At 58.4% G+C, this 230686-nt stretch carries 223 protein-coding genes, 3 tRNA genes and 10 pseudogenes (1 of these 236 cut by a window edge); 102 read left to right on the top strand and 134 right to left on the bottom strand.

Annotation, left to right across the window (positions count from 1 at the left end; all coding sequences use genetic code 11):
* The 4 genes in view from BST95_RS10325 to BST95_RS10310 are tightly spaced (at most 48 nt apart) and all read right to left on the bottom strand, a layout consistent with a single transcriptional unit that may run on beyond the window.
* A protein-coding gene (locus BST95_RS10325) for a PepSY domain-containing protein (RefSeq protein ID WP_084199259.1) crosses the window boundary here: on the bottom strand, nucleotides 1-363 show its 5' portion. It extends 240 nt beyond the left edge of the window; the window shows 363 of its 603 coding nt (coding positions 1-363); it begins with the start codon at nucleotides 361-363; its stop codon lies off the left edge, out of view.
* Between the two features lie 27 nt (nucleotides 364-390).
* Complete coding sequence (locus tag BST95_RS10320; protein WP_084199257.1) at nucleotides 391-990, bottom strand: 1-acyl-sn-glycerol-3-phosphate acyltransferase; 600 nt, start codon at nucleotides 988-990, stop codon at nucleotides 391-393.
* Between the two features lie 48 nt (nucleotides 991-1038).
* Nucleotides 1039-1491 carry a YaiI/YqxD family protein gene (locus tag BST95_RS10315; protein ID WP_084201139.1) on the bottom strand — a complete coding sequence of 151 codons (453 nt, stop codon included), beginning with the start codon at nucleotides 1489-1491 and terminating at the stop codon, nucleotides 1039-1041.
* Between the two features lie 2 nt (nucleotides 1492-1493).
* Nucleotides 1494-2369, bottom strand: a complete 876-nt coding sequence (locus BST95_RS10310; protein WP_066052192.1) for an SDR family NAD(P)-dependent oxidoreductase — start codon at nucleotides 2367-2369, stop codon at nucleotides 1494-1496.
* 254 nt (nucleotides 2370-2623) lie between these two features.
* On the opposite strand from BST95_RS10310, the gene BST95_RS10305 reads away from it, so the two are divergent.
* The 13 genes from BST95_RS10305 (at nucleotide 2624) to BST95_RS10245 (ending at nucleotide 19293) form a co-directional block, all read left to right on the top strand.
* A complete protein-coding gene (locus BST95_RS10305; RefSeq protein WP_084199255.1) occupies nucleotides 2624-3025 on the top strand; it encodes a secondary thiamine-phosphate synthase enzyme YjbQ in 402 nt (133 codons plus the stop codon).
* Between the two features lie 12 nt (nucleotides 3026-3037).
* On the top strand, nucleotides 3038-6136 hold the full coding sequence (locus BST95_RS10300) for a YncE family protein (protein ID WP_084199253.1): 3099 nt from the start codon (nucleotides 3038-3040) through the stop codon (nucleotides 6134-6136).
* A 157-nt stretch (nucleotides 6137-6293) separates the two neighbouring features.
* The gene (locus tag BST95_RS10295) at nucleotides 6294-7706 is read left to right on the top strand and encodes a DUF4856 domain-containing protein (protein ID WP_084199251.1); all 1413 of its coding nucleotides are present in this window, start codon (nucleotides 6294-6296) and stop codon (nucleotides 7704-7706) included.
* Nucleotides 7672-8958, top strand: coding sequence for an imelysin family protein (locus BST95_RS10290; RefSeq protein WP_084199249.1), 1287 nt, complete (start codon nucleotides 7672-7674; stop codon nucleotides 8956-8958). Before BST95_RS10295 ends, BST95_RS10290 begins: the two co-directional genes overlap by 35 nt.
* A complete protein-coding gene (locus BST95_RS10285) occupies nucleotides 8951-11134 on the top strand; it encodes a TonB-dependent receptor family protein (RefSeq protein WP_169843910.1) in 2184 nt (727 codons plus the stop codon). The genes BST95_RS10290 and BST95_RS10285 overlap by 8 nt, the downstream gene beginning before the upstream one ends.
* A 124-nt stretch (nucleotides 11135-11258) precedes the next feature.
* The gene (locus BST95_RS10280) at nucleotides 11259-12050 is read left to right on the top strand and encodes a sterol desaturase family protein (RefSeq protein ID WP_169843909.1); all 792 of its coding nucleotides are present in this window, start codon (nucleotides 11259-11261) and stop codon (nucleotides 12048-12050) included.
* 129 nt (nucleotides 12051-12179) lie between these two features.
* Nucleotides 12180-12521, top strand: coding sequence for an FHA domain-containing protein (locus BST95_RS20515; protein WP_084199241.1), 342 nt, complete (start codon nucleotides 12180-12182; stop codon nucleotides 12519-12521).
* 318 nt (nucleotides 12522-12839) lie between these two features.
* Nucleotides 12840-13304 (top strand): EAL domain-containing protein, encoded by a 465-nt coding sequence (locus BST95_RS10270; RefSeq protein WP_169843908.1) that lies wholly within the window; start codon nucleotides 12840-12842, stop codon nucleotides 13302-13304.
* Complete coding sequence (locus BST95_RS10265; RefSeq protein WP_084199237.1) at nucleotides 13301-14764, top strand: FAD-linked oxidase C-terminal domain-containing protein; 1464 nt, start codon at nucleotides 13301-13303, stop codon at nucleotides 14762-14764. Before BST95_RS10270 ends, BST95_RS10265 begins: the two co-directional genes overlap by 4 nt.
* Nucleotides 14754-15794: a glycolate oxidase subunit GlcE gene (gene glcE / locus BST95_RS10260; RefSeq protein ID WP_084199235.1), complete on the top strand. Its 1041-nt coding sequence runs from the start codon at nucleotides 14754-14756 to the stop codon at nucleotides 15792-15794. The genes BST95_RS10265 and glcE overlap by 11 nt, the downstream gene beginning before the upstream one ends.
* Before the next feature lie 2 nt (nucleotides 15795-15796).
* Nucleotides 15797-17023 carry a glycolate oxidase subunit GlcF gene (gene glcF / locus BST95_RS10255; protein WP_084199233.1) on the top strand — a complete coding sequence of 409 codons (1227 nt, stop codon included), beginning with the start codon at nucleotides 15797-15799 and terminating at the stop codon, nucleotides 17021-17023.
* A gap of 92 nt (nucleotides 17024-17115) precedes the next feature.
* Complete coding sequence (locus BST95_RS10250) at nucleotides 17116-18783, top strand: AMP-binding protein (protein WP_084199231.1); 1668 nt, start codon at nucleotides 17116-17118, stop codon at nucleotides 18781-18783.
* A gap of 15 nt (nucleotides 18784-18798) precedes the next feature.
* A complete protein-coding gene (locus BST95_RS10245) occupies nucleotides 18799-19293 on the top strand; it encodes a GNAT family N-acetyltransferase (protein ID WP_084199229.1) in 495 nt (164 codons plus the stop codon).
* Here BST95_RS10245 and BST95_RS10240 read toward each other — a convergent pair.
* Both BST95_RS10240 and BST95_RS10235 read right to left on the bottom strand, forming a co-directional pair.
* Nucleotides 19290-19862 (bottom strand): hypothetical protein, encoded by a 573-nt coding sequence (locus BST95_RS10240; RefSeq protein ID WP_084199227.1) that lies wholly within the window; start codon nucleotides 19860-19862, stop codon nucleotides 19290-19292. The two genes, BST95_RS10245 and BST95_RS10240, sit on opposite strands and share 4 nt — an antisense overlap.
* 19 nt (nucleotides 19863-19881) lie before the next feature.
* Nucleotides 19882-20274 carry a bactofilin family protein gene (locus BST95_RS10235; RefSeq protein WP_066052234.1) on the bottom strand — a complete coding sequence of 131 codons (393 nt, stop codon included), beginning with the start codon at nucleotides 20272-20274 and terminating at the stop codon, nucleotides 19882-19884.
* Between the two features lie 710 nt (nucleotides 20275-20984).
* On the opposite strand from BST95_RS10235, the gene rmf reads away from it, so the two are divergent.
* Entirely contained in the window at nucleotides 20985-21188 is a 204-nt protein-coding gene (rmf, locus tag BST95_RS10230) for a ribosome modulation factor (RefSeq protein WP_066052237.1), read from the top strand.
* Nucleotides 21189-21217: 29 nt separating this feature from the next.
* On the opposite strand, the gene BST95_RS10225 is transcribed toward rmf, so the two are convergent.
* On the bottom strand, nucleotides 21218-26101 hold the full coding sequence (locus tag BST95_RS10225; RefSeq protein WP_084199225.1) for an NAD-glutamate dehydrogenase: 4884 nt from the start codon (nucleotides 26099-26101) through the stop codon (nucleotides 21218-21220).
* Between the two features lie 236 nt (nucleotides 26102-26337).
* Here BST95_RS10225 and BST95_RS10220 point away from each other — a divergent pair.
* The 7 genes and pseudogenes from BST95_RS10220 (at nucleotide 26338) to BST95_RS10195 (ending at nucleotide 33193) form a co-directional block, all read left to right on the top strand.
* Nucleotides 26338-27296 (top strand): annotated as a pseudogene (locus tag BST95_RS10220) (AAA family ATPase).
* Nucleotides 27293-27847 carry a DUF58 domain-containing protein gene (locus BST95_RS20510; protein WP_240500172.1) on the top strand — a complete coding sequence of 185 codons (555 nt, stop codon included), beginning with the start codon at nucleotides 27293-27295 and terminating at the stop codon, nucleotides 27845-27847. Before BST95_RS10220 ends, BST95_RS20510 begins: the two are co-directional and overlap by 4 nt.
* Entirely contained in the window at nucleotides 27811-28236 is a 426-nt protein-coding gene (locus tag BST95_RS20505) for a DUF58 domain-containing protein (RefSeq protein ID WP_477190177.1), read from the top strand. Before BST95_RS20510 ends, BST95_RS20505 begins: the two co-directional genes overlap by 37 nt.
* Nucleotides 28233-28703 carry a DUF4381 domain-containing protein gene (locus BST95_RS10210; RefSeq protein ID WP_084199223.1) on the top strand — a complete coding sequence of 157 codons (471 nt, stop codon included), beginning with the start codon at nucleotides 28233-28235 and terminating at the stop codon, nucleotides 28701-28703. Before BST95_RS20505 ends, BST95_RS10210 begins: the two co-directional genes overlap by 4 nt.
* On the top strand, nucleotides 28700-29728 hold the full coding sequence (locus BST95_RS10205; protein ID WP_084199221.1) for a vWA domain-containing protein: 1029 nt from the start codon (nucleotides 28700-28702) through the stop codon (nucleotides 29726-29728). The genes BST95_RS10210 and BST95_RS10205 overlap by 4 nt, the downstream gene beginning before the upstream one ends.
* Nucleotides 29725-31530 carry a VWA domain-containing protein gene (locus tag BST95_RS10200; RefSeq protein WP_229801644.1) on the top strand — a complete coding sequence of 602 codons (1806 nt, stop codon included), beginning with the start codon at nucleotides 29725-29727 and terminating at the stop codon, nucleotides 31528-31530. Before BST95_RS10205 ends, BST95_RS10200 begins: the two co-directional genes overlap by 4 nt.
* Nucleotides 31514-33193, top strand: coding sequence for a BatD family protein (locus BST95_RS10195; protein WP_084199219.1), 1680 nt, complete (start codon nucleotides 31514-31516; stop codon nucleotides 33191-33193). The genes BST95_RS10200 and BST95_RS10195 overlap by 17 nt, the downstream gene beginning before the upstream one ends.
* On the opposite strand, the gene pepN is transcribed toward BST95_RS10195, so the two are convergent.
* From pepN to BST95_RS10165, 6 genes are all read right to left on the bottom strand, one after another.
* On the bottom strand, nucleotides 33186-35840 hold the full coding sequence (gene pepN, locus BST95_RS10190) for an aminopeptidase N (protein ID WP_084199217.1): 2655 nt from the start codon (nucleotides 35838-35840) through the stop codon (nucleotides 33186-33188). The two genes, BST95_RS10195 and pepN, sit on opposite strands and share 8 nt — an antisense overlap.
* A gap of 12 nt (nucleotides 35841-35852) precedes the next feature.
* The gene (locus BST95_RS10185) at nucleotides 35853-36686 is read right to left on the bottom strand and encodes a DUF2797 domain-containing protein (RefSeq protein ID WP_229801645.1); all 834 of its coding nucleotides are present in this window, start codon (nucleotides 36684-36686) and stop codon (nucleotides 35853-35855) included.
* A gap of 9 nt (nucleotides 36687-36695) precedes the next feature.
* Nucleotides 36696-36947 (bottom strand): YeaC family protein, encoded by a 252-nt coding sequence (locus tag BST95_RS10180; RefSeq protein ID WP_066052262.1) that lies wholly within the window; start codon nucleotides 36945-36947, stop codon nucleotides 36696-36698.
* A 96-nt stretch (nucleotides 36948-37043) separates the two neighbouring features.
* Nucleotides 37044-37454 carry a zf-TFIIB domain-containing protein gene (locus BST95_RS10175; RefSeq protein WP_084199215.1) on the bottom strand — a complete coding sequence of 137 codons (411 nt, stop codon included), beginning with the start codon at nucleotides 37452-37454 and terminating at the stop codon, nucleotides 37044-37046.
* A 63-nt stretch (nucleotides 37455-37517) separates the two neighbouring features.
* Nucleotides 37518-38363 (bottom strand): rhomboid family intramembrane serine protease, encoded by an 846-nt coding sequence (locus tag BST95_RS10170; RefSeq protein ID WP_084199213.1) that lies wholly within the window; start codon nucleotides 38361-38363, stop codon nucleotides 37518-37520.
* Nucleotides 38363-39238, bottom strand: a complete 876-nt coding sequence (locus BST95_RS10165) for an NAD(+) kinase (protein ID WP_066052269.1) — start codon at nucleotides 39236-39238, stop codon at nucleotides 38363-38365. The genes BST95_RS10170 and BST95_RS10165 overlap by 1 nt, the downstream gene beginning before the upstream one ends.
* A 41-nt stretch (nucleotides 39239-39279) precedes the next feature.
* Between BST95_RS10165 and BST95_RS10160 the strand changes: the two genes are divergently transcribed.
* On the top strand, nucleotides 39280-40173 hold the full coding sequence (locus BST95_RS10160) for a DUF1853 family protein (protein WP_084199211.1): 894 nt from the start codon (nucleotides 39280-39282) through the stop codon (nucleotides 40171-40173).
* On the opposite strand, the gene BST95_RS10155 is transcribed toward BST95_RS10160, so the two are convergent.
* The gene (locus BST95_RS10155) at nucleotides 40140-41075 is read right to left on the bottom strand and encodes a 1-aminocyclopropane-1-carboxylate deaminase/D-cysteine desulfhydrase (protein WP_084199209.1); all 936 of its coding nucleotides are present in this window, start codon (nucleotides 41073-41075) and stop codon (nucleotides 40140-40142) included. The genes BST95_RS10160 and BST95_RS10155 overlap by 34 nt on opposite strands.
* A gap of 60 nt (nucleotides 41076-41135) precedes the next feature.
* On the opposite strand from BST95_RS10155, the gene BST95_RS10150 reads away from it, so the two are divergent.
* A complete protein-coding gene (locus BST95_RS10150; RefSeq protein ID WP_084199207.1) occupies nucleotides 41136-41822 on the top strand; it encodes a DUF3313 family protein in 687 nt (228 codons plus the stop codon).
* Between the two features lie 41 nt (nucleotides 41823-41863).
* Here the strand turns inward: BST95_RS10150 and lipA are convergent, their stop codons facing one another.
* Nucleotides 41864-42853 carry a lipoyl synthase gene (gene lipA / locus BST95_RS10145; protein ID WP_084199205.1) on the bottom strand — a complete coding sequence of 330 codons (990 nt, stop codon included), beginning with the start codon at nucleotides 42851-42853 and terminating at the stop codon, nucleotides 41864-41866.
* Nucleotides 42854-42976: 123 nt separating this feature from the next.
* Here lipA and BST95_RS10140 point away from each other — a divergent pair.
* From BST95_RS10140 to BST95_RS10130, 3 genes and pseudogenes are all read left to right on the top strand, one after another.
* Nucleotides 42977-44775: pseudogene (locus BST95_RS10140) on the top strand (ABCB family ABC transporter ATP-binding protein/permease).
* 76 nt (nucleotides 44776-44851) lie between these two features.
* Entirely contained in the window at nucleotides 44852-45943 is a 1092-nt protein-coding gene (locus tag BST95_RS10135) for a sensor histidine kinase (protein ID WP_084199203.1), read from the top strand.
* Complete coding sequence (locus BST95_RS10130) at nucleotides 45943-46752, top strand: LytR/AlgR family response regulator transcription factor (protein WP_084199201.1); 810 nt, start codon at nucleotides 45943-45945, stop codon at nucleotides 46750-46752. The genes BST95_RS10135 and BST95_RS10130 overlap by 1 nt, the downstream gene beginning before the upstream one ends.
* Before the next feature lie 19 nt (nucleotides 46753-46771).
* Here the strand turns inward: BST95_RS10130 and BST95_RS10125 are convergent, their stop codons facing one another.
* Together BST95_RS10125 and BST95_RS10120 are read right to left on the bottom strand one after the other, a co-directional pair.
* Nucleotides 46772-47821 carry an energy transducer TonB gene (locus tag BST95_RS10125; RefSeq protein ID WP_084199199.1) on the bottom strand — a complete coding sequence of 350 codons (1050 nt, stop codon included), beginning with the start codon at nucleotides 47819-47821 and terminating at the stop codon, nucleotides 46772-46774.
* A gap of 96 nt (nucleotides 47822-47917) precedes the next feature.
* Nucleotides 47918-50161 (bottom strand): annotated as a pseudogene (locus BST95_RS10120) (serine/threonine-protein kinase); the annotation flags it as partial.
* A 145-nt stretch (nucleotides 50162-50306) separates the two neighbouring features.
* Between BST95_RS10120 and BST95_RS10115 the strand changes: the two are divergent.
* Complete coding sequence (locus BST95_RS10115; RefSeq protein ID WP_084199195.1) at nucleotides 50307-51218, top strand: PP2C family protein-serine/threonine phosphatase; 912 nt, start codon at nucleotides 50307-50309, stop codon at nucleotides 51216-51218.
* A gap of 1 nt (nucleotide 51219) precedes the next feature.
* Here the strand turns inward: BST95_RS10115 and BST95_RS20500 are convergent, their stop codons facing one another.
* The 5 genes from BST95_RS20500 to BST95_RS10095 form a co-directional block, all read right to left on the bottom strand.
* Nucleotides 51220-51516: an FHA domain-containing protein gene (locus tag BST95_RS20500; protein ID WP_240500170.1), complete on the bottom strand. Its 297-nt coding sequence runs from the start codon at nucleotides 51514-51516 to the stop codon at nucleotides 51220-51222.
* Nucleotides 51517-51545: 29 nt separating this feature from the next.
* Nucleotides 51546-51938 (bottom strand): hypothetical protein, encoded by a 393-nt coding sequence (locus BST95_RS20495; protein ID WP_240500169.1) that lies wholly within the window; start codon nucleotides 51936-51938, stop codon nucleotides 51546-51548.
* Between the two features lie 84 nt (nucleotides 51939-52022).
* The gene (locus tag BST95_RS10105) at nucleotides 52023-52493 is read right to left on the bottom strand and encodes a tellurite resistance TerB family protein (protein WP_084199193.1); all 471 of its coding nucleotides are present in this window, start codon (nucleotides 52491-52493) and stop codon (nucleotides 52023-52025) included.
* Between the two features lie 430 nt (nucleotides 52494-52923).
* Nucleotides 52924-53000, bottom strand: a tRNA-Asp gene (locus BST95_RS10100).
* Nucleotides 53001-53062: 62 nt separating this feature from the next.
* Nucleotides 53063-53138 (bottom strand) — tRNA-Val (locus BST95_RS10095).
* A gap of 181 nt (nucleotides 53139-53319) precedes the next feature.
* Here BST95_RS10095 and queD point away from each other — a divergent pair.
* A complete protein-coding gene (gene queD / locus BST95_RS10090; protein WP_084199191.1) occupies nucleotides 53320-53676 on the top strand; it encodes a 6-carboxytetrahydropterin synthase QueD in 357 nt (118 codons plus the stop codon).
* A gap of 409 nt (nucleotides 53677-54085) precedes the next feature.
* Here the strand turns inward: queD and BST95_RS10085 are convergent, their stop codons facing one another.
* Nucleotides 54086-54685 carry a TetR/AcrR family transcriptional regulator gene (locus BST95_RS10085; RefSeq protein ID WP_084199189.1) on the bottom strand — a complete coding sequence of 200 codons (600 nt, stop codon included), beginning with the start codon at nucleotides 54683-54685 and terminating at the stop codon, nucleotides 54086-54088.
* Between the two features lie 84 nt (nucleotides 54686-54769).
* Between BST95_RS10085 and BST95_RS21140 the strand changes: the two are divergent.
* The 4 genes and pseudogenes from BST95_RS21140 to BST95_RS10070 all read left to right on the top strand — a co-directional run.
* Nucleotides 54770-54850: pseudogene (locus BST95_RS21140) on the top strand (hypothetical protein); the annotation flags it as partial.
* A 203-nt stretch (nucleotides 54851-55053) separates the two neighbouring features.
* On the top strand, nucleotides 55054-56472 hold the full coding sequence (locus BST95_RS10080; RefSeq protein WP_240500168.1) for a GMC family oxidoreductase: 1419 nt from the start codon (nucleotides 55054-55056) through the stop codon (nucleotides 56470-56472).
* 18 nt (nucleotides 56473-56490) lie between these two features.
* Complete coding sequence (locus BST95_RS10075) at nucleotides 56491-57939, top strand: coniferyl aldehyde dehydrogenase (protein WP_084199187.1); 1449 nt, start codon at nucleotides 56491-56493, stop codon at nucleotides 57937-57939.
* 5 nt (nucleotides 57940-57944) lie between these two features.
* Nucleotides 57945-58559, top strand: coding sequence for a LysE family translocator (locus tag BST95_RS10070; protein ID WP_084199185.1), 615 nt, complete (start codon nucleotides 57945-57947; stop codon nucleotides 58557-58559).
* Nucleotides 58560-58563: 4 nt separating this feature from the next.
* Here BST95_RS10070 and BST95_RS10065 read toward each other — a convergent pair whose 3' ends face one another.
* The gene (locus tag BST95_RS10065) at nucleotides 58564-58890 is read right to left on the bottom strand and encodes a DUF3301 domain-containing protein (protein ID WP_084199183.1); all 327 of its coding nucleotides are present in this window, start codon (nucleotides 58888-58890) and stop codon (nucleotides 58564-58566) included.
* 128 nt (nucleotides 58891-59018) lie between these two features.
* Between BST95_RS10065 and BST95_RS10060 the strand changes: the two genes are divergently transcribed.
* Entirely contained in the window at nucleotides 59019-59648 is a 630-nt protein-coding gene (locus BST95_RS10060; RefSeq protein ID WP_084199181.1) for a TetR/AcrR family transcriptional regulator, read from the top strand.
* On the opposite strand, the gene BST95_RS10055 is transcribed toward BST95_RS10060, so the two are convergent.
* Nucleotides 59634-60437, bottom strand: a complete 804-nt coding sequence (locus BST95_RS10055; protein ID WP_084201136.1) for an alpha/beta fold hydrolase — start codon at nucleotides 60435-60437, stop codon at nucleotides 59634-59636. The genes BST95_RS10060 and BST95_RS10055 overlap by 15 nt on opposite strands.
* A 30-nt stretch (nucleotides 60438-60467) precedes the next feature.
* Between BST95_RS10055 and BST95_RS10050 the strand changes: the two genes are divergently transcribed.
* On the top strand, nucleotides 60468-61247 hold the full coding sequence (locus BST95_RS10050; protein ID WP_084201135.1) for a hypothetical protein: 780 nt from the start codon (nucleotides 60468-60470) through the stop codon (nucleotides 61245-61247).
* A gap of 6 nt (nucleotides 61248-61253) precedes the next feature.
* Here BST95_RS10050 and BST95_RS10045 read toward each other — a convergent pair whose 3' ends face one another.
* From BST95_RS10045 to BST95_RS10015, 7 genes are all read right to left on the bottom strand, one after another.
* A complete protein-coding gene (locus BST95_RS10045) occupies nucleotides 61254-62258 on the bottom strand; it encodes a HupE/UreJ family protein (protein WP_066052332.1) in 1005 nt (334 codons plus the stop codon).
* On the bottom strand, nucleotides 62255-63187 hold the full coding sequence (locus tag BST95_RS10040; RefSeq protein ID WP_084199179.1) for a peptidyl-prolyl cis-trans isomerase: 933 nt from the start codon (nucleotides 63185-63187) through the stop codon (nucleotides 62255-62257). Before BST95_RS10040 ends, BST95_RS10045 begins: the two co-directional genes overlap by 4 nt.
* A 19-nt stretch (nucleotides 63188-63206) precedes the next feature.
* Nucleotides 63207-63764, bottom strand: a complete 558-nt coding sequence (locus BST95_RS10035) for a nitroreductase family protein (protein ID WP_084201134.1) — start codon at nucleotides 63762-63764, stop codon at nucleotides 63207-63209.
* Between the two features lie 57 nt (nucleotides 63765-63821).
* Entirely contained in the window at nucleotides 63822-64532 is a 711-nt protein-coding gene (locus tag BST95_RS10030) for an FkbM family methyltransferase (RefSeq protein ID WP_240500167.1), read from the bottom strand.
* A 107-nt stretch (nucleotides 64533-64639) separates the two neighbouring features.
* Nucleotides 64640-64825 (bottom strand): hypothetical protein, encoded by a 186-nt coding sequence (locus BST95_RS20485; RefSeq protein WP_082849970.1) that lies wholly within the window; start codon nucleotides 64823-64825, stop codon nucleotides 64640-64642.
* A gap of 2 nt (nucleotides 64826-64827) precedes the next feature.
* On the bottom strand, nucleotides 64828-66318 hold the full coding sequence (gene glpK, locus BST95_RS10020; RefSeq protein WP_084199175.1) for a glycerol kinase GlpK: 1491 nt from the start codon (nucleotides 66316-66318) through the stop codon (nucleotides 64828-64830).
* A 20-nt stretch (nucleotides 66319-66338) separates the two neighbouring features.
* Nucleotides 66339-67766, bottom strand: a complete 1428-nt coding sequence (locus BST95_RS10015) for an aldehyde dehydrogenase family protein (protein WP_084199173.1) — start codon at nucleotides 67764-67766, stop codon at nucleotides 66339-66341.
* Between the two features lie 135 nt (nucleotides 67767-67901).
* Between BST95_RS10015 and BST95_RS10010 the strand changes: the two genes are divergently transcribed.
* Nucleotides 67902-69038: an acyl-CoA dehydrogenase family protein gene (locus BST95_RS10010; protein ID WP_084199172.1), complete on the top strand. Its 1137-nt coding sequence runs from the start codon at nucleotides 67902-67904 to the stop codon at nucleotides 69036-69038.
* Between the two features lie 36 nt (nucleotides 69039-69074).
* On the opposite strand, the gene BST95_RS10005 is transcribed toward BST95_RS10010, so the two are convergent.
* The 3 genes from BST95_RS10005 to aptA form a co-directional block, all read right to left on the bottom strand.
* Nucleotides 69075-69449, bottom strand: a complete 375-nt coding sequence (locus BST95_RS10005; RefSeq protein WP_146004199.1) for a PilZ domain-containing protein — start codon at nucleotides 69447-69449, stop codon at nucleotides 69075-69077.
* Between the two features lie 85 nt (nucleotides 69450-69534).
* Nucleotides 69535-70506, bottom strand: coding sequence for an AEC family transporter (locus BST95_RS10000; protein ID WP_084201133.1), 972 nt, complete (start codon nucleotides 70504-70506; stop codon nucleotides 69535-69537).
* A gap of 27 nt (nucleotides 70507-70533) precedes the next feature.
* On the bottom strand, nucleotides 70534-71874 hold the full coding sequence (aptA, locus tag BST95_RS09995) for an omega-aminotransferase AptA (RefSeq protein WP_084199169.1): 1341 nt from the start codon (nucleotides 71872-71874) through the stop codon (nucleotides 70534-70536).
* Nucleotides 71875-71988: 114 nt separating this feature from the next.
* On the opposite strand from aptA, the gene BST95_RS09990 reads away from it, so the two are divergent.
* The 4 genes from BST95_RS09990 to BST95_RS09975 all read left to right on the top strand — a co-directional run bounded on the left by BST95_RS09990 (nucleotide 71989) and on the right by BST95_RS09975 (nucleotide 75552).
* On the top strand, nucleotides 71989-72912 hold the full coding sequence (locus tag BST95_RS09990; RefSeq protein WP_084199167.1) for a LysR family transcriptional regulator: 924 nt from the start codon (nucleotides 71989-71991) through the stop codon (nucleotides 72910-72912).
* A 34-nt stretch (nucleotides 72913-72946) separates the two neighbouring features.
* Nucleotides 72947-74110: a tetratricopeptide repeat protein gene (locus BST95_RS09985; protein WP_169843907.1), complete on the top strand. Its 1164-nt coding sequence runs from the start codon at nucleotides 72947-72949 to the stop codon at nucleotides 74108-74110.
* A gap of 69 nt (nucleotides 74111-74179) precedes the next feature.
* Nucleotides 74180-75013 (top strand): glutathione-dependent disulfide-bond oxidoreductase, encoded by an 834-nt coding sequence (yghU, locus tag BST95_RS09980; RefSeq protein WP_084199163.1) that lies wholly within the window; start codon nucleotides 74180-74182, stop codon nucleotides 75011-75013.
* A gap of 14 nt (nucleotides 75014-75027) precedes the next feature.
* A complete protein-coding gene (locus tag BST95_RS09975) occupies nucleotides 75028-75552 on the top strand; it encodes a retropepsin-like aspartic protease family protein (protein WP_229801647.1) in 525 nt (174 codons plus the stop codon).
* A 41-nt stretch (nucleotides 75553-75593) separates the two neighbouring features.
* On the opposite strand, the gene BST95_RS09970 is transcribed toward BST95_RS09975, so the two are convergent.
* The 5 genes from BST95_RS09970 to BST95_RS09950 all read right to left on the bottom strand — a co-directional run bounded on the left by BST95_RS09970 (nucleotide 75594) and on the right by BST95_RS09950 (nucleotide 79085).
* Entirely contained in the window at nucleotides 75594-76121 is a 528-nt protein-coding gene (locus BST95_RS09970; protein ID WP_169843906.1) for a DsrE family protein, read from the bottom strand.
* A gap of 62 nt (nucleotides 76122-76183) precedes the next feature.
* Nucleotides 76184-76663, bottom strand: a complete 480-nt coding sequence (locus BST95_RS09965) for a potassium channel family protein (RefSeq protein WP_084199159.1) — start codon at nucleotides 76661-76663, stop codon at nucleotides 76184-76186.
* An 18-nt stretch (nucleotides 76664-76681) separates the two neighbouring features.
* Entirely contained in the window at nucleotides 76682-77659 is a 978-nt protein-coding gene (locus BST95_RS09960) for an NADPH:quinone oxidoreductase family protein (RefSeq protein WP_084199157.1), read from the bottom strand.
* A 5-nt stretch (nucleotides 77660-77664) separates the two neighbouring features.
* Nucleotides 77665-78585, bottom strand: a complete 921-nt coding sequence (locus BST95_RS09955; RefSeq protein WP_084199155.1) for an SDR family NAD(P)-dependent oxidoreductase — start codon at nucleotides 78583-78585, stop codon at nucleotides 77665-77667.
* A 35-nt stretch (nucleotides 78586-78620) separates the two neighbouring features.
* A complete protein-coding gene (locus tag BST95_RS09950; protein WP_084199154.1) occupies nucleotides 78621-79085 on the bottom strand; it encodes a MaoC family dehydratase in 465 nt (154 codons plus the stop codon).
* A 222-nt stretch (nucleotides 79086-79307) separates the two neighbouring features.
* Here BST95_RS09950 and BST95_RS09945 point away from each other — a divergent pair, with 222 nt between their 5' ends.
* The gene (locus tag BST95_RS09945; RefSeq protein WP_084199152.1) at nucleotides 79308-81647 is read left to right on the top strand and encodes a TonB-dependent receptor; all 2340 of its coding nucleotides are present in this window, start codon (nucleotides 79308-79310) and stop codon (nucleotides 81645-81647) included.
* A 35-nt stretch (nucleotides 81648-81682) separates the two neighbouring features.
* Here BST95_RS09945 and BST95_RS09940 read toward each other — a convergent pair.
* From BST95_RS09940 to BST95_RS09915, 5 genes and pseudogenes are all read right to left on the bottom strand, one after another.
* Nucleotides 81683-83073: pseudogene (locus BST95_RS09940) on the bottom strand (MFS transporter).
* A gap of 20 nt (nucleotides 83074-83093) precedes the next feature.
* Entirely contained in the window at nucleotides 83094-83915 is an 822-nt protein-coding gene (locus BST95_RS09930) for an SDR family oxidoreductase (RefSeq protein WP_084199146.1), read from the bottom strand.
* Nucleotides 83912-85102, bottom strand: coding sequence for a 3-hydroxyacyl-CoA dehydrogenase NAD-binding domain-containing protein (locus BST95_RS09925; protein WP_084199144.1), 1191 nt, complete (start codon nucleotides 85100-85102; stop codon nucleotides 83912-83914). Before BST95_RS09925 ends, BST95_RS09930 begins: the two co-directional genes overlap by 4 nt.
* The gene (locus tag BST95_RS09920; RefSeq protein WP_229801648.1) at nucleotides 85103-85912 is read right to left on the bottom strand and encodes an acetoacetate decarboxylase family protein; all 810 of its coding nucleotides are present in this window, start codon (nucleotides 85910-85912) and stop codon (nucleotides 85103-85105) included.
* 80 nt (nucleotides 85913-85992) lie between these two features.
* Nucleotides 85993-86715 carry a Crp/Fnr family transcriptional regulator gene (locus BST95_RS09915; protein WP_146004198.1) on the bottom strand — a complete coding sequence of 241 codons (723 nt, stop codon included), beginning with the start codon at nucleotides 86713-86715 and terminating at the stop codon, nucleotides 85993-85995.
* A gap of 149 nt (nucleotides 86716-86864) precedes the next feature.
* On the opposite strand from BST95_RS09915, the gene BST95_RS09910 reads away from it, so the two are divergent.
* Nucleotides 86865-87437, top strand: coding sequence for a peroxiredoxin (locus BST95_RS09910; protein WP_084199140.1), 573 nt, complete (start codon nucleotides 86865-86867; stop codon nucleotides 87435-87437).
* Between the two features lie 6 nt (nucleotides 87438-87443).
* Here BST95_RS09910 and BST95_RS09905 read toward each other — a convergent pair whose 3' ends face one another.
* Nucleotides 87444-88370, bottom strand: coding sequence for a sterol desaturase family protein (locus BST95_RS09905; RefSeq protein ID WP_084199138.1), 927 nt, complete (start codon nucleotides 88368-88370; stop codon nucleotides 87444-87446).
* A gap of 104 nt (nucleotides 88371-88474) precedes the next feature.
* On the opposite strand from BST95_RS09905, the gene BST95_RS09900 reads away from it, so the two are divergent.
* From BST95_RS09900 to BST95_RS09875, 6 genes are all read left to right on the top strand, one after another.
* On the top strand, nucleotides 88475-89176 hold the full coding sequence (locus BST95_RS09900; RefSeq protein WP_084199136.1) for a hypothetical protein: 702 nt from the start codon (nucleotides 88475-88477) through the stop codon (nucleotides 89174-89176).
* Nucleotides 89177-89270: 94 nt separating this feature from the next.
* Nucleotides 89271-91811, top strand: coding sequence for a DNA mismatch repair protein MutS (mutS, locus tag BST95_RS09895; RefSeq protein ID WP_084201130.1), 2541 nt, complete (start codon nucleotides 89271-89273; stop codon nucleotides 91809-91811).
* Between the two features lie 139 nt (nucleotides 91812-91950).
* Entirely contained in the window at nucleotides 91951-92274 is a 324-nt protein-coding gene (fdxA, locus tag BST95_RS09890) for a ferredoxin FdxA (RefSeq protein ID WP_066052401.1), read from the top strand.
* Between the two features lie 70 nt (nucleotides 92275-92344).
* Nucleotides 92345-92896 (top strand): nucleotidyltransferase family protein, encoded by a 552-nt coding sequence (locus BST95_RS09885; RefSeq protein WP_169843904.1) that lies wholly within the window; start codon nucleotides 92345-92347, stop codon nucleotides 92894-92896.
* A 117-nt stretch (nucleotides 92897-93013) separates the two neighbouring features.
* A complete protein-coding gene (locus BST95_RS09880) occupies nucleotides 93014-93175 on the top strand; it encodes a YqaE/Pmp3 family membrane protein (RefSeq protein ID WP_082849972.1) in 162 nt (53 codons plus the stop codon).
* Nucleotides 93176-93181: 6 nt separating this feature from the next.
* Entirely contained in the window at nucleotides 93182-93910 is a 729-nt protein-coding gene (locus BST95_RS09875) for a hypothetical protein (RefSeq protein ID WP_084199132.1), read from the top strand.
* 6 nt (nucleotides 93911-93916) lie between these two features.
* Here BST95_RS09875 and BST95_RS09870 read toward each other — a convergent pair whose 3' ends face one another.
* Nucleotides 93917-94831: a fatty acid desaturase family protein gene (locus tag BST95_RS09870; protein ID WP_084199130.1), complete on the bottom strand. Its 915-nt coding sequence runs from the start codon at nucleotides 94829-94831 to the stop codon at nucleotides 93917-93919.
* A gap of 116 nt (nucleotides 94832-94947) precedes the next feature.
* On the opposite strand from BST95_RS09870, the gene BST95_RS09865 reads away from it, so the two are divergent.
* Nucleotides 94948-95958 carry an AraC family transcriptional regulator gene (locus BST95_RS09865; RefSeq protein ID WP_169843903.1) on the top strand — a complete coding sequence of 337 codons (1011 nt, stop codon included), beginning with the start codon at nucleotides 94948-94950 and terminating at the stop codon, nucleotides 95956-95958.
* Nucleotides 95959-96009: 51 nt separating this feature from the next.
* Here the strand turns inward: BST95_RS09865 and BST95_RS09860 are convergent, their stop codons facing one another.
* From BST95_RS09860 to BST95_RS09840, 4 genes are all read right to left on the bottom strand, one after another.
* The gene (locus tag BST95_RS09860) at nucleotides 96010-96318 is read right to left on the bottom strand and encodes a DUF1272 domain-containing protein (RefSeq protein WP_084199126.1); all 309 of its coding nucleotides are present in this window, start codon (nucleotides 96316-96318) and stop codon (nucleotides 96010-96012) included.
* Nucleotides 96319-96322: 4 nt separating this feature from the next.
* Nucleotides 96323-96847 carry a hypothetical protein gene (locus tag BST95_RS09855; protein ID WP_084199124.1) on the bottom strand — a complete coding sequence of 175 codons (525 nt, stop codon included), beginning with the start codon at nucleotides 96845-96847 and terminating at the stop codon, nucleotides 96323-96325.
* A 180-nt stretch (nucleotides 96848-97027) separates the two neighbouring features.
* Entirely contained in the window at nucleotides 97028-97486 is a 459-nt protein-coding gene (locus tag BST95_RS09850) for a DUF3291 domain-containing protein (protein WP_084199122.1), read from the bottom strand.
* A 329-nt stretch (nucleotides 97487-97815) separates the two neighbouring features.
* Complete coding sequence (locus BST95_RS09840; protein WP_084199118.1) at nucleotides 97816-98253, bottom strand: DUF2141 domain-containing protein; 438 nt, start codon at nucleotides 98251-98253, stop codon at nucleotides 97816-97818.
* Between the two features lie 187 nt (nucleotides 98254-98440).
* On the opposite strand from BST95_RS09840, the gene BST95_RS09835 reads away from it, so the two are divergent.
* On the top strand, nucleotides 98441-99328 hold the full coding sequence (locus tag BST95_RS09835) for a DMT family transporter (RefSeq protein WP_084201129.1): 888 nt from the start codon (nucleotides 98441-98443) through the stop codon (nucleotides 99326-99328).
* 14 nt (nucleotides 99329-99342) lie between these two features.
* On the opposite strand, the gene BST95_RS09830 is transcribed toward BST95_RS09835, so the two are convergent.
* Both BST95_RS09830 and BST95_RS09825 read right to left on the bottom strand, forming a co-directional pair.
* On the bottom strand, nucleotides 99343-100224 hold the full coding sequence (locus BST95_RS09830) for a TIGR03620 family F420-dependent LLM class oxidoreductase (protein WP_084199116.1): 882 nt from the start codon (nucleotides 100222-100224) through the stop codon (nucleotides 99343-99345).
* A 378-nt stretch (nucleotides 100225-100602) separates the two neighbouring features.
* Nucleotides 100603-101202, bottom strand: coding sequence for an isochorismatase family protein (locus BST95_RS09825; RefSeq protein WP_084199114.1), 600 nt, complete (start codon nucleotides 101200-101202; stop codon nucleotides 100603-100605).
* Between the two features lie 512 nt (nucleotides 101203-101714).
* On the opposite strand from BST95_RS09825, the gene BST95_RS19700 reads away from it, so the two are divergent.
* Nucleotides 101715-101876 (top strand): hypothetical protein, encoded by a 162-nt coding sequence (locus BST95_RS19700; protein ID WP_157114476.1) that lies wholly within the window; start codon nucleotides 101715-101717, stop codon nucleotides 101874-101876.
* Nucleotides 101877-102051: 175 nt separating this feature from the next.
* Here BST95_RS19700 and BST95_RS09820 read toward each other — a convergent pair whose 3' ends face one another.
* Nucleotides 102052-103221, bottom strand: a complete 1170-nt coding sequence (locus BST95_RS09820) for an aromatic ring-hydroxylating dioxygenase subunit alpha (protein ID WP_084199112.1) — start codon at nucleotides 103219-103221, stop codon at nucleotides 102052-102054.
* A 156-nt stretch (nucleotides 103222-103377) separates the two neighbouring features.
* Between BST95_RS09820 and BST95_RS09815 the strand changes: the two genes are divergently transcribed.
* From BST95_RS09815 to tal, 3 genes are all read left to right on the top strand, one after another.
* Complete coding sequence (locus BST95_RS09815; protein ID WP_084199110.1) at nucleotides 103378-103782, top strand: hypothetical protein; 405 nt, start codon at nucleotides 103378-103380, stop codon at nucleotides 103780-103782.
* An 86-nt stretch (nucleotides 103783-103868) separates the two neighbouring features.
* The gene (gene dusA / locus BST95_RS09810; RefSeq protein WP_102106242.1) at nucleotides 103869-104912 is read left to right on the top strand and encodes a tRNA dihydrouridine(20/20a) synthase DusA; all 1044 of its coding nucleotides are present in this window, start codon (nucleotides 103869-103871) and stop codon (nucleotides 104910-104912) included.
* A gap of 13 nt (nucleotides 104913-104925) precedes the next feature.
* Entirely contained in the window at nucleotides 104926-105885 is a 960-nt protein-coding gene (tal, locus tag BST95_RS09805) for a transaldolase (RefSeq protein ID WP_084199106.1), read from the top strand.
* A 454-nt stretch (nucleotides 105886-106339) separates the two neighbouring features.
* Here tal and BST95_RS09800 read toward each other — a convergent pair whose 3' ends face one another.
* The 6 genes and pseudogenes from BST95_RS09800 to tsaB all read right to left on the bottom strand — a co-directional run bounded on the left by BST95_RS09800 (nucleotide 106340) and on the right by tsaB (nucleotide 112217).
* A complete protein-coding gene (locus tag BST95_RS09800) occupies nucleotides 106340-107347 on the bottom strand; it encodes a tryptophan--tRNA ligase (RefSeq protein WP_084199105.1) in 1008 nt (335 codons plus the stop codon).
* 54 nt (nucleotides 107348-107401) lie between these two features.
* Nucleotides 107402-108505 carry a tRNA-queuosine alpha-mannosyltransferase domain-containing protein gene (locus BST95_RS09795; protein ID WP_084199103.1) on the bottom strand — a complete coding sequence of 368 codons (1104 nt, stop codon included), beginning with the start codon at nucleotides 108503-108505 and terminating at the stop codon, nucleotides 107402-107404.
* The gene (locus BST95_RS09790; RefSeq protein WP_084199101.1) at nucleotides 108506-109816 is read right to left on the bottom strand and encodes a M18 family aminopeptidase; all 1311 of its coding nucleotides are present in this window, start codon (nucleotides 109814-109816) and stop codon (nucleotides 108506-108508) included.
* Between the two features lie 14 nt (nucleotides 109817-109830).
* Complete coding sequence (locus BST95_RS09785; protein ID WP_084199099.1) at nucleotides 109831-110703, bottom strand: NAD(P)-dependent oxidoreductase; 873 nt, start codon at nucleotides 110701-110703, stop codon at nucleotides 109831-109833.
* 10 nt (nucleotides 110704-110713) lie between these two features.
* Nucleotides 110714-111516: pseudogene (locus BST95_RS09780) on the bottom strand (undecaprenyl-diphosphate phosphatase).
* The gene (gene tsaB, locus BST95_RS09775) at nucleotides 111516-112217 is read right to left on the bottom strand and encodes a tRNA (adenosine(37)-N6)-threonylcarbamoyltransferase complex dimerization subunit type 1 TsaB (RefSeq protein ID WP_084199097.1); all 702 of its coding nucleotides are present in this window, start codon (nucleotides 112215-112217) and stop codon (nucleotides 111516-111518) included. The pseudogene BST95_RS09780 and the gene tsaB overlap by 1 nt, the downstream one beginning before the upstream one ends.
* A gap of 68 nt (nucleotides 112218-112285) precedes the next feature.
* On the opposite strand from tsaB, the gene mobA reads away from it, so the two are divergent.
* A complete protein-coding gene (mobA, locus tag BST95_RS09770; protein WP_084199096.1) occupies nucleotides 112286-112888 on the top strand; it encodes a molybdenum cofactor guanylyltransferase MobA in 603 nt (200 codons plus the stop codon).
* 60 nt (nucleotides 112889-112948) lie between these two features.
* Here the strand turns inward: mobA and BST95_RS09765 are convergent, their stop codons facing one another.
* The 17 genes and pseudogenes from BST95_RS09765 to rpoE all read right to left on the bottom strand — a co-directional run bounded on the left by BST95_RS09765 (nucleotide 112949) and on the right by rpoE (nucleotide 128517).
* Complete coding sequence (locus tag BST95_RS09765; RefSeq protein WP_146004197.1) at nucleotides 112949-113701, bottom strand: hypothetical protein; 753 nt, start codon at nucleotides 113699-113701, stop codon at nucleotides 112949-112951.
* 146 nt (nucleotides 113702-113847) lie between these two features.
* A complete protein-coding gene (gene adk, locus BST95_RS09760) occupies nucleotides 113848-114492 on the bottom strand; it encodes an adenylate kinase (protein ID WP_084199094.1) in 645 nt (214 codons plus the stop codon).
* 117 nt (nucleotides 114493-114609) lie between these two features.
* On the bottom strand, nucleotides 114610-115422 hold the full coding sequence (mazG, locus tag BST95_RS09755; protein ID WP_084199093.1) for a nucleoside triphosphate pyrophosphohydrolase: 813 nt from the start codon (nucleotides 115420-115422) through the stop codon (nucleotides 114610-114612).
* The gene (relA, locus tag BST95_RS09750; RefSeq protein WP_084199092.1) at nucleotides 115419-117653 is read right to left on the bottom strand and encodes a GTP diphosphokinase; all 2235 of its coding nucleotides are present in this window, start codon (nucleotides 117651-117653) and stop codon (nucleotides 115419-115421) included. Before relA ends, mazG begins: the two co-directional genes overlap by 4 nt.
* Before the next feature lie 5 nt (nucleotides 117654-117658).
* A complete protein-coding gene (cysM, locus tag BST95_RS09745) occupies nucleotides 117659-118555 on the bottom strand; it encodes a cysteine synthase CysM (protein ID WP_084199091.1) in 897 nt (298 codons plus the stop codon).
* A 40-nt stretch (nucleotides 118556-118595) separates the two neighbouring features.
* A complete protein-coding gene (acpS, locus tag BST95_RS09740; protein ID WP_084199090.1) occupies nucleotides 118596-118967 on the bottom strand; it encodes a holo-ACP synthase in 372 nt (123 codons plus the stop codon).
* Nucleotides 118968-118971: 4 nt separating this feature from the next.
* The gene (gene recO / locus BST95_RS09735; protein WP_066052472.1) at nucleotides 118972-119688 is read right to left on the bottom strand and encodes a DNA repair protein RecO; all 717 of its coding nucleotides are present in this window, start codon (nucleotides 119686-119688) and stop codon (nucleotides 118972-118974) included.
* 19 nt (nucleotides 119689-119707) lie between these two features.
* On the bottom strand, nucleotides 119708-120607 hold the full coding sequence (era, locus tag BST95_RS09730) for a GTPase Era (RefSeq protein ID WP_066052475.1): 900 nt from the start codon (nucleotides 120605-120607) through the stop codon (nucleotides 119708-119710).
* Entirely contained in the window at nucleotides 120597-121289 is a 693-nt protein-coding gene (gene rnc / locus BST95_RS09725; RefSeq protein WP_066052477.1) for a ribonuclease III, read from the bottom strand. The genes era and rnc overlap by 11 nt, the downstream gene beginning before the upstream one ends.
* Complete coding sequence (locus tag BST95_RS09720) at nucleotides 121286-121672, bottom strand: DUF4845 domain-containing protein (RefSeq protein WP_084199089.1); 387 nt, start codon at nucleotides 121670-121672, stop codon at nucleotides 121286-121288. Before BST95_RS09720 ends, rnc begins: the two co-directional genes overlap by 4 nt.
* Nucleotides 121673-121717: 45 nt before the next feature.
* Nucleotides 121718-122557 carry a signal peptidase I gene (gene lepB, locus BST95_RS09715; RefSeq protein ID WP_084199088.1) on the bottom strand — a complete coding sequence of 280 codons (840 nt, stop codon included), beginning with the start codon at nucleotides 122555-122557 and terminating at the stop codon, nucleotides 121718-121720.
* Between the two features lie 21 nt (nucleotides 122558-122578).
* On the bottom strand, nucleotides 122579-124378 hold the full coding sequence (gene lepA, locus BST95_RS09710; protein ID WP_084199087.1) for a translation elongation factor 4: 1800 nt from the start codon (nucleotides 124376-124378) through the stop codon (nucleotides 122579-122581).
* 84 nt (nucleotides 124379-124462) lie between these two features.
* Nucleotides 124463-125856 (bottom strand): annotated as a pseudogene (locus BST95_RS09705) (DegQ family serine endoprotease).
* A 23-nt stretch (nucleotides 125857-125879) separates the two neighbouring features.
* A complete protein-coding gene (locus BST95_RS09700) occupies nucleotides 125880-126347 on the bottom strand; it encodes a SoxR reducing system RseC family protein (RefSeq protein ID WP_084199086.1) in 468 nt (155 codons plus the stop codon).
* A 1-nt stretch (nucleotide 126348) separates the two neighbouring features.
* Nucleotides 126349-127287: a MucB/RseB C-terminal domain-containing protein gene (locus tag BST95_RS09695; RefSeq protein WP_084199085.1), complete on the bottom strand. Its 939-nt coding sequence runs from the start codon at nucleotides 127285-127287 to the stop codon at nucleotides 126349-126351.
* A 1-nt stretch (nucleotide 127288) separates the two neighbouring features.
* The gene (locus tag BST95_RS09690) at nucleotides 127289-127885 is read right to left on the bottom strand and encodes a sigma-E factor negative regulatory protein (RefSeq protein WP_084199084.1); all 597 of its coding nucleotides are present in this window, start codon (nucleotides 127883-127885) and stop codon (nucleotides 127289-127291) included.
* A 47-nt stretch (nucleotides 127886-127932) separates the two neighbouring features.
* A complete protein-coding gene (rpoE, locus tag BST95_RS09685; RefSeq protein WP_066052496.1) occupies nucleotides 127933-128517 on the bottom strand; it encodes an RNA polymerase sigma factor RpoE in 585 nt (194 codons plus the stop codon).
* Between the two features lie 266 nt (nucleotides 128518-128783).
* On the opposite strand from rpoE, the pseudogene nadB reads away from it, so the two are divergent.
* Nucleotides 128784-130384: pseudogene (gene nadB, locus BST95_RS09680) on the top strand (L-aspartate oxidase).
* On the opposite strand, the gene BST95_RS09675 reads toward nadB, so the two are convergent.
* Nucleotides 130361-130681, bottom strand: coding sequence for a protein YgfX (locus tag BST95_RS09675; RefSeq protein WP_084199083.1), 321 nt, complete (start codon nucleotides 130679-130681; stop codon nucleotides 130361-130363). The pseudogene nadB and the gene BST95_RS09675 overlap by 24 nt on opposite strands.
* 58 nt (nucleotides 130682-130739) lie before the next feature.
* Nucleotides 130740-131021 carry an FAD assembly factor SdhE gene (locus BST95_RS09670; RefSeq protein WP_425319720.1) on the bottom strand — a complete coding sequence of 94 codons (282 nt, stop codon included), beginning with the start codon at nucleotides 131019-131021 and terminating at the stop codon, nucleotides 130740-130742.
* Nucleotides 131022-131133: 112 nt separating this feature from the next.
* Between BST95_RS09670 and ygfZ the strand changes: the two genes are divergently transcribed.
* Entirely contained in the window at nucleotides 131134-132063 is a 930-nt protein-coding gene (gene ygfZ, locus BST95_RS09665; RefSeq protein ID WP_169843901.1) for a CAF17-like 4Fe-4S cluster assembly/insertion protein YgfZ, read from the top strand.
* Between the two features lie 7 nt (nucleotides 132064-132070).
* Here ygfZ and BST95_RS09660 read toward each other — a convergent pair whose 3' ends face one another.
* Both BST95_RS09660 and BST95_RS09655 read right to left on the bottom strand, forming a co-directional pair.
* Entirely contained in the window at nucleotides 132071-133810 is a 1740-nt protein-coding gene (locus tag BST95_RS09660) for an isocitrate/isopropylmalate family dehydrogenase (protein ID WP_084199080.1), read from the bottom strand.
* A gap of 66 nt (nucleotides 133811-133876) precedes the next feature.
* Nucleotides 133877-134608 carry a hypothetical protein gene (locus BST95_RS09655; RefSeq protein ID WP_084199079.1) on the bottom strand — a complete coding sequence of 244 codons (732 nt, stop codon included), beginning with the start codon at nucleotides 134606-134608 and terminating at the stop codon, nucleotides 133877-133879.
* A 151-nt stretch (nucleotides 134609-134759) separates the two neighbouring features.
* Here BST95_RS09655 and BST95_RS09650 point away from each other — a divergent pair, with 151 nt between their 5' ends.
* A complete protein-coding gene (locus BST95_RS09650; RefSeq protein WP_084201128.1) occupies nucleotides 134760-135329 on the top strand; it encodes a phosphoribosyltransferase in 570 nt (189 codons plus the stop codon).
* A gap of 1 nt (nucleotide 135330) precedes the next feature.
* Here BST95_RS09650 and ung read toward each other — a convergent pair whose 3' ends face one another.
* Genes ung through npdG form a run of 5 tightly spaced genes read right to left on the bottom strand, consistent with a single transcriptional unit; the run spans nucleotide 135331 to nucleotide 141618 of the window.
* Entirely contained in the window at nucleotides 135331-136032 is a 702-nt protein-coding gene (gene ung / locus BST95_RS09645) for a uracil-DNA glycosylase (RefSeq protein WP_373295073.1), read from the bottom strand.
* Nucleotides 136025-139192, bottom strand: a complete 3168-nt coding sequence (cofH, locus tag BST95_RS09640; RefSeq protein ID WP_229801649.1) for a 5-amino-6-(D-ribitylamino)uracil--L-tyrosine 4-hydroxyphenyl transferase CofH — start codon at nucleotides 139190-139192, stop codon at nucleotides 136025-136027. Before cofH ends, ung begins: the two co-directional genes overlap by 8 nt.
* Nucleotides 139189-140151, bottom strand: a complete 963-nt coding sequence (cofD, locus tag BST95_RS09635) for a 2-phospho-L-lactate transferase (RefSeq protein ID WP_084199078.1) — start codon at nucleotides 140149-140151, stop codon at nucleotides 139189-139191. Before cofD ends, cofH begins: the two co-directional genes overlap by 4 nt.
* Nucleotides 140151-140918, bottom strand: coding sequence for a coenzyme F420-0:L-glutamate ligase (gene cofE / locus BST95_RS09630; protein WP_084199077.1), 768 nt, complete (start codon nucleotides 140916-140918; stop codon nucleotides 140151-140153). Before cofE ends, cofD begins: the two co-directional genes overlap by 1 nt.
* Nucleotides 140919-140934: 16 nt before the next feature.
* The gene (gene npdG, locus BST95_RS09625) at nucleotides 140935-141618 is read right to left on the bottom strand and encodes an NADPH-dependent F420 reductase (RefSeq protein WP_084199076.1); all 684 of its coding nucleotides are present in this window, start codon (nucleotides 141616-141618) and stop codon (nucleotides 140935-140937) included.
* A gap of 208 nt (nucleotides 141619-141826) precedes the next feature.
* Between npdG and BST95_RS09620 the strand changes: the two genes are divergently transcribed.
* The 20 genes from BST95_RS09620 to BST95_RS09535 all read left to right on the top strand — a co-directional run bounded on the left by BST95_RS09620 (nucleotide 141827) and on the right by BST95_RS09535 (nucleotide 162419).
* Nucleotides 141827-142606: an SDR family oxidoreductase gene (locus BST95_RS09620; RefSeq protein WP_084199075.1), complete on the top strand. Its 780-nt coding sequence runs from the start codon at nucleotides 141827-141829 to the stop codon at nucleotides 142604-142606.
* 67 nt (nucleotides 142607-142673) lie between these two features.
* Nucleotides 142674-144902 carry a lipopolysaccharide kinase InaA family protein gene (locus tag BST95_RS09615; RefSeq protein WP_084199074.1) on the top strand — a complete coding sequence of 743 codons (2229 nt, stop codon included), beginning with the start codon at nucleotides 142674-142676 and terminating at the stop codon, nucleotides 144900-144902.
* A 98-nt stretch (nucleotides 144903-145000) separates the two neighbouring features.
* Entirely contained in the window at nucleotides 145001-148888 is a 3888-nt protein-coding gene (locus BST95_RS09610; RefSeq protein ID WP_084199073.1) for a DUF1631 family protein, read from the top strand.
* 6 nt (nucleotides 148889-148894) lie between these two features.
* The gene (locus BST95_RS09605; protein ID WP_084199072.1) at nucleotides 148895-149419 is read left to right on the top strand and encodes a hypothetical protein; all 525 of its coding nucleotides are present in this window, start codon (nucleotides 148895-148897) and stop codon (nucleotides 149417-149419) included.
* Between the two features lie 71 nt (nucleotides 149420-149490).
* Nucleotides 149491-150054, top strand: coding sequence for a helix-turn-helix transcriptional regulator (locus BST95_RS09600; RefSeq protein ID WP_084199071.1), 564 nt, complete (start codon nucleotides 149491-149493; stop codon nucleotides 150052-150054).
* A gap of 57 nt (nucleotides 150055-150111) precedes the next feature.
* Nucleotides 150112-150468, top strand: coding sequence for a hypothetical protein (locus tag BST95_RS20480; protein WP_229801650.1), 357 nt, complete (start codon nucleotides 150112-150114; stop codon nucleotides 150466-150468).
* A gap of 168 nt (nucleotides 150469-150636) precedes the next feature.
* Nucleotides 150637-151347, top strand: coding sequence for an oxygen-independent coproporphyrinogen III oxidase (locus BST95_RS20475; RefSeq protein WP_229801651.1), 711 nt, complete (start codon nucleotides 150637-150639; stop codon nucleotides 151345-151347).
* Between the two features lie 78 nt (nucleotides 151348-151425).
* Nucleotides 151426-152178, top strand: coding sequence for a fumarate/nitrate reduction transcriptional regulator Fnr (gene fnr / locus BST95_RS09590; protein ID WP_084199070.1), 753 nt, complete (start codon nucleotides 151426-151428; stop codon nucleotides 152176-152178).
* Nucleotides 152179-152323: 145 nt separating this feature from the next.
* On the top strand, nucleotides 152324-152923 hold the full coding sequence (locus BST95_RS09585; protein WP_066052543.1) for a Yip1 family protein: 600 nt from the start codon (nucleotides 152324-152326) through the stop codon (nucleotides 152921-152923).
* A gap of 53 nt (nucleotides 152924-152976) precedes the next feature.
* Nucleotides 152977-154416, top strand: a complete 1440-nt coding sequence (gene ccoN, locus BST95_RS09580) for a cytochrome-c oxidase, cbb3-type subunit I (protein WP_084199069.1) — start codon at nucleotides 152977-152979, stop codon at nucleotides 154414-154416.
* A gap of 14 nt (nucleotides 154417-154430) precedes the next feature.
* A complete protein-coding gene (gene ccoO / locus BST95_RS09575; protein WP_084199068.1) occupies nucleotides 154431-155039 on the top strand; it encodes a cytochrome-c oxidase, cbb3-type subunit II in 609 nt (202 codons plus the stop codon).
* 4 nt (nucleotides 155040-155043) lie between these two features.
* Nucleotides 155044-155223 carry a CcoQ/FixQ family Cbb3-type cytochrome c oxidase assembly chaperone gene (locus tag BST95_RS09570; protein WP_066052551.1) on the top strand — a complete coding sequence of 60 codons (180 nt, stop codon included), beginning with the start codon at nucleotides 155044-155046 and terminating at the stop codon, nucleotides 155221-155223.
* Nucleotides 155216-156091 (top strand): cytochrome-c oxidase, cbb3-type subunit III, encoded by an 876-nt coding sequence (gene ccoP, locus BST95_RS09565; RefSeq protein WP_066052557.1) that lies wholly within the window; start codon nucleotides 155216-155218, stop codon nucleotides 156089-156091. Before BST95_RS09570 ends, ccoP begins: the two co-directional genes overlap by 8 nt.
* Before the next feature lie 74 nt (nucleotides 156092-156165).
* Nucleotides 156166-157578, top strand: a complete 1413-nt coding sequence (gene ccoG / locus BST95_RS09560; protein WP_084199067.1) for a cytochrome c oxidase accessory protein CcoG — start codon at nucleotides 156166-156168, stop codon at nucleotides 157576-157578.
* 27 nt (nucleotides 157579-157605) lie between these two features.
* Nucleotides 157606-158103: a FixH family protein gene (locus BST95_RS09555; RefSeq protein WP_084199066.1), complete on the top strand. Its 498-nt coding sequence runs from the start codon at nucleotides 157606-157608 to the stop codon at nucleotides 158101-158103.
* A complete protein-coding gene (locus tag BST95_RS20115; RefSeq protein ID WP_205737363.1) occupies nucleotides 158096-159175 on the top strand; it encodes a heavy metal translocating P-type ATPase metal-binding domain-containing protein in 1080 nt (359 codons plus the stop codon). The genes BST95_RS09555 and BST95_RS20115 overlap by 8 nt, the downstream gene beginning before the upstream one ends.
* Nucleotides 159154-160536: a heavy metal translocating P-type ATPase gene (locus BST95_RS20110; RefSeq protein WP_205737384.1), complete on the top strand. Its 1383-nt coding sequence runs from the start codon at nucleotides 159154-159156 to the stop codon at nucleotides 160534-160536. Before BST95_RS20115 ends, BST95_RS20110 begins: the two co-directional genes overlap by 22 nt.
* A gap of 3 nt (nucleotides 160537-160539) precedes the next feature.
* Nucleotides 160540-160710 (top strand): cbb3-type cytochrome oxidase assembly protein CcoS, encoded by a 171-nt coding sequence (gene ccoS, locus BST95_RS09545; RefSeq protein ID WP_066052568.1) that lies wholly within the window; start codon nucleotides 160540-160542, stop codon nucleotides 160708-160710.
* On the top strand, nucleotides 160697-161419 hold the full coding sequence (locus tag BST95_RS09540; RefSeq protein ID WP_084199065.1) for a sulfite exporter TauE/SafE family protein: 723 nt from the start codon (nucleotides 160697-160699) through the stop codon (nucleotides 161417-161419). Before ccoS ends, BST95_RS09540 begins: the two co-directional genes overlap by 14 nt.
* Before the next feature lie 19 nt (nucleotides 161420-161438).
* On the top strand, nucleotides 161439-162419 hold the full coding sequence (locus BST95_RS09535) for a phosphotransferase (RefSeq protein ID WP_084199064.1): 981 nt from the start codon (nucleotides 161439-161441) through the stop codon (nucleotides 162417-162419).
* Between the two features lie 189 nt (nucleotides 162420-162608).
* On the opposite strand, the gene BST95_RS09530 is transcribed toward BST95_RS09535, so the two are convergent.
* The 13 genes from BST95_RS09530 to BST95_RS09470 form a co-directional block, all read right to left on the bottom strand.
* Nucleotides 162609-163232, bottom strand: a complete 624-nt coding sequence (locus BST95_RS09530) for a hypothetical protein (RefSeq protein WP_084199063.1) — start codon at nucleotides 163230-163232, stop codon at nucleotides 162609-162611.
* Between the two features lie 93 nt (nucleotides 163233-163325).
* Nucleotides 163326-163934: a DUF502 domain-containing protein gene (locus BST95_RS09525; RefSeq protein WP_084199062.1), complete on the bottom strand. Its 609-nt coding sequence runs from the start codon at nucleotides 163932-163934 to the stop codon at nucleotides 163326-163328.
* Nucleotides 163935-164138: 204 nt separating this feature from the next.
* Nucleotides 164139-164222 carry a hypothetical protein gene (locus BST95_RS20470; protein ID WP_229801716.1) on the bottom strand — a complete coding sequence of 28 codons (84 nt, stop codon included), beginning with the start codon at nucleotides 164220-164222 and terminating at the stop codon, nucleotides 164139-164141.
* Between the two features lie 283 nt (nucleotides 164223-164505).
* On the bottom strand, nucleotides 164506-165192 hold the full coding sequence (locus BST95_RS09515) for a COG3650 family protein (RefSeq protein ID WP_146004195.1): 687 nt from the start codon (nucleotides 165190-165192) through the stop codon (nucleotides 164506-164508).
* On the bottom strand, nucleotides 165189-166103 hold the full coding sequence (gene rarD / locus BST95_RS09510; protein WP_084199060.1) for an EamA family transporter RarD: 915 nt from the start codon (nucleotides 166101-166103) through the stop codon (nucleotides 165189-165191). Before rarD ends, BST95_RS09515 begins: the two co-directional genes overlap by 4 nt.
* A 10-nt stretch (nucleotides 166104-166113) precedes the next feature.
* Nucleotides 166114-166833, bottom strand: coding sequence for a sulfite exporter TauE/SafE family protein (locus tag BST95_RS09505; RefSeq protein WP_205737362.1), 720 nt, complete (start codon nucleotides 166831-166833; stop codon nucleotides 166114-166116).
* 5 nt (nucleotides 166834-166838) lie between these two features.
* On the bottom strand, nucleotides 166839-168713 hold the full coding sequence (locus BST95_RS09500) for a S8 family serine peptidase (RefSeq protein WP_084199059.1): 1875 nt from the start codon (nucleotides 168711-168713) through the stop codon (nucleotides 166839-166841).
* Between the two features lie 103 nt (nucleotides 168714-168816).
* Entirely contained in the window at nucleotides 168817-169848 is a 1032-nt protein-coding gene (gene dmpG / locus BST95_RS09495; RefSeq protein WP_066049279.1) for a 4-hydroxy-2-oxovalerate aldolase, read from the bottom strand.
* A gap of 67 nt (nucleotides 169849-169915) precedes the next feature.
* Entirely contained in the window at nucleotides 169916-170824 is a 909-nt protein-coding gene (locus BST95_RS09490; protein WP_066049276.1) for an acetaldehyde dehydrogenase (acetylating), read from the bottom strand.
* Between the two features lie 79 nt (nucleotides 170825-170903).
* Nucleotides 170904-171692, bottom strand: coding sequence for a fumarylacetoacetate hydrolase family protein (locus BST95_RS09485; protein WP_084199058.1), 789 nt, complete (start codon nucleotides 171690-171692; stop codon nucleotides 170904-170906).
* Between the two features lie 88 nt (nucleotides 171693-171780).
* The gene (locus BST95_RS09480) at nucleotides 171781-172614 is read right to left on the bottom strand and encodes an alpha/beta fold hydrolase (protein ID WP_084199057.1); all 834 of its coding nucleotides are present in this window, start codon (nucleotides 172612-172614) and stop codon (nucleotides 171781-171783) included.
* Nucleotides 172615-172637: 23 nt separating this feature from the next.
* On the bottom strand, nucleotides 172638-173828 hold the full coding sequence (locus BST95_RS09475; RefSeq protein ID WP_084199056.1) for an acyl-CoA dehydrogenase family protein: 1191 nt from the start codon (nucleotides 173826-173828) through the stop codon (nucleotides 172638-172640).
* A gap of 110 nt (nucleotides 173829-173938) precedes the next feature.
* A complete protein-coding gene (locus tag BST95_RS09470; RefSeq protein WP_084199055.1) occupies nucleotides 173939-174802 on the bottom strand; it encodes an SDR family NAD(P)-dependent oxidoreductase in 864 nt (287 codons plus the stop codon).
* 126 nt (nucleotides 174803-174928) lie between these two features.
* Between BST95_RS09470 and BST95_RS09465 the strand changes: the two genes are divergently transcribed.
* Entirely contained in the window at nucleotides 174929-175660 is a 732-nt protein-coding gene (locus tag BST95_RS09465) for a trypsin-like serine peptidase (RefSeq protein ID WP_066049258.1), read from the top strand.
* Here BST95_RS09465 and trhO read toward each other — a convergent pair.
* The 3 genes from trhO to BST95_RS09450 are packed head-to-tail and all read right to left on the bottom strand — an operon-like array spanning nucleotide 175602 to nucleotide 177989.
* Nucleotides 175602-176585 (bottom strand): oxygen-dependent tRNA uridine(34) hydroxylase TrhO, encoded by a 984-nt coding sequence (gene trhO / locus BST95_RS09460; RefSeq protein ID WP_084199054.1) that lies wholly within the window; start codon nucleotides 176583-176585, stop codon nucleotides 175602-175604. The genes BST95_RS09465 and trhO overlap by 59 nt on opposite strands.
* A gap of 3 nt (nucleotides 176586-176588) precedes the next feature.
* On the bottom strand, nucleotides 176589-176909 hold the full coding sequence (locus BST95_RS09455; RefSeq protein ID WP_084199053.1) for a BolA family protein: 321 nt from the start codon (nucleotides 176907-176909) through the stop codon (nucleotides 176589-176591).
* 45 nt (nucleotides 176910-176954) lie between these two features.
* Nucleotides 176955-177989 (bottom strand): AraC family transcriptional regulator, encoded by a 1035-nt coding sequence (locus tag BST95_RS09450; protein WP_229801653.1) that lies wholly within the window; start codon nucleotides 177987-177989, stop codon nucleotides 176955-176957.
* Nucleotides 177990-178103: 114 nt separating this feature from the next.
* Here BST95_RS09450 and BST95_RS09445 point away from each other — a divergent pair, with 114 nt between their 5' ends.
* The gene (locus BST95_RS09445; RefSeq protein WP_084199051.1) at nucleotides 178104-178583 is read left to right on the top strand and encodes a hypothetical protein; all 480 of its coding nucleotides are present in this window, start codon (nucleotides 178104-178106) and stop codon (nucleotides 178581-178583) included.
* Nucleotides 178580-178948, top strand: a complete 369-nt coding sequence (locus BST95_RS09440; protein WP_084199050.1) for a hypothetical protein — start codon at nucleotides 178580-178582, stop codon at nucleotides 178946-178948. The genes BST95_RS09445 and BST95_RS09440 overlap by 4 nt, the downstream gene beginning before the upstream one ends.
* Here BST95_RS09440 and BST95_RS09435 read toward each other — a convergent pair.
* Together BST95_RS09435 and BST95_RS09430 are read right to left on the bottom strand one after the other, a co-directional pair.
* Nucleotides 178945-180327 (bottom strand): sensor histidine kinase, encoded by a 1383-nt coding sequence (locus BST95_RS09435; protein WP_084199049.1) that lies wholly within the window; start codon nucleotides 180325-180327, stop codon nucleotides 178945-178947. The two genes, BST95_RS09440 and BST95_RS09435, sit on opposite strands and share 4 nt — an antisense overlap.
* 5 nt (nucleotides 180328-180332) lie before the next feature.
* Nucleotides 180333-181019 carry a response regulator transcription factor gene (locus BST95_RS09430; protein WP_084199048.1) on the bottom strand — a complete coding sequence of 229 codons (687 nt, stop codon included), beginning with the start codon at nucleotides 181017-181019 and terminating at the stop codon, nucleotides 180333-180335.
* An 81-nt stretch (nucleotides 181020-181100) separates the two neighbouring features.
* Between BST95_RS09430 and BST95_RS09425 the strand changes: the two genes are divergently transcribed.
* Entirely contained in the window at nucleotides 181101-181607 is a 507-nt protein-coding gene (locus BST95_RS09425; RefSeq protein ID WP_084199047.1) for an RDD family protein, read from the top strand.
* 44 nt (nucleotides 181608-181651) lie between these two features.
* Here BST95_RS09425 and lptG read toward each other — a convergent pair whose 3' ends face one another.
* On the bottom strand, nucleotides 181652-182713 hold the full coding sequence (gene lptG, locus BST95_RS09420; RefSeq protein ID WP_084199046.1) for an LPS export ABC transporter permease LptG: 1062 nt from the start codon (nucleotides 182711-182713) through the stop codon (nucleotides 181652-181654).
* On the bottom strand, nucleotides 182700-183809 hold the full coding sequence (gene lptF, locus BST95_RS09415) for an LPS export ABC transporter permease LptF (RefSeq protein ID WP_084199045.1): 1110 nt from the start codon (nucleotides 183807-183809) through the stop codon (nucleotides 182700-182702). Before lptF ends, lptG begins: the two co-directional genes overlap by 14 nt.
* Nucleotides 183810-183902: 93 nt before the next feature.
* On the opposite strand from lptF, the gene BST95_RS09410 reads away from it, so the two are divergent.
* From BST95_RS09410 to BST95_RS20465, 5 genes are all read left to right on the top strand, one after another.
* On the top strand, nucleotides 183903-185387 hold the full coding sequence (locus BST95_RS09410) for a leucyl aminopeptidase (RefSeq protein ID WP_229801654.1): 1485 nt from the start codon (nucleotides 183903-183905) through the stop codon (nucleotides 185385-185387).
* An 8-nt stretch (nucleotides 185388-185395) separates the two neighbouring features.
* Nucleotides 185396-185815 carry a DNA polymerase III subunit chi gene (locus tag BST95_RS09405; protein ID WP_084199044.1) on the top strand — a complete coding sequence of 140 codons (420 nt, stop codon included), beginning with the start codon at nucleotides 185396-185398 and terminating at the stop codon, nucleotides 185813-185815.
* A gap of 136 nt (nucleotides 185816-185951) precedes the next feature.
* Nucleotides 185952-188720 (top strand): valine--tRNA ligase, encoded by a 2769-nt coding sequence (locus tag BST95_RS09400; RefSeq protein ID WP_084199043.1) that lies wholly within the window; start codon nucleotides 185952-185954, stop codon nucleotides 188718-188720.
* Between the two features lie 89 nt (nucleotides 188721-188809).
* Nucleotides 188810-189022: a cold-shock protein gene (locus BST95_RS09395; protein ID WP_066049229.1), complete on the top strand. Its 213-nt coding sequence runs from the start codon at nucleotides 188810-188812 to the stop codon at nucleotides 189020-189022.
* 335 nt (nucleotides 189023-189357) lie between these two features.
* Nucleotides 189358-189543 (top strand): cold-shock protein, encoded by a 186-nt coding sequence (locus BST95_RS20465; protein WP_229801718.1) that lies wholly within the window; start codon nucleotides 189358-189360, stop codon nucleotides 189541-189543.
* A gap of 5 nt (nucleotides 189544-189548) precedes the next feature.
* Here BST95_RS20465 and BST95_RS09385 read toward each other — a convergent pair whose 3' ends face one another.
* A complete protein-coding gene (locus BST95_RS09385) occupies nucleotides 189549-190193 on the bottom strand; it encodes a TetR/AcrR family transcriptional regulator (RefSeq protein WP_084199041.1) in 645 nt (214 codons plus the stop codon).
* Between the two features lie 220 nt (nucleotides 190194-190413).
* On the opposite strand from BST95_RS09385, the gene BST95_RS09380 reads away from it, so the two are divergent.
* Both BST95_RS09380 and BST95_RS09375 read left to right on the top strand, forming a co-directional pair.
* Nucleotides 190414-192420 carry a DUF3604 domain-containing protein gene (locus tag BST95_RS09380; RefSeq protein ID WP_229801655.1) on the top strand — a complete coding sequence of 669 codons (2007 nt, stop codon included), beginning with the start codon at nucleotides 190414-190416 and terminating at the stop codon, nucleotides 192418-192420.
* Nucleotides 192421-192422: 2 nt separating this feature from the next.
* Nucleotides 192423-193043, top strand: coding sequence for a class I SAM-dependent methyltransferase (locus tag BST95_RS09375; RefSeq protein WP_229801656.1), 621 nt, complete (start codon nucleotides 192423-192425; stop codon nucleotides 193041-193043).
* 6 nt (nucleotides 193044-193049) lie between these two features.
* Here the strand turns inward: BST95_RS09375 and BST95_RS09370 are convergent, their stop codons facing one another.
* The gene (locus tag BST95_RS09370) at nucleotides 193050-194201 is read right to left on the bottom strand and encodes a hypothetical protein (RefSeq protein WP_084199040.1); all 1152 of its coding nucleotides are present in this window, start codon (nucleotides 194199-194201) and stop codon (nucleotides 193050-193052) included.
* 226 nt (nucleotides 194202-194427) lie between these two features.
* On the opposite strand from BST95_RS09370, the gene BST95_RS09365 reads away from it, so the two are divergent.
* Complete coding sequence (locus tag BST95_RS09365) at nucleotides 194428-196206, top strand: WS/DGAT/MGAT family O-acyltransferase (protein ID WP_084199039.1); 1779 nt, start codon at nucleotides 194428-194430, stop codon at nucleotides 196204-196206.
* A 66-nt stretch (nucleotides 196207-196272) separates the two neighbouring features.
* Here the strand turns inward: BST95_RS09365 and BST95_RS09360 are convergent, their stop codons facing one another.
* From BST95_RS09360 to eda, 5 genes and pseudogenes are all read right to left on the bottom strand, one after another.
* A complete protein-coding gene (locus BST95_RS09360) occupies nucleotides 196273-196848 on the bottom strand; it encodes a lipid-binding SYLF domain-containing protein (protein ID WP_066049209.1) in 576 nt (191 codons plus the stop codon).
* A gap of 67 nt (nucleotides 196849-196915) precedes the next feature.
* Nucleotides 196916-199539 (bottom strand): annotated as a pseudogene (gene ppc, locus BST95_RS09355) (phosphoenolpyruvate carboxylase).
* Nucleotides 199540-199551: 12 nt separating this feature from the next.
* The gene (gap, locus tag BST95_RS09350) at nucleotides 199552-200550 is read right to left on the bottom strand and encodes a type I glyceraldehyde-3-phosphate dehydrogenase (protein ID WP_084199038.1); all 999 of its coding nucleotides are present in this window, start codon (nucleotides 200548-200550) and stop codon (nucleotides 199552-199554) included.
* Nucleotides 200551-201573, bottom strand: coding sequence for a type I glyceraldehyde-3-phosphate dehydrogenase (locus BST95_RS09345; RefSeq protein ID WP_084199037.1), 1023 nt, complete (start codon nucleotides 201571-201573; stop codon nucleotides 200551-200553).
* A complete protein-coding gene (eda, locus tag BST95_RS09340; RefSeq protein ID WP_066049195.1) occupies nucleotides 201570-202211 on the bottom strand; it encodes a bifunctional 4-hydroxy-2-oxoglutarate aldolase/2-dehydro-3-deoxy-phosphogluconate aldolase in 642 nt (213 codons plus the stop codon). The genes BST95_RS09345 and eda overlap by 4 nt, the downstream gene beginning before the upstream one ends.
* A gap of 126 nt (nucleotides 202212-202337) precedes the next feature.
* Between eda and hexR the strand changes: the two genes are divergently transcribed.
* From hexR to BST95_RS09320, 4 genes are all read left to right on the top strand, one after another.
* The gene (hexR, locus tag BST95_RS09335; RefSeq protein WP_066049192.1) at nucleotides 202338-203183 is read left to right on the top strand and encodes a transcriptional regulator HexR; all 846 of its coding nucleotides are present in this window, start codon (nucleotides 202338-202340) and stop codon (nucleotides 203181-203183) included.
* A 71-nt stretch (nucleotides 203184-203254) separates the two neighbouring features.
* Entirely contained in the window at nucleotides 203255-204736 is a 1482-nt protein-coding gene (locus BST95_RS09330; protein ID WP_205737361.1) for a PQQ-dependent sugar dehydrogenase, read from the top strand.
* 123 nt (nucleotides 204737-204859) lie between these two features.
* A complete protein-coding gene (locus BST95_RS09325; protein ID WP_084199036.1) occupies nucleotides 204860-205639 on the top strand; it encodes an endonuclease/exonuclease/phosphatase family protein in 780 nt (259 codons plus the stop codon).
* 36 nt (nucleotides 205640-205675) lie between these two features.
* A complete protein-coding gene (locus BST95_RS09320) occupies nucleotides 205676-207478 on the top strand; it encodes a long-chain-acyl-CoA synthetase (RefSeq protein WP_084199035.1) in 1803 nt (600 codons plus the stop codon).
* On the opposite strand, the gene BST95_RS09315 is transcribed toward BST95_RS09320, so the two are convergent.
* Nucleotides 207475-208791: a DEAD/DEAH box helicase gene (locus tag BST95_RS09315; RefSeq protein WP_084199034.1), complete on the bottom strand. Its 1317-nt coding sequence runs from the start codon at nucleotides 208789-208791 to the stop codon at nucleotides 207475-207477. The genes BST95_RS09320 and BST95_RS09315 overlap by 4 nt on opposite strands.
* A gap of 89 nt (nucleotides 208792-208880) precedes the next feature.
* Entirely contained in the window at nucleotides 208881-209699 is an 819-nt protein-coding gene (locus BST95_RS09310; RefSeq protein WP_276205936.1) for a glycerophosphodiester phosphodiesterase, read from the bottom strand.
* Between the two features lie 10 nt (nucleotides 209700-209709).
* On the opposite strand from BST95_RS09310, the gene BST95_RS09305 reads away from it, so the two are divergent.
* Nucleotides 209710-211047 (top strand): MFS transporter, encoded by a 1338-nt coding sequence (locus BST95_RS09305; RefSeq protein ID WP_084199032.1) that lies wholly within the window; start codon nucleotides 209710-209712, stop codon nucleotides 211045-211047.
* Here the strand turns inward: BST95_RS09305 and BST95_RS09300 are convergent.
* Entirely contained in the window at nucleotides 211021-211530 is a 510-nt protein-coding gene (locus BST95_RS09300) for a DUF4124 domain-containing protein (protein WP_084199031.1), read from the bottom strand. The genes BST95_RS09305 and BST95_RS09300 overlap by 27 nt on opposite strands.
* Nucleotides 211531-211685: 155 nt before the next feature.
* Between BST95_RS09300 and BST95_RS19695 the strand changes: the two genes are divergently transcribed.
* Nucleotides 211686-211823 (top strand): hypothetical protein, encoded by a 138-nt coding sequence (locus tag BST95_RS19695; protein WP_157114475.1) that lies wholly within the window; start codon nucleotides 211686-211688, stop codon nucleotides 211821-211823.
* Here the strand turns inward: BST95_RS19695 and BST95_RS09295 are convergent.
* From BST95_RS09295 to BST95_RS09275, 6 genes are all read right to left on the bottom strand, one after another.
* Nucleotides 211820-212635 carry a putative RNA methyltransferase gene (locus tag BST95_RS09295; protein ID WP_066049168.1) on the bottom strand — a complete coding sequence of 272 codons (816 nt, stop codon included), beginning with the start codon at nucleotides 212633-212635 and terminating at the stop codon, nucleotides 211820-211822. The genes BST95_RS19695 and BST95_RS09295 overlap by 4 nt on opposite strands.
* Entirely contained in the window at nucleotides 212635-213009 is a 375-nt protein-coding gene (locus BST95_RS20955) for an enoyl-CoA hydratase-related protein (protein ID WP_268244992.1), read from the bottom strand. Before BST95_RS20955 ends, BST95_RS09295 begins: the two co-directional genes overlap by 1 nt.
* Nucleotides 212993-213526 (bottom strand): enoyl-CoA hydratase-related protein, encoded by a 534-nt coding sequence (locus BST95_RS20950; protein ID WP_205737359.1) that lies wholly within the window; start codon nucleotides 213524-213526, stop codon nucleotides 212993-212995. The genes BST95_RS20955 and BST95_RS20950 overlap by 17 nt, the downstream gene beginning before the upstream one ends.
* The gene (locus tag BST95_RS09285; protein WP_084199029.1) at nucleotides 213519-214406 is read right to left on the bottom strand and encodes a phytanoyl-CoA dioxygenase family protein; all 888 of its coding nucleotides are present in this window, start codon (nucleotides 214404-214406) and stop codon (nucleotides 213519-213521) included. The genes BST95_RS20950 and BST95_RS09285 overlap by 8 nt, the downstream gene beginning before the upstream one ends.
* Before the next feature lie 231 nt (nucleotides 214407-214637).
* Nucleotides 214638-215402, bottom strand: a complete 765-nt coding sequence (locus BST95_RS09280; protein ID WP_084199028.1) for a hypothetical protein — start codon at nucleotides 215400-215402, stop codon at nucleotides 214638-214640.
* 43 nt (nucleotides 215403-215445) lie between these two features.
* Nucleotides 215446-215844: an efflux RND transporter permease subunit gene (locus tag BST95_RS09275; RefSeq protein WP_084199027.1), complete on the bottom strand. Its 399-nt coding sequence runs from the start codon at nucleotides 215842-215844 to the stop codon at nucleotides 215446-215448.
* Nucleotides 215845-215981: 137 nt separating this feature from the next.
* Between BST95_RS09275 and BST95_RS21350 the strand changes: the two are divergent.
* The 5 genes and pseudogenes from BST95_RS21350 to BST95_RS19690 form a co-directional block, all read left to right on the top strand.
* A pseudogene (locus BST95_RS21350) lies at nucleotides 215982-216083 on the top strand (hypothetical protein); the annotation flags it as partial.
* Between the two features lie 8 nt (nucleotides 216084-216091).
* Nucleotides 216092-216499 (top strand): nuclear transport factor 2 family protein, encoded by a 408-nt coding sequence (locus tag BST95_RS09265; RefSeq protein ID WP_084199026.1) that lies wholly within the window; start codon nucleotides 216092-216094, stop codon nucleotides 216497-216499.
* Between the two features lie 33 nt (nucleotides 216500-216532).
* On the top strand, nucleotides 216533-217330 hold the full coding sequence (locus BST95_RS09260; RefSeq protein WP_084199025.1) for an MOSC domain-containing protein: 798 nt from the start codon (nucleotides 216533-216535) through the stop codon (nucleotides 217328-217330).
* A 1084-nt stretch (nucleotides 217331-218414) separates the two neighbouring features.
* Complete coding sequence (locus BST95_RS09250; protein WP_169843898.1) at nucleotides 218415-219653, top strand: energy transducer TonB; 1239 nt, start codon at nucleotides 218415-218417, stop codon at nucleotides 219651-219653.
* A 21-nt stretch (nucleotides 219654-219674) separates the two neighbouring features.
* Complete coding sequence (locus tag BST95_RS19690; RefSeq protein ID WP_180962018.1) at nucleotides 219675-219839, top strand: hypothetical protein; 165 nt, start codon at nucleotides 219675-219677, stop codon at nucleotides 219837-219839.
* 58 nt (nucleotides 219840-219897) lie between these two features.
* Here the strand turns inward: BST95_RS19690 and BST95_RS09245 are convergent, their stop codons facing one another.
* Entirely contained in the window at nucleotides 219898-221142 is a 1245-nt protein-coding gene (locus BST95_RS09245; RefSeq protein ID WP_084199022.1) for a serine hydrolase domain-containing protein, read from the bottom strand.
* 29 nt (nucleotides 221143-221171) lie between these two features.
* Nucleotides 221172-221801 (bottom strand): NAD(P)-dependent oxidoreductase, encoded by a 630-nt coding sequence (locus tag BST95_RS09240; RefSeq protein WP_084199021.1) that lies wholly within the window; start codon nucleotides 221799-221801, stop codon nucleotides 221172-221174.
* A 79-nt stretch (nucleotides 221802-221880) separates the two neighbouring features.
* On the opposite strand from BST95_RS09240, the gene BST95_RS09235 reads away from it, so the two are divergent.
* Nucleotides 221881-222465 (top strand): TetR/AcrR family transcriptional regulator, encoded by a 585-nt coding sequence (locus BST95_RS09235; RefSeq protein WP_084199020.1) that lies wholly within the window; start codon nucleotides 221881-221883, stop codon nucleotides 222463-222465.
* A gap of 107 nt (nucleotides 222466-222572) precedes the next feature.
* Here BST95_RS09235 and BST95_RS09230 read toward each other — a convergent pair.
* The 10 genes from BST95_RS09230 to BST95_RS09190 form a co-directional block, all read right to left on the bottom strand.
* Nucleotides 222573-222649, bottom strand: a tRNA-Arg gene (locus BST95_RS09230).
* Between the two features lie 80 nt (nucleotides 222650-222729).
* Nucleotides 222730-223734 (bottom strand): acetyl-CoA hydrolase/transferase family protein, encoded by a 1005-nt coding sequence (locus BST95_RS09225; RefSeq protein WP_229801723.1) that lies wholly within the window; start codon nucleotides 223732-223734, stop codon nucleotides 222730-222732.
* A 6-nt stretch (nucleotides 223735-223740) separates the two neighbouring features.
* Complete coding sequence (locus tag BST95_RS20945; protein ID WP_268244993.1) at nucleotides 223741-223866, bottom strand: hypothetical protein; 126 nt, start codon at nucleotides 223864-223866, stop codon at nucleotides 223741-223743.
* A gap of 158 nt (nucleotides 223867-224024) precedes the next feature.
* The gene (locus BST95_RS09220; RefSeq protein WP_084199019.1) at nucleotides 224025-225797 is read right to left on the bottom strand and encodes an alkyl sulfatase dimerization domain-containing protein; all 1773 of its coding nucleotides are present in this window, start codon (nucleotides 225795-225797) and stop codon (nucleotides 224025-224027) included.
* Between the two features lie 27 nt (nucleotides 225798-225824).
* On the bottom strand, nucleotides 225825-226232 hold the full coding sequence (locus BST95_RS09215; RefSeq protein WP_084199018.1) for a hypothetical protein: 408 nt from the start codon (nucleotides 226230-226232) through the stop codon (nucleotides 225825-225827).
* Entirely contained in the window at nucleotides 226229-226609 is a 381-nt protein-coding gene (locus BST95_RS09210) for a hypothetical protein (RefSeq protein WP_084199017.1), read from the bottom strand. Before BST95_RS09210 ends, BST95_RS09215 begins: the two co-directional genes overlap by 4 nt.
* Before the next feature lie 40 nt (nucleotides 226610-226649).
* Nucleotides 226650-227081 (bottom strand): hypothetical protein, encoded by a 432-nt coding sequence (locus BST95_RS09205; protein ID WP_084199016.1) that lies wholly within the window; start codon nucleotides 227079-227081, stop codon nucleotides 226650-226652.
* Nucleotides 227081-228034 carry an alpha-L-glutamate ligase-like protein gene (locus BST95_RS09200; RefSeq protein WP_084199015.1) on the bottom strand — a complete coding sequence of 318 codons (954 nt, stop codon included), beginning with the start codon at nucleotides 228032-228034 and terminating at the stop codon, nucleotides 227081-227083. Before BST95_RS09200 ends, BST95_RS09205 begins: the two co-directional genes overlap by 1 nt.
* Nucleotides 228031-229551, bottom strand: a complete 1521-nt coding sequence (locus BST95_RS09195; RefSeq protein WP_229801657.1) for an inactive transglutaminase family protein — start codon at nucleotides 229549-229551, stop codon at nucleotides 228031-228033. The genes BST95_RS09200 and BST95_RS09195 overlap by 4 nt, the downstream gene beginning before the upstream one ends.
* Nucleotides 229551-230171, bottom strand: a complete 621-nt coding sequence (locus BST95_RS09190) for an ATP-dependent zinc protease family protein (protein WP_229801658.1) — start codon at nucleotides 230169-230171, stop codon at nucleotides 229551-229553. Before BST95_RS09190 ends, BST95_RS09195 begins: the two co-directional genes overlap by 1 nt.
* A gap of 178 nt (nucleotides 230172-230349) precedes the next feature.
* On the opposite strand from BST95_RS09190, the gene BST95_RS09185 reads away from it, so the two are divergent.
* Nucleotides 230350-230670, top strand: a complete 321-nt coding sequence (locus tag BST95_RS09185; RefSeq protein ID WP_084199013.1) for a DUF4124 domain-containing protein — start codon at nucleotides 230350-230352, stop codon at nucleotides 230668-230670.
* Nucleotides 230671-230686: the final 16 nt, after the last annotated feature.

Here is a 230686-nt window from a genome sequence, read left to right as displayed (position 1 = left end):
CGAGATAATCTCTCCGTAACGGGAGCGGTTTTGTTCGGTGGCATCCTTGACCAACAGCGCTATCGCTTCGTCTGTGGGCGGCTCTATCAGCTGCAGGGTGTACGGATCGAGGTGACTGACTTGATCGCCGCGATGGGCGATCAGGTGATATCCCAGTATGGTGCGCAGTAGCTGAAAGTGCTCCCACTGCGAGCCGGGGGGAAGCGTCAGTGCCTGTTCGATGGGATAGAGTTTGGGAGCGAGTTGTTCGTAGGCGCCTTCGTAGCCGGGCTTGGTCAGGAACACGGCCCCGGTAAAGGCCCAGAGCAGCAGAGGTATGGACATCAGCAGCCCGATCAGGCTGTGCCAACGCGCGGGTTTCATCGACAGGATTCCTTCAGGTGATAGCGCTCAGGCAGCGGCGCGCGGCGGTGTGTGCTCCTCGACGGGGTCTTCCTCGCGCAGGCGAATCGGACCCATTTTTTCAGGGAACTTGCCTTTGGCCTCGGCATAAAAATCGCGGAAGTAATCCATATCCAGTTTCACATCACCGGTGGGCATAATGCCGGCGCCAAACCCACCGCGCTTGCGACCAAAATCAAGCATGGAAGGCACGATGGGCACGTTGGCCTGGCGGGCAATGTGGTAGAAGCCGGATTTCCAGTATCCCACCCGGTCCCGGGTACCCTCTGCGGGCACAACCAACACCAGTTCACGCGCCTTGGTCAGAGCCTCGGCCATCGCACAAACCACACCATTACTGCTCTTGCGATTGATCGGCAGACCGCCCAGGCCACGCATCACCCAGCCCATAGGTGGGCGGAACAGGCTGTGCTTGGCCATCCATTGAATTTTGATGTCAAATGCCGCCGCGAACAGCAGCATCAGGGGAAAATCCCAGTTGGATGTATGCGGTGCAGCGATAAGTACATAGCGCTCGTGGACAGGCTTGGCCCCTTCCAGGCTCCAGCCCATCCAGGCCAGCAATTTCCTTGCGATTGTCTGTTTCATGTTCCGGGTCTCTTGCGGGGCGCGGATACTAGCAGAAACTAACCTGAATTACCTGCGGTGCTTTGCCAGGTAGCGATCCAAAGCATTGGCGAATTCCATCTTATCACGCTCGCCCAGCGCGGGCGGGCCACCCCGAACTTCGACCGCAGAAGCGCGCATGGTGTCCATGAAATCGCGCATATTGAGACGTTGGCGAATGTTATTGGCGGTAAATTGCTCGCCCCGGGACGACAGCACCCCCGCGCCCTTCTCGATGACTTCCGCCGCCAGCGGAATATCAGAAGTAATCACCAGGTCACCAGCCTGGACTTGCTGGGCAATATAGTCATCGGCGACATCGAAACCCGATGCCACCTGGCGAGCAGTGATCCAGGGAGACGCGGGAACGGGGATCAGGTGGTTGGCCACGAACACCAACGGGCATTCAACCCGCTGGGCGGCGCGACACAGAATATCCCTGATCACCTTTGGACAAGCATCCGCGTCTACCCAGATCGTCAGACTCACAACTGCGGGATCTCCGCAAGATCGATGGGCAGTTCAGCGCGGCCAATGCGAGCGGCGCGTTCCTGTAATGTCGCCTCTGCTTCCTCCACGCCTATCATGATGACGAAACGCTTCTCGCGAATACCCTGCAGCAGATAGCGTGCCAGCTCGTCCAGATCCTGTACCTCAAGCGTCACCCCGGCAGCCTCCATGGCCACCTTGAAATCGGCCACGGTGGGCACCGGATCATAAGGCTTCTCACGCGCCAGTTCCTGCGGTCGGTTGCGGTCGGTTGTCCAGATACCTGTGTCCAGCAAACCGCCCGAGGGATAGAAGATCGATGCGCCGAGCTTGGTCTCCTCGCTCTGCAGCTGCGCCGCCAGGCATTCGCTGATACACGATACGGCAGCCTTGCTCGAGGCATAGACGGACTGGTAGGGCAGCGGTGAGATACCGCCGTCGCCGGACGAGGTGTTAATAATATGGCCCTCTTCACCACCTTCGATCATACGCGGTACGAAAGCGCGAATCCCGTTCATTACCCCGCCCACGTTCACACCATGCACCCAGGTCCAGTCATTCTCGGTGGTTTCCCAGACATTGGCGGAAGGTGCTGCTACGCCGGCATTGTTAAATAAGAGGTGGCACACGCCGTAGCGCTCATACACACTGTCAGCCAGGGCATTGACGGAGGCCTGACTGGAAACATCGGTGACAACACCACTAATCTCGCCAGCGCCTTCAAACTCGGCCAGCACTTTATCCAGCGCGCCCTGCTCCACATCGCCGACGACCACGCGAGCACCCGCGGCCAGCAATTCCTTGACGATTGACCGCCCAATTCCTGACGCTCCACCGGTGACCACGGCGACCTTGTTACTGAAGTCCTGCATACGCTCATTATCCTATGTTATTGGCTTGAAGAAACACCCTATCGCTGAATTGGCGTCCGGGGCCAGCCGATGCCGCTCCGCTGGCGACGGTTTCTGCGATTGGTTTACAAAGATATGCAGCTAACGCTACACAATTCGGACAAGGCACAGTGGCGCGCCAAATACCGCACCACATTCCCCCGCGCGCATTGTTTTGCGTAATTGAGGCAGGTTAGTATGCAGACTATTCGATCGCTAAGGGGCACCAGCACGTTGTGATTCAGGAACTCACCGTTCATGTGACCGGCCGGGGCCTGCATGCCTTCACGTCGCAGGTTCACCCCGTCATCGCTAAATCCGGCGTCGACGAAGGATTGTGCACGCTATTTATCCAGCACACATCCGCCTCCCTACTCATCCAGGAAAACTACGACGACTCAGCGCGGATCGACCTTGAAAACTGGATGAACCGGCTGGTCCCGGAACACGATTCACTCTACACCCATACCCTCGAGGGCGCTGACGATATGCCAGCGCACATTAAAAGTGCCCTCACCGCCACCCAAATCAGCATCCCCTTTCAGCGCGGCGAGCTCATGCTCGGCACGTGGCAAGGGATTTTTCTCTGGGAGCACCGCCATCATCATGGCAGCCGCAGAGTCATTCTTCACATTTAGCCCGTGTCACCTATGCCTATTCTGAGATTTCTGCCCCTCATCGCCATCGTTTCCCTCAGTGCCTGTCGACTGGATGTCGCCGTTGATGGCGGTGGAACCGTGACGTCAGATTCCGGCAAGATCAATTGCCAAAACAGTGGCGGCCGCTGCCAGGGCTGGTACGGCTCGCCCCAACCGGAAACCGAAGTCCTGTATGCCGAGCCGAGCAACGGCCAGCAATTCCTCGGCTGGAGCGGCGCCTGTACAGGTGCCGCACCAAGCTGCAACGTCAGCATCGGAGCGACCTCCAGTGACTTCGAGGTGCGGGCCCACTTTCAAGCAGGTCCCGGTGCGGTTCTCCAGGTATTCCCTGCCATAGGTGGCATCGTCAGTTCAGCGGATAACCGCCTTGACTGCGCCGTCGATTGCGCTGCGGCCTACGCCACTGGCACCCAGGTAACGCTCACCGCCACACCGATCACAGGGTATACCTTTAACGGCTGGAGTGGCGCCTGTGCTGGTGCCGCAGGCACCACCTGTGTTATCGCTGCGGGGAGCGAGGAGATACAAGTGGCGGCCACCTTCAGCGGCAGCCCCGCCCAGAGTGACGAATTCGTCAACTTTGAAAGTGGCCAGGTACGTCCGCTGGCCCTCTCACCGGATGGCAACCGGCTGTTCGCCACCAACACCCCGGCCAATACGCTGGAAATTTACGCCGTCAGCGGCAACCAGCTGACCTTTGAGGCGACCGTCCCCGTGGGCCTGGAACCGATCGCCGTGGCCGCCCCAGACAACGGCGAGGTATGGGTGGTCAACCACCTGTCCGACTCTGTCAGTGTGATCGATTTGTCTGACGAGATGCCCCAGGTGGTACGCACACTGCAGGTAGGCGATGAGCCCCGTGACATCGTGTTTGCCGGACCCGGTGGCAATCGCGCCTTCATCACCAGCGCAAGACGCGGCCAGAATACCGGCTACCCGTTGGAAGAATATCGTACCCCGGGGCTACCCAGGGCCGACGTATGGGTATTTGATCGCAGCAGCGAGGACTACCTCAACCAGGGCCTGCCGCTCACCCTGATCAACCTGTTCGGCGACGTACCGCGCGCCCTGGCCACCAACGCCAGCGGTAGCCGTGTCTATGCAGCGGTATTTGCTTCAGGCAACCAGACCACCACACTGATGAACGCACCGGCTGTCGATACTGCCAAAGCAGCACCGCAGGCAGATGTTCACGGCGACCCGCAGCCCGCCACCGGTCTCATCGTCAAATACGACGGCCAGGCCTGGGTAGACGAGGCCGGCACCGACTTCAGCGACCGGATGCGCTTTTCACTCCCCGATTACGATGTCTTCGAGATTAACGCCAATGCTGCTACGCCGGTGGAAATTAATCGTGCCAGTGGCGTGGGTACCACCCTGTTCAACATGGCCTTTAACCCGGTACGCCAAGAGCTGTATGTCACCAATACCGAAGCCCGTAATGAAGTGCGCTTTGAAGGGCCCGGCACCATCAGCGCCACGGTGCGCGGCCATATCGCCGACAGTCGCATCAGTGTCATCAACGCAGCCCGCGAGGTGCAGGCCGTCGACCTGAACCCACACGTCGATTACAGCCTGCCGCAAGGATCCGCTATTGCGCCCGCTGACAAAGCCCTGAGCCTCGCCCAGCCGGTAGGCATTGCAGTATCCCCCGATGGCGAGCAAGTCTTCATTGCAGCCATGGGCTCCAACAAGGTTGCGGCTATCGAGACGGATGCATTGGCGCAAGGGTATCAGCCAGCGGCTTCCGACCAGGTGACCATACCAGGGGGCGGCCCCACCGGGTTGGCGCTGGACGCAGCCGGGCGCTATTTGTATGTACTTGCCAGATACGACAACAGCATTGCCGTCGTCGACACGCAGTCGCTTAACATCGCCTCCAGCGTCGCCATGGCGAATCCCGAGCCCGACCATATTCGCCGCGGTCGCCCGTTCCTGTATGACGCCACGCTCACCTCCAGCAATGGCACCACTTCCTGCGCCGCCTGCCACATCTTCGGCGATACTGATCACCTGGCCTGGGACCTGGGCAACCCTGACGAGGAGGTGGTTCCCAACCCCCTCAACTTCGCCCGCACCGGCGTGCCGGACCCGGGGGCCACCTTCCACCCCATGAAAGGGCCAATGACCACCCAGACATTCCGGGGCATTAACGACTCCGGCCCGATGCACTGGCGCGGCGATCGCACGGGTACCAACCGGGTAATGGTGAACGGGCAGCTGGAATCAGTTGAGGCCGCCGCCTTCAAGGAATTCCGCGGCGCATTCGTCGGGCTGCTGGGGCGCGAGGAAGAACTCGATGAATCCGACCTGCAGGCGTTCACGGATTTCGCCCTCACCCTGATGTCACCCCCCAATCCGTTGCGGGCACTGGACAACAGCCTCACAGCATCCCAGGAGCTGGGCGAGCACATTTACTTCAATGAAATTACGACCGGTGGTGAACTGGTGTGTAACGACTGTCACACACTCAACCCGCTGCAAAACCAGTTTGGCACCGGCGGCGAAGTCAGTGATGAGGGCCCCGGTATTACTGAGGACTTCAAGGTCCCCCACTTCCGCAATCTCTATACCAAGGTCGGTATGTTTGGGCTGTCGCCCGGCGGATTCGTGGCCCCCTCACCCTTCATGGGCGATCAGGTGCGTGGCTTTGGCTACCTGCACGACGGGGCCCTGGACACGCTCGACAACTTTTTCTCTGCGATCCAATTCAATCTCTTCAATAACGATGAACGCCGCTTCGCGATTATCGATTTCGTGATGGCTTCGGACAGCAATCTTGCGCCCGTGGTCGGCCAGCAGGTCACCGTCGACGGCAGCGGGCGCTATATCACCGCCTCCGCGCGGCTCGACCTGCTCATTGAGCGCGCGCTTGCATCCACGGCACGACCCGAGTGCGATCTTCTCGCCCAGGGTGTTATTGAAGGGCAGGCGCAAGCGGCCTTGCTCCGCCGCGATGGCTTCTTCCATCTGGGAGATCCTGAGGCCGCCCCACTGACCATTGGCGCGGTAAAACAATTAGCCAAGCAGCCAGGGCAGGCGCTGACATTTACCTGCGTTCCACCCGGCACGGGGTTTAATGCACTTTAAGCGCCTGTCCGTCTGGGTTTAGTCCAAACTCAATCTTGCTTTTTTCAGGTATTTACACCATTAATGTTGATAATCATTCTCGTTTTTATTATCTTTAGCGGCCTGATCTCGTCATACCGTTAAGGTAGGCGCATACAACACCAACCAGGGATATAACATGACTTCAATCGTCAAACGCACGGCAGCACTGTCTGCCGCCGTTCTACTGGCCACCGGCTGTAAATACGACTTCGAGAGCGCTTTCGACAGTGGCAGCGCCGTTTCCTACTCGGGGCAGACCAAGCGCCACGTACTGATCGAAGACCTGGTGGACGAAATTCTCGCCCTGCCCGCGCGCCCTGTTGCCGGCAATATCAATGTCGCCAGCCAGCTCAACTTCTATTTTGACTACGATGGCGGCACCTCCGACGGCCTGATGCACAGCTTTGCCATCGACGGCGAAAGCCTGCTGCAGGACGGCACTTACGGTGGCATCTCTTCCGGTAAAAACCTGTCTGGAAAAATCGCAGGCAACGACCCTGCGTTGATTAATGGCGAGTTTTTCGGCTGGGAACTGGGCATGGACGCAGACCCTACTCCGGAAGAACTGGTTGACTACTTCTTCGCAGAAGTTGATGCAGAAGCCAAGTCTGCCGCCATCAACCTTGTCACCGCAGGTGGCCCCGCCTCTATCACTACGCCATACATCAGTCCTGAAGGTCACGACTATCGTCAGCTGATCCAGAAATTCCTGCTGGGTGCTGTGGCGTTTTCACAGGGTACAGGCGACTACCTGATGACCGATTTCCGCGCAACCAATGTGCAGGAAGAAGGCCAGGGCTACACTGAAGGTGGCCACAATTGGGATGAGGCATTTGGCTACTTCGGCGCCGCCCGCAACTACCCTGATTACACTGACACTGAACTCGCCCAGAAAGGCGGCCGTCCCGAATTCGCGGGATACAACGATCGCAATGGCGACGGCGTTATTGACCTGATGGGTGAATACAACTTCGGCAACTCCACCAACTGCGCCAAGCGCGATCTGGGTACGGCCGGCAACACGAACCCCACCGATTTTACCACCGACGTATTCAACGCATTCTTCTACGGCCGCTTTGCGCTGAACGCCGCCGCCAACCTGGGCACAATGGGCAACACCGAGGTGGTGCTCATTGATGCCATGGCCAAGCAGGCCTCTGTAGTGTGGGAAAAGTGCATCTCAGCAACCGTTGTGCACTACATCAACGACGTCATCGGTGATATGAACAACTTCTCCAACGGCCAATTTGCTGATGAAGCCAACTTCACTGATCTGGCCAAACACTGGGCGGAAATGAAAGGCTTCGCATTAGGACTGCAGTTCAACCCGCGCTCTCCCTTTCGTACCGGCGATGTACAGGGCATTAACCTGAACAGCCTGAAAACTGCGCTGGCCCTGATGGGCGATGCTCCGGTACTGCCTGACGGCACCCAAAACGGCGTCGCTTACGCTGGCGGCACCGAGCAATACATTACTGACCTGCTAGAAGCACGAGACATTCTTGAACAAGCCTATGAGTTCGATCCTGAAAATGTTGCAAACTGGTAATTCCTTCCCCTTCCCCCACAGCGGCCGCATTGCGGCCGCTGCTGTTTTAAGCCTTACCCTGACTGCATGTGCCGGCGGCGGCAGTGACGGCGACGATCCAGTCCCCGTACCTGGTCCTGAAGGCTTTGACTACTTCGGTGTCTTCGTAAATCTCGTCGATGGCTACATTCTGCCCAACTACAACAGCCTGGCTGACAGTAGCGCAGAACTGGCTTCGGCCGCGGGGCGCCTGCAAAACTATTGTGACGCTATTGGCAGCGCTGACGAGAACGGCGCAAGGGACGATGCCCGTCAGAGCTGGCGTCAGGCTATGGATGATTTCCAGCGCACGGAACTGCATCAGATAGGCCCTGCGACCTTTGATGCAGGCGCACTGCGCCTGCGACTGACGACCGCCAGCGATACTAATTTCAGTACCTGTGGCGTCGATCAGTCTGTGGTACTGGGACAATCTGCGGATTTTGATCTGACCACCCGCCTCAATAACCAGAAAGGCCTGGTCGCAGTCGAGTACCTGCTTTTCAATGAGGATTTGCGCCACACCTGCCCAACCCAAATCCCCGAAACTGCGGATTGGGACCAGCGCGACGCCGACCAGCGCAAGCAATGGCGCTGTGAACATGCCATCCGTCTCGCCACTGATATAGCAAATGCGAGTGCTGAACTCGCTGCGGCCTGGCAGATTGAGGGCGGTAACTACCGCGCTGAATTCGCCCACCCTGACAACAATGAAGAGGTGCTGGGCCAGCTTTCCGATGCGCTCTTCTACATTGAGGCCGATGTCAAAGACCGCAAGCTCGGCCCGACCCTGGGATTGCACAGCAGCTGCAGCCAGCCCGCCTGCCCCAACTTTGCTGAATCTCCCTATAGCCAGACCTCACTCGACAATATTGAACAGAACCTGGTGAGTTTCCGTGAACTGTTCAGCGGTGGCGAGGGGCTTTCATTTGATGACATCATCGCTTCCGAGGGTTTCCCCGACATTGCCGAGCGCATGCTGAGTGAAGTGGACGATGCCCTGAACCTGCTGGACACCATCGACAGCTCACTCCTCGAACAGGCAGAGACGCTAGTCGCCACAGACAACGCCGCAGGCTGCGCCAACAGCGCCGCCAACCCTGATGCCGATCAGTCACAATCCGCCTGCGCCCTGCACGGTTATCTCAAGCGGGTCACCGATAGCCTGCGCACCGACTTCGTCACTATCGTTAACCTGGACTTACCTGACAGGGTGCAATCCGACAATGACTAAACGAACGATCCCACTGGCCTTACTCAGCCTGGCCTACGCCTCGCAAAGTGTCGCGCAGGAACCGCCTGAGGTTACGCCACTGTATGAGGAGGTCCTGGTGACCGGCGGTGCCGATGCCATCCGTACACTGTCCGGCTCCGCCAGCTTCATCGACGAGGAAAGTATCCGCGCCTTCGACAGCACTGATCTCAACGAACTGCTGGGCCAGGTGCCCGGCGTCTATATCCGTTTCGAAGACGGCTACGGCCTCCGCCCGAATATCGGCATACGCGGCGCCACCTCGGAACGCAGCCAGAAGATTACGCTCATGGAGGACGGGATGCTCATCGCACCAGCGCCCTACTCTGCGCCGGCGGCCTACTATATTCCCAACGTCAATCGCATGGCGGCGGTGGAAGTGTTCAAGGGACCTGCCGCCATTCCCTACGGCCCACACACGGTGGGAGGCGCACTGAATCTGGTCTCGCCAAAGGTACCGGAAGACGCCAGAGGTGAGCTTGATCTCGCAGCCGGGAGCGACGACTACCGCAAAGTTCGCGCCCGCTATGGCGACACGGTTGGCCAGTTCGGCTACGACATCGACGTGCTCCACTACGGCGCCGATGGCTTCAAGCAACTGGACAGCGGCGGCGATACCGGCTTTCGACGCAACGACGCCAATCTGCGCCTGATGTGGCGCTCGGCTGACAACGCCGAGCTGGACCAGCAATTGGAGCTGAAGCTCGGCTATGCCGATGAAGACTCTGACGAGACCTACCTCGGCCTGACCGACGACGATTTTGGCGCAGATCCCGATCGCCGCTACGTGGCCAGCGAACTCGACACCTTCGAATCGGAGCACCGCCAGGCGCATCTGCTACACAGTCTATCCGGGGCCGAGCACTGGGACGTGTTTACCACCGCCTATGTCAATCAGTTCGATCGCAGCTGGAATAAATTCGATGGGTTTATCGATGGTCAGCCGCCATCGCTGGTACTGGCATACCCCAATATTTTTATCGATGAGATGGCCTTGCTGCGGGGCGAGGCGTTCTCTGACCCCGATGATGAATCAACCATCATCGACGTGACCAACAATGATCGCGAATATGGCTCCAGCGGTATCGAGTCCCGCCTTACCTGGCGCCTCAGTGTCGGGGAGACCGAGCACCGGCTTCGAACCGGCCTGCGCTACCACTACGACTACGTGAAACGCGACCACAAGGTGCGCGGCTACCTCATGACCGCCGAGGGTCTGGTCACGGACGGCCTGGGTGAGCGCTACAAAAAAGCCCTGAACAAGGCGGAAACCGATGCCTGGTCGGGCTTTGTTGAAGACGAAATGCAATGGGGCGACTGGAAATTCAATGTAGGTGTGCGCTACGAGCACATTGAAGGCGAATTTGATAATGAGCTGACCGACACCCGCAGCGACAATTCTGAGTCAATTGTATTGCCCGGCGCCGGACTCTTTTACCAATGGACCGATGACATCGGCTTCCTGCTCGGCGTCAACAAGGGTTTCTCTCCTGCCGGCCCCGGTGCCGACGACAGTGTCGACCCAGAAGACAGCGTCAACTACGAGTACGGTGTGCGATTTACGCGCGACACCATGCAGTTCGACCTGATTGGCTTCTTCAGCGATTACGCGAATCTGTTGGGACGCTGCCGTGTCTCAGACCCCAGCTGTGAAGTGGGCGAAGAATTCAACGGGGGCGAGGTCGAGATTTCGGGTGCTGAAGTCACCGCAAACTATGTCGGTGCCTGGGTCGATGGTCTGACCTTCCCGGTCGAGCTGAGCTACACCTACACCGAGTCTTCCTTCCAGAACAGCTTCCTGTCGGACTTCTCGCAGTGGGGACTGGTGCGCGCAGGCGACGAGCTGCCCTACACCCCCGAGCATCAGGGGCGGCTGCAGGTCGGCGTCGCCAATTACCGCTGGAGCGTTTACGCGGCGGTGAAGTACATCGGCAAAATGCGCGAACTCCCCGGCCAGGACAGTTTCAATACAGCGACCTCAACGCGCTCGCTCACCACCTGGAACCTGTCCGCCAACTACGACATTACCGAAGACCTGACCCTGCGGCTCATCGGCGAAAACCTCAGTGACGAACGCGAAATCGTGTCCCGCCGTCCCTTCGGTGCCCGTCCGAATCAACCTCGAGTCTTGAAAGTCGGCGTCAACTACCGGTTCTGATGGATACGCTGGCCACTGCTCTGATCAGCGCCCCGGGAGATACTCTCGCGGCGCTTTGGAGCCTGCCGCTGGATCCTGGCAAGCGCCTGTTCTGGGGCTTTTTGCTGAGCAGCCTTATACTGGGGTGGCTGGTACTCGCCTGGCGACACGGAACGCTGCGACCCGGGCGCTATTGAACAAGACCTTGCCGGCAGGTTACTGGCGCCATCCGTCACACCTGGTCGATCTCGGACTTTTGCTGCTTAACACCCTGCTGCGCCTTGCGCTGCTGGTGCCACTGTTTGGCGGCCATGTCCTGGCGACGCTATGGGTAGCGCGGCTATGGCAGGGGCAACTGGGCAGTGCGCCCGAGCTGGCCTGGCACGGCGCCGCAATCATCGCCTGCTACACCTTCGCATTTTTCCTGCTCGAAGACCTGAGCCGCTTTGGCCTGCACCGTGCCATGCACCGTGTACCCCTGCTGTGGCGACTGCACCGTGTTCACCACAGCGCTGAAGTACTCAGCCCACTGACCCTGCACCGGGTTCACCCCATGGAGATGGCGCTCTACTATCTGCGAGGCATGCTGGTGTTCGGCGCCGTGAGCGGTACTTTCGTCTGGCTGTTCGGTCGTCAGGTCGACGGTATCGATATCCTCGGCGTGGACGCCCTGGGCTTCCTGTTCAATGCGGCCGGAGCCAACTTGCGCCACTCACCCGTATGGGTAGGTTTCGGACACCTCGAGCGGATCTTCGTCAGCCCGGCCCAACACCAACTGCATCACAGTGCTGCAGCAGCACACCAGGACCGAAATTTTGGCACCTGCCTCGCCATCTGGGACCGGCTCGGTGGGACCTGGTTGCCAGCCGGTCGGCCACAAACCCTGAGCTTCGGTCTCAAGTCATCTGAGAGCCCGACGGCAGTGCCTGCCACCTGAGTATCCCTTACAATCATGGGTATAATATCTGCTCCGCCATGTCGAAAATTTCGCGCCGAATACATTGATTTATCTGCAAGTTATCTTGAGTTGTGAAAACAAAAAATCTCGGGTGGCTTTATTCGCCACATGAGCAGCGAAGTTCAGTGGTTTATCGAAGGCTACTTCAAAGGCCTCGGCATGCTAACTCGCGTAGCCGTCAACCGCTTTCCCTTTCAGATAGGGCGCAAGCCGGGGATTAACTTCACCGCCACCAGTCGCAAGACGTCCCGCCTGCACGCCGTCATGGAGCGCCGCGACCGTCAGCTCTACCTGCGTGACACAGACAGTCCAATGGTACCTATGTCAATCGACGTCGCCTGCGCGGCGAAGAGCCTCTATCCCATGGCGACGTCGTGCACTTTACAGATTTCGAAGCTCGCCTCATTCCTGAGCGCGGTGCAGCAACCGCAGAACCCGACAGTGACATGACCGTCACCAGCATGCCGGCGCTGCCCAAGAACCTTGCCGTCGGTATTCGCGAGCTGCAGGAGTTGCTCGACCAAAAGATGGTCGAACCTGCGTTCCAGCCGATTGTGGCCTGCATAGAAGGCAATCCCATCCACGCCTATGAAATACTGGGGCGCGGCACCCATGAGCGCCTGTCGCCCTTCCCCGGCCCACTGTTTTACATTGCCGAGAGCATCTCCGGCCTGGCCCTGCAGTCAAGCCACCTGTTTCACATTTGCGGGCTGGAAATCGCCTCTGGGCTGCAGGCTAACGCGCCCTTCTTCATTAACATTCATCCGGATGAGCTGCGCAATATTCCTGACCTGCTCGCGCAGTGCCTATCCCAACCTCGAAATCGTGCTCGAGATTCACGAGAGAGCGGTGTCCGACATCGACCGGATGAAACACCTGCAGGTCGAGCTTCACCGGCTCGGCATCGGCCTCGCTTACGACGATTTCGGTGCCGGCCAGGCGCGTCTAATGGAACTCATCGAGGCCCCGGCAGACTATCTGAAGTTTGATATGAACCTGATCCGCAAGATCGACCAGGCTGAACCCAAGCGCTTTGAGATGGTGAGTATGTTTGTCGATATCGCCAAGAAAGTCGGCAGTAAAACCATTGCCGAGGGCGTGGAAACCGCCGGTGAGGCCGAGGCCTGTCAAAGCATGGGTTTCGACTTTATCCAGGGTTATTACTACGGCCAGCCCACCCAGGGGGCTTTACCTCACCTGCGGCGCCAGAGCTGGTATGATACGCAGCAATGACCACAACACCTCACACCCTCGCACCCGTATCGGCTGACCTATTGCGTCAGCGGCTGGCGAGTATCCTGCCGGCACACTGCCTGATCGAAGAGACCGAAGCCCAGCGTCCCTACGAATGCGACGCACTCTCCCTGTATCGAGAACTACCGCTGTTTATCGCGCTTCCGGAAACCGCTGATCAGGCTCAGGCAGTATTGCAGTGTTGCCATGAACTGGGCGTGCCAGTCGTGCCCCGCGGCGCAGGTACCGGACTGACGGCGGGCGCCATGGCGCACCCTGAGGGTGTATTGCTCGGCCTTGCCAAGCTCAACCGTATTCTCGACATCGACCCGGTGGCGCGGACCGCGCGGCTGGAACCGGGCGTGACCAATCTGGCGATTTCCGAGGCGGCCGCAGAGCATGGACTCTACTACGCGCCGGACCCGTCCTCGCAAATCGCCTGCACCATTGGCGGCAATGTGGCCGCCAATTCCGGTGGCGTCCACTGCCTGAAATACGGACTCACCACCCATAATCTGCTGGCCGTGGAGATGCTGACCGTAGAGGGCGAGCGAGTGACACTGGGGGGCGATGGCCTGGACGGCCCGGGCCTCGACATGCTGGCCATTATCACCGGCTCGGAAGGCCTGCTTGGCGTTACCGTGGAAGTCACGGTCAAACTCCTGCCCAGACCGGAAATCGCCCGCGTATTGCTCGCCGGCTTTGACTCGGTCAGCGCGGCGGGCGACGCCGTCGGTGCCGTAATCGCCGCCGGCATCATACCCGGCGGTTTGGAAATGATGGACGCACTGGCGCTGCAGGCAGCGGAAGATTTTGCCAGGGCAGGCTACCCCCGGGATGCCCAGGCATTGCTACTGTGCGAGCTCGATGGCACCGAGGAGGAAGTCGCCCAGCACATCGACGAGGTGAGCGCCATTTTCACGGCGCACGGCGCGACCAGTCTGCGGGTCTCCGAAGATGAAGCCGAGCGGTCGCTGTTGTGGAAGGGGCGGAAGTCCGCGTTTCCGGCGGTCGGCAGAATGTCGCCAGACTACTACTGCATGGACGGCACTATTCCCCGCCACCAGGTCTCTCATGTGCTGGAAGAAATCAGTCGCCTGTCAAAAAAATACGACCTGCGCGTCGCCAATGTTTTCCACGCCGGCGACGGCAACCTCCACCCGCTCATCATGTACGACGCCGCCGACCCCGCCCAGGTGACCCGGGCGGAACAATTCGGCGTCGACATTCTCGAGCTCTCAGTGGCGGTGGGCGGTGCCATTACCGGTGAGCACGGTGTGGGGCTGGAAAAGCTCAACCAAATGCACGACCAGTACGGTGAGAGCGAACTGCACCTGTTTGAGGACATCAAAGCGGCATTCGATCCGCAGCTCACGCTCAATCCCGGCAAAGGCGTCCCCATACTCAAGCGCTGCCAGGAATATCGCGCTCTGCCAGGTAAGCACAACCATGGCTGCTGATACTGCCCTGGGCCTGCAGGAGGCAGTCGTCGAAGCTGCCAGTGACCAACGTCCATTGCGCATCACCGCCGGCGGCACCAAAACCCATGCCGTGGGCAGGGACTGCGAGGGCACACCGCTGAATGTGGGCGGTCATACCGGCATCATCGATTATCAACCCAGCGAGCTGATGCTGCAGGCACGGGCGGGCACGCCCGTCGCTGAACTCGCGGCGGCGGTGGCCAGCGAAGGCCAGGTCCTGCCATTTGAGCCGCCGCGCTACGGCGGCAACGCTACTCTCGGCGGCACCTTGGCCTGCAACTTATCAGGCCCGGGCCGGCCTTGGCTGGGGTCCATCCGCGATGCCACCATGGGCGTCGGCCTGATCAACGGCCGGGGCGAACAACTGGCGCTCGGTGGCAAGGTCATGAAAAATGTGGCCGGTTACGACGCAAGCCGACTCCAGGCCGGGGCATTGGGCTGCCTGGGGCTCATTACCGACGTTACCCTCAAAGTGGTACCGGCGCCGGAACAAACACTCACATTGACCTTCGAGATGGATGCCCAACAAGCCCTGCAAACCATGAGCGAAAAAGCGGCAACACCGCGCCCGCTCACCGCTGCCTGCTGGCTGGATGGCCGACTCTATTTGCGTCTGGCGGGCGCGGCATCAGCGGTGCAGGCCACCGCTGCCAGCTGGGGCGGGGAGACCCTGACTGCTGAGCACCCCTTCTGGGCCGACCTGCGAGATATGAGCCTGCCCTTTTTCAAGGGCGCCCAGCCTCTCTGGCGCCAATCAACCCGAGCCACAGAGCCGCTGCAGGCAGAGACGGGTTGCCTGATCGACTGGGCCGGCCAGCAACGCTGGTACCGCAGCAGTGACGCACCAGCTGTTGAAGCGGGTCACGTCGTATTGTTCGCTGGCGGGGATCGCAACACCGAAGTACGCGGCGAACTCGATCCCGTGCAGCAGCGCCTGCAGCTGAGGCTCAAGCAAACTTTCGATCCGCAGGGGATTTTCAATCCCGGCCGGCTGTACAGCTGGATGTAAGCATGCACGTTGAACTTCATTCTGATTTTCAAGACGACGCCGAAGCGCAACAGGCAGCAGACCTGATCAGCGCCTGCGTGCACTGCGGCTTCTGCCTGCCCACCTGCCCTACTTATCTCGATACCGGCGATGAACGCGACAGCCCGCGTGGTCGCATTTATCTGGTCAAGCAACTGCTGGAAGAGGGACAGGCCACGGCGATCACTCAACGGCACCTGGACCGCTGTCTGACCTGCCGCAGCTGTGAAACCACCTGCCCCTCGGGTATGCGCTATGGTGCATTGGCCGATATTGGCCGCGGCATGATGGAAACCCAGGCCCCGCGCCCGGCACCTGAGCGCCTGCTGCGAACCCTGCTGCGCAAGTGCCTGTCGCGCCCGACACTGTTCACTGGCCTGGTCCGCATTGGCCAACTGTTCAAACCGGCCATACCCGGAGCATTGGGGCGCAAAATTCCACCCCGCCAGAAGACGGGTCCTGTGCCCTCCCAAATCCATGCCCGGCAGGTGCTGATACTGGAGGGCTGCGCACAAAAAGCCGCCACCCCCGCCACCAACCAGGCCGCCGCGCGGGTATTGGATCGGCTCGGCATCAGCCTGCAAGCCGTCCCCGGCGCGGGTTGTTGCGGCGCGGTCGACTACCATCTGGGTGCGCATGCCGATGGCCTCAAACATATGCGCCGCAATATCGACGCCTGGTGGCCGGCCATTGAGCAAGGCGCGGAAGCGGTCGTTTCCAGCGCTACTGGCTGCGGCAGCCTGCTGGCCGAGTATGGGGAACTACTGGCCGGTGACCCTGAGTATGCCGAGCGAGCAGCGAAAATCTCATCGCTGCATACCGACCTGGCGGCGTTTCTCTTGCAGCAGGACCTGAGCCTACTGCAAACCCGCGCCGTGCGCGGCGAGGACAAGATCGCCCTGCATATCCCCTGTAGCCAGCAACACGCCCTGCAACAGCCAGACACGACAAGGGAGATCCTCCGTAGAGCTGGCTTTACGCTGGCCTGCACCCGCGATGACCACCTGTGCTGTGGCTCCGCCGGCACATACTCTATACTTCAGGCGGACACCAGCGAGCGCCTGCGAGCGCAGAAAATCGATGCCCTGACCGGCGATAGCCCTGCCGTGATCGCCACCGCCAACGTGGGCTGCCAGCTCCATCTCGGCGAGGCCGCTGAGGTTCCCGTAAAGCACTGGATTGAGCTGCTGGACGAGGCCACCGGACCCTGAATAACGGGTATTGGCCGCGCATATGCCGGTCAGCATTGCCTGTCGGCGTGGTTTAAGGTATTAAGCTCCCTCCACTGAGAAGGATTCCAAAAATGACCCAGCAATTAGACGCCCTTGTCTTGCAGGCGGCGGTAAACCGCGAGCAACGTCACCCCGATCGCGTATTCATGACCCAGCCCATCAACGGTGAGGCAGTGGACTACACCTGGGCCCAAACCATGGACGAGGCGCGCCGCATGGCCGCCCACATCAACAGTCTGGATCTGCCGGCGAACAGCAACATCGCCATGATCTCCAAGAACTGCGCTCACTTCATTATTGCCGAGCTGGCCATCTGGATGGCGGGACACTGCACCGTCGCGCTGTACCCTACGCTCAACGCCGAGACCGTGAACTATATTCTCGACCACTCCGAGGCCAAGCTGATTTTCGTGGGCAAGCTGGATGGCTGGGAAGCGATGGAGCCCGGCGTACCTGCCGACATGCCCCGTATCGCCCTGCCCCTGGCGCCCGCCAATGACTACCCCAAGTGGGACGACATTATTGCCAAACAGGCCCCCATTGACGAGGTGCCGGTATGGCCCGCTGAACAGCGCGCGTTGATCTGTTACACCTCAGGCAGCACCGGGCGGCCCAAGGGCGTCGCCCATTCGTTCCAGTCCATCTCTGCGCCCGCATCGCTGCAGGGTGATGTACTGGAGATCAATGAGAGCGACCGGATTATTTCCTACCTGCCATTGGCCCACGTTATGGAGCGCGCGCTGGTAGAGGCCGGTTCGATCTACCAGGGTGTACATATTTTCTTTGCCGAGGAGCTCGACACCTTCCTGGCGGATCTGCGCCGCGCCCGCCCCACCCTGTTTATCAGCGTGCCCCGGCTATGGCTCAAGTTCCAGTCCGGGGTATTCCAGAAATTCCCGGAAGAAAAACTGAATCTGCTGCTGAAAATTCCCGTGGTGAAAAACATCATTCGCAAAAAAGTGCTCGACGGCCTCGGCCTGGGCAGTGTGCGTATGGCAGCCAGTGGTTCAGCACCCATCCCACCCGACCTGATCCGGTGGTATGACAAGCTCGGCCTGAAGATCATGGAAGGCTACGGCATGACAGAGGATTTCGCCTACTCACACATGTCGACGGAAGGCATGCGCGCCCCCGGCACGGTGGGTCACCCTGCGGTGGGCGTCGATGCCCGTATTTCCGATGTCGGTGAAATCGAAGTCAAGTCACCGGGCCTGATGATGGGTTACTACAAGGCTCCCGAACTGACCGCAGAGGTCATGACCGAGGACGGATACTTCAAAACAGGCGACCGCGGTGTGTACGACGGTGGCCTGTTGTGCATTACCGGGCGGGTCAAAGAGCTTTTCAAAACCAGCAAGGGCAAGTACGTCGCCCCGGTACCTCTGGAAAACCTGCTCAGCGCCGACGGCTGGGTGGAGCAGTCCTGTGTATCCGGCCCGGGTCGCCCCGCCTGCTACGCCACCCTGCAGCTGGCTGAGGGCCTGCGCGACGATTACGATGATCCCGCGTTCCGCACCAAAGCGTCTGCCCACTTCGAGAAACTCATGGCCGACGTTAACGCCCAGGTCGAGAATTACGAAGCACTGCAGTTCCTGGCCGTGGTGCGTGAGCCCTGGCAGGTGGAAAACGACTTCCTGACCCCGACCCTCAAGATCAAACGCAATGTGATCGAAGAGGCCTATGAGCCCTATCTGGACCGCTGGTATGCCAGCGGCCAGAAAGTGGTCTGGCAGGACTAGCCGAGCAACACCGCGATGGCAGAACTGACCACCTGGTACCTGGAGATGACCTCCGCGCACCAGTTACAGCCCCGGGATGAGAGCCGCGGCCTCACCCTGGCTGAGTGTCAGGTGAATCAATGGCCCCTGAACCGATTCCTATACGAGTTTGTAGGCGCCTCCTGGGAGTGGCAAGACAAGCTCAGCTGGACTGAGCAGCAGTGGCGCAGCTATGTTGAACGCCCCGAGTTGCGCACCTGGCTCGCCAGCTGCGACGGCTCGCCGGCGGGTTATTTTGAACTGGAAAAGCAGGGTGAGGACGTGGAAATCATGTACTTCGGTCTGGCGCCCAGTTTTATCGGTCGCGGGTTCGGCGGCTACCTGCTCAGCCAGGCCATCCGCCAGGCATGGGCATGGGATACCCCCTCTCGTGTGTGGGTACATACCTGCTCTCAGGATCACCCATCAGCGCTGGCCAACTACCAGGCTCGGGGTTTTACCCTCTACAACACCGAAGTCGAAGCGATCTAGCGCGCCGCCAGCAGCATTTCCAGGCGGCTGTCCGCCAGCAACACCGTGCGGCGAATATCGAAGCCCTGCAACGTTTCCTTGAGCTTACTCTGCGCCAGCGGCGCGTAACCCGCCAGACGCCCGGGCCGCGGCCGCAGCCGCAAAGCGTCGGGGCGCTCAATGCTGAAGGTCACATCTTGCTGCGGCGCCCGCGTATTGTGAACACTGAAACCGTGCCCGTGGCATCCCGGCGCCAGAAAGGGCCGCAGACGCTCATCAATCAACCGCAGTGCTTCGGGTTGCAGGTAGTTAAACAAGTCCCAGAACAGGCACAGATCAATACGCGCATCTGCCGCCAGGCCTTCCATCGCCTTATCCACGCGTTGCGCAAGCGATACATCCCCTTCCGGATCGGCCACCAGTGGCAGCGCCGAAAAGGGATCGACAAAATGCAGTTTGCAGCGGTAGTCCGAGAAAAACGCGACCGTCTCCGGCAGTGCGGGCCCGATATTGAGCACCTCGAAACGATGCTCGGGATCGATATTTTCAAACAGAGCCGGCAGCAGTTTGGCGCTTTGCTGCGCAGACATGGGTACTTCCAGTCAGGTATCAGCCACTCTTTAGATCAAACCCCGGCGCGATGTCATCGCTCTTTGGCTCAGCTTTGGGGGCCAGTGATACCTTGGCGCTCTCGTCGCCCGGGTCCATATCGATACTGCCCTTGAACTTGGCGCCGTCTTCCAGGGTGACCCTGGGGGCGACAATATTGCCGCGTACATTACCCGACTTGGAGATGATGACCTTCTCATGGCCCTTGATATCGCCGGCTACCTCGCCATCGATACGCACCGTCTTGGCGGTAATATCCGCATTGACCTGGCCGCTCTGGCCCACCGAGACCTCGTGCTGGCCCAGCTCTACGGTGCCCTCAACCTTGCCCTGAATAACCAGGTCCTCGTCGCCAGTCACAGTTCCTTTGATAACAATACTCTGTCCGATCATGGCTTCACTCCTGGAGGGGGTCGGGGGGCACTCGGGGCAGCGGCGATGGGCGCGCTGCTCTGGGGACGCTCGGGCGCTGGTGCAGCCCCGGGCTTATTCTTATTTCGCTCAAACATCGATTCACACCTTCGATTTGCCTAGACGAATCATCCTACCCCCACTCCACGTCTACGTCATGTGGTTAAGCCCAGGAAAGTCGACTTTTCGGTGGCTGCTCACCTGAAACTTCCCTCCCCGTCGGTACAAGGTTCAGATGCCGCAGGTTGCTCGGCGGGATGTGCGAAGGCAGGATGCCGCAGCCCAAGCCTGTCAAGAACGACGCCTTTTGGCGGTCCCGCCGAGCAGCCTGCGGCATCTGAACCACCCCCCGAGTGCCCCCAACACCCTCACTCTTGAACATATTGATGACATAGAACCAACATCGAGAAACGCCAGCCCAGCTAAGTAATTGAAAGACCAGCAAATTCGATCCGATCAATCCAAACCGTTATAAAAACCAGAAACCCAAAGAACAAATCATTAGTGGCCGAGCCCGACCAGCTCTGGTTTGATAGCGGTTGTGCCTGCGGGCACCTCCGCTGAATTGCTTCGTAATACCAAGTCAAATACCAGCAAACAGACCAGTAAACGAGCGCCGACCACGGTGCGCGAGGGGCCAGCTCCCCGCGTCATAATCGGTAGCTCCGCCAATAAATTCGGAGGCTTTCTCTATGAGAAGACAGAAGCGTGACATGAATTCCCGGGCGTTCGACAAAGGCTATCAGGCCGGCCTATCTGGCCGTAGCCAGGAGCTCTGCCCCCACTCAGACGACGAACACCGCCAGAACTGGATTTCCGGATGGCGCGAAGGCCGCTCTGACCAATGGGACGGCCTGACCGGCGTGTCCGGGGTTCACAAAATCAGGACGCTCTGACCTCTCGAACCCCGCGCTCCAATACTCCCCTACTCCTCCGATGCCGGACTGTCCCCACAGTCCGGCGTCGCAGCGCGTACACTGCTCTGGGCAAGATCCAGCAGCTCCCGGTTAGCCACCGCAAACATGGCGAAGTCCGGAACTTCCGTGGCGTGAAGTTCTGCAAGCATCTCTTGCCAACGCGACAGTAACACCTGTTCCTGCTTGGCCCAGTCTGATAAACAGGTCAGTAGGTTGCGGTCTTCGGGAAGGTGGTGCAGCGCGCCAACTGCCAGAGTACGCTGTTGCCACTCAAGGTCCTCAAGATACGTATCCCTCGCTAGCGCCTGCCACTCATTGGTCACCTTAGCCCCGAGAATCTGGTTGCCGAACCAATCCAGTTCCAGCTGATCACCCATGGCGTAGTAGAGGCTGGCCACATCGGTCAGCGGCGCCCCACTTTCCTTGGCCGCCTGGATAATCCCCAGTGCGGTGTAGGCCAGGTGATTGCCGGCTACCCGGTGCGCCACCGTTTCATCCACGCCCTCACCCAGATAATGCTCGGCAATCTCCTCGTACTGCTCCAGTACTCGACCACGCAACAGGTCGCGGAAAGTCTCGCGCAGCTCGGCAAGGCCAGGACGGAATTCGGCAATTAGCGGAGTCGGGGCCAGGTCGTGGCGGCGATTGCGCAGCAACCAGCGGCTGGCACGTTTCACCAGGCGAATCAGGCGCAACATCATGTCCTGCTGCACCTCGGCAGACACCTCGTGATCCATGGCTTCGATCTGGTCCCACAATTCACGCAGGTTAAATACCTCCATGACGGTGGTATAGGCCCGTGCCACGTCGGCAATGGAAGCGCCCGTTGCCTTGCGCAAACGCAGAATGAAGTTGAGCCCCATGCGATTGACAATGTCGTTCGCTACCTGGGTGCACATAATTTCGCGATGCAGCCGGTGAGTGCGGATATCTTCCGGATAGGCCTCTACCAACTGCGCGGGAAACGCGGTCACCACGGCATTGGCGAGGTAAGGATCGCGGCCCAGATCGGAGGCAATGAGTTCTTCCTTGAGCACGCCTTTGCTATAAGAGATGAGCACAGACAGCTCGGGGCGCGTCAGCGGCTGGCCGCGACTGCGACGCTCCAGCATATCTTCAGCGCTTGGGAGGAACTCCAGCGCCCGGTCCAGGCGGCCCATCTCCTCCATTGTCTCCATGAAGCGCAGGTATTCCTCAAAGCGTTCGCCGGCCTGCATTTCCGCCAGCGAAATCGATTGCACCTGACGGTAGTTATTGTGCAGCACCAGATCGGCGACATCGTCGGTCATTTTCTCCAGTAAAGCATTGCGCTGTTTTTCAGTGAGATCTCCCCTGGCGACAATGGCATTGAGTAGAATCTTGATATTCACTTCGTGGTCAGAGCAATCGACACCGCCGGCGTTGTCGATGAAGTCCGTGTTGGAGCGACCGCCGGACAGGCCATATTCCACCCGACCCAGCTGCGTCATACCCAGGTTTCCGCCTTCGCCCACAACCCGGCAGCGCAGTTCGTCGCCGTTAACGCGAACACCGTCATTAGCCTTGTCACCCACATCGACGTGCGCTTCGCTGCTGGCTTTGACGTATGTGCCAATACCACCGTTCCACAGCAGATCGACCGGCGCCCGTAGTAAATAGCCGATCAGTTCGTTGGGCGTCAGCTGTTTGTCAGATATATCGAACAGCTCACGCATCTGCGCTGAAATCGCAATCGACTTAGCCGAGCGCAAAAATACGCCCCCGCCCTCAGAGATCAGCGTTGTGTCATAGTCAGACCAGGCCGAACGCGGCTGCTCAAACAGGCGTTTGCGTTCAGCGTAACTGCTCGCCGGATCCGGGTTCGGATCGATAAAGATATGCATGTGGTTAAAGGCCGCGACCAGCTTGATATGCTCAGACAGCAACATCCCATTGCCGAACACATCCCCCGCCATGTCTCCGACACCGACAACGGTGAAATCTGTGCTCTGCACATCGACACCCATCTCCCGGAAGTGGCGCTGCACAGAAACCCAGGCACCGCGTGCCGTAATACCCATTTTCTTGTGGTCGTAGCCAACACTGCCGCCGGAGGCAAAGGCATCCCCCAGCCAGAAGTCGTAGTCAGCTGAAATCTGGTTGGCAATATCAGAAAACGTCGCCGTACCCTTGTCTGCAGCAACCACCAGATAGGGATCGTCCTCATCCTTGGCCACCACATGTGGCGGGCGAATCACATGGATGTCACCGCGATTGTCAGTGAGATCCAGCAGGCCGCGGATAAACATGCGGTAACAGGCGATGCCCTCTTCCTGCACCTCCTCACGACTCATAGCGCCATTGAGTTGACGCGCCACAAAGCCGCCCTTGGCGCCCACAGGCACAATAACGGCATTCTTGACCTGCTGTGCCTTCACCAGCCCCAGCACCTCGGTGCGAAAATCTTCCTGTCGATCCGACCAGCGCAGTCCGCCGCGAGCCACCCGGCCACCGCGCAAGTGCACGCCCTCAACCCGGGGCGAATACACGTATATTTCGAACATCGGTATGGGCTGCGGCACGTCGGGAATCGCTGCCGGGCTCAGCTTGAATGACATGTAGGGCTTGAGGCTGCCATCGCCCTCCTGCTGGAAAAAGTTGGTCCGCAGGGTGGCCTTGATGACCTTGAGGTACTGGCGGATGATGCGATCCTGGCCAAGGTTCTGCACCTCGTCGAGCATCTCCAGGATGCGCTGCTCCACACTCATTTCACGCTCTGCTCGCCAGTCTTCATCGCCATCGAACACCGGCGAGAATCGGGTCAAGAACATCTCGACTATGCGCGCCGTAATATGCAGATGACTGGCCATGGTCTCGGCGATGTATTCGACGCTGAACGGAAACTGCAGCTGACGCAGGTAGCGGGCGTAGGCGCGCAACATCGCGATTTCGCGCCAGCTCAATCGAGTGCCGATGAGCAAACGGTTAAACGAATCACTCTCGGCCTCACCAAACCAGATACGCGCAAAAGCGTCCTCGAATTCCTCCTTGATGTCATCCAGGTCGAAGTCCTGCGACAGGCTGTAGTGAACGGTAAATTCCTGCACCCAGAATCGTTCACCATCGCGGCTGCGAATTTCATAGGGACGTTCGCTGGTCACCCGTAATCCCAGGTTTTCCAGAATCGGCAGTACGTCGGACAGAGGCAGGCTCTGACCGCGATGGTAAAGCCTTAGCCGCAGCGTGGTGACACTATCTTCTGCCAGGCGATACAGCGACAGCTCCAGGGACTTACCCGCCGCCAGGGGCAGAATTTTGCGTATATCAGCCACCGCCATGCGCGGATCAAAGTCGTCGCGATATCCAGGTGGAAAGCCACCACCCAGTTCGTTGGCGTGCGCATTACCCAGCTCTTCGCCAAACTCTTCGACGAGCCGGTTGCGCAAACGGTCTTCCCAGGCGAGCGTGGCTTGCACGAGCTCTTCCTCTAACTCAGCCGGATCGCAATCGATCGGGTTGGCCGGGTCGACGCGCAGTACGAAGTGACTGCGAACCAGAATCGACTCGGAGAACTGGGTTGTAAACTCTGACTCCTCGGCGTCGTAAGCGCGCGTGAGAATCTCCCCGATCTGCTCACGCAATTCCGTGGTGTATCGATCCCTGGGCACAAATACGATGCAACTGACAAACTTGCAATGTGCGTCGCGACGCACAAACAGGCGAGTCTGACGGCGCTCCTGAATGCGGTTAATCGCATTGACCACGACATTGAGATCAGCAATGTTTGACTGGAACAATTCGTCCCGGGGATACATCTCCAGGACCCTGGACAGCTCCCGAGTCTCATGCTCGGCCCAATCCAAATGCGACATATCCATAATGGCGGCGACTTTGCGTCGCAGTATCGGAATGAACTTGGGGTGCGTGGTGTACACCGATGAGGTGTACAGGCCGATAAATCGGTGCTGACCAATGACACGCCCCTGTTCGTCGAAGACCCGCGCTTCAACATAATCAGGGTAAGTCAGGCGATGCACCCGCGAACGATTGCGCGATTTTGAAAAGCTCAGTTGACGGTGTTGCAGTTCGTCCAGGCTCATCGACGCCAGGTCGGCCTGCAGGTCGGCGACCCCGCGCGTACCGCGGTGCCGCAACAAACCCAGGCTGCGGTCGGCTGCCACACTGATGTTAGGAGTACTGCCCTTGTAGGTCACTTCAAGATATTCATATCCCAGCATGGTCATATGCTGTTCGCGCAACCAGACCAGGAAAGCCGTGGCCTCATCGCGATATGGCGCCTCTACGCAGTCACTGCACGAAATGTCCTCTACGACAGATTCAAGCTGATCGTTCATAGCCGGAAAATCTGTAACCACCACCATGACTTCCCCGAGAATATCCAACAGGGTCTGGCGCAGTTCACTCATGTCTGAAGGATCAGAGCGGCGTCCCAGTTCAAAGTAGATAATCGCTTCGCTACTTGCCCCCTCCGGGGTCTCGGGCATATAGCCGAGTATTTCCTGCAGCTCACCATTAGCATCCCGCTCAACAACAACATTGGTGCTGGCCACAATATGAATGGGAAGATTGCGGCGGTTCAGCTCGCCGCGCACTGATGCGGTCACAAAAGGGATGCCCGGGCAGAGAATAGCGAGAATAGTATTAGGACTCTCCCAGCCATCTCGATGCAGCTGCGGGTTAAAGAACTCCACTTTGGGGACCTCGCCATCCCAGTGACGGAATATCTCCAGCAATTGGTACGTGCAACCGTACAGGTTCTCTACTGCAGTGCCGTGCAGGTCTTCGGCTGAGAGCCGACGCAGCAATGCGGATGACAGATGCTTTAGCGAGGCTTTGTCGGCGCTTTCGGCACGATCGTCGATGCGGCGTTCCAGGCTCTCCAGCAGAGCCTTTTTATGATTTTCCCAGGTCATTGATATTGTATTTCCATGGTAGTGGGCGAGCCCCGAGCGGTGGGCTTCTATAAACGGAAGTCTAGACCAGTTGAGAGAAAAGTGACCGCTCTCATGGAACCTTTAGTACGGTGAAAAGTCACACTTTAGACACGGGATGGAACCCGCGGTTCGATGCGCTACAATGCCTGCCTCCCCGGTACCGCTACCGCGGTCCGGCACCCCGAAAACGACACACCCGGAAAACAGGAGCGAGCGTGGCTAGCGCTGATTTACGATCTCTTCAGGACTGGCTGAGCAGCCAGATCATTGGCCAGCAACATCTGGTAGAACGCCTCATCATCGCCTTGCTGGCAGACGGCCACCTGCTGGTGGAGGGTGCGCCCGGCCTGGCCAAGACCCGCGCGGTAAAAAGCCTCGCCGATGGCCTGGAAGGGGACTTCCAGCGCATTCAGTTTACGCCGGACCTACTGCCCGGCGACGTCACTGGCACCGAGATATACCGCCCCCAGGAGGGCTCGTTCCATTTCCAGCGAGGGCCGATTTTCCACCATCTGGTACTGGCTGACGAGATCAATCGCGCGCCAGCCAAAGTCCAGTCAGCGCTGCTGGAAGCCATGGCCGAACGCCAGGTGAGCGTGGGGTCGCAAACCTACGATCTCCCCCCGCTGTTTTTGGTGATGGCCACCCAGAACCCCATCGAGCAGGAGGGTACCTACCCGCTGCCCGAAGCCCAACTGGACCGGTTCCTGCTGCACGTCAACGTGGACTACCCCAGCGCCGAGGCAGAACTGGATATTTTGCGCCTTACCCGCAGTGAGGCACACCAGCAGACTACAGCGGCACTGCCGGCAGAACTTTCGCAGCAGAGCATCTTTGCCGCCCGGGACGAAGTCCTGGCGCTACATATGGCCGAGTCTGTAGAGGAATATATTGTGCAGCTGGTGGTCGCCAGCCGGCACCCGGAGAACTACAGCGCCGAACTCGCTGCCTGGATTGCCTATGGCGGCAGCCCCGGGCGACGATTGCACTGGACCGCTGTGCCCGCGCCCACGCCTGGCTCGCAGGACGAGACTACGTCAGCCCCGACGACGTCCAGGCGATAGCCGGGGACGTACTGCGCCACCGGCTACTCCTCAGCTTTGAAGCCGAAGCCAATGGCGTCACTCCGGACCAGGTCATTCGCGAACTGTTGCAACTGGTACCCGTCGTTTGACTCAATTGAGTGACATCACCGGCCGCGCCAGGGGCAGTTACGTCCAGCTTGAGCAATTGATTGCACAGCGATTCCCGGCACGCAAACTGCAGCTGCTGCATCGCAACCGGGCGCTCAGCGCCCTCGCCGGCGCCAACAAGTCCAACTTTCGGGGTCGCGGAATTGATTTCGAAGAAGTGCGCCGCTACCAGGCAGGCGACGATATTCGCAGCATCGACTGGCGGGTGACCGCGCGCACCGGCGCAGCCCATACCAAGCTGTTTCGCGAAGAGCGTGAGCGCCCCGTGATGTTGCTGGTCGATCAACGTCAGGGGATGTTCTTCGGCTCTCGCTACTGTTTTAAATCCGTGCTCGCCGCCCACCTCGCCGCACTCCTCACCTGGTCGGCACTTGAAGGCGGTGACAAAATCGGAGGACTGGTATTCAACCGGCGTGAGCACCGCGAAATCAAGCCCCGCCGCAGTCGGCGCACGGCACTCGCACTACTCTCGGAAATCTGCAAGTATAATGCGGCATTGCCTGCCCCCCCGGGGAAGGCGGCGCCACCCTGAGTGACACACTGGCCAACCTGCGGCGCGTCACGCGACCGGGCAGCAACGTGTTTCTGATCAGCGACTTCCAGGGCATCGAAGATGACATGGCCTGCGATCACCTCTTTCAGCTCGCCCAACATACCCAGATCTCGGCCATTACCTGTGCTGACTCGCTCGAGATGAACCTGCCCCGTGGCGGTCGCTATGCGGTAACCGACGGTGAACTGCGCAGTGAACTGAATACCGCCCACCAGGGATTACGCGAGGCGTATCGCGAATCCTACCGACAACGGCAAGAGGCGCTCGACACCATCATGCAGCGACTGGGCATACCGCTGCTCCGGGCAACTACTGACGAGTCACCGTTTAATCTACTGCAAACCTACTTCGGCGAGGCCAGGCCGTGAACCCAGCCGATCCCCTGGCGGCACTCGCGCCACTGCGAGCACCTGAGGCCATCGGCGCCTGGCCGCCCGCCCCTGGCTGGTGGCTGCTCGCGATCACAGTACTCGCCGGTATTACAGCTGGGGCCATCTGGTTGCTACGCCGCTACCAACGCAATCGTTACCGCCGGCAAGGACTCGAAGTCCTCACACGCATAGAGGAACGCTATCAGCAGAACCGCGACCCCATTGCCTGCAGTGCTGCCATCAACAGCCTGCTTAAAAGGGTCGCGCTTGAGGCCTTTCCGCAGCGCAACATTGCCGCACTCAGCGGTCAGGACTGGGTCGACTTCCTGCAAGACAGTGGCGCTGGCGTGTTCGAACCCGTGTTCGCCGATCTTCACTATCGACCTCGTGCCGATCATATGCCGATCGAAACCTTGCTTACCCAAGCCCGTGAGTGGATTACCCAGCACGAGGTCACGGCGTGATCGAGTTACTGTGGCCGTGGATGCTGCTGCTCGCGCCGCTGCCGCTGTTGGCGCGCCGATTACTGCCGCCGGCCAACAGCCAGGAGCCAGCGCTGCGAGCTCCCTTCTTTCAGAGCTGGGAAGTTCTGAGCAGCGACAGCCAGCAACGACGCAGTACATTCCCCGGCTTATTACTGATATGGCTGATATGGCTGCTGCTAGTGACCGCCGCGGCCCGCCCGATGTGGATAGGCGAAGCCATTGAATTGCCCAACAGCGGCCGCGACCTGATGATGGCGGTAGACATCTCTGGCTCAATGGAAACGGACGATATGGAAGTCAATGGCAACCGCGTTTCCCGCTGGGAAGCGGTGCGCCAGCTCGGTGCGGACTTTATCGACCAGCGGCGCGGCGACCGGCTCGGGCTGATTCTGTTCGGCAGCAATGCCTATGTGCAATCGCCTCTCAGTTTCGATGGTGCCACGGTGCGGCAGTTCCTGCTCGATGCTCGCATCGGCTTCGCAGGTCAGGAAACCGCCATTGGCGATGCCATCGGCCTCGCAGTGAAACGATTGCGCGAGCGCCCCGCCGAAAACCGGGTGCTTATTCTGCTGAGCGACGGCGAGGACACTGCCAGCTCAGTACAGCCCTTACAGGCCGCCCGGCTGGCAGCTGACCTGGGCATCAGGATCTACACCATTGGCATCGGCGCCGACAAGATGACCGTACCCGGCCTGTTTGGCTCCAGCTTTGGCTCGCGTCAGGTAAATCCTTCGCGGGGCCTGGATGAAGCAACCTTGAATGAAATCGCACAACTCACTGGCGGGCGATACTTCCGGGCACGTAATCCTGCGGACCTCGCCAGCATCTATGCGGTGGTGGACGACCTGGAGCCCATCGAAGTAGAAAAAGCCAATTATCGACCCCGCAAGGCACTCGGGTATCTGCCCCTGGGCGCAGCGCTCATCATGAGTTTCGCCATCGCGCTCGGCAGGCTGAGAGGTATGAAGCCCTGGCGTTTCGGGCGCTTGGAGGAAACATCGTGAGTTTTCACCTCCTGCGTCCTGAATGGCTGTGGGCAGCGTTACCCGCGCTACTCCTGGCTGCTGCGCTTTGGCACCGGGCCCGCAGTGCGGGCAACTGGGAGAGCGTGATTGCGCCCGAGCTACTGGCACCGCTGCTGGACGGAGATCGCAACCGCGCTAGGCGTAATGTCGCACCCGCTATCTTGATCATCTGGTTGTTGGCGACGTTCGCTACGGCCGGGCCAAGCTGGCAGCAAATCCCGCAACCTATACACCAGACTGAAGACGCACTGGTGGTGGTTCTGGATTTGAGTTACTCCATGGTCGCGGCGGATCTTGAGCCCTCAAGAATAGACCGCACCCGCCAAAAGCTACTCGACCTGCTGGCGCGTCGTAACGAGGGTCAAACCGGGTTGATTGCCTATGCCGGTGATGCCCACATTGTTACGCCGCTGACGGATGACACACCGACTATCGCCAATCTGCTGCCTGCGCTACACCCAACCATCATGCCCGTGCCGGGCAGTGATCCTGCCTCGGCGGTGGCCGAGGCTGTATTGCTACTACGGTCGGCCGGCATTCGTGACGGCAGCATTCTCCTGGTAACGGACGGCATCGGCGACCGCGACCTGCGCGCACTGCAGGACAGCCTGAATGGCAGCACCGCCACCCTGGCCATCATGGGCGTCGGGACCCCGACGGGCGCTCCGCTCCCCTTGCCCCGAGGCGGATTTCTGAAAGACCCGCAGGGCGGCATTGTAATGCCAGGGCTGGAGGAGCGAAATCTGCGCGGCGCAGCCAGCGATGCGGGCGGGCGCTACATGCGCATGCAGATTGACGACAGCGATCTGGACTACCTGCTGGCGGAGGATGAGCTAACGCTGGGCACTCGCACCACCGAGCTTGAGCGCACGGCGGATACCTGGGAAGACCAGGGGTACTGGCTGGTGGTGTTACTGCTAATACCGGCGCTGCTCATGTTTCGTCGTGGCTGGCTAATGGGTCTGACACCCCTCATATTCATGCCCGCGGCCGAGCAAGCCCACGCCAGCCTCTGGGATGACTTATGGCTAACCCGTGATCAGCAGGGCCAGCGTGCGCTGCAGCAGGACGACCCAGAGACCGCGGCGACCCTGTTCAAAAATCGTGATTGGGCAGGCACCGCGGCCTATCGCGGGGGCGACTACGAACGGGCCGCGCAGGACTTTGCAAGCAATGACACCGCTGACGCCTGGTACAACCGGGGCAATGCTCTCGCCCGGGCCGGACAACTGGACGAGGCGGCGGCAGCCTACCGAGAATCCCTGCGTCGCGACCCCGACGCAGAAGACGCACAGCAGAACCTCGAGCTGGTGGAAAATCTGCAGCAACAACAGGAACAACAACAGCAGCAGTCTTCCGAGGATCAGGGCGACGAAGGTAGTGGCCAGCAGCCTGAGCAATCACCGCCTGAGGATCAGCAAGAACCCGGCGATTCGCAAGGCGAACAGTCACCGTCAGACGACGCCAGCGAGCCGGGTGAACAGGACGCCAACGAGGACTCTCAGGAGTCCACTGATGCCAGTGAGCAGGAGGATCAGCAACAGGGCCGCGAAGACCAGGGCAATCCCCAGGATCCGACCCAGCAATCTCCGGGCGACGAACTAATGAACATGGCCCAACAAGCGGCCACCGACGACGACCTGGAGCGCGATCAGGCCATGGAACAATGGTTGCGCCGCGTGCCCGACGATCCGTCGGGCCTTCTGCGCGAGAAATTCAGGTACGAGAGCCGTCAGCGACAACAACAGGGACAAGGCACTAAAGATGAAACCTACTGGTAAACTGGCGATTGCCCTGCTTGGGCTGCTTGGGCTGCTTGGGCTGCTCATCAGCCAGGTCACACTGGCCAAGGTAGAGGCAACTCTCGACCGCTACCGAGTAGCGCTCGGCGACACCCTGAATCTGACGGTAACTGTGACTGAGGACGACGAAGATCTCGGCGACATCAATACGGGCCTGATTATTCAGGATTTCGAAATTCTCAATCAATCCACTCGCAGCAGCACCCAGGTTATCAATGGCCAGCGCAATCACCAGCGCCAGCTCATACTCAACATTACGCCCAAGCGCACCGGCACACTGAGCATACCGGCGCTGCAAAGCGGCGCCAGTTCCAGCGCACCGCTGGTGGTGGAAGTGGGTGAGCCCGTCGATATAGACCCCGGCGCAGAAACCGTATTGTTTGAGGCAGAGCTGGATCGTGAGTCCGTTTACGTACAGGGGCAGCTGCTGCTGACACTGCGCTTGCAACAGGCGGTTAACTTGCAGCAGCGCAGCATCAGCGAACTGCAACTCGACGATGCATTCGTACTCCCCCTGGAACAACGCAGCTTCCAGCGCAATGTCGGCGGTCGCCCGTGGCTGGTGCACGAGGTACGTTACGCTGTATTCCCTGAACAAAGCGGCACCCTGTCGATACCCGCACAGTCTTTCAGCGCCCGCGAGGGAAGCCGTCTGCGCGGCCGCCTGGTACGCCTGCAAACGCCGGCAATCGAAGTCCAGGTTCTGCCGCGTCCCGCCAGCTACCCTGCAGGCGCAACCTGGTTGCCAGCCCGGGATGTCAGCATCGAGGAGCAGTGGTCAAGCGATCCGCAGCAGTTGACCGAAGGCGGTTCTGTTACGCGCAGCCTGCGCCTGGTGGCCGAGGGAATGCAAGGGGCTCAGCTACCCCCGATAACGATCGAGCCGGTTGCAGGCATCAAATTCTTCCCGGATCAGCCGGATATCGCCGACAGCGAAATTGCCAGTGGCAAACGCGGTGTGCGCACCGACAGTGCCGCGCTGGTAGCCACCCGACCAGGCCAGTTCACGCTGCCGGAAATTCGCATTCCCTGGTGGGATATTGAAACGGAACAACTCCGCTATGCCGTGCTGCCCGCCAGAACCATCGATGTGGCGCCAGCAGTCCAGGTGACCAGTGGCAGCATGACGGGCCCGGGCGCGCCAGCGAGCACAACCGTTGCCACACCGATGGTAGCTGCCGCGAACATCCTCTGGCCTTGGCTGGCGGTTTTTATGGGCACGGGTTGGGCAGTCACCGCAGGATTGTGGTGGCGCAGCCGCAGAGGACAGTTAGAGGGCACAGACGAGGCACCGGAGTCACCCGCCCTGCCCCGCTGCTACAAGAGCCTTTTGGCAGCCTGCGCCGCGGGCAGTACCAGTGACGCCAGGCAGTGGCTGCTGCGCTGGTCGGCGGCGCTGGAGCCAGCGCTGGCGGGGCAAAGCATGCAGCAGGTATCGAACTATTTCGGCCATCCCGAACTGGGTAGCGCAATAGAAGAAATGAACGCCCTGCTCTACCGCAATCAGGACAACCTTCAATCGTGGGACGGCAGCAAGCTTGCCACTATCGTCAAGCAACTGCACAAGGACAGGAAAAAAATTGGCGCCAGGGCACGCGCCCTGCCGCCTCTTTATCCCACAGAAAGTCGCGCCACTACTTGAGCGACTTGCTCACCACTTCAAAGACGTCCGCTGACAAGCCGTCCATCGATGCGAGCAGTTCCAGTTCGGAGCGCATTTGCTCTGCCCGGCCCTGGTAGTAGCGCCACTTGGTCAGCGGTGCCAGCAGTCGCGAGGCAATCTGCGGATTGATGCTATTTAGCTCGGCCACGACCTGACGCAGCAGACGATAACCGCTGCCATCTTCGCGGTGGAAATTCAGCGGGTTCTGTCCGGCAAAGGTTCCCACCAGTGAGCGCACCTTATTCGGGTTACGTAAATCAAAGTCAGGGTGCTCCATCAGGTGACGCACCCGGGCAATAGCGCCGTCGTCGGGCATCGACGCCTGCACCGCCAACCACTGGTTTACCGCCAGAGTCTCATGCCCCCAGTCATCGTAGAACTTCGCCATGGGCGCTTCCCAGTCACTGCGGCTACCAAACTGGCTCAACACCCGAAGCGCTGCGAGACGTTCGGTAATGTTGTCTGCAGCGGCAAACTGCGCGTTCGCCAGTGCCAGCCCGCTAGCACCTGCTGCGGCCAGATAGTTCAGGCAGACTGCCCGCAGGCTGCGTGCCGCAATTTGCTCACCGGTGGCGGCGTATTTCGCTTCGACAGCCAGCTGAGCATAGCGCTGCTCGAGCGCCTCCCGGCAGTGGCTACCCACGGCGGCCAGAACCGCAGTCCGGGCACGGTAAATACCCTGTACGTCAGCCGCTCCCTCACCTGCTAATTCCGCTAGGTAGTTTTCGCTGGGCAGCGACAACATTTCCGCCAACATGGCCGGATCCAGCGCGTCATCCTGTAACAGCGCCCCACAGGCCTCGAGGAACAACGGATCGACCTGGGCCTCATCACCGGCCAGCAACTGCGCCTGTACTTCGGTTATAACGCTCACGCCGAGGGATTGCGCACTGTCCCATCGAACAAAGCCATCATCATCGCCGCTCATCAGACGACAGAGGTCGTTGCGGCTGTAGTCAAACTCAAGTCGAACGGGCGCAGAGAAACCGCGCAGCAGCGAGGGTACGGGTTTTTCCGGCAAGCCCTCAAACACAAACGTCTGCTCCGGCTTGTCGACCATTAATACCATGTGGGTGTTGTCCTCAGTATCGGGATCAGGCGCCTCGCCTTGCAACTGCAAACGCAGGTTGCCGGCGTCGCCAAGCAGCCCCATCGCCACCGGGATCACAAAAGGTTTCTTGTCATCCTGGCCGGGCGTTGCTGGGCAGCTCTGGGAGATCGTGAGCGCATAGCTGCCGGCCTCCTTGTTCCAGGCATCGGTTACCGTCAAACGCGGCGTGCCGGCCTGGGAATACCAGTTACGGAATTGGCCCAGGTCCGCACCACTGGCTTCTTCCATGGCCAACACAAAGTCTTCGCAGGTCACTGCCTGGCCGTCATGACGCGCAAAATACAGATCTGACCCCGCGCGGAAGGCTTGTGGCCCGAGCAGGGTGTGAATCATGCGCACCACCTCGGCCCCTTTCTCATACACTGTAAGAGTGTAGAAATTATTAATTTCTATGTACGATTCGGGGCGCACAGGGTGAGCCATTGGCCCTGCATCTTCGGCAAACTGGGCACTGCGCAGCAGGGTAACGTCCTCAACCCGCTTGACCGTGCGCGACCCCATATCAGAGGAAAATTCCGCATCGCGAAACACGGTGAAACCTTCTTTGAGACTGAGCTGGAACCAGTCCCGACAGGTAACGCGGTTGCCGGACCAGTTATGGAAGTACTCGTGAGCGACAATGGCCTCTACGCGCTGGTAACCGACGTCGGTCGTGGTATTGGGGTCACACAACACACAGGAAGTGTTGAAGATATTGAGGCTCTTGTTTTCCATCGCCCCCATGTTGAAATCATCGACTGCCACGACATTGAAAATATCCAGGTCGTACTCGCGGCCAAACACTTCCTCATCCCAGCGCATGGAACGCTTGAGCGAATCCATGGCATGGTCGCACTTGTCGATATCTTTCTCTTCTACATAAATACGCAGCGCCACCTCACGTCCGCTGCAAGTGGTGAAGCTATCTTCGATGTGTTCGAGGTCTCCCGCTACCAGGGCGAACAAATAGCTGGGCTTGGGGAAAGGATCGTGCCACAGCACGCGCGTTAGCCCGTTCGCCAGCAAGGAGGTCTCTTCCAGGTTGCCATTGGACAGAAGCACCGGATAGCGGTCCGCATCGGCGTCAATGGTGACCGTAAACACACTCATTACATCGGGGCGATCGAGGTAATAGGTGATCTTTCTAAAACCTTCCGCCTCACACTGGGTACAGAACATGGTCTGTGATCGGTACAGGCCTTCCAGCGAAGTATTCAGCTGGGGTCGGATGCGCGTTACACAGGACAGCAGACACTGCTCGGGCAGGTCGCGCAATAACAGGGTTGCCTCACCCACTTCGTAACAGCTGGGATCGAGAACGTCACCATCGAGGTAGATCTCGACCAGCTCCAGATCCTGGCCATCGAGGATAAGCTCTGAACTATCACCATTTTCAGTATTGCGCAGCAGGTGCAGGCGCGACGTGACCAGCGTCTCTTCCTCACCGAGCACGAAATGCAGCTCGGTGCGGTTGATCAGATAGTTGGGGGCCTGATAATCCTTCAGGTAAATCGTTCCGGGATTAGCGTCTCGCATAGGTCTTCTCAATCAAATTTTGGCGACTTCTAGGTGGTAACCAGCGTACTTGCGCATGTTGATCACGCCGGTATCGAAAATCAGGTATTGACCCTTTATTCCCTGTAAGGTCCCCTCAATCAGAGGTGCCTTGTCCAGGTTAAAGGACTTCACTTTAGTCGGGTGTTCGAGCACCGGATAGCGAATACGGGTTTCTTCAGCGCCTTCCAGCGGGGTAATTGCCTGTAGGCCGAAGCGCTCCTGCAAGGCCGCGAGTTCATCGCCGCAGGCACTCATCAAAGCCTGACGACGCTGCTCGAGATCCACAGGTTCAGCATCGCCTTTCAGCATTGCCTGCCAGCTGGTCTTGTCGGCGACATGGCTTTTAAACATGGTCTCAACCAGCCCGGACTGAAGCCGGGTGCTGACTCTGAATATTGGTTGTGCCTGGGTTGCACCCTGATCTATCCAGCGGGTGGGTACCTGGCTGTGGCGGGTAATGCCGACCTTTACACCCGAAGTATTCGAGAGATAGACGAAGTGATCGATCATGCAATTGGCTTCGCCCCACTGCGGCTCGCGGCAGGTGCCCGCATCGTAATGGCACTTCTCCGGCGACATGATGCAGGTGTCACATTGGGCCAGGCGCTTGAAACAGGGGTAACAAAAGCCCTGACTAAAGCTCTTGTTGGTCTTACGATCGCAGGCAATACAATTAATCTGTCCGGAATACGATAGCGAAAGCGCACTACCCAGCAGCGCATTCATGGGCAGGTGACTATCGCCCAGTGGCAGCTGGTATTGCACTTCATCACTGAGCTCTGTTGTCATTTTGCGCACCGCGCCGCTCGCCAGAATCTCAGGCACCGTTTTCTCCTACTTCCAGTTCAGGGGTGTTTCTACGGGGTCGTCACAGTTGTCGCCTTCCTTGTGACCCTTATCGATGTAGCCAATACGCTGCTCAGCGGGAAGATGCTGTTCGCCCCAGGCGATAATCGCCTGCATGGCGTGTTCACGCTGTTCAGGGGTTACCGGTTTACCATCAGGCCACTTGCCAAGTTCCACAGCCTTGCGGAGACTCGTATAAATCTCCGGGGTCATGTTTTCGATTAATTGCTGGTAGTTCATAGGGCTTCCGCAGGGACAATAAAGGCAGGCGATTATACTCCCCGCGGGCCCATAGAAAAACGCCCCGCAGAGGCGGGGCGTCGATATTCCATCAGATCAGGGACAAACGGTTTCCCTACTCCCTTTGATGACCCCCCGGAACCAGTCCAGCAGGTTCTCGTCCTTAAAGTCAGAGAACTCACCCGCGTCCATGAATATCCCGTGCTCGGGACACACTTCATACCAGATGTGCTTCTGCTTGGCGTCAGAGGTCAGCTCCATGGGCTTGTTGCAACGGGGACAATTAATGTCTACCCGGCTATCCCACTTCCAACCCTCTTTGGCACTGCCGGAGTCGACCATGGCGCTGTCAGGTAGGCTTCTAAGTTGCTGGGCTTCATCGGCGTCGAACCACAGTCCACGGCAGTTGGTGCAGCGATCAATCGTTATCCCTTCGTGAGTCACTTCCTCCATGCCATGTCCACACTTGGGGCACTTCAGACTATGAACTGATTCATTGAACTCCATGGCGCTGCCTCTTATCAATATTCCGCATCCAGTATAGTCACCGCACCGCTATCGGCAAGCCTCTCAGGTACGGCGTGACATGGCACCAAACAGGCCGCCGAGCGCCGCGCCCGCCAACAGGCCGCCCAGGTGTGCCGCGTTGGCAATCGCACCCATGCCCAGGCCTTCCAACACCCCCAGATAACCGGCCACCAGCCAGCCGACCATAAACACCATAAGGGCCGGCGGTGGCTGAATGGCCCAAGCTGGCTGCAGCAGTGGTGCCACCCAGGCAAATCCCAGCAAGCCGTAGACAACGCCGGACAACCCACCGAATATCGACGGTCCCCCACTGGCAAACTGGACACCGTTGGACACCACGGCAATAACAACTATCAGCCCGAACTGGTTGAGCTCGCCCAACACGCCCTCAGTGCGCCGACCGAACTCCCACAGCCAGAGACAGTTGAAGATGATATGTAACCAGCCAAAGTGCAGAAATATCGGGCTGACCAGGCGCCAGTACTGCTGCCCCATCTCATAAAACACCAGCTGCCTACCGACGATATCTACCGGCTGAAAAGTGAGCCAGGGGATAAGCTGTTGCTGCCCGAATACTTCGATGACCAGGAACATACCGATCGCCACCACACAGAAAGCGGCGGTGACCGGCCACTGCCGCCAATTCAGCGACGGCGTTGTGGCATTGGCCCTGCCCCCGCTGGCGACACTGATAGTGACCTCGTCCGCCCGCCAGGCCCGATACAGCTCGCGCACCGGTGCCACATGTTCCTCGGCATAAACGACCAGCACCTGCCGGCCCTCTTCCTCGAATATTCGATGTGGCAGGCCACGAGTGCGCAGTAACGCAGTAAGCGGCAGCAGGTTTTCCTCGACCGGTACGTCGAGCACGACAATAGGGGCAGACACTAATCGACCAGTGCGTTACTCCAGCGCAGCTTGTCGCGGCAACTGGCATAAAAACTGTGCCCAACTGGATGCAGCAGACGCAGCGCATGGGGTTTCTTGCGAATCAGCACCGAATCACCGGGCCGCGCCGTCATGTTCTCCTGACCGTCACAGGTTACCGGCGGATGAATACGATTACGGGCCAGAATATCAACCCGTATTTCGCTGGAGCCATCGACGACAATAGGCCGGCTGCTCAGGGCGTGAGGGAACATAGGTACCAGCACGATCGCGTCGAGCGAGGGATGCATGATCGGGCCACCGCCAGACAGTGAGTAAGCCGTTGAACCGGTCGGGGTAGACACGATCAGGCCATCGGCGCGCTGGCGATAGACAAAGGTGTCGTCGATACTCAGTTCGATCTCGATCATCTGTGCCGACGCACCCGAGTTGACGACCACGTCATTGAGGGCATCTGCTTTGGCGACAACCTCACCGTCACGCACGACATGAGCGTCGAGCAGGAATCGGTGCTCCTCATCGAACTTACCGTCGAGCACATGGGGAATCTGGTCGGCAATCAAATCCGGCGTGATATCGGTAAGGAATCCCAACCGCCCCCGGTTCACACCGAGCACGGCTGTGCCATATTTAGCGAGGGTGCGAGCTGCGCCCAGCAGACTGCCATCGCCACCCGAGACAATAACCAGATCAGCCCACTCGCCGATCTCATCGGGCGTACCCACACTGACGCCGTGGCCCGGCACCAGTTCTTCCAGGCGGTCCTGCAGCATGACCTGATGGCCACGTACGCCTAACAGTTCCAACAATTCCTGCAGAACCGGGCCCAGCCCATCCTGCTGGCTGCGGCCTACCAGCCCAACCTTGTCAAACATTGCCTAAGGTCCATTGTTATGAGGGCTGTTATTATAGCCACATGACTGCCCCCTCTCACAAGCTGGCGCTACCCTGGCGTAATCGCGCCGTGCGCGATCTGGCCTGGTCCTGTTTCTCCACACCCATGATCGACTGCGCCACGTTGCCTGCGCAGATGCTGCCGGCCACAACCACCAATTGCCAACTGCGGCTCAGCCGCGAGCGTCGCGCCTGGCTGGATGGATTGGATCAGCAACCGGCACCACTTGAAGCCTATATCGAAACCACCCGTGGCGGCCGCCTCGGCCTGTACTTTGAGAAACTCTGGCATTTTTTTCTTGAACAGGATCCCCAGGTTGATCTGCTGGCCACCAATCTGGCGGTGCGCCACGAAGGCCGCACCCTCGGCGAATTTGATGTGATCTATTTTTGCCGCCAACGTCGCCGCCATATTCATCTGGAACTGGCGGTCAAATTCTACCTGCGCGGGCCAAACGTCACTGGCAGCGCCTGGAAGCATTGGTTAGGGCCCAACACCCGTGACCGGCTCGATCTCAAAGTAAAGCGTATGCGTGACCATCAACTGGCGCTGTCCGACCGCGAGGAGGCCGCAGCTATGCTAACCGCTCTGGGTGTCACAGCACTCGATCGGGAAATGGAAATGAAAGGGCGACTATTTGCTCCCTGCGATCAGCCTGGCGAGCCTCCCCCTGGCTGGCCAGTCACAGCGTCGCTCGATACCTATCAGCATTGCGCCAGCCCCGACATGCCTCCTGAGGGTGCAACACTGCTTGAAAGAGAGTTCTGGCTAGCCCCCGTGCTCGAGCGCCCCACTCGCGACAACCGTGGCGAACCCCATGCCCATCGACCGCAACTGGTGGCAGAGCTGGATACCTGCGGCGCGGAACTGCGCCGCTACTTTCAGGTACCTGAGACCTGGCCGTCGCCCGCCTGATTGAGCCAGGCATAGCCACGGCGCCCCTGCAGACCTCCGGTATGGACCAATACAAGCCGCTCATGGGGTGACACCCCCTCATCCCGCAGCAATTGCGCAACCGCATAGAACATTTTGGCAGTGTAAACCGGCTCAAGGGGGATGGCGTGAACGGCTTCAAAGTCGAGCATGAATTCCCGCAGCGCACCATTGACCCGAGCGAAACCGCCACAATGGAATTCGTGATGTATGCGCCAGGGCACGTTGGCGACCTGGCCCACTTCAGTTAGCAACATCTGCACACGCGCCTCCAGATCCTGTGCCCCGCGAAGGGCAGATATACCGTGCAGCTGGATATCCGGCGCCAGCGCTGCCGCTAATCCAGCAAGCGTTGCGCCACTACCCACAGGGACAAATACCCGATCTATAGACTCGGGGCGCTGATTGATCGCATCGGCGATGGCTCGACAACCCAGTACCGCTTCGGCATTCGCCCCGCCCTCCGGCAATACCACACAAGAGCCGAAGCGGCGACGCAGTACCTGCTGGTATTCCGGTTCATTGCGGCGGCGATACTCCGTGCGATCTACTGCGACCAGTTGCATGCCCCACGCCCGAGCATCCCTGAGCATCGCTGTTTCCGTCTCGCCACCGCGGACAATGCCAATCGTTTCCAAGCCCTGCTCCGCCCCTACCGCGGCCAGTGCATGCAGATGATTTGACCAGCCACCACCAAAGCTGAGCACCCGGGTTTGTCCCTGCTCGCGCAAACGCTGCAGATTCAGACGCAGTTTGAATAGCTTGTTCCCCGGTGCCCTGGCCCCCACCTGATCCAGGCGCAGCACATCGATATTACCAAGCGTCTGCCCCAGTACAGGGGCTTCAGAGAGAGAAGAAAAAGGTAGTGGTGATGTCGTTTCCATCTGTAGTATTGTCTAGTGATTAAGGTACCTGAGAAAAGCAAAACCCGTTAAGGAGCACCCATGTTACACAAACTTCTATTGCCGGTAGCGGCTGTCGCACTGATCAGCGCCTGCTCCAGTGCTCCTCCCACTGTCCAGACTGGCGATGACGCCGAGGTCATTGGCGAGAACCTTCACCGGGTCGACAATACCCGGGCTGACATGGCCTATATCGATCCGAACGCCGACTTTTCCAAGTACCGCAAAGTCATGCTGCGGCCGCTGGGCGTGGATAACGTAGAAATCGTGCAACCTGATCGGTCGACCAGCGTCAATACGCGTCGCGACTGGGAGCTGACTGACAGCGACAAGCAGACCCTGCAGCAGATTTACCATGACGCCATGGTCAAACAGTTGGGTGACAAAGGCGACTTCGAGATCGTCGACACCGCCGATGATGATGTGCTGGAGATTGCGGCCATGATCACCGGTCTGGCTCCTTCTGCCGCCAAAGACGACAATCGTTCACGTCCGGTGGGTCGTTCCTATGTCATCACCGAGGGTGCGGGCGCTATTGCCGTGGCGGTTGCGTTTGGCGACTCAGAGACCGGGGAAGTACTGGCGCTGGTCAAGGACTCACGCACCAGCAATGACCACTGGGGACTGAACAACAGCGTCAGCAATCGCGCAGACGTACAACGTGTCTTCACCAGCTGGGCCATGCAGATCAACACCTCACTGGGCAAGATCACCGGGCAGGCCGACTGATCCTGCCAATGTCATTCAGGTAGCCCTCTTGCAGGGCTACCTCATAAACCCACGTTATTCTTTGCCAACACCTGCTCAGCACGGTAACTGGAGCGCACAAAGACTCCGGACACCACCTCCAGGAACCCCTTCTCAAGCCCCCACTGGCGATAGGTCTCAAACTCCTCGGGAGACACGTAGCGATCAATGGGATAGTGATTTGGCGTCGGCTGCAGATACTGGCCGAAGGTGAGAATATCGACATTGGCCTCACGTAAATCATCCATACAGGCCAGGATTTCTTCCTCTGTTTCGCCCAGGCCCAGCATCAGGCTGGTCTTGGTCAGCACATCAGGCCGATAAGCCTTGGCGTGGGCAAGAACTTCCAGCGTCTGTTCGTAGGTCGCGCGAGGATCGCGCACCGGATGTGTGAGGCGCTTGACGGTCTCAACGTTCTGGGCAAACACCTCAATGCCGGAATCCACCACGGTCTCCACATCCGCCAGCACGCCGAGGAAATCCGGCGTCAACGCTTCCACGGCCGTATCGGGATTACGGGACTTCACCTCGCGAACACAGGCGGCGTAGTGCCCTGCCCCGCCGTCGTCCAGGTCATCGCGGTTGACCGAGGTGAGCACCACATACTTAAGGCCCATCAGGGAAACAGAATTTGCCGTATTGGCCGGCTCTTCAGGGTCGAGCCAGCCTCGCGGGTTACCCGTATTCACCGAGCAGAACTGGCAGGCTCGGGTACACACATCACCCATTAACATGATGGTGGCGGTACCCGAACTCCAGCACTCGCTCATGTTGGGGCACTTTGCTTCTTCACACACCGTCGCCAGCTTGTGTTCGTGAACAATCGAAGTGACCCGATCGTAAGTCTGCCCGCCCTTGACCTTGATTCTCAGCCAGTCAGGTTTCGCCAGCCGCTCGGCAGGGGCCGCGCTGGCTTTAACACCATCCTTAATAGCGCGAACGCCACGGGCATTCACGAACTTCTCGCCGCTACTGACCTGAGTGACGGGAATAAGGTTTTCTTTCTCTGACATCGGGACCACTTTGGGCTGGGGAATGCCCCCTGATTATACCTGAATAATCCGCCCTACAAGCCAGCTTGGGTGCCCATTTTCCGTCCATGGCCCAGCGGCACAGAAACCCGTAAAATGCGCGCCATGCGTGGACACAATACTGTAGTACCTCCGGATACGGCGATTAACTGGCGTATCATCAAACACCTCATACCTTACCTGCTCGAATCCAAGTATCGGGTCGGGCTGGCGTTGGCCTGTCTGGTCGCCGCAAAAGGCGCCATTCTTTACATTCCGTTTCTGCTCAAACACCTGGTAGACGCCCTCGAGCAAGGCGGCCCGGAGCTGACCCTGTCACTATTGTTCGGACTGGTGCTCGCCTACGGTGGTGCCCGGTTCGCCAACGTGTTCTTCGGTGAATTGAGAGACACAATTTTTGGCCGCGTCACTGAGAACGCCATGCGCAAAATCGGCCTGCAGGTGTTTCGCCACGTCCACTCACTGGATCTCAAGTATCACACCGAAAGGCGCACGGGCGGCCTGGCCAGGGACATAGAACGTGGCACCACCGGGATTAGTTTCCTGATGCGCTTTTTCGTGTTCAACATCGCACCTACCCTGTTCGAGATCGCCATGGTGGTCGGTATTCTGCTGTTTAACTACGGCGCGGGATTCGCCGTAATTACCCTGGCCGCGGTCATAAGCTATGGCCTGTTTACCGTACGGGCAACAGACTGGCGAACCCAGTTTGTGCGCGAAATGAACGCCGCCGACTCCGCCAGCAATACCCGATCTGTGGACAGCCTGCTCAACTTTGAGACGGTCAAATACTTTACCAACGAAGACTTTGAAGCCAATCGCTACGACAAGGAACTGGCCGCCTGGGAGCAGGCCCGGCGGCGCAACCGACTGTCGCTATTTGGCCTCAACGGTGGTCAGGCATTTATTATTGCTGTCGCCCAGACTGCCATGATCGGCCTGGCCGCCTGGCAGGTCAGCGATGGCATTCTCACCCTGGGCGACTTCATTCTCATTAACCAGTTCATGATTCAATTGTTCATGCCACTGGGCTTTCTTGGCTTCGTCTTCCGCGAGATCAAGGGCTCAATGGCCAACATCGAAAAGATGTTTGAGCTTTTGGCCATCCAGCCCGGAATCACCGATCGCCCCGGCGCAAAGGCATTGGATTTCCAGCGCGGCCTGATTCACTTCGACCAGGTTGCGTTCAGTTACGATGAAGAGCGACAAATACTCAAGAACGTGAGCTTCGATATTCTCCCCGGCGAAAAAGTCGCCGTGGTCGGTGCCAGCGGCTCGGGCAAATCCACCCTCGTCAAATTGTTGTTCCGATTCTACGACCCTGACAGCGGCACCATTTCCATCGACGGCCAGGATATCAGCGACGTCACCCAGGCCAGCCTGCGCCGGGAGATTGGCATTGTGCCTCAGGATACGGTGCTGTTTAACGACACTATCCGCGAGAATATTCGCTACGGAAACCCCGATGCCAGCGAGGCCGACATCGATGAGGCTATTCGTCTCGCTCACCTCGAAACGTTTATCGGGCAGCTACCTGAAGGCGGAGATACGCTTGTCGGAGAGCGTGGACTGAAACTCTCCGGGGCGAAAAACAGCGGGTATCCATTGCCAGGACCATTCTCAAACGGCCGCCTGTGCTGGTCTTTGACGAGGCCACCTCCTCCCTGGATTCGCGCTCCGAGCAGGCCATTCTGGAAGCGCTGGCGCAAATTTCCAAAGGCCACACCAGTCTGGTAATCGCCCACCGTCTGTCGACCATCGTGGACGCCGACCGAATTATCGTGCTGCACCACGGCAAGATTACCGAAAGCGGCACCCACGAAGCCCTGCTGGCCCTGGATGGCCGCTATGCCCGACTATGGCGGGTGCAGCGGAGCCGGCAGGATGCCAGCACCGCTCAATAGCCCCTGTTGCGGTGAACTGCAGGTCACCTGAGATGAATTGCAGCGTTGAGACGCACATTGCCCGTATAATCACCCTATGAATATGAATGCAATTCTCAAAGACAAGCGCTCGCTGTTCTGGACCCTGCAGTTTGTGGGCTGGAGCGGCTGGGCGATGTCGTTCTATCTCGGCGTTATCATGTGGGGCAGCCCACCTGACAACTACCTCTGGTACCTGCCGCTAATCGCGACGATTGGCATGGCCCTGAGCCTCATACTGCGCGGCATTTACCGCTACATGTGGGAGATGGACCTGCCCCGCAGAATCGTGGCGATTGCCGCCGGCTCCTACGGCGCGGGCCTGGTGTGGATGGCCTGCCGCGGCACGATCTTCTACAACATGTTCCCGGCACAGCGAAAAATCACCGAGCGGGACTCCATGAGCTTTCTGTCCTACTTCGACGGCGCCATTTCCGCGTTCTGGGTGATGTTGGTATGGAGCGCACTGTACTTCGGCATTAAGAACTACCTGCAGGCGCAGGAAGACCGCGAGCGCAGCCTAAAGGCTATTTCAATGGCCCACGAGGCCCAGTTGAAGATGCTGCAGTATCAGCTCAACCCCCACTTCCTGTTCAACACATTGAACGCGATCTCCACCCTGGTGCTGGACAAGAACAACGAGTTGGCGAATATCATGGTGACCCGCCTGAGCCGATTCCTGCGCTACACCCTCGATAACGACCCCATGCAAAAGGTCACTGTCGCGGAAGAAGTCACCGCGCTGCAGCTCTACCTGGATATTGAAAAGGTCCGTTTCGACGATCGCCTCGAACTGCGCTTTGACATTCAGGATGAAGCCAGCCGCGCCCTGATGCCTTCGCTGTTACTGCAGCCGCTGGTTGAGAACTCGATCAAATACGCTATTGCCCATGCGATTAATGGCGGCTACATCAGCGTCAGTGCAAGCATCGAACCAGATACTCTGGTCCTGCAGGTTGCCGATGACGGCCCCGGCATCGACCTGAGCCGGGAGATCCCCAGCAATGGCGGTGGCGTAGGCCTGTCCAACTGCCGCGAGCGCCTCAACGAAATTTACAACGAGCGGCAGTCATTCCGGCTCAGCACCACCGATCCGCACGGGCTCACTATTACCATCAGAATTCCTCTGGAGTACAGCAAGGAAGGCTAATGAACAATCTCCGCGCCATTATTGTCGACGACGAGTCTCTGGCCCGTCGCGGCCTGTCACTACGATTACAGCAGATTCCCCAGGTCGACGTTATCGCCGAGTGCGCTAACGGCGCCGAGGCCCTGGAAGCTATTGCCGCCAATAGCCCTGACCTGGTATTTCTCGACATCCAGATGCCCGGCATTGACGGTTTTGAAGTGGTTCGCCAGCTACAGACCGACAACATGCCCATGGTGATTTTTGTCACGGCATTCGACCAGTATGCGGTCGAGGCCTTTAAGGTCCATGCTGTCGACTATGTCCTAAAACCGATTGACGACGATCGCCTGCATGAGGCCATCGATCGGGCAGTTGCCCATCACAGCCAGGAGCAGTCCGAACTGACCAAGCAGCGTCTGGTGGAACTGATGATGGGCATGACCGGTGCCAGTGCCAACTCGATCGAGCAAATGGCGCAAAACGAAACGCCGGCCCAGCAGTGGCCTGAAAAACTGGTCATCAAGGATGGCAGCGACATTCACCTGATCAAGGCAGAAGACATTCACTGGATTGATGCGGCAGGTGACTACATGTGCATCCACGCTGGCGGCGATACCCACATCATGCGCATTACCATGAAAGAACTGGAAGCCATGTTGAATCCGGCACAGTTCCTGCGCATCCACCGCTCTACGATTATCAATACCCGCTATATCAACGGCGCACAGACTTTGGGCAACGGCGAATACATGCTGGGCCTGGAAGGCGGTGCCCAGCTAAAAGTCAGCCGGGGTTTTCGCGATCGGGTTAAAGAGCTGCTAAGCGCCTGACCCTGCAGAGCCGAAGGGACTAGTTCAACTGGTGCAATACCAGGCTGGTCCCCGCCCTTCCGGTAATATCGATCTCGCAATTATTCCAGCCTGCCGGAATACTCCAGGGCTCTTGCGCTGGATGACGCAGGGGCATCTCGGCACTACCACACACCAGGAATACGCCACCTATACGGCCGCGCACATCAGAAATGGAGAATCGCTGACGCGACAGGCCTATTTTCAGCGATCCAGGTCCGTCGCGAAACAGCGGCAGTAACTCACCGCGCACCGTGATGTCAGCCACATTCTGCAGCGACGCTATGGACTTACTGTAGCGCTGGGCGGCGTCGTTCACCGTATCGGTACCACGCCCCAGACTTTGCATCTGGTCGAGCGTGCGGCCTGCGTCGGCCAGCATGCCGGCATTCAGTTGCAGGGTAACCACCCTATTCAATACCTGCAGGTACTGGTCGGTGGGCATGTAGGTGTTTTTGAAGTTATTGCTAATCGCCAGATTCTGGAATTCACGCACCCGTGACAGGTGCTGTAACTCCGCTGCCTCATCCTTCCAGCGGCTGAACAGCGACGCGGCGAGAATCTGGAACTTCACCTCTTCCAGGGCATTGCGGCCAGGGTAGTTCTTGAGTTCTACCGCAATATCGAAGGCGGCGTCGTAGTTTTCTTCTGAATAGAGGTTCCAGGCGGCGCGGTACTTTTCCGCGAAAGCAGCGGACATGATGCGAGGTTTGTCGAGAATCCAGGTATAGATGACCGGGTCTGCGGAGACTTTTACCGGCTTCCCATTACGCGAGGCGGGCTCGAAGCGCATGGCATTAACCTGGGCAAGTACTGCCTGCTCCACGGCCGGGACGCCGTTGGAACTCTGGATCTTGGCGTTGATTACGGTGCCCGTGTGGTCGATGTCATAGGTGTAGACGAGCCAGGCATCCTGCTGGAAATTTTTGTTCATCTGGATAGACGCATTGGCCGGGTCCAGATTGCGTGGCGGCACGAAAGTGCTCCAGGCAGGCGCGGCAAGGCCCAACATAAGGACTGCGATCAGCGGCAGAGCGCGATTACGCATCATTTTATCTCCAGCGAATGCGATAAAGAGCTGCAGTGTAGCAGAGGCAATGATCGCTGTGGACGCTGCGAACAAACTGAATTCGTGGGACGGTGAGGTCTAGTATGCACCCAGGCGGCGACGGGAGTTGGCCCGGCCCGCTTCAATCTCGGCCTCAAGCTCCATCCACAAGGCATCGTTCGGGAAACCGGTCTGTCCCTGTCCCACCAGCGTCTGGGCAGCATCAAACTCTTTCAGATCAATCTGTTCGCGAGCCGCAGACGCATAGCCCTGCACCAACGCCTGGCCGAGGCCTTGCACGGTGTCATTCTCTGCATAGCTGGGGCTAAGCTCATCATACGCTGCCTGGGCCACGTCCAGGGAGCCGCTCTCAACCGCACGCAGACCGCGACGGGCGGCATCCTCTGCTGCGGCCACCGCTTCACGCGCGCGCTCCTGCTCTTCGCGCTGGAGCTGTTCCTGCTCGGCTTTGGCGCGCGCCGCCTGCTCGGCGGCAAGCTGCTGTTCCTGCCAATCCGCCTCCATCCCCGGCAGTGCACTGTCCAACGTCAATGCGGCGGAGCTATCCGGCATCACCTCCAACGCAGCATCAACGGCAGAACGCGCTGCTGGGAAATCGCCCTGCTGTGCAGCGGCCTGGGCATCGGCCATAAAGTCGTCCACCTGTTGCTCTAACTCAGCCGCGGCAAGGGCCGCCTCCTCCTGGGCGATTTCAAGCTGCCCCAGCAGGGGTGAAAGCTCCTGGGCATTTTCGTCTATAGTCTGGGCTTCAGCGAGTAAAACTTCTGCCTGACCCAGGTCACCGTCGCCCAGCGCCTGTTCTGCCGCTGCCAGGCTGGTCAGAAAGCTCCCCTTCTGCTCGGCCGTAAAGGGCGCCCAGCGTTCAGCTTCGGCGGCGGATTCCGCCTGTGCAGTGGCGAATGCCGCCTGCTGCGCAGCCAGCTTTTGCTCTTCCTCAAGCAATGCCACTTCTGCAGTCAGTCGTTCAATACTGAGATTGGCGGAAAAATAGCCGGTAAAGTCCTCGAGCAGGTCACTGGCCAGATCGACATCGCGCTCGGCGATGGCCGTCTCCAGCTGCTCTACGTACAACGTTTCCACCTGAGACATCCCCTGGCTGGCGGCGGCGTTATTGCGATCCTGGCTCAGCACTTTGAAGAAGGCGCTGGCAGCACCCTTCAAATCGTTGGCATTCATGGCACTGTAAGCCGCAGCCAACTCCGCAGTGACGTTGCGTAAATCTCGCGCCGAACCGCCCTGCTGTTCCTGCATCCACAGATAGCCGCCAACACCGAGACCTGCGACCACCGCCAGGCCAGCCACCCACTTGAGGGCGCCACCGGACTTCTTGCCCGCTTTGGCTTCGCTGTAAGTGCCGCTGACGAGACGCTCCCGCTGCAGGCTGTTCTCCAGGCGATAAGGCCGTGACTGTGAACTCGAACTGGACACAGCAGCGCCGGACGCCTGGCTCAATCGAGTGGCTTCGAACCCCGCTAATGACGTGCGGTCATTTTCGTCAACCGCTGACAGTGACCCACTTTCCTGCCGCGGCTCCGCGGCCTCTGTGAGCACATCGTCATCCGCAAACTCACTGCTGGCCGCCATGAACGCTTCGTACAGCTCACGACCGGTCTGGAAGCGGTCATCAGCTGCCTTGGCCAGCCCCTTGTTGATGAACTCCTGGTATGCCGCAAGATGCTCGGGGAGCGTGGGGATATCTTCTGTCAGATGCTTTACCGCCGTGGTGACGGCCGAGTCTGACTCATACGGCAGCGTCTTGGTCAGCATCTCGTAAATGAGTACGGCGAGTGCGTAGAGGTCACAGCGACCGTCCACTTCGTGCCCCTTGGCCTGCTCAGGGCTCATATAGCTGGGGGTTCCGACCATGAGCCCGGTTTGCGTCATTTGCGTTCCGGAATTCGCAGCACGGGCAATACCGAAATCCGCCAGTACGAAATCGTCCTCAGCGCGCAGCATGATATTGCTGGGCTTGATGTCACGGTGGACGTAGCCGCGTCCCGCCGCGTAGTCGAGCGCGTCGGTCATCTGCTGGGTGATTTCGTAGATGAATTTCTGAGTCATCTCACCGTGAATAAAATCTGCCAGCTCACCACCGGGCAAAAGCTCCATGGCAATGTAGTTCAGACCTTCGAAGGCGTTGACGTCGTAGATTTGCAGAATATGCGGATGAGTCAGTCGCGCGGAAATTCGCGCCTCGCGAATAAAGCGCTCGGAGAAACTTTCATCGACATTCATCGACGGTTCCATGACCTTGATCGCCACTTCACGATCGAGGTTGAGATGCAACGCACGATAGACCGAGGCCATGCCGCCCGCCCCAAACGTTCGTAGATCTCGTAACCGGGTAACTCGAAGTCCGCCATGCTTATCTTATGCGTCACGCTATTCCAATAGCCGCTAAGAGTAGCCACTAATTCGACTACACACAATTACACTGCGATTGTAAAAATTCCGCGTTGCAGGCACGATTATTGGTATACACTCCTTTAACGCTGAGCTGTCGAGAAAGACGATCATCGAGAACGAAATAACAATAAGCTTCGGAGAAACCCACCCCGGGCACAAACGCAGCCACAACGAGGACTGCTATCTCATTGACCCCGAACTGCGTCTTTACCTCGTAGCCGATGGCGTTGGCGGACATGCAGACGGCGAAGTAGCCGCGGCAATTGTGCGCGACACTCTGCAGGAAGATGTTGCCAAAGGCCTGCCTCTGATCGAAGCAATTCACCGCTCACACCGAGCGGTACTGGATGAAATCAATCGCCGCATTGACAGCAACATGGGCTCTACCGTTGTCGCCGCTCTCATCAGCGAAAGTGAGTACGACATTGCCTGGGTCGGCGACAGCCGCGCCTATCTTTTTAACGGTGAATTGCGACAGATTTCGCGCGACCATAACCCGGTCAGTGAAATGCTCGCCCGAGGTGCTATTACGGCGGAACAAGCCGCAGCTCACCCCGAGCGCAACGTACTGTCGCAGTCACTCGGCGTATCCGACACGATCAACGTGGCACCCGGACGTATTCGTGGCGACTTCAACAACGGCGACCAACTGATTCTGTGCAGTGACGGATTAACTGACGAAGTCAGCGATACCCAGATCGCCCAGATCATGACACGGGAGACTACGGTTCAGTCCCAGGTTAAGGGCTTGATTAACGCAGCCCTTAAAGCTGGCGGCCGGGACAACGTGACTGTCGTGGTGATCGGCGAGAAAGGCGATGGCAACCACTGCGAGACCAATGGCACCCTCGGCGGGCTCCCTGCAGTAGAGGCGGAAAGCGAAGACAACACTGAGCACGACAGCAAGGTGCTCCTGCTATTGGGCATTATGGCGGCAGTCGCTGTTGCCTGGGTGGCCCTGAAAATCTTCTAGATTAATCGCCCGCGTCTGGCGCCTGAATAAAGGTAGTCTGGCTGGAAGCCTGGCGCTCGCTATGGCCGCGTGTCAGCGTTTCGGTCACTCTGAAAATAATATCGTGAAAGCGCAGCTCGTCATCGTGGCGCAACCGGACCCGCCCGGAAGCTCGCTTGCCATTGACGACGGTGCCGTTGGAAGAACCCAGGTCCTCGATGTACAAACCGTCTTCAGCCTCATCCAGGCGCGCGTGTTGGCGCGACACATGCGGGGTCACAATGGCCAGATCGCAATCCAGGGAACGGCCTAAGACCAACTCGCCATGCACCGGATAACTAAGCCCACTTAGCGGCCGGTTTCCGCCGACACAATCCACTGATGCTCTTCGGCCTCTTCGCCCTTGCGCAGAAAATTGGAGACACCGGACCGACGCCGGTCATTAACCGGTGACACGTTGTCCAGCACACGCCGTTCTACGAATGACTGAGTGCGAACAATCCCGTGTGAAGTGAACTGAAAAAACCAGGCCAGCGCGAACGTTACCGGAAAGCCCAGCACAGCCGCGTAGATGAAGTAGCGTGAGACGAGATCTGCATCGTAACCCATGGCGGGAACGACAATATCGAAGACCTGCAGGGCACCCCAGCAGACCAACACATACAGTAGGCAGGTGCGAATAACTTTACGCCTGCGCAATTCGCCAAAAAATGAACCGGTAGCCTTGCCGCTCTCATCCATGATGCAAACACCGCCTTATTATTCGAAGGACCCACCTAATATAGTTCTTTGCCGAGGGCATGTGAATGACTCTGTAAACGTGTGTCAGCCATCGCGCCAGGCGAAATATCGCTGGAATGCGGCGTGCCGCTCCTCGTCCGTCAACTGCAAATGGGCCGCCACCTCATCGATGGCGCGCAGCTCATCGGCACCCTGGCGACCGTCGGCGGCTACCACCTTGAGCATCATCACCATCACGTCTTCACGATCGACGGGCTCCAACACATCAATCAACACCGCCCCGACGGCCGCGAGATCCATATCGCCGGCATATAGACTCAGGGCGTGAGCAAGCCGCGACTTTGCCGCGGTTTCGTCCAGAGAAAAGTGCCGAGCGACCAGTTCCAGCATGGTCGCGGCCTCCTCATCGCTGACCTCACCGTCGCCGCGCGCGACATGCTCCAGCAGCGCGACGACCAGAAAGCGCGGATCAAAGAAGCCATTTTTGCTGCTGGTGACGATCGACAGGGCGTCGCCCGTTAATTCGAGGCCATAGTGGCGTGATGGTGAGGTCATGGTGGCACCCTCCGGGACGATCTGGGTGTCAGTGAAGTATAGGTGAAAAAGGCCATCCTGATGAACGAAACGCCCGAGCGCCTGATCGGACGGGATTAGACCAGAACAGCCTTGGGGCTGCTCCGGCCCCTGCGGGGTGCCTGCGGCATCTCAAACGCTAGCGCGTTTGTCGAACCTGCGGGGTCTCTGCGCATTCCGGATACGTGTATACGGAAAAGGCCATCCTGGTCAAGGATCTGGTCTAGGGGTGGGAAGGACGGGATGTCCGTCAACACCCTTCGGGGTGTTAACGCCCCTAAGGGGCTTCGGCGCTAAGCGCCTCGGTGAAAAATGCTCCTGCGGTCGCATTTTTTCGAAGGTTGGTTCGAGGCCGCATTCCGGTACCGCATATACGAAAAAGGCCACCCTTATGGGTGGCCTTTTTCGTATATGGCGGACCGGACGGGACTCGAACCCGCGACCTCCGGCGTGACAGGCCGGCATTCTAACCAACTGAACTACCGGTCCAAAACGGTAGCGGCTTTCTTGTTAGTGAAGCGTTGTCAGGCGCCTCGAAAGCCTTTCGGTATTGGTGGGTGATGACGGGATCGAACCGCCGACCCTCTGCTTGTAAGGCAGATGCTCTCCCAGCTGAGCTAATCACCCCCGAACCGGAGATGCGCATTATAGGGATTCTTCGAGGGGTGTCAAACGTTCCGGCGAAAAAATTTTCAATTTTTTGAAAACCTGAAAAGCTATTGATTTTAGTAGTAAAATTCGCGAGCAGTGATCGTTCAAAATCTGCGCAATACGAGCACCCAACCGACACTCTCTGGAGCCTGATGCCATGGAAATCTACAAGGAATTCCACTTCGAAGCCGCACACCGACTGCCCAACGTGCCCGAGGGGCACAAGTGCGCGCGATTACACGGCCACTCGTTTCATGTGAGGCTGACAGTCGCCGGGCCAGTGGGCGATGAATCTGGCTGGGTGATGGACTTCGGCGACCTGAAGGCCGCCTTCAAACCGATACTCGACCAACTGGACCACTACTACCTCAATGATATCGAGGGGCTGGAAAACCCCACCAGCGAAAACATTGCTCGCTGGATCTGGGACCGACTCAGCCCGCGACTCCCGCAGCTGTCAGCTGTAGAGATTCGCGAAACCTGCACCAGCGGCTGTGTGTACCGCGGCCAATGAGTGACAGCGAAACATTTCGGTAACACAGCAAAAAAAAGTTGACGAATTCGCAGACGCTACAAATAAAGGTTGAATCGAATTTCAATCCTCTCTCCAACATTTGAATCACCCTCAAATGTTTCCAAAAGCGCAGGATTGGTTACGAGCGGTAGCACGTCAGCAAAGGTTATGCACACAACAATAGTGGTAGTAAAAGTTTCACATATTTAGCCATCACTTTAACAAACCAACATAAGGTAAAGCCCATATCTACATGTTTTTTATATACTTTTACCGTTTGTGCACTTTTTAACCAATCTGTAATAAGGGCTGCTAATACTGCGCTGAACCGCAGGTTGAACACTTTACCCACTGACTTATCCACAAAATCTGTGGACAACCCTTCACGATTCGTAACCCGGCCCAGTACTCAGCTCAAACCGCGATGAATCGCCTGCTCGATGTAAGCCCGCAGACGTGCAGGCGTGTCCAGCTTTACGCCCATCTCCGGAAACATAACCAGCGACACGGCCAACCGCATCAGAAAGTCTGTCGCCGTCTCAGCACTCACACTCGACGATATCTCGCCCTGCTGGCGCGCCAATTCCACATGCGGTGGCCAGAAAGATACGCTGCGGGTGTAAAAGCCAGGACTCAAATACATCATCGCCACCGTTTCCGGTTCGGTTTCTGCCAGGCTGGCGATCAGCCCCTCGGCCGCGGCGGCCCGCCCCCGGGTGACAGACAGCATGAGTTTGTCCGCCAGCGTCTGCTGTTGCTCCAACTCCGCTTCGGTTTCATTGAGAAAGATCTGCTGACGGCGATGCAGCACCGCTTGCACCAGCGTGTCCTTGTCACCGAAGTGGTGATAAATGGAACCGCGGGACAGCTTACCCACGCGAGCCACCTCGCCCATCGACGTACGCCTGATACCAAAACGCTCGATGCAACGCTCGGCGGCATCGAGAATTCGGCCGACCATCGGGTCGCCCTGGTCTGATGGGTTGAACTGCCCGCTCAAGTCATTCACTAACGGTATTCTCCAGCTGTGCTACGCTTGAACAATATTCGTTTTTTGTTCAATTGTCTAACCAACAACGACAGAGGTTCCTACATGACGGACCGCCAAGAATACGACTACATCATTGTGGGCGCAGGCTCCGCAGGCTGCGCGTTGGCCTATCGACTCTCCCGGGAAGCAAGCCGCAAGGTGCTGCTACTCGAAGCGGGAAACAAAGACTCCTTCCCGGCCATTCACATCCCACTGGGATTTGCCTTCATGATGAACAACCCGAAGGTCAACTGGTGCTACGAGACCGAGCCAGAGGCAGGCATGTTCAATCGCCGCATTTCCTGGCCCAGGGGCAAAGTCCTGGGGGTACCAGTTGCATCAACGGCATGGTCTATATCCGCGGCCAACGCGAGGACTATGACAACTGGGCTGCGCAGGGTAATGAGGGCTGGTCGTACGAAGAAGTTCTGCCCTACTTCAAGCGCTCGGAACATCGCGCCGAGGGGGCCAATGACTATCATGGCCAGGGCGGCCCACTGTGGGTTGAAAATCCGCCGCTGGAAGAGAAGCTGGAGCTGGCAGACATTTTTGTGGAAGCCGCTGTTCAGACCGGACTGCCCTTCAATGAAGATTTCAACGGCGCCAGCCAGGAAGGGGCTGGGGATTACCAGACCAACATCCGCGCTGGCAAACGCCAGAGCGCCGCACGCACCTTCCTCAAAGCCTGTGAACACCGCCCCAACCTGCAGATTGTCACCGGCGCACTGGCACAAAAAATCCTCCTCGAGGACGGCCGTGCAGTCGGCATCCGCTATCAGACATCGGGGAAGCATGCGGCGACAGTCGAGGCGCGCGCCAGCGGCGAAATTATTCTCTGCGGCGGCGTCATCAATTCACCCCAGTTGCTGGAACTTTCCGGCATTGGTAATCCCGAACATCTGGAGAAGGCTGGCATCGAAGTTACGCACGCGCTTCCAGGCGTGGGCGAGAACCTGCAGGATCACCTCACGGTTAACATCCAGCAGGGTATCAACGGCCTCAAAACGTTCTACGAGGAGACCAAGCCGCTGGCCATTCTTGGCAATGCCATCAAATACTTCACCCGGGGCAAGGGCTTGCTGGCTCACCCCGCGGCCCAGATTGGCGTGTTTTTCCGCAGCAGCGACGACGAGCCAACCCCCAATGCACAGATCCACTTCGCGCCCGCTGCCAGCGAACCGGACGCCAAAGGCAATCTGAAAACCACGCAGGGCACTACCGCCACCGTGTGTAACCTGCGGCCGGAAAGCCGCGGCAGCGTTCACGTGCGCAGCAAGGATCCGAGCCAATACCCGGTGATCCGGGCGAACTATCTGGATACCGAGAAGGATCGCCAGGTCATGATCGATGCATTTCGCCGGGTCCGCGAAATCTTTCGAGCCCCGGCGCTGGCCAACCATCTGGGCACGGAGTTTCGTCCGGGCCCACAGGTAGAGAGCGACGAAGAAATTCTGGCCTACGTGCGGGCCGAAGCAGAATCCGTTTACCATCCCGTGGGCACCTGCAAAATGGGCCAGGGCGATGATGCTGTCGTTGATGAGCGCCTGCGTGTGCGCGGTATTCAAGGCCTGCGTGTGGCCGATGCGTCCATCATGCCCAATATCGTATCCGGCAATACCCATGCGCCGGCGGTGATGATCGCCGAGAAATGCGCCGACATGCTTCTGCAAGACGCCGGTGTGCGAGTCACCCTGCCGGAAGGAATGACCGACGCCGAGGAGGCGGGCAACCGCGCGCCCGCGCCACTCAAAGCCGTTGCCAACTAATCACCAAGGAGATTCACTGTGAACGCACCCTATAACGACCAGGGCGTTGCCGCCGAACTGCAACTCATCCTCGACAATCAGCGCCAGGCATTCCGTGCCGAAGGCCACGTTGAACTGGCGACGCGCATCGACCGCCTCGACCGCTGTATCGCCCTGCTGGTGGATAACAAGCAGGCCATCTGCGATGCCGTTGACAAGGATTTTCAAGGTCGCTCACCCTATGTCACCCAGATGATGGATATCATGAATTCCATCGGCAGCCTCAAGTTCGTGAAGAAGAACCTGAAGAAATGGATGAAGCCCGAAAAGCGCAGTCCGTTCATGCCAATGAACTTCCTGGGCGCCAAAGCCTATGTCAAATACCAGCCCAAGGGTGTGGTGGGCATCATGACGCCATGGAATGTTCCCGTGAACATGATCTTCAGTCCACTGGCGGATGTCCTGGGTGCGGGCAATCGAGCCATGATCAAACCCTCCGAATTCACACCCCACACCGCCGAACTGATGCGCAAGCTCTTTGCCCAGTACTTCGAGGAAACCGAAATCTCCATTGTCACCGGTGGCCCTGAAGTTGGCGCCGCCTTCAGCGCATTGAAACTGGACCACGTTATTTTTACTGGCGCGACATCCATAGGCCGTCTCGTAGGCAAGGCCGCGGCTGACAACATGGTCCCCGTCACACTGGAGCTTGGCGGCAAATCCCCCGTCATCATTTCCCCGTCTGCCGATATCAATAAGGCAGCGGAAACCATTATTACCGGTAAATCCATGAACGGCGGCCAGCTGTGCGTGAGCCCGGACTATTGTTTTGTCCCCCAGTCAAAACTGGAGACATTCATTAAGCGCTGCCGCGACGTGATTGCAGAACAGTTCCCACGCATCCAGGGCAACCCTGACTTTGTCGCCTGCATCAATGAACGTCATTACGAACGTGTCAAAGGCTATATTGATGAAGCCGCCGAGCGCGGTATGAGAATCGTCACCCTGTGCCCGCCCGGCGAGGAGATGTCAGCACCCGCGGAGCACAAGCTGGCACTGCACCTGATCGTGAACCCGGACAATGACCTCGCCTGTATGCAGGATGAAATTTTTGGCGCAGTGCTCAACATCAAGACCTACGATGATCTCGACCCGGTGCTCGAGTTCATCAACGACCGAGAGCGGCCTCTGGCCCTCTACTACTTCGGCGAAGACGAGGCGGAGCAGGCGCGAGTACTGAACGAAACCATCTCCGGCGGTGTCTCCATCAACCAGATTGCCATGCACGTGGGCTGCGACGATCTTCCCTTCGGCGGCATTGGCCACTCCGGTATGGGCAACTACCGGGGCTTTGATGGATTCCGCACCTTTAGTCACGCCCGCGGTGTCTATCGGGAAGGCTGGGTGAATATGGCCAAACTGGCCGGCACCCTGCCCCCTTATGGCCAAAAGCTTGATAAGATGCTGGACTCCCAGATCAAGAAGTAATTCCCATGGACTTAGGCCAGTGGCTGTCCCTGGCCAGTATCTGTCTGCTGGGCGCCATGTCGCCAGGCCCCAGTTTGGCCGTTGTTATCAATGCGGCCCTGCGCGGCGGCCGCAACGCCGGCATCATCGCTGCACTAAGTCACGGCATTGCCACCGGCCTGTACGGCGTACTCACTGTGACGGGCCTTGCCGTGCTGATTGCCAGCTCGCCCACAGTCTTTCTGCTGTTCCAGATTGCCGGCGGACTGTACCTGATTTACCTCGGCGTGAAATCGCTGCGCAGCGAAGGTGCAGGCCCACTGACCGAGCAACAGGATCAGGATGCGCGTGGCGCAGCGGTGAGCGGCTTTCTGGTGGCCTTTCTCAACCCCAAGCTAGCGATTTTCATGGTGGCCCTGTTTGCCCAGTTTCTGCGCCCGGAGGCTCCGATAATCGAAAAAGGTATCATGGCATTCACCGTGGGCGCTGTGGATGGCGCCTGGTACTGTCTGATGGCACTGCTGGTTTCTCACCCACTGTTCTTCGACCGGCTTCAGCAAAACAGCCGGAATATCGACCGGGTGTTCGGGGTTATTCTGATTGCCCTGGCATTGACCGTGCTCTTCAGGGCCCTGGCCTGAAGGCCTAGTGGAGTACTCGAGGCTGCTCGGTGACCACCACCGATTGCAGCGACTTGCCCAGCATAATCACATGGCCTTGGCGCCGCTCCACACCATCGTAGGTGTAATCGAAACGATACTGGCGCCACACGCGCCAGCGACCGTCGTCGTCGCGACTCAGGGATACCCTCTGGATATGCACTGACTGGTCTAGCAACTGGAAATCATCACGGGCACTGGCCCGGGCGACATGGCCCAGCGCTATCTCTCGAATCCGGGTGGACGAGAACAGATAGAGACAAATGGCGCCGACGATAAACAGCGTCAGGATTTCACCAAGGGATAAATACATCGAACGTGGAACACAATGAGAAAGACGATGCCAAGCATACCGAGGACAGCGGGCAACGTATAGCCGCTACTGAACCTGACGTGTAAACTTCAGCCTACCCTTCTTCTCTATAACATGGATTTCAGGTTATGAGTCAGGCCGAAACAGGCCTTACCGGTCGCCAGCGGCAGCGCGAGCAGACCCGTGCCCAGATTCTCGAAGCTGCGGCCAACGCCTTTGCCGGAGCCGGCTTCGACGCAGCTTCTCTCGCCGACATCGCCGCCCAGGCGGGCGTTAAAAAAGCGCTGGTGCAGTACCATTTTTCCACCAAGGAGCAACTCTGGCGTGCAGCCGCCCTGCAGATCTGGCAGCAACGCAATGACGCCCTGGCCATGCAACTGGGTGACGCTGCCGGCGGCGAATTGGCGAGCCGGATGCGCGAGGGCTTTACCGCCCTGGTGGAGTTTACCTGCGAGCAACCCCACTGGCTGTGGTTTATGTTTCACGAAGCAGCGGCCCAGGGCGAGCGTCAGAAGTGGCTCATTGAACACTGCATGCAGGAAGACTACCGTCTCGGTGAATTATTTGTGATTGAGTTCCAGCGTCAGGGGCTGATCCGGGCAGGGTCACCGCTGCACCTGTTACATCTGATCTCCGGCGCGCTCACCTATAATCTGCTGGTAGCCCCCTCGACGCTCGTGGCCACGGGTACCGATCTCGCCAGCCCCGACGCCATTCGCGAACAGGTTCGTCTGCTGCAGGAACTACTCGCGCCCTGAATAGTGGCGGCTCAGGAACCGGCCGACAATGCTGTTAAACAGCGCCGGCTGCTGGGCGTGCAGCCAATGACCACAGCCGGGCATGGTTTTCAGCTCAGCCGACGGAAAGAAACCTGTTACCTGTTCACGATGCTCCGGCAAGATGTAGTCTGAGTCCCCCCCTTTCACAAACAACACCGGTCCAGCATAGGTGCGCCCTTGCTCTGGTCCCGCCCGAACCGCGCCATACCCTTGCTTGAGGCCAGCGACATTGAAACGCCAGTCATAACAGCCCGACGCATTGCGCTTGAGGCTCATCAGCAGAAAATCGATGACGCCGTCTTCCTGCAGACACTGTTGCATGACAGACTGGGCCTGTGCCCGCGAAGTACAACCGCCTACGGCCACTGCATCCAGCGCCGCGAAGACCTCGTCGTGGTGGGGCGGATAGGCCACCGGTGCAATGTCAGCGACGACCAGCGCGTGGACCAGCTCAGGCGCCTGTAAGGCCATCTCCATCGCGACCTTGCCACCGAGTGAGTGCCCCGCTATGGCTACCTGATTCAGCCCCTGATCCGCCATCCATTCGAGCAGGCTGTCAGCCTGGGCCCGCAGGCTGGTGCCCTCGGTCCAGGCAGAGCGGCCATGGTTGGGCAAATCCAGGCTGTATACGCGATAGTGCTCGGCCAGCGACCTCGCCAGCGCGCCCAGATTATTGCTATTGCCGAATAAACCGTGCAGCACGATCACCGGCCGACCATCGCCGCGCTCGTTGAAATGAATGTGTTGGTTTGGAGTTTTTGCTACCATGCGGCCCACTATAACCAATTGGATGTCACTATGCGTATTGTTCTGGCCCGCCTAGGTGCTCTGCTGTCTCTGTGTGTACTCGCTGCCTGCGCCAGCACCCCCACCTACAACCCCACCACGTTCAGTGCTGAAATCGATCAGGCCAAAATCACCGCCAACCCGATAAAAACGGTGGTCATTCCCCACGTAAATCTCGGCGCCCCTTCACGCAATTATCTGGAGAAAGAAGCACCTCGGATTGACGGCATGATTGCCGGCTACCTCAAGGAAAACGGCTACAAGGTTATTCCTCAAAGGGAATTCCAGCAGCGCTGGAGTACCGGTGTGCGCGCCTTTGGTAATCCGATTGATCCGACCACAGGCAAGGTCAACATGCGTACCTTTGCCCAGATCATGGAAAGTATCCGTGACGATATGCAGAAAGAGTTCAAACTGGACGCTTTTGTATTTACCGACCTGATGGAGCTGGAGGTCGCCTTTAACATCGGCATGAAACACCTGGCCCGCTGGGACGGTGTCAGCCGCAAACCCGCCCTGCAGGGACCCGGTGACGGCGTTTCAGTAGGTTTCGACTGGAACCAGCTGGCGGCGGTGGCTTCGCTTCAGATCGCGATCTTCGACAACCAACTGCAACGCGTGTTCTTCGGTCGAGGCGGGCTGGATGCCACCGAAGCTATCGACACTCGCTCCTCAAGCGGCCGCTTTACCCGTCGCCGCAACATGCTGGAAAACGAGACGCATCTCAACGAAGGCATTCAACTGGCCTTCCACCCACTGATCGAGATGAAAGCCTGGCCGGGAAATCCCTGACAGGCTTCAGGCCAGGGCTTCCAGGCCCCGCTCAATACACCACATCGCCGACAGGCTGCCCAACACGTACACCGGCACCCAACGCAGACGTTCCTGCCAGGGTGCCAACGGCCTGCGCAGCAGCCACCAGAGCAGCAATACCACCAGAATAAAGGCGATCTGGCCCAACTCAATGCCCACATTAAAAAACAGCAGCGCCAGCGGCACGTTGTCCTGTGGCAGCCCTGTTTCGGCCAGCGCACCGGCAAACCCCATTCCATGAAGGAGTCCAAAGCCACCGGCTAACCACCAGGGGTGACGCCAGAGCAAATCGTTACTGCCCTTGCGGGTGAGCTCTACCGCCAGCACAAAAATGCTCAGGGCAATGGTGAATTCCACCAGTGCCACCGGGTAATCGAAGAAACCCAATGTCACCAGTGACAGCGTAATGCTGTGACCAACCGTGAAAGCCGTAATCGTCCACAACAGGCGCGCCCCGCCACCCACCAGCAATAGCAGTCCAAACACAAACAGCAGGTGGTCGATGCCTCCCCAGATGTGTTCAATGCCGAGCACACTGTAATCCGTGACCACCTCACCCGCACTGGGCTCGGCAGGCACGATAAACTCCGCCTGTTCAGCATTGAGCACTTCCTGATACTGCCGCCCATCTGCCATGCGCAGCATCACCATCGCTGAAGCCTGATTGGCCCCCAGCCCCGAAACCCCGATAGCATCGCCTACCAATCCGTCTTCGCCGAGATCAGCACAGGTGATCTGGAGGCTGGTGACCTTGCCTGTTCCCTCGACATGAGGCGGGCTGCTCTGGGTGACTGCACAGCTCTCTGGCCACGTCGGTAACAATGGCACATTGCTTGTGGCCTGCACCGGCGTCTTCCACACCAGGTGATACTGGCTGGCGTCAATCTGGTTAATTTTCAGGAGCGACGGAGCAAAGCGATGCGCACTGGCTGCGTTGGTCAATCCCAACCCGACACTCAGCAACACTATGCTGACCAGTAAACGTCTCATCGCAACACCTCGTAGTCCTGGCGCATCCTGGCAATGCTGTCTTCCAGCGCTGTGGCGCGGGCACGCGACTTGAGGTCACGCTCCAACAGCGGACGTACTTCATCGAGCGTAGCGGCGCGAGCCGGCACAATCTCACTCACGTACACATAGTGCTGGCCGTAAGTGGAACGCACCGGCCCCACCCAGGCATTCGCCTCGGGCTGTGCTTCCAGCAGATTTAACACAAAGGCACTGCCAAAGTGGCGCGTCAACTGATCCGGCGTCTGGCGCACAAAGCGATAGCCAGGCAAAAACGGCGAACTCAACTCCCTGGCCTCAGTGGGCGTGAGTCCAGTGGAATTAATCTGGTCAATCACCGACCCAACATCAGCTTCGCGATCGCGATTGAAGTAAACGTGTTCAACGGTGTAGCGAGGGGGACGACGCAACTCTTCCTGCCGTTCGTTAAACTCCACGGCCAGTTCAGCTTCGCTGGGAGCGGCTGGCGGGTTGGCGGCCAACAACAGCTGTTCGACCACCTGAATCATCCGGCGCTTGACCACTTCATCGCCCAGATGAAGGCGCATTTCCAATGCCTGCTCGTAGCGCTCCTGCTCAGTCATCCCCTCTCCCAACCCAAGGAAAAACATATTGCGCAGTAAGCGCTGGTATACCACGGGATCGTAGAGATGCAGCTCGAGTTCAAGAGCGCGCTGGTAGAGCATATCCCGATCGAGCTCGGCGTCGATGAGTTTCGCCATCTGCTCGTCTGAAGGTGGTCGACCAACCGCCGTAAACCACTGCTCTTTGAGCGCTGCAATCCGGGCCTCAGGCAGAGGGCCGATAGTCGGCAATGGCGCGGGAAACAACCGCCCCTGCAGCCAGAACAGCAAAGTGCCCAGCAATAAAAAATGTACCCAGGGCCGATTCAGCCTGGCCAGTAAACGCATATATAACTCCAGGATTAGTTCACCAGTACTGGTTGAACTCCTCAGGATTCATCTCAGGAAGCGGCTTGGGCTTGCCGTCGCGAGTACCGAGATAGACAAAGCCGGTTATCTCTTCATCGGCAGCCAGCCCCAGGCTGGTCATAAACGGGCGATCAAACGCGACATCACCGGTGCGCCAGATGCCGGAATAGCCCAGCGCCTCTGCACCGAGGAGCAAACCGTGAGCTGCGCAGGCAGCGGATTGGCGCTGCTCGATATGCGGCACCTTGGGGTGCTCGGAGAGTTTGCAAATCACGACCACCACGACAGGCGCTCGCAACGGTGCATTGCGCGCCTTGGTCTGGGCGCTTTCATCCGCATCCGGGTTGCGGGCCAGCAGCGCCTGCAGCAGCAGCTCACCCAGGGCTTCACGGCGTTCACCGGAGACCGTGAGAAAGCGCCATGGTCGCAGTCTGGCGTGATCCGGGGCGCGCAATGCCGCGGACATCATTTGTGCCAGCTCATCGGCATCAGGCCCAGGCGAGGTTAGCTTAGGAGCAGAATTCCTGCTCACAAGAAACTTGAGGTGTTCGTTCATCAGCATACCGCGATTATTTTAGCCGCCACATCATAGCAGTAGCGGCAGTGATTTTCTTCAGCCCGCCAGGCCCGGCCCTACCAGGATATTCATGAAGCCTTCATCTTCAGGCACGGCGTCTACATTGTCACACCACTGCGCCAGCTCCTGAGCACTGCTGCCAACCAACCGATGCTCAATGTGATCAATAATCCAGAACGGCGCTTCCAGTGTGGCCAGGCTCTCAATCAGTTCACGACCACTGCTACCACATTGGCGCAGGGAACGCGGCGTGAGCTCTACAATGATCCTGGCGGGCACTGACTGAGCTTGTAACAGCGGTAATAGCCCCAGAACAACACCGTGCTCGGAACCCTGGGTATCAATTTTCAACAGGTCGATATTCCCGATGCGTGGCGCCAGATAGTCACTGCCGTTGAGGAGCTCGATCGCCACACTCTGGCGCGAACCCCCGGCATCAAATATCTGGTGATCGCCAAGATTGTTCTCGCTGAGAAACAGGCGCGCCTGGCCGGGCTGCGCCGCGAGTCCGGCCTGCACGGATTCGATGCAGGTGAGACCATTGTCGACGATGCTCGCCTGCAACAGGGCAAAGTTTTCCGGATCTGGCTCAAACGCATACACATGCCCCTCGGCGCCGACCACGGCCGCTGCCAGCAGCGAGAAATAGCCAATGTTCGCGCCCACATCCACAAACACCTGCCCAGGGCGCAGGCACTGTAATACCAGGCTGGACTCGTAAGGTTCCCAGACGGCAGTATCTCGCAATTGCCTTGATACGTGCTGGTCGTATTCACCGTGGATATAAATTGTCAGTGGCCTGGGCAGCCCGGTGCAGCAAGATTGACCCGCTGCCTGGTAGAAGTCGTCATGAATTAATGTGCTTTTACTTTATGTTTACCACAACGCGTACAGACATAGCGGGTGACCAGCCTGCCCTGCTTCACGTCGAATTGCTTCGCTACGTCGACCTCCCATTTGTGGTGGCCGTGTCGACACAGCGTCTTGCCCTTGTGCTTTTCTTTGAGGGTAGGTTTGCGAAACGGAATGACGTCAGCCATAACTAGAGCAGGGTGCGCTCCAGCGCCTTGTTCCATGATACCTGACGCTTGCGCCGGGCACCGGTGCTCATGGCCACGGAAAATTCGCTCTCCACCTGCCAGATATCGCGAATATCTTTCGGGCTTTGCCACATGCCAACTCCCAGCCCGGCCAGATAGCAGGCGCCGGCGACCGTCGTTTCAATGACCTGGGGGCGAATCAATTTGCGCCCCAGCACATCGGCCTGGGTTTGCATCAGCAGGTTATTGGCAGCAGCGCCGCCGTCAACCCGCAGGGGCTTCATGCGCTTGCCAAGATCGGACTCCATAGCCCGCAAAATATCTGCGTTCTGCAGGGCCATCGCGTCCAAGGTAGCCCGGGCAATATGGCCCCACTGGGTACCGCGGGTCAGTCCCGTCAACGTGCCGCGAGCCTCGGGGGCCCAGTGCGGAGCACCGAGCCCGGTCAACGCAGGGACGAACTCAACGCCGCCGTGATCCGGCACTTCACGGGCCAGCGCTTCTACTGCCGGAGCGTTTTTTATGATCTTTAAGCCATCGCGCAACCACTGCACAGCGGCGCCACAAATGAACGCGCCGCCCTCAAGGGCAAACACCGGCTTACCTTGCTCCCCCAGCTGCCAGGCCACCGTGGTCAACAGGCCTGCATCAGACTGCAAAGGCTCTGAACCGGTATTCATCAAAATGAACGAGCCCGTGCCGAACGTACACTTGGCGTCGCCTGGGGCGAAGCAAGCCTGGCCAAACAGCGCCGCCTGCTGGTCGCCAGCCACACCGGTAATCGGGATACCATCGGGTAATCCTGGCACACCCTGGGTTCGGCCCAGTTCAGCACTGGAAGGCGCGATGCGCGGCAATATATCGACCGGCACCTCAAACAAATCGAGCATTTTGCGATCCCAGGCGCAGGTCTTGAGATTCATGAGAGAGGTACGCGACGCGTTGGACACGTCGGTGACATGGCTCTTGCCGCCACTGAGCTGCCAGATCAGGTAACTGTCGACCGTACCAGCAGCCACCCGCCCTGCTCTGCGCAGGCGTGAAATACCGGATGTATTGTTGAGCAGCCAGCGAAATTTGCTGGCCGAAAAGTAAGGATCGAGCACCAGCCCCGTGCGTCGCCGTACATCGCGTTCATGGCCAGCAGATTTCAGCTTTTCACAGAAATCAGTGGTGCGTCGACACTGCCAGACGATAGCGTTGTTCAGTGGGTCTCCGCTCTGGCGATCCCACAGCAGGCTCGTCTCGCGCTGATTGGTAATGCCGATCGCGGCAATATCTGCGGCCTTACACACTTTCTTGCGCAACACCGCGCGAATGCCCTTGAGTACCGAGCCCCAGATTTCGTCGGGCCGGTGCTCTACCCAACCAGGCTTGGGATAGACCTGCGGGAACTCGTTATTAACACTGGCCCTGACTTTGCCTGCCGAATCCATCAAAGCCACCGTGCTGCCCGTGGTGCCCTGGTCGATCGCCAGGATAAAGTCGGCCATATGTCATCTCCGAGATTCGCTTAGTCGCCGTAGCCCTCTACGGCCTTGATTTCCAGAAAATCGGCAAACCCGTGTTCGCCCCATTCCCGCCCGTTGCCGGACTGTTTGTACCCGCCAAAGGGTACGGCATAGCCGCCCCACTGGCCATTGATTTTCACATTGCCGGCGCGGATCCGTGAAGCCACTCGACGCGCATGCTCCAGGTCCTCGCTCTGGACGTAGCCGGCGAGGCCGTAGACGGTATCGTTCGCCATCGAGATGGCCTCTTCCTCACTGTCGTAGGGAATCATGGTGAGGACCGGGCCGAAAATCTCTTCGCGCGCGACAACCATCTCGTTGGTCGCCCCGGAGAACACCGTGGGACGTACGTAATAACCTTTCTCTAAGCCCTCTGGCAGACCGGTGCCCCCGGCGACCAGACGAGCACCTTCATCAACTCCCTGCTGAATCAGCCCCTGGATTTTGTCGAACTGCAGTTTGGAAACAACCGGGCCCATTGTGGTGGCAGGGTCTGCAGGGTCACCGACAACCACTGAGGCCGCTGCCCTGGCCGCAATCTGTTCGGCTTCAGCGAGCTTCGCAGCCGGCACGAACATACGCGACGGGGCGTTACAGGACTGCCCGGTGTTGGCAAACATGTGCAGCGCGCCACTGGTCACAGCCGCTTCTAGATCCGCGTCATCAAGCACAATATTGGGGCTCTTCCCTCCCAGTTCCTGGGCGACACGTTTTACGGTTGGCGCAGCGTTCTGGGCGACTGCGACCCCAGCGCGCGTCGACCCTGTAAATGACATCATGTCCACATCCGGATGGACGGAAAGCGCTGTACCAACGCCAGGACCATCGCCGTTCACCATGTTGTATACACCTGCCGGCACACCGGCTTCGTGCATGACTTCACTCCACAGCCACGCCGACAAGGGAGCCACTTCACTGGGCTTGAGCACCATGGTGCAGCCGACGGCCAGGGCCGGAGCGACCTTGCAACCAATCTGGTTTACGGGCCAATTCCAGGGCGTAATGAGGCCACAAACACCGATAGGCTCCTGAAAAATCCGGGTATTACCCATCTCCTGCTCGAACTCAAACTCGCGCAGCACGCGCAACGCTTCCACCAGATGCCCCAGTCCACAGTCCGCCTGTTCTTCCACTGCAAAGGTATGGGGGGAACCCATCTCCTCGCGAATTGCCACCGCGATATCATCATAACGTTCGCGGTACACAGCCACACAGGCCTCCAGCAATTCAATCCGCTCCTGACGCGTTGTACGGCTGTAGCTCTCAAACGCCTCCCTGGCAGCGGCGACGGCGCGATCGACATCGCTCTGCCCGCCGATGGAGATGACGGCGCACGGGGCTTCATTGGCGGGGTTAATCACATCCAGATCATTGGGTATCGCTGGATCAACCCACTGGCCATCGATGTAAAACTGACGGTAGTCGCGCATCTTTGTATCTCATTCTGATGTTGAAAAAGAGCCCAAGTCTAGCAGTGCCCCCGTCCTTGGGTATCACCCCAGAGGGGTGTACAATTCGCGCGGTTTTTAACCAGCTTAAGACAGATCAAACATCCGGAGATCCCCATGGATAATGAAGAATTGACCCTGTTCCGCGACATGGCGCGACGCGCCTACGAACAGGAGATTGAACCCCACTACGAAGGCTGGGAAGAGCAACACCTCGTGCCGCGTGAACTCTGGAACACCCTCGGCGCCGCGGGCCTGTTGTGCCCCGATATGCCTGAAGCCTACGGCGGTGCCGGCACCTCGCCACGGGTCTGCCTGGCCATGATTGAGGAAATGTCACGCATGGGCTTCGGTGGCCTGGCCAGCGGCTACGGAATCCACAGCAATATTGTGGCGCCCTATATCAATCACTTCGGAACCGAAGAACAAAAGCAGCAGTGGCTGCCGAAAATGATTACCGGTGAAGCGGTTGGCGCACTTGCCATGACCGAACCCGGCGCGGGTTCCGACGTGCAGGGTATTCGCACCACGGCGGTTCGCGATGGCGAAGAATGGGTTCTGAACGGCTCGAAAATCTTTATTACCAACGGCATTCACGCCGATCTGGTGATTGTGGCGGCGATTACCGACCCGGGCAAAGGCGCCAAGGGCACATCGCTGTTTCTGGTGGACGCCAGCCTGCCCGGCTTTGAGAAAGGCAACAAGATCGAGAAGATCGGTCAGCACGCCTCCGACACGGCAGAGCTGTTCTTCCAGGATGTACGCCTGCCCGCCTCTGCCCTGCTTGGCGAAGAGAACAAGGGGTTCGTCATCATGATGACGGAACTGCCTCGCGAGCGCCTGGGTATTGCCGCACAGGCAGTGGCGGCCGCCGAGGGCGCCATGGACATCACCGTGGACTACGTGCTGGAACGCAAGGCTTTCGGCCAGACAGTAGCCTCATTCCAGAACACGCGTTTCACCCTGGCTGAAGTCAAAACCGAGATTGCCCTGAACCGGGCGCTGTACGAAAAATGTGCAGACGACTATGCCCGCGGTGAGTTGACTGCGGACGATGCCGCGATGCTGAAATATGCAAACACCGAGATGCAATGCAGCACGATTGACCAGTGTCTGCAATTGTTCGGTGGCTACGGTTACACCGCTGAGTATCCGATTTCGCGCTACTACACCGATGCGCGTATTCAGCGCATTTACGGTGGCACCTCGGAAATCATGCGCGAACTCGTGGCGCGCTCTATTCTGGGTCGATAACGCCATAAAGGAGCGACCAATGGTCGCTCCGCTCATTTATTTGGCGCTCAACTGTTGTACTACCACGCACCACTTCTCCATGTTTTCACGGGTGGTGTCATTGAGCTCTATCCCCACCCAGTAGCCCGGTTTACCGCGAGCCTCCTGGCACCACTTCGTCTCACCTGCAAGTTCTAGATTGTCCTTCCAGTCCCCCATGGGGACGGCAATATGCAGCACACTGCCCGCCGCTATTTCCTGCGGTACCAATAGGCGCAACCCCGCTACCGAGACGTCGACAGTCTCACAGCGGATGACGGCGCTTTCAGTCTGACGACGTCCCCCGCCCGCTTCGACCTCGAGGAAAAGTGCCTGTACAACAGGTACTCGTTGATGTTCTCGGCGCTCGGCATAATCAATGGCTTCGGGCATTGCTTCCTCCTGGTAACTGACAGCCGAAAATATAGCCACAGCAAGCCTTAGCCGTCAGCAGAGAACTACAGTTTTCTCCAGTTTTTCAGGATCGGAATTCCCCCACCAGATCGAACATGGCAAGAGCGAACAGACCCAGGGTCAAAGTCACCACCGACAATACCGTGGTGAGCACCACGATATTCGCTGCCAACGCGGCGTTGCCCCGCGCCGCCGCCACCATGATGTAACCCGACGCCGCAGCGGGTGTGGCGACCAGCAGGAATAACACCCCCAGCGCTTCGCCCCTCACGCCCAGGGCAAGCGCCAAAACTACCGTGAGCAATGGCGCCACCAACAGCCGCCAGGCGCAGGCCTCCCAGGCCAGGGCCCCCGAGCCGCGAAGCTCGTCCAGGCGCATGGCTGCGCCGATGCAAAGCAACACCACGGGGAGGAAGAAGGCAGACAACGAGGAGGCACTGGCGTGCACGAACGCAGGGACTGGGAACGGCGACAGCGACAACGCGACCCCGGCGGCGATGCCGATGATTAGTGGGTTACGGGCAATGTCCGTCACCGCACCCCAGACCGAGGCATTACCGCCGAGTGTGAGATTGAGAACAATCACTGCGAGAATGTTATAGAAGGTGGTCATCACTGCAATGGCCAATGCTGCCAGACGCGCGCCCTGATCCCCGTAGGCGGAGACACACAGTGCGACACCGACAATCGCCAGATTGCTGCGATACGCCCCCTGTACAAAGATGCCCCGCTCCGCAAAGGGGTGGCCGCGCCAGGCGCTGTATAGCCAGGCTGCAGCAACTACCAGTGCAGTGCTGAGCAGCCCCGCAGCCATATAGGCAGTGCCACTCAAGTGGCGAAAATCAACGCCGGCGGCTCCGGCAAACAGCATCAGCGGCAAGCCGAGATTAAAGGACCACCGGGAGATCCAGTCATTCAGCGGCTGGGGAAACCAACCTACACGATTGAGTAGCGCGCCGGCGGCCACCCAGCCAAAGGTGGGCAATGAGACCGCGAGGCACGCAGAGAGGAGTGATGAGGCGTCGTGAAGGTTCAAGCGCCAATTCTGGCGCAAGCCGCTCGCTTACGCCAGTTCGGTCAGGGTATCAGCCAATGCGCTGACCAGGCTGTCGATCTCATCCTTCTCAGTGATGAACGGCAGACCCAGCTGGATGGTGTCGCCACCGTAACGCACATAAAACCCCTTCTCCCACATGCGCATGGCGATCTCATAAGGACGCCGAGCGGGTTCGCCGGGATAGGCCGCGAAGGTCAGGCCGCCGGCAAAGCCGTAGTTGCGGATATCCGTCAGATGCGGCTGCCCCTTGAGTTGATGCAGGGTCTGTTCAAAGTATGGCGCCAGTTCGGCCACCCGCTGCGGCAGTTTTTCTTTCTCAAGCACATCCAGTGCGGCCAGGCCGGCGGCGCAGGCCACCGGGTGGGCAGAATAGGTATAGCCGTGTGGGAATTCCAGCATGTACTCAGGGCCGCCCTGGGCCATAAATGTCTGGTAAATCTCGTTGCTGGCAATGACGGCACCCATCGGAATAGCGCCGTTAGTCACCTGCTTGGCCACATTCATGATATCAGGCGTTACGCCAAACGCTTCAGCGCCGGTCATTGCACCCATGCGGCCAAAAGCAGTAATCACTTCATCAAAAATCAGCAAAATGTCATTGGCATCGCAAATGTCGCGCAGGCGCTGCAGGTAACCTGCCGGGGGAGGAATGACCCCCGCAGAGCCCGCCAGTGGTTCGACAATCACCGCCGCGATATTCGAGGCATCATGCAGTGCAATCAACTCATTGAGCTCGTCAGCCAACTGCCAGCCATTACTGGGCATGCCGGGCGTAAATTCATTGCCGGCAATCATGGTGTGCGACAGATGATCAGCGTCTACCGCAGTACCGAAAAGCTTGCGGTTGGCGCCAATGCCGCCCACCGAAATTCCACCGAAGTTCACGCCATGGTAGCCCTTGGCCCGGCCGATCAATTTGGTCTTGGTAGCCTGCCCCTTCAGACGCCAATAGGCCCGGGCCATTTTCAGCGAGGTATCGGCACTCTCAGAGCCAGAGTTGGTAAAGAACACGTAATCGAGTCCTTCCGGCGTCAACTCTTTCAATCGGTTTGCCATGGCAAAGGATTTGGGCTGGCCATATTGAAACGCCGGGGTGTAATCGAGCGTGCGCAACTGCTCGCTGACAGCGTCGGCGATTTCAAGCCGATTGTGGCCCAGACCGCAGGTCCACAGGCCAGACAGACCGTCGAAAATACGCCTGCCCTTGTCGTCGAAGTAGTAGGCGCCTTGCGCCCCCACCAGCATGCGGGGATCGTCTTTGAATTGACGGTTACCGGTGTAGGCCATCCAGTGCGCTTCGAGTTCCTCTCGAGTCAGTGGCGGCTGGATATCGGTCATACTGGTCATGGCGTAGGTCTCAACGTAAAAAAGCGCAGTTTACGTGCCACTTTAAGTTGCATAAATCATTAACTATAAATATAAAGTTTCAACATAATGCAACTTTTAGTCAAAGGCGGACTGATGGCGCGAAAAGCACTACTGGGAAACGTCACCGATAACGACCTGCGCTTGTTACGTGTATTCAGGGCTGTGGTCAGCTGCGGCGGATTTGCTGCAGCCGAGCTGGAACTCAACATCAACCGCTCCACTATCTCCCGACACATCAAGGATCTGGAAACCCGCCTGGGGGTCACGCTGTGCCGACGCGGCCGTGGCGGATTTTCGCTGACGCCCGAGGGTGAGCAGGTGTATGCCAGCGCCCAGAAAATCATGATTGCGATGGATGAATTCCAGCAGGACGTCAAAGGCCTTCACCAGGCCCTGACGGGGCATCTATCTATCGCCATTTTCGATAAGACTGCGTCCAACCCCGACTGCCACATTCATCGCGCGTTCGCCGCATTCGACAGACGCGCCCCGGAGGTGGAGCCGGAAATCTGCGTTGAGCCCATTAATGCCATTGAACGCGGGGTCATGGAAGGGCGCTACCAACTCGGCATTATCCCCAACCATCGCCCCTCCTCCAGCCTGGATTACTTCAAGCTCTTTGAGGAACAAATGTATCTGTACTGCGCGCGTGAACACCCATTGTTCGAACGCGCCGGCCGCGATCTGTCCGCTGCCGAGGTACGCGCCTGCCGCTATGTGGGCATTGGCTACCATTCACCTAACATGGAGGCCAGCCGCAGTATCGGACTGGAGCGCCACGCCACCGCCCATGACCAGGAAGCGGTAGCGCACCTGGTGTTGTCAGGCCGCTACATTGGTTACTTACCTGAACATTATGCAGACACCTTTGTCGCCAAGGGTGTGATGCGTCCGCTGCTGCCAGACACGTTCCAGTACGTTTGTGAATTCAGTGCAATCGTGCGTCGCTCGCCACCACCGTCACAGGTCGTGCAGGCGCTGCTGGATGCACTGGTCGCGGCGCATCGCGAGGTGTAAGCTCACCCTGTCACGCCTGAGAGGGGGAAGCGCGATGAAGTTGATCACCCGCATGTTGATGCCAATCGGTCTGGGGCTGTTACTGGGCGCCTGTGCCTCTAGCGACGTATCGCACCAGGTATCTACCTCGGTGGCCCCCTATTCCGACTACGCCCTGTTCACCCCCGTGGCAGACATACCCGACACCACCGCCATCCATACCCTCGACGAAAGGCAGCGCACCGAATTCCTAAGCTATTTTCACGACCCGCAACGCGCTGACCTGTCGCGGCATCGCAGAGTTGCGGATTTCATTACCTCCTTTGGCGAAGTGTTTACCTTCTACGACGACACGCTGACCGCCACCAATACGTTCGCCCAACAGCGCGGTAATTGTTTGTCGCTGGCTATTCTCACTACCGCCCTGGCTGAACTGGTCGACGTTGAAGTACAGTTCCAGCAGGTTGAATCGATTCCGGTCTATAGCCTGGAAGGGGCCACCGCGCTCAAACAACAGCATGTCCGTAGTTTTATCTACACCCCCACCACCCGGGCAAACGTGGGGTCACTAATACTGCGCCCCGCCGGGGTCACCATTGATTATTTCCCGTCGGGCGACGAGGTCTTCGTGGGCAACATCAGCCGCAACCAGTATCTGGCAATGTTCTATAGGAATCTCGCGGCAGAGGCGCTGGTCGAGCAAGAGAATGAACGGAGCTTTGCCCTGCTGCAGCAATCGCTACTACTGGCACCGGAACATCCCGATGGTCTCAACATGATGGGCGTATTACATCGCCGGGTGGGTGACAGTTTGCGAGCCGAGAAAATCTACCTTCACGCCATTGCCGGCAACCCGGACAATGTCTCGCTACTGAAAAATTACCAGCTACTGCTGGCAGCCCAGGCCCGGAAACAGGAAGCCGAGCAGTTGGGGCGCCAATTACTGGCACTCGAGGATCCCAGCCCGGTGAACTGGCTGGCCGCTGGCAACGCTGCATTTGACCAGGGCGACTACCGCCAGGCCAGGGCCCTGTACAAGCGTGCCTCCAGTCTTGCCCCCTATATGCACGACGGCTACTTTGGTCAAGCGCGCTCCTCGTATATGCTGGGAGAGATTGACCAAGCAGAACGCATGCTCTCCAGGGCGCGCGAATACGCAACCGACGACCAGCGACAGCGCTTATACGAAAGAAAGCTGTCGGCGTTGACTTCACACTAGTCTGCCCCCATTGAATACTTTGTCGCTGGAGGCAGCGGGCCTTCACGGTTTACTACGCAGGAAAATTACATGACCGAATACGTACCACCCACAGTATGGACGCACGACGCCGAGAGCGGCGGTAAGTTTGCCTCGATCAACCGCCCCATCGCCGGCGCCACCCACGACAAGGAACTGCCCGTGGGTGAACACCCTCTGCAGCTTTACTCGCTGGGCACACCCAATGGCCAGAAGGTCACCGTACTGCTGGAAGAATTGCTGGAGAAAGGCATTAGCGAAGCGGAATACGATGCCTGGATTGTGAATATTCTCGAGGGCGGCCAGTTTAGCTCAGGCTTTGTGGCGGCCAATCCCAATTCCAAAATTCCGGCACTGGTCGACCGCAGTGGCGACACTCCGGTGCGCGTATTCGAGTCAGGTGCCATCATGGTCTATCTGGCAGAAAAATTCGGCGCGTTTTTGCCGACCGACAGCGCGGCACGCGCCGAGACCATGTCCTGGCTGATGTGGCAAATGGGCGCCACCCCCTTCCTCGGCGGCGGCTTCGGCCACTTTTACGCCTACGCGCCGGCCAAATTCGAATATCCCATTAATCGCTACACCATGGAGGTCAAGCGCCAACTGGACTTGCTAGACCGCAATCTGGCCGAACGTGAATTCATGATTGGCAACGAATACACCCTGGCGGATATGGCGATCCTCCCCTGGTACGGCAAGCTGGTAACAGGCGAGCTATACAGCGCCCAGGAGTTTCTCCAGGTAGAGTCGTACACACATGTTATGCGCTGGGCGAACGCACTCGAAGCGCGCCCAGGTGTTGACCGCGGCATGCGCGTGAATGTGCGCTGGGGCGACGAAGCGCGCCAGGTTCCCGAGCGCCATAGCGCCGCTGACTTCAAGTAAACCCGGACGCAGTCGTGAGCCAACACCCTGGCATTCAAGAGCAAAAACGCATGGGCGCGGGCATGATGATCCTCGCCTGGGTGGTTTTGCTCGGCCTAGGGGTGTTGTTCTTCGGCGATGTACTTGAGAAGCAATTCAATCCCAATCAACGGGTGGACACCCGCATTGGCGAAGGCGGCGCGCGCGAGGTTGTTCTGCAACGCAATCGGTTCGGCCACTACGTCACCAATGGCACGATTAACGGCCAGCCGGTGACATTTATGCTCGATACGGGCGCTACCGGCGTAGCCATTCCCGAGCCAGTTGCCCGACGGCTGGGCATTCCCCGCGGACGTCCTTATCGCACGCAGACCGCTAACGGCATGTCCACCAGCTACGCCGCAAGACTGGACAGTGTGGCCGTGGGCGATATCGAATTGCGGGGCGTACAGGCGGGCATTGCCACCGGCCTACAAATGGAAGAAATCCTGTTGGGTATGTCTTTCCTGAAGCACATTGAGTTCACCCAGCGCGGCGACACGCTGATTCTGCGTCACTAACCGCTCACTCAATGCGGTGCATAACAGTGCATGTTCGCAGACTAAAACGGGCTTAATGCATACCCTTGCTGGTGCAACAAGGTGGCGGTGGTGCTGCCTGACATCGCTATCTCCACCCCCTTAATACCGTCATCAGCTGACACATCGCGGTAGGCGGCAGACTGGCCGCATAAATAGAACTTCGCGCCCTTCGCCAACAGTGCTTTCACCAGCGGCGCGCTCGGGTTGGTACTACCGAAGCCCTGATCATTGAGAATATCGCGATGCGCCGGCCCTGACACAATAGAGGCGACATGAATCTTGTCTGCCGGCACACCGGCCCAGTACTGCAGATTCATATAGCTGGCTCCGTTATCGAAGCTGCGATTATATTGACCCTCGTCCGCGCCGTGGGTCACGTTAAACATCACCTTCATAGCGGCGCCCGCAGGCGGTCTGGGAGCGTCTACCCGGGCAATGGGACCGTAGCCTTCAATTAGGTCGCCAGCGACAAACTGTTCCGGGCCGGCGACCGCATGCATTCCGAATACCATCAGAGTAAACAGCGTGAATGTGTGTATCGTCGTCACAGGCATTACCTCTTGTAACGGTTTGCAGGTACACCATCTATCAAGCACCTGGTAGGGAAAGCCTAGGCTTCTTCAACCGCCAATGTGTCTTCGTCGCCACGGAGCATATAGAGAATTTTAGCGACGAAAATACCCATGAACACATAGCCCAGCAGAGCTTCGGCCATGACCCAGATCTTGGCATCGTGGACCGGCCGGAAATCCCCATAGCCCAGGGTCGTCCAGGTGACGACACTGAAATACATGGCGTCCAGCCACTCGGGGCTAATGGTCTGCCCGGTAGCGCTGTCGATAATCCCGAAGGAACGGTAGATCAACGCGAAATAGAAGATGACCAGGATCGCCTGGACCAGAAAAAGGAACAGTTTCAGGCCACGGTTATCGCTGTGAAAAAAGGTGTAGCTGTAATAAAAAGTGGTGAGGCATAGCACCACGATCGAACTCCACAGCGACCATCTGCCGAGCACCGAAATACTCGCGGTCAGGGCAAAGGCCGTCAGCAGCCCTGCCAACAGGACCAGTTCATCGCGATAACGCCTCAAACTTTTCTCCTACACGGTTTATGTCGTGAGAATAACTTTACCACGGGCCTTGCGATCAATCAGACAGTTGAAGGCATCTTCATACTGCTCTAGAGGGAAGCAATCGGTGACTACCGGGTTCAGCTTACCTTCTTCAAACAGTTTCCAGAGTTCTTCCACATTCTGCATCTGCACCGCGGGTTCCTCACCGGCAAACCGGCCCCAGAACACCCCTACCAGAGAGCAGCCCTTGAGCAGTGTGAGGTTGAGGGGAATCGCAGGAATCGGGCCGCTGGCAAAGCCAATCACCAGATAGCGGCCATTCCAGCCCATGCTGCGCACAGCTGGTTCGGCGTAGTCGCCGCCGACCGGGTCGTAGATCACATCCACGCCCTTGCCACCAGTGAGTTCCTTGACCGCAGTCTTCAGGTCCACCTCGGAGTAGTTGATCACCTCGTCGGCGCCCAGTTTTTTGCACAGCTCCAGTTTTTCTTCGGAACTGGCGGCCGCAATCACCTTGGCGCCCATCAGTTTGCCAAGCTCTACCGCCGTCGAACCCACGCCGCCAGCCGCGCCCAGCACCAGCAGGGTTTCACCCGGCTTGAGCTCAGCGCGCTGCTTGAGCGCGTAATAAGACGTGAAGTAAGTGATGCAGACACCGGCAGCCTGCTCAAAGCTGAGCGTTTCCGGCACGGGGAATGCAGCCAATTCATGCGCCACAGCCTGTTCACAGAACGCGCCAGTGCCGCCCGCAAAGATGACCTTGTCACCGGGCTGATAGCGGGTCACCTTGTCGCCCACTTCGCGCACAATACCCGCGCACTCGCCGCCGGGAATAAACGGCATATCGGGCTGCATCTGGTACTTGCCCTGGATCATCAGTACATCGGGGAAGTTGAGGCCCGCGGCCTTCACATCCACCAGAATCTCGTGCTCACCGGGTGTTGGCGCCTGCCAATCCTGTTCCAGGTTTAATTTTTCAGGCAGACCGTGTTCGCTGCAGATTACTGCTCTCATGCCACTTACTCCCCGGTGATTCCGAGCGCCTCTGCGGCCTTGGCGACAAATTTGAAGCCCTGCTCTCCGCCTGCCTGCAGCGCGCGTTCGCCTGCGGGATCGGTAATCGCATCCCAGTTGGCGGCAATCGCCTCTGGCGTTTGCTGGCCCTCGGGCAGGTAAACACCTTCGGTCTCAATCATGCGAGCGACTGAATAGCCACCTGCACCTGCACACAGGATGGTGCGGGTAGGAGCCTCTTCGCTCACCAGATACAACACCGCAGGAGTCACTTTCTCAGGTACCAGCAGATCCAGCGCCTCCTGGGGCATCAGGCCTTCGGTCATGCGAGTCGCCGCGGTGGGCGCCAGAGCATTGACCTTGATGTTGTACTTCGCGCCTTCCTGAACAAGTGTATTCATGGCACCCACAACACCCAGCTTGGCGGCGCCATAGTTGGTCTGCCCGAAGTTACCGTAGAGCCCGGATGAAGAGGTCGTCACAACAATACGGCCGTACTCCTGCTCACGCATAATGTCCCAGCAGGCCTTGGTGCAGTTGATCGTGCCCATCAGGTGCACGTCTACCACCATCTTGAAGTCGTCCAGGGAGCCCTTGGCGAAACTCTTGTCACGCAGGATACCGGCATTGTTGATCAGGATGTCGACCCGGCCCCACTTGTCCATGGCCTGCTGGACCATGGCTTCCACCTCGTCGAACTTGGCCACGTTGGCACCGTTGGCAATGGCTTCGCCACCTGCCGCTTCGATTTCGGCCACTACGGCAAGCGCCGCTTCACTGGAGCCGCCGGTACCGTCGGTCGCGCCGCCCAGGTCATTCACAACCACTTTGGCGCCGCGCGCCGCCAGCTCGATCGCATGGCAGCGACCCAGGCCTTGTCCAGAACCGGTAACAATGGCCACCTGGCCGTCATAACGAATTGTCATACTTCTACTTCCTCTTGAATCGGGGTGAGCGCCAGTCAGGCACAAACCACCATGTTGAGCCATTCAGCAACCAGGGCGGGTGTTTCCTCGCCTTCGATTTCCACGGAAATGCCCTGCTTGATCAGCAATCGTCCGCCTTCTTTTTCGGTGAGGCTTAACAGTTCGACATTGGCGCGAACACGCTTGCCCGCGCGCACCGGCGACAGGAAGCGGATTTTGTCAAAGCCATAGTTCATGCCCATGACAATGTTATCCGGCATGGCACCGACCTCTTCGATCATCTTCACCAGCATCGACAGGGTCAGAAAGCCGTGGGCGATGGTGCCGCCAAAGGGGGTCTGCTTGGCCGCCTCTTCATCGATGTGAATAAACTGGTGGTCTTCGGTGCAGTCAGCGAAGGTATTGATGCGGTCCTGGGCGATGGTAATCCAGGGGCCGGGCTCGAATTTGGTTCCTACCAGAGCGTGGAATTCCTCTAGAGTGACTGTGCTTTTCGCCATGTGTTATCTCCATAGTTTCGACCAAAGGGACTGCATAGTAGCAGTGGCGGACCCAAGTAAAAACTATTGTCAGTAATCGAGCCAATTAATTGGATGAATATGGGGCAATTAGCCAGCCTTATTGGCCTCCCGAGTGTCACCCAGGTGACACAGGCTGCAAGACTTCCGGGGATATAGTGTAAGGCTCATAACCCTATAAAGATTTAACGCAAGGAAGACTCTATGCAACTTCGCAAATGCACCCTGGCGGTGGCGGTGGTCAGCGCCGTGTTGTCAGGCCAATCACAGGCCCAGGCCGTACTGGAAGAAGTCATTGTCACCGCCCAGAAGCGCGCCGAAAGCCTGCAGGATACCGCCATTGCCATTACCGCGCTGTCCGGAGACATGCTCGATGATCTGAATATCACCTCTGCGGGTGACTACGAAGCGCTGGTACCCTCGCTTTCCGTGCGCGAAGAACCGGCGCGACTGGCCTTGCGCGGCGTGGGTCGTGTCACCAACTCACTGGGCACAGAACCCGGTATTGCGGTCTACGTTGACCAGGTTTATTCATCAGAAATCAATGTGCTGAGCCGCTCAACCTCCCTGACCACAGAACGCGTGGAGATACTGCGTGGGCCACAGGGCACCTTATTCGGACGCAATGCCACTGGCGGCGCGGTCAATGTCACCACCAAGCGTCCCACCGAAGAGTTCGAACATCACGTGCGGGCCACGGTTGGCAACTACGACACCGTTAATCTCGGCGCCTCTTCCTCAGGACCGCTGGGTGACAACCTGGGCTACCGTGTCTATGCGTATCAGCAGACCCGCGATGGCTATATTGAAAATCAATCCGGCAAGGATATTTGGGATCTAGATAACACCGGATTCGGAGCTCAATTAAGCTGGGATATTACTGACAATCTGGACGTATGGTTGAGCTATGCCAGCGACCTTACGGATGACCATCGCAGCGGCCTGCTGTCTCCAGGCGTACTCATCACGCCCTACCAGTCCGACCTGCAGACCCAGGACGGCTTCTTCCTCAGTGAACAGTATCAGTGGGACAAGGAAAACCCCACCGTTAAGGACATCTACACCATCGATCACGGCGACGTACTGCGAGCCAAAGACGAAGACAACCACAAGTGGACGGCACAGCTTACATGGCACCTGGACACACTTTCTGTGCGCTACATTGGCAGCTACATTGAGAACGAATTCAGTGGCACTGACGGCGATTTCGGCTTCACTTCCAATCCTGATACACGCGGCCTGGAAAGCATCGAGCAGATTCAGGACAGTAGCAGCCACGAAATCCAGCTGATCTCCGATAACGATGGAGAACTGCAGTGGGTCGCAGGTATCTACTATTGGGAGGAGGATAAGTCGCAGCCCTACCGCGCCTACACCCCCACGGCCAACTACCTCGACTACACCGTTGACGATGTTGATTTCCTGAACATGGACACCCTGCAGCCCAACCCGGGGCGCGACCAGGTGCGGCAACAGGCTGACCTCGAGAGCGAATCGCTCGCAGTCTATGCAGATGCCAACTACCAGTTCAATCCAGAATGGAAGCTGACCGTCGGCGCCCGCTACACCCAGGATGACAAACAGGGCTTCGAGTCACAGTTTATTGCCGCAGACGTGGAAGCGATCCCCGGCGCAGAGGCACTGATCCCACTGTGGCAGGCGTTTGGCTTCCCGGAGAACTGCTGTGGCTTCCTGGTACTGGATGACGCCATTGATAATCGCCGGGTCAAGGACGATTGGAGCAATGTGTCGGGCCGGGTAGTTCTGGACTATACGCCTTACGAAGATACGTTAATCTACGCGAGCATTGCCAATGGCTACAAAGCCGGCGGCTTTAATCTGGGCACCCTCACGCCAGAGCCGAGCTTTGACGAAGAAACCGTTCTCTCCTACGAAATCGGTTACAAGGGCACATTCAACGACACCGTGCGTCTGAATGCCGCTGCCTACTACTACGACTACAGTGATATGCAGGTACGCGTACCGCGCCTGACCGAGCAAAACCTGCCGGTGCAACAGCTCACTAATGCCGCTGAATCCGAGGTATACGGCATCGAACTGGAAGCCACCTGGCTGGCCACCGATCAACTGACACTGATGGCCAACTACAGCTACCTGCACGGTGAGTACTCCGACTTCTGCTGCGAGATCGATACCATTGGTGATCCCGACGGCGGCCCCAAAGATTTGTCCGGCAACCCTCTGATTCAGGCGCCAGAGAATAAGTTCTTTATCAATGCGAGCTACGAGATTCTGACCGCAAGTGCCGGTGATTGGGTGTTGTCGGGAAGCTACTCCTGGGTGGATGAACGCCAGTATGATGCCTTCAATACTGCCGCTACCCTGGCCGATTCCTACGACCGTGTGGATGCCATGGCCACCTGGTTCTCTCCGAACCAGAACTGGCGCGTCATCCTCAGCGGCAGAAACCTGACTGACGAGGAAACTTACACCAGTCTAAATCGTCTCAACTCTACCCGTGCTCTCACTGGATGGCCCAACGCCCCACGCACCTACAGCCTGGAAGTCCAGTTCGATTTCTAAGCTGCGCGGGCCCGGCATCGTGCCGGGCCCTTTCTTCACCCCGCTTCTATTTGCCGCATAATCTCGCGGTGACGTGCCTCGGTCATGGGATACCGGCTCGAGATCGCTACCGTTGCTACAAACAGAATAAACATCACCGGTCCAGAGAAGATGGCCAAACTTGTCACCGCCTCCTGCGGCACTGATTCAGGGTTGGCGGACTGGGGAAAGCGGATAATATCCAGACCCACACCTGCAAAGAAGCTACCCAAACCGTAGCTCGCCTTGGTAGCAAACGATCTGGCCGCGAAGAACAAACCCTCTTCCCGCTTGCCACTATTAAGCTGGTGCTCATCGATACAATCGGAGAGCATCGAATCCAGAAGAATCATGTAGGCAATAAAGAAAATATGGGACATCCCGTTGAGACTGAATATCAGCACAAACTTCAGCTCGGTACTGATGGTCTCGAGATAGCCACCAAAGTACAGCACCTGGGGTGAGAAGGCGAAAACCCCGCCGGTGACCACACAGATGTTCAGCGCCCAACGCTTGTCGAAACGACGCGACAAACCCTGAGCGACCAGAGACGCAAACAGAATGCCCACCAGAACAGAGCTCGCCAGACCGGCCAGATGTTCGGGCTGAAATTCGAAGACATAGGTTGCCACGTAAATCAGCAGCGTCTGGACAATACCCGCCAGCGTGCAGAACACCAGAATCGCAGTAAAGAGTGTCCTGAATGAAGCCTGGCGCAAGGTGCGGAACACATCGATAAATGCCAACCACGCACTGCGCTCATTGGCGGTGTGAACGGGCTGACTCAGCCTGGGTATTGATCGCCAGGTACCATTCACGGATATCAGCATGGCCACGGAACCCAACACACCGCAGAACATTCCAAACCCCGGATAGCTGGCGGCATTCAGCATGCCATTCGGAAAACTTTCTGTGGGTGGGAAAAAGATCGAAAAACCCACCACGCTGGTGACCAGTATCCCGGCATAGGTAAAAAATACCCGGTAGCCAATAAGCGACGTCCGCCCGTAATAATCAGTGGCCAGTTCCGCACCCAGGGACAGATGCGGCACATAAAACAGCGTCAGCATTAAGCGCACAGCAATCGCCCCGCCGAGCATCCAGGCAAACAACGCCAGCTGCGACAGCTCATCCGGCGGCGAGAAAAGCATCAATATGGCAATGCCAAAGGGTATGGCTCCGGCCAGCATAAAGGGATGGCGCCGCCCCAGCGGGAGCGGAATCGGTCGGACACCTGCCCCACCATCGGATCGGTGATGGCATCGACCATAAGCGCCATCAGCGCAGCAAGCCCCGCCAAGCTACCGGATAAACCCAGCACCTGGTTGTAGTAGAAAAACAAAAACGTGCTGAATGCCGACTGTTTCACGCCGTCGGATAACTGCCCGACACCGTAGCTCAATCGCATTCCCAGTGAAGGTACCGCCATCAGGATTGACCACCGCTGCCGTGACGATGATTAACCAGAGTGCCGCCATCAACGGGAATCACAGTGCCCGTAGTATAGGCACCGCCCCGACCGCACAAATACACAGTAATCCCCGCCATTTCCTCAGCGCGTCCAGCGCGAGCAATAAGCGCATTCGCCTCTACCTCCTGCAGTTGTTCTGCAAGAATATGTTCTGTCATTTTGCTCGGGAAAAAACCGGGGGCAATGGCATTAACCGTAATGTGTCGCTCGCCAAGCTCAACCGCAAGGTGCCGGGTTAAGTGATGGACTGCTGCTTTGCTCGCGGTATAGGCGAAGTTAGGCGCCGAATGCACCGTCGGAATGTGCAGCCCTTCCATTGAACCAATATTGATCACTCTGGAAGGCGAGTCCATCGTCACGCCCTGTTCTAGCAATGGGGTTAGATCTCTTGTCAACGCAAACACGGCGCTCACGTTGGTACTCATGACCTTGTCGAAACCAGCCTGCGGGTAGTCTTCATAGGCGGCGCCCCAGGCGGTTCCTGCATTATTGACCAGTATGTCCAGAGCGGTTTCGCACTCCATCAATTGATCTCGCAGCGCCAACCGCGACGCCTCGTCAGCAACATCTGCGGGAACAGCAATGCAGCTTCCCCACTTGCTCAGCTGCTCGGCAGCGGCCAGGCATGCTTCGGCTTTTCGGGCGGAGATATAGACGCGCGCACCGGCTTCCAGCAGCCCCTGCGCAATCATGAAGCCAATGCCCCTGGAACCGCCAGTGACAAGGGCAACCTTACCCTCCAATCCAAACAAGTGCTGTATGTTCAAACTATCGCTCATTGCGTGACTACTCCCCGATTTGAAAGCAAACCATCGAGCCTGCCGACTACACTGACTGCGGATTGCGGCAAAAGCAGGCCAAACTCACTCGCCATATTCACTCTGAGTTCAATGGCGTCGCGGCCCAGCTTGTCCATGAGTGTAAACGGCCCCCATGGCGCATGCATACCGACAGTCCACGCCAGGTCCACCTGCTCAGCTGAAACAATATCGTCTGTTACCAGCGTTACCGCTGCGGCCAGCAGCGCGGCTTGCAGTAGCGCAGCACATTCATCATCGGCGTTGTCAACAAATGTTTCGCTACTGTAGGCCGGTTCGGGGTAATGATAAAAACCCTGACCAGACTGCATGCCCAGGCTGCCATCGGCCAGCATCGACTCCAGCTGCGCCACAATGGCATGCTGATAGGCCTGCAGGGCATCCTCCCGCTGGCGATGCAACCAGGCATCACGAATCACACCGAGGCCAAACAAATCGATTAGCGCAAAGGGGCCCATCAGAGCCTCCTGTGCCTTACCCCAGGAAGCATCGATAGTCGCCACGTTATAACGCCCTTCAACCAGCATCGCCAGCGAAGTGCCCAGCACACTGCCCAGCATGGCGTTCAACACATAACCGGGGTTTTCTTTTTTCAATACGAGCGGCACGCCGCGCAGGCTCGTGACGTAGGCCTCGAGTCGGTCAATAACATCACTGCTGGTAGCAGTACCCGGCACAATGTCGACCAGAGGTGAGGCATAGTGCGAGTGAAGCGCGGCGAACCGTTCTCGTCGCACGACTTGTCGCTCAACCTCGGACACCAACAACGCCGATGAGTTGGTCGTCAGCAGCGTCGACGGATCGCAGAGTGCATCGAGTTCCGCGTGCACTTGTTGTTTTAGCGCCAGCTCCTCGTAAACCGATTCATTGACCAGATCTGCCTGCGCACAGGCACTGGCGAGATCGCTGGTCACCCGGGTCCGTTGCGCTGCGCCCTGGACGTCCTCCTCGGAGCACCAACCAGCGCCGACCAGCATATTGGCCATGTCGCGCTGGCGCTCGGGCACGGCGGCCAGGCTTTGCTCACTGGCGTCATAAAGGGTTACGGTGTAACCACTGATTGCCGCGGTCAGTGCGTTATAGCAGCCCATGGTGCCCGCTCCGATAAGGGTCACACGATCAATGCCTGGCTTGTTGTGGTTATTCACCTATCCAATCTCCCTGGGCAGACGTTCCATGACGATGAGGTTCGTGCTGCCGCGGGCCACTACGGCGGGCAGCCATTGAACAACGGGTAAATCTGCCAGTGCATTGATAATGTGGCACTGCGTGGGGTTTTGCTCCCAGGATTGCTGCTGCCAGGTCACCTGCCCTTCACCAACCCAGGCTTCCTCGATGATGTTTTCCGAGGGAAAGGTAGTGAATTGACTGCTGACTACACCAAAGCCGCTAATACCGGGCAAGCATCGCCACGCCATAGGATGATCTCGACCTTCGCGAGCAGCCTCGCTCGCCGCGATCTCCTCGGCCGTCGGCGCTCGCAGCCCAGAAACACGCATCTCGAGAAACGTGTGATTAAAGTGATGAGCCCGCGTGCTCCAGCGCCCATCGTCAATCTGATGCTCATCAATGCTGGCGAAGAGCTTGGGGATGCCCTGTAATTCTCTGCCGGTGAGGATGGGGTCAGCCAGGTCCTCCCACATCACCAGGCAATAGTTGCCCTCCAGCTGATCTCGCTCACCCTGAAATTTGGCAGCTACCGAAACCGACACCAGGTTGTAGCCGTGGCCGGCCAACCAATCGACGTCGCGATTGCACGCATAGGTAATCCTGACCACGGGAACCTCGGCAACCGAGTATGGCTGAGGAAGATACTGGGCGACATGCTCTGCATCGGTCAGAAACGACAGAGTCATGCTGGTCACATCGCGATACCAGCCGCTGGATCTAGGGGATGTTGGCCGCGGCCCGAAGTGAACGGGCATCATATAGCTGCCCTGAGGATCAAACTGAAACATGCGCGACTCCGCTGATGATGAGTCGCCCATGTTAGCAATGGACTTTCGTCCGCCCCTGTCACCCAGGTGACTGCACGAACTCAATCAAAAAGGTCTATTTCCGCCTCCAGTTCGTCCAGGTCGCGCACCCAGACGTGATCACCGCGATGCTCGATCAGACCCCGACTGACCCAGTCCCGAAACACCCGATTCACCCGCTGGCGGGACCCTAGCGCGAGGCGCGCAAAATCGTTTTGACTGACCTTAATCTCAACTAGCACGCCTTCATCTTGCGCAACGCCATGCTCCTCGCAGAGGTGGAGCAGACGTCCAGCTACACGGGCTTTTAATGGGTAAAAGAGAATCCCACCGATGAGCTCATGCAGGCCGCGCAGAATGCCCAGGCTGTAGCGAAACAGGTTTTCATACATGAGAGGATGTTGTGCACCTACCCTAAGCACCGTGTCGCGGGGAATCACCAGCAATCGGGTAGAATCAATGACCTTCGCCTCAATCACCCGGCCTTCATCGCTGACCAACCCGGGCTCACCAAACCAGGTGCCCGGCTCACGTTCAACCAGGGCAAATTCCTGGCCATTGGGGCTCATCAGGGAGACTCGAACCCTGCCGGACACGATGCAAAACACCTCGGTGGTGGGAACACCCTGCTCGTAGATGTACTGCCCCTGAGTCATATCCCGGAACTGGGCAGTGCTGGCCAGCGTCTCCAAAGCCTCCTCCGGTAGGCCCTGAAACCAGGGCGAATGTCGAACCAGTTCCAGTGGTTCACGGTTGTCGCATTGGCCAGAGTTGGCAGCAGTCACATTGAGTCCGAGTGAGGGTTGGCGCGGCCATGGTAGCAGTGCCACTCCTATAGTCAAAACCGAAATCCACGATTAATAACTTCAATTGGATAACATTGTATTGATAGCCTAGATTAAATCCAGACATTCACTGATCACAGGAGATCACCATGGCTGCTATTACTCAGGTACCCAACGTCACCTTCAAGACCCGCGTACGCGACGAGTCGGTAGAAGGCCCTAACCCTTTCCGCTGGCAGGACACGAGCAGCGCCGACCTGTTTGCCGGCAAAAAGGTAGTCGTGTTCTCGCTGCCTGGCGCGTTCACCCCGACCTGCTCGTCCAACCACCTGCCCCGCTACGAGGAGCTGTACGAAGAGTTCCAGGCCCAGGGTGTGGACGACATTATCTGTGTGTCAGTAAACGATGCCTTCGTCATGTTCCAGTGGGGCAAACACATCGGCAACGAGAAGATCACCCTGCTGGGTGACGGCAACGGTGAGTTCACCCGCAAGATGGGCATGCTCGTAGACAAATCCAACCTCGGATTTGGCATGCGTTCTTGGCGCTACTCCATGCTGGTCAATGACGGCACTATCGAAAAGATGTTTGTCGAGCCGGACTTCGGTGACAACTGCCCCACCGATCCGTTTGAAGTGTCCGACGCGGACACCATGCTCGCTCACCTCAAGGGCACAGATGCACCGGGCGTTTCTGCACCAGTCAAAGCCTTCGAAGGCTAACCCTGGTTACACGACGGACGCCGCTGCGGCGTCCTGAGCCCGCCGGCGCAGCGTATTGCTGCGCCGGTCTTCGCCGTCATGGCTCCAGCCCGGCGCGAAAAACACATAGCGCAGTTTGTCCCGCCAGCATTCAGCCCGCTTTACGTCATGCCACAGCGCCCGATACTCATGGGTCGCCACATCTACAGGCCGATACGACGTAATATTTTTGGTGAGCCCATATACCGGCGCTTCGCCCTCGCGCTCGGCGGTAAACGAACCAAACAAGCGATCCCACACAATCAACACCCCGGCGTGATTGCGGTCGAGGTAGGCAACGTTAGAGGCGTGATGCACGCGGTGGTGGGAAGGCGTATTGAACACGTATTCCAGCGCCCGCGGCAGACGACCGACCAGTTCCGTGTGAATCCAGAACTGGTAAAACAGGTTGATACTCATCATGGTAAATACCATCAAGGCATCAAAGCCCAGCAATGGCAGCGGCAGCCAAAACATGTACTTGTGGATGCGCTCACCCACCCCCTGGCGCAGCGCTGTCGCATAGTTCATTTTGACCGCGGAGTGATGGCTGACATGTCCGGCCCAGAACAGTCGCACTTCATGGTTGGCACGATGCATCCAGTAATAGGTGAAGTCATCGAGTACAAACAACAGCGCCCAGGCCCACCACTGGCGCTGGACTACATCCTTGAGCGGTGACCATTCGTGCAGCTGGTAGATCACCACAAAGAAAAACAGCTTTGGCAGAATGTCGACGAATGCGACGAATACCGCCATCCACAACGATGCCTTGGTATCGCGCGTCTCGAACAGCTCAAGACGCTGCGTGCGGCTGTATGCATATTCAAGCGCCAGGGCGCCAAAGAATAGCGGCACAAACCAGTAGATCAGGTCATCGCTGCGAAAGTCCGTGAGCATTGCCTGCCAATCCATATCAAATTATTACCGTTGGGAAGACACAAACCCTCACTATACCGATATTAGGCACGAAGGACACAGAGCACTGCGCGAGCGGCACGACAGTGGCGGGACAGTGATTGACTTCTATACTCATTTTCAGCTTTGGCACACGCTGGGGCGGTGGTTCTCACCACCATCACCACGGCCACGGCTGGTACGGCGGGGGCTATCGTGGCCCGGTCGTGATCAATACGGGCAACATCAATATCGGCAACAGCGTTAACGTCGGTAACCGCACCATTATCGGCAACAAGATCAAGCGCAATGAGGTAACGGTAAATCGCGACGGCATGCGCCGCGACAACCTCTATACCCGCAAAGAGAATTGCAACCGCCTGGCGGATCCCGGCGTGGCGCAGCGCGATGCAAAAAAGGCCCTGTCCAACAAGAACATGGGGAACAATGTCTACGCCGACCGCGATGGCAAGATCTCGCGCAACGTGAACAACAAGTGGGAGTCTCTAGACAAGGGACAATGGAAGGCAGACAAGGAGCTCAACAAAAAGCCCACCCAACCGGTTCAGCGTGATTACAGTAAGGTCGGTCAACGCGACCACCAGAAGCCGACCACCCAGGACCGCTCCCATAACGCCAGCAGGGATATGCACAAACCCACTACCCAAGATGTGCATAGACCAACCACTAACCAACCGCACAAACGGCCGAGCAACATGAACCGCCAGCGCGATCTGGAGCGGGCTCGCCAGGCCCGGGCCCACGGTTCGCGCATGGAGGCGAATCGGCCAGTACAGCGCCGGGAGTTCCAGCGTCGGCGCTAAGCTGGTACTGTAGGCGGATAGTGTCACCTGCCCGCCTACAGTACATATTTTGAGCAACATCACCAAAACAAAAGACAAATCCGGCCACACACCCATGATGGTCCAGTATCTGGCCATCAAGGCAGAACACCCTCGCGACATGGTGTTTTACCGCATGGGTGACTTCTATGAATTGTTCTACGACGATGCCAAGAAAGCGGCGGAGATTCTCGATATCACCCTTACGGCACGGGGCAAGTCTGCCGGTGAACCCATTCCCATGGCAGGTGTGCCCTTCCACGCCGCTGAGAATTACCTGGCGCGCCTGGTCAAAGCCGGCGTTTCGGTAGCCATTGCCGAGCAGATCGGCGACCCCGCGACCAGTAAAGGGCCGGTGGAACGCAAAGTTGTGCGCGTGGTGACGCCCGGCACAGTTTCCGACGAAGCCCTGCTGGATGAGCGGGTGGATAATCTGCTGTTGGCGCTGAACCACAGCGGCGAAGACTACGGCCTGGCCTACCTCGACCTGAGCACCGGACGTTTCCGCGTGCTGGAAGTGAGTGGCGAAGAGGCCCTCGCCGGAGAGCTGCAACGCCTCAACCCCGCCGAGACCCTCTACTGTGACACCATCGGCCATACGCTGGTCAGTGAACGCAGTGGCGCCCGCGCCCAACCGGCCTGGGAGTTTGACACGGAAAGTGCCCGGCGCGCCCTCAACACTCAGTTCCAGACCCATGACCTGCAGGGCTTTGGTTGCGATGGCCTGGACCTGGCCATCGGGGCTGCGGGCTGTCTACTACAGTATGTGAAAGACACCCAGCGCTCCAATCTGCCGCACCTGCGCAGTATGAGCCACGAGAGCCGCGCCGAGAGTGTCATTCTCGATGCCGCTACCCGCCGCAATCTCGAGATCGACATCAACATGAGTGGCGGTGAGACCAACACCTTGTTTTCGGTGCTGGACAAAGGCGTCACCGCGATGGGCAGCCGCCTGCTGCGGCGCTGGCTGCACCGCCCCCTGACCGATATCACTACCCTTGAAGCGCGCCAGAATGCCATTGCAGCGCTGTGCGCCAACTATCACTACGAAACTGTCCGCGAGCAGCTCAAACCCATCGGGGATATGGAACGTATTCTGGCCCGTGTTGCGCTGCGCTCAGCTCGCCCCAGGGACCTGACCCGACTGCTGAGCTCCCTGGCGGCCCTGCCGCCGCTGCGCTCCGAACTGGGTCATTGTGATGCCCCGCTGCTGGCACAACTAAGCCTTCAGGCGGGCGACTACCCAGAGCTGGTGGAGCTACTGGACCGCGCCATCATTGAGAACCCGCCGGTAGTCATCCGCGACGGCGGGGTCATTGCCGATGGCTACGACGCCGAGCTCGACGAGCTGCGGGAAATCAGTACCGGGGCCGGTAATTACCTGCTGGAAATTGAGCAGCGCGAGCGCGAGACCACCGGCATCAGCACTCTCAAGGTGGGCTATAACCGTGTTCATGGTTACTATATCGAGATCAGTCGCTCCCAGTCAGACCAGGCACCCGCCGAATACGTTCGACGCCAGACCCTGAAAAACGCCGAGCGCTTTATCACCCCCGAACTCAAGGAATTTGAAGACAAGGCGCTGTCCAGCAAGAGCCGGGCCCTGGCTCGGGAAAAAGCACTGTACGACGCGCTCATTGACCGCCTCAACGAACAGCTGGCGCAGCTGCAGGACACCGCTGCAGCGGTCTCCGAAATAGACGTGCTGGCCTGCCTGGCCGAGCGCGCCGAGAACCTCAGCCTGTGCCGGCCACAATTTGTGGAGGACCAGGTGTTCGAGGTTAGCCAGGGACGTCACCTGGTCGTCGAGCAAGTCCTCGAGGAACCGTTCATCGCCAACGACACCTTGCTCGACAGCAAGCGCCGCATGCTGCTCATTACCGGCCCGAACATGGGCGGTAAGTCGACTTATATGCGCCAGAATGCGGTCATCGCCCTGCTCGCCCACATCGGCAGTTTTGTGCCGGCAACCACGACCCGGCTGGCGCCCATGGATCGTATCTTTACCCGCATCGGGTCTTCGGACGACCTGGCCTCCGGGCGCTCGACCTTTATGGTGGAGATGACCGAGACCGCCAATATTCTGCACAATGCCACACCGCGTTCACTGGTGCTGATGGATGAGGTTGGCCGCGGCACCAGCACCTTCGATGGCCTCAGCCTGGCCTGGGCGGCGGCTGTTGAACTGGCGCAACGCGTGCAGGCATTTACACTCTTTGCCACCCACTACTTTGAGCTGACGACACTGCCGGACACCTGTCCGACGATGGCCAATGTGCACCTGGATGCCACCGAGCACCAGGATCACGTGGTGTTCCTGCACCACATTCAGGAGGGCCCGGCCAACCGCAGTTTTGGCCTGCAGGTCGCCAAGCTGGCGGGTATTCCCGGCCCCGTGCTGCAGGCCGCCAGTGACAAACTGCAGGAACTCGAACAAGGGGCGCCGGAGGCACCTGTGGCTCGCACAGTCAGCCCTGTTCCGCCCTCACCCCAGGTCGACCTGTTTGCCAGCGCCGGCCCCCATCCGGTGGTCGAGTCCCTACAGGATCTGGATATCGACGATCTGAGTCCCCGGGCCGCCCTGGAATTGCTCTACCAGCTGAAAAAAAAGCTGTAGTGATGACAATAGCTTAGCCCCATGGCGGAATCCCGGAACCCGGTCACTTTCGAAGGCAAGATACACCTTCAAATCATCAATTCTTGCGGGTAAACTAACGCCCGCTAGTTAGCCCCCCGGATCAAGAGGCGTTTTTGGAATGACATTTGTTGTAGGTGAAGATTGTATTAAATGTAAGCACACGGACTGTGTGGAGGTCTGCCCGGTAGATTGTTTCTACGAAGGCCCCAACTTTCTGGTGATTCACCCCGATGAGTGTATTGACTGCGCTCTGTGTGAACCCGAGTGCCCAATCGATGCCATCTTCTCAGAGGACGAACTCCCCGAAGATCAGCAGGTATTCCTGGAGCTCAACGCCGAGCTCGCCGAGGTGTGGCCCAATATTACCGAGATGAAAGAAGCCCCGGCCGACGCCGAAGAATGGGCCGGCAAGCCCAACAAGTTGGAGCTGCTGGAGCGTTGATCGCCCTGCAATCGCATCTTGAAAGCCCCGCCAATGCGGGGCTTTTTTGTTGATGCGCATCGGAATCTTAATGCTGGCCGCTGGCCAGTCACGCCGCTTCGGCTCGGACAAACGCACAGCCCAGCTGCCCTCGGGCAATACCTTGCTCCGGCAATCATTGCAAAACGCCCTTGGCAGCGGCCTGCCGGTGGCGGTATGCGTACGCCCGGGAGAGGAATCCCTTGCTACTGCGCATGGCGCACAGGCACTGGTCTGCACAGAAGCAGACTTAGGCATGGGACACAGTCTGGCCCAGGGTATCGTCCAGCTACCGCCCTGGGACGCGGTGCTGGTCGCCTTGGCAGACATGCCTGAGATTCAGCCTGCATCTTTTTGCACCATCGCCCGGGCAATCATGCCTGAGACGATTTGCCAGCCCATGTATCACGAGCGCCCGGGACACCCGGTGGGTTTCTCAAAGCGTTTTTTTCCCGCCCTGACGGCCCTACGAGGCGATGTCGGAGCGCGGAGAGTTATCGAGCAGCAGGCTGCCGCGCTGATCAAAATACCTCTGGACGACCCGGGTATTGTGCGCGACATCGACACACCAGCCGATCTGCCGCCGCGCCCTCTGAGTACCTGAAACAAATGCGGGAGAGTCGACCCAGACTCAATAAACTGCACTGCACTGGCGAGGCAGACCGCTATCTTCTATAGTGACACGACAGCGTTCCATAACAATACCAATGAGGACCTACGCATGGACAACAAGATCGTCGCCCTGATCGTTTCTATCCTGCTTCCCCCCCTGGCAGTGTTCTTGAAAAAAGGCGCCGGCTCGGACCTGATCATCAACATTGTCCTCTGCATCTTTCTCTACCTGCCAGGCATCATCCACGCGATCTGGTTGACCGTTTTATAACACTGCATGGATTGGCGAATCGCCTTTGGTCTGGGTGTCACTACCACCTGGATCACCGCCGGCCTGTTCTACCTGCTGGGCATTGTTGGCTGGAATAACTTCCTGACCCTACCCACGGCAGACATCGGTAGCTTTCTGGAAGGTGCCTTCGCGCCCCTGGCCTTTTTGTGGCTGGTGATCGGCCATTTCATGCAACAGAAAGAGATTACGGCAAATACCCGGGCAATCTCGATTCAGGAGCGCAGTGCCCGCCGGCTGGAAGTACACTCCCAGCGCGATTCCTATTTCAAACTGCATGACATGGTGCAATCACAGTTGGGCTCGATCGCGGGGTTCCACTACATGTCCGTGTGTGGCCCCACCGGGACCGGCGAAATCACCGGCGAGGAGTTTGCCGAACAACGCAATCACGCGGCCGCCTCTGACCCCAGCTGGTTCGTACGGAAAATGATTAGACTGGCCGTGGAGAACCGGGACGTAGACGGCGCGCTACAGGACATCTTTTTTGGCACGGATATTCGCGCACGTCATTCCGCAAACTTTTCCCGCGCCTTCCGCAAGCTACAGACCAACGCCGAAGCCGTCGACACCGATGAGATCATTGCCGACGCACTGCTCAATGGTTCCGCTGCCGGCATTCTCTATCGCGTCATACTCCACGTTCAAGCCGACGAGGAAATTGGCAGCCTGATCGGCGACCCTCGAACGGCTGAGGATTCCCCACAGACCGACTGAGTTGGCCTATCCGGCGGCAGCGGCTTCAGGCTCGCGTGAGGACGCCACCATTCCCCGAACCGTAAGCTGATAAATGGGTGCCCCCTTGGCGCGCATGATCGGCTCGATTTCGTCGAACAAGCGCACGTAGTGATAAAACGGCACACGCGAGAATAGATGGTGGATCGAATGATAGTTCTGGAACACCCACAGCCAGGTCACCAGTTTGTGTAGCCGCCCCGGTACCAGAATGGTGGAGGTGTCGACATAGCGACCAACATCGCGGTGCGGCCGATGCACCAGGTAAGCGAACAGGTATAACACGATGGCCAACCCAATCAGCCAGGCAATGCCCATGAGCAACACCACTTCCTGCCAATAGCCGGCGACCAATAGGCCAAGCCTCGGCAGCACCGCGGCCGCTATCTCCAGGCAGAAGTACAGGTTTTGCTTACCCTGAGCACGAGACCAGCGGTGTCTGACGTAGTAGGTGTACTGTCCCCTGGCAACATTGAGCGCTGCCAGCGCAGCGTCAACCGGGGCGTTGCGTATCTTGCTGACGTCAAAGTCAGGGTCCTCCCCGGCGCTGTTGGTATGGCGATGATGAGCCAGATGCTCATGCCGATGGGCAGTAAGCGGCGTCATGAGAATCCAGGCGGCCATATACCCCAGAGACTCATTGATCCAACGCAGTGAGGGGTGACTGCCGCTAATCGAGCCGTGAACAGCCTCATGCAATACGGTGTAGCTCAGGTATGTCACGCTCGCCATCAGCGGCACCGCTGCCCACAGTGGCAGTTGTCCAGTCAGGCTGCCGGCCAGAATCGCCAGGTACCCTGCCCCCAGACTCAACCCGAGGATTATCGTGGGCCAGGCCACCTCGCCCATGTAGCGCTTGGCACTTTGCAATGCCTGCTGGTCCAGCGTGTCCGCCTTGCTCATCGCTCGTCTCCGACCGTATTCAACGAAGTGTCACTATGGCTGTTCGCATAAAAATTGAGCAGTGCAGTTATCGCCATTATGGTGTCATAATCCGCCAAAATATCGAGTTTTGCACAATGAATACGATCAGTCCCGTTTATGCTCGCCTGGTCCTGCGGGACCTCGAGCAGCACGACATCGACCCCAGCCCACTCTTCATTGGCACGGGCCTGAGTCGGCAGACATTGCTTGAGGGCGGTGACATCTCGCTCGACGACTTTCTGCATATTCTGCGCACCGGTCAGGCGCTCGCACCCGACAACCGCCTGGGATTGATGCTGGGCCGCAATGCCCACACCTCGGTGCTCGGGCCACTGGGGGCCGCCATGAACATTGCACCGTCAGTGCGCGAGGGCCTGCGATTGCTGGAGAGTTTTACGCGAGTGCATATCAGCTATATCGACTTCGATATCAGCACTTCGCCGACCGGCGTGACCCTGGGCATCATTTATCGCGAAGACACCGGCACACTGGAATACTTCCACACCGAAACAACGGTAATGCTGCTGCAGCAGTATATAGAGACCACGGTGGGCGAAACGCTGGTCGATGCGCACTATGAATTCGCATACCCCACACCCGACAATCTCGAGGATTATCAGGCGGCGCTGCACGGTGAGCTGAGTTTCGACGCAGCGCGCAACCAGGTCCACTTACCCCGCTACTGGCTGGACAGGCCCTCGCCCTACTTCCACGCCGAGATGTGGCAGCAGGCGCAACTGGACCTGTCGCGTCTGCTGGCAGAACAAAGCAAATCCATTGACGGCACCTTCACACGCCATATCAGCGCCCAGTTACGCAGCGGGGAACCGCCACTTCCCGATCTCGAGGCAGTGGCCGCTAGCCTGCACGTATCGCAACGCACCCTCAATCGACGCCTACTGCAGGAGGGCAGCAGCTACCGCCAGTTAAAATCAGCGGCGCTCGCCCACTGGGGCAAACTCTACCTGGAGCACACCGACGACAGCGTTGAGAGCATCGCTGCGGCACTGGGCTACCAGGACGCGGCAAATTTTCGGCGCGCGTTTCGACGGAACGTAGGGACAACGCCCAACACCTACAGGATGGACCGGCGGGGCGATCGCTAGAAAGTCACTGAGCGAATCACCCTTCAAGTAGGCGCGAAGAACAATGCGAGGTCATCGCGACTCGGGAGGGATGTGCTTGGCCGTGGCGGAGAATTCGCGAAGTTCATCGATGGAGTGACGGGTACTCACCCGCCTGGCCGAGGCAGGCTGATGCTCGAGGCTGACACCGGGCCGCCTTGCGGTTTGCGGCCTGATCGGCCTGGCACTGAAACCACCGCCGCAGTTGGGACACACGTTGTCGAGTATCTCATCGACACAGCGGCGACAGAATGTGCATTCATAGGTGCAGATCATTGCCTCGGTCGAGTCCGGCGGCAGGTCCCTGTCACAGCATTCGCAGTTGGGGCGCAGTTCCAGCATTGGCCTATTCTCTACCCAGTAAATTCAGTGTGTATCCAATGACGAACACGACAAATGCAACCAGACTGATCGGCGGCAGGCCGCCGTGCCAGCCCGAGGGACTGAGCCAACCGGAATAGCCCATGAACAGCAGGTGCAAGCCGCCCAGCGTCAACGCGTAAATCAGGAAGCGCCGCGAGGTAATAAACGCGATAAACGCGACATCCTCGCTCAACTTGGTCTGGAAACTCAGGTTATAGGCCCACAGCACCACAAAGCCGAGAACACCCGCCAGCATACTCAGGCTCGCCACCGGCGTCAGCGTGCCGTCGGGGCTGAAGAATTTGCCGTAGTAGGCCGTGGAAAACAACATAAAGCTGATCAAGGCGTGTATCAGTATCAGCAGGAAACCGGTCATGCCGAAGGCCTTGCGCGCGGCCAGCCACTTGTCCGGCACGGGCAGGCCCAGGTTGCGTGCAGGCCCCAACGCAAAATTGAATGCCAGCAATATAAATGCGGCCAGGCACAGGCCCTTGTTCAGAATGAACATCGAGAACTCGCCCCAGAGGACATCACCCGCGATATGGTAGCGGAGGACGGCATAGACAGCAGCACCGTACCAGCAATGACGCTGCCTCCAATCCCCTCATTCCCTTGTGCCTGCATTACGGATCCCCTGCTATCGGTGTCTCCGCAAGCTTAGTACAGACCTGTGACCGACGAAACGCTTTCAAGCAGCGGTCGGTTTCGGTTCGGGATTGGCAAAGGTAAAACCACGCGGCGAGGAGCCGTGAACGCGCAAATGTTCCAGGGCTTGTTTGCCGTCCTGTATAGAGGGCAAAGTGCCCGCTGGGATCCACCAAAGCACCAGGCTGGGACCCTCCACTTTCTCGAACCAGTGCTTCTTTTTCTTCAGGAAATCGAGGTGTTCACTGGCATAAACATAGTCGCGCAATGCATCCAGAGACTGCCACACAGACATATTCACCAGCAGAGACTCATCCTCGTAAGCGAGGATGTCGGTAGCATCGCCCTGCTCACTCTGCAGGCGCCAGACAAATTCCGGGTTGGCATCGGCGAGGCCGTTAATGCGCTCGAGGTTCTCGGCAAACTCGCGCATCACCGGCTCGTCCATGGTGCCCAGGGCACGAGCGATATTAAACTGTGCGAGGTGAAATTCTGTGCTCATAAGTCTGCATCCCTTTTTATGCCTGCACTACTTAATGGGGCGGGCGCAGTGAGAATCAAGCCAACAATGCGAAGAACTACCGCTGCGTGGCCAGCAGCGACACTGCGAAGACCAGTTCAGCGAAGTTGCCGACCAAGAATCCCCAGGGCTGGGCGCCCGTTGCAGCATTTACCAGGAAAATCCACAGCGCTAAGAAACAGCCAGGGCCAGCCCGCCGCGCGGTGCCTGAGTGGAGCTATCAGGATTGGAAGAAGAAGGCGCAGATCATACCATCGAGTTCATTACCGGTGACTGCGTGCGTGGTGGGCATAGGCCCACTTAACGCCTGATCAGTCTAAGGTTACGACCACAATATTCTGAGTAACGCCCTCTGCGGTGAGGATGAATACGGCGTCTTCGTAATCGGGCGGCCCGAAGCGCACCTTGGCGTTGTTAGACATGGCCACAGGTTCCTTGGGTATGCCAATAAAGTTGGTATCCATCTCGCCGTTGCCATTGGCGTCGAAATAGAGGGAAAATGCGTACTCGCCTACAGGTAGCTCAATGTTGCCCTTCACCAACTCCCCCTCGCGTGATTGCTCGACATCCAGCACCAGGTTCGTTACGGTGGCATCACCGAGCCAGGTGTCCCTTGAATCGTAAAAGCCGATATAGAGTGAGCCAGAAGCGTTCGCCAAACCGTTGAGCTCTAGATTAATCATGCCGGTTTCTTCTGCGGCCAGTGGCAAAGCAAGAGCGATTGCTAAAGTGGCAGCCAGTTTTTTCATGGGTCTCTCCCTGATTTTCGCATTGTTATTCGTCTGCGCAAGTATACGAGTTCTGGACGACTACGGATGATGGTGGCGCAGCACCCCACTGCCAGTCGATACCGGAATACGCCAGATAACTTCTTTTCATTGTCACAGCGGCGACCAATTGGCCAGGATGACCCTATTCTTCACTGAGGAACAGTACATGGATGTATGGGTAGGATTCACCTTGCTCGCAGCGGTAATGCAAACCGTCCGCACTGCAGGCCAGAAACGTATGGCAGGCAGCCTGACCCCCATGGCCGCCACGACCGCACGCTATCTGTTTGGCCTACCGTTCGCCCTGCTCTATCTGTTCACAATCGCCTCAGCTGAGCCACGAGCGGCGACCCGCTTGGCACTGGCCAATAGCACGTTCCTTGGCTATGCAGTCATGGCCGGCATGGCCCAGATATTGGCGACCTACTGGCTCATCCGTCTGCTAAATCTGCGCAACTTTGCCATTGGCACAGTGTTTTCCAAGACGGAGGTCATTCTAACAGCCGTGCTGGGAGCTGTGTTCTTCTCCGCCACTCTGACTGGCGCCGGCTGGCTGGCAGTACTGGTGGGCAGCGCCGGTGTTCTGGTGCTGGCCATTCCCGGCAACCGGCTGGAAATTGAGCCACAGAGCCTTAGCCTCGGCTTGCTGGCTGGGCTGGGGTTTGCGCTCACTTCTCTGTGGCTGCGGGCGGCCAGCACTTCACTGACAGGCACTGCGATAGAGAGCGCCGCCATTACGCTGGTCTACGCGGTGTCACTCCAGACCGCAGCTTGCATTGTCCATCTCATCATCAAGGAACGCCAACAACTCCGCCGACTTGCCAGCGAGTGGAAGCTGGGCCTGTTTATTGGCGTTAGCAGTGTGATGGGGTCCATAGGCTGGTATACCGCTGTGACACTTCAGGACGCGGCGCTGGTCCGCGCCCTGGGTCAGGTTGAATTACTTTTCGCGCTGTTAATGGGAAGGTTCTGGTTTGGAGAAACGTTGTCGAGAAGGGAATGGATAGGGATGGCCCTCATCTCCAGTTGCGTATTAACACTCTTACTGTTCTGAGGGCCACGGCAGCCTTAGCCCGGCGCCAGGGCGTCGATGGCCACGGGGTCAAAACCATTGACGCCGTCTTTGCGCAGGGCCTGAATACACACGTGGTCCGCGCCATTCTCCCAGTGCGATTCAATACGCTTCATGATGGCAGTTTCGTCTCCCCAAGCGACAATCGCGTCAACCAGCCGATCACTACCGCCATCGTCAAAGTCGGCCTCTTCAAAGCCCAGAGTGAGCAAATTATTGCGGTAATTCGGCAGACCGAGATACATCGCCATGGCGCCGCGGGCGATTTCGCGGGCCTTAGTGGCGTCGGTTTCTAGCAGCACTTTCTGCTCGGGCGCGAGAAACTTATCTGGACCGAGAATACTGCGGGCCCGGGCGGTGTGCTCTGGCGTTACAAAGTACGGGTGTGCGCCATCTGCATTGCTACCTGAAAGCCCGAGCATTTTTTCGCGCAGCGCTGCCAGTACCAGCAGGCCCTGCTTTTCAGGCTGGGGGCCCATATACATGGCCTCCTCCATACGCTGCAGATAGTTGCGCATGGTCGTCAGGGGTTTACCGTATTCCTGTTGGCGGAGACCGCCCACCATCTCCGCGTGCGAAACTCCGATGCCTAGAATCAGACGGCCGCCGCTCAACTCGTCTAGCGAATTGCGGGACGCCTTCATCGCCATCGCGTCACGGCCATATAGGTTGACGATGCCGGTGGCAACGCAGAGCGTTTCAGTGGCTTCTGCTATAACCGACAAAGTGACAAAGGGATCTCTACCTACGGCATCTGGGACCCATATGGCACCGTAGCCTTGACTCTCTGCGCGCTGAGCGAACGCCCGGCACTCATCGAAATTATTGTTGTCCATCCAGCTCCAGATACCGAGCTTGCCTATATTCTGTTTCTTCATTTTCAATCCCTTATCGTCCAAGCGTCAAATATTTATCAGACGAATATTACTAAGAAAGCGCACCGTACGCGCCGAATTAAGCATCCAAAATGCGGGACCGGCGAGGCAATGTCTACCGACTAACCGACATAAGGTATAAGATTGCGCCTATTAACGCGGTATTTATAACAACATATGCTCTCCAATCTTTATAGGGCGCTTGCTGCTACCAGCAGCGCCTCAGGCTGATATTCTCTTGATTGACTGAGATCAGTCCCATATCTGTCTCAGCTCCAAAGAGGCATAGCAGTGGCGAGGTAACGCTGTCGAAATCAAAACACTAGATTAGGTAGAAACCTAGCCACTTGCCTGTTGGCAACGACGATCGATGCGAACATGTCACTCAGTCCTCTTATCAATATCGGAGAGCACATCACTCATCGGCAGCACGTCCGCATACTTGGCGTGCATGTCGAACAAATTTGCCGCGTGGGCCTCCATATTTCGATCACCAACTGCCTCTTTGGCCACTACAACACGGTAGTCGTGCTGCAAACCGTCCACAGCTGTTGCGCGCACGCAGCCGCTGGTGCTGAGACCGGTTACAACCAATGAGTCGACACCGCGCGCACGCAATTGCTCATCAATGTCAGTACCGCGGAAGGCACTCGCCCATTGCTTCTCGACAAGCACTTCTCCGTCTCGCATGACCAGCCTGTGGTCCACCTTGACCCAATGCGAGTCCGGCGTGAGTGCATTCAGTGCAGGCACGCGCTCGCGAAAAACCCGTGCCTGGTCGTCACTATGAAACACCACCGTTGTAAAAAAGATTGGCAAGTTCGCACCGCGAAATACAGCCAGCAGTTCAGCGTTGGCAGCAACGACATCGGGGCAGTCACAGCCCAGCGGACACTCCGGGTTAGTAAAGCCCTCGATCATATCCACGAGCACCAGTGCCGGCTTGTTACCCAAACCCAAGCTCTTTCTGTTCAGATCCATGTCATTCCCTGTTTTCATAGGCTAATCAAAAGAACGCGGTCAATGCATCTATTCATTCGGCAGTATCACTGATAAGAGAAGAGGGCGAGGCAATCTAAGTTGAGCCCGCACTGCAGAAACGAGTCTAGCGACTGGCCAGAATCGTGGCAGGCGGTTATCAGCGGCTTCACTGCCCTGCAGCTACTAGCTAATACAACCCTGCAGTACTGCAGTTACCGCTTCTGCTTCCAATAAAGACGCCGTGAATTCTACTTGGTCCGGAATCATTGTTGCTTAAGCTCTGCATACTAACTAACCCGCTGCACTTGTGAGAATTTTACGCGGAACGGACACCCAATCGCCCATTTCTACCATACCTATCCCTAGCTCTGTATGACCACTCTGCCATGTACCCAAACGTTATTGCTAGCTACTGTATTTCGATGCCCGTATATCTACGCAATCGCAGCGTTTGCCGACCACTGTCTGGGCCGTTATCTACCATTCTGGTTCCACCCCATCGAAAACCAGTTATGGCACCTACTGGCACGCTCTACGTCCTGATGCTAATGCTTCAGGGCAGCTTGTTTTTCACCAGGGCGCACCGCAACTGCCTCTGGACCGGGCTGTTGGAAACCTTCGTGCTCATCCACGGAGCGCTGGCGTCCTATATGTCCATTCATGGTGAGAAGTGATCCATGTTCCCGTTTGGCTTTCTGACCATTTTCGCCGTTTACCGGGTTCACGGTCCGGGGCCGCGGAATCGCACCCGATGGTAAGTATGCGCTGGTGTTCATCTGCGGTGGCGTTTGTGGCTGGGCATTGCCCTGTGGCGCTGGAGCCGTGCCCAGCGAAGCCAGCCTGCGCGCACTATCCCTCGTTAATACTGACGAGATTATCGGGCCCTGAGGACGGATTAGAGGGCTCAATCAACGGCACGGTCTCCAGCGCCCAGCGCAACTCGGGATTGCGACGGCGTGCCGGTGAAGGAATCGTGAATATCTTCTCCCCTTCATGCAATGCCATCGCCTTGCTGTCGATCTTCCAACCGTGCTCCTCTACGTGCACTTTGCGCACCTTGCGCCAGGCACCCGTAAATTTGTCCTGCTCTACCGATACTTCGTTCTCGAGCGACTCAGGCAAGTAATGAGGTGACAGCGCCTCGACGATGTCGGCATCCTCCTGGAACACCCGCAGCGTACGTTTTACCGAGCCGCCGTCGAACACGCCCCACTTGAAGAAGTTGCGCACCTGCACCACAAACGAACGGGTGGTGTTTTCATCGATGGGCGTATTACAGTCGAAGATAATCATCGACATCCAGGAATTGACCTCAATGTGCAGGTGCACGGTATGCCCGGGCAGGTAGAACGACGGGTGCACGTGAGTGGCGGCCTTGTCCTTCCTGAACAGGCGATTAATGCCCATGCCGCCTTCCAGGGGCGGCGGATAAAGCACACACGAGGAACTGCCGGAATACTCCGTACGCTCGATTTTCACGATGTGGTTCTTGTCTGCCATTTCCCGATAGCCAAAGCCAGGATGGACAAATGACGTATGGGCGATGTCAATGCCGTTCTCAACCACGCGGTTGACATCGGCATTCCAGGTGAACTCAGTATAAATGGGGCGCCAGTTATCCCGATCATCATATTCCGGGAAAGGTGGGATGGGGTAGCGATCAGCCTCGTCCAGGTCGCCCATGAACACCCAGATCATGCCGTAGCGCTCTTCCGTGGGATATGCATCTATCCGCGCACGCTCAGGCACCGCACCGCCCTCACCCCGGGAGGGGATGAATTGTACTTTGCCCTCCGGGTCGAATTCCCAGCCGTGATAAGGACAGGCCACACAGTCGCGTTCGGTGGTCCAGCCACCTGACAGTGCGCCACCGCGATGAATACAGACATCGCTCAGGCAGTGGACTTTCCCTTTGCTGTCGCGAAACAGCACAAAATTTTGTCCCAGTAATTTGGCCCGCACTGGCTTGTCTTTTACCTTGTCGGCCCATTCGGCCACATACCACAAGTTTATCAGCATGATTCTTTTTCCGGCTAACGTCTACACTACGCCCTGTGGCGCTATTCGGATCACTGTCCAGCTCGTGTTGGGCTCTCGCCAAAAAAAAAACTTCAGGAGGTGAACCAAACGCCGGATTCAGCCCGTATTTCCAGCCAGATTACGACGAGAGTTCCAATGAAGTACCTGATTACCTCTGTCGCCATTGCTTTGAGCCTGGCGTTTGCTCACATCGCTGCTGCCGCCGCTGAGGCGAACGGTGAGGCAACTCTCATCGTCTACCGCATTGACAACAACGCCCGCAGCCACGGCATCAAATTCGACGTCCGCGCTGACTACCGTAACCAGGGCCGCATTGCAGCTGGCGAGGTAATAGTCATTACTCTCAATGCCGGAACCGTAAAACTCGGCTCCAGCCTTCCCAACAGCCCTGCTGTTGAACTGGAACTGAAGCCCGACCAGGTCCACTACGTCGAGTATGGCCTCACCGTGCGCAACAACCGTAGCAAGCTGGAAGTTCGCGAGGTTGGCGAGCAGGTAGCCAAGCTGCACCTGGACGAGTTGCCCGAGTCCACGATCTGAACACCCCATCCTATGTCCCCGCTTATGGCGCCTGAATGGCGCCTTTTTTTATTGTAAAATCGCCGCTCTTAAAGCCGAGAGCCACCATGTCAGCCAGCCCCACCAAACTCAATCGCCGCTTTTCGATTGCGCCCATGCTCGATTGGAGTGATCGTCACTGCCGTTTTTTCTGGCGACAGCTGACCCGCCAGGCCTTGCTTTACACCGAAATGGTGACCACCGGCGCGTTGCTGCACGGCGACCGCGATCGCTTCCTGAATTTCAATGCAGAAGAACATCCCGTGGCCCTGCAACTGGGAGGTTCTGATGCCGCTGATCTGGCCCGGTGCGCCAAATGGGCCCAGGAGTGGGGCTATGATGAGGTTAACCTGAACTGTGGCTGCCCATCCGACAGGGTCCAGTCAGGCATGTTCGGAGCCTGTCTGATGGTTGCACCCCAGCGTGTGGCGGACGGTGTTAAAGCCATGCGAGATGCCTGTGAACTGCCAGTGACGGTCAAGCATCGCATCGGCATCGACGATATGGAGTCCTATCAGGAACTCATCGACTTTATCAGTCCAATTGCCGAGGCAGGCTGCGAGGTCTTTATCGTACACGCCCGCAAGGCCTGGCTGCAGGGCCTGTCACCCAAGGAGAATCGGGAGATCCCGCCGCTCAACTATCCCTGGGTTTACCAGCTGAAGCGGGACCTTCCGCACCTGGAAATCATCATCAACGGGGGCATCAAGAGCCTTGCTGAATGCCAAGAGCATCTGCAACACGTCGACGGCGTCATGATTGGCCGCGAGGCCTACCAGAATCCGTGGATGCTGGCCGAGGTGGATTCGAGCCTTTACGGGATGGACAAAACCGTACAATCCCGCGATGATGTCATCGCTGGTTTGCTGCCCTATGTAGCCGGCCAGCTCGAAGGCGGCGCCCACCTGAATCACATTACCCGGCACATTCTCGGCCTCTACCAAGGAGTTCCGGGAGCGAGGAAGTTCCGGCGCCACCTCAGCGAAAACGCTTACAAGCAACAAGCGGGACTTGAGGTACTCACCGAGGCACACAGACTGGTGCAGGAAGCGACGGCCTACGCCGAAGCCAGAAACCGGCAGCCGTCCGCAAACGAGTTCAGCGCCCACTAACAGGAACTCTGTAATGACCAGTAAACTGGACCAATTAAAGGCCATGACCGACGTGGTGGCCGACACCGGCGATATCGAAGCGATCAAACGTTTCGCGCCACTGGATGCAACAACCAACCCCTCACTGCTACTTAAAGCAGCAGCCCTCCCCCACTACGCCGAACTGCTCGATCAGGCTAAGCACTGGGCCACTGCCCAGGGCGGCTCCAATGAAGAACAGCTCAGCAACTGCTGCGACCGCTTTGCGGTCGACGTGGGCAAGGAAATTCTCGCCATTATCCCCGGCCGCATCTCTACCGAAGTCGACGCCCGCCTGTCCTTTGACGCCGAGGCGACCAAGGCCAAGGCGCGCAAACTGATCGGCATGTATGAAGAAGCCGGCATCAGCCGCGATCGTATCCTGATCAAGGCGGCCTCTACCTGGGAAGGCATCTGCGCCGCTGCGGAGCTGGAAAAAGAAGGCATTAACTGCAATCTGACGCTGTTGTTCGGCTTCGGCCAGGCCGCGGCCTGCGCAGACGCCGGTGTGTTCCTGATTTCACCCTTCGTGGGCCGTATCCTCGACTGGTACAAGGCCAACACCGATGTCGTCGTTGCAACGCCACAGGACGACCCCGGCGTGCAGTCGGTAAGTCGCATCTACGACTACTACAAGCAGCACGGCTACAACACAGTGGTGATGGGCGCGAGCTTCCGCAACACCGGCGAGATCGAAGCCCTGGCCGGCTGTGACCGCCTCACCATCAGCCCTGCGCTGCTGGAGGAACTCGCTGCCGACACAGGCGACCTGCCTCGTAAGCTCAGCGCCGACAGCGCCAGCTCCGACGTCGCCAAACACAGCCCTACCGAGTCTGGATTCCGCTTTGACCTCAACGCCGACGCCATGGCCACCGAGAAACTGGCCGAAGGTATCCGCAACTTCGTGGTCGATCAGATCAAACTCGAACAGCTGATTGCTGCTCGCTCGGTTTAATTTCTCAGAACTGTTCTTACTAGCCGGTTCGGGAGTGGCTTAGGCCCTTCCGGAACCGCTTCGAGCCCATCCATGGGTCGCTTCGGCGTCCGGCATCCATGCCTCCCGACGATTCCGAAATGGCCTAAGCCACTCCCCCACCTATTCCCGGCAATAACACAATCGCTGCTTGTACTTGAATGCTCGCCCTAGAGAACTTAACGAGCGGTTTCGATGGCCGTTCGGGGTTTCTGAACAATCGGGCCACGCTTTTTACGCAGTGGAGGCGGCGGAGGGCTTTCCGTGGGGAGTGTTTGAGGAGTGCTCGAGGATTGCGCAGCAATCCCACTCCGAGTTGCCCCGCGGCCGTAGCCGCCGGAGCGGAGTTTGTGGCCGTGAAGAAATCCCGAACGGCCATCGAAACAGCGGCTAGCGACAAGAGACCAGCAGTTTCAGCGGCGGGAATGGAAAACTATCAGCGAATCGCGGAAATTCCGACCGCTTCGCGGACCTTGGCGATCAGCGCCGAAGAGTGCTCCCGCGCACGCTCGGCACCCTTGAGCAGCGTCTCTTCGATGTAGCCCGGATCATCCATAAGCTCGTTATAACGCTCCCGCGCCGCACTGATCTCGTCGTTCACCAGCTCAAACAACTGCTTCTTCGCCTCACCCCAGGCAATGCCATTTTCAAATTCCTTGCGCATCCGCGCAGTTTCAACCTCATCGGCAAACGCCGACCAGACCTGGAACACCGTAGAGTCATCCGGATCCTTGGGCTCGCCCGGCTCCAGCAGGTTGGTCTTGATCTTGTTGATGTGCTTCTTGAGCTTTTTCTCGGTCAGGAACAGCGCAATGGTGTTGTTATAGCTCTTGGACATCTTGCGTCCGTCCAGGCCCTGCAGCACCGCAACACTGTCGTCGACCACCGCCTCGGGCAGCGTGAAGACATCGGCGAAGTTGTGATTAAAGCGGCCTGCAATGTCACGCGCCATTTCCACGTGCTGGATCTGGTCCTTGCCCACCGGGATCTTGTGTGCGTTAAACATCAGGATGTCCGCCGCCATCAGCACCGGGTAACTGAACAGGCCCATGGTGACTGCGAAATCCGGATCTTCGCCCGCTTCCTCGTTCGCCTGCACGGCGGCCTTATACGCGTGAGCGCGGTTCATCAAACCCTTGGCCGCGTTGCAGTTAAGGACCCAGGTCAGCTCGGGAATTTCGGGGATGTCCGACTGGCGGTAGAACACCGCGTTGTCGGTATCCAGGCCCAGGGCCAGCCAGGTGGCCGCGATTTCCTTGGTCGACTGACGCACCAGATCCGGGTCCTGGCACTTGATCAGCGCGTGGTAGTCCGCCAGGAAAAAGAAGGACTCCACGGCATCGTCACGCGAGGCTTCAATCGCCGGCCGGATGGCACCGACATAGTTACCCAGATGAGGAGTGCCGGTAGTGGTAATACCCGTGAGAACACGCTGTTTGGCCATGAAATGCGCCCTTTGAGAAAAAGGCGCAATGATACCGGCTGGTGGGACGGCTGGCTATCCTGCCGTGGCCGCCAGGGCCGTCAGTATGGCGGCGTAGCACGGCTGTAACGCTGCGACGGTGAAGCGCTCTAGCGCCACGTTCGGCCGCTGGCCACTGGTCAATGTGTGCGCGAGTGACAATACCAGGGCGACGGCGTCTTCAGGCGAGTCGTAGCGAAGCTCAGGCGGGTAGATTTCCGGGTAGGCCAGCCGGTCAGGTACCAGCGGTACGCTACCCGCGAGCACCGCTTCCAGCACCGCCAGGCCCTGGAATTCATGCCCGGCTGTCGACAGCACCACGTCGGCACCGCCCTGCAAGGCGCGAAAGTCTGCTTCGTTTTCGACGAAGCCGAAGCTGACCAAACGGTGCGCAAAGGCCTGTTCCACCCGGGTGAACACCGCGGGCGAATTGCGAAACTGCTGACCTGTCACGGCCAGCTCATAGTCGAGGTTTGTGGCTTCCAGTCCCTGCAGAATGGCTTCCAAATCTTCGCCGCCCTTGTCGTGTTCAAAGCGCGCACTCCAGAGCAGACGCAACGGTCGATCTGGATACTCACCCTGACGACCCGGCCATGGCAGGGAGGCATCGGACGGATAAGTGTCGAGCAGCGGCACGGGCAATACCCCTGCTTTGCCCGCCAGCCGATCTGCGACGCCAGGAGGCACTTCATCGGGCATTTTGCTTAACAGGCCTGCGACACCCGTGAGGAATGTATCGCGGTTGTAAGCGGAGTTAAACAGCAACTGGTCCGCTGCCAGCGCCGCGTACAGGCTGACCATCTGCGCCTCCAGCAGGCTGTGTTGCTGACGATCCTGAGGATAGACGAATTGATTCTCATGAAAATAGAGCAGCGAGGGTAGCCGGGCCAGGTTCGGGACCAGTCCGCGCAGCGTCGCCAGATCCACCATGGAGGTGGCGATGAGCAGATCGTAATCGGCTTCGAGGGTGGTTCGCTCGGTCAGCGACCAACTGAGGGGGTTACTGCGAACCCGCCAGCTGAAGTAGCGCGGCGGCAGTTCCAGTTCGGTCCAACGCCACCCGGGGAACATCTCCCGCAGACCGCGCTGCCAGTAACGGTGACTCTGGGCAGCGTAGGCAGAGAGCAGGAGAACCTTCACTCAGCTGGCTGCCAGCGACCCCGGATGGTTGTAGAAGCGGCGTAGCACACGCGACAGATTGAAGGCGTCTTTGGTGCCGGCCAACTCCCGTATAGAGTGCATGCCAAAAGTAGGCACACCAATATCAAGGGTGCGCACCCCTACTTCCCCGGCAGTTATCGGACCGATCGTACTACCACAGGCCATATCCGTGCGCACCACGAATGACTGTACGGGCACGCCTTCCGCTGCGGCCAGCATGCGATAAAGGCCAGTCGTCTCGCTATTGGAGGCGTAGCGCTGATTACTGTTGATCTTGATTACCGGCCCGGCGTTGAGCAGCGGCCCGTGATTTTCGTCGTGCTTGTCGGCGTAGTTGGGATGGATACCATGCGCATTGTCAGCGGAGATCATCATGGAGCGTTCGGTGAGTGCGCTATAGCCTGCCAGGTCTCCCGCCAGTCGTTTCAGTACGCTCCCCAGCATGGGGCCCTGGGCGCCAACGGCTGACAGGCTGCCGACTTCCTCGTGGTCATTGCATACCAGCAGCACGGTAGCCTGACCATCCCACTGGAGCAGCGCCTGCAGCCCGGTATAACAACTCAGCAAGTTATCCAGGCGCGCAGACGCTAGGAACTCGCCCTTGAGCCCGGTGACGGCCGCCGGCTGCGTGTCGTAGAAACACATTTCGTAATCCAGCACCTTTTCAACGCCGCATCCGGGATGTTCTACCACCAATTGTTCGCGCAGAATTTCCCTGAAGTCTGCTTTCTCATCTGCGCTTAGCTGACAGAGGATTGGCGGAATGTCTTTTTGTGGATTGACCGAACGATTTTTGTTGGCTTCGCGATCCAGGTGAATTGCCAGGCTGGGAATGGTGGCAATCGCCCGACGAAAATCGATGAGCGCAGTACGTAAGCTGCCAGCGTCACACTGAAACGATACTCTGCCCGCGAGAGACAGGTCGCGATCAAACCAGGGATTAAGCAACGCTCCGCCGTACACTTCCACACCGAGTTGCAGGTAACCGTGTCGCTGCCGCTCGGGCGCAGGCTTGACCATAAGGCAAGGGCTGTCCGTGTGTGCACCGACCATCCGCAGGCCCTCTATAGGGCCCAGTTTCTCACCGATGCCAAACGCCACGATCGAACTGCCGTTGCGCACAACATAGTAGCGGCCACCGGGTTGGATATCCCAGTCGGTATCCTCAATGAGTTGGCTAAAGCCTGCGGCTTCCAGGCGGCTGACCATCTCCGCGACGGCATGAAACGGCGTGGTAGCCCGTGCCAGAAACTGGCAGAGGTCTTCGTTGAACTGCTGCGAGTTATCCATACTGTACTCCTGATCTATTTACTGCGCTCGCGCATACGCGCGAACAGGCTGGAGGTGTCCCAGCGGCCACCGCCCATGCCCTGCACGTCGGCGTAGTAACCGTCCACAATTTGGGTAATTGGCAGTTCCAGCCCCATACGGCTCGCCTCCGCCAATACCATACCCAGATCCTTGCGCATCCAGTCCACCGCAAATCCGTGCTCATACTCACCGGCCAGCATGGTCTGGTAGCGATTTTCCATCTGCCAGGACTGAGCGGCGCCCTGAGAAATAACTTCAACCACGCCAGCAGAATCGAGACCCGCCTGCTCTGAGAACTCCAGCGCTTCAGCCAGCCCCTGTACCACACCGGCGATACAGATCTGGTTAACCATCTTCGCCAGCTGTCCACTGCCACAGGCACCGAGCAGGCGCACGCAGCGTGCGTAACACTGCAGCACGGACTCAGCCATGGCAAAGGTCTCGGCCTCACCACCCACCATGACGGTTAATACGCCGTTCTCTGCACCCCCCTGACCACCGGATACCGGGGCATCGAGAAAACCAATACCCTGTTCGGCAGCAGCGGCCGCCAATTCGCGGGCGAGCTCGGCGGAGGCCGTCGTGTGATCGACAATAACGGCTCCACTCGCCAGGCCGGCCAGCACACCTTCGTCACCGTAGATCACCGATCGCACATCGTCGTCGTTACCCACACAGACAAACACCTGGTTTGCTTCAGTCGCTGCAGCGGCCGGTGTCAGCGCCATGGCGCCGCCGTATTCATCAACCCAATCCCGGGCTTTGCTGACAGTACGATTGTAAACCGTGACCTCATGACCAGCGCGCTGCAGGTGTCCGGCCATCGGATAGCCCATGACCCCCAGGCCAATAAATGCGAGTTTCATGTATTTTCCTCTAGCTGCCCAGCCAGATGCTGAAGAGCACAATGGCCAGGGCAATGCGATAATAAACAAAAGGCCGCATTCCTACCCTGTCTAGCAGGCGCAGGAACAGCGCAATACACGCGTAAGCAGCAACCCGGACATCACGGCACCCAGCGCCATCATTGGCACGTCAAAGGGCTCGCCCAGCCCCATCAGCTCCCAGGTTTTCCGGCCACCAGCGCTAGCAATAATTGGAATAGACAACAAAAAAGAGAAACGCGCAGCGTCCTGGCGACTCATATTCAGCATGAGCGCCGCAGTTATCGTAACGCCAGAGCGCGAAACGCCGGGTACCAGTGCCATTGCCTGTGCACATCCGATAAACAGGCCGCGCCAAAATGTCAGCGGTTCATCGCCAGGCGTGCGCTCTGCGTGGTGGTCGGCAAGACCCAGCAATAATCCGAAGATCAGCGTGGTACTGGCAATGACCAACAGACTGCGCGCGTGGTCTTCAATAAATTGCTCCAGGAATATGCCTGCCAGGCCCGCAGGAATGGTGGCAAATCCCAGATACCAGACCATCCGGCTATTGACGGTGGCGCCCTGCCCGGCCATTGAACCAAACCAGTCCACGGCAAGTTCACGCAATGTCTGGCGATAGTAGTACAACACCGCGACCAGCGATCCCACATGCACGGCGACATCAAACGCCAGCCCCTGGTCGGGCCATTCAAGTACCAGCGAGGGTATAACCAGGTGCGCAGAGCTAGAGATGGGCAGAAATTCGGTCAGCCCCTGCACCAGGGCCAATACGATAGCTTGAAAAGCATCGATCACGACGGTTTGCCCTGTTCATGAATTTTTTTCCAGTTAACCTCATCGCGCACATACACGGGATGTACATCTGCCGCTTTCTGGAAAGTGCCTGACGCCAGCATTCGGCGCGCCGCAGGTATCAGGTCACGCGCCTCGGGAAGCACCTGAGCGTGAACCGCTGTTAGTACTTTCTGCACTGATTCGGGAAACTGATCGACAAAAGCGCATCCATCGCCGATTGCCACCATTTGCGCAGGCAGTTCCGCAATCGTCATCTGTTCGGGTTTTACTCCCGCTGCGGCCTGAACTTCGAACACCTCATCGCCTTCGATGCGATACAGGGCGAAATAGACTTCCTTGATTCGAGCATCGAGGCAGGACAGCACATAGCCGCCCTCCTCCACCAGCCCCTCGCGCAGCGCTGTCTGAACCTGGCAGGCCAGCGTAGAAACCGGTACTGCAGGAACACCTGCTGAAAACGCCAGCCCCTGCACTGCACTCGCAGCAATCCGCAGCCCGGTAAACGACCCTGGCCCCGAGCCATAGGCGATGGCGTCGATATCTTTGACACCATCAGGCAACAGTTCACGGAGCATGCTAAACAGGCGTTGGTTATGCTGCCGCGCCGCCAGTTCGTGGCGATGCTCAGTGTTACCATCACGCCAAAGAGCGACGGAACAGGCTTCAGTGGCCGTTTCAATGGCAAGTATGCCGTTCATGGTTTCTCGGTATGCCGCTACAAATGTTAAGCTGCGATTATCCCACAGGCACCGTCGAGTAAGAACCGTTGGCTGACGAAAACCTTTTTCCCACAAATACAATCACAGGACTATTGCTGGCTGGAGGCGCAGGACGACGCGTAGGCAACCGCGATAAAGGTACATTGCCCTGGCGCGGCCGGCCTATGGCCACCCACTGTGTCGAGCGAATGGCGCCACAGGTCAAGGAACTGTATATCAGTTGTAATCGCAGTCAGGCGTTCTACAACCAGTTCGACTGCGCACTGATTAGTGATGAGAGAGTAGATTTTCAGGGTCCGCTGGCGGGCGTAGAAGCGATGGCCGGTCACTGCAAGACCGAGTTTCTATTTCTGGCGCCTTGCGATACACCGCAACTGCCGTTGGACCTGGCCCAGCGTCTTCTAACAGCCCTGCAGCACAACCCCGGCGCAAATATCAGCTACGCGCGCACCGCACAACGTGAACACTACCTATGCGCGTTAGTGCGCGGCTCATGCCTCGCAACAGTCAGTGACTTCCTCGACACTGGCGAACGGGCTGTCAGACTATGGTACGGCCAACAGGGGGCCGTCAGCGTGGATTTCAGCGACACAGCCGAGGCCTTTATCAATATCAATACCATGACGGATGTCATGGTCACAGCTGAATAGCGGGCATAAAAAACCTGCTGTCATCGCTGACAGCAGGTTTCTCATACAAACTCGCGGCGTTTACTTCTTCTTCGCTGCTTTTTTCTTTGGCGCTGCCTTTTTCTTGGCTACTGCTTTTTTCTTAGGAGCTGCCTTTTTGACTGCGGGCTTTTTCTTCGCTGCAGCTTTTTTCTTAGGCGCCGACTTTTTCTTGGCTGCGGCCTTGGCTTTGGCAGCAGACTTCTTCTCTGCCAAACTCAATTGCTTGGCCAGTTTTTTCTCCAGGTCAGTCAGCTTTTTGGCGTCTGCCTTGGCGCGAGCTTTCACCCAACTTTCAGCAGCTTTGGCCATGGCAATGGCTTTGTCTGCTTCAGCTTTAGCTGCCAGTTCGGCTTTACGTACTTTCAATTTCTCGTCTGCCGCAACTTTGAGTGCCTTCAGGCGAGCCGCTTCGGCCGTATCAGCCAGCCGATTTTTGGCGTCAGCCATTTTTTCACGCATGGCCTTAATACGCGCACTGTTCTTGGCAGAAGCATTTTGTGCACTTTTCACAGCACGTTTGTTAGCTGCTGTGGCTTTTTTGGCTGCCTGCTTACGCGCTGCTTCCAACTTCTTACGCGCGCCTGCAAGCGACTTCTTCTCTGCATCCAAAGCCTTTTGAACTTTAGCCAGAGCTTCAGTAGCTTTCGCTACTGCGGGAGATACTGCTTGTTTTTTCGCTACTGCTTTGCGTTTTGCTGCTGTTTTCTTAGCTGCTGGACGCTTCTTAGCCGGTGCCTTTTTACGGGAAGCCGGCGCCTTTTTTGCTGTAGTTTTCTTTTTTGCCGTTGCCATTACGTTCATCTCCAGGGAAGTTATTAGGTAACGCAATTCAAAAATAGCAACAAAGTTAAAGGCTTACAACAAATGCAAACGGTTTTTCATAGGCAAAAAAAAGGAGCCGGCGGCTCCTTTTCTACTGCAAAAACCGTTTTTACGCTTCAACCAAGTTCGTCGAATACGCGATCGCGAATTTGTTCGACACTGCCCACACCTTCTATTCGGTGATAGGCAGGCGCATCGCTGCCCGTCATATCCTGATAAAAGTCGACCAGTGGACTGGTTTGTTCGTGATAAATTTCCAGGCGCTTGCGAACAGTCTCTTCCTGATCATCGTCACGCTGCACTAGTGCTTCGCCGGTCTCATCATCCTCGCCTTCAGTCTTCGGCGGATTGTGAATAACGTGATAGACGCGACCAGAGCCCGGGTGTACACGACGGCCACTCATGCGGGACACAATCTCTTCGTCGTCCACGGCAATCTCAACGACATGATCAATACTGACACCCTCTTCCACCATGGCCTGAGCCTGGGGGATCGTGCGGGGAAAACCATCAAACAGAAAACCAGAGGCACAATCGTCTTCAGCGATACGTTCTTTCACGAGACCAATAATGATGTCGTCTGACACCAGACCGCCGGCATCCATCACTTGCTTGGCTTCGATGCCCAGCGGGGTTTGAGCCTTGACCGCGGCACGGAGCATGTCGCCGGTGGAAATCTGGGGAATACCGAATTTTTCGGTAATGTATTGGGCCTGGGTGCCTTTTCCGGCGCCCGGGGCGCCCAGCAAAATCAAACGCATTGACGAGGTTCCTCGTGATAATATCGGCCGCCGTCAACAGCGGCTTGGCTAGGTTGGTAACGTGGGAGGAAAGTAACCATACACAGCGGGTTGCGCGGATACAACCCCTACCTTTCGCTAGGACCGAGCGGCCTTGGCACGCTCCCAAAGGGCGTCCAGAGCAGCCTCGTCGAGCTGGTCGAGAGACTCGCCATTCTTGCGCGCTATTTTCTCCATAGCTTGGAATCTCTGCTCGAATTTACTCGAGGCGCGGCGCAAAGTCGTTTCGGCATCCAGCTTTAGGTGACGGGCCAGATTGACGCCGGAAAACAGCACATCTCCCATCTCGGATTCAATCTCGGCAGCCTCTCCCTCACGAAGTGCAGCCCGCAATTCACCGATTTCTTCCTCCAGTTTTTCCAGCACCGGCTCCACATCCGGCCAGTCAAAGCCGACTGAGGCAGCCCGCTTCTGCAGCTTTTGTGCCCGCGGCAGTGCCGGCAGCGCTACCGGGACATCCGCCAGGATGTCATGAAGGTCACGCTCGCCACGCTCCTGCTGTTTTATGGCTTCCCAGCTGGCGTTGACCTCAGCTTCAGTGATATTACCGCCGACGACTCCTTCGATATCACCATTGGCGAACACGTGCGGGTGACGCCGTACCAGTTTCGCAACCAGGGTATCGACAATTTCGCCAAATTCGAACAACTGCTGCTCTCGCCCCAGCTGACTGTAGAAAATCACCTGGAACAACACATCGCCAAGCTCCTCGGCAACATGACCGAAATCCTGTTCTTCAATGGCGTGCGCCAGTTCGTAGCACTCTTCCAGCGTCGACGGCACGATACTGGCGAAGTCCTGCCTGAGGTCCCAGGGACAGCCGTGCTCCGGATCGCGTAAACGCTCCATCACCCTGAGCAAATCGTCGATCGTATATTGACTGCGGCTCATTCAGCTGTGCACCGATTCGCGGAAATCACATTGTGCAAACGGTTGATCCGCTCCAAAAGCTTGGATAGCGACGCCAGATTTGGCACTTCAACCCGCAGGCGCATGGTCGCAGTGTGAGACTTCTTGTTGGTCTGGGTATTGATCGACAACACATTGATATGGGCGTTGGCGAATAAGCCGGTAATATCGCGCAGCAGACCGTGGCGATCATAGGCTTCAATCGCCACATCCACTTCGTAGTTATCGGTGGGCGCGCCACCCCATTCGACTTCAATCACCCGCTCCGGAGATGCCTCCTGGAGTTTTACGAGGCGTGCGCAATCCGTGCGGTGAATACTGACGCCGCGACCCTGGGTAATGAACCCGGTAATGGCGTCGCCGGGCAGCGGCTTGCAACAACCCGCCATGTGATTGAGCAGGTTACCAACACCATGCACCTGCACCTCGCTACGGTAGCGGGTCGCACCCGGCCGGGCCAGCTTGAGCTCGGGTTCGGGGCGGCGTTCTACCAGGCCCTGGGCGGCATTCAGGACCTGGCTGGAGGCGAGTTCCCCGGAGCCGACCAACGCAAACATGTCCTCAACGGATTTCGCACTGACTTTGCGAGTGATGCGCTGGTAGTCGACGCTGGTAAGCGCCAGACGCCTGAACTCCCGCTCCAGCAACTGACGCCCGGCGGCAATATTTTCCTCGCGCGCCTGGGACCGGAACCAGTGCTGCACCTTGGCTCGCGCCCGAGAGGTGCGCAGATAGCCCAGCCCCGGCTGCAGCCAGTCGCGCTTGGGCTGGCCTTCATTACTGGTGAGAATTTCAACTCGCTCACCGGTCTTGAGCTCATAGGTAAGGGGCACGATCGATCCGTTGACTTTAGCGCCGCGACAACGATGACCGACTTCCGTATGGACGTGATAGGCGAAATCCAGCGGTGTCGCGCCGTGGGCGAGATTGACGACATCGCCATCTGGCGTAAAGACATACACCCGATCCTGAGCGACATTGAAGCTGAATTGCTCGGCGACCTCGTCGGCGTCACCCGTTTCCTCATGCCAATCGAGTACCTGGCGCAACCAGGCAATTTTTTCCTCGTAGGTGCTGGCCATGCCATCACCACCATCAGAGCCCTTGTAGCGCCAGTGCGCACAAACCCCGAGCTCGGCTTCTTCATGCATCTGGTGGGTGCGGATCTGTACTTCCAGAATTTTTCCTTCCGGGCCGATTACCGCGGTATGCAGTGAGCGATAGCCGTTCTCTTTTGGGTTGGCGATATAGTCGTCAAACTCATTGGGAATGTTGCGCCACAGGCCATGCACCAGCCCCAGCGTCGCGTAACAGTCCTTCACCTCTGGTACCAGGATGCGCACCGCGCGAATATCGTAAACCTGAGAAAAGCCAATACCCTTGCGCTGCATTTTGCGCCAGATACTGTAAATGTGTTTCGCCCGACCCTCGATTTCAAATTCAAGGCCAGCGCCACCGAGGACGCGACTGAGCAACTCTTTAACCTCGACGATAAACTGATCGCGTTCCAGGCGCTTGCCGTCCAACAGCCGGGCAATTTTGCGATAGGCATCGGTGTAGATGTAGCGGAACGACAAGTCCTCAAGCTCCCACTTGAGATGACCAATGCCGAGCCGGTGAGCCAGCGGTGCATACACGTCAAAGACTTCCCGGGCGACCAGTTCACGGCGCTCCTCGTCATTCTTCACCGCGCGGATCGCGCAGGTCCGCTCCGCCAGTTTGATCAGCGCCACCCGCACATCGTCCACGAGCGCAATCAACATCTTGCGTATGTTGTCTTTCTGGGCGTGTGCCTGGCCTAGCACGGGATGCTCCTGGTGCAGGCGCAGCTCGCCGATGGCAGCCATGCGCAATACGCCCTGTAACAGCTCCTCTACCTCTTCACCGAACCGGGCTCCCACCTCTTCGAGGGTAATTCGCTTCTCGCGCACAGCCCGATAGAGCACACCGGCTACCAGGCAGGAGGCCCCCACGTGCAGCTCCGCGAGAATCAGTGCGGTGTCCAGCCCCGCCGCGAAACAGTCGCTTTCGGTCGCCCAGTCGCCGGGGTCTTCGCCCTCGCCTGCCGCCAATTGCTGCAGCAATCGACAGGCTTCCAGCAACTGGCCTCCATCCTGGTCATCGAGGCTGATGGCCAGGTGTTCAACCCACTCATCGAGGTCAACGGCTGCGCCACTGGCGGGGTCGGGAAGTTGTTTGCGAACCTGGACCATGTAATTCAGGACCCTGCGAACACGCCGGTCGATAAGTAGCGGTCGCCGCGATCGCAAATAATGGCCACGATGACGGCATTCTCAAGCTCCGCCGACAGGCGCAGCGCTCCGGCCACGGCCCCGCCTGAAGAGACGCCACAGAAAATTCCCTCCTCGGCGGCCATTCGGCGCATGACCCGCTCAGATTCCGGTTGGGAAATATCGAGCACCCGATCGACTCGGGCGGCATCATAGATCGCCGGTAGATAAGCCTCCGGCCAGCGGCGAATCCCAGGGATACTGGAACCATCTTCGGGTTGCAGGCCGACAATCTGGATGTCGGGATTCTGCTGTTTGAGGTAGGCCGAGGTCCCCATTATGGTGCCTGTCGTGCCCATTGAACTGACAAAGTGCGTGATGGTGCCGTCGGTCTGCTGCCAGATCTCCGGCCCTGTGCCGGTCAGGTGGGCGCGCGGGTTGTCCGGGTTGGCGAACTGATCCAGCACCCGACCCTCGCCGCGAGCCTGCATCGCCATAGCCAGATCCCGGGCGCCTTCCATGCCCTCCTCCTGGGAAACTTCGACCAATGTGGCGCCATAGGCGGACATGGACAGTTTGCGCTCATCACTCATATGCGAGGGCATAATCAGCGTGAGCGGATAGCCGCGAATGGCTGCGGCCATGGCCAGGGCAATGCCGGTATTGCCACTGGTGGCTTCTATCAGAGTATCGCCGGGCTGGATATCGCCGCGGGCTTCAGCCTGAGCGATCATGCTGATGGCAGGACGGTCTTTAACCGAGCCAGCCGGGTTATTCCCCTCCAGCTTGACCAACAGCGTGTTACTGGTCTCACCGGGTAGGCGCTGCAGGCGCACAAGGGGAGTATTGCCAATACAGGCTTCTATCGTTGGATAGTCAGGCATTGCTTTTCACATTCTATTTCGCACCGCGCAGTGTACAGGCTCAGGACAACACCGCAAAGGCAACGACACAGTCGGTTTCATCTGCCAGGCTGAGCAAAACCCTGGCACCGCCCCGGGTCCTGGCCACTTCCAGTGCGCCGCCACTGAGCACCACACCGGGGGCCCCGTTCTCATCGTGAACTATGCATATATCCTGCCAACTCACCCCCCGCCCAATACCCGTTCCCAGGCATTTTGCAACCGCCTCTTTGGCCGCAAAGCGCTTGGCGAGCAAATTGCCAGGACGCGAACTGGCGACGTATTCCACACGCTCCTCGGGGGTCAGGATCCGCTCAACAAAGCGATCACCCAGGCGCCCCAACACCTCGTCGATGCGCTCGAATTTCAGAATATCGGTGCCTATCGCTATCACTCAATCACTCCTGTGGTTGGGCGCGAAACAACTCGCGACTGCGCAAGGGTGCGTCTCCCAGGTGCACTGCCAGCGCCTGGCGCATCAATCGACGCGCCGTCAGCCGAGCGCTGCCATCGAACACCCCGGCGGCTATTTGCAGTAAATCCTCGCCCAGATAAGCGGGGCGATTCTGGGCATTGCTGCCGGCGCAAGGCAGCAGGCCTGTGTCCGGATCGAAAAGGTACCACGTGGCTGCATCGAGCGGTTCGCCGCTGCTGCCCTCCCGGTCCAGATCCAGCCGATATCCCAGTTCGTCGAGCAGCTGTAGTTCGAAGCGCCGCAGCACGTGCTCCACATCGACACCCTCACCCAGGGCTTGCACGGCGGCGGCATAGCCTGCAAACAAGCGCGGATGAGGGTCGTGGCGATGCAACAGACGCACCAGGATCTCATTCAGGTAAAGGCCGCTGTAGAGACGTTCACTGCGCAAGTGGGTGGCGGGCCCCGCCGACTCCACCTGGGTAAGGGTCTTGAGCTCGGAGCGACCGGTAAAACTGATCAACAGTGGTGAAAATGGCTGCAGCAGCGCCGCCTGGCTGCCACCGCGGGTTTTGCGCCGTGCTCCCTTGGCCACAAGACTGACGCGGCCGTGTTCGGCGGAAAAGACTTCCAGAAGGTTACTCGAATCCCGATAGGGGCGGCTGTGCAGCACGTAGCCTGGTTGCAGCGATACTCGCATGGGCTACACCGGCGACGGTTCAGATATCGTCGTAGCCGAGACTGCGCAAAGCGCGCTCATCGTCAGACCAACCCGATTTGACTTTCACCCACAGCCGCAGCATCACTTTATTATCGAACAAGCGCTCCATATCTCGGCGCGCTTCAGTGCCGATCGAACGCAGACGACTGCCCTTCTCACCAATAATGATTTTTTTCTGTCCGTCGCGCTCGACAAGAATCAGCGCGGAGATATGCACAATGCCCTCGTCGTAGGCAAACTCTTCGATTTCCACGGTCACAGCGTAGGGCAACTCGTCGCCCAACTGGCGCATGATTTTTTCGCGCACGATCTCCGCGGCAAGAAAGCGCTGGCTGCGGTTGGTAATCTGTTCTTCAGGAAAAAAGTGCTCTGACTCCGGCAGGTATTTGAGAATCTCTGCCTCCAGTTCATCGACGTTGTGCTGCCGCAGCGCCGAAGCAGGAATCACCGCCTTGAAATCGGCTTTATCGGCCAGCATCTGCAGGTGGGGCAGCAATACGGCCTTATCGTCCAGCAGGTCTACCTTGTTCACCACCAGTACCGCTGGCAGACCCGATTGCACCACCTGTTGCAGGACCATTTCGTCCTCGTCGGTCCAAGCGGTGCGGTCAACCAGAAACAGCACCAGATCCACATCTTTGATCGCCGAACTCGCAGCTCGGTTCATATAGCGGTTGATGGCCTTCTCAGCGGCCTTGTGCAGCCCGGGTGTGTCGACAAAAATAATCTGGTGATCGTCCTCGGTCTTAATGCCCAGCACCTGGTGGCGGGTCGTCTGGGGCTTGCGCGAGGTGATACTGATTTTCTGGCCGAGTATGTGATTGAGCAGCGTAGACTTGCCCACGTTCGGGCGCCCGACAATGGCGACATAGCCACAGCGTTTGGATTCACTTGCCATAGGCGTTCAACCTCTCAAGCGCAGTGCGAGCAGCGGCCTGCTCGGCCTTGCGACGACTGCTCCCCGCACCTTCCACCACCAGCGCCGGCTTGGTGAGACGGCAGGCGACATGGAACTGCTGATTGTGATCATCGCCGAGCACACCGAGTAATTCGTACTCGGGCAGTGGCTTGCCACGCCCCTGCAAGTACTCCTGCAGACTGGTCTTGGCGTCCTTACCCGCGCTGCCCAGGTCCAGTTCTTCAAGTCGCGTACTAAACCAGGCCAGCACACAGCGGCGACAGGTTTCGACATCGCTGTCGAGTAAAATAGCGCCGGTCACGGCCTCCAGGGCATCCGCGAGAATAGACGTACGTCGCCTTCCACCGCTCTTGCGCTCGCCGGCGCCGAGGGTCAAATGCTCACCCAGCTCCAATTCCTGAGCTACCTCCGCCAGGGTGTCACCTTTAACCAGGGCGGCGCGCATGCGACTCATATCTCCCTCGCGGGCATCGGGAAACTTGTGGTAAAGCTGTTCGGCAATGATGTGATTTACGATGGAGTCGCCGAGAAACTCCAGCCGCTCATTGTTGCGGTTACCGGCGCTACGATGGGTCAGCGCCAGCTCAAGCAGACTGCGGTCTGCAAACTCATAACCGAGAGCGCGCTGCAGGCGCGCGGCCTTTAGCTCGCGGTCATTCACTTGACGTTGGGCTGTCCCGCCACGAACAGCAGGTCGTCAAAACGCAGCACCAGATCGAGATTGGCGATGGCATTGACCCGGCCCTCGTAGCGGCCATCGATATACATCTTGCCGCCCTTGCGATAGAACTGGACGTCCTTCACCTTGATCGCCTTGATCTGGTTGGAGTTAAACAGGTTGGCCAGGCGCCGACGCATCTCGCCAATGGTCGTCACATTGGGTTTGTGTTCGTCGGAGATCGTTGTGAGGATGTGTTTGATGGACTCATACTCAGAGTACACCGGGACAATTTTCACGATGCAAAGCACATAAAAACCGGCCATCATGGCGATGATCAGACCACCGAACAGGCCCATACCTGCTTGACGTTGACGTTGACGCATATCCGCTTCCCCTGAGCTATTCCGTTTGCTGCTAATTAATTATAGTCATTCAATCAGGCCAACGCGGCTGAAGCTGGGGATACTCAGGAACGAGTCCCAGTGCATCCAGATCGCGAAAGCCTTGCCTACTATATCCTTTTCGGGGACCTGACCCCAAACGCGACTATCGGAGCTATTGTCGCGATTGTCGCCCATCATGAAGTAGTGTCCCGGACGCACCAGCACCGTGAAGTCACGGGGCATGCGGCCCTCGTCGACCTGCATCAGATGGCGGGCCTCGCCCAGCGTCTCAAGACCAACACGCTGACGCACATTGGGACCCGGAATAATGGCCACTTCTTCGCGACTGACCTGTTCGCCATTCACAAACAGGCGCTTATTGCGGTAACTCACCGTGTCCCCGGGCAAACCGACCACGCGTTTGATGTAGTAGGTGTCATTCATGTGGGGCGGGAAAAACACCATCACATCACCGCGCTCCGGTTCATTCAGGTCCGCGACTTTGGTGCGCGTTACCGGAAGGCGGATGCCGTAGGTGAACTTGTTCACCAGGATGTAATCGCCCACCTGCAGCGTGGGAACCATGGACGACGACGGAATCTGGAACGGCTCGACCAGAAACGAGCGCAACACGAACACCACAAACAAGACCGGGAAGAACGACCGCGCATATTCGACCACCACCGGCTCCGCAGCCTGGCTGGCTACGCCGGCGCGAAACTGCTCTCGCTGCGGGCTGCCCTCTGCCTCCCAATCCGGGTACTGCTCCTGCAGTCCAGCAATGGTCTTGCGTCGCCCTGGGGCCAGAAACAGCGCATCCAGCAGCCATACCAGGCCGGTACCGCCGACCAGGATGACCAGGATCAGGGGAAAATCGATTGTCATACCACTCATTCAGGGTCCGTCCTAGCTGTCTACCTTAAGTACTGCGAGGAAAGCCGACTGGGGGATTTCCACGCTGCCTACCTGCTTCATGCGTTTCTTGCCCGCTTTCTGCTTCTCGAGCAGCTTCTTCTTTCGGGTCGCGTCGCCACCATAACATTTTGCGGTGACGTTCTTGCGCAGGGCTTTCACCGTGGTACGCGCCACAATCTTGCCGCCGACGGCTGCCTGGATCGCCACGTCAAACATCTGCCTTGGAATGAGCTCTTTCATTTTTTCGGTCAGCGCACGACCGCGATACTGTACCTGGTCTTGGTGGACAATCACTGCCAGCGCATCGACGCGATCGCCGTTAATCAGCACGTCCAGGCGCGACAGTTTAGCCGTTTCAAAACGCTCAAAACTGTAGTCCAGAGAGGCATAGCCGCGGCTGACCGATTTCAGGCGATCAAAGAAATCCAGCACCACTTCGGCCATGGGGATGTCGTATACCACCTGCACCTGGGCGCCGAGGAACTGCATGTCCTTCTGTACACCACGCTTCTCTACACACAGGGTAATCACATTACCCAGATAATCCTGGGGGACCAGAATATTGCAACGGGCGATGGGCTCGCGCATCTCCTCGATATCAGCCACGTCCGGTAGTGATGAGGGGTTATCGACCTTAATGGTTTCACCGTTTTTGGTGACCACCTCATAGATTACCGTGGGCGCAGTCGTAATCAGATCAAGATCGTACTCGCGCTCCAGGCGCTCCTGGATAATTTCCATGTGCAGCATGCCCAGGAAACCACAGCGAAAACCAAAGCCAAGGGCGTCAGAGCTCTCCGGCTCATAGAACAGCGAGGCATCGTTGAGCGTGAGCTTGCCCAGCGCATCGCGGAAATCCTCGTAGTCATCAGAGGAAATCGTAAAGATGCCCGCGTATACCTGGGGCTTGACCTGTTGGAAACCGGGCAGCGCAGGCACATCCTGCTGCTTTTCGTGCACCAGCGTATCGCCCACAGGCGCGCCGTGAATATCCTTGATGCCAGCCACAACAAAGCCCACTTCGCCGGCCATCAGGCAATCTTTCTCGTGCCGCTTGGGCGTAAAAATGCCGACGCTGTCCACCTGATGCGCCTTGCCCTGGCTCTTGGCCACAATTTTGTCGCGCTTACGCAGCACCCCCTGCTTCACACGCACCAGCGAGACAACGCCCAGATAATTATCGAACCATGAGTCGATAATCAGCGCCTGTAACGGTGCATCGCGATCGCCCTCGGGCGGGGAAATTTCCTCAACCAGATATTCCAGCGCATCCTCGATACCCATACCTGATTTCGCCGATACGGGCACAGCGTTGGTGGAATCGATGCCGATAATTTCCTCGATCTCGATCTTCACCCGGTCAGGGTCGGCCTGTGGCAGGTCCATTTTGTTGAGAATGGGCAGCACTTCCAGCCCCTGCTCGATGGCGGTGTAGCAGTTGGCAACCGACTGGGCTTCAACCCCCTGCCCGGCATCTACCACTAACAGAGCACCCTCACAGGCCGCAAGAGAACGTGACACTTCGTAGGAAAAGTCCACGTGGCCCGGGGTATCAATGAAATTGAGCTGGTAGGTCTCGCCATTCCTGGCCTTGTAATCCAGGGTGACACTCTGTGCCTTGATCGTGATACCGCGCTCGCGCTCGATATCCATGGAATCGAGCACCTGCTGCTCCATCTCACGATCGGACAGACCACCGCAGGCCTGGATAAAGCGGTCAGCCAGCGTCGATTTGCCGTGATCGATATGGGCAATGATGGAGAAATTTCGGATGTGTTGGAGGTCGCTCACGCAATCGGGCCTGACAAGGTTACAGGGCGGCCGGAACAGGTCGCCCAAAAAACGCGCGATTGTACCTCAAGCGGCCCCCCGCCGCTATTGCTCGAGGCGTAATCCAATAAACAGCGGCGTGCCGCGACGGGTCAGTCGCAGGGGCACGGAAGCGCCTGCTTCCAGGCCCTCGACAGCGCTGGCGAAGGCATCCAGGCTCTTCACCGGCGTATTACCGATCAAGGTAATCACATCGCCCGGGCGCACGCCCGCCTCGGCTGCCGGCGAACCGGGCACAACCTCATGGACCACGACACCGCCACTGAGGCTCCAGCGCTCCAGCATCTCGTTATCCGCTTCGACGACAACGACGCCGATCCGCCCCCCTCATCGCCCTCTGCACCGCCGCTGGCCAGCGCATAGCTGTCATCGGCAGCGAGACCGCCGACCTCTACCTTCAGGGTCCGACGCTTGCGATCGCGGACGATTTCCGTGCTCACCCGGGCGCCCGGGGCGATCAGACCCACCACATGCGGCAGGTCGGAGGAAGTGGGTATATCCTTGCCATCGAACGTTACAATCACATCGCCCTCGCGCAGACCCGCCTCATCCGCGGGACCATCCTCGGCCACCTGGACTACCAGGGCACCGCGAGGCCGATCCAGTCCAAAGGACTCAGCCAGATTTTTGTCCACGTCCTGAATGGTCACGCCCAGCCAGCCGCGAGTCACCTTGCCATGCTCCTCAAGCTGAGACACAACGTTGCGCACCACACTGACAGGAATAGCGAAGGACAGACCGATCGAACCACCACTACGGGTGAATATCTGGGAATTCACACCCACGACCTCACCTTCGAGGTTAAACAGCGGGCCACCCGAATTACCGGGGTTAATGGCCACATCGGTCTGGATAAAGGGCACATAATTCTCGCCATTTTCGGTAGGCAGGCTGCGGCCCTTGGCACTGACGATACCGGCAGTCACTGAGTAATCGAGCCCGAATGGCGAACCGATGGCCAGCACCCATTCGCCCACTTGCAACTCGCCTGCGTCGGCGAACTCGAGTACGGGCAGTTTCTCAGCATCGATACGCAGTAATGCGAGGTCGCTGCGCGGATCTGTACCGACAATCTCGGCTTCGAACTCGCGGCGATCGCTCATCCGCACCAGTACCTTGTCGGCACCGGACACCACGTGGTCATTGGTCACAATCAGGCCATCCGCGTCGATAATGAAACCTGATCCCATACCCATGCGGGGGCGCTGGGGCGCGCCATCGCCGCGGAACTCGAAAAAGCGGCGCAGATATTCAGGCACTTCCTGGGGCCCCTGCCCCTGCGGGGGGCCGCTTGCCTCAACAATGATCTTGACCACAGCGGGAGAACTCTCGCCCACGATCTCGGTAAAATCAGGTAGTCCGGCTGCGCGCACCTGGGCAGCAAACAGCAGCCCGGCCGCAATCACCAAAAGCAGAGTGTTTTTAATGGATACCTTCATAGTTACCTCGTGACAACGAAAAGTCAGCCCAGGCGCAGAGCCTGGGAAGAACTGCTTAGAACCTCTTCCAGCACCGGCTGGAAACTGGCGTCCTGACGATGGCGATGGGCGTGCAACCGCACCAGGCCAACACCTGCGGCCAGGCCGGCAACAGCGCCAAGCGCTCCGCCAACATCGCCAGCGAATGCTGACCCCAGTGTAGCCAAGGCCAGCATGCCGAGCACCGGCACCATATAGACAATTATTGAACCGCGCAGTATCACTTCCTCGGGAATGCTGATGCGAACCTCGTCATCCACTGCGCACTGGCGGGGGTGTACCTTGCCGGGCAAGGCGCGAATCAGAGAGCGCTGCCCCTCGGAAATCCGGTTCATCACACCGTGGCCACAACCACTTTTTGCCGCGCAGCTGCCACAGGTTGTCTTGCGAATGGTTTCGACCCAGACGCTGTCGTCTTCAACGGCTACCACGCGGCCCGTTTCAAACAGCATATCAGCGCTCCCAGGCCACCGAATCGGCGACCATGCGCGCCGTATTCACTGGCACTTCACCGATGACGGTCAACAACACGGGCTGGCCGGAAATCTTCACACCACGGGTATAGGAGGTGCTACTGCCCTTGCGCACCACGCCCTCGCCGGGACGAATCTCGCGATCGAGCTCTTCGATAAACACCGAGAATACCGTCAGGCCGTCGGTAAAGGTCTTGCGGCCGCGCGGTGACCCGGCGAGATCAGTCGATGTAAAGCCCGCCGGCAACCAGCCCACCTTCCAGCCATGGCTATCGGCGATTGCTGTGGGTTCGGGCACCGTGCGGGCTGCCGTGGCAGCCGGCATCGCGGCAGCAGCCACAGCATCGATAGCGACAGATTCCTCGATGGTCAGGCTTGCGAACTGAAATTTCTCCAGTACGGTATTGCCGTGACCAATCGTGGCGGACTTCAGTAACAGACCGGTTTCCCGGTCAAGTTCCATAATGTGGCCGTAGCGGTACATATCGCGAGGCGCCACGGCGATACGGACAGACTTACGCCCTGCCACGCGATCGCCTTCGGTGACGGTTAGCTTGTAATTGACGGCAATGCCGCACTTGTCACCCTCGAGGCGCAGTAATTTCTGTCCGGGGTGCACAGCATCCAATGGGTTATGCTTGCGCGTGACCTCTGCCCCTTGCCCGGTGAGCTGGGTCATGCGATCGGAAATGGCCTCACCGTCAACGGTGTGGGATACCTGGACGACCTGCATATCCTCATTGTCACGCTGCAGGGTAACCACACCCTGATAACTGACCTGATCGGAACTGCGGGACATTTTGTCCAGCCATTGAATGGCCGCCGGATTGACGTCTGCGCAATCATCGGCGGATAGCACTGGCGCGGCGACAAACGCCAGGGCCAGTGCCGCGAGTCGGGGCAAGCGGGCTGCGCTCATACTATTTGCGAATCTTCTCTACCCGGGCGAAAGGCATCAGACCCTGCGGACTGTTAAGCGCAGCCTGTTCGGCATGCTCCTGCATGTACATTTCCATACGCTGGCGGGCCAGTTCCTTGTACGCGGTTTTCCCCGCTGGCTGCAGCGAGGGTACGGCTTGGTTGCCGTAGCTGGCCTGGACCGCAGTGGCACCCATGGTATTCACAAGGCCCACGGGCGACGAACCTACCGTGGCCACCGACTGGCTGCCATAGGGGTCGTCAGCGGAGCTGATCTGGGCCAACTGCTGACCGCCCAGCACCACCGTGGCCGCCACAGACGCGGCAACCGCAAAGCTGGCGAATGGCCGACCAATGCGCTGGCGCAGGCTCGGTGCAGCCTCGCTCTCGTTGATGGCGGTGCGCACCCGCGCCGAAATATCGAGCTTGAGATCACCGACGCCCTGCCCTGTCATCACCGAGCGGGTGGCGTGATAGCGCAGCCATGTCTGGCGCAATTCGCCGTCGTCTTCAATCTGCTTAAGTACCCGCTGCAACTCGAGCTCATTGGCCTCGTCGTCCATCAGGGCAGAGAGCGATTCCCGCATTTTGTCACTCATGTGTGTTGTCCTCGCGTCGTTACGCGTCTATCGGGGAGTATCAGCATTCAATGCTGACCCTCCAGTTGTTCTTTCACCTTGGTGTCGATCGCTTCACGAGCACGGAAAATCCGCGATCTGACCGTTCCCACCGGGCATTCCATGATGTCGGCGATGTCCTCATAACTGAGACCATCAAATTCACGTAAAGTTACCGCAGAACGCAAATCATCTGGCAGATCGGCTATCGCGGCATCCACCACGGCCTTCAGCTCAGCGCCAAACAGGGCGGTTTCGGGGGTCTCGATATCCCGCAGGGCACCGCCGCCCTCGTAATACTCGGCATCTTCTACTTCCACGTCGGAGCCCGGTGGCCTGCGAGAGCGCGACACCAGATGGTTCTTGGCCGTGTTTACCGCAATCCGGTACAACCAGGTATAGAACTGGCTGTCGCCCCGGAACTTGGGCAGCGCCCGATAAGCCTTGATAAAGGCTTCCTGGGCCACGTCCTGCACCTCATCAGCATCGTGCACATAACGGCCAATCAGGCTCATGATCTTGTGCTGGTACTTGAGCACCAGCAGATCGAAGGCCCGTTGGTCCCCTTTCTGCACTCTCGCGACAAGCTGCTGGTCCGTCTCGGCGGCCGTCACTCCCCTGTCCCCTCCGTGGTCATGGCAAAACCGCCCTGACAATAATATTTCTGTAGTGTACCCGCGTAGACCGTCTTCGCGGGCATAAGTTCAGCCCGGTACAATGCTGGGCACCTGTATGAAACTGTTTGCATCGAAAAGTTCCCCTGCGGGAATTCCTTATTACACCGGAGGTCGTATATACTCGCAGCCGGCCGTGCCCAACCCGGCTAAGTTGTTGAGGCACATCATATATTTCGCATTCCGAGGCAGCAAGCGAGCGCGCCATGCCCACCACTCACAAGCACGACGTCCTGGTTATTGGTAGCGGTGCCGCAGGCCTGAGCCTGGCCTTGCACCTGCCAGCAGACTGCCGCGTGGCACTCCTGTCGAAGGCCGACCTGAATCAGGGCTCGACCTACTGGGCTCAGGGTGGCATGGCGGCCGTGCTGCACGACCGGGATACGGTCGATTCCCACGTGGAAGACACGCTGGCGGCCGGCGCCGGTCTGTGCGACCGCGAGGCGGTAGAGTTTACCGTGCGCAACTCCCGGCGCTGCACCGAATGGCTGGTCGAACAAGGGGTCGACTTCGATTTGCGCCAGGACCAGGCCGACGCCGATGACCGTGAATTCCACCTCACGATGGAGGGTGGCCACAGTCATCGGCGGATTATCCATGCGGCGGACCGCACCGGCAGGGCCATATCCGAGGTACTGACTGAGCAGGCCCTGGCCGCCGACAATATCGAAGTTTTCACCCATCGCGTGGCCGTCGACCTGATTCGCCACGAGGATCGCTGCCAGGGCGCCTACATTCTCAACCGCAATACCGGGCACGTGGAGCTGTTTCAGGCCAAGGCGGTGGTTCTGGCCACCGGCGGGGCCAGCAAAGCCTACCTCTATACCAGCAACCCCGACGGCGCCAGCGGCGACGGCATTGCGATGGCCTGGCGCGCCGGCTGCCGGGTCGCCAATATGGAATTCAACCAGTTCCACCCGACCTGTCTTTACCACCCCAAGGCCAAGTCATTCCTGGTCACTGAGGCCCTGCGTGGCGAAGGCGCCCACCTGTTGCTGCCCGACGGCAAACGCTTCATGGACCGCTTCGACCCACGCGGTGAACTGGCCCCCGGGATATTGTCGCCCGCGCCATCGACCACGAAATGAAACGCCTCGGTGCCGACTGCGTGTTTCTGGATATCTCCCACAAGCCACGCGACTTCCTCGAAGCCCACTTTCCTACTGTGATGAGCCGCTGCCGTGAATTCGGTATCGACATTGCGGAAGAGCCGATTCCGGTGGTGCCCGCTGCCCACTACACCTGTGGCGGGATCATCGTCGACACCGCGGGGCGCACCGACCTAGAGGGCTTGTACGCCATCGGTGAAGCCTCATCCACGGGCCTGCATGGCGCCAATCGAATGGCGTCAAACTCGCTGCTGGAGTGCATTGTTTACGCGGAGTCGGCCGCTCATGATATCGCTGCGTTATTGCCCGAGCTCCCCTCTCCGGCCCCGGCGCGCGGCTGGGATGAAAGCCAGGTCACCGATTCAGACGAGGACGTGGTTATCTCCCACAACTGGGATGAGCTGCGTCGCTTTATGTGGGACTACGTAGGGATTGTGCGCACGGACAAACGACTGCAGCGGGCACTCCATCGTGTCCAGTTACTGCAGTCTGAGATTGCCGAATACTACGGCAACTACAAGGTGGGCAACGATTTACTGGAACTGCGTAACCTGGCAATGGTGGCCGAACTAATGATTCGCTGTGCCATTGAGCGCAAGGAAAGTCGCGGACTGCACTACACCCTCGACTACCCGGAGCAGCTACCAGAGGCACACGACACAATCCTGCGACCGCTAAACTCCCCGCTCCAGGGTTAACCTGACGCGCAATCTGCGCCGGACCTCGTGGGGCACAGCATCCGCCAGAATCCACACCGGGTAGCGAACACCCCGCATATCACGCAGGGACAGGTATATACCCCCAGGGCCCATCCTTGAAGCGCGCTCCAACTGCACCGGCTCATTGCCGTTGCCGCGATCCAACGTCCACCCGCCCCCGTGCCACCCCAGCTGCCAGCCTACCCAGGGCTGGGCCACCAGTTGCGGCGACCACAGACCTATGAACAGCGCACATAACGCCGCCAGCTCAATATGGCCGGCCGCGCCCACCAGCACGCACGCAGCCAGACAGGCTACACAGTGTATAAGCTGACAGGCCCGATATCGCGGCGAATCAGCGATGCTCAGGCGGAGTGTGGGCGAAGTTGAGAATCTGTTGGACAATCGCTGCGTGCTCCGGGTCTTCTGGCTTTTGGCGCTGCAAGAACCAGGCAAACAAATCCTGGTCCTCACACAACATCAGCTGCTGGAAGCGCTCCCGATCGACATCATTGAGGTCGGCGTAGCGAGCCTGCACGAAAGGCTCCAGCACCAGGTCCAGTTCCAGCATGCCGCGCCGGGCAGCCCAGCGCATACGGTTAATCTCTTGTTCAGCTACCATTACAGATTCACGCACGGTTGTATTCATCGACGCCGGCCATTATATAGGCAAAAGCGGCCGTAATGGGACGGCTGACAGCGGACACGCCAGCGCCTATCATGGGCGCCCCAGATCAGAGGTAATGACATTGAGCGCCCAATTCGTACTGCTTGAGCAGGAAGCCCTGCTCCATATCACCGGCCCGGATACGCTGAAATTTCTGCAGGGACAGACAACCTGTGATGCTGCGGCCGTCACTGCAGCGCAGGCCGTTGTGGGCGCCTATTGCACCCCGAAAGGCCGCATGGTCTGCGATTTCCTGCTTGGCCAACTGGGCGAGGAACACTATGCGCTGCGTCTAAGGCGCAGCGTCGCGGATGTCGCGGCTTCCACGTTTGGCAAATATATTGTGTTTTCAAAGGCAGACATCGCCCCCGAACGCAGCGACTGGCAGGTTGTCGGCATCTGGGGCGAAAGCAGTGCCCAGGCGCTGTCCGAGTTAGGTATTGACGTACCCGGCGGCCGCTATCAATCAACCGCTGGCGAGGGCTGGCTGCTGGTGCAACTGGACGACGAGGGTCACTACCTGGAAGCCTGGATCGACATGCAGGAACACAGTGCGCAGTACGATCGCCTGAGACAGGCGCTACAGGCGGGCGACGCCAATGCCTGGAATGGCGCACAGATTCGCGCGGGTATTGGCCGCGTGGAAGACACCACCAGTGAAATGTTTCTGCCACAGGATCTCAACTACGATGTCACCAGCCATGTGAACTTCAGCAAGGGCTGTTATACGGGCCAGGAAATCGTCGCTCGCCTGCACTATCGCGGCAAGGCCAAACGCCGCGCGTATCCCACTGTGGCGGCCACGACTGAACAGCCGGCCGCAGGTGTGGCGCTATATGCGGCAGGCAAATCACAGAGTGTCGGTACGGTGGTTAATAGCGGCCGGGATGGCGATCAGGTGCTGTGCCTGGTGAGCGCCACCCGCGAGGGGCTGGAACAGGGATTGCGCGTGGGCAGTGAAGACGGCCCCCTGCTGGAGGCCCTGCCACTACCCTACGCCCTGGAAGACTGAGCTTTACTCAGCTCTCCAGATTGGCCTCGATAGCATCGAGGAAACCGTACATATCGACGACCTTCTCATCGTCGGGATTGAGGGTCTTGCCCTTGAGATCACCGGTGATTGTGCCCTGCGCCACGGTTTCAATCAGGGCGGACTTCAGGCGCGAAGAATACTCGGCCAGGGCGGCGTTATCCTCACGGCGAGCCAGTTCTTCCAGTGCATTTGCCACGGCAAAAATCAGTGCGGAGGAATTGAAGTTGGCCTCTTTGCCGTCCGTTTCGAGATAACGCAGGTAGAGATCGTGTGCTGTGCCGTGCGGAGCTTCGTAAAGCATAGTGCCGTCTTTGCTCTCAATCACCGAGCTGGCAGTGGCTAGGCTGCCACCGAGGGCGGCTGAAATATCCGAAAAGATATCGCCGTCGAGGTTCTGTGCAGGGTATAGGCCCCAGCGCGGGGGATCGCAGATCATCTTGCTAAGCTGGCGTGAAGGACGCATGATCATGAACGACGGCGGCGGTGTATCCAGGGCAGCCAGTTCCTTCCGGATCTCCAGGATAATCGAGCTGTATACCTCGTCGTAATTGACAAACTCCCGTTTCAGCCCAAAGTACACTTCTTTCTTGTTCAAGGCCGCGTCGCGGAACACCTGCTTGACCCAATCCTTGATCGCCGCTCGGTCGTTGGACATAAACAACAGCGGATCACCCGCTTTCACGTCCCGGGCGTGCTTTTCAACGCCGTCCATAACCACTTTGACAATGCCGTCTTCGGGCGCCGGAGTGTTGTAACTGCCGTACTGGTCACCACCACCGGCACTCATCCGCGAGATCGAGACGTGAGCCTTGCGCTCGGGCAGTCCATAGCGCTTGAGCTGCTGCACCAGCTTGTACAACTTCATACCACTGACGTTATCGGGAACGCCCCATAGCGCGCGCTCAGGAGGATTGGAGACAATGCGGGCTGCCTGGGCATCGATCAGCTCGTAGTGATACTCGAGGCCGGCAGCAGCGACCTTATCCTTGTAGTCGCTGTTATACACTTCCTCGATCGCGGCGCGCATAACGCCGTCGTAGCCCGCCACCACGGTATCCTTGAGACCCAAGTAGATGTCGCGCTTTTCATCGAGTGCGCGTTGGAAGAACCGATGGGCCCAGGCCTTGACCTCATCCAGGTCGTTGGACGCGAGCATCCAGGGATCGCCCTTGCGCAGCGTGCGGCGGTGCAGCTCTACAGGATCACCGCTGCTGCCCACGAAATAGACCTTCGCAACACCGGTGGCGTCAGACAGTTCGCTGTAGCTGAAGTCGAGACCGCCGGAGTCCATGGTATCCACTTCGATTTCCCGGCCGACCCAGTCTGGGCGCACGCTCTTCAGGTTGCGAAACTCGATATCCTCGCGCGTGATGTTGCCGCCTATGCCCTTGCGGATCGCGCCATTGGGCGACTTGGTCGCCAGTTTGTCGAGCGCGGCTTCGCTGATATCAGGGTACTTGGCGAGCAAATCATCCAGCTGCGCACGGTTGACTGTCATACCCGCATTCTTGATGCCAACACCGTTTACCTTGAGGGAATCGATCGCATCCAGAACCACCTGGCCATTACTGGTCAGGCGCTGCTCTGCAGACAGATCAATCTCCACCAGATCAATGTCCAGTCGCGAGGTAACAAATTGCTCCAGAATTCTCTCGAAGGCGATCTGGGCCATTTCGTCGCCGTGCAGTATCACCATGGGTTTGGCGACCTGAATTTTATTAGTCATGCTATCTCCAGTTAAAAAGCGGTCTCAGGCAAAAGACCGGACATTAGTCGCTCCGGGTGCGCGTGCCTACTCGATTTTAGTCGATACCCGGTTATCAGCGAGGGTAAAGTGGGTAACCTCACCTCGCTGGGAATACACTTCAGGCAGAAAATAATTGAGGCTCGCAACCTCCTCCACCTGATGGCGCTGCCACTGTTCCATGACAGCAGGATGGAACATGACATTGCGAATGTAATAGTTAAGCAGCCCGCCCAGCACCGGCAGTTGCGAGCCAATGGTCGAGCTTACTGTGTAATAGGTTCCCCCATCGCGCTGCTCAAAACGGTGTTCAATCCGACCCATGGGCAGGCCCGCAAACTCCGGTATCGCCACCATGCGCTCTGCGGACAGTTCTTCCAGACGGGCCTGGCCGCGACTGTCATAGGGACCAAACCACTCCTCACGCTGGATCAACGCACCCTTTCCCATCCCGGCGGAACCATCGTCCGCCGCTTCAACCACCCGAATCCTGCCGTGCTCAGTGGGATGAAAAATATGGTAAAGCGGCATGCGCTCACCGCCGAGGTCAACGGTCGACACCGGCAACACCCGGTAAAACCAGGCCACCATGGACGGGCTGATGTCAGCCAGGAAAAAATGCTCTACCCGGGCCTGAATGAGGCCGTTGGCATCGATATGCCAATAGCGCTTGCTGTCGCGATAATCAGGTAGTTTCCAGGGTAGCTGTCGAGGCGGATCGCGATACAGCGGTGCTGGTTGAGCCACCCACAATAGTGCCGCCGCAACAACAATTACCACTGTCAGTCTTTGCCAGATTCGCACACCGCCCCCCCGAGAGGCGCGCATTCTGCCACAGAACCGCGTCTCGAGACAGGCCCACAGGGTTGCTATCCGGCGCTTCGACACGGACAATCGCCCCCTTGACGCCCCAGGAAGCGAAAGCATGACCATCAAGAAGACCTACATTAGCGCCGACCAGTTACTCGTTGACTCCTATGAACTGGCCCTGAATGTGCTCGACAGCGATTTCAGACCGGACTACATCGTGGGTGTGTGGCGTGGCGGCGCGCCGGTGGGTATCGCCATCCAGGAGCTGCTCAAGTACGCGGGCCACGAAACCGACCACATCGCCATTCGCACCTCGCACTACACCGGTATCAACCAGACCAGTGAGTCGGTGATTGTGCACGGCCTGCACTATCTCATTGAGAACGTTAACGCTGAAGACAATGTGCTCATCGTGGACGATGTATTCGACTCGGGACGGTCAATCCAGCAGGTGATCTGGGACCTGGAAGCCAAGTGCCGTCGCAACACCCCCACGTTCAAGATAGCCACGCCCTACTTCAAGCCAAGCAATAATAAGACCGAGCTGGTACCGGACTATTTCCTCCATCAGAGCGAGGAGTGGCTGGTGTTTCCCCATGAACTCGAAGGGCTGAGCGCAGCCGAAGTACTGGAAGACAAGCCTGGTTTGCAGGGGCTGCGGGATCGCATTGTCGCCCTGCACCCGGAATAAATCAGGCCTCGGCGGGCAGCGACCAATCCACCGGCGCCTGCCCCCTGCCCTGCAGATAATGATTGGCGGCGGCAAAATGGCCGCACCGGAAGAAACCGCGATGAGCACTTAGCGGCGAAGGATGCGGCGCCTTGAGCACGCAGTGGCGCTCCGTATCAATAATGGCGCCCTTGCGCTGGGCATAGCTGCCCCAAAGCAGAAACACCACCCCTTCGCGCTCGCGGTTAATCACCTCGATCACCTTATCGGTAAACCTCTCCCATCCCTTGCCCTGATGTGAAGCGGCCTGGGCGCACTCTACCGACAGTACACTGTTCAGCAGCAGCACCCCCTGGCTCGCCCAGGCAGTAAGGTGACCGTGGGTCGGAATCGGGAGACCGAGCTCGGCATTGATCTCCTTATAGATATTCTTCAACGAGGGCGGCACTTTCACACCCGGCTGCACCGAGAAGCACAGCCCGTGGGCCTGGCCCTCGCCGTGGTAGGGGTCCTGACCGAGAATAACAACTTTCACATCGGCTAGTGGCGTGTGGCTGAAGGCGCTGAAGAACTCGCTGCCGCGGGGAAAAATGCGCTTACCGGCAGCCTTTTCGGCGCGCAGGAAGTCGCGCAATTCCTGCATATAAGCCTGGTCGAACTCTTTACCCAGGTGAGCCAGCCAGCTCGGCTCCAACTGCACCTCACGGCCCGTCACCTCAATCACAGGCCGCCATCAAGTACACCTGATCAGTGCCGGCGTCGGCCTGAATGTTGATGGTGGGGATCAACTTGCTGCGTTCGCGCTTACCCGCACCCTCGTTGACCGCCGGCCCCAGCGCCGGCGCGTTAAATGCCTTCATGCGCTGCTCCACACGCGGCTTGCGATAAAGCGTCGTGCGCATGCGCGGCACGCGACCGGCGCGCTCAATCTGGTTCTCCATGTGCTGCGGCGCCCATTCCTGACCGTGGCCGGAGCCGGCTGCGCGAGTAATGCTCTCGTTCATCAGTGTGCCGCCCAGATCATTCGCACCCGCGTCGAGACAGGCCCCAACGCCGGCCTCTCCCATCTTCACCCAGGAGGTCTGGATATTGTCAATCAGGCCTGCAAACACCAGCCTCGCGACCGCGTGCATGAGCACTGCTTCACGGAAGGTCGGGCCTTTGCGGGCCCGACCCTTGAGATACATGGGGGCTTCCATATGCACAAATGGCAGAGGCACAAATTCGGTAAACCCACCCGTGCGTTGCTGCAAATCTCGCACCGCCAGCAGGTGATGAGCCCAGTGCTGGGGCGACTCAATGTGGCCGTACATAATAGTTGCAGTGCTGCGCAGCCCCACCTCATGGGCAGCTTCCATCACCTCCAGCCACTGCCCGCTGTTGAGCTTGTCAGGACACAGGATGGCGCGGACATCATCGTGAAGAATTTCCGCCGCGGTTCCAGGCAGCGTATCGAGCCCCGACGCTTTCAATTTGCGCAGGTAATCGGCCACGGGCAGGTTCAGGGTCGCGGCTCCCTGCCACACCTCCAGCGGTGAAAACGCGTGGATGTGCATATCCGGCGTGGCACTGCGCACCGTCGCGATAATATCCAGATAGGTCTGGCCAGTGTAATCCGGATGAATCCCGCCCTGCATACAGACTTCACCGGCGCCGCGATCCCAGGCCTCTATGCAGCGTCGGGCAATCTCTTCGCCACTGATATCGTAGGGTCGGCCGCGCAGGTTCTCGCTTTGCTTACCTTTGGAAAAGGCGCAGAACTGGCATTTGAAGTAGCAGACGTTGGTGTAATTGATATTCCGGTTAACCGTATAGGTCACCTCTTCTCCAACCTGAGTCGCACGCAGTGTGTCTGCCGCCTGCACCACATGGGAAAAATCGGCGCCGCGGACCTCAAATAGCTGCGTTACTTCGGCCACAAGCAGGGCTTCTCCCGCGACGGCCCGAGCCACGATGGCACGAATATCGTGACTGGGGGCGATCTGGGATGGCGTCTCGCGCAACAGTTCAGCGTCCACATCAGGTACCGGCCGCTCTTCACCGGGCACCCAGCTGTCGCGGCGGGCATAGCCGGCGGCATCGCACTGCTGCATTACCGGACCGAACATACCCGGGGCAAGCCAGCGCTCGGCATCGCGAATATACGCAGGATAAATCGTCAGCCGCTGATCGAGGAACTTACCCGCCGCCGCAGTCTCCCGGGCCAGCTCCTGCAAGTGCGGCCAGGGCGCCTCAGGATTGACGTGATCCGGGGTAAGAGGAGATACACCGCCCCAGTCATTAATGCCGGCAGCTACCAATTGGGGCAACACCCCTGGACTGAGGTTGGGTGGCGCCTGAATGCTCATATCGGCGCCAAACACCAATCGGGCCGCAGCAATCGTCCACAGCAGATCCGCCAGGTCGGGCTCCGGCGCCTGCGACATGAGGGTGCCCTCTTTGGCCCGGAAGTTCTGGATAATGACTTCCTGCAGATGGCCGTGGCGCTCATGAATGCGACGCAGGGCCAACAGCGACTCAATCCGCTCGCGACGAGTTTCACCGATACCGATGAGAATACCGGACGTAAACGGCACGCCGGCCTCGCCCGCCAGCGACATGGTTTCCAACCGCACCGCAGGAATCTTGTCGGGCGACCCAAAGTGCGGCATGCCCTGCTCGCACAGCCGCTCGGACGCCGATTCGAGCATAATGCCCATCGAGGCACTCACCTCGCGCAGTGCGGCGATTTCTTCGGCGGTCATACAGCCGGCGTTGATGTGGGGCAACAGGCCCGTTTCCGCCAGAACGCGACTTGCCACCTCGCGTACATACTCCAGCGTGGTCGAAAAGCCCATCTCAGCCAGCGCCTCACGCGCAGCCTTGTATCGCAGCTCGGGCTTCTCACCCAACGTAAACAGGGCTTCCTGGCATCCTTGCGCCGCTCCCTGGCGACACAACTCCAGCACTTCCTCAACCGGCATAAAGACCTGCTCCAGTTTTGAGGGAGTCTGGGCAAAGGTGCAGTAATGACAGACGTCGCGACACAGTTTGGTCAGCGGAATAAAGACTTTGCGCGAATAGGTGATGACATTGCCGTACCCCTGATCGCGCACCGTTCCAGCCAAAGAAACCATGGCTGGTAAATCGTCATAGTCGGCCAGCGCCAGCGCCTGAGATGCTTCGGGTGTGCAGCCAGAGGTAACTGTGTCGTGCAGCTGCTGCCAGTCCAGTTCAGGGGCGGGGCTGAAGTGGGCGGCAACGCCGGAGTCGCGCAACCAGCGAGCGCTTTGCTCACCGATATGCTCACAAGCCAGCAGCGATGCCAAATCGTCAGGTTCATCGATATCCAGGCCAATACCCGGACGTTCCAGTGGAACTTGCCTTAGACCGGCCTGAGTGGCCCAGCGCCGGTGGCGCTGGAAGCTGCCTTCGCCGAAGTGGTACTCAGGCTCCACGTGCTCTGCCAGTGCGAGCAGGTTGGTGCCCTGCCCTGCCGTGTCCGCACCGATAACCACGTCGGCGTCCGCCAGTGCGGCCAGCACAGCGCTGAGATCGCTTTCGCGCAACAGCGGCAGATCTGCGTGCAGCACCAGCAGCGGAGTCGTGTTATCGGCGCGCAACTGGGTGCTGGCCGAGGTCAACAACCCGTTCAGGCCACTCAGCTGCAAATCAGATTCGGCAATAACGGTGGCGCCGTATCGCTGCGCCAGTTCATGCGCCGCGGGATCGTCAGAAATCACGTAGACCTCGCCCACCTGCCTGTGGCTGGTCAGCATGGCCAGCACGTCACCGGCCATGGCTTCAACCAACCCGGCCCGCTGCCCGGCCGTTAACAGGGGTGCCAGCCGGCTTTTTGCACGCTGCAGGGATTTGAGAGCCACAATGGCGCGGGCCCTGTTCACATCGCCTCCAAAGCCAGACAGTGACGTGCGAGCGTCATTTTGTGCTGCAGATCTTTCATAATGGTTGGTGCTATCTCCACCCGGATGCCCAGTGCTTCTATTTCTGGGGCCAGTGTAGCGTCACTTTCGTCGATCACGAAATAGTCAACCAGGCCCGGGTATCGCCGTTGATAATGCTCAGCCACACCCAGAGCGGTGACCGGGACGGCGAGCTCACTCATCATTTTGGCAGCAGGCCCCTTGATCGCCAGCCCCGCCACGATCGGACTGACCACGATCACCGGCGCCACCGCATCGCGCAGTGCAGTCCAGACACCGGGCACCTGCAATATTGGATCGATACTGACATAGGGATTAGAGGGGCAGATGACCACGCGCCGGTAGCCACCCTGCTGCAGTGTCCGCAGTACGGTTTGATTGGGCCGCGCGGAGGTAATCCCCTCGAAACTGAAGCCCGTGACCTCAGGCTCGCACTGGCGACGCACAAAATAATGCTGAAAGGGCAAGTCCCCTTCATCACTGTGCACCTGAGTGCGCACTGGATCGTCGCTCATGGGGTAGACCGCGGCCTCAATGCCCATGGTGCTCGCCAGCGATGCAACAATGTCGCTGGCATGACGGCCCTCGCGCAGCGCCTGGGAACGCCAGGTATGCGTCGCCAGATCACGGTCGCCCAGGCGAAACCAGGTCTCACCTCCGAGGGTCTCCAGCGCTTCCATGAAATTCCAGGTTTCGCCTTCAATACCCCAGCCCTGCACCTGGTTGGCGCGCCCCGAGAGGGTATACAGAAGGGTATCGATATCCGGCCAGATGGGCAGGCCCAGATGCTCGAAATCGTCGCCGGTATTCACCAGGATATCGAGATCAGGCCCTGCAAGCTCGCTCGCCAGGCCCAGGCAGAGCTTGGCCCCACCGACACCGCCGGAAAGGGCAAGGGTTTTCGAAACAGGCTCAGCCATTAGCGGAACATGTCCATCGCCTTATCGCGCAACAGGACCCGAGAGTTGGTCTCGGCGGCACGGAGCCGTGCACCGCGCACATGCACGACCGGACAGGCCTCTGCGGCCTGCCCCATGATAAAGGATGCCGCCGCAGCAAGTTCATCGGCAACTGCCGCCTCGGTCACCTCGAGCACGTTGCCGAACATATCCAGCTCACCCACCTGATTGAACAGCGGGTCAAACCCGGCAGTGCCAATGGCAATGCCCACGGTGCCGTTGCGCCAGGCGCGGCCGGCACTGTCATTGATAATGATATGGGGCGCAGCGCCACAGGTCTGGCCGAGTTCGGCACGCAGTCTGGCGGCAGACGCATCGGCGTCATGCGGCAACAGCAACACCCGCGGGTCATCCGGGGCAGTTTCGATATTGGACTTGTCGATACCGGCATTGGCGTGCACGTAACCGTTGCGGTGTTCGACGATAACTACGCCGGGACGCACCCGCACAATTTCATTGCTCTCCCGGAGAATGAGTTCGGCTTGGCGGGGGTCTTTATCGGCTTTTGCTGCGAGTTCATGCGCCTGGGCACTGGGCTCCACATCTGCCAGGCGGACGTAGCAATCCTCCGCCTTGGAGACGATTTTCTGCGCCAACACCAATACATCGCCTGCCTGTAGCTCAAGCCCGTTGTGGGCCAGGCTGTCAGTCAGCATCTTGGCGAGGTCATCGCCGGGCTGCACCCTGGGAAAATCCACCAGGGCGGTCAGCTGGAGGGAGCCGCTCATTGTGCAGCCAGTGTATTCAATCGTCGCCGAGGCCGGTAATACGGATACCGGCGTGACAGCTGTACTGCTTGTTGATGACGATCAGTACGGAAGTGAGTGCCTCTGCTGCTGCAGCGTTATTAATCATACCCGCATGGAAGCCGCGCATGCCCGCTGCTTCTACCAGGGTAATTACCTGCTCCCTGGCAGCCTTCTTGTTGCCACAAACGAGCACATCGCAATCCAGGTTACTGCCTTCCTGAAGGTGGGCGGCGGCAACATTCTGGAACGCCGACACGACCATAACCTCTTCACCCAGCAGGTCCTGGGCGATCTGACCGGCACTGCCGCCTTCGGGCAGTTGTACGCGGGCCACTTTCGGCGGCACCAGCGGCACGGTGACATCGATCAGAATTTTACCCTGGAGTGCCGGTTTGACCAGTTCCAGGGTCGACGCCTGGTGGCTGAAAGGCACGGTAATCGCAACAATATCTGCAGCCTCAGCGGCGGCCAGGTTTTCCTCGGCAGAAACGCTGATCTCGGCAACGCCGCGCTCAGCCATAACTTCCTTGAGATCAGTGACGGCGGCATCCGCCTTTTCCTGGGTGCGAGAACCAATAATTACCTGGTAGCCAGCTTGCGCCCAGCGTCGTGCCAGGCCTGTTCCGAGGTCGCCTGTGCCGCCCAGAATGGCCAGCACCGGTAGTGAATCTGTTGTCATGATGTTATTTCCCAATAATCGATGAAGGCAGCGCAGTACAGCAATTCCAACCATGCGCCGCTTGTCATTGGTACCGCCGGGCGGCTAAAGCAGATCAAATGTTCTGCCGTGGCCATTTGCTTTAGGATGGGCACCGGACCGGCATAGTATGTGTTTAGTCAAACCACCACAAGCCCGGCGCAACGGCTGTCAACTGGAGTAAAACTATATGGACAACCCCCTGGATTTCACCGGCAAAACCATACTGGTCACTGGCGGCGGCAAGGGCGTCGGCAAAGGCATTAGTGAACGTTTTCTGGCGATGGGTGCGAATGTAGTGATCTGCGGCCGCAGCGAACCCGACACGTTGCCCAGTGCCAATGGCAATACCGCCCGCTTCACCCCCTGTGACGTGCGCGACTACGAGCAGGTAGAAGCCTGCGTCGACTTCGCGGTGCAAACCTTCGGCACGCTGGATGTGCTGGTCAACAATGCCGGCGGTGCGCCCTATGCCGATGCAGCGACAGCCTCGCCGCGTTTCTCTGAATCCATCATCCGCCTCAACCTCATCGCCCCGCTTAATTTCGCCCAGGTGGCCAACCGGGTCATGCAAACCCAGGAAAGCGGGGGCAGCATCATTAATATCGCCAGTGTCAGCACCATACGCCCGTCTCCGGGCACCGCGGCCTATGGCGCAGCCAAGGCCGGCCTGGTCAATCTGGGCACGTCACTCGCGGTTGAATGGGCGCCGAAAGTGCGCGTCAATGCGCTGATTGTAGGCCTGACCCAGACCGAACAGGCGCATCTGCACTACGGTGATGATGAGGGTATTGCCGCGGTGGGCGCCACAATCCCCCTGGGACGCATGGCGGTTCCGCAGGATATTGGCAATGCCTGCCTGTTCCTGGGCTCCTCGCTCTCGTCCTATGTCAGCGGCACCAGCTTCGCCGTTCACGGTGGAGGCGAAAAGCCCGCGTTCCTCAGCGCAGCAAACGTCGAGCAAGGCTGACCCCAAGGTCTATCACAGCCTGTTATAATGCCCCCTGTCCACTGACCCGGCACAGGGAACCTCGCCATTGAACAAGCTGCTTCACCCGCTATACGGTTACCCGCTGGCGGGGCTGGAATTCATTCGTGCGATTGGCCAGAGCATGCGTCACCTCGGCGAATCACACCAGCCAAGCCCGCAGCACACCATCGCCGAGCACTTTTTCGGGGTGAACGTGGCACCCGCCGACAACGCAGAGGGCGACGATTATATCTGCGCTCGACTCAGTGAACTGGGCCTGCGCCACGTGCGCATGCACTTCAGCTATGAAAGTCTTCAGGGGCCGGCCGAGCGACTGCTCGAACGACTGCTGGGCGACGGCTTTGAGGTCATGCTCGATCTGTTACCCCCGGCAGCCGAAGCCAACCTGATATTCGATGATGTCCAGGCGCAGCAGCGCTGGGGCAATTTCGTCGAGACAGTATTTTCCCGCTGGGGTGAGCGAGTGCATGCGATCGAAATTGGCAATACACCCAATCGCGGCAAGTGGTCAGGGTTTAGCTCTCCCGGCATCGTCATGGCGACCTACATCGCCAGACAGCGCACCCGCGACGCGACAGTCCCGGTTGGCGGGCCTAACGTGTCCGATTTCGAACCGCTGTACAACGCCACCTATCTCAGCATGCTGAACCACCTGGATGTAGCGCCTGCCATCCACACGGACAATTTATTCGTGGAGCGAGTGGTTGAGCCGGAAGCGTTCGACCACCGCGTGTTGGGGCGTCTCGCCCGCGATCTGCTCAAGCTGAATCTGGTCAAGAAAGCGCGCATGCTGAAAGCCATGGGCACCTCGGTAGGCGCCAGCCAGCTGTACTGCACCTACACCTGCTGGACGATTAAGCGGCTACAGCGACGCTACGCTGAGCCCGAGCAAAAGCGGGTCGACTACCTGGTGCGCTACCTGGCCCTGGCCAGCGCCAGTGAAGCACTCGACAAAGTCTACTGGGGCCCGCTGATCTGTTCCCGCGATGGTTTGATCGACGACGCAGCCGATGACTACCCGGTCATTGACCAGGTGAGCTACTACCAGCGTATTCGGGGCAACGCCGCACATTTTCAGCCGACGCCGGCATTTACCGCACTGGGATATTTGATCGATCGTATGGCAGGTGCCCAGTGCCAACAGTTTCATCATGATCCGGCCGGGCTGACCCTGGGACAGTTCATAGACTCTGAGGGGAAATCATTTCTACTCACATGGTGCCGCGATGCTCAAGCCTTGCCGCTGTCGAATATACTCAGCAGTGGCCAATTGCGTCATGCCAGCTTCCGCAATGCCGGCGGAGTGTCAATGGATGCGCCCGTGGTCATCAACGAACACCCCCTGTATATCGATTTGCCCACTGACACGCTCCACCCCGGGCTGGCGAACCCACGATTTGCTCCTGCCATGACCAGCCTCGCCCACTTAAGCAGTCGCCAGTGGCAATCCACGCCGTTACAGGACAGTGCCTGGTATGGCGCGGCCATGCTGCGCGCGGACGCGCAACAAGAGGACCTGGAAGCGGCACCACTGCTGCATCCTGCGGCACTGGGCCAATACCCCGAGCTGCAGGTCATGCGCGATAAGCGCAACCGGCTGTGGAACATCGCCGACCCACGCCAGGCTGACAACACGCTGACGGTAAAACTCAATCGGGTTGTCGGATTCAAACGATTCACTTACCGGTTCAGGCCCAGTAAAGGCCGTCGCCACTGGGACAATGCCTGTCAGATGTTGCGCCGCGGCGTCGCCACACCACTGCCGGTGGCCTTCTTCGAGGCGCCGGAACAGGCTGGCATTCGCGACTCCTGGTACGTTTGCCAGTTCGTCCCGAATGCGTTTTCAAGCCGCGACGTCTATCGCGCATTCAATGACGGTGCTGCGACATATCGGGGCCTCGACAAGGCCACCTGGTTCGACATCATCGCCGGCTTCGTGTGCCACATGCACGACAAGCAGATCATCCACCGCGACTTGTCCTCGGGAAACCTGTTGCTCATCCAGGCTGATGACGGCCAGGTAGAGGCCATGGCGATCGATATAGGCAGGGCGCGGACCTGGTCCGGGCCCGGCTCAAAAGTCCGCAATCGGGACCGCATGTTAGATCTGATTCGCATCGCCTACAAACTCACGTGGCCGGATCGCGCACTGTTTATTGACGTATACGAGCAGCATCTGGGCAAATCACTGTCCCCGCTGTGGCGCATACCGTTCCACTACTACGACAACAAACAAAGGTTCAAAAAGTGGCTTAAACGCAAACGCGGCAAGTAGCGCCCTCACGCGGTTTGTCGCCACCCGTTATAACGTTATACTGCCGGAGAAAACGGGGCCCTGCCCCGGCCAGCAGCTGCAATAACATCAGGATAAGAATGCCCGGAGCGCCAGAACAACCTCCCTCCCTACACGCCATGCTGGAATTGGAGACGTCCGCCAGACTAGCCGGCCAACTCGCAGTGCTCGACAGGAGCGAGTTTACCCTTGCTCAGGTTCAACTTATTCAAGGAGCCACTACTGGAGACAAAGTCCGGGTTAAACCCGGTATCGAGGCTACCCTTTACTACAACCCCGATGAGCCCGATGAAAAAGTGACGATTCAGGTGTCGGCCATCGATGGCAAAAACCTTACCCTGCGGCTACTCGAAACCGGCCATCGCGACACGATTCTGCGCCTGCTCGCTCGCCAGGAGCAGAAGAGCCTGTCCGACGCAGAACACGAGCTGAAAGGCTCCAGCGCCGAGCATACCCGCCTGCTGCGCGAACTGCGCACCCGCTCGATGTTGCGGGTCTCTGAGCTATTCAAACACTTTCTTCACGATCTGGTACCGCACCTGGTGGAAAAGTCAGCCCAGGCCGGCAATAGAAATGACCAAGGCCACCCACTGTACGACGGTGCCAACAAAATTCGCCACGAGATGGAGCGCCTTAGTCAGATCACCTTGGATACGGTGGCCGGCTATTTCAACGAGCTCTGCCCCCCTGAAGGAGGCCGTAGCTTTACTCAGGGAGGTACGCCGGCCGATCAGTTGGACCTGGTTGACCTGAACGACTATGAGCACGACCTGGCGATTAATCGCATGGTAGCTATGGGTGAGGAGCAACACGCCCTGCCGCTGGAAGCGCTTATTCTCCGCACGGCCAAACTAATCAGCGCCGATCCTCTCCAGGTGCGTCTGCCCATCCACCCACGCCAGCTGAGCCAGGCCTTTCAGATAGGCATCAGCTCGCTGGAACTTCCCCCGGAAGCAGCTGGGGCAAGCTACGACTACTTTGCGCGCAAGGTCATCCGCAAGCTCGATGAGCCCTATCAGCACCTCAACAGTTTCCTCGAGGAGCACGGCATCGGCGGCGGGCTGGAGGAACGGATACGCACCAAAGGATCACTATTGCGCCCACCGACCACCGGGACCACCACACGCAACCCGCGCTCGGGCCCACCCGCGGCCGTTGAATCTCACGCGAGCAGCGACGGTCAGGGCGAACAGGCTCACACAGCAGCTGCGCCGCAGACAACACCCGGCAGTATCGATCCCTCTGCGCTGAGTATGTACCAGTCCATCATCGACGCCCTGAATCTAAGACGCGGGCTGGGCGTACAGCAGGCAGCGCCGGATAACTGGGGAGCGCCAGTTGACGGTACTGCGAACACCAACCCGCTGGCAGATGCCCGGGCAGTGGCCAGTGCGCTGGGCAGCATCCAGCGCGACACCGCAGTGCAGGCGGCCCTGCGTGAAGCCACCTCGCTGCGCGAATTTCTCGCCGATCACCGCGAGCAGCTGGGCGATTTACAAGGCACCGGCGGTCTCAGCGCCGACAGTCTCAACCAGCTCGATCTGGTCGACAATTTATTCGGAACGATTCACGCAGAACTCAATGTCAACGATGAGCTGAAACCCGCTCTGAGTAACCTGCAGATTCCACTGGCAAAACTTGCCCTGCTGGACCAGACATTTTTTGCCGATCGCGGCCATGTGGCTCGCGACATGGTCGACAAACTGTCCTCATTGGCCACTTCGGCGAACTTTCCCAACCGCGTACTCGAAGAACGCATTAACCATGTCGTTGACGAAATTGTTAAGGACTATGACCAGGACGACGCCGTATTCAGCCGCGCCCTGAGCAAAATCGACCGTCTGTTAGATCAGCAGCAGCGCGCCATTGCGCGCAATGTTGAGCGAGTCGTTCGCACCCAGGAAGGTCAGGAGAAACTGCACCAGGCAAGGCGCGCCGTCAGTGATGTGATTAACGAGCGTATCCGCCCGCCGGCTGCGCCGCGCGTATTGCTGGACCTGGTTGAAAGTGGCTATCGAGACCTGCTGGTTCTCACCCATGTCAAAGAGGGCCCCGACAGCCAGGTCTGGTCAGATCAGGTCAACAGCCTCGACCTGCTGGTCTCGTGGTTAGCCCAGCTGCAGGACGGCGACGCTGATCGTGACGTGGGCATGCAGCGCGGCATGGAAGCGGAAACGCTGCTGGACATGGTAGGTCAGCAAATTACTTCAGCACTGCCTACCAACGTGGCTCACGAGTCCGTGCTGGAAGAACTCCGCGACATCCTGACCAACAATCAAAGCGTTGAATCGGCCGAGGTCGATGCGACGCCGACAAGCGAAGATAAAGATACCGAAGCACTTCATTCCAAGGTACGGGAACTACCGCGCCTGCGACGCTGGGTACGTCGCGTTGAACAATTACAGCCCGATTCCTGGTTAAGTTACCGGGACGCACAGGGGCAGCGCCACCGTATGCGCCTGGCCTGGATTAGTGAGGAGAAAGATCGATTTATCTTTGTCGATGAACGCGGCCACAAAACCGCCGATCTAAACGCGGTACAGCTGGCGCGTAAACTCAGCCGGGGAGCGCAAACACCTACCCCCTCGGACGATATGTCGGTCGTGGACAAGAGCATTTACCGGACACTGGAACAGGCGCAGAAAACCCTCAGCTTCGCCCGTAATCACGACTCGCTGACCCAGCTTGTTAACCGCGATACCTTCGTCAATCAGCTGGAAAGAGCGCTTAACCACGCCCGGCGGAAACAAACGCAACACGCGCTGCTGTATATCAACGTCGATCAGTTCGATCTGGTCAACCAGGTCTATGACCAGGTGAGCGGCGACCAGGTACTACTGGAATTCAGCAAACTCCTCGCGCAGCTGCACGGCAAAAAGTGTTCTTCAGCGCGTCTGGAGGGCGACGAGTTCGCGCTACTGTTATTAGATCGCTCAGCGGAACAGGCGGCCCAGTTAGGAGAGAAAATTCGCAGTGATATCGAGCAAGCCAGTCTCGATATCGAGGGCGAAAAAGTCTCATTTACCGTTTCCATCGGTGTCGCACCGATCCTCGAGCACAGCCAGGCGGCCGCGGAGCTGCTCGAGTCAGCCCGCGTGGCGATGCACCACGCCAAGGAACAAGGGCGCAACCGTGTAGAGATGTATCACGAGGATCAGGCCCAGGCGACTACCTACCAAAACGAGAAAGACCGCTCCCGGGAAGATCTCGAGCAGGCATTGGCGACCGATCGCTTTGTATTGCGAGCTCAGCCCATTGTGCAAAGCGCTGTCGATGGCGATACGCCGCAGCGTCGGCACTATGAATTGTTGCTGGCCTTACGCAACAAGGACGGCTCCATCACGTCGCCGGAAGAGTTCATCCAGTCTGCCGAGCAGTACGGCTTTATGACACTGGTCGACCGCTGGGTGATCCGCGAGGCATTCAGCTGGATCAGCCAGCTGATGGACGATCAGAAAGAAGTCCCGCACCTGGCCATTAACCTGTCCGGCGTCAGCGTCACCGACGACGATTTTATGGAATACCTGCTGGAGCAGATCTCCGAGTTCGGTGTGGGCACCAGCCTCATCTGCTTCGAGATCACTGAGACCGGCACTATCTCCAACCTTGTCAAGGCCGCCGACTTCGTCCAGGCGTTTCGCAACATTGGCTGTAAGTTCTCAATCGATGATTTCGGCACCGGGCTTGCCAGCCACAACTATCTGCGCGAACTGCCCGTTGACTATGTCAAAATTGACGGCACATTTATCTCCAATATCCACCACAGCCGAGCCGACTACGCTATGGCCCGATCGATTAACGATCTGGCGCACTTCCTCGGCCAGGAAACCATTGCCGAATCGGTGGAAAACGATGAGATTATTGCCAAGCTCAAGGAAATTGGGGTCGACTACCTGCAGGGCTGGGGCGTGGGCAAACCGAAACCCCTATCCGAGATTACTGCCGAACTTTCCACCATAGCGCGATAATCCGCCGTGCACGCTTCTTTCGACACTGACTACGACGAGCTGATAGGGCTGATATACCAGGGCCCGCTGGAAGAACAGCCCTGGCAAAGTGCACTGCCAGCGCTGCGCGAGATGCTCGATGTTCAGGTAGTGTCACTGGTATTGCGCCCCCCCGCCGTCGGTGATCCCGGGCTGATCCTCAATAGCGTCCGCCCTGAAGGTGCCGATGCGCCCGCATTGGCCAGCCCCGATGACTGGGAACTGACAGCCTATCGCGATGAGTTTTTCTCCCTCGACCCGTTCGTTAATCTGCCGCTGGAAAAAGTGACAGCGCTGGAAGACATATTGCCCGACGAAGCGCTGACTGCGTCGGACTACTATCGACAATACCTGCACCCGATTGGATTGTTCAGAATTCTCGGGGTCGACACTGCAGAGCCCGGCGGTATGCTGGCACGACTGCGTCTATCCCGCCGAGAGCAGGAACCGCGTTTCAACGAACGCGACCGCGAGTTGCTGCGACGGTTGACCCCCATCTCAGACGAGCCATAGAAATATACGCAACCCTCAATCGCACCACCTCGGAACGCGATGTCTATGCCGGCGCCGTTTCGCAACTGGCGGTGGCCACCATCATCCTCGACGAGCAAGCCAGAATTCGCAACGCCAATCCGATCGCCCAGGTGCTACTCGAAGAAGGTGATGGTCTCACCCGCAACGGCGACAGCCTGCAATTGGCCGGGCGTGACGCCAACCGTCAGCTGCAGCAGGCGCTGGCAACAATCATTGCCGCACAGGCCCAGGGGCAACCCTCAGTGGCTCACGCGCTGCGAGTTCCGCGCTCTGGCAGCCGCTCCGATCTCGGTCTGGTAGTACGCCCGGTGCCGCACTCCGAATGGAGTCAGGGCCAATCAAGCCCCTGCGCAGCGGTCTTTATCTCGGACCCCGATCAGCACGAATCGGCCTCCAAACAAACCCTCGGAGAGCTGTTTGAGCTCACTCCCGCAGAAGCCAATCTGGCCATTTTGCTGGCGCGCGGCCTGAGCCTGGCAGAGGTCTCTGAAGTACAAAATATTTCCCAGCACACCGCCAGGGCCCAGTTAAAGTCGATCTTCGCGAAAACCGGTATTTCCCGACAGGCCGAACTGGTGCGATTGATTATCAAGAGCGTTGCCTCACTGGGCTAGGTTATCCCCGCCTCTCGTTGACCCAGATCAACAAGCGCTGTGCAGGAATTTGATACTGTGCGCCTGTATGACCGCCGGCCTTCCACGATGAGCAACGACCTGATCACAACCACCACTGTCACCTCGGAATTTCGTGAGGAAATGACCATCGCGCGCAAGTACGCCTGTCAGGGGCCGCGCTATACGTCTTATCCGACCGCTCCCCAGTTTCGCCAGGACTTTCCGTTTCAACAATATCTGGATTGGCAGGCAATCGACGGCGACCGCCGCCGCGACCCGCTGTCGATTTATCTGCACCTGCCCTTCTGCCGGGACATCTGCTACTACTGCGCCTGCAATAAAATCGTGACCCGTGAGCAAGGTGTTGCCCCGACCTACCTGGAACATCTGCAGCAGGAAATTCGCCTGCAATAGGCACTGGTTGGCGACACCCAGCCGATCACCCAGATGCATCGGGGCGGGGGCACTCCAATGTACCTGGATCACGCCCAGATCACCGAGCTCATGCATATGCTGGCCAGCCACTTCAACCTGCTGGACAAGGGCTATCGGGAATATTCCATCTAGATTGATCCGCGCACAGTGGAACTCAACACCATCGCCCTGCGGCCCGACCGCATTGCCTGTTACAACTACGCTCACCTCCCCGAGCGTTTCACCAGCCAGCGGGCCATCGATCGTTTAACGCTGCCCACCCCGGATGAGAAACTGTTGTTACATGAGCTGATCAGCCACACGCTGCAGAAAGCCGGCTATCGCCTGATCGGCATGGATCACTATGTGCTTCCTGACGATGAGCTGGCCATCGCTCAACAAGAGGGACGCCTGCAGCGCAATTTCCAGGGTTATTCACTGCATATGGCAGACGACTTGTTGGGCCTGGGCGTTTCGGCCATTAGCCAGATGGGCGACTACTATCTGCAGAATGAACGCAACCTGGGCGACTACTACAGCGCCATCGACAGCGGCGCGCTACCGGTCAATCGCGGTGTAAAGACAACCGCCGAAGACCAGCTGCGCCGCCACGTGATCATGCACCTGTTTTCCGATCTGCGACTGGACCTGAGCGAGTGCAACGAAAGCTTTGGCATCGCCTTTAACGAGAAGTTTGCGACGCAGCTGACCTCGCTCCAGCCGCTTGTTGACGACGGGCTACTGAGCATCTCTGGGGACGAGGTGCGAATTCACCAGCAGGGGCGGCCCTTTCTACGCAATATCTGCATGCCTTTCGACGCCTATCTGACGACTCCAAAAGGTGACGAACCCGCGCCCAGATTCTCCGCAACCGTCTGATTTACGCCCAAAAATCACATTACTGCCACTGTAGATTTTAGATTATAATTAACCCCGTTCTAGTGCTCGGAATTTCTCATGACGAACATTGCAGAGTCGAGGAGCGAAAGCTACCAGACTTGCACCCACGACCCTCAGGTCAGCTGTGGCAATTGCCGCCTTAATAGCATCTGCCTGCCGCTGGCCCTGGAGTCAGACGACATCGCCCAGTTGGATGACATCATCCAGCGCTGCAAACCTCTGCAAAAAAACCAGCACCTGTACCGCGAAGGCGACGACTTCGAGTCGGTATTTGCCGTTCGCTCGGGCACGCTCAAGGCCTACAAGACCACTGATGACGACCGCGAGCAGGTCACTGGTTTTTACTTTCCCGGAGAAATTCTGGGCATGGATGGCATCTCCAACAACTCCCACGCCTCTTCCGCCAAGGCGCTGGAAACCGCAGCCATCTGCGAAATTCCCTTTACCTCACTGGAAAAACTCAGTGCGCTGATACCGAACCTGCAGCGCCACTTTTTCCAGCTGATGAGCCACGAGATCACCGAGGATCAACAACTGATCACTCTGCTGAGCAAAAATTCGGCAGATGAACGTGTGGCCGCACTATTGCTGAGCATCTCCGGTCGCAATGCGCGCCGCAAGCTCAGCGCAACCCAGTTCCGTCTACCCATGTCGCGGGTAGACATTGGCAACTATCTTGGGCTCACGGTGGAAACCGTGTCCCGGGTATTCAGCCGATTGCAGAAAATGGACATTCTGCAAGTGGACAACAAGGAAATAGAAATTCTGGATAGTCAGGGCCTGAGGAACATTGCCAACCTCAGTAGCTAGCGCATGATTATCGGCCGCTGTTGTGTACACCTGTATTTGACGCAGTCGACGACCATTTCTATCTTGATTCACATCATGGTGAATTACCTGACAAATCCTAGAATGCACGCAACTACCAGAGTAGATTTGGGGAGATAATAACCAAATGATTCAACATACCTTCGGCTTGCTTGTTAAGCCTAGTTCCCAGTGGAAGAGCATTTCTGAGCTGTCCGACAGCTCCTTCAAGACTTTGCTGCTGTATCCCTGGATTCTGTCGATTATTCCAGCTGTGGCCTGGTACTACGGGACCACCGACATAGGCTGGACAGTCGGCGATGGAGAGAGCGTCCGACTCACCAAAGACAGTGCCTTACAAATTTGTATCCTATTTTATTTAACTCAGGTAGTATGCCTCGCCGTTTTGGGCTACTTCGTTCACTGGATGAGCGACACCTACGGCGCGGAGTCCAGTATTGCCAAGGGCATCATCATTTGCTCCCTGGCAGCCACCCCCATGTTTATCTTTGGCGCAGTGGGTTTTTACCCTGTGCTTTGGCTGGACCTACTCATCGGCATTGTCGCCGTGTGCTGGGCCGTCTACCTGATGTATTTGGGCATCCCCATCTTAATGGACATCCCCGAGGAACGCGGATTTCTGTTTTCGAGTGCGGTTATGGGCGTGGCACTGGTCTTGCTGATCTGCATTATGGTCGGCGCAGTGATTTTATGGGACTTCGGAGCGGCACCCGCCTTTACCGACTAGCCCACTCAACAATGATTTTTGCCTTTCTCAAAATCTGACTTTGGAATGAAACCATGAGCGAGCTTAACTCCGCACTGGAACATCCCACCTACAACTATAAGGTGGTGCGCCAGTTTGCAATTATGACGGTAGTCTGGGGGATAGTGGGCATGCTGGTTGGCGTGATTATCGCCGCCCAGCTCGCCTGGCCCGAGCTGAACCTGGGTATCGAATACCTGCATTTCGGGCGCCTGCGCCCGCTGCACACCAATGCGGTAATCTTTGCCTTCGGGGGCTGCGCCCTCTTCGCCACCTCATATTTTATTGTCCAGCGCACCTGCCAGGTGCGCCTGGTATCGGACAAGCTCGCTGCATTTACATTCTGGGGCTGGCAGGCCGTGATCGTCGCGGCCGCTATTACCCTGCCACTGGGCCTGACTTCCAGTAAGGAGTACGCCGAACTGGAATGGCCCATCGACATCCTGATCGCCGTGGTCTGGGTGGCCTACGGCGTGGTGTTCTTTGGCACCATCATGAAGCGCAAGGCGCGCCACATCTATGTCGCGAACTGGTTCCTGGGCTCGTTTATCGTCACAGTTGCTATCTTGCACATCATGAACTCCGCAGCAGTACCTGTATCGGCCTTTAAATCGTATTCAGCCTATGCCGGCACCGTGGATGCGATGGTCCAGTGGTGGTATGGCCATAACGCCGTGGGCTTTTTCCTGACCGCGGGTTTCCTGGGCATGATGTACTACTTTGTGCCCAAGCAGGCGGAGCGCCCCGTGTATTCCTATCGCCTGTCTATCGTCCATTTCTGGGCGCTAATCTCGATTTACATCTGGGCCGGCCCCCACCACCTGCACTACACCGCCCTGCCCGATTGGGCACAAAGCCTGGGCATGATCATGTCACTGATTCTGCTGGCTCCTTCCTGGGGCGGCATGATTAACGGCATGATGACCCTGTCCGGCGCCTGGCATAAGCTGCGCACCGACCCAATTCTGCGCTTCCTGGTTGTCAGCCTGTCGTTCTACGGAATGTCGACATTTGAAGGCCCGATGATGGCCATCAAGACCGTTAACGCACTGTCTCACTACACCGACTGGACCATTGGCCACGTGCACTCTGGCGCACTAGGCTGGGTAGCCATGATTTCCATTGGCTCGCTGTACCACCTGATTCCGATCGTGTTCGGCCGCGACCGCATGTACTCCACCGACCTGATTAACGTCCACTTCTGGATGGCGACCATTGGCACAGTGATGTACATCGCTTCCATGTGGGTCAACGGCATCATGCAGGGCCTGATGTGGCGCGCCTACAACCAGGACGGCACCCTGACCTACAGCTTCGTTGAGTCTGTCGCCGCCAGCTATCCCGGTTATGTGGTCCGTGTACTGGGTGGCGCCGTGTTCTTTGGTGGCATGCTGGTCATGGCCTACAACGTATACATGACAACCCGCCGCGACGTCGAAGCCCAGCCTGCACCTGTTGCAGCCAGCGCCGCCTGAGGAGTGACGAGAATATGAAACACGAAGCAGTCGAGACCAACATAGGCTTGATGATTGTCGGTATGATCATCGCCATCAGCTTTGGCACGCTAGTGGAATTGGTGCCCCTGATGTTCATTAAGGAAACCAACGAACCCATTGCGGGCCTCAAACCCCTTCCCGCACTCGAACTGGAAGGCCGCGACATTTATATTCGCGAAGGGTGCAACACCTGTCACTCACAGATGATTCGTCCCCTGCGCGCCGAGACCGAACGCTACGGGCACTACTCAGTGGCTGGCGAATTTGTCTACGATCATCCCTTCCTGTGGGGCTCAAAACGAACCGGCCCTGACCTTGCCCGCGTAGGTGGTCGTTACTCTGACGACTGGCATCGCGCGCACTTGTACAACCCCCGCGACGTCGTTCCTGAATCCAACATGCCGGCATTCCCCTGGCTGTTTGAAAAGACGCTCAGTGGCGAGCACACCGCCCAGAAGATGACGTCTCTGCGCACGGTGGGCGTGCCCTACACCGATGATGACATTGCTGACGCAGCGGCCGCTGTCGCAGGCAAGAAAGAGATCGACGCCCTGGTCGCCTATCTGCAGCAGCTCGGTCTGCTGCTACAATCGAGGCGCTAACACCATGGACATCAACGATCTCCGCGGCCTGAGCACGCTATTCCTGATGATCTCGTTCATCGGCGTGTGTATCTGGGCCTACAGCAGCAAACGAAAATCGGCCTTTGATGAAGCCGCACAACTGCCCTTCGCAGATGAAGAGCAGCATCAGAACACCATGCAGGAGGAAGTAAGGAATGACTAGTTTCTGGAGTTTGTGGGTAATCATCCTCACTTCACTCACGATAGTGCTCATTACCTGGATACTGTTCGCCAACCGTTCACGCGAGAACCCGGAAGCCAAAACTACCGGCCACGTCTTCGACGGTATCGAAGAGTACGACAACCCGATGCCGGCGTGGTGGTTCATGATGTTTGTCATCACCATTGTGTTCAGCATTGGCTATCTGATCATGTACCCGGGCATGGGTAATTTCCAGGGCCTACTCGGCTGGTCCCAGGAATCACAGCACGATAAGGATGTGGCCGCCGCAGAGAAGCGCTATCGCGACATGCGAGATCGCTACCTTGCCATGCCCATTGAGGAAATCGCCAATGACCCTGCGGTACGCAAAATGGGCATGCGTATGTTCAGTAATAACTGCGCTATCTGCCACGGTGCCGATGCCAAGGGCGCCTACGGCTTCCCCAATCTGACGGACGATGACTGGATATGGGGCGGCACCCCCGAGGCCATCAAAGCCACACTGGTTGACGGGCGCAAGGCAGCCATGCCTGCCTGGGGTGGCATTCTGGGCGACCAGGGTGTGGCCGATGTTTCAGCCTATGTGATGTCACTCAGTGGCCGCGAAATTGATAGCGCTCAGAAAGAAGCCGGCGCGAAGCATTACCAGACCTATTGTGTCGCCTGTCACGGTGCAGATGGCAAGGGCAATCAGGCATTGGGCGCTCCCAACCTGGCCAACGGGATTTGGCTTTACGGCGGCTCCCTGGAGCAGATCACGCACAGTCTTCGCGCAGGACGCAACGGCGTTATGCCTGCGCAGAAGGGCCTGCTCAGTGAGGATAAGATTCACATCCTGACGGCCTACGTCTACGGCCTGAGTAACTAAACTGTAACAACGTCCACTCGAGGGGCCCGACGCCGGTCCCTCACCCTCACGCCCCTTTTCTGTGAGCACATGCCATGTCTGACAAGGACCTGATTGATCTGAAAGAAGTCGCCCCCGCCGAGGTTGGCGAGGTCGATCTTTATCAACGGCGCGAGCGCATCTACACGCGCAAGGTTGAGGGCTTTTTCCAGAAGGTCAGGCTCTACACCGGCTGGCCGTTGTTGCTCGGCTACTATCTGATGCCATGGCTCACCTGGGATGGGCGCCAGGCCATTTTGTTCGATTTACCCGAGCGCAAATTCCACATCCTCGGTCTCACCTTCTGGCCGCAGGATTTTCCGATGCTGGCCTTCCTGCTCATTATTGCCGCCTACATGTTGTTCGCGGTGACCACCTTCGCAGGGCGAATCTGGTGTGGCTATACCTGTCCACAAACCGTATGGACCACCATGTTCATGTGGTGGGAACAGAAAACCGAGGGCAGCCGCAATCAGCGGATGAAGCTGGACAAGGCCCCCATGTCGATGGAGAAATTTCGCAAGAAGTGTCTTAAGCACAGCGGCTGGTTATTTATCGGCTTTGCCACGGGTGTAACGTTTGTCGGCTATTTCTACGGCATCCGCGAACTGCTGGTGGACTTGTTTGCGGGCACAGCAGGTGCCTGGGCATATTTCTGGACCCAGTTCTTCACCTTCGCCACTTATATCAACGCCGGCTGGATGCGGGAACAGGTGTGCATGTATATGTGCCCCTACGCACGATTCCAGTCGGTGATGTTTGATCAGGACACACTCATCGTATCCTATGACAAGGCCCGGGGTGAGGCTCGCGGCAGCCGCAAGAAAACTGCCGACCCCAAGGAACTCGGCTTGGGTGACTGCATCGACTGCGAACTGTGTGTACAGGTCTGCCCCACGGGTATCGACATCCGCAACGGCCTCCAATACGAGTGCATTGGCTGTGCGTTGTGCATCGACGCCTGCGACTCTGTGATGGAGAAAATGGACTACGACAAGGGCCTGGTCCGCTACACCAGTGAACGAGAGCTGAATGGTGAAGGTAAGACACATTGGCTGCGGCCGCGTATCATTGGGTACGTGGTAGTACTGGCAGTTATGTTTGGCGCGTTCGGCTACAACATGCTTTACCGGGTACCGCTGGAGTTGACGATCATCCGCGATCGCAACCAGTTATTCGTGACTACGGATACCGGTGCCATCGACAACATCTATACACTCCAGTTGGCGAACATGTCCCCGGAAATGCATGAATTCACCCTTTCCATCGACGGCCTTGAGAACGCTGAGATTATTGGCGATCGCATGCACACGCTCGATGGCGAAGAAATTCGCTCGATAAGCCTGCGAGTGCGGATGATGCCCGAGGACCTGGACAAGCCTAGCACTGCCTTTAATTTTGAAGCCCAGGCAAGTGATCGTGAAGATCTCAGGATTGTTCACGAAACACGATTCGTAAAGCCACTGTAGGCGGCCTGACAACAGAGTAGTAAAGCGATGAGCAAGCAACTGCCCCGCGAGGACAGTCAACCCTGGTACAAACAGTTCTGGCCCTGGTTCTTAATCGCCCTGCCCGCAGCCGTTGTGGTAGCCGGGATTAACATGGTGTTTGTAGCGCATGAAGGCGCCGATGATCTGGTGGCCGACGAGTACTACAAGGATGGCCTGGCCATCAATCGCAAGCTGGAAAAGATCGAGCGCGCCAGATCGCTGAACATTGCCGCTAATATTTTCATACAAGGCAGCGACATTGTGATCAAAACCTCGGGGCCCGTGAATGACCAGCTGCTCAAGCTCGATATGTCACACCCCCTCGAATCCAACCAGGACTTCAGCCTGATGTTGGTACAGAGCGTACCAGGCGAGTATCGCGGCCGCCTGCCCGCCGCAGTAGCTCCGCGTTGGCATTGGTCTCTCACCAGTGAAGGTGAACAGGCGTGGCGCCTCGACGGGTCAGTCACCGCCGCAGATTTAGGCAACGGCCAGGGTGGCTGACGCCGGCCTCCAGGCCGCCCGGGAAGCCCCGCCCTGCTATCACTGCGGTGAAGATATCCCCCCCGGCGTGGACCTGCACGTAGAGATCGGCGGCGAAGCACGCGCAATGTGCTGTCCTGGATGCCGCGCCGTGGCGACCATGATTACCTCCAGTGGACTGGATACCTTTTACCAGCAGCGCACGGCCTACAGCGAACGACCGGTCGAACAGCAATTCAAGCTCAATGACCAGTACCTGGTTTACGACGATCCGCAAACAGCCGCACAATTCGCCGACATGCAAAGTGATGGCACCGTGCAAGCGCGGGTGTTGCTGGGTGGTATAACCTGTGCTGCGTGTACCTGGCTGATCGAACAAACACTGGCGCCAATCCCGGGCATCTCCAGCGCCCTGGTTAATCTGCAGCAGAGTCGCCTGGACGTCGCGTTTGATCCAGCGCAAATAAAACTCAGCGAAATCTTCAGCCGCCTTGAGTCACTGGGCTACCGGCCACGCCCCTTCCAGGTCAGCACTCAGGTCGAACAAATGCGCGCAGACTACAAGCGCGATCTGCGCCGTCTGGGCGTTGCCGGCTTTGGCATGATGCAGGTGGGGATGTATGCCATTGCACTCCATGCCGGGGAGATTCAGGGAATTCAGCAGCAGTATGAAGGTCTGCTGCGATGGGTCAGCCTGCTGGTCGCCAGTTTTGTTGTGTACTACTCGGCGGGGACTTTTTTTTCCACCGCCTGGCGTCACCTGAAACAAAGTGCACTGGTCATGGATTTACCGGTCGCTCTGGCGATTGGTCTGGCCTTGCTGGCCAGCGCGTGGGCGACGATTAGCGGCACCGGGCAGGTCTACTTTGATTCCGTGGTCATGTTCACATTCTTCCTGTTACTGGGCCGATTCCTCGAAGCCAGAGTACGGCAGCGCCACACCATGACCTGGTTCGACGCCGAGAGTACGCTGCCCGATGCCGTGAGTTGTCGTCGCGACAGGCAATGGCAGACCGTGCCACGCGCCCAGCTTGTGGTGGGTGACACAGTCTTGTTCCCCCCGGGCAAACCATTGCCATCGATGCCATCGTAACCAAGGGCAGTAGCGCAGTACGGGAGGATACATTTAACGGCGAGCACCTGCCGCGCAGCGTTGCCGTGGGCGATACGGTTTACGCGGGTACGATCAATATGGAAGCCGGGCTGGAAGCGCAGGTGCTGTGCAACTACCTGGAAAGTCGGCTCGCCGCCCTGCAGAAATCTGTAGAGGTGGCACAGACTGAAAAACCCGCGCTGGCCCGTATGGCCGACAGAATTGCATCGTGGTTTGTAGCGGGCGTACTACTGGTCACTTCCGCAACGGCGTTTATCTGGTACCAGATTGATCCTTCCCAGGCGCTGTGGATTTCACTCTCCGTACTGGTCATCAGTTGCCCCTGCGCACTGGCCCTGGCCACGCCGGCCGCGCTGACGGCCGCTGCCAGCGCCTTGCGAACTAGGGGTGTCATTGTGCGCGGAGAAAATGCCCTGGAGGCACTGTCTCGAACCACGCACGTATTGTTCGACAAAACAGGCACGCTCACCGAGGGGAATCTGTCTATTGCCGAGGTGCAGTTGCTGGGCTCAGCAGACCGCACTGAGGTACTGGCTATCGCCAGCGCACTGCAACACTTCTCTAATCACCCACTGGGGAGCGCCTTTGCAGACCTGCCCGGCAAGGCGGGATTGACGGACGTGGAATACACCGTCGGCGCCGGCATGGCTGGGATGCTCAACGGGCATGAGTACCGCATGGGCAGCGAACCCTTTTGTCGCGCACTCTTGCCCGGGCTGACGGCTCAACCGCGACAGGAATTGTATTGGGTCGCCCTGTGCAGCGACGAGGAAGCACTGGCCTGGATTGGCCTCAATGACCCACTGCGCAGTGAAGCGCGGTGCGTAGTGGCCCAAGCACAGCACGCCGGCCTGACTGTTGGCCTGCTCACTGGCGACCGTTCCGCCGCCGGACCCGCACTGGCCGAACAGCTGCAGCTGGACAGCTGCGCCTATGGCCTGCGGCCACAGGAAAAGATGGCACAGGTTCAAGCCCTCCAGGCCGATGGCCACGTGGTCACCATGGTGGGAGACGGGCTCAATGACGCCCCGGTACTGGGAATGGCTGATGCATCATTCGCAGTAGCCGGTGCCACTGATCTCGCTCGTACCCAGGCTGACTTTGTGGTCGCCGGCGGGGATCTCGACGCAATCACCCGTACCTGGCACCAGGCACGCCGCTGTCGCCGAATTATTCTGCAAAACTTTGGTTGGTCCCTAGGTTACAATATCAGCGCTATTCCGCTGGCAGCAATGGGATATATACCTCCCTGGGCAGCGGCCATTGGCATGTCATTAAGTTCACTCATTGTCGTGGCAAACTCGCTGCGTCTGAGTAAGGAAGCCTCGCTGCAGGACTGAATCGTGGATAGTCTCTACCTGTTGATTCCCATTGCTATCGTGTTTGTTGCCATTGCCATCAAGTTGCTGTTGTGGGCGATTGATAGCGGCCAGTACGACGATCTCGACAAAGAGGCGTGGAGCATTCTCAACGAGGACAAGACCGCGCCCAAAGAAGACGATGACGCCCGCTGATCTAAGCTATCTCTCCGCGCTTGCGCTGGGCTTGGCCGGCAGCGGCCATTGCCTGGGCATGTGTGGCGGTGTCGCCGCCGCCTTGAACCTCGGCGGACAACGCAGACAATCTGTGACAGTTTCCTACCACGTTGGACGCATTTCCAGCTACGCCCTGCTCGGCGGCCTGCTCGGCCTGATTGCAGGCAGCATCGACCTGGTTGCGTGGACGATTGCGTTGCGCTATCTGGCGGGCTTTCTGCTGATTGCCATGGGCTTGTCCGTGGTCAATTGGTGGCAAGGTATTCGTGTCCTGGAACAAGCTGGCAGTAAACTCTGGCAGCCAGTGCAGCGTTTTTCTTCGCGATTTCTGCCCATACAGCGCCCGCATCAGGGACTGGCACTGGGATTGTGTTGGGGCCTCATGCCTTGCGGACTGATTTATTCTGCGCTGGCCTGGTCCGCCACTGCACAAAGTGCTGCCACCTCCGCAGGACTTATGTTCGTCTTTGGCATCGGCACCCTGCCTGCCATGCTCGCGGTTTCACTGGGCGCCGATCGCCTGCAGCACTTTTTACGCAGGCGTGGACTCAAGCTGTTCATTGCCATTCTGCTCATCGGCTCCGGCATGCTGACACTCTATATGGTGTATGCCCATGGGGAGCACCTGCAGCAGATGGCGCCCGGCCAGCCCGCCGAAATGGACCATTCGCACATGCATCATCACTGAGCGACACGGCACTCTCTGTATGCAACAGGAGATCATCGACACCATACTCGACGCGACCTCGGCAACGGCCATCAGCGATGTTCATGCGGTACAGTCGCTGTGGAGCGGTTACGGAGAAATACTCAGGGTATCGCTGCAAGGCAGTATCTACCCGTCTGTCATTCTCAAACATATTCAATTGCCGGAAATAGCCAACCACCCGCGTGGCTGGGACAGCGATCGCTCTCACCAGCGAAAGATCCGTTCCTACCAGGTAGAAGCATACTGGTACCGTCACTATGCACCGCGCTGCGGTGCCGACAGCCCGGTACCCACCTGCCTTGCAGTACAAGCCAGTGACAACGAGACTCTACTGCTTCTGACAGACCTCGATGCCGCGGGCTTTGATGATAGAAAACAGGCGGTTGAACTCGCAGATATACACGCATGCCTGAACTGGCTGGCGGCCTTTCACGCAACCTTCCTGGGCTCGGACGCCATTGGGCTCTGGGAGTGCGGCACATACTGGCATCTCGATACCCGCCCGGATGAGTTGGCGGCTCTAACCGATATTCCGCTGCGCGAAGCGGCGCCACACATCGACGCGGTCCTGAAAAAAAGCGACTTCCAGACGCTGGTACACGGCGATGCCAAACTGGCCAACTTTTGCTTTGCCACCATAGGTGGCACACCCCGTGTCGCCGCCGTGGACTTCCAGTATGTTGGCGCCGGCTGTGGCATGAAGGATGTGGCTTACTTTATCGGCAGTTGCCTGGATGAAGCACAGTGTGCCGCGCTGGAAACTCCCCTGCTGGACTACTATTTTGGCGCACTTGGCACCCACGCGCGGTTACGACATCCCGCCATCGATCATCGCGCCCTGGAAGCTCAATGGCGAGAGCTCTACGACGTCGCCTGGGCAGATTTTCATCGCTTTGTGAAGGGTTGGAGCCCGGGTCACTGGAAGATTAACAGTTACAGTGAGCAACTAGCCCGCCGTGTTATTCGCCGCCTCAGCTAAGTTGACTGGTCGAACAAACCCGTCCCTTAATCAGAACGTAAAGGCCCAGCCCAGAGTCGGCCCGCTTTGCACGAAATCGGTTTTCACCCGGGACCCTTCAACCCGCATGCTGCGCACCATATTCAGATAACGGTAGCCGAACCAGACGCTGTGACGCTCATTGAAATGATGGGCGATAAAGCCATTGAGCTAATAATTCGTGTCGTTGTCACCGTCAATCAAGGTATCGGCCTCCAGAACCGCCCGCCACTTGCCACTGTCGCCCAGAGGTGCTGTCAGCGCCACGCCACCAATCCAGTCATACAATGCCTCATCGGTAATCGTCACCCGGCCGGGCAACTCGACGATCCCGCTGCCTTCTTCGTTGGCACGGGTTCTCACTCTCATGTTCAGTCCACTGCGCCGCACCCCGGTGTAAAGGGCAATGTAGTCGTTCAGCGTGTAACCGCCAATCACGTCACTAGTGAAGAGCGATGACTCCACCGTCACATCGTATTCACCCACCAGTGGAGGCAGGCCCGGCAACAGACCAACTGGACCAATACGCGAGCCACTGGAGGTATCCAGATGCATGACCCGCAAACCGAGCATCCAGGGACCGTGGCGCGCATAGATTTCGCCGATGAAACCGAAATCAAGATTGTGCAGCGTGTCGGAAATCGGCGTATCCACGTTAATCAGTTCACCGTCTACATCGATCTCGCCCTCGATATCCGGCAGCCACAACATGGGAAAGTTGATGATTAACTTCCATTCGTCGGCGAAGCCGCCCTCCTCTCCCCAACTGCCTGGCGACATCAGCACAAGAAGCATTGCGATGACAGCAATCACCGAGTTAAGTCGTGGAAAAATCGGCATACCGGAATGTGTCATCCTTGGCGCGGGCAGTATCGACGAACCATAGTATTAATCCTCGTTGCCCTTGTACATCAATGTGGCGCCTGCGCCCCATTGAGTGACCGCATTGAGCATATCCTGAACGGGAGTATCGAGTTCGGTGATCGCGTCAGCGGTTAAGACATAAATTTGACCAATGGTTGCAGCCGGCACAGTAGGCACGAATACCACTGCGCGCCCGTCGGGCAGTTCTTCAACAATCAAACCGTATTGACGACCTGCCCCCCCGTGCAGGCACACCTCTGCGGGACGTAATTTCGCCACGGCGTCGTTGCCACCTACAATTTGCATAACCAGGCCGCGCAGCATGCCGACAACGGGTACGTATTTGTCCAGCAGTCCCTGGTACTTGTGTTCGATGACGTTACCAATACTAGTGCGCAAAGCCAGGCCAATGAAAAAACATATAACGATTACACTGACCAGCGCACCGAGACCGATAATCAAACCATTGAGGAAATCACTGAACGGCAACTGCAGGCCCGACAGTTGTGCCAGCTCTACCAACAGGCCGTAAGCGTAAAATAAAACACCGGCCAACAACGCCACGGGCACTATCAACAGAACTCCCGCCAGTGTGGTGGACACAAAAAAGGGAACGGTCTTCTGGCCTGGCATGCTGGTACTCCGTTGTTATTGCTTTGACACCACCATAACACCGGCATAGCCCTTCGCAAACGGCACCGACATCGCCCGAACCATCACCGGTGGAAAAAAGCAGAAAAAGCCCGACTCAAAAGCGCCGGGCCAGGCGCCAGATGACCCTAGGTGAGCGGGCCATCCTGGGGTTCAGAATTTGTAGGCAATGCCGACGTTATACAACTAGGGATCGATTTCCACGTCAAACCTGACCTTGCTATCGCCCGCGTCTTTGAGCGTGACCGTGGCCGTCGTATCGATATCGATGTACCAGACCCCTGCGTTCAGGGCCCAGTGCTCACCTAGGGGAATGTCGGCTCCTGCAGAATCCAGTCACCAGCCTCATAGGCTTGTACCGCCGCGGTACTGCCGGCAAGTGGCACGGCAGCGGCCAGGGTGATTACATTTTTCATGGGTTACTCCTCACTATGGACATCCACCAAGGAGCATAGTCGTCCCCTCGATATTTACGGATATCGTAGAAGGGAGCGTGATTCGTAACATTGAACCGGGTCAACAGAACCCGAGTGAAGCGGGGATTCCCGGCCTGCTACTCCCAGGGATAATCCAGTTCGCGTCCGCAACCGGCATAGCTACGGCCATCGACAACAAGTTGTACCGTGGTGGGATACTCTATGTCCGCCATGGTATCCGCGCAGAAGGCGTCTTCAATAGTCAGGCGCAGGCTGTGTTTACCGCTTTGCGCGGTGTACTCGCTGCCATTACCTGTCGCCGATTTGGCCGGATCGGGAAACAACAACACGGTGGCGCCATAGTCTCCTTTAAACAGGAGATTCTGCCCGTCGCGCACTTCCACCACCCAACCGGGCTCGTTACCGACTGCCCTGAAGTCCACACCCCTCCGGCGGGCGTCTTCCCAGGGGGCACGTTGCGGATTGAGACTGCAATCGCTGTAGCGAATCCCGTCCACCTCCAGAAGCACATCGTGACCCTTGCTCCAGAACATGACATCGCCTTCGACATACTTGCTGCCTGAAGCAGCGCGCACCTGGGATAACACCAGGTAGCGATCTTCCAGCCAGATAGCCATTTCACCAGGGCCTACACGGGTCATGAAATCCATCCCTGTGCATTCGTAGACGTAGGTCTGTGCAATCGGGCGGGCGTCAGGCTGGAATTCATTGCTGGTGCTGCCGGTGCTGGTCGGGGTGTGGGTTTCGGAAGTGGCGCAGCCCGCCAGCGCGAGTAACGCCACACTACAAATAAACCTATTCACGAATCTCTCCTGTTGACGTCCAGATGAGCGCGCCGTTTGCGACTGCGCCTGATGCCATCGACTGTCACAAAAGCGAGCCCGCACCAGACCAGTCCAAATGCAATGCCCTGAACCAGATCGAATGGCTCTTTGAATATTAGCAGCGCAACCAGCAACTGCGCGGTGGGGCCGATATAAAAGATCAGTCCCAGTGCGGTCAGCGGCAACAAGCGACTCGAAGCGACATAGCTGATCAGCGGAATCGCGGTCATAGCGCCGGCCCCGAGCAAGAACATATCTACCCGCAGGCCATGCGCACCCAGGCCCGCCCATTCATGGGTGTGCATCCAGTAAAGCGCCAGGGGGGACATCATCAAGGTCTCAATAAACAGACCTTCCAGCGAGCTCACGCTGACCTTCTTGCGAATGGCACCGTATAAACCAAAGGTACACGCCAGGCCTAGCGATACCAAAGGCAGACCGCCGCGATGAAAGATCTGTAACAACACTGCCGCGACCGCAAACGCAATGCCCACCTGCTGCGCCCGATCAACGCGCTCGCCAAACAGGGTGAGTCCAATGACCACGTTGAGCAGCGGCAACAGGAAGTATCCCAGGCTCGCTTCAGTCGCCTGACCATTACTAATAGCCCACAGGAAAACCAGCCAGTTGGTGCCGCTAAGTGCTGCCGCTATAGCCATAATGCCCAGCACGCGCGGTTGTTTGAACACCGCCAGCGCAGCCTTGAGTCGATCTCTGAACAACAGACAGACAAACACAAACGGCACGGACCACAGGGCCCGATGTGCGAGCAGATCGCGAGGATCCACGGGCTCTGTCTGCACCCAGTAAAGTGCGGCGAAACCCCAGATCAGATACGCGGTAACACCATAGGCAGCCCCGCGTTGCTGGTCGCTCATTGTGGCAAACATGTCGGATCCGTCAGCTGAAGAAAGGCATGGCGATCATACGCAAAGCCAGCACAGTTACCAGTGTTTTGAAGAGTCTAGTGAAGTTTCGCTGTGGTATGCGAGCGCGCAGCCGCGTTCCTACCCAGGAACCGACAATGACCGCTGCCGCCATGGCCAACATCAACGGCCACCATGGGCCAAAACTGAAACCCAGTAACGCAAAAGCCGCCAGGCGCAGCGCATGGTTAAGGGCCATATACAGTGCCGTATTCACCACCACCCAATCGCGCTCAGGATTGCGTCGCATCAGCAGGGAGGCTCCCAGCGGCCCGGTAGCACCGGCAATCATGCCCAGCCCTGTTTGGTAAAAGCCCAGTACGGTGAGCGCCACCTGTCCGCCGCCGGGCACCTGCGGCATCGGCACCCAGGTCACTAGTAGAATCAGAACACCAATCACGGCAGGCAACCAACTCAGCTCGAGCTGGTCGTAGATCTCACCGCCCAGCCAGGCGCCCAGGACAGCGCCGAGGGTAAATGCGGGCACTATCTCCCAGGCGATATGGCGCCAGGCAAAGCCTGCACGAGAGGCATTACTGGCCAGTTGGGTGAAGGCATGCACCGGAATAATTGCCTGGGGTGGCAGCAATCCCGGCATGGCCGCGATAAGCAGCATGCCGCCCCCCAGCCCCATGACCGCGGCGAGTGCCGAGGTCAGAAAGGCAATCGGCAGCAGCAGCCACTCAACCCCCACCGTGGTTACTTGGCCAGCTGTTTTTCCAGCAAGGCCATGGATGCCTTGGGATTCATGAGCAGAATGGTGCGGCTTTCCAGCTGCTTTTCGTCGGCACCGTCCAGAATCAACTGGCGCAGTTCAGCGACACTGAGGTCCGGCGCCATGGCCAACAGCTTGGCGGCGAGATTGAGCACCTGGGGCGAGGACATGGACGTGCCATTAAAGGGGATTCTGTCGCCGCCTGGCACATAGCTCTCCACTTCAAAACCGTTGGCATAGATATCCACTTTGCCGAGGCTGGTGAAACTGGTCTCATCACCCGCGATATCAACCGCGCCTACCGTCAACAAATTGGGGTACTCATAGCTGCTCGGATAGAACTCGTCAAAAGTCACATCGTTGTCGGAATTACCGGCGCTGGTAATAAACAGGATGTCCGGAGAACCGCCAATCGCTTCTCTGAGACCCGCGTCGCCGATCTTGAAGATCTTCCGCGCCAGCGCCTTGCGCTCCTCGGGAGACTCACCAATGTTGTGCGCTTCCAGCGCGGTCTCGTAGCTGCGTACACTTCCGCCCCAACTCATATTGACTGCCCGCACACCGTTGTCACGGAAATAATGGCCTGCCTCGCGGAACATCGCAGCATCGCGTTCCGACTGTTCAATGCTCGGCTTGGGGGGCATTTGCGTGTGGCTATAGGTCATCCGCGCCACCAGCAGTTCAGCGAAGGGGTTACCCGCCAGGGCAATACCCGAGACATGGGTGCCGTGGGCATAGCCGCCATACAGGCTGAGATTTTCGAGGAAGCTCTGTACCTCGTTCTGGGGCAGGCCGGAAATATACTTGCGCAGTGCAGCGGCCTCGGGGCTGTCGATATTGGAACTGTTGTCGCCCAGGCCTTTGGCGTGCCCCTGCAAGTCTGCGGGATTCACACCGAAGTCCTGCTCGATCGGACGCAGCAGTTGCGTCACCTTCTCGGAATCAAGGTTATAGGCAAAACCATGCACATCATCGACAAAGCCATTCTTGTCGTCGTCGATGTTATTGCCGGGGATCTCATCGCTGTTAGTCCACAATTGCTGTGCCAGGCCGGGAATGACCGTGTCCACACCACTGTCCCACACAGACACAATCACCGGTGTCGCATCTGCATCCGCAGGAATCACAACCTCGCGCGCAGCCCAGATATCCTCCTTGGCCAAATCATTGGCGGCAATAAAGTCGGCATACACCTCGCCGACCACCGCGCGATTGGGAATGAACTCGTCCAAGGTAAAACTGACCGACACCAGCGTGGATGCCACATCGTAGCTGATTTCGCCGCCAGTATTGTCGACCACGGGTTGGAACGACGACTCCAGATTACCAAGGACCAGCGCCTCGGTAAGGATCTCCGCCCTGCCCTTGCCACTCTTCACGTTGTCCTGAACTGTCTCATAGGGGAGCGCCTCCACAAGGCTTTTGAGCTCCGCTCTGAGGGCCTGGGCATCATCGCCCTTACCGGCAATTTCTACCGCCGCCAATGCCTCGCCGAACAAGCCCATGGTCAGGCGATTGGCTTCCTTGCTCTCCAGCTCACGGCGCTTGCCGAGATAATCCAGGTAGTCCTGCCAGCGACCTTCAAGAATCGCGATCGTGCCCAGCACAGAGTAGAAACCCTTAACCGTGTTGTCATCCCGAATATCATACTTCTCAAGATCACCCTCGATATCGGCCTGCACCTGATCGGCGAGGTCCAGCAGAGTCTCGCGATTTTCGCTGGCATAGAGGTCGACGACCTTTAATTCCAGTTCGTAGGTATGGCGCGGTAGGTCATCCTGGGTTTCGATGACGGGTTTGGCGGCAAGCGCGGCCAGCGGGGATACAACCAGCAGCAGAACGCTGCCAAGGCTTGTCATTATTTTCACGTGCAAGGCTCCAGAACCAAAACGGGCAGTATTGGTGAATACTGCCCGCGGGTCCAGCGCTTTGCGACGAATCGCAGTCTGGGGCGAATACCGCCTAAATGGTGCCCTGCTCCCGGGCCATATCCAGCGCGAGGTCTTCGATCATATCTTCCTGGCCACCCACAGTGCGCCGCCGTCCCAGTTCCACCAGAATGTCGCGGCTGGAGAGGTTGTACTTTTCCGCTGATCGTTTGGCAAACAGCAGGAACGACGAGTAAACCCCTGCGTAACCGAGCGTGAGGGCATCGCGGTCGATACGCACCTGCTCATCCATCATGGGCGTGATCAGGTCCTCGGCAATATCCATGGCCTTGAAGGTATCCACACCCGTCTCGATACCCATGCGGTCGCAGACAGCGATAAATACTTCCAGCGGCGTGTTGCCCGCGCCGGCACCAAGGCCCGCCATGGAGCCGTCAATCCGGTTCGCCCCGGCGGCCACCGCGGCAATGGAATTGGCCACACCCATCGCCAGATTGTGGTGCCCGTGAAAGCCTATCTCGGTTTCCGGACGAAGCTCTGCCCTGGCCAGTGCAACTCTGGCAGTGACGTCGTCCGGCAGCATGTAGCCGGCCGAATCGGTAATGTAGACACAGTTGGCACCGTAGTCCTCCATCAGCTTCAGCTGTGCCAACAGCTCCTCGGGCTCAATCATGTGGGCCATCATCAGAAAGCCAACGGTATCCAGGCCATCCATGGAAGCGGCCATCTTGATGTGCTGCTCCGAGACATCCGCTTCGGTACAGTGGGTGGCGACCCGAATGGTGGAGATACCGCAATCCACGGCCATCTTAAGGTGATCGACCGTGCCAATCCCCGGCAGCAGCAGCGCTGACACCTTGGCATTGTTCACCTCCTTACATACCGCCGTGAGATATTCCTCGTCGGTAGCCGCGGGAAAACCGTAGTTCACCGAAGTACCGCCAAGACCGTCGCCGTGGGTGACTTCGATCAGGGGCACGCCCGCCTCGTCCATGGCTTTGGACACGGCAACCATTTCATCCACCGTAATCTGGTGGCGTTTGGGGTGCATGCCGTCACGCAGACACATATCGTGAACTGTTACTTTCTTTCCTTTCAGGTCCATTGCTCTATCTCTCGAATTTACCTATTGGCAGCGGGCCACTCGCAATTGCCACACTGCTGGATGTGGGTTATGCCGCCGTGGGTACGAAGTTGCCCGCCAGAATTTCTTCGGCGTACATTTCCGCGGTACGCAGGCCCGCCGCAGTCATGATGTCCAGGTTGCCGGCATACTTGGGCAGGAAGTCCCCCAGCCCCTCAACCTCCATGTAGATGGATACGCGCTTGCCATCGAATACGGGGCCATTCTTGAGGGTGTAGCCGGGCACGTACTTCTGTACCTCGGCAATCATGTCATGCACCGACTGGGTAATCGCCGCTTCATCGGGCGCATCCTCAGTCAGGCAGTGAATGGTGTCGCGCATAATCAAGGGTGGCTCTGCCGGATTGATAATAATAATGGCCTTGCCGCTGTCGGCGCCGCCACAGATCTCAATACCGCGGGAGGTGGTACGCGTGAACTCATCGATATTCTTGCGGGTACCGGGGCCGGCAGACTTGGAGCTGACGGTGGCCACAATCTCGCCGTATGCAACTTTTTGCACCCTACTAACAGCGGCCACGAGGGGAATCGTTGCCTGGCCGCCACAGGTCACCATATTCACGTTCATGGCCTTCTGCGCTACCGCCTCCGCGAGGTTGACCGGTGGTACACAAAACGGGCCAATGGCCGCCGGCGTCAGATCGATCATGACCGCACCCTGCTCATTCACCTTGCGGCTGTTCTCGGCATGAACGTAGGCGCTCGTGGCATCAAAACAAATCTGCACACCGTCCGCCTGCATGTGCGGCACCATGCCATCGACACCCTCGTGAGTGGTCTTCAATCCCATTTCCCGGGCGCGGGCCAGGCCCGGTGAATCAGGTTCTACCCCGACCATCCAGACCGGCTCAATGACGTCACTGCGCATAGCCTTCATCAGCAGGTCGGTGCCGATATTGCCGGGGCCAATGATGGCTGCCTTGATCTTCTGAGTCATATCTATCTCTCAATGCGTGGGTTGCGGTAGGGTCGATGCATGCCGGCACTGACACTGCCGATCACACAGAGTCAATCACCTACACAAATTTGCAGCTGCAGTCGCCAATGCCTTCCAGCTCCAGGCGCATTTCATCGCCGGCAACCACCGGAATCAATGGTGCCAATGAGCCCGAAAGAATCACTTCTCCGGCCTTGAAGGGTATCCCGAACTCACCCAGGGTATTGGCAAGCCAGGCCACCGCAGTCAGCGGATTGCCCTGCACAGCACTGCCGAGGCCTTCAGAATGGAATTCACCGTTTTTGTAAATCTTCATTTTGAGGTTCGGCAAGTCGAAGTCCTTGGGATCCACTTCGTTCTCACCGAGCACATAGACGCCGCAGGAGGCATTGTCGGCCACGGTGTCCTGAATTTTGATCTGCCAGTCATCGATTCGCGAATCGACAATTTCAAAACAGGGGATGATGGTCTCAGTGGCGTCTAGTACGTCCGCCTCGGTCACCCCCGGGCCCACCAGATCCTTTTTCAGACGAAACGCGATCTCGCCCTCGGCACGGGGCTGAATCAGGTTTCCAGCCACTGGAATGTCAGCAGCGTCAGGGTAAACCATGGCGTCGGTGAGAAAACCGAAGTCCGGCTGAAACACACCGAGCATATCTTGCACCGGCTTGCTGGTAACACCGATTTTCTTGCCAACGACTTTCTCGCCATCGAGGTCCAGCCTGCGATTCAACATACGCAGGCTGATGTGATAGGCATCCTCGACAGTAATATCACTCTCGCGATCTGTCAGCGGTGCCAGGGTGCGGCACTCGCGCATGGCGGCGTACAGTTCGTCGCCTAGCTGTTCGATTTTCTGTTGTTCCATAGCGTTGTCACCAACGGGACAGGGGAGCGCTATTCTACACTCCCCTGCTCCTGAGGCGGGTTCAAATTGATTGTCCGGCTGCGAGTTCTCAGCCGTGCTGCAGGAAATCCAGACAGGCGCGATTGAACACACCTTCGTGTTCAACCATAACCCAGTGGCCACATTCGTTGACCAGAATAGTACGCAGATGCGGTATTCCCTTGACCATTTTATGCAGGCCGCTCTCGGGCATCATTTTCTCATCCATGCCCCAGAACGCCAGGCAAGGTACCGTGATGTCGGCCAACCGATCCACCAGATTCGGGATTTGCATCGTCGCCATCACGTGGCCATTCATGATCTGCATAATCTGCATGCGCTCCGCCACCAGTTCATCGGTTGCGAGATCGCCGTTGTACATGAGGCCAGTAGCAAACAGCGTTTTCATGGTGGCAGGCGTCACCGGCTCACCGGAGCCAAAGGCTTTGAATACCTGCTGCATGCCTGGCATGGCCTGATATTCAGGCAGATCGTTAAGCCCACCCGGCGCCATCAGAATCAGGCGTTCCACCAATTCAGGATGCTCCAGGGCGAGGCCAAAGGCCACTGCGCCGCCCAGCGAATTACCCACCAGGGTGCAGCGATCAACACCGGCTACGTTCAAGGTCTGCTTGATGCACTCGACAAAGAACGACAGCGGGTGATCGACATCGTCGGGCTTATCCGAAAAACCGTAGCCGATATGATCGGGAACGATACAGCGATACCCCGCTTCTACCAGGAAAGGATAGTTTCCCTTGAAGTTGGAATGCCCACTGGCTCCCGGGCCCGAACCGTGCAGGAATACCACGACATCACCCTGTCCCTCATCGATATAGTGGATGGTGTGGCCGTTCGCACACTTGGCGTAGTTGGCCTCGGGTAGCAGTCCATTCATTTTCATTGGCGTCATTCCCTGCGCGTCAATCAGATAGCGTAATCCATGTTCTCGGCACCAAACATAACACCACCCATGTTGTTGGCAAACGGAACCGAATGGTTTGCCACGTGTGCCTGGCTGCACAGAATATCCAGGTGGTAGTCGAGCAATTCACTGCCCTGACGCACGCCACCGGAACCCGACGCTTTCAGCATGCGGCTGGACAGGGCGAGGCAGCGATCGGCAACAATCGCCGAATCGTAGCGGTAGCGGATACGATCGTCCACGGCGATCGCCTCGCCGGCACGGCAGCGCTCCATCATGGCGTCGAAATTGCGCACCATCACCAGTTTCATTTCCTCAATTTCAGTACGTACCTCGGCGGCCAACTGGCGCGCAAAGGGATCGTCCTTCATCTTGTTAGGACCGACCTGACGGGTCTTGGCCACATCGATAAACGACTGCAGAGCACCTTCACAGGCGCCCAGCGTGGCCGTGCAGACTGCGCGCACGAACACTTGCATAAACGGCATACGGTACAGCGGTGCGTCGTTGACAGCGTTGCCCGGGTTGTCACACAGGAAACCGTCCATAGATTTGTGGGTACGGTGCTCAGGCACGAACACGTCATCAACAACGATGTCGTGGCTGCCGGTGCCCTGTAGACCAACCACATCCCAGTTGTCAGCAATTTCATAGTCTTCAATCGGCACCAGGAACGTGCGGTAGTTGGCCATATCAAAGGGCGCTTCCGGCGTCGGTACAACTGCACCCAGGAATGCCCACTTGCAGTGCTCGGAACCACTGGAGAAACTCCAGCGACCACTGAGGCGGAAACCACCATCGACAACCTTGACCTTGCCAACTGGCGCATAGGAAGAGGAGATGAGCACCGTGGGATCTTTCTCCCAGACATCCTGCGCAGCCTGGTCATCAAATACCGCCAGCTGCCAGTTGTGCACTGCAATCACGCCCAGGATCCAGGCACTGGAGGGGCAGAAACGCGCCACTTCATAGCCCACCATGTAGAACACCTGCGGATCCATGGCGTAACCGCCCCACTGCTCCGGCTGCAGGATCTTGAAGAATCCCGCATCGTGGAAGTCCTGGACTGTAGCGTCAGGCACCCGACGCTCCGTCTTGGCCTGGGCACGGCGCTGAACCAAGGCAGGCCCCATGGCACGTGCTGCCTCAATGAGTTGCTGGGCGCGGGGGGATTCAAGTCCGTATTCATTCATAATCTTTCTACCTGTTCCAAGATTCGGATGGCCAGAGCGGCTGACCGCATGTGTGGCCTAATGTACGTTCGGAGGAAAGCGTCCGCATCCTCCATTTAGGGTATTTAGCGCTACTCGACTACCGCGTCGCCGAACGAGGTCGTCGGCCCGAAAAACGCCCGGTGCGATGGCGGCTGGCGGCCGTCGGTATCGGTAACGCCAAACTCTTCGGCCAATTCGGCGCCTACCCAGACCTTGCCCGAACGCGACATCAGCGCCGGATCGCGATACAGCGCAGCAATCACTCTGCCGGTAAACTCCGGGCTTTCACAGGTGGGGATAAGCTCAGCGTACTTGTCCGGTTCGGCATCAAATACGCGCTGACTGCGCTCAGTCAGCAACAGCCCCATCCAGATAGAGACAACCGCCACACCATAGGGCCGGAAGTCGTAGGCCATGTCGTGGGCCATCTTGTCGATGGCGGCCTTGCCGGCGCCATAGGCCGGACCGTGCATATAGATGCGCCCACCAAAGGAAGAGGTGTTCACCACCAGACCGCGCTGACTTTTGAGCAACAGCGGGGCTGCGAAATAAGTGGTGGTGTAGTGCGATCGCATGCCCACATTCCAGATCTCGGTCAGGGCCAGTGGTTTTTCCCAGAAGGGTCCGGCCTCAGTCAGGGCATCGTGTAATGCGGTGGCATTGTTCACCAGAATATCGAGCTTGCCCTGCTCATCGTCGATACGCGCCAGCAACGCCTCAACCTGCGCATCGTCGGCGTGATCACAGTAAGCCGCGACGCCCGTCCCACCGGCACCAGTAACCGCTGCCGCAGTGGCATCAACAGTGCCGGGTAAAGCGGCGTAACCCTCTTCGCGCGAACGGCCTGTAACGTAAACCGTCGCTCCCATAGCGCCTAACGCCAGCGCAATCCCTTTGCCGGCACCCCGACTAGCACCTGTGACCAGCGCTACAATGTTTTGTTGTTGCTCCATGGTGAGTCTCTTTGGGTCCTTTACCGGCGATGCCTGTTTCTCTAGTATCACTTCATCCTAGGGCCGCGCCGTGCCAGCGCCAAGCTCGACTGGACTCATGCATTAAACCCGGAGCAAGTATTTCCCGTGCGTTGTATCACCCTGCCCTCGCTGTTCACTGCAATGTGCCTGGCACTGCCTGCCCAGGCAGAGCAACGCCTCGCCTATTCCACAGCGTCACCGGCATGGCTCCAGGCCGTGGGTAAACTCGAGGTTCCGGGCAGCCGCGTCGAAAATGGCTATCGTCGTCACAAGCGCGAAGACTGCAGTGGCACCCTAGTGGCCAGCGCGCCGGACAGCCGACGCGCAGATATTGTCGTCACCGCCTGGCACTGTCTGGAGTACTACCAGGACCTCAGCCGGCCCATTCTGTTCACCCTTCTGCCGAATAGTCACCAGCCGATCACCCTCGAGGCACGACGACTGGATACCGGCGGCGATATGCATGCCGACTGGGCAGTACTGCAGCTGGCCAGGCCCGTCGATGCCACTACGGTGCGCGGACTGACGATAGACCCGGTTCGGGCAGATGCTACGCGGGCCGTGGTGATGGCTGGTTATTCAGGCGACGAGGGGTTGGGACAGGACGGACAGGTAATGACATACCACGTCGATTGCCGGATTACCGCACAACAGCCTGGCGCCAGCACAAGCAATTGCCAGGCCTATAAGGGCGCCTCAGGGGGCGCAGTCATTCAACTTGATGATCAGGGGCAGGCACGCCTCACCGGCGTCATCTCGCGTGGGGACAGCGCTGGCGTCAGCATTTTCGTGCCCGTAGAAGGTTTTCGCTCGCCGCTGAATCTGGCGCTTCGTTGATTTGCCGCGCAGGGGGCATGGCACCGACATGGCGTTCGCCGCGCTCGGCCGCCAGCTGTGTCTGTTTCTGGCGCTCTTCAAAGCGGGCCATTTGCTCTGGCGTTAAGCGATCTGCGCACCGGGGGCAGCATATTCCGGCCCGATATTGCTCCGAGTGTTTGTCTTCATCGGTAATGGGCATGCGGCAACCGAAGCACAAGTCGTAGCTGCCCTTTTCCAGTTCGCGATTGACTGCCACACGATTGTCGAAGACATAGCATTCGCCTTCCCAGGCACTCTCTTCGGCCGGCACTTCCTCGAGATATTTGAGAATACCGCCCTTGAGGTGGTAAACCTCTTCAAACCCTTCCTGAAGCATGAATGCCGACGCTTTTTCGCAGCGAATACCGCCGGTGCAGAACATCGCCACTTTCTTTTGTTTGGATGGATCGAGATGGCTGCGCACATACTCGGGAAACTCACGGAAACTGTCGGTGTGGGGATCGACTGCGCCGCGAAAGGTGCCGATTTCAAACTCGTAGTCATTGCGAGTATCGATTAGCAACACATCGGGATCATCGATCAGTGCGTTCCAGTCCTTGGGCTGGACATAGGTGCCGACTACTTTATTCGGGTCGATACCGTCCACGCCCATGGTCACAATTTCTTTCTTGAGCTTCACCTTCATGCGGTAGAACGGCATGACATCGTCCACCGACTCTTTGTGCTCCAGAGCCGCCAGACGTAGATCCTGGCGCAGGTAGTCAAGGACCGCATCGATACCCTCACGAGACCCCGCTATCGTGCCGTTAATGCCCTCTTCAGCGAGCAGCAAAGTGCCTTTAATGCCGTGCCGGATACAGGTGTCCAGCAGGGGTTCGCGCATATCTCGGTAGTCTTCGAGAGTGACGAATCGGTACAGTGCCGCAACTACAAACTCACCCACGACCTACTGCGCCTCCGCCTTGGAACCGCCCAGACAATCGGGGGACGCCGGTGCGCCTTCGCGCTCAGCCCATTCGGCTGCCGTATAGGTATGCAGGGCGAGCGCGTGGACAGGGCCTTCCAGCTGGGCCGCCAACGCACCGTAAACCTGCTGGTGCCGGGCCACTTTACGCTTACCTTCAAAAGCGTCGGTGACAATGACAACCTTGAAGTGGGTTTCCGAATTCGGTGGCACGCTGTGCATATGGCTCTCGTTTTCCACCTGCAGGTGAGCGGGCTGGAACTGCTCGCCAAGAATAGATTCAATTTCGGTCTGGACTATCATGCTAATACCTCTAAAGAGGCCCGCATTATACGCGTTTACGGGCCATCAATCGCGTTTTAAAGTGGCGCGGAACTGGCCCGGAGTCTGCCCTGTCCATTTCTTGAAGGAACGATGGAATGCGCTCGGGTCGGTAAACCCCATCTCCAGTGCAACTTCGTTAATTGATAGATCGTGGCGATTAAGGCACAGCTTGGCCGCCTCACAGCGGGCGTCATCCTTAAGTTGCTGGAATGTGGTTCCCTCGCGCTTCAGACGCCGGCGCAGCGTGGGTGCCGACATCGCCAGGGCACTGCAGATCATTTCAAAACTGGGAAACCCGGCGCTGAAATCGTGGCCAATCATGGCCCGCACCTGGGCCGACAAATTATCGCTGCCCGGGTGGCTGTCCATAATCAGCATTTGATAGGGCGCGGTGCGTAGGAATTCACGCAGTGAATGCTGAGTGTGAACCACAGGCCAGGCCAGGCACTCGCTGTCAAAATACAGCAAGTCGTTGGGCTGACCGTAGTAGACCGGGCAGTGGAACAACTCCTCATACTTGTCGGGATTAGCCGGCGGTTCACCGGTAAAATCCACCCGATGCAGTTTTATCGGTCGACCGCAGAGCCAGCCGAAGAAACGGTGCCAGACCTGCAGTCCATAGGCGTCAGCAGGCCCCACCTGGGGACGCTCTCGACGATCGATGGTGCGATAACCTACCCGGGCATGAACCTGGGAAAAGTTCGCGTACAGCTGACTACGCTCATCGAAGAAGGTGCGGTAAAACTCTGATGCGCGCTGAATGGCCTGGCCGAGGTTGTCGCAGGAAATAATGCAGTAACACATCATGCGAAAGGCGCCTGGCGCCACCAACTCACTGCCCGTAACGCCGAAGGTCTCATCCTGCAGCAACCGCAATACCTGCTGATAGACCTGCGAGTACTGCATTGCGGTAGTCTCGCTGCGATATCCGGGCGAGTGCTCATCCAATGGATTGAACTCAATGCCCGCCTCAGCGAGCATTGCGCTGAAATCGTAGCCGCGGGCATTCACCATGCGCAGCAGGGTATTCATAAAACGAGTGGGGACGCTATCGCTCAAACCGGAAACGCCAGCAAGTTGCAAACCGCCATATTACCAGATCCGCGGTGCTCTGCGGCAAGACCCCAACGGTCAATCTGCGTATACTGGAACGTGTCATCGACAGGAGTCAGGATGATGGATACGCGCTACAACGTTTATTTCGCCGGTGAAGTCCTCGCCGGTCAGGACCTGGCCAAAGTTCGCCAGGGTATTGGCCAGTTGTTCAAGGCCAACGAAGCCATGGTGAACAAGCTCTTTAACGGTCGCATGCACATGGTGAAGCGAGACTGCGACAAGCCCACGGCGCTCAAATACAAGCAAGCCATGGAGAAAGTCGGGGCGCGTCCGGTCATCAAGACTGCCGATCCAGCGGATGCCTCTGCGCCGCCCCAATCCAAACCCGCCGCATCGCCGGCCGCCGCGCCACAGCCGGTGGAGCCACCGCCAGCCGCTCCTCCACAAACCGCAACGGAGCGCATTGCCGCGCTCGCTGGGGCCCCGATGCCGGCATCTCGCAACCAGCCCCGCCTTCCGCACCCGCTGCGGATGAAGATGGCGTCACACTCGCCCCTCCACAAAGTGACGTACTGCGCCCCGAAGAGCGCACGGTGACTGAAGCCAGAGATATCGACACCGGTACGCTTGCCGTTGATGCGGCGGCGACACGCCTGAGTGAGCCGTCTTCTGCAGCACCAGCTGCGCCGGACACCTCCCACCTGAGTATGGGTGACGCAGGCGAAGAGATCCCCACCCTGTCTGCGGACGAGACACCATTGGCACCCGACACCGATGACCTCGACCTGTCTCCCGAGGGTACCGATTTTGCCGATTGTGCGACCCCGGAAGCCGAGGCCCCGGATCTGGACTTGTCGTCGATCGTACTCGCACCGGAAGGCAGTGCAGTACTGGAAGAAGAATTCCGCAGGACGGAAACCGCCACCGCGCCTGACACCGATCACATCGCCCTGAAAGACTAGCTCCGGACCCGACGCGGCAGGCTGATTATTACCCGCAAGCCGGGGTGATTGTCATGCAGATCCACGGCGCCATGGTGATAGTGAGCAATGGCCTGCGCCATGCTCAGGCCCAGTCCATGGCCTGGCTGGCCAGAGCGGCTGGGCTCAACCCGGTAAAAACGCCGGAACACATCTTCCCAGTGCTCGGCTGATATACCAGGCCCCGTATCGCTGATACTGACCCGCAGTTCGGCACCACTTCCCACTTGCAGATTCACCGCAACACGACCGCCCTCCGGCGTGTACTTGATGGCGTTATCTAGCACATTGGCAAACATCTGAAACAGCAGGTCGGCCTCACCTTCACAGTAGCGTGGGCCTGCGGCGCTCACGCTGAATTCGATGCCCTTGTCGTGAGCCACCGGTTCGTAGAGGTCGCCTACATCCTCCAGTAGCGCCGCCAGGTCGAGCTCGGTGCCACCGGCATAACGGCTACCTGCCTCGAGGGCAGAAATGCGCAGTACGGCATTGAACGAGGTCAACAGCGCATCACAGTCCGCCAGTAGATGCTCCACGTCCGCACTGCGATCCGGTGTCACATTATCTTGCAGCTGGCTCAACTGGTTGCGCATGCGGCTCAGCGGTGTGCGCAGATCATGGGCGATATTGTCCGATACACTGCGCACCCCCTGCATGAGGGACTCAGTCTGGTCGAGCATTTCGTTCATCATCAGGGCCAGCTGTTTTACCTGGCCCTTCTCGCGGTCCACATCCAGCCGCTGGGAAGGGTCGCCGCGAATAATCCGCGACATCTCCCGACTCAACCAGTCCACTCGCTGCAGGCTGCGGGCCGCGGCAAAGAAACCACCGATCAGCCCCAGAAGAATCGTCGCCGCCATGGTGCGATAAAGCATGGCCACGACAACCCTGCCCTGCTTGCCCGCTTCGTCAAAACTGCGCGCCACCAGTGCAAACACATTTTCGTCTAACTGTACCTGGCGGGCCAGAAACTCAACGCCCACCTCCTCGCCCCACTCCAGCAGTGCCAGTTCAAAGCCCAGCCAGCCGTCTTCAAACTCGCTGTAACTGGTGCCCGCAGGCAAATCGCCTAATAGGGTGTTCCCTTCGCCATCCCGAATCAGGTAATGAAAGCGATCAACGTACCAGCTCTGCCGCTGGTCCTGGACATACTTGCCCAGGCCGTCCATGCCCTGCCCCCGATAGATCAGTTTCAGGGTTTCGTGCTCTTCCACGATACTCGAGCCCAGATCATGAAAGTACGCATAGCTATACAGGGCGTAGAGACTGGCCATCAGCGCCGTCACTGCGGCGCTAAGTACCAGCAGATACTTGGCGATATAGCGGAAAGTGAGGCTGGCGATAACCTCGCGAAAATTCACGGCGGTTACTCGGCGCCGTGACCGAGGCGATAACCGGCGCCGCGTACGGTGTGCAGCAGCGGCTGCTCAAACTCCTTGTCGAGCTTCTGCCGCAGTCGCGAGATATGCACATCAATCACGTTCGTCTGTGGATCGAAGTTATAGCCCCAGACATGCTCAAGCAACATGGTCCGGGTGACAACCTGACTCTCGTGACGCATCAGGTATTCGAGCAAGCGGTACTCGCGCGGTTGCAGATTAATCGAAACACCGCCTCTGTCGACCTGCTGCTGGAGTAAATCCATGGTGAGATCGGCCACCTGCAAGCGGGTCACGGTTTCATTGCCACCTGCAGACCCTCGACGTAACAAGACCTGCAGTCGTGCCTGTAGTTCATCGATGGCAAAGGGTTTTACCAGGTAATCATCGGCACCGGATTTAAGGCCCTGCACCCGATCATCGACTTCGCCCAGAGCACTCAACACCAGTGCCGGCGTGGTCAGCCCCTGGCGACGCAAATCCTGAATCAGGGTCAGGCCATCACGTCCGGGCAGCATGCGGTCGACCACCATGACATCGAACGCGCCCTCGAGCGCGGTGGCGTAGGCCTGATCACCGTCATCACAGTGCACACAGCTACTGCCACTGCGCTGTAGTTCGGTGCCGATAAACTCGGCCAGGGCCTGGTCGTCTTCAACCAGCAAAACTTGCATAAGGAATTACTCTATTACTCGACGCGCAATGTAGCACAGCCCGAATCCCCGGCTCCATTAACGAACATTAATCGAAGCGCAATGGTGGTAGACTACGGCGCCATGAGTAAAGACATCGTCAACGAGCCGCCGCCTGCAACGGACCCAGCTGGGCCATCGCCCTCGATCCTACGCCATTTCACCTCAATGATTTACGACAGCTTGCTGGTCATCGCGCTGATCTTTGTGGTGAACGCCCTGGGGCTGGGCGTAGCGGTACAGCTGAGCGGCGGTGAACGGGAGGTGTTGCCGCCACTGGCGGGACAAGTCCTCACAGCTCTGTCACTGATACTTTTTTTTGGCGCCTTCTGGCTCAAGAATGGCCAGACCCTGGGCATGCAGGCCTGGCGTATCAAACTGGTGCGGTCCGACGGCGGCAGGATCAACGCAGGCCAGGTCTTACTGCGCTGCCTCGGGGCGGCTATCAGTGCCGCGTGTCTGGGATTGGGCTACTGGTGGAAACTGGTGGATCGCAATCACCGCTACTGGCACGACTACCTGTCCGGCACGGAGCTGATCTTGCTGCCTAAAGCCAGCAGGGATAAGTAGGCTTCAATCCCGAGGCCAACTGACCCAAACAAAGGGCCCCGGGCCTACCTTGCGCGCATGAGCAATAGAATCCCGGCCAGCATACACAGAATAATTGGCCCCAGAGCCGCATAAATGGGCGGGAAGCCAAAAACCATGCTGGCCGGCCCCAGCAAATCCTGGCTGGTCCGAAAGACGATCCCGACAATCACACCGGCAAATATCCTAAAGCCCATGGTGCCCTCGCGCAGCGGGCCAAAGATGAAGGAAATCGCTATCAACACCAGGGCGCTCACAGCCAGCGGCTGAAACAGCTTGCGCCACAGGGCCAGCTGATAATCTTCTGACTCCAAGCCCTGTTGCTGCAGGTAGCGGCTATAGCGATACAGGTCCGCCAGCGGCAATTGCCCCGGCTCCACAATCACAAGTGACAACAGCTCCGGTGTAATCCCCGTATCCCAGCGCAGGCTGGCGTGCTCCTCGCGACTGGTCTGCCAACTGCTGAAATTGGTTTGCACCACATCTTCCATGACCCAGTGCGTGCCTTGATACACCGCCTGACGCGCGCGCAGCGATGACTGCAGCTGGTTGCGGTCGTCCATCTGTAACAGGGTGATACCGTGCACAATGCCCTGGGGTTCCACGGCATTGAAATGGAAAAAGGTATTTCCCTCACGGTTCCAAACACCGTGCCTGCCGGAAAAACTCTCTCCCGGATTCTGCGCAAGCGCACGCTGGGTTTCCGCCATCTGATCGGTGCGCGGCGCCATAAACTCGCCCAACACAAACCCCACCAGCGCGATCACCAATGCCGGCTTCAGCGCCAGCCACGTAAGCCGTCCTATGGAGACCCCGGCGGCACGCATAACCACCAACTCACTGGAAGTTGCCAGTTGACCCAGGCCCAGCATGCAGCCGATTAGCGCGGCAAAGGGAATAAATTCGTAGCAACTCCCTGGTAGGGTGAGCAATACGTAGAGAGCGACCTTGCCAAAGGTGTAGGTCTCGGACACATCCTCGGATTCGTCGATAAATGCGGCAATGCCGTCCAGTCCCACGATGACCACCAGCACCAGCAGAATGGACATCAACACGGTCTTTCCGATGTAGCGATCAAGCTGACGCACGATTCCGCCTCCAGTAGGTGAATCGAGTGCGCAGGCTGTCGCCATACAACATAGCGAGCGCCACCAGGGCGAACAGGCAGTGCACCCACCACAAACCGCCGGGCACCCCACCGCCCTCGGCAAAGGCCGTTCGAGCATTCGCCAGCAACATCAGGTAAGCAAGGTAAATGAGAAACGCCGGAGCCATCTTCGCGTAGCGGCCGCGGCGGTGATCGGTGCGGCTCAGGCACATGGCAATGACCGCCACAATAGGCACCATCAGGGGAATCGACAAACGCCACTGCAGTGCCGCCCTGTCTTCCAGGCTGTCGGAGGCCCACAGCCGTGAGGTTGCGCGACCATCGACAGGGTCGGCGGTGCGAATACCGCCCTCCGGCTCGGGAATCATTTCGCCAAACGTATCGAACTGGGCGATATCATAGTCCATGTTGCCCGGATATCCGCTGTAGCGATAGCCGTTGCGTAACTCCAGGTAACGGGCGCCGGAGACCCCATCGAGAATCATCTCGGCCTCCTCTGCCACCGTGACCACCATGCGCAGATTACCGCTACTGTCGCGCTCGCGCTGGGACAGAAAAACCGAGTACATCGTGCCGTCCTGATCAATACGCTGGGCATAGCTGACGGTATCGCTAGCGCGCCGGCTCTGAAACCGCCCCGCGGCCATGGCATGCAGCCCCTGTGAGGATTCCGGGTCGTCCAGCAGCGCCTCGGAACGCGATGCCCCCATGGGCGTCACCCAGAGGCTGAGCACCCCTACTAGCACACTCACAATCACTGCCGGCACCAGCGTGTAGCGGGCCAGCCGGGACGGGCTGACGCCACAGGCGGAGAGCACCACCATTTCACTTTCGACGTAGAGGCGGCCGTAAGACATGAGAATGCCGATGAACAGCCCCAGAGGAATTATCAGTTCGAGGAACCCGGGCAGGCGATAGAACATCACCGGCAACAGTACATTGGCCGCCAGATCGCCGACGGCGGCCTCGGCCAGATACTTGACGAAACGCCCGCTGATAATAATCACCAGCAAGACAAAGCTCACAGCCAGCATGTGGGTGAGTACTTCGCGGGTTAGGTAGCGTAAAATTCTCATGCCGGGGCGTCTGCTGCAGCGGGCTTTTTCGGTTCAGTTTATGTCCGCAACATCATACACTATCGCCCGTTGATACTACGAGGCAATTCCCCCATGACTACCATCAAGTTTTCCGCTCGCAAAGTCGAAGACGCAAGCAAGGCGAGCAGCGCCTGCGCCGTATTGCCGCTGTTCAAAGGCGAAGCCCTGAAAGGCCAGGCCAAAGCACTGGACAAGGCCTGTGGCGGCGCGATCAGCGCTTCTATCGAACTGGGCGATTTCAAAGGCAAAACCGGCGAAGGCCACACGCTGCTGGGCTGCGGCAAGCTCAAGCGCGTCCTGCTGATAGGTTGCGGCGAGAAGAAGTCCTTTGACCGCGCCGCAGCACGCGATTTTGCCAAGGGCCTGTACACCGCTCTCAACCACCTGGACGCAAAGGACGCCTTGCTGCTCATCGGTGAGATTCCTGTCACCGATGCCGACGAAGCCTGGCTGCTGGACATGTTGGCCAGGGATCTCACGTCCCGCGCCTATCGATATACCGAAACGGTGTCCAAGCCGCGTCCGCCCATGGCGCTCAATAAGTTGGTTGTGGCTGGCACCATGAGTAAAGCAGCGGCTGAAAAGGCGCTCGCAACCGGTGCCGCTACCGGCGAGGGCATTAACGTAGCACGCCATCTGGCCGACCTTCCCGGCAACTACTGCACGCCCACGCACCTTGCAGCCCAGGCTCGCATGCTGGGCCGCAGCCACAAGCAGGTAAAAGTGCAAATTCTCGACGAGAAGAAAATGCGTGAGCTGGGTATGGGTTCACTGCTGTCTGTCACTGCTGGCACCGACGAACCCGCCAAACTCATCGTCATGGAGTACAACGGCGGCAAGAAGAGTGACAAGCCCTACGTGCTGGTCGGCAAGGGTATTACCTTTGATAGCGGCGGCATTTCCCTCAAGCCCGGCGCCAAGATGGACGAAATGAAATACGACATGGGCGGCGCTGCAAGCGTATTCGGCACCATGACAGCGGTAACCCAAATGAACCTGCCACTGAATGTGGTGGCCGTGGTCGCCGCCGCGGAAAACATGCCCAGCGGCCGCGCAACCAAGCCCGGCGATGTGGTAACGAGCATGGCAGGCAAGACCATTGAAGTGCTTAATACCGATGCCGAGGGTCGCCTGGTGCTGTGCGATGCGCTTACCTATGTGGAGCGCTACAAGCCTGCAGCAGTCATCGACATCGCTACACTCACCGGCGCCTGTGTTATCGCGCTGGGGGCACACGCCACCGGTTTGTACGCCAATCAGGATGAGCTGGCCGAGCAGCTCCTGGCAGCGGGCACCGAGAGCCACGATCGCGCCTGGCGCATGCCGCTATGGGACGACTACACCCGCCAGCTGAAAAGCAATTTTGCCGATCTTGCCAATATTGGCGGCCCTGGCGGCGGCAGTGTCACCGCTGCGTGCTTCCTGTCGGAGTTCACCAAGGCCTACGACTGGGCCCACCTCGACATTGCGGGCTCTGCCTGGAGTGGTGCACCCAAAGGCGCTACGGGTCGCCCCGTGAGCCTGCTGACCCGCTACCTGCAAGATCGCGCAGGCTAACGCGGCGCATGACCCGGGTCGGTTTCTACGTAGTCCAGGCGGCTGAGGCGTCCCAGCGCCTCACCGTCGCCGCGCGCCTGGCTGATAAGGCTTTCGCCCAGGGGCATCGTATCTACATCAATGCGGTCGACCGGGCTCAGGCAGAGGCCCTCGACCAGCTCCTGTGGAGCTACCGACCCAGCAGTTTTCTCCCCCATGCCCTGGCCGGCGACGCCCTGGCGCAGCCCATTGGCATAGGCTGGGGGCAGGATCCGGGTGATCACAACGACCTGATGATCAACCTGCAATTGGACATCCCGGCGTTTTTCAGCCGGTTTGCGCGTGTGGCCGAAGTTGTCACCCAGGACGAAGACAGTCTGGCGGCATTGCGCGAGTCCTGGATGTTCTACAAGGACCGGGGCTACCAGCTCGAAAAACACGACTTGTAACGCCCCGACACTCCCCCGAAGGCCGGGATTCAAAGCGCCCCCTGGCACAAATCAAACCCTCTGCCTGCTTCTATAATAACCGGGCACCTTCGCGTATAATCGCGCCCCTTATTTTGACCCCCGGATTCACTCGAGCATGGATAAAACGTTCCAACCCGCAGATATCGAAACCCGCTGGTACCAGGAATGGGAAGAGAAAGGCTATTTCGCCCCGCAGGGCGGCGATGAGGCCTACAGCATCATGATTCCCCCGCCCAATGTGACGGGCAGCCTGCACATGGGCCACGGCTTCCAGGAAGCCATCATGGACGCCTTGATTCGCTACCATCGGATGGCGGGCTACAACACCCTGTGGCAGGTCGGTACCGACCACGCCGGTATCGCTACCCAGATGGTGGTTGAGCGCCAACTCGAAGCCCAGGGCATTAGCCGCCACGATCTCGGCCGCGAAAAATTTGTCGAAAAAGTCTGGGAGTGGAAAGAAGAGTCTGGCGGCACCATTACCCGCCAGCTGCGCCGCCTGGGCGCCTCCATGGACTGGTCGCGCGAGCGCTTCACCATGGACGAAGGTTTGTCCAATGCGGTGCAGGAAGTATTTATCCGCCTCTACAAGGAAGGCTTGATCTACCGCGGCAAACGCCTGGTGAACTGGGACCCGGTACTGCACACCGCCATCTCCGACCTCGAAGTTATCTCCGAGGAGGAACAGGGCAGCCTGTGGCACTTCAATTACCCACTCACTGGCGGCGAAGGCCATCTTACCGTGGCCACCACCCGTCCTGAGACCATGCTCGGCGACACCGCCGTGGCTGTACACCCGGAAGATGAGCGCTACGCGCATCTCATCGGGCGCATGGTAGAGTTGCCCCTGACAGGTCGTCAGATCCCGATTATCGGTGACGATTATGTCGATCGCGAGTTCGGTACCGGTTGCGTGAAGATCACCCCCGCCCACGATTTCAATGACTATGAAATGGGTAAGCGCCACGGGCTTGTCATGATTAACATCCTCGACGACGACGCCCGTATCGGCGGCGAAGCGCCGGAGCAGTATGTCGGCATGGACCGCTTCGACGCGCGCAAGCAAATCGTCGCCGATCTCGATGCCCTTGGCCTGCTGGAAAAAATCGACGACCACACCCTAAAGGTACCCCGCGGCGACCGTTCGGGTGTCGTGATCGAACCCTACCTGACCGACCAGTGGTATGTAGACGCCCGCGAGCTGGCCAAACCCGCCATCAAGGCGGTGGAAGACGGCGATATTCAGTTCGTGCCGAAACAGTGGGAAAACACCTATTTCGCCTGGATGCGCGACATCCAGGACTGGTGTATCAGCCGGCAGTTGTGGTGGGGACACCGTATTCCCGCCTGGTATGACAGCGAAGGCAACATCTATGTCGGTGAGTCCGAAGCCGCGGTGCGCAGCGAACACGGCCTGGCCGACGACATTGCCCTGCACCAGGACCCGGACGTGCTGGATACCTGGTTCTCTTCTGCACTGTGGACGTTCTCCACCCTGGGCTGGCCCGACGAAACCGAAGAGCTGCAAATTTTCCATCCGAGTTCCGTGCTGGTCACCGGCTTTGACATCATCTTCTTCTGGGTTGCCCGGATGATTATGATGACCCTGCATTTCCGCAAGGAAGTGCCCTTCCACACGGTTTATGTACACGGCCTGGTGCGTGACAGCCAGGGCCAGAAGATGTCCAAATCCAAGGGCAACGTGCTCGACCCGATCGACCTGATCGACGGCATTGACCTGGACAGCCTGCTGAAAAAACGCACCGCCGGCATGATGCAACCCAAGCTGGCGGCAAAAATCGAGAAACAAACCCGCAAGGAGTTTCCGGAGGGCATAGCCCCCTACGGAACCGACGCACTGCGCTTCACCTATTTCTCGCTGGCATCCACTGGTCGCGACATCAAGTTCGACATCGGCCGCATCGAAGGCTTCCGCAACTTCTGTAACAAGATCTGGAATGCCGCGCGCTATGTGATGATGAACTGCGACGGCGAAGATTGCGGCCAGGACGAGTCGCTGCCCATCGAACGCAGCCTCGCCGATCGCTGGATTATCAGCCGCCTACAGGAAACCGAACAGGACGTGGAGCGGGCCATCGCCAGCTACCGTTTCGACCTGGCATCGCAGGCTATTTACGAATTTATCTGGAATGAGTACTGCGACTGGTACCTGGAACTGTCCAAGCCCGTCCTGTGGGACGACAACGCCAGCGTCGAAGCCAAGCGCGGCACGCGCCGCACCCTGATACGGGTACTGGAGACATCGCTGCGCCTGCTACACCCACTTATGCCCTTTATTACGGAGGAAATCTGGCAGACCGTTGCCCCACTGGCGGGCAGGTCAGGTGACACCATCATGCTGCAGCCCTATCCGATAGCGGATACTAGCGCTATGGACAGCGCCGCAAATGCGGATATAGAATGGCTGAAGGGTGTCATTGTGGGTGTCCGAAACATCCGTGGCGAGATGAATATCGCACCGGGCAAAGAACTCGCAGTACTCCTGAAGAATGGCAGCGACGAAGATAAACGCAGACTGCAAGAAAACGCGCCATTCCTCAGAAAGCTTGCCAAGCTCTCGAACATCGAGTGGCTGGACGAACAAGCTGAAGCACCCGTGGCGGCCACGGCTCTGGTAGGTGAACTGGAGATTCTGATTCCGATGGCCGGCCTGATAGACAAGGACGCAGAGTTGGCGCGCCTTGCCAAGGAAATCGACAAATTGGAAAAAGAGCTGGGACGAGTCAAAGGAAAACTCGCTAACAGTGCATTTGTCGACAAGGCCCCCGCAGCCGTTGTGGAAAAAGAGCGGGAGAAAATGCAGGCGCAACAACAGGCGCTGGAGAAGCTTCAGGAGCAGCAGACGCAGATCCAGCAGATGTAATCGCAGCCGCAAACGGTTTCAAGTCTCCTCCGCCCTCTCGGGCGCGGGAGCATAATAAAAGCAATACGCTAAAAACCGAGGAAAGTGGTATGAGTGATCGTGTAAATGGCACGGTAAAGTGGTTTAACAACGCCAAAGGATTTGGCTTCATCACCCGCGAGGAAGGCGACGACGATGTATTTGTTCACTTCCGCTCCATCGAGGGAGATGGCTATCGCACGCTCAATGAAGGGCAGACGGTAGAGTTCAAACTGGTCGAAGGCCCCAAAGGGCTCCAGGCTGAGAACGTCCAGAAGCTGTAACTGACCTGGATTCGCCCACTCCCGGGCAGAGATTCCCTCGTTCAGTCACCACCCTGCGGAAGCGATAGCTTTCGCGGCTTACTATTGCCCAGAGAAACCAGAGGCTATCCAATATGAATCTGTTCGCCAAAGTCGCCATCGCCACCGCCGTCGGCGCCGCCTGCTGGGCCGCTAGCACAGCACTCCCCCAGATACCAACCATCGCTCTGTTTGTTGTCGCCGCTCTCGCCAGCGCCCTTCTGCCCGGCGGCAACGCAGCGGCAACAGGTTCCGACAGCCGCGAAGCTGCCGCTCCCGCCAGCACCGGGGCTAGTGGCCCCAGAGAACAGGGCAGCGTGAAATGGTTTAATGGCACCAAGGGTTTCGGTTTTATCACCAAGGACAATGGCGATGAAATCTTCGTGCACTTCCGCTCCATTCGCGGTGGCGATCGCCGCGGCCTGAAAGACGGCCAGCGCGTCAACTTTGTGGAAGCACAGACAGATAAAGGCCCTCAGGCCGAGGATGTTGTCGCCGAATAAGCGGCTCAGTTGCCCACGGCGGCCTGCATATAGGCGTGCAACATGAGCGCGCCTTCGCGAATCAAGGCATCAGCCGGCAGCGCACTGTCTTCCAGTGCGCTCTCTACGACCGCGTAACCCATCTCCACACCCAGCCTGCAGCGCAACTGTAGCTCAGCATCCAGACTGACACCAGTGCGCTCCGCCAGGTATGCGGCAAATTGTTCCGCCACCATGCGGTTGGACGTGATACGCAGCTCACGCAGGGGCTCTACCGCACGCAGGGCCAATGATGTCTCCAACCCACCGGACATATCCCGGGTCACATCGTAGGTCAGCTTGAGTACGCTGTAGATAGCCTCGGCCACATCCGGCTCGGTCCCTGGCGTGGCGAACTCCTCAAGCCAGCGTTGAAATGCCTCGTTCTGCCGATCCATAAGCACGGCCCCCAGGGCATAGAGGACGGCATACTTGTTCGGGAAATAACGATACAGCGCGGGAACGGTAATGCCGGCGCGCTCGGCGATCAGATTGGTAGAGATTCGCTCAACACCCACCTCCACCAACAGCTCTGCGGCCGCATTAATAATCGCCTCGTAGGTGCGCTTGGCCCGTTCCTGGCGAGGACGGTTCTTTTCAAGTAACTCTACTTGTCGTTTGGGTGTCGTCATGGGCGCCCCTACCGTTCGCAACCAGTGTTGGTTGTCGCATCTATGTCAAATAGCCTAGCTCAGGTCGAGAGTCTTGGCTACCGAACGTAAGAGGACGTAATTTCGACATGTGGCGGTCCACGGGATCTATTTAGACCACGAAATTGACCCGCTAGTGCATCCCCCCGGGCCAGGCCACCCCCTATGCTTCACATCGATAAGAATGAGACTGGAGTTGCCGATGCATCCGACCCTTAAAGCCCTGGCGCTGATTACGGCGACCGCTACCGCTTCCTACGCTGGCGCTTTCGAGCGAACCGAGGAGCGCGAGCCGTGCCACGACTACAGTGAAACGCGCAAGCCTATGTTTGGTGACCTGCATGTGCACACCAGTTACTCATTTGACAGCTATGTGTCGAGTCAGCGCAATGAGCCCTCAGCAGCCTATCGCTATGCTAAGGGTGAGGCGATCACGCTGTCCGACGCCGATGGTCAGCAAACGCTGCGAGCACAGATAGAGCGGCCACTGGACTTTACCGCGGTGACCGATCACTCAGAATTCCTGGGACCGATCAATCTCTGTACCCAGGATTCCTCCAAGCTCGCCTATTGGTTTCCCGCGTGCATCATGGGCCGCAGCGACTGGTACATCGTCCAATTACTGGCGGCTGACTATTGGGCAAAGATGGGCGTCGTCGACAACAGCAGCACCAAAGCAGAATCGTTTGTCTGTACCATGGGCGACTGTGATGCAGCGCACAAGGAGGCCTGGCAAGGCGTACAGGATGCGGCTGAAGAACACTACGACCGCAGCGCCGAATGCAGCTTCACCACCTTTGTGGGCTACGAATACACTGACGCGCCCAATTACTCCAACCTGCACCGCAACGTTATCTATCGGAACGCCCAGGTGACCGATACAGCCATTTCCACGTACGACACAGGGTCACGCAATGTGCCCGAATTGTGGCGACGGCTGCGAGAGGAATGTATCGAAGGCAAGGAAGGCTGTGATGTCCTGGCGATTTCGCACAACTCCAACCTCAGCCGCGGCCTGATGTTCCCCGACCCACAGTCGGAAGAGGAAGCCAGGGAACGTCTGTTTTTCGAACCCCTGGTAGAGCTGGTGCAACACAAGGCCGCCAGCGAATGTCGCTTCGATCGCCTGCTGGGGCGCGGACTCGATACCGAAGACGAGCTATGCGACTTTGAACAGGTTGTCGCTGACAACCTGGCGATGCTGGGCACCTTGTTCGGCGAAGTACAAACTGCGGAGGCCGATCCTGTGCCACTGGATGAATACGGTCGGCGCAATATGATGCGCAATGTACTCAAGGACGGTCTGGCACTGGAGCAAAAAACGGGTATCAACCCTTTCAAACCGGGCTTTATCGGCAGTACTGACACCCACAGCGCATCTCCCGGCGGGGCTGAAGAGTTCAACTACACCGGCCACCTCGGGCGCCGAGACGCCGGCTATCGCAATGTACAGGATCATTTCTTCGACAACCCGGGCGGCCTCGCCATTGTCTGGGCAGAGGAGAACTCGCGCGATGCGATCTTCGAAGGCATGCGTCGCCGCGAGGCTTATGCCACCAGTGGCACACGCCCCGTGGTGCGCTTTTTCGCGGGCGAAGATTTCCCAGATGATATCTGCAATGACCCACAGATGCTGGAGAAAGCCTATGCGGGCGGCGTACCCATGGGTGGCGAGTTAGCCGCCCCGGGCGCATCGCCGGCCTTTATCGTCAGCGCCGCTAAAGATCCAGGCACAGCAGCCAACCCCGGTCTGGATTTGCAGCGCATTCAGGTGATCAAAGGCTGGCTCGATGCCGATGGCAACACCCACGAGCAGGTGTTTGATGTCGCTGGCAGCGCCGATAACGGCGCCAGTGTACATCCCGAGACCTGTACTCCTGTTGGCAGCGGCCACAAAAATCTATGTACGGCCTGGCGCGATCCCGCGTACAATGCCGCCGAGTCCGCGTTTTACTATGTCAGAGTGCTGGAAAACCCCTCCTGTCGCTGGAGCACACTACAGTGTCAGTCCTATGGCGTTAATCCATTCGCTGAAAACTGCAGTGAGCAGGCAGCACAGCAAACGGAAATATTTCAGGATGAAGCCGGTGCCATCGGCGACGTATTCGGCCGCTGTTGCCTGAATCCTGAAGAGGAACCGTTCTACGCCCCCACTCTGCAGGAACGCGCCTGGACATCGCCGATATGGATTAATCCCAATGAGGTATAGTTTTGGCCAACAAGCCTGTTCTGGAACGCCGCTTCCGCGGCGTTCGCATGCCCACCGCGTCGCATCCCGCCATTCGCAAGGTAAAACGCCTGGGCATTGAGCCCTCCATTCACGGCAACAAGCTGTGGAAATCCAGTTGCCTGCTTATCGACTACCTAAAACAGCATCCGCCCGAGCACACGGGCAAGGTGCTGGACGTGGGCTGTGGCTGGGGCCTCTCAGGCATCTGGTGTGCGAAAAATTTCCGCTCTGAAGTCACCTCCATGGATGCTGACCCGGACGTCTTCCCTTTTCTGAGCGCCACCGCCGAACTGAATGGCGTGACTACTGAGCACCTCGTGTCACGCTTTGAGAAACTGACCACGCGTCAGCTCAGTCAATACGACATGCTGATTGCCGCAGACATCTGCTTCTGGGATGAACTGGTGAAGCCGGTCACCAACATGATCAACCGCGCGGTCAAAGCCGGCGTCAAACATATTCTGGTCGCCGACCCTGAGCGTTCACCGTTCTTCGAGATCGCTGAAAAGTGCGCGGACAAACACTTCGCTGAAGTACACGAGTGGAGCACCCGGGGATCGATCGAAGCCAACGGCGCCATCATGGTTATCGAGAACGCCTAAGGGGTATCAGGGCAGCAGCTTATACTCGCGTTCAACCCTGCTCTCGACCGGCTCGCCGCCCTCCCACTGCGGTCGAAACAACGTCGCATTCAAACGGCGACGAAAGCGCGACGTGCTGCTTGACTTGTCGTCCGGCGCCTCGACACGAACGTTGCTGACGCGCCCCTGCCGCGACACGTCAAACAGGGCGTTGACCCGCACCAGATCCTCATCGGGCAAGGGACGAACAAACGCGTTATTGGCGGGTAAAGCCACCGGTGCTCCCAGCCACTGCTTCAACAGCGCAGTTTCCCCCGCTTCGCGCAGGTTTTGCTCGACTCGCGTATAGGCTTCCGCAGCTCGATAGCGATTACCCGTCCAGTGGTGCCAATCGCCCAGTGCCAGATTGAGGGCAGCAATTTCCACAGTATCGTCGCCCGCTGCAAGTTGCAGCGCCTGCACTATTTGCCGCCCTTTGGCCGGGGCGGTGCGCAGCAGCCCGCTCATCCGCTGCTGGTCGAGATCGGCTGACAGTGGTTGGGCGCCGAAGATATCTCTCGAATTACTGAATTCAGCCTGCCGCACCAGCGGCTCAATCACATCCATCACGAGGTAAAGGTTTTCCATCTGGCTTTGCGCCAGGCCCTTTTTCCAGGCGTATGGCGCCTGCGAATCATTCATGGTCGCCTTCAGCAAATCGCCGTTGAGAGACACCAGATCCAATAACCGGCGGGGCTCACCCCCGAGCTTCAGCTGCACGGCTTCGCGTTGCCAGCGTAAATACTCCAGCGCGGCCCTGAGGCGCAACTCGGTATACGGTGGCTGGCCCCGGCCATAAACACGGAAGAAATATTCGTAGCGTCCATCCAGGGTCTGCCAGTCCTGGGTAGCGCGAAACGCCAGAATAAGCTGTCTTAGAACGGGCACCTGGCGCTCACTGTAAAGCCCATCGTTAATGCGCAACACGTGCAGCGCCCTGCGATACGCGATGACAGCCGCGGGGTAATCACCCACCGCGAATAACTGATCGCCCAACTGGGCCAGTGGTTCGGTCAATGTATCGGCGTAGGGTCCACCGACAAGCTCGCGCTCTTCAAGCAGGCGTTGCAGCTTATCCCGATCAATGGCCGGGCCGGACTGCGCCGCCACCCCGGAATCAACACCAGGTTCAGCCCGCAAAAAGTACTTCCCATACGCGGCCGGAGCCGCATAAGAGGACACGCTCACTAGCAGTGCGATGCCCGCGGCAAAGCATTTAAGGGGACAACTATTCAACACATTGGACAATATTTGCACAACCATTCTGGCGACCTTCTACATTCAATGATATAACGACGCCTCACCTTGGAAACAGGGAATTCCCCCTGTTATTACCGACCCAAGACCACTGGCAAGGCACTTACTCATGAAGCAGTTAGGTATTCTCGACTCCGCCTTTATCAATCTGGAGCAAACCAATACACCTCAGCACATTGGCGGCCTCGGTATTTACGATCCCTCGACTGCCCCGGGTGGTTTTGTGCGTTTCAAGGATGTTATCTCCAGCTTCCAGCGACGCCTTAACAAACAACCCATGTTTCGCACGCGCCTGATAGAGGTACCCGGCGGACTGGATCGCCCCTACTGGGTCAAAGACGCTAACTTTGACGTCGAATTCCACCTGCGGCACATTGCCCTGCCCGAACCCGGCGACTGGCGCCAACTGTGCATTCAGGTCGCCAGGCTGCACGCCCGTCCGCTCGACATGAGCCGCCCCCTTTGGGAGGCCTATATTATCGAGGGCCTGGACAATATTCCCGGCCTGCCCAGCGGCTGCTTCGCCATCTATACAAAAATGCATCACTCTCTGGTTGACGGCGCTGGCGGTTCCTCGTTTATGGCGCTGATTCACGACCTGGTTGCCAACCCAGGTCCGGACGTCGAAGAAGATGAAGAGCCAATGCTGGTCGATGTAGAGCCGAGCGTGTCGGAACTGCTCACCAAGGCCAGTTTCAATGGCGTGAAGAACACCGTCGATCTGCTCAAGGGCACGGTGAGAAACGCCGTGGATCTGGGACGCTATGCCCTGGATGTCGCCCGCAACGAAATCCCTGCACCCGACATTACCGCTCCCAAAACCATTCTCAACCAACCGGTCGGACCGCACCGCGTGTTTGACGCGGCGGAGTTTCCACTCGACGGTTTCAAGGCGATCAAAAACGCCGCCGGCGTCACCGTCAACGATGTGGCGCTCACCGTTATTGGCGGCGCCATGCAAAGATACCTTAAGCATCATGGGCATGCCCCCGAGGAAGGGTCTCTGGCCGCAGGTATTCCACTGAATATGCGCACTCGCCGTGGTGTTACCGACGACAACAACCAGGTGGGTTCGGTGTACTGTTCACTGCACACGGATATTGAAGAACCCCTGGAGCGCCTGCGCGCCGTGCACCAGTCTTCGCAGGATGCCAAGACCAGCGGCGAAGCCAGCCCACTGGTAGACGTACTGAAAATTGCCGGTGCAGTCTCTCCGGTCGTGGCAAAAACAGCTGCCGGAATCTGGGCGCGCAATGAGCTTTCCACCTATGTTCCCGCGAACATTTCCACGGTGGTCTCCAACGTCGCGGGACCCGATTTCCCGCTGTATTGCGCCGGGGCCCGCATGGTGGATTACTTCGGTCTGGGATTACTCACCCCGGGTGTGGGGCTGTTCCACCTGGTGTTCAGCTACTCCGGCAAGGTGACGCTATCGATGCTGGGCGATCGCAATATCATTCCCGACCCAGAGACTTACCATGATTGCCTCGTAGAGGCCTATGAAAACCTCTATGCCGCGGTCACGGCCGACGCCAAGGCCACCGAGGGCAAGGTTGACGCCCGCAAGCGCAAACGCGCTGCAGCCAAGCCTGCGACAACTGGCGGCAAAACCGCCTCCGGGAAAGCACCGGCGAAAAAAGCTGCTGCCAAAAAGAAAGCTGCGGCAAAGAAAAAGCCCGCTGCCAAGAAAAAAGCACCTGCAGGGAAAAAGGCGGCCACCAAACAAGCGCCTACCAAAAAAGCGGCGGCGGCAAAGGCTCCGGTAAAGAAAGCCGCAGCAAAGAAAAAACCAGCGGCGAAAAAGAAGGCCACGGTAAAAAAGGCACCCGCGCGTAAGAAAGCGCCTGCCAAAGCGCGGCCCAAGGCCAAGCCAAAGCTGGCCAGCTGATCACCCTCGGCCAGCCACAAAAAAGCCCGGCGCGAAGGCCGGGCTTATCGTCATCCTGACACCGCGCTATAGCGGGGTGTAAGTAAATTTCTGTCCGCCGAGTGCGGCCTCATACATCAAGCCGCCCTTGGCGATAGTGAAGATGGCCATACCCTTGCGATAGCCCGAATTGTAGGTAGAGGCATCGTTCTGCCCTCCCGAGGCGCCTGCCGCCAGACCGCCGCCGGTATTCGCTTCCGCCGACACACCCGCCGTCAGGGCGACGGCTGTTGCCTGGGCACTGAACTCGAAGTTGCCTGTCGTAAACTCACGGTATGCGCGCTGGTCTTCGAAGAAAACGATCTGGCTAAACGCCTGGCCACCCAGCTGGAAACCCATCGTCAGCTGGGTCATGGTGGTGTTGCCGACATGGCGACCACCCACATAGACCTGGCCTCCGCCGTGAGCGCCGCCAATGCCAATACCGCCTTTGCCAATGGTCGGGAACAAGGCATAGCCGTAGGCATTGTTAAAAAATGGCGCCGTACCTGCGGCGGCTTGGAACGCCGAGAGCGTTTTGGCGTATTTGTCTTGCGCCACGGCCCCCTGCCCTACCAGGGCAAGAGCAACAAACAGGCAGAGCGTACGGACAATCTGTGACATGGAATTTTCCTCAGAGTATTTCTATCAGCGGCTATTCTCAGCAGCAGACACGACCGGGTCAAGAACATCAGCCCGTATTGCGCATCCCTGCGGCGATACCGGCAATTGTGACCATAATCGCACGCTCGAGTTCCGGGCGAGACGCCTCGCGGTTGCGGCGCAGCAGCTCCGCCTGCAGGAAGTTCAGCGGGTCTGTATAAATATTGCGCAACCGCAATGATTCCGCCTCCCAGGAATCCTCTCCCATGGGCGATTCAGCACCGGTCAGCGCCAGCACCGTCGCAGTGTCACTGGCGAGCTTGGCGCGCAGCTGCTCGCCAATCGGTCTGAGCTCATCCGGCACCAGGCGGTCGTCATAAAACGCCGACAGCCCCGATTCACTCTTGGCAAACACCATTTCCAGCATCGACAACCTGGCCGCAAAGAAAGGCCACTGCTCGGCCATTTCCTGCAAGCGGTCACCTTCGCCATCAGCCACCGCCATCGCCAGGGCCTCACCCGCACCCAGCCATGCCGGCAACATCAGCCGGTTCTGTGACCAGGCAAAAATCCAGGGAATTGCGCGCAGGCTTTCGATACCTCCGCCGCTCTTGCGCCTGGCAGGCCGTGAACCCAGCGGCAACTTGGCCAGCTCCTGTTCCGGCGTCGCATGGCGAAAATAAGGGACAAACTCGGGCTCACCACGAATCACCGCGCGGTAGGCATCGCAGGATCGCTCTGACAAGGTGTCCATGATCTCTCGCCAGGCATCGCTCGGTGCTGGCGGCGTCTGCAGATTCGCGCGACAAATGGCCACGGTATAGAGGGCCAGTGTTTTGACCGCCAGTGACGTCCACCCAAGCTTGGTGCGAATCATCTCGCCCTGCTCGGTAACTCGCAGGCCATTGCGCAACGAACCAGGCGGCTGTGACAGCAATGCCTCGCGCGCCGGCGCACCGCCGCGGCCAATCGTGCCGCCGCGGCCATGGAATAGCGTGAGGCTCACTTGATGAGCCCCGCACACCTCCAGCAGTTCCTCCTGGGCGCGATACTGCGCCCAGGATGCGGCCAGCACCCCGGCATCCTTGGCGGAATCCGAGTAACCAATCATCACCATCAGCTGACCGCCAATATGCCCTCGATACCAGCTGTCATCTAGTAGCGTTGTGACCACCTGACGGGCCCGGGAAAGATCATCCAGCGTTTCGAACAGGGGCGCCACCGGCAGCGAGTAAGTAACACCGGCATCCTGTAACAACAGGTGTACAGCCAACACATCCGAGGCCTGCCTGGCCATGGAAATCACATAGGCACCGAGTGCCTCGGGTGGCTGTTGGGCAACTACGGCACAGGTGTCCAGGACTTCTTGAACGTCAGCGCTGGGCTGCCAGTTGCGCGGCACCAGCGGGCGGCGACTGGACAGTTCGCGCAACAAAAATGCCTGGCGCGCAGGTTCATCCCAATCGGCGTAGTCCCCGAGACCAAGATACGTGGTCAGCTCGGATAAAACCTCCGTATGACGGGTGCTGTCCTGGCGTACATCATGGCGCACCAGGTGCACGCCAAAGCAACGCACCCGACGCAACACATCGAGCAACGTGCCCCGGGCAATAATCTCCATACCGCACTCGAGCAGCGACTGATAACAGGCTTCAAGGGGATCCCAGAGCTGGGCGATATCGGTGAGAATGTCACCCTCTGGAGGCAACTCGTCATTGAGCTGGGCTTCAATATGATCGCGAGTGCGACGCAGCAGCGTGCGCAAATTGCGCACTACTGCCCGGTAGGGTTCGTGGGCGCCACCGGCCAGCGCCTGTAGCGAGGCACTGCAACGAGTCATAGACAGCTCTTCAATCAGGCGATTGAGATCGCCCAGATACAACTCAACCGCCTGCCAGCGACTCAGCAGCAATACTTCACGCGTCACGGCCGCCGTCACATTGGGATTGCCGTCGCGGTCGCCCCCCATCCAGGACACGAATGACACCGGGCCGCATCCAGCGGCAGCTGGCAATCGCCATGTTCCTGCAGCGCAGTATCGAGGCGCCGCAGGAACTCGGGGACGGCCCACCACAGCGATTCTTCGACAACAGCGAAACCCCACTTGGCCTCGTCGACAGGGCTGGGGCGTTCCGTGCGGAAATCATCGCCGTACCATATCTGGGCGATGAGCTCGCGCAAGCGCGCGTGGAGATGCTCACGCTCGCGTTCAGCCAGCCCGCCCAGCTCCAATTGGCTCAGGCAACGCCCAATCTCTCCGTGCTTATGAATAAGCGTGCGCCGCGTAATCTCGGTAGGGTGCGCGGTCAGCACTAACTCAATATTGAGATTGGCAATCGCAGCGGCGATATCCGCAGCCGACGCTCCCTCCGTGGCAAGCTCACGCAGGTTACTGTCGAGATTCCGTGACGCTGACAGCAGCGGGTCCATGCCCCGCGAAATCATATGCTGTTGATCGGCGATATTGGCCAGGTTCAGAAACTGGGCGAAAGCGCGAGCCACCGGCACCAGTTGCTCGCCCTCCAGCCCGCGCAACTGCTCCAGTAATGACTGTCGATCATCGACGTCGCCGTCGCGGGCACCGCGAGACAACGTGCGAATACGCTCAATCAGCGCCAGAAAGTCCTCGCCTTCTGCACTGGCCACGGTTTCACCCAGGATTCTTCCCAGCAAACTGACATTGCCGCGCAAGCTTGCGTAATCTGCTTCCATGTTTGGTTCCTGCTACCAGTGACTGATCCGGCCCAACAGGTCACACACCCGCGAGGAGTAACCCCACTCGTTATCGTACCAGTTGAGCACTCGCAGATAGCGATCGGCGGTCACGCCGCTAAAACCTGCATCGTAAATCGAAGAGTGTGAGTTGCCGATAATATCTGAAGAGACGATCGGCGTATCGCTGTACTGGAGAATTCCTTTGAGTCGGTCGGACTGCGCCGCCTCACGCACCACCGCATTGACCTCGTCGGTGGTCACCGATTTACCCAGCTTCACAAACAGGTCAACCACGGAACCGTCCGGCACCGGCACCCGCGCAGCGATACCGTGCAGTTTCCCCTGCAACTGGGGCAATACCTCGCCGACAGCTTTGGCGGCACCGGTCGACGTGGGAATAATATTTTCCGCAGCGGCCCGACTGCGGCGCCAATCTGAGTGCGGCACGTCCGCCAGACGTTGGTCATTGGTGTACGCGTGTACGGTGTTGATAACGCCCTCTTCAATACCAAAGGCATCGTTGAGCACCCGCGCCATTGGCGCCAGGCAATTCGTCGTACAGCTGGCGTTGGAGATGATCCGATGCTCGGGGACAAGGCCCTCGTCATTCACACCCAGTACCACGGTGTAGTCAACGGGATCTTTCGAGGGTACTGTTAGCACAACCCGACTGGCGCCAGCTGCCAGGTGTTGCTGTAGCTGTTCTCGGGCGCGAAATACGCCGGTGGCCTCCACCACCACATCAATACCCAGCTCGCGCCAGGGTAAGTCGGCAGGCGAGCGTTCCTTGAGCAGTTTCACCCGCCCCTTGTCGGTGACAAATTCGTCACCCTCCAGCGCCAGGTTTTTTCCGAAGGGGCCCATGACCGTGTCGTAACTCAATAAATAGCGCAGCGCATCGTTATCGAACAAATCATTGATGGCGACCACATCGACACCTTCAACGCTTTCGAGAATACGAAATACCGAACGGCCAATACGACCAAAACCATTAATTGCAACTTTCATTTACGCGGCCTCCTTCTGCGCATCGAGCGTGGCATACAGCCTGACCACGTCCAGCAGCCGCGAGGCGTGCCCGAGATTCTCATACCAACTCAGGGTTTTAATGGTGTTGTTGCCCGCCTTGATGGTGCCCTTGGCATCGAACAGCAACGAGAGGGGGCTACCGATGACATCGGAAGACACAATTGGATCCTCCGCAACGCCGATAATGCCCGGCTTTGCCGCGGCGGCAGCGCGCATAACTTCGTTGACCGCATCGGCGTCCACGGATGCATCGCCCAGCACCAGATTGACGTCGAGCAGACAACCCTCCTGAACCGGCACATTCAGCGCTGAGGTCAGTATCTTGCCGTCGAACTGAGGCAGAATGTTGCCGAGCCACAGGGCGGCCTCATGGCTGTTAGGAATAATATTCTTGGCTGCAGAACGACTGCGGCGGAAGTCCGAGCCCGCATAGTCCTGCAGTGCCTGATCAGAGGTAAAGGCATGGACGGTAGTCATGCTGCCGCACTCGATCTCAAAGTGGCCGGCAAGGCTGTCAAACAGCAGGGCCAGCGCGCTGGTCGTCGCGCTGCCAGCGGATATCATGCGATCGTTGGCCGTGGCGCTCTGCTCGTTAATACCCGGAATGACAATGCGATCAATCCCATCGGTCGGCAGCGTGCGCAGGAGTACGCGCGGCGTGCCATTGCCCAGATGATCTTCCATATAACGACGATCGCGATACTTACCCGTGGAATCAATGACCATGTCCACGCCGAAGATATCCCAGGGCATCTCCGCCGGGCGATCAATTTCCATTAGCCGCGCCCGGAAACGATGATTGACCAGAAAGTTGCCCTCGAGTCTATGCTGCTCGGGGTCAGACCCCTCTGAGCACAAGAGGTAGTGCAGAATTTCCGGTTTGCCGATATCGGCGATAGCCACCACCTCAAGATCGTCACTGGCAGCAGCCAGCTGATAGATCTGGCGGCCGGTCTGGCCGAACCCCATAATGCCCACTCGGATGGGCCTACGCTGTGTCATGTGTTTTCTCCTGATCTCTGTGTGTCTGTCGACATGGCCTCGCGCGCCAGTCTTTCAATTTCATCCCAGTCGCCGCCGGCCACCAGACTCGAAGCGACCATCCACGACCCACCGCAACACACCACATTGGGCAGGGCCAGAAAGTCGCGAAAGTTCTCGGGGCTAAGCCCCCCGGTGGGACAGAACCTGGCCTCAGGGAAAGGCCCGCCCAGGGCTTTCAACATGCCCAACCCCCCGAGCGTGACTGCGGGAAATAGTTTGAATAACTCAAAACCATAGGCCTGGGCCTGCAGGATCTCAGAGGCACTTGCGACACCAGGTACAAAGTCCAGCGGCGCCTCAGCAGCGGCCTGCAACAGCGCCGGGGTCGCCCCGGGGCTGAGCGCCAGCGTCACCCCGGCATCGACCACCCTGGCGACGTCAGCAGGTGTATTCACGGTTCCGGCGGCGACCAACAATTCGGGAACTTCACGCTGCACCGCGGCGATAGCGTCCAGCGCCGTCGGCGTGCGCAGGGTGATTTCTATGGCAGTCATGCCACCTCGCTGCAACGCGCGGGCCAGATTGATCGTTGCGCTGATATCACCTGCCGTTACCACCGGCAAAACCCGGCTTGCGGCCAGTGTCTGTTCTAACATGAGCTTACTCGCGTGTAATTTTATTACATTTAATGAACTTTAGTTCCATTTTTGGCATCATTCAAGCTATTATGAGTATATTAATGTATTTTTATTACATATTTATGGATTGTACGGAGTACGCCCATGACACTACTGGCCGATCTCGCCGACCCCAGGGTTAAACGCAGCAAATCTGCGCACAAGCTGGCCGCCTGCGTGACTGGAGACCCGCAGGCGGTGGTTTCCATGAGCACCGCCACCCTGGCCACCCTCGCCGGCGTCAGCGAACCGACGGTAAACCGCTTCTGCACTGGCCTGGGATATAAGGGCTTTCCGGATTTTAAACTGGCACTGGCGGGCGAGCTCGCCCGACGCCAGCCCCGCATCACCCAAGACATCGACACCGACGACTCAGCCGGCCAGGTCGTGGCAAAGGTGTTTGAGCACACCCAGGCCAGCCTCAACAGTGCGCAGCAACATCTGCAGCTGGAGTCACTGCATCGAGCTGTTGACGCCCTGGCCAGCGCCCGCTCGATCGCCCTGTGCGGACTGGGAGCTTCGGCCTCAGTGGCCCTGGATGCGCAACACAAATTACTGCGTTTCCCAGTGCCCGTATCGGCCCATACGGACATCATCAATCAACGCATGCTGGCCACAGGCCTGACCCGCGACGACTGCCTGGTGTGCATTTCCTACACCGGCCGCACCACGGCGATGGTGGAGCTGGCACAATTGGCCGCTGGCACTGGTGCCCGCGTACTAGCCCTGACCGCCCCAGGCTCACCACTGGCCAACACCTGCGATCTGGTCCTGGGCGTGGAGAGTGGTGAGGACACCGACCTCTACACCCCCATGAGCTCTCGTATTGCCCAGCTGGTCATCATCGACGTGCTGGCAACCTGCCTGGCCCTGCGCCTGGGTGATTCATTCGGCGAGCACCTGGCAGCCGTAAAGAACAATCTCAGCGATACGCGTAACCAGCCCGAATAACACCAGCTCTCGCTTGTGGCAGCGATGCGGACTAATATCTGGGGATAGGCCAACACAAAAGGATTCATCCCTTGAAAAAACTGCTCGCCGGAGTTCTGGTATTCGTCGGCTTACTCGCGATCGCCTGGGTCAGTCTGCTCATGAGTGGCAACATTGCCAATTACAGTGTTTCCATGATTCTTAATGTTGCCACCGGCCGCCCCGGGGCAAGTATTGATGAGCAATCCGCGCAGCAACACTACACGCTGCCTGACGGCTTCTCGGTACAGATCTTCGCCAACGATTTACCCAAGGCGCGCTTCCTGCGCTTCACCCAGGCCGGCGATCTATTGGTCAGCCGTCCTCACGCCGGCGACATTGTGCTCCTCGAACCCGACCGCGATGGCGACGGCTACAGCGACGCCCGGCGCACCGTCATCAGCGAGCTGGATCGCCCCCAGGGCATGGACTTTGACGGTGAATGGCTCTATATCGCTGAGCGCGAGCGCATTGGTCGTATCCGCTTCGACCACAACGCCGGCGCGACAGTGGACCACTACGAAGACGTTGTCACCGGCCTCACCGGCGACGGTAACCACTGGAGCAAAACCATTCGCTTCGGGCCGGATGGCATGCTGTACCTGGCCCAGGGCTCAACCTGCAACATCTGCGTAGAGTCCGACCCGCGCAGAGCGACTATCATGCGCTTCAGGGCCGATGGCAGTGACGGCGAAATATTTGCCACTGGCCTGCGCAACAGTGTCGGGTTCGATTGGTCGCCTGTTGACGGCGCGCTGTACGCCACCGACAACGGCCGGGACATGCTCGGCGACAACTTTCCTCCCTGTGAACTCAACCGGGTGGAGTTAGGCAATTTTTACGGCTGGCCGTACTTCAACGGCAACAACGTTCCGGACAAGGACATGGGCCCCGATCCCCTCGCCCAGCAGCGACTTCCTGTCGCCCCCGTGCACGGCTTTCGTGCCCACAATGCCCCCCTGGGTATCAGCTTTGTGGACGGCAGCGACTGGCCCGGAGACTTCGACCTCGTGGCCCTGGTCGCACTCCACGGGTCCTGGAACCGCAGCGAGCCCGATGGCTATGAAGTGGTATCCCTGCACTTCAGCGACAATGGTATCGAGGAACGAACCTTTCTCGGCGGCTTCAATCAGGACGGCAATATACTGGGACGCCCGGTCGACGTTATTCAGGGCCCGGACGGTGCTATTTATATCTCTGACGATTACGCCGGTGCCATATACCGCGTCTCTACAGATACACCAGCCCAGCGGCCAAATGCCCTCGACGCGCTCAATACTGCCGCAGACACGACCACACCCGACTGGGTAGCGCAGAGCGATGTACAGGCACTGGCTCGACAAGGTGCTGCGCTCTACCAGCAGCACGCCTGTGCCACTTGCCATGAACAGGGCGAAAACCCCTTGCCCCTGGTCGAGGTCAGCTACGACGCAATTGAACGGGCCCTGGTGACACCCCAGGCGCCTATGCCGCTACTGCCGCTCAGCGAGACAGAGCGACGCGCACTCGCTGCATTTATCGTTAGCGGGCAGTAGCCCCCGCATGCTCCTCTGGCTGCCCAATGCGCACTCGAGCCTGCTCCTGGGCCTGCCGCCGGAGCTGCTGACGGCCTGCCAGCTATGCGCGCCGGCAGCACATGAAAATTACTGAGTTGTTGAATGTCCGCCATCCAGATCAAAGCGCTCACCTATAACATCCACAAGGGCTATACCACGGGCAACCGAAAATTCATGTTGGAGTCGATGCGTGATCGCATTGCCGAAACCGAGGCCGACATCGTCTTTCTGCAGGAAATTCACGGCACTGCCGTCCAAACGGATGCCCAGAAACGTAAGTTTTCATACCCCGACCAACCGCACTTCGAATTCCTCGCTGACCAGGCCTGGCCGCACTATGCCTATGGCCGCAACGCCATTTATCGCAAGGGGGATCACGGTAACGCTATATTGAGTCGCTACCCCTTTGTGGCCTGGGAAAATATCAATGTCTCGAAATTTCCGCGCTCCAGTCGCAGCATTCTGCACGGCATCATCGAGATACCTGGCGCCGCCAAGCCACTGCATACGTTGTGCGTGCACCTCGGTCTGCTGGAGCAGGAGCGCAAGGAACAACTGCAGGCCCTGACCGCCCGGATTGATCAACACGTGCCGCGCGACGAGCCGATGATTATTGCCGGAGACTTCAACGACTGGCGCCGACGGGCCGAAAACCACCTGCACGACGATCTCAACCTGACTGAGTTATTCGCCGAGTTGCAGGGCCGACACGCGCGCACCTTTCCCGTCTGGGCACCCCTGCTGCCCGTGGATCGTATTTACTATCGAGGTATCACGCCGCTCAGCTGTGATCGCCTGTGCCGCGGGCACTGGCGCGACCTCTCAGATCACGCCGCGCTGGCCGGTGTGTTTGCACTGGCATGCGCGGACAATGATAGCTAAGGTTACCCCTTCCCTGTTGACAGAGAGCCTGATCAGATGAGAAGCGCAGTCGGCATTGCCCGGGCCGTTCCGGTACTCGCCAAACTACCCGGCATGATTAAGCCCAGGTCCGCCTCCGCACGAGACTGTATTGCCAAGCGAGTCCAGCAACAGGCCGAAAAACTGCCTCATCATGTGGCAATCACCTTCGAGGGCACAGAATGCACGTGGGATGAGTTCAATCGTGAGGCCAACCGGTTTGCCAGGGCATTGCAGCACGCGGGGGTTGCCCGGGGCGACACCGTCAGCCTATTCATGGAGAACCGGATCGAGTATCTCAGCTGCCTGGTGGCTATCAATAAACTGGGCGCCTGCGCATCACTGATCAACCACAATCTCAGTGGTAAATCGCTCGCCCACTGCCTGACGATCACTGGCTCGCGCTTTTGCATCTTCGGCGAGGAGCGAATTTCTCCCCTGGATCAGCTCACCCACGGCGAGGACCTCGAGGCACTGCGCAGCAGCTTCTATGTGGCGGACCACGGCGCAACGCCCTGCCCGGAGTGGGCAGTGGACCTCGGGGAAGCGGCAGCTGCGCGCGAATCCCACGACCTCGCGGAAACCGAGGATGTGACCATCGCTGACAGTGCACTCAACATTTTCACCTCGGGCACCACTGGGCTGCCAAAAGCCAGTGTGGTCAGCAATAAACGGCTGCTCTTATCGGCAGGTCTCTCCAGTCTTGTGGGCTTGCGCTGCGATGAGCACGACTGCATTTATCTGTGCCTGCCGCTCTACCATGGTACGGGGCTTTTTCTAGGCGCCGGGGCGGCCTTCCTGACGGGTGCGAGCCTGTTCTTGCGGCGCAAATTTTCAGCGACAGCCTTTGTTCCCGAGGTACGTGAAGCCGGGGCAACCTGCTTTATCTATATCGGTGAAATCTGCCGGTACCTGCTCGCGACGCCCGCCCAGGAAGACGACTATGCCACCCCGCTGCGCACGGTCATGGGCAACGGACTCCGCCCGGACATCTGGCATGCGTTCAAGTCACGCTTTGGGATTGATCTGGTCTCGGAGTTTTACGGTTCCAGCGAAGGCAACGTGTCGGCGATCAACCTGTTCAATCGCGACTGTACGATTGGCGCCATCCCCCTGCCTCATGCACTGGTTAAGTACGACGTGGACAACGACGAGATACTGCGTGACGAACAGGGCTATTGTCTTCGCGCCGACGTGGACGAGCCCGGGCTTGCACTGGGCAAAATCACCGCTACCAACCAGTTTGAGGGCTATACCAGCCGCGAGGCGACGGAAGCGAAAATATTGCGCGACGTGTTCAAGCCGGGTGACGCCTGGTTTAACACCGGCGATCTACTCAAACGCGTCGATGTGGGCTTTGCCATGGGTTTACCCCATTATCAATTCGTCGACCGTGTCGGCGACACGTTCCGCTGGAAAGGCGAAAACGTCTCTACCAATGAGGTGGGTGAAATTCTCAATGCGCACAGCGAGGTGCACTTTTGTAATGTGTACGGCGTGGCTGTGCCGGGCACCGACGGTCGTGCGGGGATGGCCGCGCTCATGCTTGAAGAGAACGCCGGCGAGCTGGATCTGGAAAGTTTCTCTACGCTGGTACAGGAACAGCTGCCGGCCTACGCGCGCCCACTGTTCCTCCGAATACTACCCAGCATGGAGACGACCGGCACGTTCAAGATGCTCAAGGGCGAGCTGCGTGATCAGGGTTTTGATCCTGTAAAAGTCGGTGGTGCCGTCTACGTACTCAAGACCGGTAGTCGCCGCTACGAGCCGCTGGACGATACGTTTTTGGCAGAACTGCAGGCGGGCAACAGCGGCTTTTAACGGTTACCACCACTATTGCGACCGCCGCCTCCGGCGCGGGCGCGACGGCGTCTGCGAGGGCGCTGGTTACCTTCATTACTTGCACCTGCACCCGCGGCCCGCTGAGGTCCACCCTTGCTCTTGCCGGCGTGTTTGCCTGGCTTGTGGGCGCGGCGCAGCGGCGCATTCTCCGGCACTTCGTGCTCAGGTTCGAAGCCATCCACATACTCGCGAGTAATATGCCGCTGAATAAGCTGCTGGATACCATTGAGCTGTTTGATCTCATCGGCGCTGACCAATGAGTAGGCCTTGCCCGCCGCGCCAGCTCGGCCGGTGCGGCCAATACGGTGAACATAGTCTTCAGGCACATTGGGTAGGTCGAAATTCACCACCTGAGGCAGCTGGGCAATATCCAGACCGCGGGCCGCGATATCCGTGGCCACCAGTACCCGAACTTTACCGCGCTTAAAGCCCTCCAGGGCACGGGTACGTGCGCCCTGGCTCTTGTTGCCATGGATAGCCGCCGCTTCCAGGCCCGCCTTGTCGAGTTGTTGCGCGAGACGATTCGCGCCGTGCTTGGTGCGGGTAAATACCAGGACCTGCTGCCAGTTATGGTTTTCCACCAGTTCACGCAGCAACGCACTCTTGCGCTTTTTGTCGACCGGGTAAATCCACTGCTCAACGGTATCAGCCGTGGCGTTGGCGGGATTGACCTCCACTTCCACGGGGTTGGATAGAATACTGCCGGTGAGCTCGCGAATTTCCGGCGCGAACGTGGCCGAGAACAACAGGTTTTGGCGCTTGGCGGGAAGCAACTTCAGGATTCGGCGAATGTCGTGGATAAAGCCCATATCCAGCATCCGGTCCGCTTCATCCAGCACCAAAATCTCTAGCTCTGAAAAATCGACCTCACCCTGCCCATGCAGATCCAGCAAGCGGCCCGGCGTGGCCACCAGAATGTCGATCCCGCGACGCAACTTGGCAATCTGGGGGTTGATCTTGACCCCGCCAAACACCACTGCCGATTTCAGCGGCAGATGGGCGCCGTAGGTTTCAACGCTGTCGCCAACCTGGGCAGCCAGTTCCCGCGTGGGGGTCAGCACCAGCGCGCGCAAGCGGTGAGGGTGCACCGGCGCCGTGTCATGCAGGCGATGTAACAGAGGCAACGTAAAGCCCGCGGTCTTGCCGGTACCGGTCTGGGCCGCAGCCATAACATCCCGGCCCGACAGTACAGCGGGGATCGCCTGTGCCTGGATGGGAGAGGGTTTGCTGTAGCCCTTTTCCTGAACGGCCTGAAGCAGCGCAGGGGACAGGCCCAATTGCTCAAATGACATGATTTCTCTTGTTGATAGATGCCGGATACGGCGAGGGCGCGCATCTTACTGTATTGGGGCCTGAATAGATAGCAGCCGGCCCCGCCGTCTCAGGGCAGATTTCGGTCCAGAATGCCCTGCAATTTCACCGCATCATTGCTGAAAATCCACTCCACGCCGCGGTTAAGTTCCCGGAACAGGCTGTTACGCGAGCGGGGAAAGCCCACCCCAATCCGCTGCCCGGCCGCCTCATGCCGCTGCTGCACTGCACTCGACATTAACAGGAAGTGCCCCGCCAGGCCGCAATAGCCTCGCGCCAGGCTCACGGCACTTAAGGACGCGACATTGGTTTCGGCAACGGGGAGCAGTGCGCTCGCTGGCGCAAACGCCGCCAGCGCGAACAGTTCCGGATCCAGGGCCAGAAAGTGATAATCAGTGCCAGGCTGCAGAGGCTGTAAATAGCTCTCCAGAATCGCACGCTGCTCGTCCAACCGGTCAGGATCAAAGGTTTTGATTTCGAGCATGAGATGCGCCTTTCCGGCAAAGGCGTCAATCAACTCCGCGAGGCTCGGCAGTTCTGGCAGTGCCTGGCGCAGCTCGTCAAATGGGGTCGCAGCAACCACCAGTTTGCGGCCGAATACCCGCGCTGTATCGGCGTCATGACAAATAACGGGCACATTGTCCTGGGTCCAGCGAATATCGCACTCAATTCCCCAGACACCGGCAGACCTTGCATGCGAGAAGGCCTTCAGGGTATTTTCATTAACTCGCACATTATCGTGTTCACCTCGATGGGAGATGATCTTGCAATTGCGCAGCGCAGACTCAGCCGGCAGCGACCGCGGCCACAAAGATGCGGCCCGTCCACGAGGCTCATCGCCAGATTCTGTAGTAACTCCTTCAAGCGTAACGTCTCCACGATAGTGCATTTTTCCAGCCATGGATGACCCAACCACCCAGGCAAGGCCTGCCGGCACGCGCGAAGTGCTCGCATGGGCCTTTTATGATTTTGCCAACTCAGGCTACACCACTGTGGTGCTCACCACCATCTACAGCGCCTTTTTTGTGGCGGTGGTTGCCGCGGATCTCGACACCGCCAACCCCGGCACCGCCACCCTGCTCTGGACATTGGGCATTGCAGCGGCAAACCTGATAGTGCTGGTGTCAAGCCCGGTTATCGGCGCCATGGCGGATGTGCGGGCGAGCAAGAAACGCTATCTGCTGTACTCCTCAGTTGCCTGCGTACTCGGCACCGCGGGTCTGGCACTGGCGGGCCCGGGTGAGGCCCCCTTGGCCCTGACGATTTTGATTATTTCCTATATCGCCTTTTCGCTGGGCGAAAGTCTGATCGCGGCTTTTCTTCCGGAGATCGCCAGCAGCGAAAACATGGGACGCATATCAGGCTATGGCTGGGGGCTGGGCTACTTCGGCGGCCTGCTCACGCTCGGCTGCTGCCTTGGGTATATCAACCACGCCACAGCCCAGGAGCAAGGCGCGGAACAATACGTGCCCGTCACCTTACTTTTAACCGCGGTGATATTTGCGGTGACCGCGGCACCGACGTTCGTATGGCTGAGGGAGCGAGCCCGACCCCGTGCCGAGGCCAGCCAATCTTACGTGCGTGCCGCCTTTGCCCAGGTGGCCGACACGCTGCGTCACGCCGCCCATCTACCTGACCTGTTCCGCTTCCTGCTGTGCATCATTTTCTTCCAGGCCGGCGTCTCCACTGTGGTTGTGGTCGCCGCCATTTACGCCCAGGAGGTTATGGGCTTCAGCAGCCAGCGTTTGATCGTACTTATCATGGTCGTTAACTTTACGGCGGCACTGGGTGCTGTCGTTTTCGGCTTTGTCCAGGATCGGCTCGGTTCGGTGCCCAGCCTGGCGGGTGCACTGCTATTGTGGATCGTCGCTATTCTGGTGGCCATGCGCGGTGACAGTGAGGCACTCCTGTGGCTGGCGGGGAACCTAATCGGCCTGGCCATGGGCGCCACCCAGGCGGGAGGACGCGCACTGGTAGGCCAGCTGACGCCCGCCCAGCACAATGGCGAAATGTTCGGTCTGTGGGGACTGGCCAATCGTGCGGCAGCCATTGTGGGCCCCATCAGCTACGGCATAATCACCCGTATTGGCGGCGGCGACCACCAGTTGTCGATGCTCAGCACCCTGGCCTTTTTCCTAGTGGGACTGGCACTGCTGCTCGGTGTCCGCGAAGCGCGAGGGCGCAGCGCAGCGCTCGCCTATACCGCCCGCTCAACGGGTAGTAATGGGGCGCATTAACTGAGAATTGTGATGCGTAGGCCGCTGCGGCTGCACCTGGGGTGGCCGCGGCCGTAGCGGTGGCCTGACAATGGGGTGTTCCGGGTGACCGGGGCGGTAAATGGGCCGATAGTGGTGTCGCCGGTAGTAGCCCCCCGTGTAAACCGGATTGTAAATGTCGTACTCGACCGTTTGTGGTTCGCTATAGGCATCGGTTCGGGCCGCCAGCTCGCGCATCTCGGCCCGGTGTTTCTCCCGGGCCATGCGGTCTTCCGCGAGGCGATCCGTGGTCTCGCGCATGGCTTCCAGGTTTTCCTCATAGACACCGTCAGACTGCGCCACAGGGCTGTCTACCACCAGTGTTTCCACCGCCTCATCGCCACCGGGTGGTGTATCTGAAAAGCTGACCGCTCCGTGCTCGTCCACGGTCTTATACACGGTGGATGTCTGGGCGAAGGCCAGAGATGCCGTCATCAGGCAGGTCACTGCAAGCAGGCGTTTCATCGCGAATTCCTCCCTCGGCCAAGTATAGCCCACAGCCCTGTGACCACACCTAGAGTGTGAGGTTCATCACAGGCAATCGCAAAAAGTCTTGGCCCCGGTCACAGTTTTGACGTCCGCCACTGGCGCCAGCGACAAGGCTGACTAGACTCAGATTTATGGAAACATCGTCTTCCAACCGAATTGATTCGGCCCGCACCGACACCGGCCTGCGCCACGGCGCATCCACCGGTGAACTTGCCACCCTGACCCTTGCAGTGGCGGCGGTTATCGGCCTGAGCAGCTTGCTACTCTAGGCCACCTTTTCCCGGCGATAGCGTTGCAATAGAAACGCCATCTGCACCTTGAATTCACCCAGTGCACTGAGCTGGGCCTTGCTTTCACGCTCTCCCCCGTAGGCATAAGGGGTCATAGCCACCAGGTCTTCCAATAATTCAGGCGCGAGCGTAACCGCAAACTCCACGCTGTCCTGGGATTCCAACACCAGCCCAGGCAGTGCAGCGACCTCCTCGCGGTGTGGGCGAGGCTGGGCATAGAGCTGCTGTCGCAGCTCCCACAAATGCCCCGCAGCCGGGCAGACGTTCAGATACAGGCCACCGGGCGGCAACAATCTGGCCAACTCGGCATCGCTGGCCGGCGCAAATACGGTAAATACGCCATCGAGACTTGCATCAGGCAGCGGCACAGCGAACGCACTGGCCACGGCAAACTTTCCCCGATGGTGAGCCTTGGCAGCTAATCGCACCGCAGGCTTGGCGATATCAATGCCCCACAATGACATGTCCGCCAGGCGTTGCAGCAACACGCCACTGTAATAGCCCTCACCACAGCCCAGATCGAGTACCCGGGGCGACGCTGGTAACCATTCGGCCAGGCGCACCGCAATTTCCTGCGCCAGGGGGCGGTAAACCTCGGCAGCATGCACCCGTTTGCGCGCCTCGATCATCTCGCGATTATCGCCGGGCTCACGGCTGCGCTTGCGATTGGCCGGGAGAAGATTCACATACCCCTCCCTGGCTTCGTCAAAGCAGTGGCCCGCCTCACAGCGATACGTGCGCTCGTGCTTGTGCAAAGTCTGGGCGCAATGTGGACAATTCCAACCCGTCATCAGGCCCACCGGATATCGAACTGACTGAAGTACTTGCTGCGTCCCTCGGCGAGGGGGTCGCCGGAATCACGCTCCGCCACGGCTTGCTTATAGCCGACCTCGCGGGCCCGCTCTTCAAACCATTTGCCTTCCGGCGAGTGACGGGCAAAGCCATCAAACAAGGTCGCAAAGCGCTGGGGGTTGGTCATGCCCATGCTCTCGTACGCTTGATTAACCACCATTTTGCTCATCATCAGCTGATTGCGCGGCACGCCTTTAATCCGATCGCAAAGCGCCTGTACCGCGGCATCCAATTGATCCGCTGGCACCGCCTGATGGACCAGGCCCATAGCTTCAGCGTCCTTTCCGGTCACCGGGTCACCTGTGAACAGCATGCGCTTGGCCTGTTCGATAACCAGCCGATAAACCCACATCATGGTGGTTGGAATACCCCACGCGGCTCGGCGGATAACCGATACGGGCGTCGTCGGCCATAACCAACGGGTCACAGCACAATGCGATATCGCTACCACCCGCTGCCGCTGCACCGTGAATCTTGCCGATAACCGGCTTGTTACAGCGCCAGATACTCATGACGTGCTGGGTGCACTCCCACATGGCCTGGAAATCGGCCGTCTGGTCCCAGGGCATTTCATCCTGGCCACAGGGATGTTCGGCATGCGCCTCGGCGTACTCCTGCAAGTCATAGCCCCCGCAGAAACCCTTTCCTGCGCCCTGCAATACAATGACATGAACGCTGGGGTCTGCCTCGGCGGTATCGATAACGCGGGGCAACTCCCTGGCAAGCTCGAAGGTAATCGCGTTCAACCGCTCGGGGCGATTAAAGGTAATAATGGAAACACGATCACTGACGTCGTAGAGAAAGCACTGAAACTGCGGGGGTTCAGGCATTGGCGATCTCCTCAAAGATTTCGTGCCCGAAACTGTTCGGATAGTCGCGCCAGTAGTACTTGTCCGCGTCGTCCTGCCAATGCTCGTAAATGGACTCCCAGTTTATCTCCGGGACCCGGAAGCCGTGATGCGGATGCAGGTTCGTGGCAAATACCGGCGCGCCGTAATCACAAAAACGTGTGTCTACGCTAATGCGTACAGCGTCTTCATTGGTATTGGGTTCTGCCCGGTGCACCGTACAGGAATTGAATATCAGGACATCGCCCTGCTGGAAATCAGAGACATGCCAATGAGTCTCGTCTGCAAAAATTTCGCACTGCACACCGCCCACGCCCTGAGCCTCAAATACTTCACGGACCCCATGCTTGTGGGACCCCGGCAACACCTTGACCCGCCCCATGGTGGAATCGATGTCGTGCAGCGCCACCCAGACGCCTGCCATGGTCGGCGGCGCGTGATGGGAGTAGGCATCCTGATGCGGAGGTGTCTCGTAGCCACGCATGCGCGGTGTCGCCATGCGCGCCATTTTCACTGGGTAGACAAACACCTCGGGGCCGACGACCCGCGCCATGATATCGTTCATCCAGCGCTGGTGAAAAAAGCGGTGGAAGGATTCCAGCTTCTGGATGCGGGGATAAATCTGGTCCCAGATAGCATCCGTTTCATAAAAGGGCTCTCCCACTAGGCGCGGCGCCTGTCTACCCGCCTCACCTTCCACGTACGGCGCTGCTACCGCCAGGATATCGGCCAGTAGCCTGTTGCAATGCTTGGCAGCCACTGCCTGCTTCAGAAACAGGTAGCCCTCGTCGGCCATGCGTTTCTGCAATACTTCGAGAGGGTCTCCCAGAGAGGACTGGGTAAAATCTGATGCCGTTGTCACAGTTTTTCCTTGGTTTCGTACACCGGCATCCTATCACTGTCAGGCGCCGGGTCGGAGCGTGACGCGAATCTGTATGCAGAAAAGATTAAACCCGCGCCAACTAATGGCGAGGGATTGTACCGCGAAGTGGCCATGACCGGTTGTGCCCTAGCCGCATCCTGCCGTTACAAAGGCGCAACCGACGACGTTCAACTGCGTCTGCAGGCGGTCACCATCGACGAACTGAATGGACTAGAAATGAATCTTGAGCCCTACGATCGGCCCGTGGGTCAGGGTATCGTAAATAAAATGGCCTGCCTGACGCTGGCGCCCTTCTTCATAATCGACCCAGAGACCCTTGTAGGCCAGATCGATCTCCCAGGTATTGTTAAATGCATACTCCACACCCAGACGCGCCGCACCGGTAAAATCCGCCTCGCCAGCGCCGATATCCCCATAGACATAAAACGACCAATCTTCGTTCAACGGTGTGCGATAACGCCCGCCCACAAAGGCGTCGGTCCAACCTGGTTCCGTGCGCAGTGTGAATTGATCCACGGGCCCCGCCGGTGGAGCGACCTTCAACCGCAGCTCATTCTCCCAGTGCCGGGCGCCAAAAATGATATCCCAGGTCTCACCATTGGGGTCGAGCGGAATGCGGTAAATCGCGGCCAGCTCAGTCACAGCTTGTTTCACCCGGACGTCCAGGCGCCCGTCTCTGACGGTCCGGGTATCGCCCTTAAGATCCATCAGCCCGTAGTCAAACCAGATACCCCAGCCGCTGTTGTGTACCGCTTCCGCATGAACCAGCAGGGCCGCATCGAGATTGTCGAGAATGGTATCGAAATCGACATCCACATCGACCTCACCGAACCGCCCAATGGCGGCATCACCGCCAATACTCGTAGCGAGCATGTAGGGCTCGACCATAAACTCCCAATTCTCGCTTGCTGCAGCCAAATCTGACAGACATCCCAATCCGACCACTAGAGCCATTTGCTTGCGAAATTCTTGCATATCTCAATTCTCCCAATTACTCAGGGGTGTTATTGACCCGCAATTAATCACTTCGCGCAGGCCCTGGAACAATTTGAAAAATACCGGCACGAGAGTCGTGCCACCAATAGCAGCCATGATGGCGCCACCAAATACGACAAGCCCCAGCGAGATGCGACTGGCAGCGCCTGCCCCGGATGCAATCCGTCAGTGGGTACGCACCCACAACGAAAGACAACCCCGTCATCATCACCGGCCTGAAGTGCAGCTTTATAGCTTCTACCGTCGCTTCCAGTAGATCCATCTGCTCTGCCTCGCGCAACTGTTTGCCAAACTCCACAATCATAATGACGGTTTTCGAGGCGACCCCGACCAGAAGCACCATGCCAGTTTGCCGGGACATACTTAAAAGCTCCTGGCTGATCACCAAGGTTACCACCGCAACGATATTGGCAGTCGGTATAGAAAAGTATAGACGGCAATCGGTAACTAGCCCGGTGGTGACAACAGCATAAGAAACGACTCACAATGGCCATTCAGACAAACGGCCAGTCTGAGACCGCGCTGCCACCACGAGTCAGATTACAACCCTAAAGAGCAATGACCATGACCCCGGAACTTGAATCGCAAATGCAGCAACTCCTGGACAAAAGAGCTTGCGAAGACGCTATCCGGCGCTACTGCCGCATCCTGGACAGGCTGGACACCGAATGGCAGGCCTCCTGCTACTGGCCCGATGCAGAGGCATCTACGACGGCGGTGCCGAGGACTGGGTGCCACTGGTCATGCAGATTGAGCAGGACTCCATCCACCGCTGGCACGCCTGTAGCGGGGGCATGGTCAGCATTGACGGGCAACGCGCCCACGCCGTGTGCTATGGACTGGCATCGGCCTCAAACCTCGAGCAAGATGGTCGCCTGGCCTGCCGCCTGATCGGCGGCCGCTATCTGGATGAATTGGAAAAACGCGACGACGAATGGCGCATCATCAAAAGGCGTTACATTGCCGATGGGGCCAGGGAATTCGACAATGGGTTGGAAGAACTCGTGACAAGCGGATTCGCCGTGAATGTCCTCAATATCCTCAAACCCGGACACGAGGCCTACCGCCCTCTGTAAACGCACCCACAACAGACCGCACTGAGCACCACCATGTATCGTATCCAGTCCCTGCATATCTACCCACTGAAATCCGGCCGCGGTTTAGCGCGCGATCACATGTCTCTCGATCGGTTCGGTCCCCGCGGTGACCGTCGCTGGATGCTGACCGATGGCCAGGGACGCTTTATTTCTCAGCGCGATGAACCCTCCATAGCACGCCTCAGTGCAGTACCGCATGATTCAGGCATCAAGCTCAGTATCGACGGGCATTCATTGGCCGTGCCTGCACCTGCACCCGGTCACACTGCCCGCGTCAGCATCTGGAGTGACGAGGTAACGGCATGTGACGCAGGTGATGAAGCTGCGCAATGGCTTAGCGAGCAATTTGGTCGCAGCCTGAGGCTGGTTTATATGGGCGAGGAATGTCAGCGCCGCGTCGATACCGAGTACGCCCACCGTGGTGAAACGGTCAGCTTTGCCGATGGCTTTCCGCTGCTCCTGGTGTCTGCTGCGTCACTGGAGACATTGAACAGCCGCCTGACCCAGCCCGTAACGCTGGATCGATTTCGCCCCAATCTGGTCGTAGCGGGCTGTGAAGCACACGCCGAAGACGAGTGGCGGCGCATTCGCATAGGATCCGTTGAGTTCGATCTCGCCAAACCCTGCTCGCGCTGCGCAGTGCCGTCACTGGATCAAATGACGGGTGAAAAACACCCGGAGATACTGCGCGCGCTTGCCAGTTATCGTCGCGGTGCTGATCGGCAGGTCTATTTTGGGCAGAATCTGGTCTATGCGTCGGGCGGGGAGATTGCCGTGGGGGATGCAGTGGAGGTGTTGGAGGCTCGCTGAGCCCCTACCTTTAAAACCGCGCCGGGTGTTTCACCATCTGCTGAGGGCACTCCCACATGGCCTGAAAATCAGCCTTCTAGTGCGGGCGCATTTCATCCTGTCCTCAAGGGTGCTCCTCATGTGTATCTGCGCGCTCCTGCACATGGTAACCGCCGCAGCATCCCTCGCCGACCCCTGCATAACAATGAGAGGGACATCGGCATCAGCTGCTGCCACATATATCGCGCGCGGCAGTTCACGAGCCAGCTCTAAGGTGATGGCGTTGAATCTCTCAGGGCGATTGAACGTAATGGTCGCGACGCGATCATTAACCGGGTAGATGGAACTATTGAGTGCCACTGATGCAGCCATTGGCGATCACGGCAAATATCGCTTGGCCAAAGCTATCGGGGCAGTATCGGCCGTGATGCTTGCCGTCGTCACCGTGCCAATGCTTGTAAATGGACTCCCAAATGATTCCCGGCACCCTGAAGCCGAGGCGCGGGTGCACGGCGTGGCGATGCGGGCCATCTTCACCGGATAGACAAATAACTCGGGGCCTGCCACCCGTAACATGATGTCGAGCATCCAGTGTTGGTAAAAAAACGCTGAAAATATTTGAGTATCGAGACCGCCGGGTAGATCTCATCTCAGGTAACCGTCTTTTAGAAATTGGCTCACCAATCAGTCGCAGTGCACGGGCCGCGTCTCAACTGCAATGGGGTTTTCAGACCTTGAGGATATCTGCCAACAAGCCGATGCAATGCTCCGGCACGTTTTAATAGCAGATAGTCGCTCTCCGCCAAGCGTGCCCGCAATTGTTGGAGCGGGTCTTACAGCGACGACCGCATAAATTCAGAGGATGTAATCACAGTACTTTCTTAAGGTCATCTGTGAGCATCCCGCCATTGATGGCCATAAGCCGAGGATGTGATCCGACCGACGCTCTCTCAAAAAAAATGGCTACTAAAACTTCACGTAATTGTAACCAACAAATCTCATGATCTTATCAGATTACTGAATAGAGCAAATTTTCTATCTCCATCATGAGGTAAACCCCATGCGTCGCATGCGAGCATTCGGCCTACTTGTATTTTGTTTACTCTTGCTCCTGACATCGGCTTCCAGAGCCCAGGATTCACTGGTCCTCAGCGGCCTGTCTGTCTATACCGACACTGCGCGGGATATTTACCTGGCGGGACTATTCAGCTCTAGAGGGGTAACTCCGAGTGCGGATTCAGACAGCGCCATGGCCATGGAATACAGGATCGAAACACGTCGAATCTCTACCCGAGGCTACTTTGGAACGCTGTTGCTTCAGGCTGAAATGGGCTCTGAGCAGCGCACACCGGGCACCGTCATTGAAGTGATTGAGCAGATAAAAGCACGCGTCCAAGGCTCCTTTCTGCGCGGTGACAGCATCGTTATACGACGTGACGACGAAGGCAATACGCAATTCGCGCTTAACGGCACATCACTGCTCGTCGCGACGGGGACCGAGACCTTCGATTTCTTTGTCCAGGGTTGGCTGGGAAGCAACGCTTCCAGCCTGTTGCGTGATCGGCTGTTGGCTAACGAGATGGATGCCGCCCTCGCAGAGCGCTTCGATGCTCTACTCCCCAGTGCGGAGAGAGTAGAGACGGTTGCCGCCTGGGGGAAAACTGGGTCGAGCAGTCGCAAGGACACAGACGAATCGAAACTCAACTTAGCAGAGGCCATCGTTCAAACCGACACAACATCGGGAGTTAAGTTCGATCTAATCATAGAGCCTCCCGCGGCCTCTATACCTGAGCCGGAACCAGAGCGCGCAGTCCCTGTGTCGATGCCTGCGCCAGCGCTATCGCCGGTCGGCACGCCAATTGAGCCTGTGATAGTCACGTCCGCGCAATTCGACACTTCCCAGGCCAAGCCAACTGTCGAAGTCACACGGGCAACATCAGCCAACCAAACAATTACGACAGAGCTGGAACCGAGTACCTCCGCTGACAGCGCCGAAAGAGTGTCGGACGACCGCGAATATCAGCGGGAGCTCAGCGACTACATGGCACTCACCGTGCAGAAAGTATTCACTAATGTCGAATACCCCCGGCGCGCACTCAAACGACAACTGCAGGGCGAGGTATCCATCGTGGCTTCAGTCAGTGCCGATGGCACACTCTTCGACACCTTTATAGAAAACTCATCAGGCTATCCCATGCTCGACCGGGCGGCCGTTAGAGCCGTTGAGAAAGCCGCCCCCTTTCCCCAGCTTTCCAGAGTGGCGCTGGAAGAATTCGCTACCGCTGGGGGCGGCAGCTACGAGTTGCCAATCCCTATCAACTTCGCGATTCGGGACAACCGGTAGGTGCAAACCTAGAAATGGATCTTGATGCCGACGGTGGCTGCCATGATGGTGCCACCAAACACGGTCATACCCAGCAAGGTGTCGCACGAATTCAACAACGGCCTCGAAGAATTACAGAGCAGCGGCTTTATGGTGAACGTGTTCAACGTCATGCTGGGAGATCACCCTGCCTATCGGCGTCTATAAACAGCGGCGCGTTTGCTAAAACTTTTTCTGCACTACACGGCGACACTTTGGATACAGTTCAAGCCTTGCGCCTAGTCCGCAGACCGAGCACCACTGCTACTGCGAGAATCACAGCAGTACCTGACAACGCGGGCACCATCATACTCCCGAATACAGCGTCCGTCGCAAAAAGGTCAGGATAGCCGGACTGCCAGAACACCCAGTCCGAACCCAGAGTTGTGGCCAGAGAGGACTGCCCGGACACCAGGATAACCAATGCGTCGCCGCTCTCAGGATTCAACCTCGCCGCTGTGTTGATCGCCGGGTCGTTCGCGCCATCGTGGCCGAAAATGAAATCACCATTACCCGTAGGTGCATACAGGATGGTTCCCAGCCCCCAGATATCAAACCCCAAGCTGCGACCGAGGGGAGCGCGCATCGATTTTGCGAATTCAGGACTGAGTGGCGCGCTCGCCGCCGTGGAACCAATGTGCGCCAGGACGAATTTCGCCATGTCTGCACTGGACGTCACCATGCCGGTGGCGGCGCTCGATGCATACTGGAAACCCACTTGTCTGGCGCCATCCGTGTCCAGGGATCCGGCACTATTGGTGTAGGTATCAATGGCTCGGTAGCCCGAGCGGGTCATTTCAAGCGGATCCAGCACGGTTGCCTGCACAAAGTCTTCAAATGACTGACCGGAGACCTCTTCCACCAATAACTCGAGCAATAGATAACTCCCGCCGGAGTAATTCCACTCAGTGCCAGGCTCAATGTTGACCCGGATTTGCACCGGCTCGCCAGTGGACGCGCGCGGGTTGCTCAGTTCATCCTCGAGTTCTGGCAGGGTCTCGTCGGCGGTATAGTCGCCGAACCCGAGACCGTCGGTAAACCCGGCAGTGTGACTGAGCAAGCGGCGAATAGTGACAGCTTCGTTCGCGAATTCACTGGCAGGCAACTGCCAGCGAGTCAGGTAGTTCCCGACCGGGGCGTCGAGATCTGCGCGGCCATCGGCCACCAGGGCCATCATGGCGTAAGCGGCGAGCCATTTACTCATTGAGGCTGCAGCAAAGACTGTGTCGCGATCGACATCGCCCTCTGGCCCAGCGTGAAATTCGTGCACGATGGCACCGCGCTCAATCATCACTAGCGACGTCGCACCGCGGTTGGTGTCCCCAATCGTCTCTACGGCGTAATCGAAGAACGCCCGGGTATCCTCTTCCGCCACGACAGGATTCATCCACAATCCACTAAAGGCTGAGTAAGCGACAAAGGCCAGCCATGCGATGACCGCCAGTGCGGTGGTAGCTATGACTTTCAACATTGTTGTCTGCTCCGTAAATACTGACGCGATTAATGGCTGATGCCGACTGCCCGGTGCACGAAGGTATTATCGCGCACACAAGCAGCGAGGAAACCGGCGATGTCGGCGCGGGAAATTTTGAGCCTTAAACCGCGCTCTTCCGATGGAATATCCACCTTGAAATTGCCGTCGGCCGGGGCATCCGTAAATGCACCGGGGCGCACGATGGTCCAGTCCAGTCCGCTTACGCGGACCAGTTGCTCCTGTCGTTCGTGATCCAGGAACACGCTGCGGAGCAACACGCCGAACATCACCCTCTTCCAGAAAAAGTTCAGGTTGTTCCAGCTCTCACCCGCGCCCAGTGTCGACTGACAAATCAAGCGCTCGACGCCGTGATGTTGCATCGCCCTCACGATAAGCTCGGTCCCCTTGGAGCGCACAACGCTTTTGCGAGATGCTCCGCCCCCCAGGGTGACGACCACAGCATCGTGGCCTTCGACAGCACTACAGACATCCTCAAAGTCGAGTGCATCACCTGCCAGCCGGTACAACTGCGGATGCGCGACTTCTAACGCATTGGGACGACGCGCAAAGGCCGTCACTTCATGCCCATCCGCCAGCAAGCTCTCTACCGCCAGACGGCCCACACTACCTGTTGCGCCAAAAACAATCACTTTCATGGTGCTCTCCTCGACAAACTGACAATGACTTGACATCGTGTCAAGTTGACGCCGTGTAAATTAGTGGTAAATTGACACCATGTCAAGCAAAAACCTCGAAACCCGCGAACGCATTCTTGAGAGCGCCTGGACGCTGCTGGCCGAGAGCCACGCAAGCGCTGTGCGCATGAGCGATATCGCGAAGCGCACAGGCATCAGTCGACAGGCTGTCTACCTGCACTTTCCAACCCGGGCGGAATTGTTGATTGCGACTACACGTTACATCGATCAAGTTAAGGACATCGATAAGCGACTAGCGAAGAGTCGCAGCGCTGCATCGGGTCTTGAGCGGCTCAATGCATATGTTGAGGCGTGGGGCAACTACATCCCCGAGATCTACGGCGTGGCCAGCGCCTTGATCGCCATGCAAGCCAAGGACGATGAAGCCGGGGCTGCCTGGGCGGACCGAATGGGAGCCGTGCGCCATGGCTGTGAGGCTGCGGTGGCCGCGCTGAAGCGCGACGGCACACTGACCCAATCACTCTCCACATCCGAAGCGACAGATCTGCTCTGGTGCCAACTGTCGGTAGAAAACTGGGAACACTTGCGGTACGGCTGTGGCTGGTCACAGACGCGTTATATCAAAGTGATGCAACAGACCGTGCGCAAGGCATTGGTCGATTGAGAGAGCATAGATCGAAGATGGACTCTCGAAAGGACACACTTAGCTGGAACTAACACGCCGGCCAAGCACAAAAAAAGGCCACCCATTGGGTGGCCTTTTTTGGTAGATGGCGCGCCTGGCACGATTCGAACGTGCGACCGCCTGGTTCGTAGCCAGGTACTCTATCCAGCTGAGCTACAGGCGCGTTGAGGGGGCGTACTATAGGGACGAAGTTATTTAGAGTCAAGCGCTTAGCGGTGAATTATTTTGTCCAATTTTTAACCATCATACCGCCAGCCTTAGGCTGTCCCGGGCCTCCCTTGCCAGCTCCTCGCGGAAATCCGGGTGGGCGATGTTAATCAGGTCTCGGACCCGCTCCGCCAGTGATCTGCCACGCAGCTCGGCGATGCCCCACTCCGTCACGACGTAGTCCACCTGAGCTCTTGTGGTCACCACCCCGGCGCCCCGCTCCAGCGCCAGCACGAGACGGCTGAGGCTGCCCTTCTTGGCGGTACTGGGCAGGGCGATAATGGACTTGCCGTGCTCGGAAAAGGTGGCGCCCAATAAAAAATCCACCTGACCGCCGACACCGGAATAAATTTTGTGGCCCATGGAATCGGCGCAGACCTGACCCGACAAATCGATTTGAATCGCGCTGTTAATTGACGTCACCTGTGGGTTCTTGGTGATAACGACCGGATTATTCACAAACTCGATATCGAGGAACACCACATCAGGATTGTCATTTACAAACCGGTACAGTTGCTCACTGCCCATGGCGAATCCGGTCACCGTGCGGCCGCGGCTGACCTTCTTGTTACTGTTATCAATCACGCCGGACTCAATCAGACCGACCACGCCGTCGGAAAACATTTCGGTATGCACACCCAGGTGACGCTTGTCGCCCATACAGGCCAGTGCTGCATTGGGGATCGCTCCGATGCCCATTTGCAGGCAATCTCCATCGTTTACCTGCTCCGCCACGATCTCGCCGATGCGCCGCTCCACATCAGATTCCGGCTTCGCCTCCGGTGAGATTAATGGGCGGTCGTCCATGTAGGCATAATCAATGTCACGGATGGTAATAAAGCTGTCGCCATGGGTGCGAGGCATGGAAGGATTGACGTGTGCAATGATCTTACCCGCCACATCGCAGGCGGCCCGGGTCGCCTCCACCGAAATGCCCAGCGAACAGTTGCCATGTTGATCCGGCGAGGAAACCTGTATCAGTGCCGTGTCCACCTGCTGGTGACCGCTGCGAAACTCCTTGGGAATCTCTGACAAAAACATAGGCACTTAGTCTGCCCTGCCCTCGTTAATCAGCTGTCGGGTTGATTTACCGGCAAAGTAACAACGATTACGCAGATGACCGTCCAATGCCGGCGCTGCCACTTCTTCCGCGTGCTCAAGATGCAACTGCATGAGCTGCACATCACTCAGTGTCAGTGCATGCTGGGCCAGGGCTTCAAGTAGAACCGTCGGCGTCGCGGCTATGGATTGACACCAGATATGCTAGCCTGAGCCGATGGTCTGGACTGCCTCAAGTGCCGTATCGGTAAATAGAGCCATGGCGACATCACCTATCGAACATGCAGTGAAAAGTTAGCGGGCTCGCGATCAAGGTAACCCAGTAATTCTTGCAGGCGTTCCTCGTCACCAATATCCGTACCGGCCGGTTTGCCCGCGAGCACCGAGCGCAGTTGGGCAATGGTCAACCGCACCCGTGGCAAGCCATCGGGTAACGGTGCTTCTACCACCTCGAGAATACTGTTGCGCAGAGTGACGTGGAACTGCTGCTGCACGGCGCCCGAATCCTCATTCAGAAATCCAAATCCCAACTGCAGCCGAGTCGCTCCTGCTTTCTCGGCGTCGACCTGGTAGCGCCAGCTCTGCAGCAATTCCCCCGGCGGCAAGGTACCTGCGACAACGCGCTGACCCATGCCCAGCAACATACGGGTATTCACCTTGCCCTCGAGCTCGTTGGCGCCGTTGAGATACCAGGCGCGAGCAATGGTATTGATTTCGCCGTAACCCCGCGCGCGCAGCGCAGCTGCCTTCAGGTATCTGGCATCCCAATCAAGGTTGTCGACCCTCACCAGCAACTGCGTCAGCTCAGCCGCAAACTGATAGTCTTCAGCAAAAAATGCCCGCTCGGCTTCCGCAAACACCTTTTCACGACCGCCCATGAGTTTCACGTAGCGACGCGCTTTCTCCAAGGGTTCCGTGGGCAGCAGATCGGTGGCATCGCCGCTAAACCAGCTGACCCAGCCGTGATAAATCTCGGGAGCGATTATCCAGGGCGTGCCGTACATGGGGCGGGTGTAAGGCGGATGATCAAGGTGCGCGGGCAATTCCAGAAACTGCTGTTGTAACTGGTCTGCGTTATAGCCCTTGTTGATATAGCGAATGGATTGATCCCAGATGTACTGAATGGCATCGCGGCTCACGGTGACGGCACGCTGTATTTCTGCCGCGTCACCCATGGGCATGATGTGAGAACCCAACAGCCAATCGGGTTTAATGTCTCTCACCCTGTCCAGGGCGCGAATGTAATTTTCCGGTAGGCGAGGCTTGGAACCGCGAATCGAATGAACGTTGGCCAGGGCGTAAAAGAACTCATCGCCCATGATCATGAGATTCATGTCCGGCAGGTACAAACCAAACTCGGAGATTGCTTCGCCACCGGTATAAATCACCTCGAGGTTCACACCGGCGATCTGCAGCGACATATCCTGGTCCATGGTATGCGTTGGCCGAATATAGCCGGGGGCGCCGCCGAGTATCTTCGGCGCACAACAGCCGTGATAGTGCTGTTCATCTTTGCCCAACAGATCGGGACCATAGTAAAACGCACCCATGAGCTGGCGCGGCAGGAAGGCCCCAAACTCCTGCGCGAGCTCACGCTCGAAGTTTTCCCAGGCGTAAATCTGCACCTCTCCGCGGTCTACCTGAGCCTGACTGACCAGCGCCGAAGTACCGTTGTAATGATCGGTGTGGTGATGTGAGTAGAAAATCGCCTTGATCGGCTTGTCGGAAATTTTGCGAATCTCGCGAGCAATGTGCTCACCGGCCTCAACGTTTACGCTGGTATCGTAGACGATCAGTCCATCTTCGCCCTCGATAATCGTGCTGTTGCCGATCCAACCGCCCGGCACGTGCACGGTCCACACCGGGTGTTCGCCGGCACGGTAGGTACCCGATTTCTCGGTGAACAGCTTTTTGTGCTCCTGGAAGTACGCAGGCCAGCTGCGTTCAACATGGTAGGGGCTTTGCTCCTCTAAGACTTCTGCCTGGCCGTATACCAGTGCGGACGCAAGGCCCGCCAGAAATACGATGACCGCTGCAATCCGCATAAATGCTCTCTCCCTGAGCCTGTCTATTTACTGTCGGGTGTATCCCGGAGCCGAATTCATGAACAATCTAATCGGCCAGTTACCCTCACCGATATGAATGACGAGGCCGTAATTATCGTTGTCATAGTCACGCAGCCACTCATATTCAATCTGTACCGGCAACTCAATGGGTTCCGGCTCATCGGGCTTGCGCCCTACCACGACCACCTCTTCAATGCTGTCCGGGTCGTCGACCACGTCCTTGGGCACTGCCAGGGTCACCTTCTGCATACCCTCGGCGCCGCCGGGCTCAATCGACATAAGCTCAACACCCAAGGTATCGCCCTTGTGTCCTGTGACAAACTCCAGCCAGTCGCTTTGCAGCGAAGTCGCTTCCTCGGCAGTTGCCGAGCTTGTGCTCGCCAACAGTGCAGCGATCAGTAGGGTTTTCTTCATGATTGTGGCTTCTGGTCTATGACAACACCGCCGCGTTCCTGGGCCAATTCGCGCCCTGCATGCCCCGATAGCCACAAGGCGCGCAGCAGGTTGACCGCTGCCATGCTCAGGTGTTGCTCTGCAGCCTCCAGGGCAAGGCCCGCCGCCTGTGCCTTTTGCTCTGCCGACAGGTGGCCGGCCTTGGCGGTCATCTCGGCATCCACACCGGCAATGACTGCGCGAATCTCGCGCGCCGCCTCTTCAGAGGCGACTCTCAATTCGTCAGAAAACTGCTGGAATTCGGCTGCGTTCATCGTCATGGCCCGGGCACTGCGCCAGGTCAAGCGCGCGGGCATGGTCGCAAGGTCGAACCCCAGGGACATCATTTTGCCAATCATTGATTCTCATCCGGATTACGTCAGGCCAGTGCAGTATACGCTATTTCCCAGGGGCATCCGTGTCGTCGCTGCCAGGCAGAATAAAATCCGGCAGGTTCTGCTTGCGGCGCATCCAGTTCAGTGCGCCATACACACCGGATTGCGACACGATATAGCCCTCAAGCCGGTACTTACCAGGGAAATTCATCAGCATCACACCCACCAGCAGCGTGAGGAGACCCTGGCCAGGCATGAACAGCAGCACAATACCCAGCAGCACAAACAGCGCGCCTATCAGGTTCTTCACTCCAACCACCAGGTGTTCGGCAACCCCCCGGGTTCGCTGGGAATGACGACGATGTGGCCTGGCAAAATAATCGGCGGGCAGCTTACGCACTACCCAGGGAACCGCCACCAGCGCCACAATGGCCGTGCCAACCGATAACACCGTTGCAGCGAACACCACTTGGGACAGCCACTGCGGTGCTTCCATCAGCCGGCCTCCCCAAACTGCGCACGCGCCAGGGCAATCCGCTCATCGTGCCCTTTGGCCCTGGCGGCAATAGCGGCGGCCAGGGTCAATCGATTGCGCAGCCCGGTCTGATTGGCCACTTGAATGGCCAGCCCCGGGCGAGCATTCAGTTCCAGTAACATGGGCCCACATTCACGATCGAGCACCACATCCGCGCCCAGGTAGCCCAGCCCGGTCATCTCAACACAACTGGCCGCGAGGTCGAGCACCCGCTCCCAATGGGGAATCACCAGATCGGCAAAGCAGGCGCCAGTGTCAGGGTGCGCATCGATGAGGATGTCGTTCTGTACCGCCCTGACACTGCGGCCACTGCCGATATCAATGCCTACCCCCACGGCTCCCTGGTGCAAATTAGCCTTGCCGTCAGAGGCATGGGTGGCGCAGCGCATCATGGCCATGACAGGCACGCCCTTAAACGCAATCACCCGAATATCGGGAACGCCTTCGTGGCTGTAGGATGCCAACACAGGGTCAAAATCGATCAGCGCCTCAATCATCGCGCAGTCATTGCGGCCGCCAAGGCTGTGCAAGCCGGCCAGGATATTGCTGACATGGCGACACACATCCGCGGCGTCGATTTCGCGTCCGGAAGACTTAATAAAACGATCGCCGCGACGGCCCACCACCACCAGAATACCCTTACCGCCGCTCCCCTGTGCGGGTTTGATCACAAACTCCTCGCGACCGGCCAGCACATCGAGCACTGCATTGACTTCGTGCTGATAGCGAATAACGCCGTAAAGCGCCGGCACAGGGATGCCACGCTGCTCCGCAGCCTGTTTGGTTAAAAGTTTGTTGTCGACGAGGGGGTAGTTGCGACGCGGATTGTACTCACCGATGTAACCAATATTGCGCTCGTTCATACCGAGCATGCCAGCGGCGCGCAGACGCGACGGCCGGGCAAACCATTTCACGGCTTGTCACCCATGGCACGAAAACGATACAACTCAGTAAGACGATATCCAGTGTACTTGCCCAGTAACAGAATCAGGCCCAGCAGAGTAAGCGTCAGTTCCGGAAAATTAAATGTGAGGTGTGACGCCAACCGATTGGACATTGCCAGGTATGCCAATGTGGCCACGAGCAAACTACCACTGCCCTGTACGAGCACCTCGTGAGGCCCCTCCTCTTCCCACAGAATAGACATCCGTTCGATCGTCCAGGCCAAAATAATCACCGGGAAAAATGTCACCGACAGCACCTGATCCAGGCCCAGTCGATAACTGGTCAGCGCCAACGCGGACATCAGGAAAATCACCACAATGACCACAGCGGATATACGGGACACCAGCAATAGATTCATGTGCGACAACCATCCACGAATCCACAGCCCTGCCGCCACCAGGCCCAGGAAAATCGCCAGTCCCAGTAACAGGGTAGTTTGTATAAACGCAATCGCAATAAGTATGGGCATAAATGTGCCCGAGGTTTTGACCCCGACCAGCAATCGCATAATGACAACAACCAGCGCGGCCACAGGAATCAGTAGCAATCCCTTGAAGACACCCTGCTGCTCCACCGGCAGCGCATATATGGAGAAATCTAACAGTGCATAACGTCCGGAACGCTGTTCCATGGCCAGCACCGAACGCGAGGGCAGGCTGTTACTCACCAGGGCAAATTCTAGGCGTGAATTGCGTGCGCCACTTACATTCAGCACAGCGTCTTCGCTGCGTTGCCAGATAAAGAAATCCTCGGGCAGGCCAGCCTGCCCGGTACGTGGATCAAATACCTGCCAGCGCTCGCCGTCGTGGATTTCCAACAGGGTACTCAGGGTCTGACGGCGACGGCCATCCTCCAGACGCACCCCCCGCAAGGCCGTGGCGGGAATTTCCGCCAGCGCCAGAGTCAGCAACAGTACGTCGCCGGAATCCTCATCCCAGGTGCTGAGCAGAAAGCGTCCGTCGGGATCGGTTGTGCGTGAATCCAGTGCGCGAATCAGGAGTTGCGTGAAGCTGGTGCGGTCCGAGGATTTAGCCTCTAGCACCTCGATAAGACGCAGCATGGCAGCGCGTTGATCGGCCGTCAGCAGCGGCACGGCAAGCGCAGGTACATCGCGTTGCTCAAGTTCCCGCGGATTTTGCCGATAGGCCTGTAACTTGTAGTAAAGCGTCGCCGGTTCAGCCAGCTCGCTGCGGGTCCACGTGGCGCGGCGTGTTTCGTCCTGGGTCACGGTAAAACCAAACCCGGAGGAGGCAAAGTGTTCGTCGAGCACGACCCAACCGGCAAGCTCCGATGGCAGCGTCAGGTCGGCCTCGACCGGACCGTCGCCGGGGCGAAAGCTGATTTTGGACTCAATGGTCCAGACGTCGCGATATTCTCCCGGCAGCAGCGGGAATCCGAGAAAGAAAACCTTGTAAACCATGAGGCCGACGCCCACCAGAATCAGGGTGGCCGCGACGAGCTCTATTCTGACGCGGGTGCTAAGCACTACATGGCCTGCGTATGCCGGCGGCTTACATCGACAATGGCCGCATCAACCAGGAAGTTGCGACCCACCAGTAGCGGAAATTCGAAGTCCTGGCGGTCCGACAGGGTGACGTCAACGCGGGAACGCATGTCGCCCAGCGTCAGCCACATCCTCACCACGAAGCGCCGCTCAGGCTCCCTTGAATGCTGCTTGATCAACACCTGGCGGCGCAGCCGCAACTCCATGGGTACCAGTTCATCGCTCTGGGGGTCGGGCACCGAAAAACGGACGTAGCGCTTGCCCTCCTTCTCCACAAGGCGAACCTGCTCTGCATGAATGGACGTGGTTTCGGCGCCGGTATCAATGCGCGCCTGCATGCGCAGACCTGCCGGCTCCACATCAACCCACTCTACTGCACCAATAATGGGCAAATGCATATCACCGGCGGTGGTCGCCGATGGTGGCTCAGTGGTGATGACTGGTGTCGGAACCTGGACGATTTTCTCGACAATCTGGACCTCGGGATCCGGGCATTGCAGTACCTCACAGGCCGGACAGGCTTTGGGTTCAGGGCAATTGACCACCTCGGGCTCAGGCGCAACTGTCGTACACCCACCCAGCAACATCAGCACCAAAAACATGACTGTAAATCTCATGCGCGGAAGGGTAATGAATCCCCCTTCGGAAGTACAGAAAACAACCCGTGAATCAGCCGTTGGGCCAGGCGCCAATTATCTCGAGAAATCTCCACTTTTTGCTGGACCGGATACCTGGCGCTCCATAGTCTGAAGAAAGTCACGGGTTTCGGAGTGGGCAGTAATGAAACGACCGCTAATCTCAATTATTCTCCTGGGCAGCCTGGCCCTTGGCCCCTCGGCGCTGGCCGGCGTGTATATGTGTGTCGATCCGGACACCGGCAAGAAAACCTTCACAGACCGCGCCTGTCCCAGCAAGGGCAAGGGCAGCAAGGTGAAGGTGGAGACCACCAACTTTGGCGAGGGCGTAGCCAACAAGCGTCGCGCTAACGCCACCTGGACCAGCCACATAGACACCACTGTCTCCGGCCGCAAGAACTTCAAGGACGATCCGGCCGTCACTACCCACGTCAACGGCAACGGCTTACTCGGCGCAGGCAGCTAAACCTCCCCCACAGCAC

It is taken from the genome of Halioglobus japonicus, assembly GCF_001983995.1.
Lineage (GTDB): Bacteria > Pseudomonadota > Gammaproteobacteria > Pseudomonadales > Halieaceae > Halioglobus > Halioglobus japonicus.
Note: the sequence above shows the minus strand (reverse complement) of the source record. Positions and strands in the feature narration are given on the sequence as shown.

What these genes read in the sequence shown, in the direction of transcription:
- BST95_RS10320 (WP_084199257.1), bottom strand. Translation starts at nt 990, where the DNA reads ATGAAACAGACAATCGCAAGGAAATTGCTGGCCTGGATGGGCTGGAGC.
- BST95_RS10310 (WP_066052192.1), bottom strand. Translation starts at nt 2,369, where the DNA reads ATGCAGGACTTCAGTAACAAGGTCGCCGTGGTCACCGGTGGAGCGTCA.
- BST95_RS10300 (WP_084199253.1), top strand. Translation starts at nt 3,038, where the DNA reads ATGCCTATTCTGAGATTTCTGCCCCTCATCGCCATCGTTTCCCTCAGT.
- BST95_RS10295 (WP_084199251.1), top strand. Translation starts at nt 6,294, where the DNA reads ATGACTTCAATCGTCAAACGCACGGCAGCACTGTCTGCCGCCGTTCTA.
- BST95_RS10290 (WP_084199249.1), top strand. Translation starts at nt 7,672, where the DNA reads ATGAGTTCGATCCTGAAAATGTTGCAAACTGGTAATTCCTTCCCCTTC.
- BST95_RS10285 (WP_169843910.1), top strand. Translation starts at nt 8,951, where the DNA reads ATGACTAAACGAACGATCCCACTGGCCTTACTCAGCCTGGCCTACGCC.
- BST95_RS20515 (WP_084199241.1), top strand. Translation starts at nt 12,180, where the DNA reads ATGAGCAGCGAAGTTCAGTGGTTTATCGAAGGCTACTTCAAAGGCCTC.
- BST95_RS10270 (WP_169843908.1), top strand. Translation starts at nt 12,840, where the DNA reads ATGAGCTGCGCAATATTCCTGACCTGCTCGCGCAGTGCCTATCCCAAC.
- BST95_RS10265 (WP_084199237.1), top strand. Translation starts at nt 13,301, where the DNA reads ATGACCACAACACCTCACACCCTCGCACCCGTATCGGCTGACCTATTG.
- glcE (WP_084199235.1), top strand. Translation starts at nt 14,754, where the DNA reads ATGGCTGCTGATACTGCCCTGGGCCTGCAGGAGGCAGTCGTCGAAGCT.
- glcF (WP_084199233.1), top strand. Translation starts at nt 15,797, where the DNA reads ATGCACGTTGAACTTCATTCTGATTTTCAAGACGACGCCGAAGCGCAA.
- BST95_RS10250 (WP_084199231.1), top strand. Translation starts at nt 17,116, where the DNA reads ATGACCCAGCAATTAGACGCCCTTGTCTTGCAGGCGGCGGTAAACCGC.
- BST95_RS10245 (WP_084199229.1), top strand. Translation starts at nt 18,799, where the DNA reads ATGGCAGAACTGACCACCTGGTACCTGGAGATGACCTCCGCGCACCAG.
- BST95_RS10240 (WP_084199227.1), bottom strand. Translation starts at nt 19,862, where the DNA reads ATGTCTGCGCAGCAAAGCGCCAAACTGCTGCCGGCTCTGTTTGAAAAT.
- BST95_RS10235 (WP_066052234.1), bottom strand. Translation starts at nt 20,274, where the DNA reads ATGATCGGACAGAGTATTGTTATCAAAGGAACTGTGACTGGCGACGAG.
- rmf (WP_066052237.1), top strand. Translation starts at nt 20,985, where the DNA reads ATGAGAAGACAGAAGCGTGACATGAATTCCCGGGCGTTCGACAAAGGC.
- BST95_RS10225 (WP_084199225.1), bottom strand. Translation starts at nt 26,101, where the DNA reads ATGACCTGGGAAAATCATAAAAAGGCTCTGCTGGAGAGCCTGGAACGC.
- BST95_RS10195 (WP_084199219.1), top strand. Translation starts at nt 31,514, where the DNA reads ATGAAACCTACTGGTAAACTGGCGATTGCCCTGCTTGGGCTGCTTGGG.
- pepN (WP_084199217.1), bottom strand. Translation starts at nt 35,840, where the DNA reads ATGCGAGACGCTAATCCCGGAACGATTTACCTGAAGGATTATCAGGCC.
- BST95_RS10180 (WP_066052262.1), bottom strand. Translation starts at nt 36,947, where the DNA reads ATGAACTACCAGCAATTAATCGAAAACATGACCCCGGAGATTTATACG.
- BST95_RS10175 (WP_084199215.1), bottom strand. Translation starts at nt 37,454, where the DNA reads ATGGAGTTCAATGAATCAGTTCATAGTCTGAAGTGCCCCAAGTGTGGA.
- BST95_RS10165 (WP_066052269.1), bottom strand. Translation starts at nt 39,238, where the DNA reads ATGTTTGACAAGGTTGGGCTGGTAGGCCGCAGCCAGCAGGATGGGCTG.
- BST95_RS10160 (WP_084199211.1), top strand. Translation starts at nt 39,280, where the DNA reads ATGACTGCCCCCTCTCACAAGCTGGCGCTACCCTGGCGTAATCGCGCC.
- BST95_RS10155 (WP_084199209.1), bottom strand. Translation starts at nt 41,075, where the DNA reads ATGGAAACGACATCACCACTACCTTTTTCTTCTCTCTCTGAAGCCCCT.
- BST95_RS10150 (WP_084199207.1), top strand. Translation starts at nt 41,136, where the DNA reads ATGTTACACAAACTTCTATTGCCGGTAGCGGCTGTCGCACTGATCAGC.
- lipA (WP_084199205.1), bottom strand. Translation starts at nt 42,853, where the DNA reads ATGTCAGAGAAAGAAAACCTTATTCCCGTCACTCAGGTCAGTAGCGGC.
- BST95_RS10135 (WP_084199203.1), top strand. Translation starts at nt 44,852, where the DNA reads ATGAATATGAATGCAATTCTCAAAGACAAGCGCTCGCTGTTCTGGACC.
- BST95_RS10130 (WP_084199201.1), top strand. Translation starts at nt 45,943, where the DNA reads ATGAACAATCTCCGCGCCATTATTGTCGACGACGAGTCTCTGGCCCGT.
- BST95_RS10125 (WP_084199199.1), bottom strand. Translation starts at nt 47,821, where the DNA reads ATGATGCGTAATCGCGCTCTGCCGCTGATCGCAGTCCTTATGTTGGGC.
- BST95_RS20495 (WP_240500169.1), bottom strand. Translation starts at nt 51,938, where the DNA reads ATGGATGAGAGCGGCAAGGCTACCGGTTCATTTTTTGGCGAATTGCGC.
- BST95_RS10105 (WP_084199193.1), bottom strand. Translation starts at nt 52,493, where the DNA reads ATGACCTCACCATCACGCCACTATGGCCTCGAATTAACGGGCGACGCC.
- queD (WP_084199191.1), top strand. Translation starts at nt 53,320, where the DNA reads ATGGAAATCTACAAGGAATTCCACTTCGAAGCCGCACACCGACTGCCC.
- BST95_RS10080 (WP_240500168.1), top strand. Translation starts at nt 55,054, where the DNA reads ATGGTCTATATCCGCGGCCAACGCGAGGACTATGACAACTGGGCTGCG.
- BST95_RS10070 (WP_084199185.1), top strand. Translation starts at nt 57,945, where the DNA reads ATGGACTTAGGCCAGTGGCTGTCCCTGGCCAGTATCTGTCTGCTGGGC.
- BST95_RS10065 (WP_084199183.1), bottom strand. Translation starts at nt 58,890, where the DNA reads ATGTATTTATCCCTTGGTGAAATCCTGACGCTGTTTATCGTCGGCGCC.
- BST95_RS10060 (WP_084199181.1), top strand. Translation starts at nt 59,019, where the DNA reads ATGAGTCAGGCCGAAACAGGCCTTACCGGTCGCCAGCGGCAGCGCGAG.
- BST95_RS10055 (WP_084201136.1), bottom strand. Translation starts at nt 60,437, where the DNA reads ATGGTAGCAAAAACTCCAAACCAACACATTCATTTCAACGAGCGCGGC.
- BST95_RS10050 (WP_084201135.1), top strand. Translation starts at nt 60,468, where the DNA reads ATGCGTATTGTTCTGGCCCGCCTAGGTGCTCTGCTGTCTCTGTGTGTA.
- BST95_RS10045 (WP_066052332.1), bottom strand. Translation starts at nt 62,258, where the DNA reads ATGAGACGTTTACTGGTCAGCATAGTGTTGCTGAGTGTCGGGTTGGGA.
- BST95_RS10040 (WP_084199179.1), bottom strand. Translation starts at nt 63,187, where the DNA reads ATGCGTTTACTGGCCAGGCTGAATCGGCCCTGGGTACATTTTTTATTG.
- BST95_RS10035 (WP_084201134.1), bottom strand. Translation starts at nt 63,764, where the DNA reads ATGAACGAACACCTCAAGTTTCTTGTGAGCAGGAATTCTGCTCCTAAG.
- BST95_RS20485 (WP_082849970.1), bottom strand. Translation starts at nt 64,825, where the DNA reads ATGGCTGACGTCATTCCGTTTCGCAAACCTACCCTCAAAGAAAAGCAC.
- glpK (WP_084199175.1), bottom strand. Translation starts at nt 66,318, where the DNA reads ATGGCCGACTTTATCCTGGCGATCGACCAGGGCACCACGGGCAGCACG.
- BST95_RS10015 (WP_084199173.1), bottom strand. Translation starts at nt 67,766, where the DNA reads ATGCGCGACTACCGTCAGTTTTACATCGATGGCCAGTGGGTTGATCCA.
- BST95_RS10010 (WP_084199172.1), top strand. Translation starts at nt 67,902, where the DNA reads ATGGATAATGAAGAATTGACCCTGTTCCGCGACATGGCGCGACGCGCC.
- BST95_RS10005 (WP_146004199.1), bottom strand. Translation starts at nt 69,449, where the DNA reads ATGCCCGAAGCCATTGATTATGCCGAGCGCCGAGAACATCAACGAGTA.
- aptA (WP_084199169.1), bottom strand. Translation starts at nt 71,874, where the DNA reads ATGACCAGTATGACCGATATCCAGCCGCCACTGACTCGAGAGGAACTC.
- BST95_RS09990 (WP_084199167.1), top strand. Translation starts at nt 71,989, where the DNA reads ATGGCGCGAAAAGCACTACTGGGAAACGTCACCGATAACGACCTGCGC.
- BST95_RS09985 (WP_169843907.1), top strand. Translation starts at nt 72,947, where the DNA reads ATGAAGTTGATCACCCGCATGTTGATGCCAATCGGTCTGGGGCTGTTA.
- yghU (WP_084199163.1), top strand. Translation starts at nt 74,180, where the DNA reads ATGACCGAATACGTACCACCCACAGTATGGACGCACGACGCCGAGAGC.
- BST95_RS09960 (WP_084199157.1), bottom strand. Translation starts at nt 77,659, where the DNA reads ATGAGAGCAGTAATCTGCAGCGAACACGGTCTGCCTGAAAAATTAAAC.
- BST95_RS09955 (WP_084199155.1), bottom strand. Translation starts at nt 78,585, where the DNA reads ATGACAATTCGTTATGACGGCCAGGTGGCCATTGTTACCGGTTCTGGA.
- BST95_RS09950 (WP_084199154.1), bottom strand. Translation starts at nt 79,085, where the DNA reads ATGGCGAAAAGCACAGTCACTCTAGAGGAATTCCACGCTCTGGTAGGA.
- BST95_RS09945 (WP_084199152.1), top strand. Translation starts at nt 79,308, where the DNA reads ATGCAACTTCGCAAATGCACCCTGGCGGTGGCGGTGGTCAGCGCCGTG.
- BST95_RS09930 (WP_084199146.1), bottom strand. Translation starts at nt 83,915, where the DNA reads ATGAGCGATAGTTTGAACATACAGCACTTGTTTGGATTGGAGGGTAAG.
- BST95_RS09920 (WP_229801648.1), bottom strand. Translation starts at nt 85,912, where the DNA reads ATGTTTCAGTTTGATCCTCAGGGCAGCTATATGATGCCCGTTCACTTC.
- BST95_RS09910 (WP_084199140.1), top strand. Translation starts at nt 86,865, where the DNA reads ATGGCTGCTATTACTCAGGTACCCAACGTCACCTTCAAGACCCGCGTA.
- BST95_RS09905 (WP_084199138.1), bottom strand. Translation starts at nt 88,370, where the DNA reads ATGGATTGGCAGGCAATGCTCACGGACTTTCGCAGCGATGACCTGATC.
- mutS (WP_084201130.1), top strand. Translation starts at nt 89,271, where the DNA reads ATGATGGTCCAGTATCTGGCCATCAAGGCAGAACACCCTCGCGACATG.
- fdxA (WP_066052401.1), top strand. Translation starts at nt 91,951, where the DNA reads ATGACATTTGTTGTAGGTGAAGATTGTATTAAATGTAAGCACACGGAC.
- BST95_RS09885 (WP_169843904.1), top strand. Translation starts at nt 92,345, where the DNA reads ATGCTGGCCGCTGGCCAGTCACGCCGCTTCGGCTCGGACAAACGCACA.
- BST95_RS09880 (WP_082849972.1), top strand. Translation starts at nt 93,014, where the DNA reads ATGGACAACAAGATCGTCGCCCTGATCGTTTCTATCCTGCTTCCCCCC.
- BST95_RS09875 (WP_084199132.1), top strand. Translation starts at nt 93,182, where the DNA reads ATGGATTGGCGAATCGCCTTTGGTCTGGGTGTCACTACCACCTGGATC.
- BST95_RS09870 (WP_084199130.1), bottom strand. Translation starts at nt 94,831, where the DNA reads ATGAGCAAGGCGGACACGCTGGACCAGCAGGCATTGCAAAGTGCCAAG.
- BST95_RS09865 (WP_169843903.1), top strand. Translation starts at nt 94,948, where the DNA reads ATGAATACGATCAGTCCCGTTTATGCTCGCCTGGTCCTGCGGGACCTC.
- BST95_RS09860 (WP_084199126.1), bottom strand. Translation starts at nt 96,318, where the DNA reads ATGCTGGAACTGCGCCCCAACTGCGAATGCTGTGACAGGGACCTGCCG.
- BST95_RS09855 (WP_084199124.1), bottom strand. Translation starts at nt 96,847, where the DNA reads ATGTTCATTCTGAACAAGGGCCTGTGCCTGGCCGCATTTATATTGCTG.
- BST95_RS09850 (WP_084199122.1), bottom strand. Translation starts at nt 97,486, where the DNA reads ATGAGCACAGAATTTCACCTCGCACAGTTTAATATCGCTCGTGCCCTG.
- BST95_RS09840 (WP_084199118.1), bottom strand. Translation starts at nt 98,253, where the DNA reads ATGAAAAAACTGGCTGCCACTTTAGCAATCGCTCTTGCTTTGCCACTG.
- BST95_RS09835 (WP_084201129.1), top strand. Translation starts at nt 98,441, where the DNA reads ATGGATGTATGGGTAGGATTCACCTTGCTCGCAGCGGTAATGCAAACC.
- BST95_RS09830 (WP_084199116.1), bottom strand. Translation starts at nt 100,224, where the DNA reads ATGAAGAAACAGAATATAGGCAAGCTCGGTATCTGGAGCTGGATGGAC.
- BST95_RS09825 (WP_084199114.1), bottom strand. Translation starts at nt 101,202, where the DNA reads ATGGATCTGAACAGAAAGAGCTTGGGTTTGGGTAACAAGCCGGCACTG.
- BST95_RS19700 (WP_157114476.1), top strand. Translation starts at nt 101,715, where the DNA reads ATGGCACCTACTGGCACGCTCTACGTCCTGATGCTAATGCTTCAGGGC.
- BST95_RS09820 (WP_084199112.1), bottom strand. Translation starts at nt 103,221, where the DNA reads ATGCTGATAAACTTGTGGTATGTGGCCGAATGGGCCGACAAGGTAAAA.
- BST95_RS09815 (WP_084199110.1), top strand. Translation starts at nt 103,378, where the DNA reads ATGAAGTACCTGATTACCTCTGTCGCCATTGCTTTGAGCCTGGCGTTT.
- dusA (WP_102106242.1), top strand. Translation starts at nt 103,869, where the DNA reads ATGTCAGCCAGCCCCACCAAACTCAATCGCCGCTTTTCGATTGCGCCC.
- tal (WP_084199106.1), top strand. Translation starts at nt 104,926, where the DNA reads ATGACCAGTAAACTGGACCAATTAAAGGCCATGACCGACGTGGTGGCC.
- BST95_RS09800 (WP_084199105.1), bottom strand. Translation starts at nt 107,347, where the DNA reads ATGGCCAAACAGCGTGTTCTCACGGGTATTACCACTACCGGCACTCCT.
- BST95_RS09790 (WP_084199101.1), bottom strand. Translation starts at nt 109,816, where the DNA reads ATGGATAACTCGCAGCAGTTCAACGAAGACCTCTGCCAGTTTCTGGCA.
- BST95_RS09785 (WP_084199099.1), bottom strand. Translation starts at nt 110,703, where the DNA reads ATGAAACTCGCATTTATTGGCCTGGGGGTCATGGGCTATCCGATGGCC.
- tsaB (WP_084199097.1), bottom strand. Translation starts at nt 112,217, where the DNA reads ATGAACGGCATACTTGCCATTGAAACGGCCACTGAAGCCTGTTCCGTC.
- BST95_RS09765 (WP_146004197.1), bottom strand. Translation starts at nt 113,701, where the DNA reads ATGGCAACGGCAAAAAAGAAAACTACAGCAAAAAAGGCGCCGGCTTCC.
- adk (WP_084199094.1), bottom strand. Translation starts at nt 114,492, where the DNA reads ATGCGTTTGATTTTGCTGGGCGCCCCGGGCGCCGGAAAAGGCACCCAG.
- mazG (WP_084199093.1), bottom strand. Translation starts at nt 115,422, where the DNA reads ATGAGCCGCAGTCAATATACGATCGACGATTTGCTCAGGGTGATGGAG.
- relA (WP_084199092.1), bottom strand. Translation starts at nt 117,653, where the DNA reads ATGGTCCAGGTTCGCAAACAACTTCCCGACCCCGCCAGTGGCGCAGCC.
- cysM (WP_084199091.1), bottom strand. Translation starts at nt 118,555, where the DNA reads ATGCCTGACTATCCAACGATAGAAGCCTGTATTGGCAATACTCCCCTT.
- recO (WP_066052472.1), bottom strand. Translation starts at nt 119,688, where the DNA reads ATGCGAGTATCGCTGCAACCAGGCTACGTGCTGCACAGCCGCCCCTAT.
- era (WP_066052475.1), bottom strand. Translation starts at nt 120,607, where the DNA reads ATGGCAAGTGAATCCAAACGCTGTGGCTATGTCGCCATTGTCGGGCGC.
- BST95_RS09720 (WP_084199089.1), bottom strand. Translation starts at nt 121,672, where the DNA reads ATGCGTCAACGTCAACGTCAAGCAGGTATGGGCCTGTTCGGTGGTCTG.
- lepB (WP_084199088.1), bottom strand. Translation starts at nt 122,557, where the DNA reads ATGACAATCGATTTTCCCCTGATCCTGGTCATCCTGGTCGGCGGTACC.
- BST95_RS09700 (WP_084199086.1), bottom strand. Translation starts at nt 126,347, where the DNA reads ATGCTGTTTGAAACGGGCCGCGTGGTAGCCGTTGAAGACGACAGCGTC.
- BST95_RS09695 (WP_084199085.1), bottom strand. Translation starts at nt 127,287, where the DNA reads ATGAGCGCAGCCCGCTTGCCCCGACTCGCGGCACTGGCCCTGGCGTTT.
- BST95_RS09690 (WP_084199084.1), bottom strand. Translation starts at nt 127,885, where the DNA reads ATGAGTGACAAAATGCGGGAATCGCTCTCTGCCCTGATGGACGACGAG.
- BST95_RS09660 (WP_084199080.1), bottom strand. Translation starts at nt 133,810, where the DNA reads ATGACTAATAAAATTCAGGTCGCCAAACCCATGGTGATACTGCACGGC.
- cofD (WP_084199078.1), bottom strand. Translation starts at nt 140,151, where the DNA reads ATGGCTGAGCCTGTTTCGAAAACCCTTGCCCTTTCCGGCGGTGTCGGT.
- cofE (WP_084199077.1), bottom strand. Translation starts at nt 140,918, where the DNA reads ATGAGCGGCTCCCTCCAGCTGACCGCCCTGGTGGATTTTCCCAGGGTG.
- npdG (WP_084199076.1), bottom strand. Translation starts at nt 141,618, where the DNA reads ATGACAACAGATTCACTACCGGTGCTGGCCATTCTGGGCGGCACAGGC.
- BST95_RS09620 (WP_084199075.1), top strand. Translation starts at nt 141,827, where the DNA reads ATGGACAACCCCCTGGATTTCACCGGCAAAACCATACTGGTCACTGGC.
- BST95_RS09610 (WP_084199073.1), top strand. Translation starts at nt 145,001, where the DNA reads ATGCCCGGAGCGCCAGAACAACCTCCCTCCCTACACGCCATGCTGGAA.
- fnr (WP_084199070.1), top strand. Translation starts at nt 151,426, where the DNA reads ATGACGAACATTGCAGAGTCGAGGAGCGAAAGCTACCAGACTTGCACC.
- BST95_RS09585 (WP_066052543.1), top strand. Translation starts at nt 152,324, where the DNA reads ATGATTCAACATACCTTCGGCTTGCTTGTTAAGCCTAGTTCCCAGTGG.
- ccoN (WP_084199069.1), top strand. Translation starts at nt 152,977, where the DNA reads ATGAGCGAGCTTAACTCCGCACTGGAACATCCCACCTACAACTATAAG.
- ccoO (WP_084199068.1), top strand. Translation starts at nt 154,431, where the DNA reads ATGAAACACGAAGCAGTCGAGACCAACATAGGCTTGATGATTGTCGGT.
- BST95_RS09570 (WP_066052551.1), top strand. Translation starts at nt 155,044, where the DNA reads ATGGACATCAACGATCTCCGCGGCCTGAGCACGCTATTCCTGATGATC.
- ccoP (WP_066052557.1), top strand. Translation starts at nt 155,216, where the DNA reads ATGACTAGTTTCTGGAGTTTGTGGGTAATCATCCTCACTTCACTCACG.
- ccoG (WP_084199067.1), top strand. Translation starts at nt 156,166, where the DNA reads ATGTCTGACAAGGACCTGATTGATCTGAAAGAAGTCGCCCCCGCCGAG.
- BST95_RS09555 (WP_084199066.1), top strand. Translation starts at nt 157,606, where the DNA reads ATGAGCAAGCAACTGCCCCGCGAGGACAGTCAACCCTGGTACAAACAG.
- BST95_RS09540 (WP_084199065.1), top strand. Translation starts at nt 160,697, where the DNA reads ATGACGCCCGCTGATCTAAGCTATCTCTCCGCGCTTGCGCTGGGCTTG.
- BST95_RS09535 (WP_084199064.1), top strand. Translation starts at nt 161,439, where the DNA reads ATGCAACAGGAGATCATCGACACCATACTCGACGCGACCTCGGCAACG.
- BST95_RS09530 (WP_084199063.1), bottom strand. Translation starts at nt 163,232, where the DNA reads ATGCTTCTTGTGCTGATGTCGCCAGGCAGTTGGGGAGAGGAGGGCGGC.
- BST95_RS09525 (WP_084199062.1), bottom strand. Translation starts at nt 163,934, where the DNA reads ATGCCAGGCCAGAAGACCGTTCCCTTTTTTGTGTCCACCACACTGGCG.
- rarD (WP_084199060.1), bottom strand. Translation starts at nt 166,103, where the DNA reads ATGTTTGCCACAATGAGCGACCAGCAACGCGGGGCTGCCTATGGTGTT.
- BST95_RS09500 (WP_084199059.1), bottom strand. Translation starts at nt 168,713, where the DNA reads ATGACAAGCCTTGGCAGCGTTCTGCTGCTGGTTGTATCCCCGCTGGCC.
- dmpG (WP_066049279.1), bottom strand. Translation starts at nt 169,848, where the DNA reads ATGGACCTGAAAGGAAAGAAAGTAACAGTTCACGATATGTGTCTGCGT.
- BST95_RS09490 (WP_066049276.1), bottom strand. Translation starts at nt 170,824, where the DNA reads ATGACTCAGAAGATCAAGGCAGCCATCATTGGCCCCGGCAATATCGGC.
- BST95_RS09485 (WP_084199058.1), bottom strand. Translation starts at nt 171,692, where the DNA reads ATGGAACAACAGAAAATCGAACAGCTAGGCGACGAACTGTACGCCGCC.
- BST95_RS09480 (WP_084199057.1), bottom strand. Translation starts at nt 172,614, where the DNA reads ATGAAAATGAATGGACTGCTACCCGAGGCCAACTACGCCAAGTGTGCG.
- BST95_RS09475 (WP_084199056.1), bottom strand. Translation starts at nt 173,828, where the DNA reads ATGAATGAATACGGACTTGAATCCCCCCGCGCCCAGCAACTCATTGAG.
- BST95_RS09470 (WP_084199055.1), bottom strand. Translation starts at nt 174,802, where the DNA reads ATGGAGCAACAACAAAACATTGTAGCGCTGGTCACAGGTGCTAGTCGG.
- BST95_RS09455 (WP_084199053.1), bottom strand. Translation starts at nt 176,909, where the DNA reads ATGATAGTCCAGACCGAAATTGAATCTATTCTTGGCGAGCAGTTCCAG.
- BST95_RS09445 (WP_084199051.1), top strand. Translation starts at nt 178,104, where the DNA reads ATGATGGATACGCGCTACAACGTTTATTTCGCCGGTGAAGTCCTCGCC.
- BST95_RS09430 (WP_084199048.1), bottom strand. Translation starts at nt 181,019, where the DNA reads ATGCAAGTTTTGCTGGTTGAAGACGACCAGGCCCTGGCCGAGTTTATC.
- BST95_RS09425 (WP_084199047.1), top strand. Translation starts at nt 181,101, where the DNA reads ATGGTGGTAGACTACGGCGCCATGAGTAAAGACATCGTCAACGAGCCG.
- lptF (WP_084199045.1), bottom strand. Translation starts at nt 183,809, where the DNA reads ATGAGAATTTTACGCTACCTAACCCGCGAAGTACTCACCCACATGCTG.
- BST95_RS09410 (WP_229801654.1), top strand. Translation starts at nt 183,903, where the DNA reads ATGACTACCATCAAGTTTTCCGCTCGCAAAGTCGAAGACGCAAGCAAG.
- BST95_RS09405 (WP_084199044.1), top strand. Translation starts at nt 185,396, where the DNA reads ATGACCCGGGTCGGTTTCTACGTAGTCCAGGCGGCTGAGGCGTCCCAG.
- BST95_RS09400 (WP_084199043.1), top strand. Translation starts at nt 185,952, where the DNA reads ATGGATAAAACGTTCCAACCCGCAGATATCGAAACCCGCTGGTACCAG.
- BST95_RS09395 (WP_066049229.1), top strand. Translation starts at nt 188,810, where the DNA reads ATGAGTGATCGTGTAAATGGCACGGTAAAGTGGTTTAACAACGCCAAA.
- BST95_RS09385 (WP_084199041.1), bottom strand. Translation starts at nt 190,193, where the DNA reads ATGACGACACCCAAACGACAAGTAGAGTTACTTGAAAAGAACCGTCCT.
- BST95_RS09380 (WP_229801655.1), top strand. Translation starts at nt 190,414, where the DNA reads ATGCATCCGACCCTTAAAGCCCTGGCGCTGATTACGGCGACCGCTACC.
- BST95_RS09365 (WP_084199039.1), top strand. Translation starts at nt 194,428, where the DNA reads ATGAAGCAGTTAGGTATTCTCGACTCCGCCTTTATCAATCTGGAGCAA.
- BST95_RS09360 (WP_066049209.1), bottom strand. Translation starts at nt 196,848, where the DNA reads ATGTCACAGATTGTCCGTACGCTCTGCCTGTTTGTTGCTCTTGCCCTG.
- gap (WP_084199038.1), bottom strand. Translation starts at nt 200,550, where the DNA reads ATGAAAGTTGCAATTAATGGTTTTGGTCGTATTGGCCGTTCGGTATTT.
- BST95_RS09345 (WP_084199037.1), bottom strand. Translation starts at nt 201,573, where the DNA reads ATGACACAGCGTAGGCCCATCCGAGTGGGCATTATGGGGTTCGGCCAG.
- eda (WP_066049195.1), bottom strand. Translation starts at nt 202,211, where the DNA reads ATGTTAGAACAGACACTGGCCGCAAGCCGGGTTTTGCCGGTGGTAACG.
- hexR (WP_066049192.1), top strand. Translation starts at nt 202,338, where the DNA reads ATGACACTACTGGCCGATCTCGCCGACCCCAGGGTTAAACGCAGCAAA.
- BST95_RS09325 (WP_084199036.1), top strand. Translation starts at nt 204,860, where the DNA reads ATGTCCGCCATCCAGATCAAAGCGCTCACCTATAACATCCACAAGGGC.
- BST95_RS09320 (WP_084199035.1), top strand. Translation starts at nt 205,676, where the DNA reads ATGAGAAGCGCAGTCGGCATTGCCCGGGCCGTTCCGGTACTCGCCAAA.
- BST95_RS09315 (WP_084199034.1), bottom strand. Translation starts at nt 208,791, where the DNA reads ATGTCATTTGAGCAATTGGGCCTGTCCCCTGCGCTGCTTCAGGCCGTT.
- BST95_RS09310 (WP_276205936.1), bottom strand. Translation starts at nt 209,699, where the DNA reads ATGCACTATCGTGGAGACGTTACGCTTGAAGGAGTTACTACAGAATCT.
- BST95_RS09305 (WP_084199032.1), top strand. Translation starts at nt 209,710, where the DNA reads ATGGATGACCCAACCACCCAGGCAAGGCCTGCCGGCACGCGCGAAGTG.
- BST95_RS09300 (WP_084199031.1), bottom strand. Translation starts at nt 211,530, where the DNA reads ATGAAACGCCTGCTTGCAGTGACCTGCCTGATGACGGCATCTCTGGCC.
- BST95_RS19695 (WP_157114475.1), top strand. Translation starts at nt 211,686, where the DNA reads ATGGAAACATCGTCTTCCAACCGAATTGATTCGGCCCGCACCGACACC.
- BST95_RS09295 (WP_066049168.1), bottom strand. Translation starts at nt 212,635, where the DNA reads ATGACGGGTTGGAATTGTCCACATTGCGCCCAGACTTTGCACAAGCAC.
- BST95_RS20955 (WP_268244992.1), bottom strand. Translation starts at nt 213,009, where the DNA reads ATGCTGTTCACAGGTGACCCGGTGACCGGAAAGGACGCTGAAGCTATG.
- BST95_RS20950 (WP_205737359.1), bottom strand. Translation starts at nt 213,526, where the DNA reads ATGCCTGAACCCCCGCAGTTTCAGTGCTTTCTCTACGACGTCAGTGAT.
- BST95_RS09280 (WP_084199028.1), bottom strand. Translation starts at nt 215,402, where the DNA reads ATGCAAGAATTTCGCAAGCAAATGGCTCTAGTGGTCGGATTGGGATGT.
- BST95_RS09265 (WP_084199026.1), top strand. Translation starts at nt 216,092, where the DNA reads ATGGCAGGCCTCCTGCTACTGGCCCGATGCAGAGGCATCTACGACGGC.
- BST95_RS09260 (WP_084199025.1), top strand. Translation starts at nt 216,533, where the DNA reads ATGTATCGTATCCAGTCCCTGCATATCTACCCACTGAAATCCGGCCGC.
- BST95_RS09245 (WP_084199022.1), bottom strand. Translation starts at nt 221,142, where the DNA reads ATGTTGAAAGTCATAGCTACCACCGCACTGGCGGTCATCGCATGGCTG.
- BST95_RS09240 (WP_084199021.1), bottom strand. Translation starts at nt 221,801, where the DNA reads ATGAAAGTGATTGTTTTTGGCGCAACAGGTAGTGTGGGCCGTCTGGCG.
- BST95_RS09235 (WP_084199020.1), top strand. Translation starts at nt 221,881, where the DNA reads ATGTCAAGCAAAAACCTCGAAACCCGCGAACGCATTCTTGAGAGCGCC.
- BST95_RS09225 (WP_229801723.1), bottom strand. Translation starts at nt 223,734, where the DNA reads ATGTTTTTGTCAGAGATTCCCAAGGAGTTTCGCAGCGGTCACCAGCAG.
- BST95_RS20945 (WP_268244993.1), bottom strand. Translation starts at nt 223,866, where the DNA reads ATGCAGTTGCATCTTGAGCACGCGGAAGAAGTGGCAGCGCCGGCATTG.
- BST95_RS09220 (WP_084199019.1), bottom strand. Translation starts at nt 225,797, where the DNA reads ATGCGGATTGCAGCGGTCATCGTATTTCTGGCGGGCCTTGCGTCCGCA.
- BST95_RS09215 (WP_084199018.1), bottom strand. Translation starts at nt 226,232, where the DNA reads ATGAAGAAAACCCTACTGATCGCTGCACTGTTGGCGAGCACAAGCTCG.
- BST95_RS09210 (WP_084199017.1), bottom strand. Translation starts at nt 226,609, where the DNA reads ATGATTGGCAAAATGATGTCCCTGGGGTTCGACCTTGCGACCATGCCC.
- BST95_RS09205 (WP_084199016.1), bottom strand. Translation starts at nt 227,081, where the DNA reads ATGGAAGCACCGCAGTGGCTGTCCCAAGTGGTGTTCGCTGCAACGGTG.
- BST95_RS09190 (WP_229801658.1), bottom strand. Translation starts at nt 230,171, where the DNA reads ATGTTTTTGGTGCTGATGTTGCTGGGTGGGTGTACGACAGTTGCGCCT.
- BST95_RS09185 (WP_084199013.1), top strand. Translation starts at nt 230,350, where the DNA reads ATGAAACGACCGCTAATCTCAATTATTCTCCTGGGCAGCCTGGCCCTT.